The organism is Caballeronia sp. PC1 (assembly GCF_021353155.1).
In the GTDB taxonomy this organism is placed as follows: domain Bacteria; phylum Pseudomonadota; class Gammaproteobacteria; order Burkholderiales; family Burkholderiaceae; genus Caballeronia; species Caballeronia cordobensis.
In genome coordinates this window covers 1,251,638-1,482,323 of record NZ_JAJUBH010000002.1, presented here as the reverse complement: position 1 = coordinate 1,482,323, position 230,686 = coordinate 1,251,638, and the positions used below count along the sequence as shown (strand labels likewise).

The window sequence follows — 230,686 nt, the reverse complement described above, 5'->3', positions numbered from 1 at the left end:
AGTTGCGCCTGCAACGCCAGCGACTTTCTCATCAGCTTCTCGCTGCCGGCGTAGTGATCGCAGGGCGGGAGAACCGCGGGTTGCGGTTCGCCGTCAAACAGCACTTCGGCGGGAGTGAGCGTGCGCATCGTCGGCGTCGGGTCCGATTGGGGAGAATTGAATTCGATCTTGCTCGATGATTCGAACGCGCTCGACGCTTCTTCAAGCGCGTTCGAATCACGCGCGAACGCCGAGAGGCGATCGCGCCGAAGGGAAGCGCTCCACGAGCTTCCCTTCGTCACACCATGCTTACTTGCCGAGCAGATGCGAGACGCCGTCGCGCTCTTCGAGCAGTTCGTTCAGCGTGCCGTCCATCTTCTCGCGCGAGAAGGCGTCGATTTCGAGGCCTTCCACACGCTTGTACTCGCCGTTTTCGCACGTGACGGGGACCCCGTAGATGATGTCTTCCGGAATGCCGTACGAGCCATCCGACGGAATGCCCATCGTGACCCACTTGCCGTTCGTGCCGAGCACCCAGTCGCGCACGTGATCGATCGCCGCGTTAGCCGCCGAAGCCGCCGACGACAGGCCGCGCGCTTCGATGATCGCCGCGCCGCGCTTGCCGACGGTCGGGATGAACGTGTTGCGGTTCCATTCGTCGTCGTTGATGAGCTTCGTCAGGTCCTGGCCTTCGGCGGTCGCGAAGCGGAAGTCGGGGTACATCGTCGGCGAGTGGTTGCCCCACACGGCGAGCTTTTCGATCGACGCGACCGGCTTGCCCGACTTGGCCGCCAGTTGCGACAGCGCGCGGTTGTGGTCCAGACGCAGCATGGCCGTGAAGTTCTTCTTCGGCAGATCCGGCGCCGACTTCATCGCGATGTAGGCATTCGTGTTTGCCGGGTTGCCGACCACGAGCACCTTCACGTCGCGGCTCGCGACATCGTTCAGCGCCTTGCCCTGAACCGTGAAGATCTCGGCGTTCGCCGACAGCAGGTCCTTGCGCTCCATGCCCTTCGAACGGGGGCGCGCGCCCACGAGCAGCGCGACGTCGGCGTCCTTGAACGCAACCTTGGGATCGTCCGTGACGACCACGCCCGCGAGCAGCGGGAACGCGCAGTCTTCGAGTTCCATGACGACGCCCTTCACGGCGCCTTGCGCTTGCGGCAGATCGAGCAACTGAAGAATCACGGGCTGGTCTTTGCCGAGCAGATCGCCGTTGGCGATGCGGAACAGCAGCGAATAGCCGATTTGACCTGCGGCGCCGGTTACGGCAACGCGCTTTGCGGACTTAGCCATTGAGAACTCTCCTGGACTGTGCGTGGAACGCTAGGGAAAAACGCCATTTTATGCGCGATACGCCAAGCGTTGATGAAGACATGCCGGCCATGCCATGCGCGAATCGCTCGAAGCCGGCCGGGCGAGCCTGAACTCGTGCGGCGCATCGGCGTCACGGCGTGACTGCCATGCCATGAATCTTTCTCTTCGAGCGAGAGAGGTGCGGGAGGTACGTGGAGAACGCCGTGATTTCGCTTGGGTCCGACGGCAACGCGCCCATTCGAGACGGCGCTTGACGTTGCGAGGCGTGGGACAGGCAGCGGCGCGCGAATCGAGTGGCCGATCGGCGTGAGACGGAAGCGAAAGGGCGTGCCTGGCGGTATGCTGCGCGATGCGTGGAGGCCGTGAAATTGCCGTATTCTCTGGGCGGGAACGCCTCGGAAAACACGCCGACCGGCGGTTCCTGCACTCTCGCAACGACCCGCAAACCCTTGCTCGACAAGGAGTGTAGGAGCGGTCCGAACTAATGTCAACACTATCTTATGTCTTATATAAGACATAGGATTCTGCGGGAAAAGTCTGGACGCACGGCGGGCCTTGTGTTGAAATGCGCGGCATGAATTCCAGCCCGGCGAACACGACGACCCCCAACGGCACTGCACCGGCGGCTGAGGCCGCGAGCACGCCGTCGCCGACGTTCAGCCCGCTGTATCAGCAAATCAAGGCCCTCATTACGCAAGGGCTCGAATCCGGCGAGTGGAAGCCCGGCGAGATCATCCCGAGCGAGGTCGAGCTGGCCGCGCGCTACAAGGTGAGCCAGGGCACGGTGCGCAAAGCCATCGACGAGCTCGCCGCCGACAATCTTCTCGTTCGCCGTCAGGGCAAAGGCACGTTCGTTGCGACGCACAACGAAGACCGCGTGCAGTTCCGCTTCCTGCGCCTGTTGCCCGACGATGGCGACGTTCATCCCCATGTCAGCCGTCTGCTCGAATGCAGGCGCCTGCGCGCGCCCGCCGAGATCGCGCGTCAGCTCGATTTGAAGCCCGCCGATCCCGTCGTTCTTATCAAGCGCTTGTTGCAGTTTGATGGCGTAACGACCGTATTCGACGAAATCTGGCTGCCGGGCGCCGTGTTTCGCGGCCTCACGGCGGAGCGCCTCGCGGAATACAAGGGGCCGCTCTACGCGATGTTCGAAACCGAGTTTGGCACGCGCATGATTCGCGCCTCGGAAAAGATCCGCGCCGTCGCCGCCGACGAAACCGTCGCGCAGTTCCTCGATGTCGCGCAGGGATTCCCGTTGCTGTCGGTGGAGCGCGTGTCCTATACGTATGGCGATCGTCCGGTCGAAGTGCGGCGCGGATGGTATGTCACGACCGGTTATTACTATCAGAACGACTTGAGTTGATCGAACGAAAGACGGGGTTGCGGGCACTGGCTGAGTGCTGGCAAAACACGCGTGCCGCAAGGCTTTTTTCGCGCGCGAGGCAACGGTCTCCTGGGTTGCTCATCGCTGCAGCGCGAAATAAAAAGGCGCTAAAATCGCAGGTTAGTGTTTTAACAAGTTGGGGTCTAGCATGGCTGAAGCCGTAAAAAAACCAAGGCCTGAATACCGGAACATCGGGATCGGTCAAATCGCGAAGTATCGCTTGCCGCTGGCAGGGAAGGTGTCGATCCTGCATCGCATCAGCGGCTTGCTGCTGTTCGTGTGCCTGCCGTTCATCCTGTATCTGCTCGATCAGAGCCTCACGTCGGAAATCAGCTTCGACGCGTTCAAGGGCTTTCTGGCCAACCCCATCGTCAAGATCATCACGCTCGTGCTGTCGTGGGCGTATCTGCATCACTTCTGCGCGGGTATCCGCTTTCTGCTGCTCGACACGCACGTGGGCGTGAACAAGCAAGGCGGCAAGCAAAGCGCGCTGATCGTGCTGATCGTTTCGCTGTTGCTCACGCTCGCGATGGCGCTCAAGATCTTCGGAGTGTTCTAAACATGGCAACGCAAAATCGAGTCGGCCCCAAGCGCCTGGTCGTGGGCGCGCATTACGGTCTGCGCGACTGGCTCGCGCAACGCATCACCGCGGTCGTGATGGCCGCGTACACCGTCATTCTGCTGTTCTGGTTCTTCGCCGCGCACAACTTCTCGTATGAAGGCTGGGCGGGCATCTTCGCGACTCAGTGGATGAAGCTCGCGACATTCGTAGCCTTGCTTTGCCTGTTCTATCACGCGTGGGTCGGCATTCGCGACATCTGGATGGATTACGTGAAGCCGATGGGCGTGCGCCTGTTCCTGCAGGTGTTGACCATCCTGTGGCTCATCGGATGCGCCGGCTACGCTGCACAGATTCTCTGGAGAGTTTAAAGAACATGGCTGCAATCAAGACTTCTCTGCCGCGTCGGCGCTTTGACGTGGTGATCGTGGGCGCGGGCGGATCGGGCATGCGCGCGTCGCTGCAACTGGCGCGCGCGGGGCTCTCCGTCGCGGTGCTCTCGAAGGTGTTTCCGACGCGCTCGCATACGGTGGCCGCGCAAGGCGGCATCGGCGCATCGCTTGGCAACATGAGCGAAGACAACTGGCACTATCACTTCTACGACACGATCAAGGGCTCCGACTGGCTCGGCGACCAGGACGCGATCGAGTTCATGTGCCGCGAAGCGCCGAACGCCGTGTACGAGCTCGAACACATGGGCATGCCGTTCGACCGTAACGCGGATGGCACGATCTATCAGCGCCCGTTCGGCGGCCACACGGCGAACTATGGCGAGAAGCCCGTGCAGCGCGCCTGTGCCGCGGCCGACCGCACCGGTCACGCCTTGCTGCACACGCTGTATCAGCAGAACGTCGCGGCTAAAACGCACTTCTTCGTCGAATGGATGGCGCTGGATCTGATCCGCGACGCCGACGGCGACGTGCTCGGTGTCACCGCGCTCGAAATGGAAACGGGCGAGGTCTATATCCTCGAAGGCAAGACCACGCTCTTCGCCACGGGCGGCGCGGGCCGTATCTTCGCGGCATCGACGAATGCGTTCATCAACACGGGCGATGGCTTGGGCATGGCCGCGCGCTCGGGCATCGCGCTGCAGGACATGGAGTTCTGGCAGTTCCACCCGACGGGTGTCGCGGGCGCGGGCGTGCTGATCACCGAAGGCGTGCGCGGCGAAGGCGGCATCTTGCGCAACGCGAACGGCGATCGCTTCATGGAGCGCTATGCGCCGACGCTGAAGGATCTCGCGCCGCGCGACTTCGTTTCGCGTTCGATGGACCAGGAGATCAAGGAAGGGCGCGGCGTCGGTCCGAACAAGGACCACGTGCTGCTGGACCTGTCGCACATCGGCGCCGAGACGATCATGAAGCGTCTGCCGTCGATTCGCGAGATCGCGCTGAAGTTCGCCAACGTCGACTGCATCAAGGAGCCGATTCCTGTCGTGCCGACCATCCACTATCAGATGGGTGGTATCCCGACGAACATGCACGGCCAGGTTGTCGGCACGGCCAAGGGCTACAACGATCCGGTCAACGGGTTCTACGCCGTGGGCGAATGCTCGTGCGTTTCAGTGCACGGCGCGAACCGCCTGGGCACGAATTCGCTGCTCGATCTGGTCGTGTTCGGCCGCGCGGCGGGCAATCACATCATCAAGCATGCCAGCGAGATGAAGGAGCACAAGCCGCTGCCGGCCGATGCCGCCGACTTCGCGATGGAGCGTCTCGCGGTGCTGGAGAAGTCGACGTCGGGCGAATACACGCAGAGCATCGCCAACGACATTCGCGCCTCGATGCAGGCGCATGCGGGCGTGTTCCGCACGGCGAAGCTGCTCGAAGAGGGCGTGGGCAAGATCGCGGAACTCTCGGAGCGCGTGAAGCACGTGCATCTGAAGGACAAGTCGAAGGTGTTCAACACGGCGAAGGTCGAAGCGCTGGAACTGGCGAACCTGATCGAAGTGGCGCGCGCGACGATGGTGTCGGCCGAAGCGCGCAAGGAAAGCCGTGGCGCGCATGCGCACAGCGACTACGAGCATCGCGATGACGAGAACTGGATGCGTCATACGCTGTGGTTCAGCGAAGGCGATCGCCTGGAGTACAAGCCGGTGCAGATGAAGCCGCTGACGGTGGAATCGGTGCCGCCCAAGGCGCGTACGTTCTAAGGCGCATAGCAAGGAAATCGAAATGGCAAAGAGAATTTTTGAAGTCTATCGCTACGATCCGGACAAGGACGCCGCGCCGCGCATGCAGACGTACGAGCTCGATCTGACGCATGAGCGCATGCTGCTCGACGCGCTGGTGAAGCTCAAGGAAGTCGACGAAACGCTGTCGTTCCGCCGCTCGTGCCGCGAAGGCGTGTGCGGTTCGGATGCGATGAACATCAACGGCAAGAACGGGCTTGCGTGCCTGACGAACCTGAACGAGCTGCCGCAGAAGATCGTGCTGCGTCCGCTGCCGGGGCTGCCGGTGGTGCGCGATCTGATCTGCGATTTCACGCAGTTCTTCAACCAGTATCATTCGATCAAGCCGTACCTGATCAATGACACGCCGCCGCCCGAGAAGGAGCGGCTGCAATCGCCGGTCGAGCGCGATGAGCTCGACGGCCTGTACGAGTGCATTCTGTGCGCGAGCTGCTCGACGTCGTGCCCGAGTTTCTGGTGGAACCCGGACAAGTTCGTGGGACCGGCGGGCCTGCTGCAAGCGTATCGCTTCATCGCGGACAGCCGCGATCAGGCGACCGGCGAACGCCTGGACAACCTGGAAGATCCGTATCGTCTGTTCCGTTGCCATACGATCATGAATTGCGTCGACGTGTGCCCCAAGGGGCTCAATCCGACCAAGGCGATCGGCAAGATCAAGGAATTGATGGTGCGCCGGGCGGTTTGAAAATGGACGAATCTCACCAGTCCGATCCCCTTCGCCGCGCGCGCCTTCGCTGGCGTGCACGGCGCGGCCTGCTGGAAAACGATCTGATCTTCGAGCGTTTCTTCAGCCGATATGAGCATGACCTCAGTGACGCCGACGTGGCCGCCTTGACCCGCCTGCTGGAACTGAGCGACAACGAACTGATGGACTTGCTGCTGGCGCGCACGGAGCCCGAGGGCGACCTGGCGACGCCGGATGTGATCCGCCTGCTGGACATGCTGCGTACCGCGTGAGTTCTGCAGGAAATCGCGGAGTTTTGCAAAATAGGCCTGCTGCAGTGCACACAGGCCGATAAGACAGTTTTGCCGCGCAGCTTCCGTCGTGCAAATTATCGAGAACCTGTATTCATACTTCGATTGAGGATGTGCTATGACCCCGTCAGATGTTAAAGCCACGCTATCGTTCAGCGACAACTCGCCGAGCGTCGAAATGCCGATCTACAAGGGCACCATGGGCCCGGACGTGATCGACATCCGCAAGTTGTACGGTCAGACCGGCAAGTTCACGTATGACCCGGGCTTCATGTCGACGGCGGCGTGCAATTCGGCGATCACGTATATCGACGGCGACAAGGGCGAACTGCTGTATCGCGGCTACCCGATCGAGCAACTCGCCGTGAACGCGGACTTCCTCGAAACGTGCTACCTGCTGCTGAAGGGCGAACTGCCGAACGAAGCGCAGAACAAGGAATTCGTGGACACGGTTACGCGTCACACGATGGTGCACGAGCAGATGCACTTCTTCTTCCGCGGCTTCCGTCGCGACGCGCATCCGATGGCCGTGCTGACGGCTGCGGTCGGCGCGCTGTCGGCGTTCTATCACGATTCGCTGAACATCAACGATCCGCGTCACCGTGAAGTCTCGGCCATTCGCATGATCGCGAAGCTGCCGACGCTGGTGGCGATGGCGTACAAGTTCAGCATCGGCCAGCCGTTCGTGTATCCGAAGAACGAGCTGTCGTACAGCGCGAACTTCATGCACATGATGTTCTCGAACCCGTGCGAAGAGTACAAGGTCAACGACGTGCTGGTGCGCGCGCTCGACCGTATTCTGATCCTGCACGCGGACCACGAGCAGAACGCATCGACCTCCACGGTGCGTCTCGCCGGTTCGTCGGGCGCGAATCCGTTCGCGTGTATCGCGGCCGGCATCGCATGTCTGTGGGGCCCGGCGCACGGCGGCGCGAACGAAGCCGCGCTGAACATGCTGGAAGAGATCGGCTCGGTCGACAACATCCCCGAGTTCATCAAGCAGGTGAAGGACAAGAATTCGGGCGTGAAGCTGATGGGCTTCGGTCATCGCGTGTACAAGAATTACGACCCGCGCGCGAAGCTGATGCGCGAGACGTGCCACGAAGTGCTGAACGAACTCGGCCTGCACGACGACCCGCTGTTCAAGCTCGCGATGGAACTCGAGAAGATTGCGCTGGAAGACGAATACTTCGTGTCGCGCAAGCTGTATCCGAACGTCGATTTCTACTCGGGCATCGTGCAGCGCGCGCTGGGCATCCCCACGTCGATGTTCACGTGTATCTTCGCGATGGCACGCACGGTCGGCTGGATTGCGCAGTGGAACGAGATGATTGCGGATCCCGAGCAGAAGATTGGCCGTCCGCGTCAGTTGTTCATTGGCCAGACGCCGCGTGAAGTGAAGCCGCTCGCGAAGCGCTAAGCTGAATACATCAGGCAGGTAAGGTGTGAGAAAGCCCCGGTGAGTGATCGCCGGGGCTTTTTGCATTTCAGCCTTCACGGGCCTTTTTGCGTCGCTTCTGCCGCAACGTTCGATTGACAAGGCCTTCGACGAAAGTGCGAGCTCCAGACCATCACTTTTTATCCCGACCGCCGCTAAGCCGGGTACTCCCCATCCAGGTATTGCCACCACCCCCATAACCCACTGTTTTTACACGGTTTTTTCTCACACCCTAGTACCCGCCGCGCGTCTGGCAGTGGCATAATCGTCGAACAAGCTAGACACCGACAAAAACCCCGCAGTCACCCACGAAAGCGCACATCATGGCTCAGACTCTCTACGACAAATTGTGGAACACCCACGTGATCCACACGGAAGAGGACGGTACCTCGATCCTCTACATCGACCGTCACCTGCTGCATGAAGTGACCAGCCCGCAAGCCTTCGAAGGCTTGAAGCTGGCCAGCCGCCCGGTGTGGCGCATCAGCGCGAATCTCGCGGTGTCCGACCACAACGTGCCGACCACCGACCGTTCGCACGGCATCGCCGATCCGGTGTCGAAGCTGCAAGTCGATACGCTCGATTCCAACTGCGATAGCTTCGGCATCACGCAGTTCAAGATGAACGACCTGCGCCAGGGCATCGTGCACATCATCGGGCCGGAGCAGGGCGCGACGTTGCCCGGTATGACGATCGTCTGCGGCGACTCGCACACGTCCACGCACGGCGCGTTCGGCGCGCTCGCGCACGGCATCGGCACGTCGGAAGTGGAGCACGTCCTCGCCACGCAAACGCTCTTGCAGAAAAAGAGCAAGAACATGCTGGTGAAGGTCGAAGGCGCGTTGCCGCGCGGCTGCACGGCGAAGGACATCGTGCTCGCGATCATCGGCAAGATCGGCACGGCGGGCGGCACGGGCTACGCAATCGAATTCGGCGGCTCGACCATCCGCGCGCTGTCGATGGAAGGCCGCATGACCGTCTGCAACATGGCGATCGAAGCGGGCGCGCGCGCCGGCATGGTCGCGGTCGACGACATCACCATCAACTATCTGAAGGATCGTCCGTACTCGCCGCAGGGCGTCGAATGGAAGCAGGCGGTCGAGTACTGGCGCCAGTTCAAAACGGATGACGGCGCGCAGTTCGACCGCGTGGTCGAGATCAACGCGGCTGAGATCGTGCCGCAGGTGACGTGGGGCACGTCGCCGGAAATGGTCACGTCCATCGATGGTCGCGTGCCCGATCCCGAGAAGGAAAAAGATCCCGTCAAGCGCGACGCGATCGAGCGCGCGCTGAGCTACATGGCGCTGACGCCGAATACGCCGATCGAATCGATCCAGCCGGACAAGATTTTCATCGGCTCGTGCACGAATGCGCGCATCGAAGACCTGCGCGCGGCGGCATATGTCGTGAAGTCGCTCGGCAAGCGCGTCGCGTCGAACATCCGTCTCGCGATGGTCGTGCCCGGCTCGGGACTCGTCAAGGCGCAGGCCGAGCGCGAAGGTCTCGACAAGATCTTCACGAACGCGGGCTTCGAATGGCGCGAGCCGGGCTGCTCGATGTGCCTCGCGATGAACGCCGACCGCCTGGAGCCGGGCGAGCGCTGCGCATCGACCTCGAACCGCAACTTCGAAGGCCGTCAGGGCGCGGGCGGACGCACGCACCTCGTGAGCCCCGCGATGGCCGCCGCGGCCGCCATCGAAGGCCATTTCGTCGACGTGCGCAAGCTCGCGTGATCGTGCCAGATCAACCCGGACACTGAGAAAGACCATGGAAAAGTTCATCGTACATAGCGGCCTCGTGGCGCCGCTCGATCGCGAAAACGTCGATACGGACGCGATCATCCCGAAGCAGTTCCTGAAGTCGATCCAGCGCACGGGCTTCGGCCCGAACGCGTTCGACGAATGGCGTTACCTCGATGTCGGCCAGCCCGGCCAGGACAACAGCAAGCGTCCGCTGAATCCGGATTTCGTGCTCAACCAGGCGCGCTATCAGGGCGCGTCCGTGCTGCTGACGCGCAAGAATTTCGGCTGCGGCAGCTCGCGCGAGCACGCACCCTGGGCGCTGGATCAGTACGGCTTTCGCGCAATCATCGCGCCGAGCTTCGCGGATATTTTCTATAACAATTGCTTCAAGAACGGCCTGTTGCCGGTCGTGCTGACCGAGCAGCAAGTCGACAAGCTCTTCAACGAGACCTACGCGTTCGTCGGTTTCAAGCTGACGATCGATCTCGAAGCGCAAGTCGTGCGCACCGGCGACGGCACCGAGTACGCATTCGAAGTGCCTGGTTTTCGCAAATACTGCCTGCTGAACGGGTTCGACGATATCGGTCTCACGCTGCGTCACGCGGACAAGATCAAGGCGTACGAGGCCGAGCGTCTGGCGAAGCAGCCGTGGCTGAATAACCGGCTCGTCGGATAAATCGAACCACGCAACGAAAGGAAGAGACGATGAAAATTGCAGTGCTGCCCGGCGACGGGATCGGTCCGGAAATCACGGCCGAAGCGGTCAAGGTGCTCAACGCGCTCGGCGAGAAGTTCGAACTGGAAGAAGCGCCCGTCGGCGGCGCGGGCTACGAGGCGCAAGGTCATCCGCTGCCGGAATCCACGCTGAAGCTCGCAAAGGAAGCCGACGCGATTCTCTTCGGCGCGGTCGGCGACTGGAAGTACGACAAGCTCGAACGCGCGCTGCGTCCCGAGCAGGCGATTCTCGGCCTGCGCAAGCATCTGCAACTCTTCGCGAACTTCCGTCCGGCAATCTGCTATCCGCAATTGACGGGCGCGTCGTCGCTGAAAGCCGAAATCGTGTCGGGCCTCGACATTCTCATCGTCCGTGAACTCAACGGCGACATCTATTTCGGCGCGCCGCGCGGCCTGCGCGATGCGCCGGACGGCCCGTTCGAAGGCGCGAAGGAAGGCTTCGACACGATGCGCTATTCCGAGCCGGAAGTGCGCCGCATCGCTCATGTCGCATTTCAGGCAGCGCAAAAGCGCCAGAAGAAGCTGACGAGCGTGGACAAGGCCAACGTGCTCGAAACGTCGCAACTGTGGCGCGACACGATGATCGACGTCGCGAAGGAATATCCGGAGGTCGAGCTGTCGCACATGTACGTCGATAACGCGGCGATGCAGCTCGTGAAAGCGCCGAAAGCATTCGATGTCGTCGTCACGGGCAACATGTTCGGCGACATTCTGTCGGACGAAGCCGCCATGCTCACCGGCTCCATCGGCATGCTGCCGTCGGCGTCGCTCGACAAGAACAACAAGGGCCTGTACGAGCCGTCGCACGGTTCCGCGCCGGACATCGCGGGCAAGGGCGTGGCCAATCCGCTCGCGACCATCCTCTCCGCCGCGATGATGCTGCGCTACTCGCTCGGCAAGGCGGAACAGGCCGACCGCATCGAAAGCGCGGTGAAGAAGGTGCTGGAGCAGGGCTTCCGCACCGGCGATATCGCCACGGCGGACGGCAAGATCGTCGGCACGAAGGAAATGGGCGACGCGGTGCTGAAGGCGCTGTAATCACGCGAACGACGATCGGCGCTTCGATGCAATAGAGCGGCCGATCGTCTCTTTTTGCCGATGTTCTTGCACGATCCCAACGATTTTCACGCGTTCGCAAAATCGCGGCGACGAAAACATCGGGTAATCGTGTATATTGCTTTGCTATGGCGAAGAACTCTCAATTCTCTCTGGTTTCCATCGGACGCGGCTCAAATGCCGTAGCGACGGAACTCGCCATCGGCACGCGCATGGCCGCCATCATCGGCGGCGTCAAAACGCGCATTACGAAAATTTCCCCCAAAGCGATCACGATTCGCTGATCGTCCCTCGTGTCCGAGCGTCTTCCCCGCGCGGCCACGCCGGGTAAAGATGCGGGGAAGCGTCCACAGTCAAAGGTTAGTCATGAACGTAGGTCTCGTTGGTTGGCGCGGTATGGTCGGCAGCGTCCTGATGCAACGCATGCAGCAGGAAGGCGATTTCGACTTGATCGAACCGGTGTTTTTCAGCACCAGCAATGCGGGCGGCAACGCGCCGTCGTTCGCCAAAAACGAGACGAAGCTCAAGGACGCAACGAGCATCGACGACCTGAAAAAGTGCGACGCCATCATCACCTGCCAGGGTGGCGACTACACCAATGAGGTGTATCCGAAGCTGCGCGCGGCGGGCTGGAAGGGCTACTGGATCGACGCGGCGTCGGCGCTGCGCATGAAGGACGACGCGGTCATCATTCTCGATCCGGTGAACCTGAACGTCATCAAGGATTCGCTCGTGAAGGGCGGGCGCGACTTCATCGGCGGCAACTGCACGGTCAGCCTCATGCTCATGGCGCTGGGCGGCCTGTTCCGCGAGAACCTCGTCGAGTGGACGACCGCGATGACGTATCAGGCGGCATCGGGCGCGGGTGCGCAGAACATGCGCGAACTGCTGCAGCAGATGGGCGTGCTGTACGGTTCCGCGAAGGAAGATCTGGCGGATCCGTCGTCGGCGATTCTCGACATCGACCGCCGCGTGCTCGCGGCGATGAACGGCGAGCGCATGCCCGTCGACAACTTCGGCGTGCCGCTCGCGGGCTCGCTGATTCCGTGGATCGACAAGGATCTCGGCAACGGCATGTCGAAGGAAGAGTGGAAGGGCGGCGCGGAAACCAACAAGATTCTCGGCAAGCCGGCAATGGGCACGCCGGGCTCGGTTCCCGTCGACGGTTTGTGCGTGCGTATCGGCGCGATGCGCTGCCACTCGCAGGCGCTCACCATCAAGCTCACGAAGGACGTGCCGCTGGACGAAGTGCACGGTATCCTCGCCTCGGCGAACGACTGGGTGAAGGTCGTGCCGAACGAGCGCGACGCGTCGATCCGCGATCTGTCGCCCGCGGTCGTCACGGGCACGCTCACGGTGCCGGTCGGCCGTCTGCGCAAGCTGGCGATGGGCGGCGAGTATCTGTCGGCGTTCACGGTCGGCGATCAGCTCTTGTGGGGCGCGGCTGAACCGCTGCGCCGCATGCTGCGCATTCTGCTCGACAAGTAAAGTAAACTACGCGCCTGGAAGCGCGTGCCATCTCAAAAAGCGCCGCGTTTCCCGCGGCGCTTTTTGTTTTTGTGCTGTTTTGTTGCAAAGCACTGCTCACAGGACGATTTTCGCCGTATGTTTCAACTTTTGTCGCACCCGGAGCCTCAATGATCCAACGACCTCGCCGGTCTTTCCTTTCGTCATCGCGTGCGGCGCTCGCCGCGACAGGCTTCGCCCTATGCGCGGCGTTCTGGGCGAATCCCGGCGATGCGCTCGCCCAGGCAAGCGATGCGGCCGCCGCCGCCGCGACCGGGCAAACCTACGCGGTCAAACCGGGGCAGTCGCTGAGCGACATTGCCGGCGAACTCACCGGATCGAAGGACCGCGATGTCCGCGCCCGCGCGGCGCGCGCCCTCTTCGAAGCGAATCCCAACGCGTTCGGCAATCACGATATCAACAAGCTGAGGCTTGGCGCGGTGCTCAATGTGCCCGCCGATCTGAGTGGCGCGGCCGCTGCCCCGGCAGCGCCTTCTGCCGCTCCCGTGCAACCGGTCGCGTCCGCGCCGGCCGAGACGCCAGCGCCTGCCGCGCCCGCGCCCGCGTCCGAAAATGCCACGGCGGCGACGCCGGCGGCGCCGGCCGTCGAGCCGCAAGCGAGCGCGCCGGCGAACGCCGCGCCCGCGCCGGAACCGCAGCCCGAGGCCGCACCGGCGAGTGCGCCTGCGCCCGCTCCCGCGCCGGTCAAGCCGACCGGCGTCACGCCGGCCGTGATTGGGCTCACGCCGTTCATCGTCGCCATCGTGATCGTGGTGATCGGTGTCCTGCTGCTCCGGACGAGGCGCAACAAGCGCCGCGCGGCCCAACTCGACGACGCCGATCGCACGCCACGGACTTTTTCGAGCCTCGAGGAAGCCCAGGCCGACGCCGACAGGCGCAACGAAGCGATGCGCAAGGCACGCGCAGCCGCGGCCGCCGGCGGCGCGGCCGGTCTCGCAGGTGAATCCGATGCGCGCGATCAGCCAGAGTTGAATTCAGCGGCGGTGAATATCGAAAACGCGGACGCGCCGCAGCCGCCCGCGACCTCGTCGGGCGACGAACTGCCGCCTGCAACCGAAGCGAAGCCCGCTCGGCCGTCGCACGACGAACCGTTCTCCCCCGCTGCGCCCGCGGCGCGGCATCCCGACTTCGTTCCGCCGTTGCCCGATGCCCTCGTCAGCGAGGCGGATGCGCACGAACAGCATGAGCAGCACGCTCGCGAAATCGCGGCGCGCGACGCGGCCCGGCGCGAAGCCGAAAAATGGGAGAGCGAGGAGCGAGAAGCCGCCGCCCGCCAGGCTGCGGCGCGGGAAGCCGAGGAGCGCGAGATTCGCGCGCGCGAAGCCGCCGCGCGCGAGGCGCTCGAGCGCGACACGGCTGCGCGCGAAGCCCAGCTGCGCGAAGCTGAAATGCGTCAGGTGACCGAGCGCGAGGAGTCGGCGCGCGAGGCGGCGGCACGCGAAATCATCGCGCGCGAGGCCGAACTGCGCGAACTCCAGGCGCGCGCCGCCGAAGAACAGGCCGCCGAACAGCGCGCCGCCGAGCAGCGCGACATCGAAGAGCAGGCCGCGCGCGAAGCCGAAAAGTCGGGCGTCGCGCTGGACGACGAACCTGTCGTCGCGCATCGTTTTCCGATGCCCAAGTTTCCGCAGGACGCGATTCAGGCGCTGGGCTCGCTCGACATGGAGTTGCCGCCGCGTATGGATTTGACGATCAAGCCGCCGGTCGTTGCGGAGCCGGAAGCGGCGACGCCGCCCGCCGCCGAGACGCCGCGGGAGCCGCGTCTCGCGCAGGTGCCGCCGCTGCCGACCGGGGTCACGCCGATCGAGCATGCGCCCTTCGTTCCGCAGCCCTTCACCCCCCTCGAAGCCGTGCCGCACACGCAGTCGCAGAGCCAGTCCGTCGCGGCGCAGATCGAAGCGGGCACCGCTGGCGCGGCGTCGGTCGCCGGTCTCGGCGCGACGCGTTTCGGGCCGCTCAGTCTCGATTTCGATCTCGGACGGGCGTCGAGCGCGAGCGAGCCGCTGCCTGCCCTGACGCCCGCGCAACTGGCGACGATCGCGCGCAATAAGCTCGAACTGGCGGCCGAATACATCGAATTGGGCGATCTTTCCGGTGCGCGCACCTTGCTGCAGGAAGTGATCGAATCGAACGATCCGGCGACGCGCCATCAGGCAGCCACGCTCCTGTCGACGCTCGCTCCGCATTCCTGATGCGCATTGCTCTTGGCATTCAGTACGACGGCGCGGCGTTTTGCGGCTGGCAATCGCAGCCGCACGGCAAGACGGTGCAGAACGAGCTTGAGCGTGCCTTGGCGAAGTTCGCCCAGACGCCGCTCGCGACCGTTGTAGCGGGGAGAACGGATACGGGCGTGCACGGGATCGGTCAGGTCGTCCATTTCGATACCGATCTCGACCGCGCCGAATTCTCGTGGGTGCGCGGCACGAACGCGTTCCTGCCGGACACGGTCGCGGTGCAGTGGGCAAAGCCGATGCCGGACGACTTCCACGCGCGCTTCGCCGCCTTCGAGCGGACCTATTTTTACGTGTTGTACGTTAATCCGGTGCGTTCACCCATGCTCGCGAAACGCGCGGGCTGGGTGCATACGCCGCTCGACGTCGAAGCGATGCGCGATTCCGTCGTATGCCTCGTCGGCGAGCATGATTTTTCGTCGTTCCGCGCCGCCGATTGCCAGTCGAAGACGCCGGTGAAACACGTCTATCAGATCGACATTCGCGAGCAGGGCGATTTCATCCACTTTCGCTTTCGCGCCAATGCGTTTTTGCATCACATGGTGCGCAACCTGATGGGCTGCTTCGTCGCGATCGGGCGGGGCCGTCATCCCGCGTCGTGGATGGCCGAGGTGCTCGCCGCCCGCGACCGCCGTGCCGCCGCGCCGACCTTCATGCCCGACGGGCTGTATCTGGCCGGGGTCGGTTATCCTGAACACTTCGCGGTGCCACCGCCGCACATCGCCAGCATGCCCTGGAGTGCAATCTGGGCAGAGCCGAAATGACCGAACAAGATTTGCATCGCACCCGCATCAAACTGTGCGGACTGTCGCGCGCCGAAGACGTGCAACACGCCGTCGCGCTCGGCGCGGACGCCGTGGGCTTCGTGTTCTATCCGCCGAGTCCGCGCTCGGTAAGCGTCGCGCAGGCCGTCGAACTGGCGCGCCATGTGCCGCCGCTCGTCTCGGCGGTCGGCCTTTTCGTGAACGCGACGCCCGAGTGGATCCGGGAAGTCACCTCGAACGTGCCGCTTTCGCTGCTGCAATTTCACGGCGATGAAACGCCCGAACGATGCGAAGAACTCGCGGCAATTGCGGGTTTATCCTATTGGCGCGCATTGCGAATTGGGGCTGATGCGTCCACAAGCCATTTGATAGAATCTTCTCTTGAATTCAAGGCCGCAGGCGGCATTCTGCTCGACGCACTCGTCGAGGGCTTCGGCGGCGGTGGAAAGGTATTCGATTGGTCACTTATCCCAACAGATCTCGGGCATCGGGCCGTTTTGAGTGGTGGGTTGAACGCGCAAAACGTCAGTGACGCCATTCGGCGTGTGCGCCCGTACGCGGTCGATGTCTCGAGCGGCATCGAAGTGCCGGGCGCCAAGGGCGTGAAAGATCCCGCCCGAATGGCGGCGTTCGTGCGCGCAGTGCGCGCGGCGGACGCCGGGTGATTCGAACGTGAGCCGCGCCAGCGGCTCGCGTAACCGAGAGAGTGACGCAATGTACAACTTGCCAGACGAAAGAGGCCATTTCGGCCAATATGGGGGCGTGTTCGTCTCCGAAACGCTCATCCACGCGCTCGACGAATTGCGCGACGCGTATGACGCGGCTCAGAAAGATCCCGAGTTTCAGAAAGAATACGACTACGAGCTGAAGCATTATGTCGGCCGCCCTTCGCCCATTTATCACGCGAAGCGCTGGAGCGAGATGCTCGGCGGCGCGCAGCTTTATCTGAAGCGCGAAGATCTGAATCACACGGGCGCGCACAAGGTCAACAACGTGATCGGCCAGGCGCTGCTCGCCCGCAAGATGGGCAAGCCGCGCGTGATCGCCGAAACGGGCGCGGGGCAGCATGGCGTGGCGACCGCGACCATCGCGGCGCGCTTCGGCATGGAATGCGTCGTCTACATGGGCGCGGAGGACGTGCGGCGTCAGGCGGCGAACGTCTATCGCATGAAACTGCTGGGCGCGACGGTCGTGCCGGTCGAATCCGGCTCGAAGACGCTCAAGGATGCGCTCAACGAAGCCATGCGCGACTGGGTGACGAACGTGGAGAACACGTTCTACATCATCGGCACGGTGGCGGGCCCGCATCCTTACCCGATGATGGTGCGTGACTTCCAGCGCGTGATCGGCGACGAATGCCGCGTGCAGATGCCCGAAATGGCGGGCCGTCAGCCGGATGCGGTGATCGCTTGCGTCGGCGGCGGATCGAATGCGATGGGCATCTTTTATCCGTATATCGACGATAAAGACGTCAGGTTGATTGGCGTTGAAGCGGCGGGCGACGGTATCGATACGGGCCGCCACGCGGCATCGCTGATGGGCGGAAGCCCTGGCGTGCTGCACGGCAACCGCACGTATTTGCTGCAGGACGCGGACGGCCAGATCATCGAGACGCATTCGGTGTCGGCGGGTCTGGATTATCCGGGCGTCGGTCCCGAGCACGCGTGGCTGAAGGACGCGGGCCGCGCGGAATACGTCGGCATCACGGACGAGGAAGCGCTCAAGGCGTTCCACGACTGCTGCCGCATCGAGGGCATCATTCCGGCGCTGGAGTCGAGCCACGCGCTGGCGTACGGGGCGAAGCTCGCGAAGACGCTGCCGCGCGACAAGGTGCTGCTTGTCAATCTGTCGGGCCGCGGCGACAAGGACATGCATACGGTCGCCGAGCGATCGGGCATTCAGTTCTAAGCCACTAGCCGATGCGCACCGTCATTGACGAGCCGTTGTCTGCCGGCGCTCTCCAGAGCACCGGCAGCGACATCCGCAACCGCGATTTTCTGGCCGATGCCGAAAACATTCCCGATGCGTCGATCGATCTAATCGTCGCGGACCCGCCCTATGGTCTGGGCAAGGATTACGGGAACGACTCGGACATGCTGTCCGGCGACGCCTTTCTGGAGTGGACGTATCGCTGGCTCGACCTGGCGATTCCGAAGCTGAAACCCAGCGGCTCGCTGTACATCTTCTGCACCTGGCAATATTCGCCCGAACTGTTCGTGTTCCTGAAGCGCCGCCTTTTGATGATCAACGAGATCGTCTGGGACCGGCGTGTGCCGAGCATGGGCGGAACGACGCGTAAATTTACGTCGGTGCACGACAACATCGGTTATTTCGCGGTATCGAAGGATTACTACTTCGATCTCGATCCGGTGCGCATACCCTACGACGCAGAGACGAAAAAGGCGCGCTCGCGCAAAATCTTCGAAGGCAGCAAGTGGCTGGAGCTTGGCTATAACCCGAAGGATGTCTGGTCGGTTTCGCGGTTGCACAGGCAGCACGCGGAGCGGGTCGATCATCCGACGCAAAAGCCGCTGGAGATCGTCGAGCGCATGGTGCTGGCGAGCTGTCCGCCAGGCGGCCGCGTGCTCGATCCGTTCATGGGCAGCGGCACGACGGGCGTCGCGTGCGCGCGTCACGGCCGGCAGTTCGCGGGCTACGAGATCAACGCGGATTACTGCGCGATCGCCGAGGCCCGCATGGCCGAGGCACGCGCCGCGAAGCTTGCGCCGCCCGCGCCGGAACGCACGCGCCGCAAGCCGCTCATGACCACCGACGCCGCCACGCAAGCCGCCGAATAGTGTCTTTTTCGCCGCTGATCGCGTCAAATGCGCACAAAGCATCGACGCCAACGAATACGAAGCGAGATTTCTCATGTCCCGTATCAAGAACACTTTTGCGGCGCTCGCCGCGCACGGCAAGAAAGGGCTGATCCCGTTCATCACGGCGGGCGATCCGAATCCGGAACAGACCGTCGAGTTCATGCACGCGCTGGCTAAGGGCGGCGCGGACGTCATCGAACTGGGGGTGCCGTTCTCCGACCCGATGGCCGATGGTCCCGTCATCCAGCGTTCGTCGGAACGCGCGCTCGCACGCGGCGTGACGCTCAAGAGCGTGCTGGCCGATGTCGCGCGCTTTCGCGAAACCGACGACAAGACGCCCGTCGTGCTGATGGGCTACGCGAATCCGATCGAGCGCATGGGCGCCGAGGCCTTCGCGCAAGCCGCGAAGCAAGCGGGCGTCGATGGTGTGCTGGTCGTCGATTACCCGCCCGAGGAAGCCGAAGACTTCGGCGCGGCGATGCGCGCCGCCGGCATCGATCCGATCTTCCTGCTCGCGCCGACTTCCACCGACGAGCGCGTCGCGGCGGTCGGGAAGATTGCGAGCGGGTATGTCTACTACGTTTCGCTCAAAGGCGTGACCGGCGCGGCAAATCTGGACGTTTCCAGCATCGCGAGTAAAATCCCGGCCATCAAGTCGCATGTGCCCCTGCCGGTCGGCGTCGGTTTCGGCATTCGCGACGCGCAAACCGCACGCGCCGTCGCCGATGTCGCGGACGCCGTCGTCATCGGCAGCCGCCTCGTGCAACTGGTCGAAGAGGCGAAGCCGGACGCCGCAGCCGCGTCGCTGACGAGCTTCATCGCCGAAATTCGTCAGGCGCTCGACGCCGCACAGTAAAATACGCGCCGCCGCGGCCCGCTCGAACTCGAGCGCCGCGCGGCGCCCCGATCAGTCAAGGAAAAACGATGAGCTGGCTCGATAAACTGCTGCCGCCCAAGATCAAGCAAACGGATCCCAAAAGCCGCAAGGGCATTCCCGAAGGGCTGTGGGTGAAGTGCCCGTCGTGCGAGGCGGTGCTGTATCGCAACGACGTCGAGGCGAACCTGCACGTTTGCCCGAAGTGCAGCCATCACATGCGCATCGGCGCGCGCGAGCGGCTCGACCGTCTGCTCGATCCGGAAGGCCGCTATGAAATCGGCCAGGAAGTCGTGCCGGTCGATGCGCTCAAGTTCAAGGACAGCCGCAAGTATCCCGATCGCATCAAGGAAGCGATGGAGGACACCGATGAGACCGACGCGATGGTCGTCATGGGCGGCGCGATCCATACCCTTCCGTGCGTGGTCGCGTGCTTCGAATTCGCGTTCATGGGCGGCTCGATGGGCTCGGTCGTCGGCGAGCGCTTCGTGCGCGGCGCGCGCAATGCGCTGGAGCAGAACGTGCCGTTCATCTGCTTCACGGCGTCGGGCGGCGCGCGCATGCAGGAAAGCCTGCTTTCGCTGATGCAGATGGCCAAGACCACGGCGCTTCTGACCAAGCTGTCGGATGCGAAGCTGCCGTTCATCTCTGTTCTCACCGATCCCACGATGGGCGGCGTTTCCGCGAGCTTCGCCTTCCTGGGCGACGTCGTGATCGCCGAGCCGAAAGCGCTGATCGGCTTTGCGGGTCCGCGCGTGATCGAGCAGACCGTGCGCGAAAAGCTGCCCGAGGGTTTCCAACGCGCCGAATTCCTCATGACGAAGGGCGCGATCGACATGATCGTGGATCGCCGCAAGATGCGCGAAGAACTTGCCCAGTTGATGGCCCTGATGACGCGGCAGCCTGCCGATTCCGTCGCCTGAGCCGCCGGTACGCCAGCGCCGCGCCGCGCGTGAACCCTGGGTTCCGCGCGGCGTTTTCGCTTTCTCGATCTCGAAAATGAACACTTTCCCCACTCTCGACGCCTGGCTTGCCCATCTGGAAGCGGCGCACCCGGTCGGCATCGACATGGGCCTGACGCGCATCGGCCGCGTGAAGGACGCGCTGGGGCTGCGCTTCGATTGCCCGGTCATCACGGTCGGCGGCACGAACGGCAAGGGCTCGACCTGCGCGATCATCGAAACGATTCTGCTGCGCGCGGGTTATCGCGTCGGCTGCCATACGTCGCCGCATTTGCTCGCGTTCAACGAGCGCGCGCGCATCGACGGCGCCGAGGCCACCGACGCCGAGCTGCTCGAACATTTCGAGGCCGTGGAGAAGGCGCGCGTGAGCCTCGCGGAGCTGGTGTCGCTGACGTATTTCGAATTCACCACGCTCGCGATCCTGCATCTTTTCGCCTCGCGCGGACTCGATGCGGTCATTCTCGAAGTGGGGCTCGGCGGCCGGCTCGACGCCGTGAACATCGTCGATACGGATTGCGCGGTGATTACGAGCATCGACATCGACCATACGGACTATCTCGGCGACACGCGCGAGAAGATCGGCTTCGAGAAGGCGGGCATCTTCCGGGCGGGCAAGCCCGCGGTTTGCGGCGATCCATCCGCGCCGCAGAGCCTGATCGACCATGCCGGGGCGATTGGCGCGGATCTGTGGCTCGTCGGGCGCGACTTCCGCTACGAGGCGCAGCCGGGCAACGAACGCCAGCAATGGAGCTATATCGGGCGTGAACAGCGGCGCTCGGCGCTGGCGTATCCGGCGCTGCGCGGCGCAAATCAGCTCATCAATACGTCGGCGGCGCTGGCGGCGCTAGAAGCGCTGCGCGATCGTCTGCCGGTGTCGGCGCAGGACATTCGCCTTGGGTTGGCGAACGTCGAACTGGCCGGGCGGTTTCAGGTGCTTCCAGGCAAGCCGCAGATCATTCTCGACGTCGCGCACAATCCGCACGCTGCCGCCGTGTTGTCGCAAAATCTCGGCAACATGGGCTATTTTCCGTACACTTACGCGGTGTTTGGCGCGATGGGCGACAAAGACATCGAAGGCGTCGTCGCGCATCTGAAGAGCGAGATCGACCACTGGAACGTCACCGCGCTGCCGACGCCGCGCGCGGCGTCCGCGGAGCAACTCGAACACGCATTGCGCGAAGCCGGTGTCAACGACGGCCCCGACAGCAGCGTTTCCCGCTTTGAAACGCTCGCGGCGGCATTTCAAGATGCGCTGAGCCGGGCCTCCGAAAATGATAGAATTTTGGTTTTCGGCAGTTTCTACACGGTAGCCGGCGTCATGGCCTACCGTCGCATGCAGCATAACTAGGCAGCATCACCAAGACGGTCGTCCGTCAGCATCAAGCGATACATGGGACTCTTTTCGTTCGGCAACAAAGACGACTCCGGTCGCGACGCACAATCCGATTCCCCGCGCGGCTCGCGTCATACCGTCCGCACGGAACGGCGCACGCGCAGGACGGACCGTAGCGAGCGCACCTCCGCCGACGCCATGATGCTCGATCCCACGCTTCCCGAGAAACAGCGCGCGCGGCGCAGGCTCGTCGGCGCGATCGCGCTGGTGCTGGCCGCCGTCATCGTCTTGCCGATGGTGCTGGATTCGCGCCCGAAGCCCGTCACCGACGACATTTCCATCGACATCCCCAATCGTCCGGCGCCCGCCGCGAAGCAGTCGCGCGATGCGACCGACGCGGACTCGCAGGCCGGCGTCGCGCATGAAGCGCCCGCCGCCGCGTCCGGCAGTGTCGCCGCAGGCGTGACGCAACCGCAGCCCGCGGCGCCCGCCGCCACGGCGCAGGCCAAGCCGGAAGCCAGCGAAGCGCCCAAGCCCGAAGCGAAGCCTCAAGCGTCGAAGCCCGCCGCCGTCGCGAGCCAGAACGCGAAGCCGCAGGCCGCGCAGCCGCCTGCGGACGAGTCCAGCGCGAACGCGAACGCCGCGGCGAATGCGGCCGCGGGCGCGGCGAACACGCCGTCGTCGCCGGCCGGCAGCCGCTTCGTGCTGCAAATCGGCCAGTTCGACGATGAAACCGCCGCGCAGAATTGGGTCAACAAGTTGAAGTCCGCGGGTGTGCCCGCATATCTCGAACATCGCAAGCAGTCCGACGGCGGCACCAAATCGCTTTTGCGCGCGGGTCCGTTCCCGGATCGCGCGTCGGCGCAGGCGGCGCTCGCGAAGGTGCGCCAGGCCGGTCTCGGCGGCGGCACACGAGCATCGAACTAAGCAGACTCGATGTTCACCGCTTTCGACTATGCCGTGATGGCCGTGATCGGCTTGTCCGCGCTGCGCGGCATGTGGCGCGGCCTGCTGGCCGAAGCGTTCGGTCTCGTCGGCTGGGTCGCCGCGATTCTGATCGCCGGGCGGTTTGTCGGGCTCGTCGTGCCCTATATTCCGGCAACGTGGCCGGGCGGGGCGCTCACGCAGTGGCTGGTGGCGTTTCTGCTGGTCGTCGCGGCAGTGCTGCTGGTGTCGAGCGTGCTGTCGTCGCTTTTGACGCGCATCACGGAAGTAACCGGCCTGCGGGGCGTGGACCGTTCGCTGGGCTTGCTGTTCGGCCTCGTGAGAGGCGCTATATTGGTAGTGATACTGGTCGCCCTGGCTGGCTTGACCGAACTGCCGGAAAAGGATTTTTGGCGCAATGCGCTGCTGCGGCCGATGGCCGAGCAAGGCGTGCGCGAACTGAAATCGCTGCTCCCCGATACGCTCGCCGCGTACGTGCACGTCGCTCCTCAATCGAGCGTCCTGGCGCCAGACGCCGCACAATAGACGAACGGCCGGCTACACGAGGAACCCGCGACGGCTCGAAAGCGTTTCGACCCGGCCGCCTTACGGCCGATTTTCGAGAAAGCGCCCTCCGGAGCCGGGCAACGCCTTGTCTACCCGTTTCGACTCTTTGAAGGACCATGCCATGTGCGGCATCGTAGGTGTAGTTTCCCAAAGTCCCGTCAATCAGCTGATCTATGACAGCCTCCTTCTGCTCCAGCATCGCGGGCAGGACGCGGCGGGCATCGCCACGGCGGACGGCAACAACTTCCACATGCACAAGGCCAACGGCATGGTGCGCGACGTGTTCCGCACGCGCAACATGCGCAGCCTGCCGGGCAACGTCGGCATCGGCCAGGTGCGTTACCCGACCGCCGGTTCGGCGTCGAGCGAGGAAGAAGCGCAGCCGTTCTACGTGAACGCGCCGTTCGGCATCATCCTGGCGCATAACGGCAACCTCACGAACTGGATGCAGCTGAAGGACGAGATGTTCCGCATCGACCGCCGGCACATCAACACCGCGTCCGACACGGAAGTGCTGCTCAACGTGTTCGCGCACGAACTGCAGCTCGCGAGCTCGGGCCTGCAGCTCGACGCCGCCGCGCTGTGGAAGGCGGTCGCGGGCGTGCATCGCCGCGTGAAAGGCTCGTACGCGATCGTTTCGCTGATCGCGGGCTACGGGCTCGTCGCGTTCCGCGACCCGTTCGGCATTCGCCCGCTGGTGCTCGGCAAGCTGGAAACGGCGACGGGCGTCGAGTGGATGGTCGCGTCGGAATCGGTGGCGATCGAAGGTATCGGCTTCGAATTCGTGCGCGATGTCGAGCCGGGCGAAGCGATTTTCATCGACGCCGAAGGCAATCTGCACAGCCATCAATGCGCCGAGAAGCCGGAACTCAATCCGTGCATTTTCGAGCTCGTGTATCTCGCGCGCCCGGATTCGTGCCTCGACGGCGTGCCGGTCTACAACGCGCGTCTGCGCATGGGCGACTATCTCGCCGAGAAGATCAAGCGCGTGCTGCCGGACGTGCCGATCGACGTCGTGATGCCGATTCCCGACTCGTCGCGCCCCGCCGCGATGCAGGTGGCCGCGAAGCTCGGCGTGGAGTATCGCGAAGGCTTCTTCAAGAACCGTTACGTGGGCCGTACCTTCATCATGCCGGGCCAGGCGGTGCGCAAGAAATCGGTGCGCCAGAAACTGAACGCGATGGGCATCGAGTTCAAGGGCAAGAACGTGCTGATCGTCGACGACTCCATCGTGCGCGGCACGACCTCGCATGAAATCGTGCAGATGGCCCGCGATGCCGGCGCGAGCAAGGTGATTTTCGCGTCCGCCGCGCCGCCGGTGAAGTTCCCGAACGTGTACGGCATCGACATGCCGACGCGCGGCGAACTCGTCGCGCATGGCCGCAGCGACGACGAAGTGGCGCGCATGATCGGCGCGGACTATCTCGTCTATCAGGACGTGGAAGACCTGAAGAGCGCCATCCGCGACATCAATCCGAACCTGCGCGGATTCGAGGCTTCGTGCTTCGACGGCAACTACATCACCGGCGACGTGACGACCGATTATCTCGATCGCATCGAGTCCGCGCGCCTCGCGCCGCAGTCGCAGTCGGATCGCGATGCGGCGAGCGAAGCGCTGGAAGGCGGTGTCTCGCGCTCGCAGTTGCATTTGCAGCTATCGGTCGAGTAAAGCGCCGATATCGCTACAGGCCCGCTTCGTCTGCAAGGACCAAGCGGGCTTTTTTGTATCCGCGAAGAGGGGAGATGACATGAACGATAACTTCAACTTCGATACGCTCGCCGTGCGCGCCGGCACCTTGCGCAGCGAATTCAATGAGCACGCCGAAGCATTGTTTCTGACGTCGAGCTTCTGCTTCTCGAGCGCGGCCGAAGCCGCCGAGCGCTTCAAGAACGCGGAAGAAGCGTACACATATTCGCGCTTCACCAATCCGACGGTCACGATGTTCCAGAACCGTCTTGCCGCGCTCGAAGGCGGCGAGGCCTGCATGGCGACGGCATCGGGCATGTCGGCGATCCTCTCGGTCGTGATGGCGTCGATGCAGCAGGGCGATCACATCGTCAGTTCGAAAAGCCTGTTCGGCTCGACCATCGGCATGTTCACGCAGATCTTCCCGAAGTTCGGCATCACGGCGACCTTCGTCGATCCGACCCGGCCCGACGAATGGCAGGCTGCCGTGAAGCCCGAGACGAAGATGTTCTTCCTGGAAACGCCGTCGAACCCGCTGACGGAGATCGCCGATATCGAAGCGATCGGCCGCATCGCCAAGCAGAACGGCGCGCTGTTCGTGGTCGATAACTGCTTCTGCAGTCCCGCGTTGCAGCAGCCTCTGAAACTCGGCGCGGATGTCGTGATGCATTCGGCGACGAAGTTTCTCGACGGTCAGGGCCGCGTGCTCGGCGGCGCGCTCGTCGGCACGAAGCGCTTCATCATGGAGACGGTGTTTCCGTTTGTGCGCAGCGCCGGGCCGACGATGTCCGCGTTCAACGCCTGGGTGCTGTTGAAGGGCATGGAGACGCTCGCGCTGCGCGTCGAGAAGCAGTCGGCGAATGCGCTCGAGATTGCGCGCTGGCTCGAAGCGCATCCCGCGGTGAATCGCGTGTTCTATCCGGGGCTCGAATCGCATCCGCAGCACGTCATCGCGATGAAGCAGCAGAAAGCGGGCGGCGCGATCGTTTCGTTCGAGCTGAAGGGCGAGACGCAGGACGCGCAACGCGCGAATGCGTGGCGCGTGATCGACGGCACGAAGCTCTGCTCGATCACCGGCAATCTCGGCGACACGCGCACGACAATCACGCATCCCGCGACGACGACGCATGGCCGCCTCACGCCCGACGTGCGCGAAGCGGCGGGCATACGCGAAGGCTTGATCCGTCTTGCCGTGGGCCTGGAAGATCCCGCGGACATTCGCGCCGATCTTGCGCGCGGACTCAACGCCTAACGCCGCCGTTGCGCCATTGCCCCGGCGAGATGCCGAAGCGCTTCGAGAACGCGTGAGTGAATGCGCTTTGATCGGCGAAGCCGACATCGAGCGCGATATCGGTGAGGGTTGCGCGCGGATCGGCGAGCAGGGTGAGCGCGGCGTCGAGCCGCAAGCGATGCAGATAGCGATGCGGCGTCTCGCCGAACGCCTCGTTGAAAAGCTGATGAAAGCGCCGCATGCCGAAGCCGCAATGCGCGGCGAGATCGGCGATACGCAGCGGTTCCGCTAAATGCAGACGCAGCCATCGGTCGATGCGCGCGAAGTCGAGACCGCGCATCGCGTCGACGGCATCGTCCGTGTCGTGCATCAGCGCGCCGCACAGATGCGCGGCGGCCTGCCATGCGAAGCGATGCGCGAGGCGCGGGTCTTCGGCATGGGCGCGCCTCGCGACATCGGCGACGAGCTGCGTGACACGCGGATCGATATCGATGGCCCGCGCGCGCTCGAAGTACCGCAGCGGCACCGCGACGGACGCCGCGGGCAGATCGAGCACGAGCTGGCGATTGTCGCCGTCGGCCCAGTAGTCGTGACGCGCGCCCGCCGGAATGATCCACGCGCCGCGGCAATCGATGCGCGCGCCGTGGCCTTCGACGGCCATCTCCATCGACCCGTCGAGGCCGAGCACGATCTGATGATAGTCGTGCACGTCCGACGCTTCGCACCGTTCATAACGGCGCAGCGACACGGCGGGACGATGAAGCGGGGCGTCCATGCAGGCAGGGCTCAGACGTCGAGCAGTTCCACTTCGAACACGAGCGTGGCGTTCGGCGGAATCACGCCGCCCGCGCCGCGCGCGCCATAGCCGAGTTGCGGCGGAATCGTGAGACGGCGCACGCCGCCCACCTTCATGCCCTGGACGCCTTCGTCCCAGCCCTTGATGACCATGCCGCCGCCGAGCACGAACGCGAACGGGTCGTTGCGGTCCTTGCTCGAATCGAACTTCTGGCCGTCCGTGAGCCAGCCCGTGTAATGCACGCTGACGGTTTTGCCCGCGACGGCTTCGGCGCCCTCGCCAACGGTGACGTCTTCGTATTTGAGACCGGAATCGGTCGTGACAATCGACATGGTTGCTCCCTGGTTGATCGAAACCGACATTGTAGAACGATGCAGGGAAGCGGGCGGCGCGAGCGGCGCCGGGCCGACTCTACAGATGACGCCCGCGCGGACCGAAGCGCGAGCCGATGCGCGCTCCGATTTCCGGCCGCACGTGCCTGCCGATCGCCGTGCCGATCGATGCGCCGTCCTGCGATTCCTGCATCGCGGCGGCGGCGGCCTTGTCGCCGACCTGCACTTTCGCGAGCTTCAGCGCGCGCACGCGCACGTAGGCCATCGCGACGAGCGTCCACGGCGCGAGATACGCGAACTCGGGCACGGAGACCATCATCATCGTCCAGGTCGCGACGCAGCACTGGCGCAGCGCCATGCCACGCGGGTCCCAGTCGAGCTTGAACGCGGGAAAGAGCATCAATGCGCTGATGAACACCGTGCCGACCACGCCGACATTGACGAGCAGGGTCGAGAAGAGATCGGTCGAGCGGACATAGCCGAAGCCGATGCCGAAGAGCTGGTTGAGCGGCGCGGCATTGAACCATAGCCGCATCGATTCGACGAACAGCAGCATGCGGTCGGACCCCGACTCGGTCTTCTGTTCGAGCTTGTCCATCACCATCTGCTTGAAGAGATCGGCGATGTAATCCTGCAGCAGATACGCGAGCACGCACAGCACGAAGAGACTGATCAGCGCCTTGACCGGGTTGATGCCAAGCTTGCGCATGCGGATGAGCGAGTACACCGCATAGCCGATCAGCACCGTCGAAGACGTGCTCATGATGAGCGAGATCCCGATGACCCACACGGGCCACCGCAGGCGCGAAGTCGCGTTGAAGTAAATCCAGAACGGGAAGATGGACATCGCGTACATCGAGGGCTCGCCCGTGAGCGCCTTCAGGCGCTGGATCGGAAAGCCCTTGATATCGATCTGCTGGAACGAGCTGCCGTTCACCGTGCCGTCCGAGCGTACGATGCCCTTGCCGAACTGGTCGCCGAACGCGCGGTTCGAGATGAAGTCGCCGGGTTGTCCCGTCACGATATAGAAGACCACTTCGTACATGCCGTACAGCGCGAACAGCGTGACGGCCGCGAGCAGCCATTGATCCCACGTCGGCTTGTAGTACTGGACCACGTAAGCCACATAGAGCACGACCGCCGCGACGTAGAGCGACTGCGTAAACAGCGTCCTGCGCAGGATGAAGGTGAACGGATCCTTATCGTCGACGAGCACGATCTTGCTGAAGTCCGGCTCGAAGGGCGCCATGATGTCGGCGATCTGCGAGGTGCAGAACATGATCAGCCACACGACGATCGCCGCGAGCAGGAAATGCATCCAGTTCTTGCGCGCGCGGCCGCCGAACAGCAGCACGAGCGGCACGGAGAGAAAGCACATCAGATAGCCGATCGTCGTGCCCTGAATCGATGGCATGACGAGAAACGACGTCACCGGCATCGCGAAGGCCCAGATTCTGAAGTAGAGGTCGGTCAGCGCCGCTTTTTCTTTCATCGTCGAAGGTGGAATGCGCCTGGTTCGAACCAGGCTAGCTGTTGTAATCGGTATGGGCCGGAGCCAGGACGTCGGCGCTTATCGTGCTTCACCGCTGCATCGCGGGTTCAGCGCGAAATGAACGTGCGCGCGTCGAATCCCGGCTCGCCGAGATAGACGTAGCCGCCGATCGCGAGCAACGCGAGCACGACAACCACGACCGCCCGCACGGGCGTGCGCGCCAGCTTCCTCGCGCGCCGATGGGCGCAATGCGGACACACGGAGCAGTCCGCCGCGAGCTGTCTGCGACAGCGCGGGCATTGCACGAGCCGATGCCTGTAGGAAAAACGTCCGCTCATATGCGTCTCTTTCCCGATCCGGTTGCGGCGCGCAGCGCGCCGAAGCCCCGTGTCCATCCTGGCGAACAAGACGTTCCGGAGGATGGCTCGTGTTCCTGAAGTCGTTTGACATCCGGATCGCGCGGACGTTTCCCGCAGCGGATGGATGCATGGCGACCGATACCGGCGTTACAACGTTGAGCGCCGCGTGACAGGCACGCGGCGCGATTCATCGAAACAATGGCGCGCGTTGCCGCGCGCGCGATCTCAGCTCATCGACTTGAACGTGCTCGTATAGGCCGCGGCATAGCCATAACTGCGGCGATTGCTCGGGCGTCGCGGAATCGCGTTGAAGACCGAGCCGACGAGCCTGCCGCCCGCGCGCTGCACCTTCTTCACGGTTTCTTCGATCTCTTCCTCGCTCTGGATGCCCGAACGCAGCACGAGCACCGTCGAGCCGGCATCGCTTGCGACGATCGCCGCGTCGGTCACGACGAGGAACGGCGGCGTGTCGAGCAGGACCAGATCGAACTGGTCGCTCATGCGCGCGAGCATGTTGCGAAAGCCCGGCATCATCAGCAGTTCGGACGGATTCTCCGGATACGCGCCGCACGAGATGAACGAGAGCCCCGGCACGCCGACATAGCGGATCGCATCGCCGAGCGCCATTTCGCCCTTCAGCACTTCCGAGAGACCGCCCGGATTCGATTGCTTGAAAAACGATGCAATGTGGCCGCGCCGCATGTCGCCGTCGATCAGCAGCACGCGCAGGCCGATTTCGGCGAGCAGCACCGACAGATTCGCCGCGACGAAGCTCTTGCCCGCCGACGGAATCGGGCCCGTCAGCATCACGATATTGTTCGGCGCATTGGCGAGATCGCGATACAGCTCCGTGCGCACCGCGCGCAGCGCTTCGATCGCCGGATCGTGCGGGTAGCGGGTCGCGAGCACACGGGCATCGCGGTCGGTGTCGGCGACGTGCGGCATCGCGAAGGCATCGTGCTCCGGCAACTCGATGTGAGGCAGCGCTCTTGGCGGTCCGCCGTCCTGCGTGCCGGAGTAGGTGAGCGGCGCATGTTCCACCGGCGACACGGCAATCTCGTGATCGAGCATCGCCTGCTGGCGGCTATACAGCACTTCGCCGAGCACGGGCACCGAGAGACGGCGCTCGACGAACATCGGATCGGTGACGCCGATCATCGCGTGACGGCGCAGGAAGATGAAGAACGTGCCGATGAAAAAGCCGAGGCCCGTCCCCGCGACGATCACGAGCGACTTGTTCGGCTTAACCGGGCGATACGGGCGCAGCGCGTTATCGACGATATGCGCGCCGCCGCTCGTGCTCGCACGGCGCACGGAGAGTTCCTGCGCCTTGTTCACCATGCCCATGTAGATGGTTTCCGCGACGCGCGCGTCACGGGTGAGCGTCGCGTTCTGACGTTCGGATTGCGGCATGCTGTCAAAGCGCTGCTGAATCTGCTTGTTCGACGCTTCGAGTTCGGCAATCTGCTGGTCGAGATTGACCACTTGCGGGCTGCTCGGCTGGAAGCGCTGCAGGGCTTGCGTGCGTTGCAGCTTGAGCGTCGCGAGTTGCTGCATCGACACGATGCTGCCTTGCAGATAAGCCTGCGCTTCGGGAATCGGTTGCACCGACTGCGACTTCGCGCGGAACGTGCTCAGGTTGCCTTCGGCCACCTTGAGGTCGTGTTCGAGGCGCGGCAATTCTCCGCGAATGAATTCGAGCGTCTTCGTGTCGTTCGCCTGACGCGCCTGCACTGCGGCGCTCAGATACGCCTGGCCGAGCGCGTTCGCGACGTCGGCGGTAAGCGCGGGATCGTCGGCGTTGAAAGTGATCTGCACGACGCCCGTATCTTTCGCGGACTCGGCCACCTTCATCGTCTTCTTCATGAGCGCGATGGCGTCGAGCGTGTTGAGGCGCGTCACGTCGAAACGCACGCCCGGATGGCCGATCGCGCTATTCACGAGAATCGATACGCCGTTCGCCGTCGCCGGGCGGCCGATCGTGCCGCGCAGAATGGTCTCGCCGTCGGGATCGCGCAACTCGTACTGATGGTTCTCCAGCAGCACGAGATCGAGCTTCTGGTCTTCGAGCGCGGGCGGCACGTCGAGCCGGCCGATCTGCAGTTCCTCGCCGCCCCATCCATACGAATCGAGGCCGAACCACGCGGGCGCGAGATGCCCTTTCTTCGCGAACAGTTCGGCGATCTGGCCGAGCACGGGGAAGGTCTTGGGCTTGGACTTGATGTCGAAATGAAACTGCTTGACCACGGGTTCGAGCACCGAGCGGCTTTGCATCACGGAGATTTCCGCGGGTGCGAGCTGATTGACCGTGGGTAGCGACTGCTGCATCTGCATCTGGTTTTGCGGCGCGATGCCGAGCGCGTTCGGATCGGGTGGATCCACGCGCACGACCACGTCCGACGAATAAATGGGCTTGGCAAGAAATGCATAGGCGGTCGCAAGCGCGGCCGCGATTCCTATGAACAGGAAGAGCATGCCAAGGTGATCGCGCAGGAGCCTGAGCATGTCGCTCGCGGTGAATTCACCGTCGTCCTTGCCTGGGCGCGAAGATCCGTTGTTCACATAGAGGGTGTTCAAAGGCGCCGTCCTCAGTTCGATAAATTGAGCGTTGTGTCCGGGCTGCGATAAAAGCAGAGTGCCCGCGCGGCATGTCCGCGCTACGTCTCACGTGTTGTTGATGCGGCGCATGGCCGGCGGAGCTTCCAGACTAAAGACGCGAGAGGCTTTCGAAAAACGAGCGAAGCGTACGATGCTTCGAGGTCGCAAGACGGAGCGCGTCGGCTCGTCGGAGTGCGATCCTTGCCTGAAGCACACTCCGTGCCTCGGAACCGCGTCTAATGGATTCGGCGGATGAAACTCGCGAATCCCGTTCGAGTCGCTTGTCATCAAACGATACGACACGCCTGGAAAAAATAGCGTCAAACCTATCTTCCGGTCGCGAAGTGCTCGCGTCTGTTAAGTACCGAACGTTCAACGACCGAAAGGCGCGGGCATACCACTTGCGCGGCCCTCTTTTCGCGCGATAATCATCGGTTTCGCAGCCGTTGTTTTCGTCGTACCAATTCAATTGTGTTTTTAGGGCATCGGGTTCGCCTTGATGAAATCGCGCACCGTGTTGAAGCGTGACTTGCGCGTTTTGCCGTCGTCGTGAATCACGCCGTAGTTGCCGTCGCCGCCATAGCGCTGGTCGTCGTAGAGTTCGTACAACGTCACGTTCTGAATGTTGTAAGTCTTCGCCAGCGAGACGAATCCCTTCAACGCTTCCTTGCCCACGAGATAGCCCGCCGGGTCCGCATGATTCGGCCGCACGCCGTATTCCGTGATCCAGATGGGCTTGCCATAGCTGTCGCGCAGGCGTTCGAGCACGTTGACCTTCTTGTCGCCCGCCGCGGTGATCGGGCCCATGTTCGAATACCAGTGCCACGCGGTGATGTCCCATTGCGGTATCGGATGACCCTTCGTGCCATCGGGCTGCGTACCGGCGTACAGCATGTCCGTGAAACCGTAATGAAGCCAACTGAACGATGTCAGCAGGATCTTCGCGTCGGGATTCGCTTCGCGTATGCCCTTGATGAGGCCGAGGATCGAGCCGCGCGCTTTCATGAACATCGCGTTGTCGTAGTCCTTCGGATGCTCGCCGCTGCGGTCCGAGCCGAGTATGGTCCAGTTGTCGTATTCGTTGCCCACCTGATAGTACGTAACGAGGCCTTTGAGAACGCGCCCCGCGGTCTTGCCGAGCGCATAGCCGCGCTCGAACGTTTCCTGTTCGCTCGCGCGCTTCTGCGGCTCGAAGGGCGTGACGAGCGCCAGCACGCCAATGCACTGCCTGGCCGCCGCGCGCGCGAAATCCGCGACCATGTGCGCGCTTTCCTCATTCGATACATCCTGCGCGTACATCGTGACACCGAGGTCTCGCAGCTGTGAAATCTGCAAGTCGTAGTCGCTCATGCGATACGCGCCGCGATGCTCCAGATGCCCCGCAATCCCGTAGAAGACGCCGGTCGCGCCCTTGTCGCAGGCGATCTTCGGCGCCGCATCCGCTTTCGATGAAGCGGACGAACGGCTGCTGTGATACGCGTCGGGCGTGCCGCTGCGCGCGAAGATCAGGACAGATGCGCACAGCAGCGCACCAAAGACTGATACCGCGGCCAACATGGTTCGCATCGATGTTCGGCCTCGTGATGATGCGCGCGGCTATTTGGCCAGCACGTCGGAATGTTGATGTGTCGCGCCCGCACCCGCGCCGCGCGCGCCGCCTGCGCCGCCCGGATGCAGCAGAACGTTTTGCGCCTGCGCGTCGAACACTTCGCGCGAGAAACGCCTTCTGAACTCGCCCGCCAGCCCGGCGAGCGGCAGATCGCGCGCCGCGAAGATGCGCTCGACGAATGCATCGTGGTCGTTCGCGGGAAACAGCAGGGCGTCGGGCAGATACGAATCGAGCCCCGACACGCGCGACACCACGATCGGCCGTTGCGCAAGCACAGCTTCGATCATGACGAGCGGCACGCCTTCATACGCGGAAGGCAGCACGAGCGCGTCGCTCGCGACGATGTAGGGCAGCACGTCCTTCTTCGGACCGACCAGGCGCACGCACGCGGACAGTGTCGGGCTCGCGTCGATCATCGCTTGCAGGCGCGCTTCATCCGGACCTTCGCCGACGATCAGCACGAGCGTACGTGCGAATGCATCCGCGTGACGTTCGATCGCGTGCATCAGGAAATCCTGACGCTTCTGCTGAAAGTTCAGCCGCCCGATATGCGCGACGATCGTGGTGCCGTCGTCGGGCAGGCCGAGCGCGGCGCGCGCTGCGTCCTTCGTGAGCGTGGAGCGGCTGAAGCGATCGTCGACGTAGTTCTCGAGGATCATCGCGCGCGCGTTGGGCGCGAGCTGGCTCAGCTTGCCGCACAGATGATCGTTCAGCGTCACGTATTCATGCGGCACGCGATACAGCGCGCGCTTGACGAGCCATTTGATTTTCGCGCCGCGGCTTGCGTTCACCGGCGCTTCATCGACGAGCGGCAGATAGCTCACCGTGCGCGTGCGCGCCTGACGTCCGGCGAGCAGGCCCGCGATGCCCGAGACGATCGTGCCTTGCGCGATCAGCAGCTTGTTCAGGCGCAACCCGCGCAATGTCGCTGCGGTCGCGCGGGCCTTGCGCAGCAGCGTAAAGACATTGCCGTGTATCGATTCGGCCGTATAGGAAAGACCGATCGTGCCGACTTTCGGATGCGCGCGCGCCAGATCGCTCACATAACGATACAGCGGCTCGTTCGCCGTCGGCACGAGGATATGCAAAGCCTCGACATGCGCGCACTCGACGAGCGCGAGCATGAAGCGCTTAAGCATTTCTTCGTGACCGCCGTTGATACCCGAGTCGCAGTAGATTCCCAACTTCACCAATTTCCCCCTTTCTGCGCCGGGCGCGGCTCAAATCGCCACGACGCAATCACGCCTTGTCGATGAATTGCATGAGCAGGCGCGCGCTTTCCGTCCAGCGGAAACGCTCGGCGTGCGCGAGGCCACGCCGTTTGAGATCCTCGCTCAGTTCCGGCGAATCGAGCAGCTGGCGCAACTTGCCCGAAATATCTTCCACCGAAAACGGGTCGCAATAGATCGATGCATCCCCGCACGTCTCGGGCAACGCCGCCGCGCGGCCGACGAGCGTCGGACAGCCGTTGCGCATCGCCTCCAGCGGCGGAATGCCGAAACCTTCGTAAATCGAAGGATAGAGGAAGCACGCGGCATGTTGATAGAGCGCTTTCAGTTTTTCATCACTGACGTAGCCCGCCTGCTTGATGTTAGGCGCGTTCGACAGATCGTGCGCCTTGCCGAAGATGGCGGCATTCTTCATACCGACGATCACGAGATCGATCGACGGATCGTTCAGGCGCATGAACGCTTCCACGAGGCGCTTGAAGTTTTTCGTCGGATTCATGCTGCTTACGGCGAGCACGTAGCGGTTCTTCGTGAGCCCGAGTTCATCGATTACCGTGGTATCCGGCGCGATGGGATCGAGATGGTCTGCGGCGAGCGGCACCACGCCGATGCGCTCCGCGGGCACGCCGACATGATGCGCGAGCCGGTCGCGCGAGAACACGGAGTTGGTCAGCACGCAACTCGACGTGCGCGCGAGAATCCAGAACATCACGTGATACCACGTGCGGAACTTCCACGAAAAATGCGCGGGCGTATCGAACACCGCGGCATCGTGCATATAGATGATCTGGTTCGGCCGGAAGATGGAACCCGAGTTCGAGAGATTCACGATGCGCGAGCGGCCGGCGAAGAGCGGCAACACGATCTGCTCCCAGAAGACACCCTTGCCGAAGCCGAGCTTCACGGTATCGACGCCTTGCACGGGATCGAGCCCGTCTTGCGGCGGCACCGCGAGCGTCACGTGCGCGCCTTGCGGCAACTTCACGAGCGCGGCGACGAGCTCTCTCGCGACGCGCTGCACGCCCGTGGTCTTCTGGCTCGTGAAGCGGCCGTTATAAACATACTTGCTGGTGGCGATGGAAGTATCCATGGGCAGGGCGTCAGAACTGTGAATCGGAGCTGGTTTCATACGAGGCCGCCTGGTTCGCGCCGAGTTCGCGCGCGGGCTTGTCGGAGCCGAACTGGTACATCAGGAGCCATTGGCGGAAGATCGCGTCCATCGAAAAGCGCTTGCTCGCCGATGCCCGCGCCGCCGCGCCCATGCGCGCACGCAATGCCGGCTCATCGCGCAGGATCGCGATGCACTTCTCCATTTCTTCCGCGCTCGATGCGACGAAGCCCGTCAGGCCGTGCTGCACGACATCGCGATTGCCGACGACATCCGTGACGACCGCGGGAATGCCCGCGACCTGCGCTTCGATCAGTGCGATGGGCATGCCTTCCCAACGCGATGTCTGCACATAGATATCGAGCTCCGAGGTCAATTCGAGCGCACGTTCGCGCGTGACCCAGCCGCTGCACGACACCGCGCCTTTCGGCGTTCCGGCGGGCAGCTCGTCCTCGCTGCCGCCGATCCACACGAAGCGAACGGAAGGGCCGTGCAACGCGGTGGCGAGCTTCACGAAGGCCTCATGATTCTTCTGGAACATTGCGCGTCCGCTCATGCCGATGACGAGTTCGCCGTCGCGCTTTTCGATGCGCGGCGGGATCTCCGTCACGTTCACGCCGTTCTCGATCATGCGGGCCTGCCGCGCATGCATCTTCGTTTCGATCTCGGCAAGCTCGCTTTTCGAGCATGCGACGATGGTGCCGCCAAGGCGCGCCGCGATGCGCTCGAAGCTCAGATAAGCGAACTGCTTGGCGGCCGACACGTCGCGGCGCAGAAAGGCCAGGCCATGCGGCGAATAGAACACGCGAGCACGCGGCGCCGCGATGCGCGCGGCGGCGCGTCCCAGCACGCCGGCCTTCGACGAATGGAGATGGATCACCGAAGGATCGCACTCCCTGAGCTTGCGGACCAGATCCCGAAGACCCGACAGGTCGTGCTTCACGCTGACTTCACGAACCATGTTCACATAGGTCAGCTTGACCGCCGGATGAAAGAGCTTCGAGAAGTCGTTGGGCGTTTCCTGCCGAATCGAATGAAGGATCGTTACGCCGACGCCAGCGGCCGCTGCGCGGTTCGATAGCTGGGTCAGCATGGAGAGCACACCGCCGCCAAAGGCTTCGGTGATATGGACGATCTCTTTCATATTGGACTCTTCGAATAGCGTCGTGCCGAGCGCCCGCGGCAATACGCAATGGAAGGGATGGTCTGGTCGTTATCAAGTAATTGGCGTGACACTTTTAAGTACGGCGTACGTATAGGATTTGGAGCAGCGCGGCTGCCCTTGAGGAAACCGCATACGGGCCGGGATGTGCGTGTCGCAGTACTAATCGAGCGCTCACGGGCGCTCGGGCGTACTCACGGGATCCGGCATAGCAATGCGCGTTCCTTGCGACGAGCGCAACGAACGGCCCCGACAAGCTCGAAAAACAAGCCTGGATTTACCTGGTGCGTACGCCTGAACGAGTCGAATTGACCGATACAGGCCCGGCTAGGCTGGTCTTGGTGAAGATTGTTCTGCGTCGCGCCGATGCTAAAGTGCTCGGGCCCGGTAAAAACGGCCTCTCTGCGGCACGACGTAAAGTGGGTCGGTCAATCGGTTTCGAGCGTTCCCAAGGCCGCGCCTTGGGGCAGTTTTCCCGCCGCGCGCTCGAAAGAAGGATCGTTACTGGGCAGGCGAATACGGATGTTCCGTGATCAATTCCGCGGCATTCTGCTGAGCAATGGCGGCTTCGCAAATCTCCAGAAGTATTTGCAGATCCTTGAGCGGGACCGCGACGGATTGCATGCGCAGGCTCTCGGCCTGATCCACTAGCTTCTGTACGTGTTCAATCGATGTTTCTTCTGTTTCCATCACACGGGCTCTCTTAATTAAACACTGTTCGTACCAATACGATATCGGCTCGAACTGCATGGGTCGGTTCGGTCAGTCACATACTTAAATGCAACTTTGTAGTAGAGCGCAAGTCGAACGCGCCAAATGCGACTTCGTGGTGCAAAGGCCGCTTGAGGCTTAAGTCGTCGTTTCTGAACCCGCGCCTTCCGCAATCGGGCGCTTCAAAAGCGGCACGCCTTGCAGATACAGCGTGAAGGCCATCGCCGCGGCAATGAATGTCTCTACGATCAGCACCGTGGCCGCCGCGCCCTGTTCGCCGAAGAGCTTCACAAGCACGGCGAGCGTGGCGAAGTTCACGACAGCGGATGCCATCAGCACGCGGCTGAATTGCGACCGCATGCCGAGCGGAAGCATCGTCTGAACACCGAAGAGATCGGAGAGCCCCGCCATCAACGGCACGAACGCCATCCATCGCAACACCTCTACGGTAGGCAAGAACTTCGGTCCATACAAGAGTTTTACAGCAAGCGGTGCGCCAAAGAAGATGCATAGCGAGATCAGCGACACGATCAAGCCCTGCACGACGAACATCTTGCGCAGGAATGCAAAGGCGTCGTCCTTGGCGTGATGCATGAGAAAGCTCACGCGTGGATAGGCCGCCGTCTTCAACGGTTGCAGCATATTCAGTGCCGCGCGGATCAGCTTGTCCGCCGCCGCGAAGTAACCTGCCGCAACGTTACCCGCCATGAATGTCAGCAGCACGATGTTGCTCGATGCATAGATATCGACGATGGATGTCGCGATGAAGACGCTCCAGCCGTCCTTCAGACGACCAACGATGGTCTTGAGCGACACGCGCACGAAGTCGAGCTCGCGCCGAAAGTACAAGTACGTGCAAATTGCGATACCCGATAGCAAGGGCACCAGCGCGTTGACCGCCATTGCCATATAGAGGTCGTCATGCTCGCGCACGAAGAGATACATCGCAGGAATGCTGAGCGCGCGTCCGATGAATACGAGCAGGCTCAATACGCCAAGATCTTCGACGCCCTGAAAATACCATGTCGGAATCAGCATTGCACCGACCGCCTGACCATAGCCGATCAACAGCAGAGTACGGTTCTCTTCGAGATAGGGCACCACGGACGTGAGCACGATCACCACGAGAAATCCCGCAAGCGCGAGCATGGCTTGCGTGAGGATGGTTTCCCAGAACACCTTGGAGCGCAGCTCGCGGTTCTCGCGATTGATCGAAATCTTCGGCGTGGCCGTGAGCGAAAAGCTGTAGTTCGTGAGGGAGATGAAATACGCGGTGAAGGCCAGGCCGAATGCCAGGCGTCCATATTCGCCCGGCCCGAGTACGCGCGCAAGCCACGGCACCGTCAGAAGCGGTGCAAGGTACGTGGATACCTGCAACGTCATCAGGATCGTGAAGTTCTTTCGGAATGAAGCCATTGAACGGTTTTCCCCGCTTTCGCGCAGCGTGATCTTTATGACTATGACGCAAGATTGCGAACCCTGCAGGTCCGCCGATTCGAGTGGGCCTTTGCCTGACAGCGCATGGAGCGGATAGTTTCGCTCGTGCGTTTCGCGGTCGGTGCGGCACGCGGCCAAAGAGGTCTGCGCGCCCATGCCTTGGCCTGGCCTCGGGTGCGCTTGAGTTGAACGGAATGCGCCGGTTCCGGACCATCGACGTCCATCCGGAGAATGCGCAAGCACTATAGCAAACGTTATTTAACAAAAGAAAAGGGTATTCGTCAGTGGGTTGGCCCACGCAAGGTCTCAAGAGAGACATGATCGTTCGATTGAAAACGACTCAAAGTGATGCTAGGCATCCACTTATCGTGAAGCTGACAGCGGCGCCATCTTTGAGCATTCTTTAGCGGTCATCCTTAAGCGCGGTCCTTGCCGCGCTCAAGCATTTCTTAGTCGCGGCTAACGCTTGCGTGTGAACGCGTGCTCGCTTTGCCGGATGCATGCGCGCGCGCTGTCGAGGGCGGGCGCAACTCCATTCCAAGCGCGCGCTTGACCATGCGCTTCGCCTGAAACCAGCGGCGATCGACGACAATCTTCCGGTGAAAGCGCAGTTCCTTCGGCGTATCGTTGCGGCCCGCGGCGAAGCGGCGATAGCGCGCGGCAGTGGCTTCGATCGTGCGCATCGATTGAGCGAATGCGGGCGTATCCACGCGCGCGGCCTGATGACACGCATATGAGAAAACCTTGTGAAACATCGCGAGCCAGAAGGGGTCCAGCGCGTCGCCGTTGCAGCGCTCCATCGTTTCCTCCGCGCAGGTGGCAAGCGATGTCACCGTGTTCGGCGTGGCCCTGGTCGTGATGCTGCCCGCGCGGCGCCGATAGAAATAGAGATCGTCGGCAAGACGGAAGAGCGATGTCGCCCGCGCGTAGACGAGCGGAATCGCGGCGGCGTCTTCGTAGACGCGGCCCGTCGGAAACTCGATGCCGTTCCATAGCTCCCGCTTGTAGACGCGTGCGACGGGAAACACCTGGTACACGCGCGCGAAGTCGAGCAGCGCGTCGAGGTTGCACGCGCGATGACCGACCGTCGCCGGATCGATCAGCGTGACCTTGTCGATTACCTTGCCGTCCGAATCGATGATGCCTACGTTGAACTCGATGATGTCCGCCGTGGCGGCGTCGAGAAGCGGCATGATCTTCGCGGTGAAGTCCGCGGACCAGACGTCGTCCGAGTCGAGAAAGCCGATATACGGCGACGTTGCTTCGGCGATCGCACGATTGCGCGCGGCGGAGACACCACGGTTTTCCTGATGGATCACACGCATATTCGGCGCGCGCCCGCTGCGCTGAACCTCGAGTATGCGTTCGAGCGTGAGATCGGTCGAGCCGTCGTCGATGACGATCAGCTCGATTTCATCGGCGCGCGGCTGCGAGAGCGCGGATTCAAGCGATGCGGCGATGAAATGCTCGACGTTGTAGGCAGGAATGATTACCGAGAGCAAGGTTTCAGGGTTGCCATGATGGGCATGAGTCATAGAGCGGATGTCAACCGTAGAGTTTGATTTGAAAGCCACCGTGGCCGAGACCGGCTCAAAGCGCGCGCCGGCCGTCCAATGCGCTAACTCCGAATTGGAATGCCCGAATCGAAAAAGCGAATCGAGAAAGCTATAGGCAGCGTCGAGCCGGAAAGCTTCGGCTCGGCGCATGAATGTCGGATCGCGGCGCTATTCTGGGAGATCGCGCCGAGGAAGTCGTTGTCAACAGAAAAATAAAATCGGCGGCGCGCTTCGGGTTGAAAATTCTCATTGCGACGAATGAGGCCGCGCGTGCCCCATCTATTTAAAAGCAAATCGAATTCCCGCGTCTCTACCTGTCGTGTAAAAAAGGTAACTGAATTTATTTTGTTTGCGACCGCAATTCCTTAAACCGAATTAATAGTAATCCGATCCTTTCCTGGCGAGGTCGCGAATCCTGGGCCGCTCGTGCACGTGAATTGCTTGGCGGTCGTGGGGCAGAGCGTGCCGTGCCATTGCCGCATGCGTCGTAGGCGCTCACATATAATGAGCTGCAAAGGTTCCTTTGCGAGGCGTATTCTTCAGGGCATACGCGCGGTTCAGTCCAGTGCGTCCGGCTTCCCGTGACATCGAAACTCAACACCGTTATACGCAAGGATCCATGACCGTGACAACGTCTTTTTCGAGTACGGTCGAGCCCGAAGGCGACAAGTCCTTCGATGCGGCCGTCGCAGGAAACGACGGCGTGCTGGTGCTCGACAGCGCTCAGCGCTGCCTCTCGGCCGACGCCGTTCTCGCTCATCTCTTCGATCTCGATCCCGCCGCCCTCGATGGCCGCGCGCTCGCCGAAACGCCCTTGCCCCGGCCGCTCACCGCCGTGCTCGCCGAGGCCGCGGATGCCGCGCTCGCGGGCAACGGCACGCGCCGCGCGCACGTGACGATCGGCGCTGGCGAAGCGACACGCGCCTTCTCGATCATCGCGCTGCCGGGCCCCGATTGCGTCACGCTGATCGTCTCGCCTTCCGCAGGCGCGCCGGACGGGCAGAACGGCGTCGCGGACCGCATCGCGCATCTGCGTGCCGAGGCCGCGCTCTTCATGCGCGATCACGTGTTGTCGGTCGTATCGCACGATTTGCGCGGCCCGTTGAACGCGATCCACAGCTGGGGCTACGTGCTCGAACGCAAGGTCGACGCCAACGATCCCGCTGCGCAGCGCGCGCTCGTGGGCATCCGCTCGGGCGTCGAGCAGCAGGTGAAGCTGATCGAGCAATCCGTCGATACGACGCGCGCGGAAACGAAGGCGTTGTCGGTCGCGATCGCGCCGGTCGCGCTGCGGCCGCTACTGGAGAAAGCGGCGGCGCTCGCGCGCGCCGGTGTCGCGAGCGCGCGCGGCGTGAACATCGAGATCGATTCGCCGCTGGCGGAAGAACAGCTCGAAGGCGATGCCGAGCGTCTGTTGCAGGCGCTCTGGCTGATGCTCGCATTCGCCGCCGAAGCGAGCCCGGCCGGCGCGACGGTTCATGCGTCGAGCAATATCGAAGGCAGCATGTGGCGCACGGACGTGCGTTTCACGGCATCGGCGCAAGCGTTGAACGACGCGTCGTCGCCGCATGTGCTCGAAGCCTTCGCGCGGCGTCAGGCGCTGGAGCCGCGCGAAGGCGGGCGCATCGCGTGGGGCCTCGCGCTGGCGAAACGCGTGTCCGAGGCGCACGGCGGCGCGTTCGAGCACAGCGATATCGCGGACAATGCGGAGGTCACGTTGTCGGTGCGCGTACCGGTCGCGGGGATGTAAATTGACTTTCGAAGACCTGTCGCCCATATACTGACGCTTTCCATATCCGAAGAGAGTTGCTTTGGCTCAGGTCGTCGCGCTGATCGGCGCATTGTTGCTTGTCGCGTTGAATGGTTTTTTCGTCGCGGCGGAGTTCGGGCTCGTCAAGCTGCGGCCCACGCGCGTCAAGGCGATCGCGCGCACCAACGGCCTGCCGGGCCGTCTGCTTGCGAAGGTGCACGGGCAGCTCGATGCTTATCTGTCCGCTTGTCAGCTCGGCATCACGCTGGCTTCGCTGGGGCTGGGCTGGATCGGCGAGCCGGCTTTCGCCACGCTGCTGCATCCGCTGTTTGCGCTGCTCGGCGTCGAGTCGGAAAAGCTCATCGATTCGATCTCGCTGTTCTTTGCCTTCTCGGTTATTTCGTTTCTGCATATCGTCGTCGGCGAACTCGCGCCGAAGTCGTGGGCCATCCGCCGTTCGGAGCAGGTCGGGCTTTGGCTTGCGATGCCGCTGTATGGCTTTTACTGGCTGATGTATCCGTTCATCTGGGTGCTGAACTCGAGCGCGAATTTCGTGCTGCGTCTTTTCGGCATGTCGGGGGAGCACGGTCACGACGCGCATTACTCCACCGACGAGCTCAAGCTCATTCTGCGCGGGCGTCGTCATGGCGGCGCGTCGTCGTATAACGAGGACGAGTGGAACACGATTGCGCATTCGCTCGACTTCAGTCGCATGACGGTGTCGGATTTAATGCGTCCGGCGCATGAGTTGGTCGGCCTGCGCAATGATCTTCCGATGCGCGATAACCTCGCCGTGATTTCGCGGCATCGTTTCTCGCGCTATCCGCTTTTCGCCGATGCGTCGGGCGAGCGCGTCATCGGCATGATCCATTTGAAGGACTTGCTGCTCGCGGGCGATGGCGGCGGACGCGGTTTCAACTTCAGCTTTTCGAAGGATGCGGCTGCCGAGAAGCTCGACAAGCTGTCGCGCCATGTCCGGCCGGTGCAATACGTGGCGCCGAATCTTTCGGCGCTCGAACTGTTTCGACGTTTTCGCAAGGGCGCGCCGCATCTGGCGATCGTCGGGCGCAAGGGGGCGAAGCCGATTGGCTTCATTACGCTCGATAACCTGCTTGGCGCGCTGGTTGGGCAGATTCACGACGAATTCCGTCAGGGCGATGCGGACTGGTCGCGCATGGACGATGGCACGTTGATGGGCAAGGGCAGCTTGCCGGTGGTGTCGCTGGAGCGGGCGCTGGGCATCGATATCGATGAAGGACGCGCGGAATCGGTCGGGGGGCTCGTGATCAATGCGCTCGGTGATTTGCCCACTGAAGGGCAGCGGGTTGAGTTTGATCGGTTCGATATTGTGGTTAAGAAGATGAAGGGGCCTAGGATCGTTTTGGTGCGGGTTTATCCACGGGAAGAGGCGCTTGAGGAAGCTGAGTGACCTTTTTTTTCGAGGAACTTGTTTTCGTGTTGGTCTATTAGCACTGCCCCTCCCCGGGGCGGGGGTAACTTTCTTTGCTGCTGCAAAGAAAGTCACCAAAGAAAGCAGCTTTGTCACCGCCCGCGGTCACACGCAGTTTGGCCATTTTTCTCCTCGGGGAACGGCCCTCGCCTAAAGAGTGCCCTCACAAACCCAACCGGGCTTGGATCGCGCACGGTCTGACAAACCAGTGCGCGAAGCGCGCTGGTTCAGCACGAAATAGCACCGGCACAGCGCTGCGCGCTGCCGTGGGGTATGCAAGGGAAACCAACGGAAGGCGAGCGCGCACGCATACCCGATTGACCCATCGGCCGCGAAGCGGGCCGGAGCTTGAAATGGCTGTACCAAGAAATTAAGTGGCGCGATGTGACGGACCGTGCGCGATCCAAGCCCGATTGGACCTATAGGGGCACTCTTTAGGCGAGGGCCGTTCCCCGAGGAGAAAAGTGGCCAAACTGCGTATGACCGCGGGCGGTGAGAAAGCTGCTTTCTTTGGTGACTTTCTTTGCAGCAGCAAAGAAAGTTACCCCCGCCCCGGGGAGGGGCAGTGCTAATAGACCAACACCAAAGCAAGTTCCACAAAAACAAAAACCAGAAAACCAAAACCAAAAAAACCAAAAACCTCAAGGCCGAGGAACCCCTTCCTCCACCAACACCGCCACCGGCATAACCCCCAAAGCATCCCGCAAGAACAACTTTTCCCCTTCCGCCTTAGGCGCATTAGGACTAAGCCAATCAAACAACGCCCGCGAGTGCAGCGCCTCTGGCAGAACAACAGCCGTATCCCCCCAACGCTCAGCCTCGACAAGCGGAAGGTCGCGCCCATCGACCAACAACCCCCCCGCAAGCCGCGTAGCGATAACAATAGCAAACGCACTCCCCGCATGCCGCGCAAAAGCAATCACATGCCCCGCGCGCTCGCCGCGCACCTCCAGCGGCACATACTCGCCCTGCGCAAACAACGACTCGCAATGCTTGCGCAAAGCCAGAGCGCGCCGAACGATCGCGAGCTTCACGCGCCCATCGCGCCAATTGGATAACTGCTCCGAAGGCGGCCCTTTCTCTTCGATTTCCGCCAGCCACGCACTGCGCAATTCATAATCGACAGGCCTGCGATTGTCCGGATCGACGAGACTGAAGTCCCACAACTCGGTGCCCTGATAAAGATCCGGCACGCCCGGCGACGTGAGCCGCAAGAGCGTCTGCTGAAACGAATTGATCGCGCCGAGCGGCCCGATACGCGTCACGAAATCCGATAACGCCTGCAGGAAGCCATTGCGCCGCTGCGGCGCGACGATATCGAACAGGAAGTCCTTGCACGTGGTCTCATACGCTTCATCGGGCGCAAACCAGCTCGTGCGCTGCTTCGCCTCGCGCAGCGCTTTCAACTGCCACTGCGCCACGCGCTCGGCGAGCGCGTGAACGCCCGCTTCGTCGTCGGGGGCGAGGGTCGTCGGCCAGCAACCGACGAGCATCTGATAAAGCATCGCTTCGGCGGCCGGACCGGGCGCCCATGCGCTGCTGTCGCTCGTCTCGTCGTGGCCGCCGCCCGGTCCACGTCGCAAGGGCGTGTTCAACGTGGACCAGTGTTTGAGCGTCGCCGACCATTCGTCCGGAATTTCACTCAACGCCGCGATGCGCGCGCGCACATCTTCGCCGCGCTTGTGATCGTGCGTCGCGGTGCAGAGCATCGCGTGCGGGAAGGTCTCGAAACGCTCGCGATTGCACTGGTGAAACGCATCGACGGATAAAGAGAACTCGCCCGGGTCCGCACCGACTTCGTTGCGCGACACGAGCCGTCCATAGCGATAACACGCCGTATCCTCGACGGCCTTCGCCGCCACCGGAGACGTCAGTTGTGAAAACAGCGTCTGCGCCGCGCGGCGCTGCGAACCGCTCGACGCCGCCGCGTTCTGGCCCGCCTGCGCCTGATTGCGGTCGCGCTCCCGGTTGCGCTCCGCCGCGCGATCGCGGCTCCGCTCGCCACGCTCGTTGCGTTCGCTGCGCTCGCTGCGTTCGGGTTGCGGCGCTTCGTCGGGCAGCTTGCCGCCGAGCCACTGCGCGACCTGATCGAGCACGAGATGATCCGCGCGCGCGAGCGCCGCCCGCGCGCCTTCGAGCGCCTGCGCAAAGAAGCGCTCGTCCTCGGGGCTGCGCACGCCGCCCACCGGATAGATGCGATACACGGGAAACTGCACGACGAGCTCCGCGACCACGCGACGGATCGACGTGAACGTGAAATCGCGCGTGCTCTGCGCGTCGCGGGCGATGCGATGCAGCGCGCGCGTGACGCGATCCAGTTCCGCCGCGAGGTTCTCAGCGAGTATCTTGCGGCGCGCGGCGAGCGCTTCGTCGGCGAACGAGGCGCTCCTGCCCGTTATCTCCGCCCACAGCGCGGCGAGGGGCGCAGCGCCCGCCGGATCGTGCAGCAGCGCGCCGACGTCGTTCATGAAGTCGTAGCCGGTCGTGCCGTCCACCTGCCAGTCGCGACGCAACGGCTCGCCTCGGGCGAGTATCTTTTCGACAACGAAATACGTGTGCCCATTGCCGTGCCGCAACGCCTCGGGCCGCTCCGCCGACAGCTCTTCGAGCCGCGCGCGCAGACGCTGGCAATATTCGCGCGGCTCGGCGAGACCATCGACGTGATCGACGCGCACGCCATCGACCAGCCCTTCGCTGAAAAGCCTGAAGATGAGCGCATGCGATGCCTCGAACACCTCGGGCCGCTCGACGCGCACGCCGCCGAGCGTGCTCACGTCGAAGAAGCGCCGCCAGTTCACTTCGTCCGCGGCCGTGCGCCACCACGCAAGCCGGTAATGCTGCCGTTCCAGCAGGCGATGCAGCCGGTCGCGGCCCGCCGGCGTCTGCGGCGAATGCGCGGCGAGGATGGCTTCGATCGCGGCCTGGCCGCCCTCGGTCTTCGCGATCGTGACGAGCGCGGTGCGGGCATCGGCGGCGCGCGGTTGATCGGCGGGCTGCGTCGTCAGGCCGACGAAGCGCTGCGCGAGCTCGGGCGCTTCCTGAAACACGGCGGGGTAATCGACCGGGCAGACCGGAAACACGTTCGAGTAATACTCGATCACGAAGCGCCCTTCGTCCGCGCGATAGGCGAGCCGGATCTTGCCGCCTTGCAGCTCGTCGCCATAAGACGCGCCGAGAAACGGCGCGAGCACCTTGCCGCGCAGCGCGGGATCGGGCGAATGCCAGTCCACGTCGAAAAAACGCGCATGCGCGGCGTGACGTCCCCATTCGAGGATGTCCTGCCACCACGCGTTCTCGGCGCCGCCCACGCCCATGTGATTCGGCACGATATCGACGATCAGGCCCATCTCGTGCGCGCGCAGCTTTTCGACGAAGCGCCGCAGGCCGTCCTCGCCGCCCAGTTCCGGATTGACCCGCGTGTGATCGACGACGTCGTAGCCGTGCGTGGAGCCGGCGGTCGCGGTCGTGATCGGCGACACATACGCGTGGCTCACGCCGAGCCGCGCGAAGTAGTCCACGCGCGCGGCGGCATCGTCGAACGTGAAGTCTTTGTGAAGCTGCAGCCTGAGCGTTGAACGCGGTACGGTCATGGTGTTTCGGAGTTCGATGTAGGTTCGTTCGGTTGCCCGGCGCGCCTGCGCGCGGTATCGACGGCAAGCAGGCGGTCGGCGAAGGCGTCGTCGAGGAACAGTTCGTCGACCGGCCGGGCCAGGCGCCTTCGCCAGTTCGGATGCTCGTCGATCGAGCCGGGCAGATTCGGCTGCTCCGCAAGCGCAAGCAGGTCTTCGAGCGGATACGTGACGAGCGGCGCGGGCGTAGCGGCGACGAAGGCGAGCGCTTCATCGACGGGCGCGTTGCCGGTATCGGGCGCACTCACGTCGTCTGGCGCCACGCCCGCGTCCTGGAACGCGCGCCACAAGTGTTCGCGATCCTCGCCGCGTTCTTCCAGCGCCGCTTCCACGGCATCGCGGCCATCGGCGCGCGCCATCGTCTGGCCGATCTTCGAGCGCCACACGATGTCCTCGCCGCGCCACCATCCGGTGACGGTCGGCAGGTCGTGCGTGGTGGTCGTCGCCGTGACGCCGGTGTCCCATTCGCGCGGCGGCTTGAAACCCGGCCCGTCCACTTCGCGTTCGAACCAGAGCACCCGAATGCCCAGCAAGCCGTGCTCCTGCAAGCGCTCCGTAAAGCCCGGCGGCACGGTGCCGAGATCTTCGCCGACCACGATCGCCCGATGCCGCCACGATTCGAGCGCAATCAGCCGCAACATGTCGTCGAGCGGATAACGCAGATACGCACCGTCTTTCGCGCTTTCGCCTTCGGGCACGAGCCACAGACGCCGCAGGCCGAGGATGTGATCGATGCGAATGCCGCCCGCGCACTTGAACGCGCAGCGCAGCATGTCGATGAAGGCCGCGAAGCCTTGCGTGCGCATCGCGCGCGGCGAGAACGTCGTGAGGCCCCACGATTGCCCGGCCTGATTGAAGAGATCGGGCGGCGCGCCGACGGACACGCCCGTCAGCATCTCATCGCGATACGACCATGCATGACTGCCCGCGCTGTCGCACCCGACCGCGAGATCGGCGACCAGGCCGACCGCCATGCCCGCGTCGCGCGCGGCGTGCTGCGCGTGCATGAGCCCCTTGGCGGCGAGCCATTGCGTGAAGAGATAGAAATCGACCTCGCGGCGGTTCGCGGCGGCGAATTCGGTGACCGCGTCGCTGCGCGGATCCCGCAAGGCGTCGGGCCAGTTGCGCCAGTGGCCTTCGCCGTTTTCCGCGATCTGCGCGGCCTGCAGCGCCTCGAAGCGTGCGTGGTCTTCGAGCGGACGTCCGCCTTCTTCGACGAACGCGGCGAAATCCTTCGCGAAGGGCGAATCGCGGTCTTGCGAGAACGGTTCGAAGAGCGCGCGCAGCACCGCGAGACGCGCTTTCGACGCGCGCGGCCAGTCGATCAGCGTCAGGCCTTCGAGTTCGGCGAGATCGGCGGCGACCCCGGTCTTCTCGATCGCCGCGCGCGCGGCCGGCGCGCCGAGCACGGCGGCGGGATCGACATGCGCGATATTCAGGAACAGCCGCGACGACGGCGAATACGGGCTGAACTTGTTCGGCTCGGCGCTGAACATCGCGTGCATCGGGCTGATGGCGACGGCATGCCCGCCGCGCTTCGCCGTCTGCGTCGCGAGCGTGGCAAGTGCGGTGAAATCGCCGATGCCGCCATCGCCGTTGCGACGCAGACCGTAGACCTGCGCCGCGATGCCCCAGAGCGGCGGGGCGTCGGCATCGGCGTTGTCTTCGCTCAGGGAGCGCCATGCATCGTCGATGGTGAAGCAGCGCGCGGGCGCAACCGCGAGCGTCGTGCGATGGTCGTTGATGACGAGCGTGTGATAGCCCGGCTCCGCGATCGGCGAGAGCAGCGCGATCTCGCCTTTCGGCGACGTGAAGCGCCCGTCGATCACTTCGCCGCTTTCGAGTTCGATGCGATAGCGTGCGCCTTGCTTGGCCGCCGACACCGGCAGCGCAATGCCGCGATCCACTTCCGCGGTGATGAGCGGCGGCAGCTTGCGGCCGCTCATTTCGGCATCGACGGCGGACATGCTCTGCCGGATCTGCGTGGCGTTGGCGCACGGCAGGCCAAGCTTGTCGAGCAGAATGCGCAGCGTCGTTTCCGGCACGCGCTGCATGATCTTGTGCGCGTCCTGCCATTCGATCTCGAAGCCCGCGCGCGCCGCGAGCGCCTCGATGCTGCTGACGGGCCGCGCGGCGTGAGCGTCGTCCTTCTTGCTGGCGGCGGCGCTCACGAGGCTTTCCCTTCGGCCGATGCCGGTTCGAAGCGGCGCGCGTCGTGCGCGAGCGCATAGTCGTTCACGTCGCCGGTGAGCCACGCGAGCAAGGTGCGGCCGCCGAGTTCGCCGCGGCTTGCCGTGTCCTGCGCGCGCGCCGGCGTCTCGAAGATGATCTTGCCCGGCGGCGTGTCGTCGAGCGCGAGGGCCGCATCGCCGAGATTGAGCGCGATGGAGAGCGTTTCGCCGTCGCCGAGCTTCCAGCGCGCGATGAGCGCCTTGTCGCCGAGCACGTGCGTGCCGAGCGCTTTCGCGCCCTTCAGACGCGGCGTGATGAGTTTCGCGCGCACCGTCAGCGCCGACCGGTAGAAGTGCAGCCATGCGAGCCGATCCGCGTCCTGCTGGTCGCTGATCTTGGGCGAGGACATCTCGAACGTCTTCTTGTCGTTCGGATCGGGAATGTGCGCGCGGCGCTTTTCGTCGGTGAACGCGGAGAACTTCGCGAACTCCTTGCGACGGCCTTCGCGCACCGCATCGGCGAGCTGATCGTGATAGTCGGTGAAGAAGAGAAACGGCTGCTTCGAGCCGTATTGTTCTTCCATGAAAAGCAGCGGAATCTGCGGCGAAAGAAGCAGCAGACCGGTCGCGGCGTAGAGCGCTTCGTCGTCGGTCAGCGAGCGCAGGCGATCGCCCATCGCGCGGTTGCCGACCTGATCGTGATTCTGCAGGAACATCACGAAGCGCGTCGGGGGCAGATGCGCGCTTTTCTCGCCGCGCGGCTTGCCCTCGTGGATCGGCGACGGATCGCCCTGATACGCGAAGCCTTCTTTCAGAATGCGCGCGAGCTTCTCGATGGGTTTGTCGCAATACGCGCCGTAGTAGCTCTCGTCTTCGCCCGTCAGGAGGACGTGCAGCGTGTTGTGCGCGTCGTCGTTCCATTGCGCGTCGAAATGGGTCTCCAGCAGATTTGCCGTGTTGTGCTCGTTCTCCAGCACGAGATGCACGTGACGGCTCGCCTCGACGGAACTACGCACGCGATGCGCGAGTTCGCGCAGCCATTCGTCGTCGTTGATCGCGTGCACCGCGTCGAGGCGCAGGCCATCGAAACGATATTCGTTGAGCCAGTAAAGCGCATTGTCGAAGAACAAATCGCGCACTTGCGGACGCTCGAAGTCGATCGCCGGGCCCCACGGCGTATGCACGCCTTCGCGGAAAAACGGCTTCGCGTAAGCATGCAGATAGTTGCCGTCCGGCCCGAAATGGTTGTAGACGACATCGAGAAACACCATCAGGCCGAGACCGTGCGCGGTATCGACGAGCTGTTTCAGTTCTTCCGGACGGCCATACGACGAGTCGGGCGCGTAGGGCAGCACGCCGTCGTAGCCCCAGTTGCGCGTGCCGGAAAAATCGTTGAGCGGCATCAGTTCGATGGCGGTCACGCCGAGTTGCGCGAGTTCGGCGAGGCGCGCGGTCACGCCCGCATAGCCGCCCATCGCGCCGACGTGCAGTTCGTACAGCACGGTTTCTTCCCACGGCCGGCCGTGCCAGTTGGTATGCATCCAGCGATACGCGCGCGGGTCGATGACTTCGCTCGGGCCGTGCACGTCCTGCGGCTGAAAGCGCGAGGCCGGGTCGGGCACCGCGAGATGTTCGTCGAGGCGGTAACGGTAGAGCGTGCCCGCGCCGCCATCGGCTTCGGCTTCGAACCAGCCGTCGCCGGTCGCTTCCATGTCGACGAGTTCGGGCGCGCCGCCCGCGCGCTCGATCTCCACTTGCACGGATTCGCGCGATGGCGCCCAGAAGCGGAAGCGCGTGCGCGGATTCTCGCGCACGGCGCCCGTCAGATGAGCGCCGAAAGGAAGGCAATACGCATGATGATGCTTGTGCGGATCGATCGGACGTTCGGACATGATTTCCTGCCTCAATGCTGCGGTTTCGGCGAACTCGCTGGTGTGCGTCAGTGTGGTGAATCGGTTTCGTGCGGACGATGCGAGGTCATCGTGCCGGGATCGGGCGGCAGCGCCGTCAAAAGACGCGGCCCCTGATGCGCGCCCGCCATCCAGACGGCCTGCCAGTCGGCCTCGCCGGTGGGCTCGGCCAGCAGCACGACGATGCTGTGCGCGGCCAGCTCGAGCTCGCTTCCGACGAGCGGGCGCGTCACCGAATCGGGCTCCGCGCTATCCAGGAGCACATTCCATTCCAAGTGCGGCGCGGGCGGCATGAACACGAGCGTTTGCGACGATGCGTTGAACATGAGCAGCAGCACATCGATTTCACCGTCGACGCCGGGGCCGGCGCGCCGCAGCGTGAGCGCGCGGCCCTCGGGGTCCTGCCATGCTTCGATCGCGAGCGCCTCGCCGCGTTCATCGAACCAGCTCACATCGTAGAGCCCCGGCAACACTTCGCGGTCGCCGTAGAGAAAGCGCGTTTCGCGTAGCACCGGGTACTTTTTGCGCAGCGCAATAACTCTCGCGACGAACTCGGTCATCACGACCCCTTGCGGGCTCTTTGCGATGTTCCAGTCGAGCCAGGATATCTCGTTGTCCTGGCAATAGGCGTTGTTGTTGCCGTGTTGCGTGCGGCCGAATTCGTCGCCGGCGAGCAGCATCGGCGTGCCGAGAGACAGCAGCGTCGTCGCGATCATCGAGCGGGCGAGACGCGCGCGCAATTCGAGGATCGCGGGATCGTCGGTCGGGCCTTCCACGCCCCAGTTCGCGCTGCAATTCTCGTTGTGGCCGTCGTTGTTGCCTTCCTGATTCGCTTCGTTGTGCTTGTGCGTGTACGCGGTGACATCGGCGAGTGTGAAGCCGTCATGTGACGCGACGAAGTTCACCGACGCCCACGGCTTCCGGAAGCGCCGGTTGAAGAGCTCGGCGGAGCCGGTGAGACGCGCGGCGAGATCGGGCCGCATGCCGGAGTCGCCGCGCCAGAAGCGCCGCACGCCATCGCGATACTTGTCGTTCCATTCGGCGAAGCCCGGCGGATGATTGCCGACCTGATAGCCATCCGGTCCGATGTCCCACGGCTCGGAGATGAGCTTGCGCGTGGAGAGGACCGGATCTTGCCGGACGGCGTCGAAGAAGCCGGAGCCGGGATCGAAGCCGTGGCCTTCGCGCCCGAGCGTCACGCCGAGATCGAAACGAAAGCCGTCGATATTGAACGCGGTGCACCAGTAACGCAGCGAATCCATCACCATTTGCAGCACGCGCGGATGCGACAGGTTGAGCGTATTGCCGCAACCGGTCTCGTTGATGTAGTGGCGTTCGTCGCCGGGGATCAGGCGGTAATAGCTCGCGTTGTCGAGGCCGCGCCACGAGACCGTGGGCCCGAGTTCATTGCCTTCGCACGTATGGTTATAGACGACATCGAGGAATACTTCGATGCCGGCTGCGTGAAGCTGGCGCACGGCGATGCGCATTTCATTGAGCCGGTGCGTGGACAGATACGTGGGTTCCGGCGCGAAGAAGGCCGCAGTGTTATAGCCCCAGTAATTGCGCAGGCTGCGTTCGACGAGAAAGCGGTCGTTGAGAAACGCGTGAACGGGCAGGAATTCGACGGCGGTGATGCCGAGCTTTTGCAGATGCTCAATGAACCACGGCGACGAGAGCGCGGCGAAGGAGCCGCGTTCGTGCTGGCGAATGTCGTCGCGCATCATCGATGTGCCGCGCACGTGCGTTTCGTAGACGATGGTTTCGCCCCAGGGCGTATCGGGGCGCACGTCGCGGGACCAGTCGAAGGCGTCGTCGGTGACGATGCATTTTGGCATCGCGGGGGCGGAGTCGCGGCGATCCATCGACATGTCGAGCCGGTTCGAATGCACGCGATAGCCGAAGAGCGCGTCGGACCATCGCCAGGGGCCGACGAGTTTTTTCGCGTAGGGATCGAGAAGCAGTTTGTGCGGATTGAAACGGTGCCCGTATTGCGGCTGATAGGGGCCGTGGGCGCGCAAGCCGTAGACCGTGCCGGGGTGTGCGCCGGGTAGGTAGCCGTGCCAGATTTCGTCGGTGCATTCCGGCAGGTCGAAGCGCATCAGCTCCTTGCGGCCGGTGCTGTCGAAGAGGCATACCTCGATGCGGTGGGCATTCGAGGAGAACACGGCGAAGTTGACGCCCAGACCGTCCCAGTTGGCTCCGAGCGGGTAGGGGGCGCCCGGGAGCAACTTTTCCGGAAGTGCATTTGCCATTTTTTTTGCCTTTTGGCTTCGGGTGTTTTGGTTTTCGTTTCGTTTCGGTTCGTGGAACTTGCTTTGTTGTTGGTTTATTAGCACTGCCCCTCCCCGGGGCGGGGGTAACTTTCTTTGCTGCTGCAAAGAAAGTCACCAAAGAAAGCAGCTCTCTCACCGCCCGCGGTCACACGCACGTTGGCCATTTTTCTCCTCGGAGATCGGCCCTCGCCTAAAGAGTGCCCCCATAGGCCCAATCGGGCTTGGATCGCGCACGGTCCGTCACATCGCACCACACAACAAACTGGTACAGCCATTTCAAGCTCCGGCCTGCTTCGCGGCCGATGGGTCAATCGGGTACGCGAGCGCATTTGTGTCCCACTGGTTTCCCTCGCATACCCCACGGCAGCGCGTAGCGCTGTGCCGGAACTCTTTCGTGCTGAACCAGCGTCCTTTGCGTACTAGCTCGTCGGACCGTGCGCGATCCAAGTCCGATTGGGCCTTTGGGGGCACTCTTTAGGCGAGTGCCACGGTGGGCTGGCAAGCATGATCAAACTGCGTGTGACCGCGGGCCTGAAAAGCTGCTTTCTTTGCCTACTTTCTTTGCAGCAGCAAAGAAAGTAGGTGCCGCCCCGCACAGGGGCAGTGCTAATAGACCAACACCAAAACGGGACCAGCGCCAAACACAAAAACCAAAAAAAACCAAACCCATCAATCAGCCCGCAACACAATGGTAGACAAAGGCGGCAGAGTCAACGCAGCTGACTGCCCCTTCCCATGACTCGGATAGTCATCCGTATGAATAACCCCACCGTTCCCAGTATTCGACCCGCCATACACCGAGGCATCGGAGTTAAAAACCTCACACCATCGCCCGCGCTGCGGCAACCCAATCCGATAAGCCTGCCGCGGCACCGGCGTCATGTTGCACACTACAACCAGCTCGCGGCCTTCCGCATCCGTGCGCCGATACGCATACACGCTATTCGCGTTGTCGTCGCCCACGATCCACTCGAAGCCGCGCGAATCGCTGTCGAGCTTGTGCAACGCCGGCTCGCTCGTATAGAGCACGTTCAAATCTCGCACGAGCCTCTGCAAGCCGCCATGCAAGGCATCGTCGAGCAAATGCCAGTGCGGCGACTCATCGTGATTGAATTCCGCGAACTGGCCGAACTCGCCGCCCATGAACAACAGCTTCTTGCCCGGATGCGTCCACATGAAGCCGAAATACGCCCGCAGATTGGCGAACTTCTGCCAGCGATCGCCCGGCATCTTGTTGATCAGCGACCCCTTGCCGTGCACGACTTCATCGTGCGAAAGCGGCAGCACGAAACGCTCGGAATACGCATACACCATCCCGAACGTATACAGATGATGGTGATACTGCCGATAAACCGGATCTTCCTGCATGTAATGCAGCGTGTCGTGCATCCAGCCCATGTTCCACTTGAAGTCGAAACCGAGCCCGCCGTTCTCGACCGGCGCCGTCACGCCCGGCCACGCAGTGGATTCTTCGGCTACCGTAATCGCGCCCGGAATCTGCCGCACTTCATGATTCAGACGCTTCAGGAAGGCGATCGATTCGAGGTTCTCGCGTCCGCCGTAAATGTTCGGCACCCACTCGCCCGCCTTGCGCGAATAGTCGCGATACAGCATCGAAGCGACCGCATCGACGCGCAATCCATCGATGTGATAACGCTTCAGCCACGCCAGCCCCGACGCGATCAGGAACGCGCTCACCTCGTTGCGGCCGAGGTTGTAGATCATCGTGTTCCAGTCCTGGTGATAGCCCTCGCGCGGGTCCGCATGCTCGTACAAAGGCGTGCCGTCGAACTCCACGAGTCCGTGCGCGTCGTTCGGAAAGTGCGCCGGCACCCAGTCGATGATGACGCCCAGCCCCGCTTCGTGCGCGCGATTCACGAACTCCGCGAACTGCTCCGGCGTGCCGAAGCGCGCGGAAGGCGAGAACTGCCCGAGCGGCTGATAACCCCACGAGCCGCCGAACGGATGCTCGGCGATCGGCATGAATTCGAGGTGCGTGAAGCCCATGCCCTTCGCATACGGAATCAAACGCTCCGCGAGCTCGTGCCAGTTCATGCCACGATTGCCCTCTTCAGGCACGCGCAGCCACGATTCCGCATGCGCCTCGTAAATCGTAATCGGCGATTGCGGCGTTTGCTTGCCGCCGCGCGTGGCCATCCATTCCGCATCGGTCCACGCGTAGTGATCGATCGCATCGGCATCCGCGACGACCGATGCCGTCGATGGCGGCTTCTCGCTCTGCATCGCGCAGGGATCGGCTTTCAGCGGCAGCGTGTGGCCGTCGCGCGTGACGATCTCGTACTTGTAACGCGTGCCCGCGCCGATGCCCGGAATGAACAGCTCCCACACGCCCGCGTTGTGCCGCATGCGCATCGGGTGACGCCGGCCATCCCAGGTGTTGAAGTCGCCCACCACCGACACGCGCCGCGCGTTTGGCGCCCATACCGCGAAGCGCACGCCTGCGACGTTGCCGTGCGTGACCGGACGCGAGCCCAGGCATTCGAGCACCGCATACGGGTCCGCTTGCGAGAGGCGCGTGAGCCATTCATCGCTGAGCACGGGGCCGAACGAATACGTGTCGTGCGTCTCCTGCGGCGTGCCGTGCCAGTCGACCTGCAAGCGATACGCCGCCGGCCTTTCGACGAAGCCCGCATACAGCCCCGCATCGTGAATGCGCGCGAGCGAGCCGAGATGCTCGCCATTGCCCGAGTCCGCGACGCTCACCGACGATGCGCCGGGCAGAAACACGCGCACGACATGGCCGAGATCGGTTTGATGCAGACCGAGCATCGCGAACGGATCGGGATGCCGGGCCTCGACGAGTGCGTCGATGTCGAGCGGATTAAGACCGTGCGCCGGATTCCTGGTATCCGCCGGATCGCTACGATTGTTCATGGTGGGTTCCATCCGGATTGTCCTTGGTTGCTCCGAACACGGGCCGCGTGCCGGGCGCGGGCGGCTCGCCCGTGTCGCCGAGCAAGCGGCTCGCGAGCGACGCGAGACCCCGCAACGGAAGGCCGATCCAGGTCGGCCGGTTCGCTGCTTCGTAGCGGATTTCGTAAGCGGCCTTTTCGATCAGGAAGAGATCGAGCAACGGTTGAAACACGTCTTCGGCCGCGATGATTTCCGGCGACGATGCGATCGCCGCCATGTACTCCCGCAAGAAGCTCTCCTCGGCGAACGCGCGCAGCCGCTCGAACAATGCGCGCTTGCGGTCCGCCGTCTGCGCGGGCGCGTTCTCCGTGGTCGATTGCGCCGCCGCGCTCGCATACGACAGCGAACGCAAGAGGCCTGCCACATCGCGCAACGGGCTCGTCTTTCTGCGGCGCTCGTCGAGGGCGCGCGCGGGCTCGCCTTCGAAGTCGATCAGATAGGCGTCGCCCTGCGCCATCAACACCTGGCCGAGATGGAAGTCGCCATGAATGCGGATGCACAGCGCATCCGCGCCGGGCGCGACGAGCTTCTTCACGGCATCGACGAGCATGTCGCGACGATCGAGCAGGCTCTGCGCAAGGAAGCGCTCGTGCTCGCCGAATTCGCTCATCTTGTTCGCGAGAATATCGAGCGCGGAGTTGAGCAGCGCGAGCGTGCCGTCGATCCAGCCCTTCACGTCGTCGTGCGATGCGCGCTGCGGCGAAAACGCTTCGTCTTCCGTCGGCGATGCGAGCGCCACATGCAGCTCGCCCAGCCGCTTGCCGATGATCCCCGCGATATTGCCGTAGCCCTGGAAACCTTCGGCTTGCACGTCGCGTTCATGCTGATGCTCGTCGGGCTCGACCGCGACGGCGAGTTCATCGACGGTGCGGCGCAGATAGTCGAGCGCGTAGTTCCACGCATCGCCCTGATTGTCGATGTAGCCCTGCAGGATGACGAGCGTATGCGGCACGCCCTGCGGATCGACGCGCACCACTTCGCCATACAGCGGCCCGGTGTTCGCATAGCCAAGCTGCGTCAGATAGCGGCTCATCTCCGCTTCCGGATGAATGCCGCCGACGACGCGCCGCACGAGCTTCAGCACGATCTTGTCCGCGATCACGAGCGAGCTGTTGCTCTGCTCGGCCGCGAGCCAGCGGATTTCGGGCGGATCGGCGGGATAGAAGTTGAGTTCGTCGAGACGCGCGGTCGGAATGAAGCGGATCTCGCTCTTCTGCACGGTCGGCACGACGGCGCGCGACTTCAGTCCGCGCAGCACGCCGTAGGTGAATTGCGGCACCGCGAAGGCATCGGTGAGATGCCCGATGTTGCGGTTGCGCCGCACGCGCGCCAATGCAAGCTGCATGTAGAGCGGCGAAGTCGTTTCCGTGCCCCACGCGATGGAAAGCGGCAGCACGTAGCGCTCGCAATGATCGCCGACGTCCGCTTCGATCTCGGTGAACGCGAAGCCCGCGCCTTCGATCGTCGTCAATGCGGCGAGGCGCACCGCATGCAGCTTCTGATCCTTCGATGCGAACCAGCGGCGCTTGCTCAGGTAATTCGGCAGCACTTCCGATTCGAGCAGCCGCACGTTCTCCGGCGTCGGTCCGGTCTGGCCCGCGCGAATCACCATCGTCACGAATTCGGGCAACTGCTCGGAAGGCGCCTGCGCCCACGCGGGCCGCAGATTGCCGGGGCAAAGCTGGAACCACAGAAAGCCGTAGGGCGGGAAGGTCAGCAGATACGTGAGCTTGCCGATGGCCGGAAAGGGCGAATCGGCGGTCATTTCGAGCGGCACCGAGTTCTCGAATTCCGACAGGTCGAGTTCCACCGGCTGCGGCGCGCGCGAGAGATTCGCGACGCACAGAATGGGCGGATGGCCTTCGAGCTCGCGCACATAAGCGAGGATCTTGCGATTCGCGGGCCGCAGGAAACGGATCGTGCCGCGTCCGAATGCGTGTGTCGAGCGGCGCACCGCGAGCATCCTGCGCGTCCAGTTGAGCAGCGAATGCGGATCGCGGCTCTGCGATTCGACGTTCACCGCGTCGTAGCCGTAGAGCGAGCCCATCACGGGCGGCAACACGAGCTGTTCCGGGTCGGCGCGCGAGAAGCCGCCGTTGCGGTCGGACGACCATTGCATCGGCGTGCGCACGCCATCGCGGTCGCCGAGGTGGATGTTGTCGCCCATGCCCAGTTCGTCGCCGTAATAGATGACCGGCGTGCCCGGCATCGACAGCAGGAGCGAGTTGATCAGTTCGATGCGCCTTCTGTCGCGCTCCATCAACGGTGCGAGACGGCGGCGAATGCCCAGGTTCAGGCGCGCGCGGCGATCGCTCGCATACGTGTTCCACAAGTAGTCGCGCTCGGAGTCCGTGACCATTTCGAGCGTGAGCTCGTCGTGGTTGCGCAGGAAGATCGCCCATTGATTCGTGGTGCCGAGGTCCGGTGTCTGCCGCATGATGTCGGTGATCGGAAAGCGGTCTTCGCTCGCGATCGACATGTAGATGCGCGGCATCAGCGGGAAGTGGAACGCCATGTGGCATTCGTCTTCGTCGCCGAAATATTCCTTCACGTCTTCCGGCCACTGGTTCGCTTCCGCGAGCAGCATGCGGTTCGGATACTCCGCGTCGATCGTCGCGCGAATCTTCTTCAGAATGTCATGCGTCTCGGGCAGATTCTCGTTGTTCGTGCCTTCGCGCTCGACGAGATACGGCACCGCATCCAGCCGCAGCCCGTCGATACCCATGTCGAGCCAGAAGCGCATCACCGATAGCACTTCCTTGAGGACGGCGGGATTGTCGAAGTTCAGATCGGGCTGGTGCGAATAGAAGCGATGCCAGTAGTACTGGCCCGCGACCGGATCGTGCGTCCAGTTGGAAGGCTCCGTGTCGATGAAGATGATGCGCGTCTCTTCGTACTTCTTGTCCGTGTCGGACCACACGTAATAGTTGCGATGCGCCGAGCCCGGCTTCGCATGCCGCGCGCGCTGGAACCACGGATGCTGATCCGACGTGTGATTGATGACAAGCTCGGTGATCACGCGTATGCCGCGCGCGTGCGCTTCCTGGATGAAGCGTTTCACGTCCGCGATCGTGCCGTAGTCCGGATGCACGTTGCGGTAATCGGCGATGTCGTAGCCGTCGTCGCGGCGCGGCGATGGATAGAACGGCAGCAGCCAGATCGCATCGACGCCCAGTTCCGCGATGTAGTCGAGTTTCGCGAGCAGGCCGGGAAAATCGCCGATGCCGTCGTTGTTCGCATCGAAGAAAGACTTGATGTGAACCTGATAGATGATCGCGTCCTTGTACCAGAGCGGATCGTCGCTGAGAACCGACGCCTTCTTGTTGCGCTTCACCCTTGTATCCACGGTTTCGCTCCAATGTTCTTGGTGTGCTTTCGTACGTCGATGAATCACGCCTCGTGCATCACGTCACGTGCATCCGTCACTCTTCGGGCTGCGGCTTCGGCAAGCCCCATGTCGGAGCAATGCGCCAGATCGCGAACGGCAGCGAATGCGGGTCGAGCCGCACGTGCTGACGCCGTCCGCGCCATTCGAATCGTTCGCCCGTCACCTGATCTTCGACGGCGAGCGCGTCCCATTCGCGCACGCCCCAGCGTTCGAGCGTCTGCCACGGCAAGTCGATATCCGCGCCTTGCTCGTTGAACGGATCGAGATTGATCGCGACGAGCACGACGTTGTCGCGCGATGCATTCGCCTTCTCGAAGAACAGGATGTGGTCGTTATGCGCGGGCAGGAAATTCACGCCGAGATGCGTCTGCAAGGCGGGATTCGCACGGCGAATGCGATTCAACGCCGTGATCTCGGTCACGATGTTGCCGGGCCGGTTCCAGTCCCACGCCTTCAGTTCGTACTTCTCGGAGTCCAGATATTCCTCGCTGTTCGGCAGCGCGGCGGATTCGCAAAGTTCGAAACCGCTATACACGCCCCAGAGTCCCGACAAGGTCGCCGCCAGCGCCGCGCGAATCACGAAGCCCGGCCGCCCCGAGCTTTGCAGAAAGCGCGGATTGATGTCCGGCGTATTGACGAAGAAGTTCGGGCGGAAGTAATCCTTCGCGTCGGTCTGCGTGAGATCGTGCATGTAGTCGATGAAGTCGCGCTTGCTTTCGCGCCACGTGAAATACGTGTACGACTGCGAGAAGCCGAGCTTCGCGAGACGGTTCATCACGCGCGGCCGCGTGAACGCTTCGGAGAGGAAGATCACATCGGGATGGCGCGCGCGCACGTCGCCGATCGCCCATTCCCAGAACGGAAACGGCTTCGTATGCGGGTTGTCCACGCGGAAGATGCGCACGCCCGCCGCGATCCAGTGCAGGAAGACATCGCGCAACGCGATCCACAGATCGGGCTTGGCGTCCTGCGCATAGAAGTCCGGATTCACGATGTCCTGATACTTCTTCGGCGGATTCTCCGCGTAGCGCAGCGTGCCGTCGGGACGCCACGCGAACCATGTCGGATGCGCCTTCAGCCACGGATGGTCCGGCGAGCATTGCACCGCGAAGTCGAGCGCGATCTCGAGGCCGTGTTCATGCGCGGCTTCGAGCATGCGCTTGAAGTCGTCGAAATTGCCGAGCTCGGGATGCAGCGCATCGTGGCCGCCTTCCTTGCCGCCGATCGCATACGGACTGCCCACATCGCCGGGCTGCGCGGTCAGCGTGTTGTTCTTGCCCTTGCGGTTCGCCACGCCGATCGGATGGATCGGCGGAAAGTACAGCACGTCGAAGCCCATCTCGCGGATGCGCGGCATCTTGCCGATCACGTCGATGAACGTGCCGTGGCGATTTACGTCGTCGCTCATCGAACGCGGGAAGATTTCGTACCACGACGCAAAGCGCGCGGCGGCGCGTTCCGAATCGATGCGATACACCACCGGGTCGCGCGACAGGAACGGGCGATGCCTTGCCGCCGCGACGGCCTTCGCGGTCGCGGGCGCGAGCACGAGTTCGAGCTTGCGCGCGTCTTCGGCCTTCGTGAATTCCTGGACGATCTTTTCGAGCGGCTTGCTGTCGGCGTCGGGATCGTCGGCGGTCTTGACTTCGGCGAGGATCAGCGCGAACAGATGCTTCGCTTCCTCGACTTCGAGTTCGACCGTCTGATTCGCCTTCAGCTTCTTCTGCATGTGATCGACGAGCGACGCGTAATCGTCGCGCCATGCCATCACGACGAACTCGTGACGGCCCACGCGTTCGAGCGGAATGCGCGTGCTCCACAGATCGAGGCCGGCCGGCTGCACGGCGTGCATCGGCGCTTCGTGCCAGACGGTTTCGTCGGCGGCGCGCCACTGCACGGAAGCCGCGATCTTGTCATGCCCTTCGGCGAAGATCGCCGCCTGAATCTCCACCGCTTCGCCGACGATGCGCTTGGCCGGAAAGCGCCCGTGATCGACCGAAGGCGTAACGCTTTCGATCGACACGCGCGGTGCCGTGATCGCATCGGCGACGGCCTTCTTGTCGGCGGCCTTCGCGCCGCGCTTGACCTGCGGCTGCGCGAGCAGAATGTATGGTTCGGCTTCCGCGCGGAACAGGCGCACTTCGCCCGCCTTGAGCGAGAAGGGCGCGAGACGCTCGGCACGGCCCATCGCGTCGTCGATGAGCGCGAAGCGCGTGTAATTGCCCGGCACCGATTCGAGCAGATGCAGCGTATCGACATGCACCGGCGCGACGAGATCGGGATTGACGATCGCGAGCACTGCGTTCTCGCTGTGACGCAGATCGCCGCCGTCCGCGCGGATGACCGCGGCGTACGGCGTGCCCGCGCCCGTCAGCGCGCGCAGTTCGCCGACGCTCGAGAGCGTGCCGATATTGCGTTGCAGATCGTTCGCGCGGCGGATGCGCGCCGTGAGATCGATGCGCTTCTCGTTCTTCGCGCGCTCGTATTCGGCGGCGATGCCGTATTGCGGCGACATCGGCAGGCCGACGCCGTATTCGAAGCCCATCGGCACCATGATGCCGGTGCCGAGCGCGGCGGCCGTGTCGAGCGCGCGCGCGTAAGCGCGTTCGACGAGCGCGGTGTCGCTCGTGTCCGACAGATCGCCGATAAGACGTGCGCCGAACGGATCTTCCGGAAACGCGATCGGCGCTGCGATGCGCGCGAGGGCCGCGTGTTCATCGAAGAGCCATGCGCTCTTGAAGTCCCACCAGCGCGTCGATGAAAACACGGCGTCGAACGCGGCATCGGCGAGACCATGCAGGTCGTGACGCGTGACGCCAACGGTCCACGCGAGCCAGCGCGTCTCGGGATGCTTCTCGCGCACCGCCGCGCCGAGCCTGCGCCACACATGCGCGGGCACGGCATGCGGCGCATCGAAACGAAAGCCGCCGACGCCCGCATCGGCGAGCAGGCTCAACTCGCGCGCCCACCATTCGGTCAGATGATGCGCGGCTTCGCCATCGGCGAAATTCGCCCACGCGACATCACGCTGACGCGGCGGCTTGCGCGGATCGAGCCGTGCATCGGCGCTTTCGAACGGCTGGAACCAGTGCTTGTTCTCGCTGTAAAGCCCGCCTTCGGCGCTCACGCGGTCGATCACGATATCGACGAGCAGCGTGAGCTTGTGCTTCTTCGCGGCATCGGCGAGCTGGCGCAGGCCGTCGGATGCGCTCGCATCGGACTCGAAAACGGGATGCAGCCGATGATGATCCGCGACGGCTTCGCGATGCCCGTTGCTGCCGGGCACGAACGGCGAGCCGATCAGGACATGATCGAAGCCGAGGCCGGCCGCATGCTCGAACTGGGCGGGCCAGTTCGCGAGCGGGCCGACGAGCAGGGGATCGATGAAGTAGATACGAGGCGCGTACGCATGATGAGCTTGATGGTTTTCCATCGTTCGTCTTTTCCAGAGTCGTCCTGCGGTGGCGGGGATGCGGGCATCGGTCGCGATCACGCTCACGGGCCAAACTGGCTGAAGAGCCGGTCCGCACGTGGGCGATCGCGGGCGGACTTCAGGCGGAACTCAGACTACACCCGGGCGCCGCTCGAATCATCGGCGCCTGCCTGCCGCGTTTCGCGATGCACCGTGCATCGAGCGCGGGTCGCGCTCCGGTGGCGCCGCGGTCCCCAAGTCATTTCCTTCGGGCTCGCACGGGGCGAGGCAGCATGTTGCGTGCCGCGCCCGGCGCGTATCCGGCTCTCTCGCTTTCATCAAGGCAATACTATGGAGCAACTGAAGCCGTCATGCTCAGGCAGTGCGCACGAGCGCATGCGCCTCCCGGCCGTGCGCGGGCAGGGGCGTTTGCATGACGTCGGGGACGCGGCGCGCGCGCAATGCGGTGCGGCTCGGACGCGCGTCGGTCAGGCCGACGTACAGTGCGACTATCTTCGTCACGGCTTCGTTCCATCCGAAGTCGCACGACATCGCGTTGCGCTGCAACGCGCGCCATGCCTGCGGACGCATGTACGCATCGATCGCGCGGGTCGCGGCGCCGACGATATCGCCGGCCTGCTCGCCATCGAAAAGAAAGCCGGTGGGCGCGCTCATGTCGCGCGGCGCGGGGCTCGACGGGATCGGCATGTCATGCGTTCCGTCGCGCAGCATCATCGGCGCACGATAGACGGCATGCGCGATGCGCGACACGTTTTGCGCCGCATCGACGATCGTGTCGGCGAGACCGCCCACGCGCGAGGCGACCGGCAGCGTGCCGTAGCGCATCGCGTACATCTGCGTGAGGCCGCATGGCTCGAAGCGGCTCGCGTGCAGCAGGATGTCCGCGCCCGCGTGCAGCGCGTGGGCGCGGCGCTCGTCATACCCGATATGCACGCCGACACGATCCGGCCACTCGCGCGCGAGCTTTCTGAAGCCCGCCTCGATATACGCTTCGCCCTTGCCGATGACAGCCAGTTGAAGGCGCGGATGTTTCTGCAGGAGACGCGGCAGCGCGTCGAGCACGACATCGGCGAGCTTTTGCCCGGTCATGCGGCTGCCGATCGCCATCAGCGGCGCGAAAGGATCGACGGGCAGCCCGAAGCGGCGTTGCAGCGCGCGCTTGCAGGCGTGCTTGCCGCGCATATCGTCGAAGGAATAATTGCGTTCGATGAGGGTATCGCTCGCGGGGTTCCACGTCGTTTCGTCGATGCCGTTGACGACGCCCGACAGCTTGTCCGCGCAGCTTTGCAGCACGCCTTCCATCAGATGGCCGAAACGCGGCGTGAGGATTTCGCGCGCATAGGTCTCGGATACGGTCGTGATGCGGTCGGCGTGGACGATGCCCGCTTTCATCAGACTCAACGCGCCGTAGAACTCGATGCTCTTCGGGTCGTTGAACGCATGCACGAGCCACTCCGCGGGCACGCCGAGCGACGCACCAAGCGAGAGCGCGTAATTGCCTTGGAATGCGAGATTGTGGATCGTGAAAACGCTCTTCGCGTGCACGCCGGCGTGCTTCATCAGAAGCGGTGTGAGGCCGGTGTGCCAGTCGTGCGCATGCACGATGTCCGGTTTCTTCACGCCGCGAACGCCTTGCGCGATTCTGACCGCGGCGGCCGAGAGCGTGGCGAAGCGGATCGCGTTGTCCGTGTAGTCGCGGCCCTGCGCGTCCTGATACAGGCCGGTGCGCGCAAACAGCGTGTCGCAGCGCAGCAGCAGCACGGGCACACCGGTGTCGGGCATGCGGCCGCGCAGCAGCGACGCATCGCCGCCGGGCAGGCCCGTGAGCGTGGCGACCTTGGTCAAGCCTTGCGCCTGAGCGATGGCGTTCGGATACGCGGGAAGCAGAATCGTTGCATCGATGCCGGCTTGGCGCAGCGCGGCGGCATAGGCGCTGACCATGTCGCCGAGTCCGCCGGTCTTGGCGAGCGGGACGGCTTCGGAGGCGACCAGCAGAACGTTCAGAGGCAAAGTTGGGCTCCTGTTGAAGCGGAATCGCGCGGGCGTCACGCCGCGCATGCGGATGCTGATCGGGAATTCGTCTGAATGGGCTGGCGCATTGCAGCAATCGGTGTGCCACGCGTGGGGTAGGCGTGTGCGTTGCAGCACGTTCGATTCCGCTCATGGCGTAAAAGGACGGGCGGCGCTGCAATCCGGCAGACGTGAAATGGCACGGGCGTGCCGCGTGTAAAAGTGACAGCGGCGCGCGCCGCGTTTTTACACGGCGCAAACCATGAGCTTATGGAGCGCGCGTGACAGCGTCGTTTCAGCCGCCGACCATGCTCGCGGCAATGTTGATCGACAGGCCGAGCACGGCGAGATTGAAGAAGAACGACATCACCGATTGCGCGAGCGCGGCGCGGCGCGCGGACGTCGAGCCGAGCGCGATATCGGCGGTTTGCGACGCGACCGCGATCGTGAAGGAGAAGTAGAGGAAGTCCCAGTAATCGGGCTTCAGATGCTTGTCGGGAAAGCGCAGCGCGGGGTCGCCAGCCGGCGACTGATAGTAGTGCCGCGCATAGTGCAGCGTGAACATCGTCGGGATGAGGAACCACGCGCCGAGCATCGTCGCGGCGGTCAGCAGATAGTGCGGCAGGGCTCTGGCGCCGAGACTCTTCGCCGCCGCGAGCTCGACGACGATCGCGACGATGCTCGCGATCGCCGCGATGCTCACGACCATCAGCACGGTCGCGGCGTTCTCGTCTTCGCGCTCGGCGAGCGCCTGCACGTCGGTCTGGCGCGCCGTCGCCATCTGCAGCCAGATGAGCGCGAGATAGAGCCATACCGCCGAATCCCAGCCGATCAGCGCGCGCGCCGTCGGCCGGATGTGCGCCGGAACCAGAGCCGCGACCACGCAACCGGCCAGCAGGCCGATGAGGGCGCGCGGCCGGTTGCGCAGGACGGGCGGAAGGAAATGCTTCATGTCGTCGTTGTCCGCATGAGAGGCAGGGTCGCTCGATGCCCGCGATTATTGCTGTTTAGTCTTTCAGCAAGCTGATCTTCCATCGCGCAATAACTACGTGCGCTCAGTCGCGCTATCAGCAGCTTTTACATGCCGCATGCTCGCGCGCGTAACGCGCCTGTAACGAGTGTTCGCGCCGCCCGCCGAGCAGGGGCAAAAGCGATTTAGCCCGCACACGGCGCAATTGAGCCGCGCTATCATCGGCGCATGAACGATCCTACCTTTCCTATCGTATGTAGACATCCTGCCAATGAGGTCGGCCGCGACTTCGTGGTCGGCGATCTGCATGGCTGCGTCGATGCGCTGCGCTATCTGCTGCACGAAATCGGCTTCGATGCGGAGCGGGATCGTTTGTTTTCCGTCGGCGATCTCGTCGATCGCGGCGCGGATTCGCTCGCGGCGGTCGATCTCATCGACAAGCCGTGGTTCTACGCGGTGCGCGGCAATCATGAAGATGCGCTGATGTCGGTCGCGGCCGGCACGATGCGGCGTCAGTCGTGGTACGCGATCGGCGGCGCGTGGGCCGAAACGCTCACGGACGACGAACTGGCCGCGCTCGCCGTGCGGCTCGAAAAATTGCCGCTCGTGCGTATCGTCGGCGAGGGCGCTCAGCGCTTCAACGTGCTGCACGCGGAATTCTTCGGCAGCGACGCCGAACTCGACGCCGCCGAATTCTCCGACGATGCGCGCAATCAGATCTTGTGGGGCCGCGGTCTCGCGCTCGGCCACGCGGACCCGTCGCGGCAAATCGGGCTCTCGACCACGTACTGCGGCCACACGCCGATGCGCGCGGTGAGGCAGATCGGCTCGCAGGTTTTCATCGATACGGCGGCGTTCGCATCGGAAGGGCGGCTCACGATCGTCCAGCCCGGCACCGACGAGCGCTGGTCCGTGAAGGAGCGCTGGGCTGCGTCCGAAGGCGCGGCGGCGCTCGCGCTGCCTTGATCTCGCGACGGCGGCCACGCGTGCCCGGATAGCCCGGCACGCACGTTGCTCGATGCTTCGCCATGACAACGAAAGCAGACCAGGCGAGGCACACGGTGGCGACGATCGACAAAAACAGCGACGCAGGCGGCCCGCAAGGCTGCCCCGAGGACTTGCCGCCGGGCCTGCGCTACATGGACGATGCGCGGCGCGGCTACACGCGCGAGTGGATCGACGGCGCGTTCGCGTACTTCAACACGCAGGGCAGGCGCATCGACGACGAAGCCGAGATTCGCCGCATCAACGCGCTCGCGATTCCGCCCGCGTACACCGCCGTTTGGATTTGTCCCGACGCGCGCGGCCATCTTCAGGCAACGGGGCGCGATGCGCGCGGACGCAAGCAGTATCGCTATCACCCGCAATGGCGCGAGACGCGCGACGCCAACAAGTACGAGCGCATGCTCGCCTTCTCCGCCGTGCTGCCGAGACTGCGCGCCCGCGTCGCGCGCGATCTTTCGCTGGAAGGCATGCCGCGCGACAAGGTGCTCGCCACCGTCGTGCGCCTGCTCGACACGACACTGATCCGCGTCGGCAGCGAAGAGTACGCGCGCGAAAATCGCTCTTACGGACTGACGACGTTGCGAAAGCGTCATCTCAAGGTATCGGCGGGAACGCTAAGGTTCAAGTTCCGCGGCAAGAGCGGGATCGAGCACGACGTCGCCGTGAGCGACGCGCGGGTCGCGCACATCGTCAAGCGCTGCCTGGATCTGCCGGGACAGGATCTTTTCCAGTATCTCGATGAAGACGGCGAGCGGCATGCGGTGAGCTCGTCGGACATCAACGATTATTTGCGCGAGATCACCGGCGCGGACTTCACGGCGAAGGACTACCGGACGTGGGCAGGCAGCGTGTTCGCGCTCGCGGCGCTGCGAAAGCTCGAATGGGAGACGGTGACGGAGGCGCGCAAGCATGTCGTCGGCACGATCAAGGACGTCGCGCAACTGCTGCGCAATACGCCCGCCGTATGCCGCAAATGCTATGTGCATCCCGCCGTGATCGAGGCGTTCGAGGCGGGCGAACTCGCGCAGGCCATGCCTGCATCGCGCCGCAACGGCCTCAAGACCGACGAAGCCGCGCTCGCGATTTTTCTCGAGAAGGACGCGAAGCGGCGCACGCGCGAGGCCGCTCGCAAGAACCGCAAGGGCGCCCCGCCAAGCGATACACGTCTCACGCGGATGCTGGCGGAATCGAGCCGCAAGGCGCGCGCGGGCGCGTTGAAGGGCAGCGGCAAGAGCGCGGCGGCCCAGGCGCTCGATCACGCCGCCAAGAAGCCGGCGGGCAAGGCCGCGCGCCCGGCGTCGAAGAAGCTCGGGCGCACGCGCACGGAGACGGCGGTGGCGATCAGCTAAGAGCGCGGCTGAGATGCGCCAAACGTTTGCCTGCTCAGCCGACCTGATTCAGCTCGAACACATAATCGATCGACTCGCCGTTCCAGTTGTATTCGAGGTACGCGGCGTGACGGCAGTCGCGCAGCATCGTCGTGCGCAGCGCGGCGAGGCATTCGCCTTCCGGATCGCGCACCGACGGATACACGATGCCCGGCGCGCCCGCCGCCCGCACCGCGCGGCCGAGCGCCTTGCCCGGGCCGTAGTCGTCCGGCGCGAGAATGCGCGGGTCGAGCGCCGCATGCGCGATCGCCTCGCCGCGCAGATCGATGACTTCGCCGTGCGCCATCACCGTGTAGAGACGCATCTGCTGACGCAGCGGCGCTTCGTTCGTCGCGGCGAGAAAGAGGCCGGCGTGATAGCGGGTCTCCGCGATGGCCGTTTGCCGCTCGCGGCCGCAATAGAACACACCGTAGCTGCCGTCGGAGAAACGGCTGCCGTTCGGGTTCAGATGCGTGAAGGCCGCCATGATCGGCCCGCAGCCCGGCCCGAAGCAGCGCTCGTCGGGCGGCACGAGATCGAGTTCGCCGACTTCGGTGCGCAGGCGGTCGTTGGTCATCGCTTCGAGCGCGTAGAGCGCTTCGAAATCCTGCGGCGACGCCACGCGGTCGAACAGGTTGACTGCGGGAAAACGCGTGGGAATCACGCGATAGGCGGGCGACCAGTCGAGCAGACCGTGCGGCCACCGTTCGCGCCAGTTCGATGTGTCCTTGCTGAATGTCACTGCCATCACGCCCAGCCGCCTCGCATCGCGTCGAGATACTGGCGCACGGCGACGAGGTCGCTGATATTGCCCGCCAGCAGGCGATCGAGCGCCGGACGTCCGCCGAAAGGCGGCGCGGCGTTGGGGCGGCGAATCCAGGTATCGGCGGCCCGCGGGTCGGGCAGGAGAATCTGCAGCGCCTTGTAGATGCCGAGAATCAGCGAGAGACGCTCCAGCGTGTCGCGCGTGAGCCGCGCGGACGCGGGTTCCTGCTTCCACTTGAAGTAGGTGGAGCGGCCGGGCGAGCCAAGCAGCTTGATCTGGTCTTCGGCGGAGAGCGCCCAGTCGCGGGCGATATTGAAGAACGCGCGCAGGCCGGCGGCGGATAAATCGCTGGAGTCCAGCGCCGGATGCGGCGCCGGATGGCCAGCCGGCACATGCACGGCGCGTGCGGCGTTAGACATGTCGTTAAGTCTCCAAAGGAACTAATTTTGTATATTAGTCCACAACTGGATTAATGCAAGCATGTCATGCGCTTTTGTGCTCGCAGCGCCGGATCAATCGTCGTCGTCGGAGGGGCCGTAGCGGCGGCCCGGCACGTGAGAACGCAAGGCATCGGCGATCTGGGATGCCGTGCAATTGGCGGGAAGCACGCGGCGCTGCACGCGCGCGTCGTTTTTCATCACCCATTCGACCATGCGATACGCCGGTCCCCACGGCGGCTCGACCGGCAGGGACAGGCGGCATTCGCGCAGGGTGAGCGCGTATTGTTTTCGCAGCGTCGGGGCGAGATTCGCGGAGCGTCGACGCGCGGCGGTGTTGGCGGACATGGCGCATTCCTCACGGTGGGGGCTCGGCCGTCCGGTGTGGACGGCGGCAAAGCGAGCCGGATCGCATGGCGAGTGTGTCCCCGGAGAATTAAGCGCGACTTAATGGCCGGGCCGTCGCGCGCGGCGCGGCGAAATGCCGCTGTGGCGGCCTCGATCGACGAGGTCAAGAGGCGCTTCGGCATTTTCACCACGCCGCTCGACGCCTGTTTGCCACGGCGGCGGCTTACTGTATATTCGTACAGCTTGTCCGCAACAGGAGCTTGCCGATGAACCCACGCAACGATCCGCTCCAACGCGCGCCCGAAGCCGCCGCGCTCGAACGTTTCATGCGTGCGACGCGCGCGGTCAACGCCGCGTTCGACGCCACGCGAGGCGAGCCGGGACTGGAGCAGGACGGGCAATCCGTCGCGCGCTCGCTTGAGCGTCTCGACGCGGCGCTGCGCGAGCTGGAAACTTCCGAGCAGTCGCTCGACGCCATTCTCTCGCGCAGAGCGGGCCATTAACCGTTGGAGCGAATCTCTTGAAGCGCGTTTTCCTGATCGCCGTTCTTCTGATCGGCTCGTCGTCGCTTTTTGCGGCCGAGCGTTACTCCGAAGTCTGGAATCCTCCCGAAGCCCAGGCCATCAAGGGCAAGACCAAGCCGCACGCCTCCACGCCGGCCGCGGCCAAGAAAAAGCGCAAGAGCGCGCCGCCCGTCAAGCAGGTCGCCGACAAGGCCGCCATCGAGCAGCCGCCGGCTTCGGCGCGTCCCAAGGCGTCGTCGTCGCGCAAGCAGACGGAGCCGGTCATTCCGCGCAAGATCGAGCCGAACGGGCAGGTAATGCGCGTCTGATCCGCCAAGCATGCACGATAAAAAGGGGCGCCCGACTGGAGCGCCCCTTTTTCATTGCGGCCGAACGCAGCCGCGCGATGTCATAACCGACCCATCAGCAGCAGCACGATCACCACGACCAGCACGATGCCGACGATTCCGCTCGGCCCGTAACCCCAGCTGCGGCTGTGAGGCCACGAAGGAATAGCGCCGATCAAGAGCAGGATCAGGATGATCAGCAGTATGGTTCCGATCGTCATTCGACTTCTCCTTATTCAAATGATCGCGTGAAGGATCGGCGCCCGGCGCGGCCTCCCAACTGCCATCGGCAGTCATACGCCGGGGGACGGCGGTTCATGGCCGCCGGCACGATCAGTCGTGCAATCGACGGCATGTATAGAGCAAAGGCTGTGCCAATCGGCCTGAAAGTCCACGCGACAAGGCTCGCCGCGTCATCGCGACGCGCGCGCGCGAGCGGCCGATTGTCGAAAAGGAGAGGCGAAACGAGGTGAGGCGGGCAAAAGTTGCACGGCGCGGATCACTTTCCCCGCGCCGTGCCGTGACGCAAAGCGCCGCTCAGAAGATGCTGCGGAACACCCAGAACAGCAGGCCGGCCAGCGCGATCGACACCGGCAGCGTCAGAATCCAGGCGAGCGCGAGGCTGCGCACCGTGCGCCATTGCAGGCCGGAGCCGTTCGCGGCCATCGTGCCCGCGACGCCCGACGACAGCACATGCGTCGTCGAGACCGGCAGGCCGTAGGCATCGGCCGCGCCGATGGTCAGCATCGCGACGAGTTCCGCCGACGCGCCTTGTCCATACGTGAGATGCGTCTTGCCGATGCGCTCGCCGACCGTCACGACGATACGCTTCCAGCCGACCATCGTGCCGAGGCCGAGCGCAACCGCGACGGCCACTTTCACCCACGTCGGAATGAACTTGGTCGCGTGATCGAGCTGCTTCTTGTAGTTGTCGATGACCGCGCCGTCATCCGCCGAAAACGCGGGCGCTTTCTGCTTTTCCATGATGCGCAGCGCTTCCGACGCGATGTACATCTCGTTGCGCACGTTCTTCACGGTGCCCTGCGGCACGGCGGAAATCGTGTCGTGCGGACGAATCTCCGTATCGATCGAATCGACGAGACTCTTCAGCGACGCGACCGTGTCCGGCGCGAGCGTCTTCGTCTGCACGTATTTCTCGACTTGCGCGCGCGCATCGGGCGCGGGTTGCGCGCCGTTGCTGTAGTGCTGGAGTACCTCGGAGGCGCTGTGGCTCACGGCGAGGAAAGTCTGCGTTTCGCCCGGCGTCACGGCCTTGTTGAGCGCGTAGGCGGTCGGCACCGTGCCGATCAGGATCAGCATGATGAGGCCCATGCCCTTCTGGCCATCGTTGGAGCCGTGCGCGAAGGACACGCCCGTGCACGTGAGGATCAGCAGGCAGCGAATCCAGAACGGCGGCGGCGTGTTCTTTTCGGGTTCCTTGTAGAGCGCCGGCACGCGCACGACGAGCTTAAGCACATACAGCAGGAACGCCGCGGCGATAAAGCCGACGAGCGGCGAAAACAGCAGCGACTTGCCGACCGACACCGCCTGGCTCCAGTCGACGCCCGACGTGCCGTTCGTGCCGTGCAGCATCTGGTTCATGAGGCCGACGCCGATCACCGAACCGATCAGCGTATGCGAACTCGAAGAAGGAAGGCCGAGCGCCCACGTGCCCAGATTCCAGATGATCGCCGCGATCAGCAGCGCGAAGACCATCGCGAAGCCCTGCGAACTGCCGACGCCGATGATCAGTTCCACCGGCAGCAGTTGCAGGATGCCGAACGCGACCGCGCCGCTCGAAATCAGCACGCCAATGAAGTTCCATGCGCCCGACCAGACGACCGCGAGATTGGGTGTCAAAGAGTGCGTGTAAATTACGGTTGCGACGGCGTTGGCCGTGTCGTGAAATCCGTTGACGAATTCGAAGCCGAGCGCGATCAGGAGCGCGATGCCGAGCAGGATGTACGGAAACGCGGACGACTCGCGCACGGGCGCGAGGTCGTCGAGCAAATGCGTGACGCAGTACACCGCGCCCGCCGCGATGACGAGCAGAAACACCAGCAGCGCATAGCGCTGTCCGGGCGAGCGGCCTTGAGATTGGGGAAAGACAACTTGGTTCATGTCGCGTCCTTGGGGCTGTTCCAGCGCGGGGCGTAGCGGAAGTTGGGAGGTTGAAAAAGCAGACGAGAAGCGTTTCGCAAACACAACTGGCCATGTTTCCCGCCGCGTGTGTCGATTTCATGAATCGAATGACGAGAGGCTTTTCGTATGAATTGACGGGCGGCGCGAGACCGCGCGAGGAGACTTCATGACGGTGTGGGTCGAGGTGGCGCTGCAGGCGCATCGTTCGGACGACGGATCGATCGGCGCGCTTGCGGCCGTGTTGCAGGGCACCGCAGCTTTCTTGAACGTGACGCCGGTCAGCACGCGCCTGGCGACGCGCGCCATTGCGCTGAAGACGCCAGGATGGCGCCTGTCCGTCGATACGCTCGAAGGCGCTCGCACGCTGTGCGTCGTGCAGGACGACAGCACGCCGATGCCCGGCTTCTCACGCTATCGAACCTTCGCGCGTCCGGCGGGCGAGGATCTGGCGGCATCGCTGATCGAGTTCGCGCAAGCCGACGACGCGTTGCGCGCGCCGCTTGCGAAAGCGCATCGGCAAAGCGAGCCGAATGCCGAAGATCAACCCGAGCGCGAGATCGAACGCATCGAGTGGCGCATCGACGCGGGCGGCGCGGATATTCTCGCGACGCTCGAAACGTCGGCGGATGCGCCGCCGGCGCTGCGGCTCGCTTCGCCGGCGGTGAACGGCGCACTCGACGCGGTGTTCAGGCTCGCGGGTGAAGTGATCGACGCCGCGCCGTTTTTCATCGCGCCCGACGAAACGCATGAGACGCAGACCGAGCCCGTGCATGCCGCGAAGCTCGATCTGCCGCGCAAGGCGACGCAGCGCGAGGCGTTCGCCGCGATCGCCGCATCGGTGGCCGAGCAGTGGTTCGGCAACGCGGCAGCAGCGCGCGCGAGTCTCGGCGACGAGCACGTGCACCAGTTGCGCGTCGCGCAGCGGCGGCTGAAGACGCTGCTGAAACTCTTTCCCGGCTACGTCGATGAAGCCTGGAACACGCGTCTCGCGCCCGATCTGACATGGTTCGGCGACCTGCTCGCCGATGCGCGCGACTGGGACGTCTTCACCGACAAGACGCTGCCCGCCTACGCCGCGTCCGACGACAGCGCCGAGCGCTGGCAGACGCTGATCGCCGCCGCCGACGCCAAGCGCCGCGTCGCGCGGGAGCGGGTGCGCGACGCGCTTGCGTCGAAGCGCTACGCGCGCCTGACGCTCGCGTTCGTCGAATGGCTCGCACGCTTCGCGTCGCAGGAAGACGCGTCGCCAATACGCTTCGTGACCTACGCCGAGAAGCGCATTCGCAAGGACTACCGGCGCATCGTGCGCGTGCCCGATCTCGCCGCGCTCGAAGCGCACGAGCGGCATCGCGTGCGCATTCACGCGAAGCGGCTGCGTTACGCGCTCGAATTCTTCCGCTCGGTGACGTCGCGGCGCACGCGCGAGGACACGGCCAAACGGCTAGGCGAACTGCAAAGCGTGCTCGGCGAAGCGAACGATGCGGCCGTCGCCGCGGACCGGCTCGCGTCCATGCCCGAAGCCAGCGATTATCAGCGCGGTTTCGCGCGGGCATGGGGCGCGGCGTCGGCGCAAAAGGACGCGGTGGAAGGCGAACGACTGCTTCGGGCGATGCATCGTCCGCGCGTCAGGTCGTCGATATAATGCGACACAAAGTTTCAGCCAGTCCCCGAGGGTAATACATGACCAAAACAGCACCGCACGAGGTGCGCGAGACGCTGGAACTCGGCGGCTCCGTGTGGCTGAAAAGCGGCACGGAGACGCTCGGCGGCGCGGCGCGCATTGCGCTTCTGGCCGCGATTCGCGATTCGGGATCGATCACCGCAGCGGCGAAAGCCGTCGGCATGAGCTACAAGGCCGCGTGGGACGCGGTCGACACGATGAACAACCTCGCCGGCCAGCCGCTCGTCACGAGCGCAACCGGCGGCAGGGGCGGCGGCGGCACGACGCTCACGCCCGCGGCGCTGCGTCTCATCGACACGTATCGCGCGGTCGAACGTGAACACAGAAAGTTTCTGGAACGGGCGGGTGCGGCCATCGAAGGCTTCGCCCACGATTGGCAATTGATCGGGAGACTAGGCATGAAAACAAGCGCACGCAATCAACTCGCCGGCAAAGTCACGAAAATCACGCGCGGTGCGGTCAACGACGAAATCGAGCTCGGCTTGCCGGGCGGCCAGACGATCGTCGCGGTCGTCACGCACGAAAGCACTCAGTCGCTCGGCCTGAAGGAAGGCAGCGACGCCTTCGCGCTCATCAAGGCGTCGTGGGTCATGCTGATGGAAGACACGAACGCGAAGCTGTCCGCGCGCAATCAGTTGCGCGGCACGGTCGCCAGCGTGACGAAGGGCGCGGTGAATGCCGAAGTCACGCTGTCGCTCGACGGCGGCACGACCGTCACCGCGATCATCACGAATCAGAGCGCCGATACGCTCGCGATCACGCAGGGCCAGAAGGCCGTGGCGGTGATCAAGGCGTCGAGCGTGATCATCGGCGTGAACGACTGAGACGCGGCGCTCAGGCGATCGTGCGCAGTTGCCGTTGAAGTTCGGTGCGGCGATCCGGCGCGCGGTCGCGCTTCGCCTTCCAGCTCGCCCGCACGTAGGGGCGCTCGTGCCCCGACAGCCCGAGCGCGATTTCGGTGATCCAGTGCTGCGTCGGCACTGGCACGCCGTGCAAGGCCACGACGACGACGGCGAGACTTGCGGCGACGGGCGCAGGCGAGAGTTTGCCGGCCTCGGCGCGCCACGCGATGCGCACGAATGCGAGCGCGACGATCACGCCCAGCACGCAGCCCGCGACGACTTCGGACACCGAATGCGCGTTCAGCACGACGCGCGACACCCCGACCCAGACGCCCAGCAACAGACCCACCGCAACGCCGGCCGCACGTAACGCGCCGCGTGCGGGCAGAAGCGCGACGAAGATCGCGACGGGCAGCACCGCCGTGGACATCAACGCATGTCCGCTGATGCCGGTGAAATCCAGATGACGCATGCCGATGCCCCATCCGATGAACGCAATCTTGCTCAAGGCAACGAGGCCGCTCGCCGCACCGAGCAGCGCGAGCCACGCGCCTGCGTACTTCCAGCGATAGCCAACTGCGAGCCATGCGGCGACGATGAGCGCCGCCGGCCCCATGACGCCGACGCTACCGAGCGCGGTAACGGAAATCCAGACAGATAGGGGCAAATCCACATTCATGGGCATTCTTGGGAATAAGGGTTGCTGCAGCGCCGCAGTATCGAACGCGACGGGCGTTGTCTGAAGCGTTCAAGACATAGCGCAGAGGGTTCGGCACAGTATAGCGTGTCGGAACGGGCTGATTTATGCGAGAGTCCCGAAAGAATCCGTTTCGTTATGTCGCATAACTCGCGCTTAGTTCGGTCTTTTCGAATGATCTTACGGTAATTGACGCCGGGCTTTGACTCGACCACACGCGCCGCGCCGCCCGTTTGGTGCTATTGTGCAATGCACAACCCGGCGCGATTTTTTGTCGCGCCATCCGATGCACGTTTGAAAAGGATCCAGCCGATGTCGAAAAGCCTTACCAAGCTCTGGCTGCGCGGCTTGAGACGCCTCGTCGCCGGCCAAGTGGAAGCGGTGCGTGCGCCGAAGCCCCGTACAGCGGCCAAGCCCGCGCGCGCAAAAACCGTCAAGTCGAAATTGAAGTCGAACGCAGCCGCCAAGGTCGCGGGCGCGCCGCGCCCGGCGGCGAGTGCGCGCCCGGCGATGCGCGAATCGCGCGTGCGTCCGCGCGCCTCCGCCTGGGCGCGGGGGAAGTGGGCGCGGTCGTATCATTCGGCGCCGCCTACGTCGGGCCGCTTCGTGAATCACATGTCGTACGCGCTGTATCTGCCGCCGAAGACGGATCTCGAGCCGATGCCGCTCGTCGTGATGCTGCACGGCTGCAAGCAGAACGCCGACGAATTCGCGCAAGGCACGCGCATCAACCTGCTCGCCGACAAGTATGGATTCGCCGTGCTGTATCCGGAGCAGTCGAAGCACGATCACGCGCATCGCTGCTGGCGCTGGTATGACGATTCGGGCGGCGGAGGTGGCGGGGAGGCTGCGTCGGTCGTCTCGCTGGTCAACGCGATGGTCGAGCAGCACGACCTCGACGGCGAGCGCGTTTACCTCGCGGGCATGTCGGCGGGGGCGGGGCTCGCGGCGCTGCTTGCCGTGCGTTATCCGCATATGTTCGCCGCGGTCGGCCTGCATTCGGGCGTGGTGTTCGGCGAGGCGCGCTCGGCCATCGGCGCGATGGACGTGATGCGGCGCGGCAGCCGCAGCGATCCGGTCGCACTGATCGACGCGGCCGTCGACGTTCGCGACTATCCGGGCATGCCGGCCATCATCGTGCATGGCGAACTGGATTCGGTCGTCACCGCCGCCAACGCCGAGCAACTGACGAAACAGTTCTTGCGGCTCAACGGCTTCGTCGATGCGGCCGGCAATCGCCGCGCGGGCGAGGCGCGCGAGGAAACGCATGCGGATGGCGTCGTGACGGACTACGTCAAGAACGGCCGCCGCGTCGTGAAGACGTCGGTCGTGCGGGGTCTCGGCCATTCATGGGCCGGAGGCGACGATACGGTGGCTTTCCACTCGTCGAAGGGGCCGGATTCATCGGCGATGATGTGGGAGTTCTTCAAGTTCCAGCGCCGCCCGAACGTCGCGGCGCGCGATGCCTACGTCGCCTGAGCAGCTTGGCAGCGTTTCGAGTGTTGCAAATAAGTCTTTAGTATCAGCGTTCTAGCATTTCGGGCTGGCGTCGAATCAGGGATTTCCCTATAATCCGTTTCATAGGTAATAACCCCAGTATTCACGCGAGGCCCACCATGTTCCTGCTCAGCCGCATTTTCCTGTTTTTGACCAAGTCCGCCGACCAGCGCGATCGCGAGCGCGACGACGCCTATCTCGCCGAAGCCACGGATATCTACGATCTCGAATATCGTATGAAGAAGCTGGATCAGCGCGTGGCGACTCGTCATCCGGCGTGGATGTCGAACTGATTTATCGCTCGCGCATCAGGGCCGCTGTTTTCGACGCGGTTCAGCAGTGCAGATGTTGAAATGCCGGCCTTCGAGCCGGCATTTCTGTTTCTACGCGCGTCGCGTCAGATCACGTTCACACGCACATCGACGTTATTGCGCGTCGCATTCGAATACGGGCAGACCTTGTGCGCGGCATCGACCAGCGCCTGCGCTTCGGCTCCGTCCAGGCCCGGTAGTGCGATGCGCAGCTCGATGTCCAGTTTGAAGCCGCCCGCATCGTTCGGACCGACGCCGACATCGGCGGTCACGGTGGCATCGGCCGGAATCGCGCGCTTTTGCTGGCCAGCGACGAACTTCATCGCCGAAAGAAAGCACGCGGAATAGCCCGCCGCGAACAGTTGCTCCGGGTTCGTCCCCGCTGCGCCCGAACCGCCCAGCTCCTTCGGCGCGCTCAATTTGACGTTCAGTTGCTCGTCCGAGGAAATCGCGCGGCCATCACGCCCACCGGTGCTCGTTGCCGTTGCCTTGTACAGAATGCTCATCAGTTTCTCCGTTAGTTTGCGTTGACCACGGCGAGAATATATCGCGTTAATAATTAGTGTACAAAGTAAATTGTTGCGATGTGAGCATTAGAAGAAAACTATCGAAAAGCGGTCAGTTATCGCTGTAAGCGTTCAGCGCCGTACGCAGGCGCACGAGATCGCTGCGCAGGCGCAGCATAGCGTCGATATCAGAACCGGATGCGCAGTAGATTTCGCTCGGAACACCACGCGCGGATTGCTTGAGCGCGCGGCCCGCATGGGTCAGCCGGATGTACACCTGGCGCTCGTCCGCCACACCACGCACGCGCTCGACGTAGCCCTGCGCTTCGAGACGCTTCAGGAGCGGCGTCATCGTCGCTGAATCGAGCGCGAGACGCGCGGCGATTTCCTTGACGGTCAGATCGTCCGCTTCCCAGAGCACGAGCATCGCGAGATATTGCGGATACGTGAGGCCGAGCTTCTCCAGCAGCGGCTTGTACGCTTTCGTCATCGCGAGCGATGTCGAATAGAGCGCAAAGCACAATTGCTGATCGAGTTCGAGCGGCAAGTCGGGCAGAGCGTCGGGCGAAGTCATGGCAAAGCGCGGCGAAAAGGCCGGGGGCGGCCGATGCCGTTAGTGTACGTGCAACGCTTCGCGCACGAACGATCGCCGCGCCCGGTGCTCAGGCGTTGGGTGTGCCGGGCGCTTCGGGAATGTCCGGCGTGTCGGGCGACTGCACGCCGAAGCAGCCGCGGTAAGTCGCGTAGAACGAGCAATAGAGCGCCGTCGTCACGATGATGGAGGCGGGCATCAGCACCGCGAGCGCCATTTCCTGACCGGCGCCGAGCGCCTGCATGAGCGCGGTCAGCCCGAACGATACCGCGAGCGCAATGGCGATCCACAGCACGCCGTAATAGACGAACGCGCCACGGTTGCGCCAGCACGACACGAGGCTGAAGAACAACGCCTTCGCGGGCGGCACGTCGTGCCACGCGACGAGAATCGGCGCGAACCAGAAAAGCATCGCGAACGGGATGTAGCACGCCATGGCGACGAGCACCGCGAGCGGGCTGAAGCTCGCCGCGACGGTTTCCGGATCGCCGCTCGGGCCCGCGCCCATCATCATGCTGAGCAGCGTGCCGCCGTCCACGAGCGCCGAGGCCGCGAAGATCACCGCCATCGCAATGACGTAGAGCGCGCCGAGCGCAAGCAGCCTGCGCGCGACGACGCTGCCGTACGAACGGAATCCGTCGACGAGCACGGTCGGCCAGACCGGCTTGCCCGCGATCGTGTTGCGGCACGCCGCCATGAAGCCGACCGCGACGCCCGGAATGAACAGCAGCGGCAGAACCGGGCCGACGAGCGGCACGCGCGAGATCAGCGTCATCACGAACAGATAGGCGAAGAACACCGTGAGGAACGCAAACGGGTTGCGGCGGAACAGCCAGATGCCTTGGCGGAACCACACGTAGCCGGTTTTGGCGGGAACTTCGATCAGTCGCATGTCGCAGGTTATTGGTTGGCGGAAGAAGCAGATTCGACGCGTTCGCGCAGAATGCGTTCGAAATGGCCGGGATCGTGCGCTTTGAGCATTTGCGCTTCACGCGGCCGATGAAAGTCGTACAGGCGCGACACCCAGAAGCGCATCGCGCCGGCGCGCAGCATGTCGTTCCAGTGACGCTCCTCGGCGGGCGTGAACGGCCGGACGGTCTGATACGCGCGCAGCATTGCATCGAGGCGCGCGGGGTCGAGCACGCCGGTCGCGAGATCGATGCACCAGTCGTTCACGGTCACGGCGACATCGAACAGCCATTTGTCGACGCCCGCGAAGTAGAAGTCGAAGAAGCCGCCCAGACGCGCGTGCTCGCGGCCGTGCGCGAACAGCACGTTGTCGCGGAACAGATCGCAGTGGCAGGGGCCGTCGGGCAGCGACGCGTAATCCGCCGAGGCAAAGAACGCGGCCTGATGCGCGAGCTCGCTTTCGAAGAGTTCGCGCTGCTCGCAGCTCAGAAATTCGACGATCGACGGCGCTTTCTCCTGCCACCAGGCGAGGCTGCGCAGATTCGGCTGATGCTGCGTGAAGTCGCGGCCCGCGAGATGCAGGCGCGCGAGCATCTGCCCGACTTCGATGCAATGCGCCGGAGTAGGCGCAAGTTCGGGCGCGCCTTCGAGCTTCGTCACGATGGACGCGGGCTTGCCGTGCAGCATGCCGAAGAGCGAGCCGTCGCGGCGCGGCATCGGATCGGGCACCGGCACGCGATGCGACGCCAGATGGCGCATCAGATCGAGGTAGAACGGCAACTGCGTAGCGCTCAGATTTTCGAAGATCGTGAGCACGTACTCGCCGTGCGTCGTCGTGAGAAAGAAGTTGCTGTTCTCGATGCCCGACTGGATACCGCGAAATTCGACGACATCGCCGAGATCGTAGTCTTGCAGCCAGTCGCCGAGTTCGGCGTTGGTGACGGGGGTGAAGACGGCCATGCGGGAAAACGTCGGTCAGGTTGGACGGCCGGGAGCGGGCCTGGGACAGGTGGCCCCCGGTAAAGAGCCACGGGGCCGCGGCCCGCTCGGCGGGAGCGGGCCCGGAGCAATCTTACGGGATCAGTAATGCAGGTTGATGGACGGAAGGCGCGTGCTCGCCTTGCCGTTGTCGCGCACTTGCGGCGAGGTATCGGCGGGCGCGCTCATCTGATAGCGCGTGCCGAAATTCGAACGCACGTCGATTTCGACGGGCTTGCCTTTGTCACGGAATTCGGTGATTTCGGTGCCGTTGGTGCTCAGTTCGTGAAAGCTCGGCGTACGCGGCGGCGAGATCTCGACTTTCGAGCTGACGTTGGCCGGCGGACGGTTGATCGCCTTCAGGTCGGGCAGGCCCGCGGCTTCTTCCGGCGACATTTGCTGGGCCGCCGGTTGCGGTTGCGGTTGCGGCCGGGCGGCTTGCTGCGCCGGCTGCGCAAATGCGCCGAAGCTGGCGGCGGCGAGGACTGCCGCGGCGGCGGCGCAAAGGTGCGGCTTCATGATCTTTCTCCAGGCGATGGCCGGATTCTAACAAAACGGTTGCAGGCTGAGCGATGCACGCGCGCCAAAGCCTTATTTTGCGCCGCTTTCGGGAATTGCGAATCGAAACGCCAAAAAGGTGTTGCGAGGTGTGATCGCACGCACTCAGGCCACGAGGGACTTCATGGTTCGCGCATTCTTCCGTGTTAATGTCGATTCATTACGAGGGCTTTAGAAATACACAAGATCATGACAAACGACCGGACTCAAAGCACGCAAGGCACGCCCGCCAACGATTTTCCGACCGAATCCTTCGAAGACCCGGCCGCCGCCGTCACGCGCCTTTCGGCCATCTATGAAGCGAATACCGCGTTTCTGCGCGATGCTTTCGCGCGCTATCGCCGCAACGAGCGCTTCACGCATCGCGTGCGCGCGTGCTATCCCTTTGTGCGCGTGCGCACCGAGTTGAACACGCAGATCGATTCGCGGCGTTCGTATGGTTTCGTCGCGGGTCCCGGCATTTACGAAACGACGCTCACGCGTCCCGATCTTTTCGGCGATTACTATCGCGAGCAATTGCGGCTGCTCACGAAGAATCATCACGTCGGTCTCGAAGTGGGCGTATCCGCGCATCCCATTCCGATTCACTTCGCGTTCGCCGAAGGCATTCATCTCGAAGGCGATCTCGATCGCGACCGCCTGCTCGCGATGCGCAATATCTTCGATACCCCCGATCTCGCGCTGCTCGACGATCGCATCGTCAACGGCACGTATGAGCCGGGTCCCGGCGAGCCTCATCCGCTCGCGCTCTTCACGGCGGCGCGCGTGGATTTCTCGCTGCATCGGCTGCGGCATTACACGGCGACCTCGCCGACGCATTTTCAGAACTACGTGCTGTATACGAACTATCAGTTCTACATCGACGAATTCGTGAAGCTCGGCCGCAAGATGATGTCGCGTGCCGACGACGAGGAGACGCGCGCGTATCGATGCGAGTATTCGTCGTTCGTCGAACCGGGCGATGTCGTCACGTACAACGCCAATCTCGGCGAGCAGCCGGAAGAAGGCACGTCGCCGGCGCGCCTGCCGCAAATGCCCGCGTATCACCTGAAGCGCGCGGATGGCAGCGGCATCACGATGGTGAATATCGGCGTGGGGCCATCGAACGCGAAGACGATCACGGACCACATCGCGGTGCTGCGTCCGCACGCGTGGATCATGCTCGGGCATTGCGCGGGCTTGCGCAATACGCAGCGTCTGGGCGATTACGTGCTGGCGCACGGCTATGTGCGCGAGGATCACGTGCTCGACGACGATCTGCCGCTGTGGGTGCCGGTGCCGGCGCTGGCGGAAGTGCAGGTCGCGCTTGAGCGCGCGGTCGCGCAGGTGACGCAGCTCGAAGGCGTCGAGTTGAAGCGCGTGATGCGCACGGGCACCGTCGCGAGCGTCGATAACCGCAACTGGGAATTGCGCGATCATCGCGAGCCGGTGCGGCGTCTGTCGCAGAGCCGCGCGGTGGCGCTGGATATGGAGAGCGCGACGATCGCGGCGAACGGCTTCCGTTTTCGCGTGCCCTATGGGACGTTGCTATGCGTGTCGGACAAGCCCTTGCATGGCGAGCTGAAGCTGCCGGGAATGGCCGATCAGTTCTATCGGGCGCAAGTGGATCAGCACTTGCAGATCGGCGTGAAAGCGATGGAGTTGCTACGCGAGAATGGCTTGTCGAAGCTGCATTCGCGGAAGTTGCGGAGCTTTGCGGAGGTGGCGTTTCAGTGAGCAAGGCGGGCGGCGCGTGAGCCGCCCGTTTTGTCGTTATTGTTGAACGCGCGGCGCGCTTAGCAATCGCGTGTAATTCATCCAGCCTGTCACCGGCGCATCGGTGCCGTGAGACGGGGCGCAGCCGGTCTGGGAATCCTGTTCGGCGGCCGTGCAATAAGCGCCCTCATAAGTCACTCGCACCCAAGGTGTATTGACGCCCGATGTCTCCGTGACTTCGCGGATCGTCGACGTGTCTGTACTTACCTTCGAATCCTTCGGCACGATGAGTATCGGTGCGCAAGTCGAGCCAGGACACGAGCGCAGATTCATGTCGATCCCGCCGAGGTACATATCGACGACGCCACGGTTCAACGTGGTGGCGGGTTGCGCCGGAGCTGCGGAACTTGCTTCCACGCCTGCCTTGACGCTTGACGTGCCGAGCCTTGAGATTCGGTTCAGATCATCGTTGCTCACTCGACGCACCAGAGAATAAATCTCTTCGTTGCCGTTCTCGTCAGTGACTTTGAGCGAGGAGCCCGTTTCATCCTGAGAGAGCGTCGCAAGCGTGCGAAGCGCTTCCTTGCCTTGCGCGATGATCTTCACGGTTACGGTGCCGTTAGCCGGATCGACGTCCCCGAGTTTTGCCTCGAAGGCGCTGTCGCCTTTTGCCATCTGCGCCTGGTTTCCATTGACATACACGGTCAGGAGGCCGTTGCCTTCCGAGGGCTTCCAGACACCGGAAACGATATCGAGCAGCGCGTTCCGTTGTTCCAGCGCGATCTGTGCCGCGGATTTCGCAGGCGCACTTGCTGCTGAATCGTCTTTGGCGGCCGATGCAGATGACGCATTTTGATCGTGGCAGGCCGCCAAAAAAACTGAAGCCAGAGTAATCGCGACGGTCATTCGCAACGAATGCCCTAATGCTTTTGCGAACATATTTTCCATGGATCTAGTACGTGAGACAGCGAGCAGTCATCGTCTCTCTGTCTCAATAATCGAAAATCAATTGATTAAAACTATCCGGCGGTTGAAAAAAAAGCCGCAGCAACGCTGCGGCTTGCATCCTTGCTCGAAACGAGCGAGCGATGTTAGCGAGTAACGGCCGGCTCCACAAGCAGCGACAACTATTTTGGACAACTACGGCGCTTAAGTGCGCTCGACTACTTGGCGCAAGTGCCTGTCCGCAAACTCGGCCACTGCAATCGAAGCCATCACAAATAAAACATCCGATCCTCATCCGACTTGCTCTCCGCCGGCTGCTCGACCGCTTCTTCACGATCTTCATAAAACCGCAGCACGGCATCGAGCACCTGATCCGGGTCGTCGATGACCTGCATCAGATCCAGATCCTTCGGGCTGATCACGCCATTGGTCAAGAGCGTATTCTTGAACCAGTCCAGCAGTCCGGCCCAGAAATCCGCGCCGACGAGCACGATCGGCACATGGCGCGATTTCTTGGTCTGGATGAGCGTCAGCACTTCGGCGAGTTCGTCCAGCGTGCCGAAACCGCCCGGCATCACCACGACCGCGTCCGAGTTCTTCACGAACGTGACCTTGCGCGTGAAGAAGTGACGGAAGCGCAGCGAGATGTCCTGCCACTGGTTGCCCGACTGCTCGTGCGGCAATTCGATGTTCAGCCCGACCGAAGGCGACTTGCCCGCGTGCGCGCCCTTGTTCGCCGCCTCCATGATGCCCGGACCGCCGCCCGAGATGACGGCGAAGCCCGCATCGGAGAATTTCTGCGCGATTTCGATCGTGCGCTGATAGTACGGCGACTCCGGTTTCAGACGCGCCGAACCATAGATGCTGATGGCAGGGCGGATCTCCGAGAGGTACTCGGTCGCCTCGATAAACTCTGCCATAATCGTGAACATCTGCCACGATGCGCGAGCCTTCTTGGCCGTCGCGCGCTCTTGATCTGCGAGCGATCGCAGACTCGGAATCACTTTTCTCTTGTTCATAATGCCTGAAGAACTAAGTCTTGAAGGTAAGACCCTGCTATTGGTCGACGGTTCTAGTTACTTGTACCGGGCCTACCATGCGATGCCCGACCTGCGAGGCCCCGACGGCGGCCCTACCGGCGCGCTGTACGGCATGATCAACATGCTTCGCCGCTTGCGCCGCGAAGTCAATGCAGAGTATAGCGCGTGCGTTTTCGACGCCAAAGGCAAGACTTTCCGCGACGACTGGTACGCGGAGTACAAAGCTAACCGGCCCTCGATGCCGGAAGATCTCTCCAAACAGATCGAACCCATTCACGTCGCCGTGCGCGCGCTCGGCTGGCCGCTCGTGATGATCGAACGCGTCGAGGCGGACGATGTCATCGGCACGCTCGCGGTGCAGGCCGAAAAGCGCGGCATGAAGGTGATCGTGTCGACGGGCGACAAGGATCTGGCTCAGCTCGTGACGGATCATGTCACCCTCATCAATACGATGACCAACGAAACGCTCGACCGCGCCGGCGTGCTCACGAAGTTCGGCGTGCCGCCGGAGCGCATCGTCGACTATCTGTCGCTCATCGGCGATACGGTCGACAACGTGCCGGGCGTCGAGAAGTGCGGCCCCAAGACCGCAATCAAATGGCTCACACAATTCGAAACCCTTGATGGCATCGTAGAACATGCCAGCGAGATCAAGGGTGCGGTAGGAGACAATCTGCGCAAGGCTCTGGACTTCCTGCCGATGGCGAAAAAGCTCGTCACCGTGCACACGGAATGCGATCTCGCTTCACAGATCGAGTCGATCGAGGGCACGCTTGCGAGCCGTCCTGAAGCGCGCGAGGAGCTGCGCGACGTTTTCCTGCGTCACGGCTTCAAGACCTGGCTGCGCGAAGTCGAAATCGCGGATGCCGTGGAAGGTCCGACCGACACGCCGCCAGCCGTCGTCACCGAAATCGAGCATCACTACGAAACCGTGCAGACGTGGGAGCAGTTCGACGCGTGGCTCGCGCGCATCGACGCAGCGGAGATCACGTCGTTCGATAGCGAGACCACGTCGCTCGATCCGATGACCGCGCAGATCGTCGGCGTGTCGATCGCAACGGAACCGGGGCATGCGGCTTATATTCCCGTCGCGCATCGCGGGCCGGACGCGCCCGAGCAATTGCCGCGCGACGAAGTGCTCGCGAAGCTCAAGCCCTGGCTCGAAGATGCATCGAAGAAGAAGGTCGGCCAGCATCTGAAGTACGACGAGCAGGTGCTGGCGAACTACGGCATCGAAATGCGCGGCGTCGAGCACGACACGCTGCTGCAATCGTATGTGCTGGAATCGCATCGTCCGCACGACATGGACAACCTCGCGTTGCGCCATCTTGGCGTGAAGACGATCAAGTACGAGGATGTCGCGGGCAAGGGCGCATCGCAGATCGGTTTCGATGAAGTGCCGCTCGATAAAGCCGCGGCCTACGCGGCGGAAGATGCGGATATCACGCTGCGCCTGCATCACGCGCTCTATCCGCAAGTCGCGCAGGAAGAAGGCTTGCTGCGCGTGTATCGCGACATCGAAATGCCTACTTCGCGCGTGCTGCGCAAGATGGAACGCAACGGAGTCCTGATCGATCGCGAAAGACTCGATACGCAAAGCAACGAGATCGCCAAGCGACTCATCGATTTGCAGGCGCAGGCGTATGAACTCGCGGGCGGCGAATTCAATCTCGGATCGCCGAAGCAGATCGGCCAGATCTTCTTCGAGAAGCTCGAATTGCCGGTCGTGAAGAAAACGCCGAGCGGCGCGCCTTCCACTGACGAAGAAGTGCTGCAAAAGCTCGCCGAAGACTATCCGCTGCCGAAGGTGCTGCTCGAACATCGCGGACTGTCGAAGCTCAAGTCGACCTACACGGACAAGCTGCCGCGCATGGTGAATGCGTCGACGGGACGCGTGCATACGAATTACGCGCAAGCCGTGGCCGTGACGGGACGTTTATCGTCGAACGAGCCGAACCTGCAGAACATCCCGGTGCGCACGGGCGAAGGGCGGCGCATTCGCGAAGCGTTCATCGCGTCGCCGGGAAGCAAGATCGTATCGGCGGATTACTCGCAGATCGAACTGCGGATCATGGCGCATATTTCCGGCGACGCATCGCTGATGCGCGCGTTCACGCAAGGCGAGGACGTGCATCGCGCGACCGCTTCGGAAGTCTTCAGCGTCACGCCGCTCGAAGTCGACAACGATCAGCGGCGCATCGCGAAGGTCATCAATTTCGGCCTGATCTACGGCATGAGCTCGTTCGGGCTCGCGTCGAATCTCGGCATCACGCGCGATGCGGCGAAGCTCTATATCGACCGCTACTTCGCACGCTATCCGGGCGTCGCGGCTTATATGGAAAACACGCGCACGACCGCGAAGATGAATGGCTTCGTCGAAACCGTGTTTGGCCGGCGTCTGTGGCTGCCCGAGATCAACGGCGGCAGCGGGCCGCGCCGTCAGGCCGCCGAGCGCGCCGCGATCAACGCGCCGATGCAGGGCACCGCGGCGGATCTCATCAAGCTGTCGATGATCGCGGTGCAGGACTGGCTTGAAGCATCGGGCACCGGCGCGAAGATGATCATGCAGGTGCACGACGAACTCGTGCTGGAAGTGCCCGAGGAAGCGCTGCCCGAGGTCAGGAAGCGCTTACCTGAACTGATGTGCGGCGTCGCGAAGCTGAAGGTGCCGCTCGTCGCGGAAGTGGGCGTCGGCAACAACTGGGAAGAAGCGCACTGAGGGCGCGCTGAGAGCGCACTGAAATTGTTTGCGCAAGGCATAGGCGGCTCATGTCGCGTATGCCCTACATGTCGGTGACGCGCTTGTGACTGTCACCGAAGCTACGCACAATGGGTCAATGAGGAAGGGAAGCAAGACAGCCGATCGAATATAAAAGCACAGGGAGAGTTCCATGCATCGCTTCATCATCGTGGGCGGAGGGGCAGGCGGTCTCGAACTGGCGACGCGTCTGGGCGACCGGTTCGGATCGCCGGACGAGAAGACGCCGCCCAAAGCACAAGTCACGCTCGTCGACCGCAACCCGACGCATATCTGGAAGCCGCTCCTGCACGAAGTCGCGGCCGGCAGCATGGACCCGTTCACGCAGGAACTCGAATACGCCGCGCAGGCCTTGTGGCACGGCTTCGAATTCCAGCAGGGCGAGCTCGTCGGGCTGAATCGCGCGAAGAAAACCATCACGATCGGACCGCTGCGCGACGAGCATGCGGGCGAACTCTTGCCCGAGCGCGAGCTGGAATACGACACGCTGGTCGTCGCGATCGGCAGCACGACGCACTTCTTCGGCGTCGAAGGCGCGCAGCAAAACTCGATCGCGCTCGACACCGTCGGTCAGGCGGAGCTCTTCCGCAAGCGTCTGATCGCGGCCTGCATGCGCGCCGAGCACTTCGCGCCCGAGCCGGTCGCGGCGGGCGTGGAGGAGGCCGAGGAAGAGCCGGGCGTCGCTCCGGCGCCGCGCATTCAGGTAGCGATCGTCGGCGCGGGCGCAACAGGCGTCGAGTTGTCGGCCGAACTGCGCAACACCGCGCAGGTGCTGTCCGCCTACGGCTTGCACAAGCTCGATCCGAAGCACGATATCGGCATCGTGCTGATCGAGGCGGGACCGCGCATCCTGCCGGCGCTGCAGGAGCGCGTGTCCAGCGCGACCGCGGAGCTGCTGACCAAGCTCGGCGTGAAGCTTTTCACGGGCGAGACCGTCGCGGAGGTGTCGAGCGATTCGATCCGCACGGCGAGCGGCAAGACGATCCGCGCGGACTTGACGGTGTGGGCGGCCGGCATCAAGGCGCCGGCGATCCTCGCCAACCTCGACGGTCTGCCGACCAATCGCCTCGGCCAGCTCGTCGTGCGCCGCACGCTGCAGACGGAAATCGACGACAACGTCTTCGCGCTCGGCGATTGCGCCGCGTGTCCGTGGCCGGGCAACGAACGCAACGTGCCGCCGCGCGCGCAGGCGGCACATCAGCAGGCGAGCTTTCTGTTCAAGTCGCTGGAGCGGCTTTTGCAGGGCAAGCCGCTGCCCGAATATACCTATCGCGATTTCGGCTCGCTCGTGTCGCTCGGGCATTACAGCGCGGTCGGCAATCTGATGGGCGGGCTGATCGGCGGGAACATGCTGATCGAAGGGCTCTTCGCGCGTTTCATGTACATGTCGCTGTACCGGCTGCACGTCGCCGCGCTGCACGGCTACGCGCGCATGGTGCTCGACACCGTCGCGCACTGGCTGCGCCGCTCCACCGCGCCTCGCGTCAAGCTGCATTGATGGAATAGAGCGGCTGCGCCGTTCGTTCAAAGCTGTTTAGAATGGGCGGCGCGCTCGATTCGTGGCGCGCGTTCATTGTTGTTCATCGTCGTGCAGCGCCGCGCTGCGTGCAGCCTTGAGCTCGCCGCGCGGTTTCACGGACCCACGCCGCCGCACCTCACAGCAAAAATGACGCGACGGCCCTGCCGCGGGAGCCATCCATGCTAGACCCTGAAGTCGACCGTCTCATTCCGCACGTCCCGTTCGATCGGCGCACCTTCATCAAGGCCAGCCTCGGCACCGGCTTCGCGGCCGCCGTGCTGCCGGTGTCGGCGCAGACCATCACCACCGATACGAACGGCCTCGAAGCCGGCCAGATCGGCTTTCGCGGCGCGGACGGCACGCTCGTGCCGGCGTATCGCGCGCAACCGAAGGGCAAGACGCATTTGCCGGTCGTCATCGTGGTGCACGAGATTTTCGGGGTCCACGAGCATATCGCCGACGTGTGCCGGCGCTTCGCGAAACAAGGGTATCTGGCGATCGCGCCGGAATTCTTCACGCGCCAGGGCGACCCGAAGGCGTATTCGTCGATTCAGCAGCTCAACGAGCAGGTCGTGTCGAAAGTGCCGGATGCGCAGGTGCTCTCCGACATCGATCAGGCCGTCAAATGGGCGGGCGAGCACGGCGGCGACACCAAGCGCGCGGGCATCGTCGGATTTTGCTGGGGCGGGCGCATTTCGTGGCTCTATGCCGAGCGCAACCCGAATCTCAAGGCGGCAGTCGCGTTCTATGGGCGGCTCGTCGGCAACAAGACGGAGATGACGCCGAACAATCCGCTCGATCTCGCCAGCCAGCTCAAAGTGCCGGTGCTCGGGCTGTACGGCCGGCAGGATCAGAGCATTCCGCAGGACACCATCGAGCAGATGAAACAGGCGCTCGCGAACGATCCGCCGCCCGCGAAAAACTCGCAGTTCGTCGTGTACGACGACGCCGGGCACGCGTTCTTCGCGGATTATCGTCCGAGCTATCGGAAGGCGGACGCCGAGGATGGCTGGAAGCGCGCGCTCGCGTGGTTCCGCGAGCACGGCGTCAAGTAACGCGTCCTCAGCCTCAGGGATTCGGGCCGGTCGCGACGGGGCGGCCCGGATCGGCGCTCCACTCGCTCCACGATCCCGGATAAAGCGCCGCGCCGTGCAGGCCGGCGATCTCCATCGCGAGCACGTTGTGGCAGGCCGTCACGCCCGAGCCGCATTGCAGCACGATGCGGTCGGCCGGCGTCGCGCCGACCAGCGCGCCGAACGCTTCGCGCAATTCGTGCGCGGTCTTGAAGCGGCCTTCCTGCGTGAGATTGTTCTTGAAGAAGTGATTGAGTGCGCCGGGAATATGGCCGCCGACGGGGTCGATCGTCTCGTTCTCGCCGCGATAGCGATCGGCGGCGCGCGCATCGATCAGCAGATGATCCCGCGTGCCGATGCTGCGCTCGATCGCCTGAGCGTCGATGGTTACTTGCAGCGGCGCGCCCGCCTTGAACGTGCCTTGCGTCTTCGGCGGCACGGCCGTGTCGAGCGCATTGCCCGCGGCTTCCCACGCCTGCAGGCCGCCGTCGAGCAGCGCGACGGAATCGTGCCCGAGCCAGCGCAATAGCCACCACAGGCGCGCCGCGTACATGCCGCCGTGCGCGTCGTAGGCGACCACTTGCTGGCCTTCGTTCAGACCGAAACTCGCGAGTTTGGCGACGAGCGCTGCACGCTCCGGCAGCGGGTGCCGGCCGTTCGTGCCCGTCTTGGCGCCGGACAGATCGCGATCCAGATGAAGATAATGCGCGCCGGGAATGTGGCCTTGCGCGTAAGCCGCTTCGCCCGAATCGGGCGCGGCGAGATCGAAGCGGCAATCGAACACGACGATGCTGCCGGGCGCGGCGGCGAGCCGTTCGGCGAGATTGGTCGCCGAGATGAGCGTGGTGTAGTGAGTGTGCGGCATGAACGGCTCCTGAGCGACGCGCAAATTGCGGGGTCTTTAACCGTAAGTCTAAACAAAAAGGCGAGCCCGAAAGCCCGCCTTTTCGTAACACATGCCACGAGGCCCGATCAGATCGTGCCGAGTCGATGCCGCAGGAACTCGTGGAAGTGCTGCATGCCGGATTCCATCGGGCTCTGATACGGCCCGACCTGGTTTTCGCCACGCGACATCAGCGCGCGGCGGCCCGCGTCCATGCGCTCGGCGATTTCGTCGTCCTCGCGCGCGGTCTCCATGTACGCCGCGCGTTCCGCCTCGATGAACTCACGCTCGAACAGCGCGATTTCCTCGGGGTAATAGAACTCGACGATATTCGTCGTCTTCTGCGTGCCCTGCGGTATGAGCCACGACACGACCAGCACGTGCGGATACCACTCGATCATGAGGCCGGGGTAGTAGACCATCCAGATCGCGCCGAACTCGGGCGGCTTGCCGTTGCGAAAGCGCAGGACTTCGTCGTGCCACTTGCGATACGTCGGGCTGCCGGGCTTTTCCAGATTCTTGTGGACGCCGACCGTCTGCACGCTGTACCAGTCGCCGAATTCCCATTCGAGGTTGTCGCACGACACGAAACTGCCGAGACCCGGATGGAACGGCGCGACGTGGTAATCCTCCAGATAGACCTCGATGAAGGTCTTCCAGTTGTAGTTGCACTCGTGCACCTCGACGTGATCGAACATGAAGCCCGAAAAATCGAAGTGACGCGCGGTACCGAGCCTCGCGAGATCCGCGGCGACGTTGCGGCCCGCCGATTCGAACAGCAGACCTTGCCAGTTCTGCAGCGGCGTCTTGCCGAGGTTCAGGCAGGGCTTGTCCGCGAAATGCGGCGCGCCAAGCAACTGACCGTTGAGATCGTAGGTCCAGCGATGCAGCGGGCAGACGATGTTGTCGGCGCTGCCGCGGCCGTTGAGCATGATCGCCTGGCGATGGCGGCACACGTTGGACAGCAGTTCGATATCGTCCTGCCGGTTACGAACGAGCACGCGCCCTTCGCCCTCGCCGGGAAGCGCGAAATAGTTCCCCGCTTCGGGCACCATGAGTTCGTGCCCGACGTAGCGTGGACCTTGCTTGAAAAGTGTGTCGAGTTCGCGCGTTAGAAGCGCTTCGTCAAAGTAAGCCGTGACTGGCAGCTGGCTGTGAATGGCGTTCAGCTGCAATGCATTGCTCAGATTGGACATTCCCACTCCCGATGAAAACGTGAAAGCAGTGAACAACCCAACCATCGAAGATTCGATTTAGGGAGCCCGCGATTATACCCAAATTGGTCGCCGAGGGGCGCTTAAGGTCTTGATTTGGGTATAAATTGTCGCGAGAGTTCCTCACGCGGCCTTCGCTTGCGAGCGCGAATCACGCGTTCCGGCAAGGATTGAAGGACAATGCCGCCACGAGGCGTCAGTATTTCCGGATCGACCGGATGCGGGTCGAAAATTTGGCTTTTGCCGTAGAATGTGCGACTTGGTTCCAAAAATTCAATTGCACATCCACGATTCATGGCGAAGACCGCTGTCCAGGAAACAGGCGAGAAATCCGGCGCCGACGCAGAAAGCGCAGACGCCGCGCAGCTTCCGGCGAACTATGAGGCAGCGCTGGCGGAACTCGAATCGCTCGTTGCGCGCATGGAAGAGGGTGCGCTGAGTCTCGAGGAATCGCTTGCGGCTTATCGCCGCGGGGCGGCGCTTGTGGGCTTTTGCCAACAGCAGCTCGAAAAAGTCGAGCAGCAGGTGCGCGTTCTCGACGGCGAGACGCTCAAGCCGCTGCCCGCCGAGGTAAAGCGTGCGACCCAGAGTGCCGGAACCGGAAACGACAACGACGACCTATGACCTTTGAACAATGGATGCGCGCGACGCTCGACCGCGTCGAAACCGCACTCGAACACGCGCTTCCGGGCACGGACATCGCGCCCGCGCGGCTGCACGAAGCGATGCGCTATGCCGTCTTGGGCGGCGGCAAGCGGGTGAGACCGCTGCTGGTCCACGCGGCAGGCGAACTGACCGGCGCGAGCGCGCAGGCCGTGGAAGCGGCGAGCGCGGCGCTCGAAATGATTCACGTCTATTCGCTGGTGCATGACGACATGCCCGCCATGGACGACGACGCGCTGCGCCGGGGTAAGCCCACGGTACACATCCAATATGACGAAGCGACGGCACTGCTCGTCGGCGACGCGCTGCAGTCGCAGGCGTTCGTCGCGCTGACGGCGGAAGGCAATGGTCTGAACGATGCCCAGCAAGCCGCGCTCGTGCGCGAACTGGCCGTCGCGAGCGGCTCGCTCGGCATGGCGGGCGGGCAGGCCATCGATCTGGAAAGCGTCGGGCGCAAGCTGTCGCGGCCCGAGCTCGAAACGATGCATCGCAAGAAAACGGGCGCGCTGCTGCGCGCGTCGGTGCGCATGGGCGCGCTGGCGGGCGCGCATCCGGGCGCGGACGCGCTGGCGTCGCTGGACCAGTACGCCGCTGCGGTCGGGCTCGCGTTTCAGGTCGTCGACGACATTCTGGACGTCACCGCCGATTCCGCCACGCTCGGCAAGACTGCGGGTAAGGATGCGCAGCACGACAAGCCCACTTACGTGTCGATCATCGGGCTCGATGCATCGCGCGAACTCGCCGCGCAGCTCGGCCGCGACGCACACGCCGCGATTGAGCCGTTCGGCGCGCGCGGCCAGCGTCTCGCCGAGCTTGCCGACCTGGTCGTGAACCGGGTGAATTGATTGTTGAACGCGTGACGAAGCCCACGGCGCGAAAGTACGAATCGAAACAATTGCGCCGAACGAATCACGCCAGTTTTCCTAAAATGGGACGACGATGTACGACTTGCTGAAAACCATCGACGATCCGGCCGATTTGCGCGCCCTCGATCGCCGCCAACTGCAACCGCTGGCCGACGAGCTGCGAGCCTACGTGCTCGACAGCGTGTCGCAGACGGGTGGCCATCTGTCGTCCAATCTGGGCACGGTGGAACTGACGATCGCGTTGCACTATGTGTTCGATACGCCTAATGACCGCATCGTCTGGGATGTCGGCCATCAGACGTATCCGCACAAGATCCTCACCGGCCGACGCGAACAGATGCCGGGCCTGCGCCAGCTGGGCGGTATTTCCGGCTTCCCGCGCCGCACGGAATCCGAATACGACACGTTCGGCACCGCGCATTCGAGCACGTCGATTTCGGCGGCGCTCGGCATGGCGATCGCCAACAAGCTGCAGGGCGACAACCGCTTCTCGATCGCCGTGATCGGCGACGGCGCGATGACCGCGGGCATGGCCTTCGAGGCGATGAACAACGCGGGCGTCGCCGACGACGTGCCGCTGCTCGTGATCCTGAACGACAACGACATGTCGATCTCGCCGCCGGTGGGCGCGCTGAATCGCCATCTCGCACGCCTGATGTCGGGCCGTTTCTACGCCGCCGCGCGCGCGGGCGTCGAGCGCGTGCTGCGCCACGCGCCGCCGGTGCTCGACCTCGCCCGCAAGCTCGAAGAGCACGCGAAGGGCATGATCGTGCCGGCAACGCTCTTCGAAGAGTTCGGCTTCAACTACATCGGGCCGATCGACGGTCACGATCTCGACTCGCTGATCCCGACGCTGCAAAACATCAAAGAACTGCGCGGCCCGCAATTCCTGCACGTCGTCACGAAGAAGGGCCAGGGCTACAAGCTCGCGGAAGCCGATCCGGTGCTCTATCACGGTCCCGGCAAGTTCAATCCGGCCGAAGGCATCAAGCCCGCTGCCACCCCGTCGAAGAAAACCTACACGCAAGTGTTCGGTGAATGGCTGTGCGACGCCGCGGCGCTCGACTCGCGCGTGGTCGGCATCACGCCGGCGATGCGCGAAGGCTCCGGCATGGTGGAGTTCGAAAAGCGCTTCCCGGATCGTTACTTCGACGTCGGCATCGCCGAGCAGCACGCAGTGACCTTCGCGGGCGGGCTGGCTGCGGATGGCATGAAGCCCGTCGTCGCCATTTATTCGACCTTCCTGCAACGCGCGTATGACCAGTTGATTCACGACGTCGCGTTGCAGAACCTGCCGGTCGTGTTCGCGATCGACCGCGCCGGTCTCGTCGGCGCAGATGGTGCGACGCACGCGGGCAATTACGATCTCGCGTTCCTGCGCTGCATCCCGAACATGACGGTGATGGCCGCGTCGGACGAAAACGAGTGCCGCCAGATGCTCTACACGGCGCTGCAGCAGTCGAATCCGACGGCCGTGCGCTATCCGCGCGGCGCGGGCACGGGCGTCGCCACCGTCAAGCAGATGACCGCGATTCCCGTCGGCAAGGGCGAAATCCGCCGCGAGTCGTCGCAGAAGCTCGGCTCGGGCAAGCGCATCGCCATTTGCGCGTTCGGCACGATGGTCGCGCCGTCGCTCGCAGCAGCGGGCGAACTAGATTTGACCGTCGCCAACATGCGCTTTGTGAAGCCGGTCGACGCCGATCTGCTGCGCGAACTCGCCGCGACGCACGACGCCATCGTGACGATCGAAGAAGGCTCGATCATGGGCGGCGCGGGCTCCGCGTGCGTCGAGGCGCTGCTTGCGAGCGGCGTCATCAAGCCCGTGCTGCAACTCGGTTTGCCCGACGTCTTCATCGATCACGGCGATCCCGGCAAGCTGCTCGCTGGCGTCGGGCTCGACGCGGCCGGCATCGTCCGTTCGATTCGCGAGCGCTTTATCGATGCCGTCGAAAGCGCGCACGCAGGCAAGCTGACGAAGCGCGTCGCCTGACGCATCGCTTCGAACGGCGCGCTCGGGGCGCGCCGTGCATCAACGCTTTGGCACACGGCGCGGACTTCCCTCCGCGCCGTGTGCGCTTCAACGTTTCGATCCGCTCGCGTCTTCTCATCCTTGGACGCGCGGCGCATAAGGACAAAACAAATGAATCAGATGAATCCCGCCTTCGTGATGCCCGACGTTCAGAGCACGCCCGACACGCGCCAGATCGCGATTCAGCGCGTTGGCGTGAAAGGCGTGCGGCATCCGTTGTCGGTGGTGACGCAAAGCGGCGTGAAGCCGAGCGTCGGCGTATGGAATCTCGATGTGCATCTGCCCGCCGATCAGAAGGGCACGCACATGTCGCGCTTCGTCGCGCTGCTGGAGGAGAATCGCCATCCGCTCGACCAGCACGCGCTGCGCGGATTGCTCGCCGTGATGCTTTCGAAGCTCGAAGCGCATTCGGGGAGAATCGAAGTCACGCTGCCGTATTTCGTGATGAAGACGGCGCCCGTTTCCGGCGTGCAAAGTCTGCTGGACTACGAAGTGACGTTCATCGCGGAGCGGCGCGACGGCGAAACGCGCATGTCGATGCAAGTGCTCGTGCCGGTGACGAGCCTGTGTCCGTGCTCGAAGAAAATCTCGCAGTACGGCGCGCATAACCAGCGCTCGCACGTGACGATCAGGGCCGAAGTCTCGGACGAGATCGCGGTCGAGGACCTGATTCGTATCGCGGAAGAAGAGGCATCGTGCGAGCTGTGGGGGCTGCTGAAGCGCCCCGACGAAAAGTTCGTCACCGAGCGCGCGTATGAGAATCCGAAGTTCGTCGAAGACCTCGTGCGCGATGTCGCGACGCGCCTGAACGCGGACGAGCGCATCGTCGCGTATGTGCTCGAAGCGGAGAACTTCGAGTCGATTCACAATCACAGCGCGTATGCGGTGATCGAGCGGGACAAGCGCCGCGACGCGTAAGTCTTTTCAGGCGAGCGCCATTTCCGACGAAACGTGCGCTTCCCGCACCGAAGCGACGACCAGCGACGCCAGCCGCTCGACCGGCGGCGACGCGTTCCCCGCTGCGCGATGCAACGCGAGCGGAATCGAAGGCAACGTGGGCAAGCCGCATTCGCCGGCGTCGATCGCGCGCACCGTCGAGGGCAATCCGTAGCTCGTGCGCACCGTCACCCCCAGGCCCGCCGCGGCCGCCGCCCATAATCCCGACAGGCTCGGGCTCGTGAACGCCACGCGCCACTTGATGCCCGCGCGGTCCAGCGCCGCCGCGGCCGCGCTGTGAAAGAGACACGGACGATCGAACGCGATGAGCGGCAAAGGCTCGTCGGCGTCGAAGTGCCACGGCACCGCCGATGACGCGATCCAGCGCATGCGCGGCTCGGCGATCGGCTCGGCGATCATCGCGGCGTTGCTTTCGCCGGTGACGCTCGTGGCGCCCCAGGCGAGCGCCAGATCGAGTTGCCCGGAATCGATGCGCTCCAGAAGCTCCGTATTGCGCCCGACGCGCGCTTCGATGCGCACCCTCGGATGCGCGCGCGCGAAGCGGCCGAGCACGTCCGGCAACACCACTTCGCCGAAATCCTCCTGCAAGCCGAGGCGAATCCAGCCCTCCAGATCGACGCCGTGAATCGCCGCCGCCGCTTCGTCGTTCAAATCGACGAGACGCCGCGCATAGACGAGCATCACCTCGCCCGCGTCGGTGAGCGCGAGCCCGCGCCCCGATTTGCGAAAGAGCGCCGCACCCGCCTGTTCTTCGAGCTTGCGCAACTGGGCGCTCACCGCCGACGTCGAGCGGCCGACACGATCGGCGGCCTTCGCGAAGCTGCCCAGATCCATGCCCGTCACGAAGCTGCGCAATACCGCGAGATCGAAAGTTGTTTGGCTCATGATAATCGTCCGGATTTTCTGAATGGTCGCTGCGGAACTTTGCGATTTTCAGGACGATGCTAAGCCTGCAAACTGGCGCAGTCAATCTCGAAACGGACTGAATGATGGCTACCTCTCTCGTCAACGATGTTCGCGCGTTCGGTGACGCGCATCGCTGGAAAGTGCTCGGCGTCGGCGTGGCGGCCAACGCGAGCTTCTCGGCCGCGGCGGCGGGCATTCCGACCACGGCCGTCTGGCTGCGCGGCGGCTATCACCTGAGCAACGGCGAGCTCGGGCTCGTGCTCGGCGCGCTGGGCTTGGGCGTCGCGTTGTCCGAATTGCCGTGGGGCGTTCTGACGGATCGCCTGGGCGATCGTCCGGTGCTGCTGACCGGTCTGCTTTCGACCGCCGCCGTGCTTGTCGCGATGAGTCTTTTCGCCGTGCCGGCGTCGGCGACGCTCGGCTGGCTCGTCTTCGCGATGTGCGTATTGGGGCTGCTCGGCGGCAGCGTGAACGGATCGAGCGGGCGCGCGGTGATGGCGTGGTTCGCCGAAGGCGAGCGCGGCCTCGCGATGAGCATCCGGCAGACAGCGGTGCCGCTCGGCGGCGGCATCGGCGCGGCGTTGCTGCCGTGGCTCGCGTCGTCGCACGGTTTCGCGGCGGTATTCGGCGCGCTTGCGGCGATGTGCGCGGTGTCCGGCGCGTTCGCGTGGCGCTGGCTGCACGAGCCGCCGCATGCCACGCATCGCGCGGCGCCGCAACGGGACACCGCGCCGCTCGCGAACCTGCTGGTGTGGCGCGTCGTGCTGGGCATCGGCATTTTGTGCGTGCCGCAATTCGCGGTGCTGACCTTCGCGACCGTGTTCCTGCACGATGCGGGCCGTTTCGGCGTGACGGCCATCAGCGCGACGATGGGCGCGATTCAGCTCGGCGCGATGGCGATGCGCGTCTGGAGCGGCCGTCACACGGATCGGCATGGCAACCGGCGTGCGTACCTGCGGGTATCGGTGGGGGTGGCGTCGGCATCGTTCGTCGTGCTGGCAGCGGCAGTCGCGCTGGGCGTCGCGCATGCGCCGGTGCTGCTGGCGGTGCTGCTCGTTTTCGCGGGCATCTGCGCCTCGGCATGGCACGGCGTCGCGTACACGGAACTGGCGACGCTCGCGGGCACACAACGCGCCGGCACCGCGCTCGGCATGGCGAATACGGCCGTGTACGCGGGCTTCTTCGTGACGCCGCTCGTCATCCCGCATGCGCTCGCGGCTGGCTCATGGACGAGCGTGTGGCTGGGCGCGGGCGTGTGCGCTTCGTTTGCGTGGTGGTTGTTCCCGCGCCCCGCGCGACCTTAAACTGGCCGTCTGGACACGACCACGCGGAGCGCACCTTGATTCTCATCGGCCAATACGATTCCCCGTTCGTGCGGCGCGTCGCGATCGCGCTGACGCTCTACGACATGCAATACGAGCATCGCCCGTGGTCGGCATTCAGCGACGCCGCCAAGATCGCGCCCTACAACCCGCTCTGCCGCGTGCCGACGCTCGTGCTCGATTCGGGCGACGCGCTCATCGAGAGCACGATGATCCTCGATTACCTCGACGAACAAGCGGGCGATGCGCGCGCGATGATCGCGTCAAGCGGGCCGGAGCGGCGTCAGGCGCTGAAGGTGTGCGCGCTCGCGACGGGTTTCGCCGACAAGGCCGTCGCGCTCCTCTACGAACGCGTGCTGCACAAGGAGAAATCGCAGTCGTGGCTCGATCGCTGCACGGGTCAGGTCGAGCGCGTGCTCAACGCGCTGGAGGCGGACCGCGCCGCGCGCGCGACGCCTTACTGGTTCGGCGACGCGATCGGTCACGCGGATATCGCGGTGGCCTGCGCGTTGCGTTTCGCGCGCGAGGCGCATCCGGAGATTTTTTCGCCGACGCGCTGGCCGACGCTCATCGGCCATAGCGACCGCTGCGAAGGGCTGCCGGTGTTCAGGGCGATCGCGCAGCCGCTCAACCCGCCAAGATAAAAATCAGGCGCGCGCGAGCGACGTCAGATCCCAACGCGGCTTCACGGTGAACGCGTAGTCGCGCACAGCCTGGTCCGGCCAGCGCGAGAGTCGCAGCGCGCCCGCGAGCGCGATCATCGCGCCGTTGTCGGTGCACAGGGAGAGATCGGGGTAATGCACGTCGAAGCGGCGCTTTTTCGCCGCCGCCGACAGCGCCTCGCGCAACTGCCGGTTCGCGCCGACGCCGCCCGCCACGACGAGCCGCTTCAGCCCCGTCTTCTTCAGCGCGGCCAGCGATTTCGCGACGAGCACGTCCACGGCCGCATCGACGAAACCGCGCGCGAGATCGGCCTTCGCCTGTTCGCAGACGTTGTTGCCGAGCTTGCGGCTTTGCGTGAGCACGGCCGTCTTGAGGCCGCTGAAGCTGAAGTCGAGATCGCCCGAATGCAGCATCGGACGCGGCAGCGCGACCGCGCCCGGCGTGCCGAATTCCGCGAGCCGCGAGACTTCCGGCCCGCCCGGATAGCCGAGGCCGAGCAGTTTCGCGGTCTTGTCGAAGGCTTCGCCGGCGGCGTCGTCGAGGGTTTCGCCCAGCGTCTCGTAGACGCCGACATCGGTCACGCGCATCAGTTGCGTGTGTCCGCCCGACACGAGGAGCGCGACGAACGGAAACGGCGGAGGCGCATCGACGAGCAGCGGCGACAGCAGATGCCCTTCGAGATGATGGATGCCGACCGTGGGCTTGTTCCAGGCCATCGCGAGCGCATTGGCAATGCTCGCACCGACCAGCAGCGCGCCCGCGAGCCCCGGTCCCTGCGTGAACGCGATGGCGTCGATGTCGGCGCGCTGCGCACCGGACTTCGTCAGCACTTCTTCGAGCAGCGGCAGCGCCCGGCGGATGTGATCGCGCGAGGCCAGCTCCGGCACCACGCCGCCGTATTCGCGATGCATCGCGATCTGCGAGTGAAGGGCGTGCGAAAGCAGCCCGCGCTCGGTGTCGTAGAGGGCGAGGCCGGTTTCGTCGCAGGAGCTTTCGATGCCGAGAACGAGCATGGATTCAATGCGTTAGAGGGAACAAAAAAGTATAGCAGCGGGCGGGGATGGGCGTGCCGAAGGTAAAATGCGCGCCATGGAATCTTTCGATATTGCCGTCATCGGCGCGGGCGCGGCGGGCATGATGTGCGCGGCCGTGGCCGCTCAGTCCGGCCGCCGCGTCGTGCTCATCGACCACGCCGAGCGCCTCGCCGAGAAAATCCGCATCTCCGGCGGCGGGCGCTGCAACTTCACGAACATCAATGCGCAGCCGGGCAATTTCCTGTCGGCGAATCCGCATTTCTGCCGCTCCGCGCTCGCGCGCTATACGCCGCGCGATTTTCTCGCGCTGCTCAAGCAATACCGCGTGAAATGGCACGAGAAGCACAAGGGCCAACTTTTTTGCGACGACTCCAGCGAGACCGTCATCGACGTGCTGAAAAGCGAGTGCGATGCGGGCGGCGTCACTTGGCGGCGTCCGGTGAGCGTGCACGAGATTCGTCACGACGGCGCGCGTTTCGCGCTCGACACGACCGCGGGCGCGATCGGCGCGGCGGCGCTCGTGATCGCGACGGGCGGCCTCTCCATTCCGAAGATCGGCGCGACGGACTTCGGCTATCGCGTTGCGAAGCAGTTCGGCCACACGCTCGTCGAGACGCGTCCGGCGCTCGTGCCGCTCACGTTCACGTCGGCGGACTGGGCGCCGTTCGCGGCGTTGTCGGGGCTTTCGCTGCCAGTGCGTATCGGTACGGGCAAAGGCAAGACGCGCGGCGAGTTCGACGAGGATCTGCTGCTCACGCATCGCGGCGTCTCCGGCCCCGGCGTGCTGCAGATTTCGAGCTACTGGAACACGTCAGAGCCGATTCACGTCGATCTGCTTCCCGACCTCGACGCCACCGGCATGCTCATCGAAGCGAAAGCCGGCTCGAAAAAACAGATCGGCAATTTCCTGGCCGAGCACGTGCCGGCGCGGCTCGCGCACGCGTGGCTCGAAGCGCGGCAAGTATCCGTCGATGCGCGCCTCGCCGATCTGCCCGACCGCACGCTCAAGGCGATCGGCGCGTCGCTGTCGGACTGGACGCTCACGCCGAGCGGCACCGAGGGGTATCGCAAGGCGGAAGTCACGCGCGGCGGGGTGGATACGCGCGAGCTTTCGTCCGCGACGATGATGAGCGAGCGCGTGGCGGGCCTCTATTTCATCGGCGAGGCGGTCGATGTCACCGGCTGGCTCGGCGGCTACAACTTTCAGTGGGCGTGGGCGTCGGGCGTCGCGGCGGGCAAGGCCGCGGCCGAGTTCGCGCGCGGCGCGGCGACGGCCGCGTAAGCGCGGCACGGGGTTTTGGCGAGTCTCGAAATGCGGACCCGTTTGCTATACTCGGACGGTCATCGGAGGATTCTCTCCGCTTCCGGCTAGCGCTCGAAAACGGCCTGCTAAATCCCGCTTGAGGAGGCGTTCCCAAGCGGGTTTTTGCTTTCGCGGGTGGGTCGCGCGCCTCGCCGGAATCAAACTTTCGCAATTGCACCGGGTGAACGATGAGCCTCAAAGACCAGATCAACGACGACATGAAAACGGCCATGCGCGCGAAGGAAACCGAGCGCCTCGGCACGATTCGCCTGCTGCTCGCGGCCATCAAGCAGCGTGAAGTCGACGATCGCGTCACGCTCGACGACGCGGCCATCACCGGCGTCATCGACAAGATGATCAAGCAGCGCAAGGATTCGATCAGCCAGTTCGAAGCGGCGGGCCGCACCGATCTCGCCGACAAGGAAAAAGCGGAACTGGCCGTGTTGGCGGCGTACATGCCCCAACAGCTTTCCGCCGATGCGATCGCCGCCGAGGTTCAGGCGGCCGTCGCCGCGACGGGCGCCGCCGGCCCGCAGGACATGGGCAAGGTGATGGGCGTGCTCAAGCCGAAGCTCGCCGGCAAGGCCGACATGACCGCCGTCTCCGCGCAGGTGAAGGCCGCGCTCGCCAAGTAACCTCCGCAGCCGACTGACGGTGATCCCGCACGCATTCCTGCAGGACCTGCTCAACCGCGTCGATATCGTCGACGTGGTGGGCCGCTACGTCCAGTTGAAAAAGGGCGGCGCGAATTTCATGGGGCTTTGCCCGTTTCACAACGAGAAGAGTCCGTCGTTCACGGTCAGCCCGACCAAGCAGTTCTATCACTGCTTCGGTTGCGGCGCGCACGGCACCGCGATCGGCTTTCTGATGGAGCACACCGGCCTCACGTTTCCGGAGGCCGTGAAGGATCTCGCGCAGGGCGCGGGCCTGACGGTGCCGCAGGAACCCTCATCGTTCAATCGCGGCGGCGGCAGCGGCGGCGATTACGCCCCGAGCAAGGCGGTCAGCGTCGCGCTCACGGACGTGATGCAGACCGCGTGTGATTTCTACCGCAAGCAGCTGCGCGGCGCGCCGAACGCCATCGCTTATCTGAAAAAGCGCGGACTGACCGGCGAGGTCGCCGCGCGCTTCGGGCTCGGTTACGCACCGGACGGCTGGCAGAATCTCGAAGCCGCGTTTTCCGATTATCGCGATGAAAATCTCGTGGAATCCGGGCTCGTGATCGTCAGCGAGAAAACCGATTCGCAAGGTCAGGCGCGGCGCTACGACCGCTTCCGCGAACGCGTGATGTTCCCGATCCGCAACGTGAAGGGCAACGTGATCGGCTTTGGCGGGCGCGTGCTCGACGGCGGCGAGCCCAAATATCTGAACTCGCCGGAGACGCCGCTCTTCAGCAAGGGCAGCGAACTGTACGGGCTGTTCGAGGCGCGGCTCGCGATTCGCGAACTGGGCTACGTGCTCGTCGTCGAAGGCTATATGGATGTCGTCGCGCTCGCGCAACTCGGCTTTGCCAACGCCGTGGCGACGCTTGGCACGGCTTGCACGCCAGTTCATGTGCAAAAGCTCTTTCGTCAGACGGATACCGTGGTTTTCAGCTTCGACGGCGATTCCGCCGGCCGACGCGCCGCGCGCCGTGCGCTCGAAGCCGCGCTGCCGCACGCGGCGGACAATCGCACGGTCAAGTTCCTGTTCCTGCCGAAGGAGCACGATCCGGACAGCTACGTGCGCGAATTCGGCACCGACGGATTCGGCGAGCAGGTCGATCGCGCCATGCCGCTGTCGCAATTCTTGTTGAACGAGGTGCTGAACGACAAGGAGCTGGATCAGCCCGAAGGACGCGCGAAGGCGCTTTTCGACGCGAAACCGCTGCTTCAGGCGCTGCCCGCGAACGCGCTGCGGGTGCAGATCCTGCATATGCTCGCGGACCGGCTCGACACGCCGTTCACCGAGATCGCCGCGCTGTGCGACATCGATTCCCGTGCGGCGGCTGTCGCGCGCGCGAACGTGCCGAAGAGCGAGCGCCGCCGCGTGACGGGCCAGGAGCAACGCGCGCTGCGCAATCTGGTGATGTACCCGGGCATCGCGGGTTCGCTCGATCAGGACAGCGAGCGCACCCTCGTGACGATGACCGAGCATGGCGAGCTTTTCAGCGAAGTGATCGGCCACGCGCGCGAGCTTGGCGGCGAGGCTGAATTCCAGATGCTCTCGGACGTCTTGAGAAATGCAGCAAATGCGCCCACGTACGAAGATATCTTCCAGGAAATTCTCGCCTATGATGAAAACGTTCGCGATTTGCTGATGCGCGACCCGTCGGACGAGGGTGCGGCGCAGCGGGTCGAGGAACAGAGGCGCCTGCTCGCCGAGGAATTGCAGGCGACGGTCGTCAAATTGCGTCATGACAGTTACCGGGCGCGGCTCGATCAACTGGCGCGGCAGTCGAGCCTGTCCGCGGAAGAGGTCGCGGAGTTCTCGGAGCTCTCGGCGAAAGTCGCGCAGATCAAGGCGGGACGGGGCGCGAGCGCGGATGCGGCTGGGTGAGAATGCTATAATCGGCAGTTCAAGACGAGTTGCTTTTTGTCAACTATTTCGGTGTTTTTTGCTAGCTTTTGGCTGTGGATGTTTAGCAGGCGTCTAGCTGCTCGCAAAGAACATTCGAGGGTGTGTCGCGGTAGGCGTAACGAGAGGCGGAACGATAAGGGCGGTGGCTTTGCCGGCTGGGTGAGATTGCGGAGTGTGCGAGCGGTTACGTGGTGCGCGCCGCATATTTCACGCGAAAGGGCCAGCTGGGCACGCCGACGAACAGACGGGCGTAAGGGAAGCGGCTGCTATTGAGGGTAGGGCGAAGAGACGATTCACACTCGTTCGATCCGCGATGGCGCCCCGGGCAGGGCACGCAGGACGATGCAGCGTGCGCGTATTGGGTATTCACGGTTCCATCGGCTGTTGTCCAGCAGCCGCGAGTCGAGACTAGAGCCGGTATGGCGAACTCCATGACGAAAAAGCTGAACGATGTATCCGTCGAAGACGACGCAATGCAAAACGCAGAGTCTGGCGCCGCTCCCGCGGCAAAAGTCGAAAAGGCCAGGGCCCGCGATCGCCGTGCGAAAGAAAAAGCGCTGCTGAAGGACGCGTTCTCGTCGAGCGCGCCCGGCACCGTCGAGGAACTCGAGGAGAGGCGCGGCAAGTTGCGCGCGCTCATCAAGCTCGGCAAGGAGCGCGGCTTTCTCACTTATGGCGAGATCAACGATCACCTGCCGGACAACTTCACGGAAACCGAGGCGATCGAAGGCATCATCAGCACGTTCAATGACATGGGCGTGGCGGTGTACGAACAGGCGCCCGATGCCGAAACGCTCCTTCTGAACGACAACGCGCCCAACGCTTCTTCCGACGACGAAGTCGAGGAAGAGGCCGAAGTCGCGCTCTCCACCGTCGATTCCGAGTTCGGCCGCACGACCGACCCCGTACGCATGTACATGCGCGAGATGGGCACGGTCGAACTGCTGACGCGCGAGGGCGAGATCGAGATCGCAAAGCGCATCGAAGATGGCCTGAAGCACATGGTCATGGCGATCTCCGCGTGCCCGACGACCATCGCCGACATTCTGGCGATGGCCGAGCGGGTCCAGAACGAGGAAGTGCGCGTCGACGAACTCGTCGACGGCCTGATCGATCCGAACGCCCAGGACACCGACGGTTTCTCCGAGCAGGAAGCCGAGGCTATCGAATCGGAAGAGGAAGAAACCGAGGAAGAAGGCGACGAGGAAGAGGAAGAAGAGGACGACGGGAGCGCGCAGGCCAGCGCCAACGCCGCTCAGCTCGAAGCGCTGAAACTCCAGTCGCTCGAGAAATTCGCCCTCATCAGCGAATGGTTCGAAAAGATGCGCCGCGCCTACGAGAAGGAAGGCTACAAGTCGAAGGCGTATCTGAAGGCGCAGGAAGCCATTCAGACCGAGCTGATGAACATCCGCTTCACGGCGCGCACCGTCGAGCGCCTGTGCGACACGTTGCGCGCTCAGGTGGACGAAGTGCGTCAGGTCGAGCGTCAGATTCTGCATACGGTCGTCGACAAGTGCGGCATGCCGCGCGCGGAGTTCATCACGCGTTTCCCGGGCAGCGAGACGGATCTCGAATGGGCCGACAAAGTCGTCGCCGAAGGCCATGAGTACAGCGCGGTGCTGGAGCGCAACATTCCGGCGATCCGCGAGCAGCAGCAGCGGCTGCTGGACTTGCAGGCGCGCGTCGTGTTGCCGCTGAAGGATCTGAAGGAAACCAACCGTCAGATGGCGGCGGGCGAGTTGAAGGCGCGTCAGGCGAAGCGCGAAATGACCGAGGCGAATCTGCGTCTCGTGATTTCCATCGCGAAGAAGTACACGAACCGCGGATTGCAGTTCCTCGATCTCATTCAGGAAGGCAACATCGGCCTGATGAAGGCGGTGGACAAGTTCGAATATCGTCGCGGCTACAAGTTTTCGACTTACGCCACGTGGTGGATCCGCCAGGCCATCACGCGCTCGATCGCGGACCAGGCGCGCACCATTCGCATTCCGGTTCACATGATCGAGACGATCAACAAGATGAACCGCATCTCGCGGCAGATTCTGCAGGAAACCGGCCTCGAGCCGGATCCGGCGACGCTCGCCGAAAAGATGGAGATGCCCGAGGACAAGATCCGCAAGATCATGAAGATCGCGAAGGAGCCGATCTCCATGGAAACGCCGATCGGCGACGACGACGATTCGCATCTCGGCGATTTCATCGAGGATACGAACACGGTGGCGCCTTCCGATGCCGCGCTGCATGCATCGATGCGCGATGTGGTGAAGGACGTGCTCGATTCGCTGACGCCGCGCGAGGCGAAGGTGCTGCGTATGCGGTTCGGCATCGAGATGAGCACCGATCACACGCTGGAAGAGGTCGGCAAGCAGTTCGACGTGACGCGCGAGCGGATCCGGCAGATCGAGGCGAAGGCATTGCGCAAGCTGCGTCATCCGAGCCGGTCGGACAAGCTGAAGTCGTTCCTCGAGGGCAACTGACGGGACTTGTTTTGAGAGGCGTTGTGAGGCAAACTCGCTACCCTTCGATAGACGCCCGCGCGATGTTCGGATGTGACAGAAAGCGCCGATAGGGGCGCTTTCTTTTTGTGGTTTTGGTCTTTTTCTTCCTTTTGTTCCTCGCAGGGCCGGAAGCTTAATTGGTATAAGCTGTCGACTCATAATCGACCGATAGTGGGTTCGAGTCCCACCCGGCCCACCATAGTTTTCCTAATTACATCAATTGGTTGCACGTCCGTCGATCCTCGCTGGGGCTTTTCGGGGTCAATAACGCAATCTCAAGTCGCACCATCTCGATATCGTTTTGTGCGCCGTCAATCCAGCGCGAGTAGATTCGCAAGAACATCTCGATGCTGTGGCCAAGCTGCTTCGCGTAGAACGCCGGCGTCATGCCCGCCATCAGCATCGCTGTTGCGTACGTGTCTGGGACGACGGTAGCGCATACCGAGCCGCTTGAGCAGACTGGGCCAGAACACGCGCTGAAACGCTTCTTCGCTGCGTCACGGCAGTTCATATCGGGGGTCCTGAAACACCGTCCGCCGGCATCCTGCGTGAAGGCGCGTTGGCGTTGCTGAGCCGCGAGCGAGCGGCTATTCAGGCGCACTAGGCGCACTAGGCGGGCTTCGGCCGTTTTGGTGCGGTTCCTTTCTTACCCCGCCACCAGCACACGCTCGATCGCGATCGTGCCTTCCTTGAAATCCACGCAGCGCCATTCCAGTCCGTTGATCTCGGAGGGGCGCATTCACGACCAGAACCAGAGTTCGATGTAGTCGCGGATCTGGGGATCGCGCAAGGCGGCTTCCGTGATGATCGATTCCAACTCCTCGCGCGAGAACGGATCGGTGGGCCGGCGCTGATGCTTGGCGCGGGGCGACGGCCTCGGCGACGTTGGTCGGCATCAGCTCATCGGCGACCGCGGCGGCCAGCGCCATGCGCAGCACCGAGACATAGTTGTGGATCGTCTTCTTGCCCGAGAGCTCCCGGGCGGCTGGCGATGGCGGAGCGGACGTGCGAGAGCTTAAGGGACGCAAGGGGCAGCGCACCCATCGAGCGGTTGCGCTGGTCACACAATGAGCGCGTCCAGAACTTGACGGCGGCGTCGTAGCCGATGCGGTGGACGCCTCGATTCGGGTCATGTCGAGCTACTGCGTGAGCCACGCTTCGACGGTGAGTTCGGTCGCTGTTTTCGTTGCTCGCCGTTTCGCAGGCGCAGGCGAGGGATCTCGCAACGGCGCGTCGGGTGATGCAGCGCGATCATGCGTGGCGTTCGCTACCTTGATGGTTTTCGGTGCTTTCGTTGGCGGTCGCTCGGTCGACGATTCCTGCGCCGGCGCGAGTTCTGTGTCGGGAAAGTAATCGGTCATACGGAGCGCGCCGGTCTTGATACGCGCGCGAATCTCGGCGATCAGCCGATTCGCGTACTTGATGTTCGCGGGCGTGGGCAACACGGGCTCGCTCCCGATCATGGGCGTAACGCGAGGCGGCCCAGTCGGCTACCAGCAGATGCCGGTGCCGCCCGAGGGCGACTTGTTCAAGCCCGAGAAGCTGGTGACGGTCGATATTGTGCCGAGCACTTACATCGACTGGGTGCGCGGCTTGGATCTGGCCAGCGTCGAAGGCGAGGGCGACTGGACCGCAGGGGCGAAGCTGGGGCGCCTCGCGGATGGGCGCTACGTGATCGGCGACATGTCGCGCGGGCGCTGGGGACTGGACCGGCGCGACGCGGTGATCGCCGCCACGGCCCAGATGGATAGCGTGAGCACACGCGTGGGCGTGACTCAAGATCCGGGCCAGGCGGGTCGGACGCAGGTGCTGCATCTGACGCGCGCGCTGGCCGGATACTGGGTGGTGAGCAGCCCGGAAACGGGCGACAAGGTCACGCGCGCCGAGCCTTTCGCCGCGCAGGTCAACGTCGGCAACGTGATACTGGTGGGCGGCGACTGAAACGCGGCGCTGGTGGCCGAGCTACGCGGTTTTCCGTTCGGTTCGCACGACGATCAGGTCGATGCGCTGTCGCGCGCCTTCGCGCTGCTGATCCCCCGGCGGCCGATGCGGATCTCGGACGCGGCGCTCGCGGCGGTATCGCGGCCCGACCGCAGGAATCGCGCGCGAGCCTTCGCGTCGCCGATCACACGCCGCTCGTTGCTCGCTCTCGAGGAAAGGGGTGATGAAACGCCTTGCACGGTAACGCGGGGCTTGGCTGATGGACGAACACGCGCTCGTGCAGCGAATCGTCCGTATGAAATGCACCGGGGCTTTCTCGGCGCAGTTGCTCGGCCGCAGCATCGATGGCCTGAATTCTGTCGTTGGCGCGCGCAGTAGACGCGGCAATCGTGAGCGAGTGACGCTGCTCGTGGGTCAGATACACAAAGATCTCCTGCAAATCTTGTTGGATGCCTGCTGACGGCGTTTGACCGCGATGGCGTCATTTGAAGGTAGCGACTTGCTTGCATCACCGCCCATCAGATTGTGCTGAAACTCGTTGCGCACTGGCTTGGTCGCACCTCGATCCGCATGACTGCGCAAACGGCTGCACCGGGTGGCCAGAGCGAGCCGGAAGCAGCAAGACACCTTGATATCTGCCAAATTCACGACGGGGCGCTCGGCGTGCTCGGTGCGCCGGCGCCACGCGTGCAGGCGTTCACGCTGCCGCAGGCGCGCCCGGCGTCATGGCGCAGGATGCGAATCTCGCGTGCGATTCGGCGTGCGATGCAAACTTCCGCTGGGCGCTGGGTGGCCTTTTCGCCGAAGGGCTTGGGTTTCTTGGTTATCCTTACCTCGACGAACTCACCTGGCGCCCCGAATACCGGCGGCCCGCCGAGATTCTGGCGAAGGAAATGACGCGCAAGTGGATCCAGCTACATGGCACGGTTGACGACGACAAGAGCGAGAAGATCGCGGCGATCGACACCGAGATGAAGCGCCTGGGTGTACAGGCGGCGTTTCGCAAGGTCGCCGAGCAGGACGGCTTCTTCGGACGCGCGCAGCTGTTCCTCGACATGGGCGATAACCGCCCCGAAGAGTTGATCACGCTGCTGGCGGACAGCCGCGCCAAGATCGGCCTCGGCAGCCTGAAGGGCCTACGCGTGATCCGAGCCGATCTCCGATCCACTGCGCAGCGGTTTCTATCAACCGCAGACGTGGTTCGTAATGAACCGGCAGGTGCATGCGAACCGGCTGCGACCTTCGTATCGCGCCCGCTGCCGGATTTGCTCAAGCCGCGTATGCGTTCGGGGGCTTGAGCCTGTCGCAGATCGCCAAGCCCTACGTCGATAACTGGCTGCGCACGCGCCAGAGCGTGTCCGATCTGCTGCACTCGTTCAGCATAATGGTGCTCAAGACCAACCTTGCAGCGGTGCTCAACGCGGAAGGGGCCGAGCAGATGCTGCGGCGCGCGGTGCTGTTGAATCAAGCGCGCGACAACCGGCATCTGATGATGATCGATCGCGACACCGAGGATTTCGCCAACCTGTCGGCGCCGCTGGGCAGTCTCGATCGTCTGCAGGCGCAATCGCAGGAACACATGGCGGCGGTCACCGGCATCCCGCTGATCGTGCTGTTAGGCATCACGCCCTCGGGGCTGACGCGACCAGCGAGGGCCAGCTGCGCACCTTTTACGCGTGGATAGAGGCGCAGCAGGAAGCGCTGTTCATCGCGCCTCTTGAACGTGATCCAACTGTCGCTATTCGGCGAGATCGACGCGGACATCGGCTTCAGCTATGTGCAGCTATAGGCGCTGTCGGAAGAGCAGCTCGCCAATAGGCGCAAAGTCGAAGCCGACACCGACATCGAACTGATCAACGCGGGTGTCATTAGCCCGGACGAGGCGCGTGTGCGACTGGCCGCGCAGGAAGGCGGTCCGTATGCGTCGCTGGATCTGAGCGAGGCCGCGCCCGAGTCGCCGCTGGAACAACTGAGCACGGTGGGCGGGGCGGAACTGACGTTCCAGCACGCGTAGCAAAGTCGATGCGCCGAACTATCGCGCAAAGAAACCCGGATTGGCGCAGGAGACAACGCGGGACGCCAGTCCGCAGACATCGGTCCCCCGCAGGGTGAGAATAATTACCTCATGAACAGCGCGGGAGCGAACACGCCGTCTTTTGAGGAGAACACAACGGTACGCCCTGTTGCGTTCCGCACGCAGATGCCGATCGTCTGAGCGCCCGACGCGATGGCGCTCTTGACATAGTTCGTCACGTCGTTGAGTCGGCGAATGTTGGCGTTGTCGAGGTAGATACCACCAACCGACTGCGTCGAACAGTCGACCGCTTGTGGCAACGGCGAGCTTTCGTTCCAGCCCGACGCCGCAGCATAAAGATTGAGCATGATCGCACTTGTGTCCGTGACGTTTTGCCCCTGCGTTTGCAGGAACGCCTTGCTCCAGGGATAGTCGCTCGTGTTGGAGGGCGTCGAAAACTTCAGGAAGATGATGTCACCAGGGCCCACCTGAGGCGTCGGACCGGTGGTAGTGGTCACACCCGTGGAGTTCATCCACGCATCTCCAATGGCTGGCGCATAGAAGGTCGGAATTTGATTGTCGCAGGCGACGTTTGCATTCGAGCATTTATCGATCGCGTACTGCATGCTATCGATCTTCCATCCATTGATGAAGTCGGCGTGCGCCGTGTACAGCGAACCCCACATCGGCATCCATGTACCATTCGTCAGCATCGGGTCCATGGAAAGCTGAGCCGTCGAAAGATCCGGGTTTTGTCCAAGCGAATACTGAACGTTCACCTGCAACTCGGGAATTTTGATCGGGTAACTTGCGGGACACGTACCATCCAACTGCCGATACGCCATGTTGATAATCTGATTGGCAAAATCAGGCTTCAGATGCACGCCGTCCCAGCAGTCGGGGAAGTGCACGGAGATGTCGAGTTGTGAATAGGTGCCGCTTGCGTCCGTTACCACGGGGCAGTTTGTCGGCGCAATCGTCGTGTAGCCGCCGCCCCGGCACAGATAGTTGATCTGGGGCTTCGGGCTGTTCGACATGTGATCTCCCGCCAGCATTTGCAGCCCCGCGGGAATGGGCGAGAGTGAAACGACGGGTTGATCGTTCTTGTAGTAGGTCTTCGCGAAGTCGGGCTGCACAATGCCCGACGCGCGTTTTAGTTGCGGCACCCAGTAAGCGGATATGTCCGACGTACTGTCGCAGGTCGTCACCTTATTGGTGAGTAGCGTGCTGTAATCGCTATATGCATCGGTTTTCGTGTTGCCGAAAAAGTCATGCATCATCGCCTGGCCGGGCTGGCCGTAATGCACGATTGAGTCGTCGGGAAGTGAATGCGAGTAGGTACATTTTGCGTTGAACTGGCCGCCGGCGAACGCTGCTGGTGAATATGCTGTTATCAGGTACGCCGCGAACAGGAGCAGAGTCGAAACAATCTTATTCTTCACTGGCGTTCCTGGAACGGTGAGCGTCTATTAAGCCGATGTGGTCATCACATCAGCGATCGAGCAAGTAGCATACAAAGGCCGACTCTAATATGTTATCCCGATCGAGCGAAATCGCTATCAAGCACGACTGAATTCCGCGGCACGGGGAGGCGGCATGCGGGACATATCGTGTTATTACAGTGCTGCCGCGCGCACGGCGGGCAGCGCCGAGTTGAAGTTCCAGCCCGCGTAGTGAACGACAGTCATGAACGGAGATGCGCCGAGCGCGAAGCCGGTGACGCTCGTACCGGTGCGTCCGAATCAGGGCTTCGAGGCGGCGTTCCGGCGGCGGCTCACGCGTCTTGTCGATCTAATGCACACGAGCCTCGTCTACTGGCTGCGGGCGTGCTGGCGCGCGAACGAATCCGAATTGGCGCAGGACGCCAGCCCTGCACGCGTGCTTCGTCGAACGATAGCGAAGCTTTCGCGGCGCTGGCAGCGGCGCTTTGACGAAATCGCGCTGGCGCTGGCGCAAAGGTTCGCCGACAGTGCGATGGGGCGCGCCGATGGCGCGTTCCAGTCGTCGCTTAAGCGCGCGGGTTTCGTGGTCGATTTTCGGCTCACGCGCGAGGCCAACGACGCGCCGCAGGCGACCATTGGCGCGAACGTCGTACTGATTCGTTCGATCGCGGCCGAGCCTCTGGCGGATGCCGAAGGAATCGTGATGCGCCGCGTGCAGCCTGGTCAGGCGCTCGGTGATTTGACGAATCAACTGCAGGAACGCTACGGTTTCACGCGCCATCGGGCGGCGCTCATCGCGCGCGACCAGAACAGCAAGGCGACCGCGACGGTGGTGTGCGTGCGGCAGGAAGGGCTTGGCATTACCGAGGCGATCTGGCTGCGTAGTCACGGCGGCAAGCATCTGCGATGCTTCGCACCTCGCTGCGGATGGCAAGCGCTACAAGATCAGCGAAGGGGTTTGTCTCGACGGCGTGTGGACGTGGCCGGGGCGCGAGCCGAACTGCCGGTGCGTTAGTCGGTCGGTCATTCTGGGGCTCGATGCGTGACTAAGTGGCTCACTCCTTACGGTCGAACTTGTTCACGCAAAATTCGAGCATTGCGATGGTTCGGTCCATTTCCTGCATCAGGCCCCACGCCCAGAAGTTCATCAAATAGAATGCGGGGACGAGGAAAACGAGCGCACGAGCAAGTGGGAACTCTTCATGCGCCCAAAGGGTGGCTGCAACGCCGACGAACGCAGCGATAGCGGGGAAAAAGCCGATCTTATCCAATGCTCCGGCAAACATTCCGCCACGCCGTTCAAATGCACGCCGCTCATGGGCATACTGAGCGAGGACGAAGCGCACGGCTTCGTGATCGCATCGTAGCAGTTGGCTGACTAATGGCAGGTCGAGCAACGACGCATCCCTTACCGATGAGAGCAGCGGGGCGAACGGTGTCTTGCGGAGGCGGTTGAAGAACGGGATTGCACCGCCAATTCCGATAAATGAAGCGGCTAGGATAAGACATGCCGCCAACAGTGCGACGACGAACAGAGCATCACGCAAACGGTCCTTCTGGAACACCGAACTAAGCAGGATGAGAACGAGCAACGCGACCAATATCGCTATGGAATGTTCTACGAGGATTGATCCAGCCTTCTTGAACCACTGTTCCGCCGGCGTTTCATCCCGCATTCTACGTGTGCGTGTAGTAAGCGCATCAACGATCCTATGTACGTCGAGAACGTCCTCCTCTCGAATAACCGAGCCTGCCTTCTGATCTAACATGTGCTTTCCGCGTGCAGAGTGAGTTTGAGGGAAGTCTGGTCCTTGCCCAGGCGAGCTCAGTCGCGGGCACGACAGCATCGCCCGCTTTCATTGCCGTTGGGCTTCCGTATTGAAGCCGGTCGTTGATGCGCCGTCACATAGTCTTGATGCGGGCGGTCGATAACTCGAGTCCCAGCAGGCCCAACAATGCGACGAAGACGAAACCACCGAAGTAATACCAGAAAGCGACATCGATGTCGAAGTAGCGAAAGGACGCGATCAATGCGTAGAGTGCTATGCCAATCGCGGCGAGCGAGACGAATAAGAGGCCGACATACGCTAACTGGTGCTTCATGGTCGGCGGGGTATCGAGAGTCATTGAAATTCTTTCACGTGGTAACACGATTGGAATGTGATTTAATTGATTGAGTCTTGTTATGCCCGTCGCTTTTTTCGGCTAAGGGAGCGTGGAAGATTACGAACTGGGAGGCTAGGCATACGATCATGCCTAGCAACTGCGCTCCGCGCATGAAAGAAAAGAAGCTGCTCTTACCGCCCACTTGAAAATGAACAGTTCCAACGTTTGCGATCACGCCTCTTGCGCTGATTGTTGGCGCCGTTGGTCCACGCAGGGCGTCAGGCGTCCCGACTATGAAGCGGGCGAGCAGAAATCCTCCTACGGTAGCTGTGCCGATTCGCCAGAAGGCGGTAAGTTGACACGACGCGCAGTTCTCGATCGCAGAGATGAGCGAGACGTTCAGACATGCTGCAATCGCGGCGCACGCGGCGACGATTGAGAGCGTAATAGACATGGATCGTTGAAATGTCATGTGACTTGAGGATCCCTTAAAGCGGACATCCCGACATTAGACGGCTTGAGCAGAATTGCAGCGCGCATTCTAGAGGAGGGAGCGATGCAATTGAGATAATTTGTCGCGCAATCTTGCATCTCTAATTCAAGATGGAGCCTTGCGTAGGCGAACGGTATGTCAGACGGTGATCAACCCATTGATAGCGATTCCGTTGTATATGTTGCTTCTTGACTATTTTCGCGAAACGCACGTATGTAACGACGACGTCTCGCAAGCGCGCAGAGAAAAGAGCAACGGAGGGTCGGAATGGCTTCCATTTCCAGCGATCTGCGCTGTCTCGCCTTCAACTGCGCCTCGGTTCGCACCTACGATCACGACGGCCCTGCACGTCACCATCACGCCCATCAGCAAGGCCAACGTATGCCCTTACCTCGGCGGCGAAGTCCCCGATCGCGAATCGCTTGGACTGGATGCGCAGCGTACCTACCGGCTGCTGCGCGATCCTGACGAACTTGCACGCGCCGCGCCGACCTTCAACCGCATCCCGCTGGTCGACGCGTTCGACGAGACGGGCCGCGAGCACATTCAGGTGTCCGTCGCGTCGCCGAAGAAAGAGATCGTGGTCGGCAGCACAGGCAGCGATGCGGTGTTCGACACGCCGAATCTGCGCAACAATCTCGTTGTGTGGGATGCCAAGGCGATTCGCGGCGTCGAGGACGACACGCGCCGCGAGATCTCGTCGGCGTACTACTACCGCGCTGACATGACGCCGGGCATGTTCGAAGGCGAGCCTTACGACGGCGTGATGCGTGATATCCGCGGCAATCACGTTGCGCTGGTGCGTGCGGGTAGAGCCGGACCGGATGTCGCTGTAGGGGATGCCAAACCGGGTGATTCAAAACCGGGCGATTCAGCGCTGAAGAGGACCATCATGGCAAGCACTGTTCCGAAACTCACGCGCCGTGGCGAGTTCGTGCATGGGGCGCTGGCGGCGTTCCGCCCCGGCGCTGGCCTCGGGCCTGAACCCGGTGCTCGCGGGCCTCACGCGGGCGAACTGGCTTGCCGGCAAGGAATCAATTCTCGCGTCGCTGAAGCCGAAGCTCGCGACCTGCGCACTCTCGCAATGCGCGCGGTCCTGCTCAATCTGCTAGTCGCCCCCATTGCGATTCTGAACAGGCCAACTGGAACGACTTCTGCTCGGCGCGACCACGCAAACGCCGCTGATGCTGCGCGGGCGTGGCGCTCACGAAAGTCGCGTAACTCACTCGCTGGCGAATCTGATTATGCGCAAGCGATTGTTCTGCGTGCTGCTCGCGCTACTTGCGTTGGGTGCCTGCACCTTCGTCCAAATCGAGGGTGGCCACAATACCCTCAGCGATATCGGCGGGCATGGCGGCGGCATCCAGCTACGTGAGCGCGCGAGCGGGGCGACCCCGCATCCGCACCTCTTTTCCCCGCAGCACTCACCGCGACCCCAAGGTGTCCCATGAAAGCGAAGATCGACAATCTCGGCGACGCGCCGATCCGTGTCATCGTCGATCACGACACGGTGAACGATACCGTGCTCGAAGGGCGCGACCGTCGCGTTCGACAGCGCGCGCGAAGGCGTCATCGAGTTGCGCGAGCTTGGTGATACCGACCGCAGAAGAGCGCGAGCAACCATAGTCGGGCGCATCGGCGGTGACGACGACAGATGCAGCGTTTCGCGCCCAAGGGCGATCGACGCAAAGTGATTAGATTTCAGAAATTTCTCACTATTACGCAATCTTCTGTTGTTTGATAATCCCGCGATGTTTCGGTACTGCTAATCGCTGTTCCGCTCTCAAATTTTCACCCAAAACAATGAATAAAAACTGTCATCGGCTTGTGATGAGCAAGCTTCGGGGAATGCTGTGTGCAGTGGCCGAGTTCGCGTCCTCGCACAGTGGCGGCGAACGTGCCACGTCTGGCGCGCCGGCCTATGAAGCGCGCGTGCCGCAGCTTCGACTGATGGCCTTAGCGGCGATGTTGCTGCTGGGTTCGGTTTCGATGGTGGGCTATGCACAGATCGTCGCGGCGCCGGGATCGGGTGCTCAGGTTATTCAGACTCAGAATGGTCTGAATCAGGTGAATGTGGCAAGACCGTCGAGTGCGGGCGTTTCCGTCAATACATTTTCACAGTTTGACGTTCAGCGCCAGGGCGCGATTTTGAACAATTCGCCAACCATTGTTCAAACGCAGCAAGCCGGCTATATAAACGGCAACCAAAATTTACAACCCGGCAACTCGGCGCGCATCATCGTCAATCAGGTGCTCAGCAATGCGCCCTCGCAGCTCAACGGACTTCTTGAGGTCGCCGGGCCTCGTACTGAGGTCGTCATTGCGAACGCCAACGGGTTGATCGTGAACGGTGGCGGCTTCATCAATACGTCGCGCGCGATTTTGACCACCGGCACGCCGAACTATGGACCGAACGGCAGTCTCGCAGGCTTCACGGTGAATGGCGGCACCATCGCTATTCAAGGCGCGGGACTGAACGCATCCAATGTGGATCAGGTCGATCTGCTCGCGCGTGCGATTCAGGTCAATGCTGCTGTCTACGCCAACAATCTCAACGCGGTCGCGGGCGCAAATAACGTGGACCACGATTTGTTGAGTGTGACACCGATTGCGGGCAATGGCGCAGCGCCAGCGCTCGCCATTGACGTGAGTCAATTGGGCGGTATGTATTTCGCAAGGGCTATAGCGCGACAGCGGATGTAAACACCGCTTCCCTTGGTGCGGGACACGAGCTCACTAAATCGGAATGCGGTGTTCCTTCAGCAAGTCAGCATGTCTTCAATTTTTGCGCCGAGGATCAACGGGAAAAGCCGCGCGCGGTTGTATGGGGCGACAGTAGAGCGGACTCGCTGTATTGGGGGACTCGTTCGTGCCTCGACTGCCGACCGACGTTGGGCGCTGATTGGGCGTGCAAGTTGCGCGCCTTTGACCGGCGTGGACCAATTTGACCTTGCGGCGAAAGACGATCCCGAACTGTGCGAAAACGCGAACCGTGTCGCGCTCAAGACTATCGTCGGCGACCGGGACCTGCACGTCGTGGTGCTGGCCGTGGCAGCACGTGATCTCATCGGTCCGAGCTTTACCGACAGCACAACAAAAGCCTTGGACCTGGATGGAGACTTCAATGGAATTGATCGCTCGATCGCCTCATTGAAGCAGGCTGGAAAGAAAGTAGTCCTTGTCATCAACAATCCAACTTCACCCGACCCTCGTGAATGCATGGATCGCAGATTGTCGGGATTGAAGTCTGTCCGTGCTTTGCTCTCGCTGCAGAAGTCTAGTGTCGAATCTGAGCGTTGCACGATCACTTATCGCGCACACCAGAACGCTACTGTGGCTTACCGCGCGATAGTGTCCAGGCTTCAGGCCGGGAACCCCGATCTGCTTGTATTGGACCCGACCCCGATCCTTTGCGATGTTTCCCAAGGCACCTGTCCGATCGCCCGGAACGGGAAATATCTCTATAGCTACGGCGATCACATATCCGATGCGGCTAACGGTCTGATTGCCGCACAACTTCTGCCAGAACTCTCCCACATTGAAGCGCATGCATCACGATAAGCATTACCTAGAGCGTTCAGGGCGTATTGAGCAGTCCGAATGGCATGCGCGCTGCTTCGCGGCTGCTCCTGTGTCTGGCTGGGCACTATGCCGATGCTCTCCGCGACGGCAGCCCATGTGACTCCATCGGACGTCGCAAACGCGGCTCGCACGAACGCCGAACAGCAGCAACAGGTCCAGCAGCCGCGCGACGCACAACAGCGCGCGGCGATTATCGCTACACCAGTCGTCCGCGCTATCATATAGATACAAGATGGTCGTGCTCGATGCGAATCTGTCAGTGCTATTCTCCGTGGCTGATCAGGCGCTGTGCTATGTGACGACCTTCTACGTTCAGAATACAAACGACACACTGTACTACCTCGACGATTTGACCATCGGCAACCGCTACACGGTGTGCGGTTTCGATGGCGAGCAAGTGCTGGCGGCCGAACGCGGCTTCTATTTGCGCAACGAACTGCAGCCGATCGGCAAGGTTGCCGGCATCGCCTACGCACACGTGTTCGGGCCGAACACCGCGTTTCTGGCGGGCACGCAGCTCGTGGGCATGCGTGGCGGTCTGCCGTCGACGTACGTCGTCGCGAGTTACGAGCTGTTCGCCGGCACGCTCATCTACATAGCGTCAGGATTTCCGACGTCTCGCGTGACGGTGGGCTTTCAGGTGACGGCGCAGCTTTAAGAACAGAAGCTTGGCGATCGGCAAGGATCGGACGTAGCGCTGGCCCTCCGGTTCTGCGGATGAAGGATCTCTCATCGGTACGGTCTTGCGACTACTTTCTGTTGTGCACGCGAGGCTCATATCGAAGTTCCGCACACGCATACTGATCGCCGGAATGCGCTGCTGATGCGAGTCCACCCGCGCGATGGGCGGATTCGGTGAAGCGCCGAACGCGTATCCACCGAGTTCTTCGATCTTGCGAGAAAACACGCCTCGCTCACCCTGCCGAACTCGTTCGCAGACGCGCATTAGTTCGTCGATTCCATCGCCTTTGCTTACGATCGCGGCGGCGCCGACGAGCAGTGCACTGACCAATGTGGGCGCGTCGGTCTCAGCGGTGAAAACGATGAACGGCAGTTCGGGATATCGCCGTCTCAGTTCCCGCAAAGGCTTGAGAGGATCAGGCTCGAGCGTACCTTCGCGCATGGGTAGTTCTGTGATGATCAGATCGCATTGCACGCAGGTGAGCATTGAGCGAAGTCGGTCGATCGATGGAGTGGTGATGCTGACACGGTATGGTGAATGCATCTCGAACCAGGCCTTCAGTCCGTGCGTGGTGAATGTGCAACTGTCGGCAATGGCAAGGCGGATGAAATTTCGCAAAACGGTTCTCTCCCAGGCTGTGGCCCAAACATCAAGTACTGTTTATTTATACAGTATAGAACGATCGTTTATAAGCTGGCAACCGGGTTGACAGCCCGATGTGTCTCGGACTTTTCTAGTAGGTGGCGTCGACGCAACGCCATACCATCGCGTGCGCGAGGACAGCGGGACCGGGTATCCCGGTGGGCATGGATCAGTACTTCGACGGCCTTCCGGCCGATCATGCAGTCCTAAGTTCGTTCAGGAGACTTAAGCAAGATGTCGCAACGCAAGACGCCGGGCAACCCGCCCGATGCGAGCCAAAGGATCGGCGTGGCAGAAACCCACCCCTCACTTGCCAAATTACATCAGCGCGCGGCCGAACTCGGCTGGCGCTGCCTGTCACAGGAATGGGCGGGCTATACCGCCCGCTACAACTTTGAATGTGCCAACGGACACCGTTTCGAACGCCATGCGGCGACCGTGTTTTATCACCAGCCCGGCTGCCCCGGGTGCGAGGCCGATGAGATTCGTGAACGCTGGATGGCGTCGGTGACGCAGCGCGGCGGCACGTTGGTGTCAGGTGCGTTCACCGGGCTGCTGGAACGTTATCGCTTGCGATGCGCGAACGGTCACGAATGGGAAGCGCAAGGCCGAAAGATCAGCGAGGGCAGTTGGTGTCCGCAGTGTAGCCGTGCGGCAGCAGGGCAGCGCAGCCGCAGCGCCGATGGACTTGAGCGGCTAAAGGCGGCCGCCTGCGCGAAAGGTGGCCGTTGCCTGGCGCTGCGTTACGTGGGGACGACCGGCGAGTATGAGTGCGAGTGTGGCGAGGGGCATCGGTGGAAGACAACGGGTTCGCATCTGCTGGCCGGTCACTGGTGCGCGCAGTGTGCGGCACAGCAGCGGGGCGCGTCTCTGCGAACGGCCGATGGGCTGGATCGTTTGCAAGCCACTGCCGAGGCGCGGGGCGGCGCATGCTTGACGAACGCCTACACGGGCCGACTCAAGCAGTATCGCTTCCGATGCGCGCGAGGCCACGAATGGGAAACAGAAGGCGGCGTGGTGTTGAACGTTTCGTGGTGCAAGCGATGCGCGGACGATCAGCAGCGCTCGACGTTAGAGCAGATGCAAGAAGTGGCCCTTTCACGTGGGGGACGGTGCCTGAGCGTCGAATATCAGAATAGCAATGCCAAGCTGACCTGGGAGTGCCATCGAGGACACGTCTGGGACGCAGCGCCGAGTTCTGTCCTTCAGGGTAGTTGGTGCATGAACTGTTGGCGACTCGGGATCTCGAAACGCGGCGTAAAGCGCAAACGCTACGATATTGATGGTTGAGCGCGAGGTGACATGCCGGAAGGTTGTGGGAACCCGTCAGTCTTGCAATACCCAGTTCACGATTGGCGTTCCTCGCAGCACCGCTTCGCGTCTCCAGCCTTCCGCCTGCTTCCGAGGTCATCATTCCCCGCAAACAACGCCAAATAATCCGCCGGATCAACCGCCCGATCATCCACGCGCACCTCGAAATGCAAATGCGGCCCGGTCGAGCGACCCGTCGAACCAACCTCGGCGATCGGCTCGCCTGGCTGCACTCTCTCCCCGACGCGCACTTCGATCTTCGACGCATGAGCGTAACGCGTGATGACGCCGTTGCCATGATCGATCTCGACGGCGTTGCCATAGCCGGGCATCGGCCCGGCGTGAGTCACGCGCCCGCCGGCCGCAGCGAGAATAGGCGTGCCCATCGGCGCAGCCATGTCGATGCCTGGATGGAAACTCAGATGGTGCGTGAACGGGTCGAGACGATTGCCAAACAATGAACTGGTGCGCCCGAATGCAATCGGGCGGCGCCCGGGAAAGGCCTTCCACGCTGCCTCGTGCGAGGCCGCACCTTGTTCGAGTGCGTCAACGGTCGTCGAGATGCAGTCGAGTTCCGCGCGAGTGACTTGTGGAGTGGAAAGCGCGCCGGCCGCCGAGCAGGGGCGGGGCGGTAACTCGGGGCCGCCCATGGCACCACCATAAGACGCGCGCGCTGACGCCGCCGTGCTGGTCGCGTTGGCGCGTGGCAATCGTGCACGCAGCCGTTGATCGAAGGCGCTGAGGGTGTCGAGTTGCGTGGCGAGCCGCTCGACGCGCGCATCCAGCGAGGCATTCGCGGCCTGCAGACGCGCGAACTCGGCCGCCGTGTAGGGCGCGGCGGCAACGGCAGGACGCGGAGGTTCGCGATAAACACGCGGCGCCTCTGTGCGACTATGCCCCAGCGCAACTCCGAGGGCCAACGCAAGCATGACTGCCGAGCAAGCTGTGCCGACGATGGTGCGCAGCGCGCCACGACGCATCACGATGTACAGATCGTTTTTCGAGCGCGAGAGAACTGTTTCCAACCCTACCTCCCACTAACCAATGCCATTATTGAGATGGTAGGGATGCCGCGGATCGCGGCCTATCGGACAATTCAGATAAATTTGGGATGAGTACGCGTCCGGTACGAGTAGCATGCCCGCTTGTTCGCAGTCGGCATTCTTTCGGTGTCTCGGACCTTTCCTATACGCGGCGTCGATGGAAGATCCTACGATCGCATGCAGCTCATATATTCGGACTACGAAATGAAACGCGTGCGAAACGCGCCAGCCGAAAGGAGTACGATGTCGATAGTTAATGCGTTTGAACCAATGAAGGATACCCGGACGTGAAGCGGCTGATCGTGTTGTGGAAGATAGTTAAAAACGATGGACGCGTGCTATGGCGCGCGCTTCGCCGGCCCGACCGGCCGCGGTGGTTGCTGCCCGCGACGGTGCTGCTGGCGCTCTATGCGCTCGCGCCTTTCAATATCGCCGTTCCGCTGATGGGCATCGTGGACGATGGCGTGTTGGTGCCGCTTCTGTTGCACCTGATCGTACAGTGCCTGCCCATGCGGTTCCGCGTCGGGCGGACCGGCTGACCCAGCAAACTCACGCTTTCCTGACGAATTCCGACTTCAGGCTCATCGCGCCGAAGCCGTCGATCTTGCAATCGATATCGTGATCGCTGTCGACCAGGCGGATATTCTTCACCTTGGTGCCCATCTTGATCACGCCGCCCGAACCTTTCAGTTTCAGGTCTTTGATGACCGTGACCGTATCGCCGTCCTGAAGAAGGTTTCCAGCGCTGTCGCGATAAATCCTGCCCTCCGGTTCCGCAGCCGCAGCGGCGCTCGACCATTCGTGAGCGCAATCCGGGCATATGAAGAGGTTGCGATCCATATAGGTGAATTCCGAGTGACAGACCGGGCAGGGAGGCAATGCGCTCATTCGTCGATGCTTAGGTGCGTTGAAAGGCCCGCAGTATAGCGCCGCCCGGCGCACGGGCCGGCAAGCCATCTCTTTATTGGTCGAACGGCGGGAGCCGCCCGCAATTTCTACATCGGCATCGAATATCGGAAAAAGCGGCGCTATATCCGTTCATACATTCCGCCCTATGCAAACAATAAGAATGTTTTGCTTTCATGGATGCTTTTTCTGCCCCAACATGAAGTGGTTCGTAAAAGCACATGGAGCAAGACATGGAAAGCACTGCGGATTTGAAGCGCTACGAGTTGCTCATCAACGGCGAGTTCGTTCCTCCGAGCGGGGGCGATTACTCCACGAACCTCGATCCTGCGACGGAAAACCCCATCGCGCGCGTCGCGCAAGGCACGTCGGCTGATGTCGATCGCGCCGTGCAGGCAGCGCGTGCCGCGCTCAAACCGTGGAACGCGATCCGCGCCGCCGAGCGGGGCCGCATCCTCATGAAGCTGGCCGAACTGCTGCGCGAAAATCAGGAGGAACTCGCGGCACTGGAAAGTCTCGACGCGGGCAAGCCCATCGCTGGCGTGCAGCGTCAGGACGTGCCCGCCGCCATCGATACGCTCACGTACTATGCCGGCTGGTGCGACAAGATCAATGGCCAGGTCGTGCCCGCGCGCCCCGACGCGCTGACTTATACCGTGCGCGAGCCGGTCGGCGTGGTCGCGGCCATCGTGCCGTGGAATTTCCCGCTGATGATCGGCATGTGGAAGATCGCGCCCGCGCTCGCGTGCGGCTGCACGCTGATCGTGAAACCCGCCGAAATCACGCCACTCTCCGCGCTGATGGTCGGACGGCTCGCGCTCGAAGCGGGCGTGCCGCCGGGCGTGCTCAACATCGTGACGGGAAAAGGCTCGGTCGTCGGCGATTCGCTCGTCGCGCATCCGGGCGTCGACAAGGTGACGTTCACCGGTTCGCCGTCCGTCGGGCGCGGCATCCTGCAGGGCGCGGCGGGCAACTTCAAACGTGTCACGCTGGAGCTCGGTGGCAAGTCGGCGAACGTGATTTTCGCGGACGCGAATATCGATAGTGCGGTGCGCGCGGCCGCGTCGGGCATCTTCTTCAACGCGGGCCAGGTCTGTTCGGCGGGCTCGCGCATTCTCGCGCAGCGCGCCGTCTACGATCAAGTCGTCGAGCGGCTCGCCGAGCGCGCGCAGACCATCAAGCTCGGCGATCCGTCCAAGCGGGAAACCAACATGGGGCCGGTCATCTCCGCCAAGCAGATGAAGAGCGTGCTCGACTACGTGGATATCGGCCGGGAAGAGGGCGCGTCGCTGGTCACCGGCGGGCGTCGGGTGGGCGAGCGCGGCTACTTCGTGGAGCCGACGGTGTTCGCGAACGTCGAGCACGAGATGCGCATCTCGCAGGAAGAAATCTTCGGGCCGGTCGCCAGCGTGATTCCCTTCGATGACGAAGCCGACGCGCTGCGCATCGCGAACGGCACCGCGTACAGCCTCGCAGCGGGCGTGTGGAGCGCGGATATCGGCCGCGTGCATCGCATGGCGGCGGAACTGAAAGCGGGCACGGTCTGGGTGAACACCTACGGCTTCACGGACGTGCGCCTGCCGTGGGGAGGCGGAGGCGATTCGGGATTCGGCCGCGAACATGGCGATGTCGCCATCGAGAACTTCACGGAGCCGAAGGCGGTCTGGGTCGCCCTTGCGCCTTGAGTTTCACGTTCGCCGCGGGCAACCGCGGCGAACGAACAAACGCAAAAGGGCGGTCCGACTGATCGGACCGCCCTGATAGAACAGGAAGTGAAAATCAGGCGCGTGCCGTTTCCTCGTTGCGCGCCCGCCAAAGCCGCGCCCGCTGCGTGCTGTCTTCGTATTGAACCGTGTTTTGCCGGCATGCCTCGATCGTCGAATTCTTGCGCTCGACGATCGCCTGGCACAGAAACTCGGCGCTGTATGCCTTCAGCAGATGCGCGCAATGCATTTCGATGTACTGCGCGATCTTGCCGTAGTCGCTGTCCGCCGAGGCGAGCGAGCGATACGTCTGCGTATCCCAACGGAACATCAGGTCGAGTTCTTCGAAAGCGGTATTGAACGCGCAGACTTGCGCCTGAACTTCGCGGTCATCGTTGTACGTTGCATGGATCATGATCGTCTCCTGTATGGCCGTGGGGCATGAAAACAGGATAGAAAAGTCGATCCATATACGATAGTTAAACTTTTTTCGCTTATTTATTCGCTAATGCTTATGCATTGGGTTTGCCCGTCGTCGCGACGATCTGCGTGATCGCTTCGATCTGCGCCGCGCCTTCGTCGATAAGGAATTGCTTGAATGCGAGGGCCACGGGCGGCAGGCGCTTGTTATGCCGATGCACGACGAACCAGTTGAGCATCACGGGAAAACCCTCGATGTCGAGCACGGAGAGCTTGCCCACCTGCAACTCCATGCTGATCGTGTGCGCGGATAGGAAGCTCAGGCCCATGCCCGCGATCACCGCCTGCTTGATCGTCTCCGTGCTCGTGATTTCCATTGCCACGTTCAGATTACTGAGCCGACCGGCGAACCCCTCCTCCATCGAATTCCAGGTATCCGAGCCGCGCTCGCGGACGATGAACGGCTCGTCGGCGAGCGCTTCGAGCGGAATGTTCCGGCGCCCGACGAGCGGATGATCCGGCGGCGCCACGATCACGTACGGATGAGGCGCGAACGAAACGTTGACCGTGTCCATGTCGCGCGGCGGACGCACCATGACGGCGAGATCGGTGAGATTGTCGGTCAGCTGATGAAGCAGTTCTTCACGATTGTGCACCGCAAGATTGAGCCGCACATCGGTGTTGCGCTGCGTGAAGGCGGCGAGGAGCCGTGGGAAGAAGTAGTCGCCCGCGCTGATCACCGCGACGTTGAGCGTGCCGCCGGAAATGCCCTTGAGCCGCGCCATGGCGTCGTCGGCTTCGCGAAACTGCTCCAGGATCGCGCGGCTGTAATGAAGCATTTCATTCCCCGCCGGCGTCAGATAGATTTTTTTCCCTAATTGCTCAAATAAGGGCAAACCGGCATGCTCCTCCAACTGCTTCACCTGGGTCGAGACGGCAGGTTGCGTGAGATAGAGCTCCTCGGCGGCACGGGAAAAGCTCAACCGCCGCGCGACGGTTTCGAAGATCTTCAACTGACGCAGGGTGGCATTACGCAGCACGGCGGTCCCTCATCCATTAACGATAGCTAATTTATACAATAACTTTTTCTAACTTTCCTTAATCGTTTTTCTCCCCCACGATGCTTTCACGTCCCGCCAGTTATGTAAGGCGGACGCATCGCCCCGCACCACACGAAGCCTGCAAAGGCCGCTAACTATCCGGACTTCATTGGGAATCGCTTGAAAATGATTCGTCGATCGCCTGACGCGGATGTTTGCCCGATGTGCGAATCGATCGCCCAACGCCACTCACGCGGCATGCGCGACCTGCGCAATACCCGCGACCGGCGGCCTCACGCCCATGCCGCCTGGACCGAGCATTTCCCCTGACCGACCGCTCGCCGCCGACGCAAAAAGCGCCGGTGTTCTCGCAGCACATCAAGCGCCGAACGAGCGCTGAGACAGATAACGGAGACAGACATGGCAAGCGCAGACACGATTGTGTCCGGGCAATCGCACGGGCGTCATCACAACAGATGGTTCCAGTTGGTGATCGGCATCATATGCATGGGCCTCGTGGCCAACCTGCAGTACGCATGGACGCTATTCGTCGTACCGATGGATGCGAAGCACCATTGGGGTCAGGCGGCGATTCAGACCGCGTTCACCATTTTCATCGTCACTGAAACATGGCTCGTGCCGGTTGAAGGCTGGCTCGTCGACAAGTTCGGGCCGCGGCCGGTCGTCATCGGCGGCTCGATCTGCGCGGCGCTCGGCTGGATCATCGACGCGCACGCGACGAGTCTCATCCATCTCTACATTGGCGCGGTCGTTGCGGGCATAGGCGCGGGCTGTGTGTACGGGACGTGCGTGGGCACGGCGCTCAAGTGGTTCCCGGACAAGCGCGGTCTCGCGGCCGGCCTGACCGCAGCAGGCTTCGGCGCGGGTGCGGCCGTCACCGTGATTCCGATCTCGAGGATGATCCAGAGCGCCGGCTACGAGCATGCATTCATGTTCTTCGGCATCCTGCAGGGCGTGTGCATCTTCGTGCTCGCGCTGATGCTGGTGCGCCCGAATCCGCCGGCGAGCATCGTGCCGGCCAAGCGCATCGTCGCGACCAAGATCGACTACACGACCGGACAGATGGTACGGGCGCCGCTCTTCTGGGTGCTGTATCTGATGTTCGTGTTCGTCGCGGCGGGCGGCGTGATCGCGACCGCGCAGTTCGGGCCGATCGCCAAGGAATACGGGTTCGCAAGCATGCCGGTGAGCATCCTCGGCGTGACGCTGCCGCTGCTCGCGATGACGCTGTCCATCGACAACCTGTGCAACGGCTTCACGCGTCCGCTGTGCGGCTTCATCTCGGACAAGATCGGCCGCGAGAACACGATGTTCATCATCTTTCTCGGTGAAGGCGTGGCGCTGCTCGGGCTGATGGAGTTTGGCCACAATCCGTATCTCTTCATGCTGTTCGCGGCGATGACGTTCCTCTGCTGGGGCGAAATCTTCTCGATCTTCCCCGCGACCTGCGCCGACACCTTCGGCAGCAAGTACGCCGCCGCCAACGCCGGCACGCTGTACACGGCGAAGGGCACGGCGTCGATGCTGGTGCCGCTCGCCTCGGTGCTGGCGTCGATCGGCTCGTGGAACGCGGTGTTCATCGCTACCGCGATCACGTCGATCGCGGCGGGCCTGTGCGCGAAGTTCATCCTCGCGCCGATGCGCAAGCGCTGGATCGAGAACACGGTCGCGGAAACGTCGGCGGAGTCTTCGGTGAACGCGTCGTTCCAGTCGGGCTGGGACGCATCGCGCAACACGGTCCAGTAATCCGCGATGACGCAGCCGCCGAGCGTATCGCTGCATCAGTTGAGGTTGTTCGTCACGCTCGCGCGGCATCGCAGCTTCACGCGCGCGGGCGACGAATTCGGCATCACGCAATCGGCGGTCAGCCGCAGCATCCGCGAACTCGAAGATGAAATCGCGCTGCGGCTTTTCGATCGCACCACGCGCCAGGTCGCGCTCACCGACACCGGCCGCAAGCTGCTCGCGCGCATCGCGCCGCTCGTCGAGGAACTGGAGGCGACGCTGCGGCCGCGCGCGCAGGAGGGCGGCGAGCCGGGCGTCGTGAATCTCGCAAGCAGTTGCGGTCTGACGGCGAGCGTGCTGCCCGCGATGCTCGCTTCCTGCCGCGAGCGTCTGCCGGACACCACCGTCGTCGTCATGGACCGGCCGCAGAACGCCGTGCTGCAACTGGTGCGTTCGGGCGAGGCGGAACTGGGCGTGGTCATCGCGCCCGAGCATCTCGACGAACTCGCCGCCGAACCTCTTTTCTCCGATGGCCTCGCGGCGGTCGTCGGCGCGTCGCACCGGCTGAGCGGCGCGTCGAGCATCGACTGGCAGCAATTGCGCGGCACACCGCTCCTTCTTCTCGACGACGACACCGGCAGCCTCAACGCCATCGAAGCCGCGCTCGCGCTGCACGGCGTGACCGGCGCGGTGCGTCAAAGGCTCACGCAGCCGGCGGCCGTGGCGCGCATGGCCGAAGCCGGCCTGGGCGTCGGCGTCCTGCCGATGCACGCGCGCGCCGCCTGCGACAGCGCGCAGACCCGCTTCATCCCGCTCGCGCCCGACGCGTCGCGCACCATCGTGCTCGTGCGCCGCAAGGGCCGCGCCTTGCGCGCGAGCGCGGCGAACGTCTGGTCACACTTCATCGCGTCGTCGTCGCATACTCTCATCGTGAGTCAGGCTGTCGAAGCCTGAGCGGCGCGCTTTCCCATTCGCCTTGCCAACCCGCGGCGCACATTCGCGCATGCGGGTTTTCGCTCGTCCGCAAACGCACGATTCGCCTTGTTCTTGCTCAATACGGAATGTAGTATCTTGTATATCAGAAGGCTATAAGGCTACAACCCTCAGGAGACGAACCATGAAAATCTGCGTGTACGGCGCCGGCGCGATCGGCGGCTATATGGGTGCCCAACTGGCGCGCGCCGGTGCGGACGTCAGTTTCGTCGCGCGCGGGCCGCATCTGGCGGCGATGCAGGCGAACGGCGTCAAGCTTCGGATCGATGGCGAGGAGCACACCGTCAAGGTGCGCTGCACGAATAATCCCGCCGAGCTCGGTCCGCAGGATTTCGTGATCATCGCGCTCAAGGCGCATTCGATTCCAGGCGTCGTCGACCTGATTCCGCCGCTGCTCGGGCCGGAAACCGCGATCGTGACCGCGGTCAACGGCCTGCCGTACTGGTACTTCTACAAGCACGGCGGCGAGCTCGAGAACACGAAATTGCAGAGCGTCGATCCGGGCGGCCGCCAGTGGGACGTGTTCGGGCCGGAAAGGGCGATCGGCTGCGTGCTGCTGCCGGCGGCCGAGATCGCGGAGCCGGGCGTCATCGAGCATCACTACGGCAAGAAATTCCCCATCGGCGAGCCGAGCGGCGAAATCACGCCGCGTCTCCAGGCGCTGCACGACCTGATGGCGAAAGCCGACATGGAAGCGCCGATGCGCGACAACATCCGCGATGAAATCTGGCTCAAGCTCTGGGGCAACCTCTGCTTCAACCCGATCAGCGCGCTGACCGGCGCGACGCTGGACGTGCTGACGAGCGATCCGGGCACGCGCGCTCTGTCCAAGGCGATGATGCTGGAGGCGAAGGCCATCGGCGACAAGATCGGCGTGAATTTCCGCGTCGACGTGGAGCGGCGCATCAACGGCGCGGGCGCGGTCGGTGCTCACAAGACGTCGATGCTGATGGACTGCGAAGCCGGACGCCCGATGGAAATCGATCCGCTGATGACGGTGGTGCAGGAAATCGGCCGACTCGTTCACGTTGACACGCCCATGCTTGATGCGGTTCTTGCATTGATCAAGCTGCGCGAGGGCGTGAATCAGGGTACGGCGAAGGCGTTGCCGCTCCCGCAATCGCAAAAAGCGGCCTAAACTGCAGACGAAGGCACCAGCGTTGTTTCTGATATACAAGATGCAAAATATCTTGCATGCTGTTGCGATGCAGCATATACTGAGGGCTCTTGAGTGATTTAACCGGAGCCTGAAATGAGCATCGCCCTGTTGGTTGTCGTCGGATTCGCGCTGGTTGCCGTTGGTGTGGGTGTTACGTTTATGATTGCGTCGTCGGTGCCGCAGAGCATGCTGCAGCGCGCACAGGATCACGGTCGCTTCGCCGGTCTCGCGGCGGAGGATCAGAACGGCGGTTCGGGCAAGCGTGTCCACGCAGGCCGTCCGCACTTGGGAAATCAAGCCATCAATGCCATCTGATACTCAATCCGTAGAACGGCCGGAAGTTCGCACGTCGGGGCTCACGCTTTCGCTGGAACCGATCAACGCCACGGTTTCGCTGCGTGACCAGGCGTACGCGAAGCTGCGGCAGGCAATCGCCGAGGCGGACATCTACCGCTCGCGGGAAGAGATCCGTCTCGACGAGAAAGAGCTGACTGAAGCGCTCGGCGTCTCGCGTACGCCGATCCGCGAAGCCATGACGCTGCTGGAGCAGGAGGGTTTCCTGCGCACGGTGCCGCGCCGTGGCGTGTATATCTTGCGCAAGACCAAGCGCGAGATCGTGGAGATGATCCACATGTGGGCGGCGCTGGAGAGCATGGCGGCGCGCCTCGCGACGCAGCGCGCATCGGACGAGGAAATCGCCCAGTTGCGCCACATGTTCGACAACTTCCGCGACTCGACGCCCGCCGAGCATATCGACGAGTACTCGGATGCGAATATCGCGTTCCACTCCGCGATCGTGCGGCTGGCGAAGTCGGAAATCATCTTCGAGACGATCAAGAACATCTTCGTCCACGTGCGCGCCATTCGTAAGATGACGATCTCGCAGAGCGACCGCGCGTCGCGCTCGATCGTCGATCACATGCGCATCATCGAGGCGCTCGAAAAGCGCGACACGGAACTGGTCGAGCGGCTCGTCAAGCAGCATTCGCTGGATCTCGCCGCGTTTGTCGAGGCGAACTGCGACTTTCTGGATTGAGTTTGGGCTGACGCGCCAAAGCGTCGGAAGCAATGCGAAAGGGCCGCGCGGCAACTGCCGGGCGGCCCTTTTTTCTTGTCGGACGATCGGCGCATTCGCTGCGGCGATCGAGCACGGCCTTAGTCGTGCGTGCAGTCGAGCTGCGTGGTTTGCATCGGCATCTGCGAGCCCTTGTCGTCGGTTTGCTGCGTGAGCGAGGTGCTTCCGTCGGGCTTGATCGAGAACGAAGCGCCGCGCTGCGGCGTTGTGCCCGTCAGCGTCCCGCCCGACAAGCTCTGCGGGGCTTGCGTGCTGTGAGTCTGGCAGCGGACCGCGTTCTTGGGCGGCGCAGGCGGATTCTTCAGGTTCGCGGCGGCGCTGCCTTCGAAACGGGAAGGGGCGGAAGGATCGCTGAAGGACGGAGAAAGCGACTGGGCCATCGCCTGCTCGAAACAGACGGCAAGCGACAGCGCCGCGATGGCGAGGTGGAAGAAACGCATCATGAGCGACATTCAATAAGACTGAGAACCTCGCAGTCTAAGAGATGCCTCTCTGCAAACTGTTGAAAAGTGTGACGCGGGGCGGCCGCCCATGCCGCCCCGCCTGATCGCGCGATTACCGGTTCATCGCGCGCACCATCGTTTCGCCGAGCGCGGCGGGCGAATCGGCGACGTGAATGCCCGCCGACTTCATCGCGTCGATCTTCGCCGACGCCGTGCCGGAGCCGCCCGAGATGATCGCCCCCGCGTGACCCATGCGGCGTCCCGGCGGCGCGGTCGTTCCCGCGATGAAGCCGACCACCGGCTTCTTCGTGTTCGCGTCCTTCAGGAACTGCGCCGCATCTTCCTCCGCCGAACCGCCGATTTCGCCGATCATGATGATGCCTTCGGTCGCGTCGTCCTCCAGGAAAAGCGCGAGGCAGTCGATGAAGTTCGTGCCGTTCACCGGATCGCCGCCGATGCCGACGCACGTCGTCTGCCCAAGCCCGGCCGCAGTCGTCTGCGCGACGGCCTCGTACGTGAGCGTGCCCGAGCGCGACACGACGCCGATTTTCCCCGGCTTATGAATGTGGCCCGGCATGATGCCGATCTTGCATTGCCCCGGCGTGATGACGCCCGGACAGTTCGGCCCCACGAGCCGGCTTTGCGAGCCGCTCAACGCGCGCTTCACGCGCAGCATGTCGAGCACCGGAATGCCTTCCGTGATGCAGACGATGAACGGCACTTCCGCGTCGATGGCTTCGAGAATCGCATCGGCGGCGAAGGGCGGCGGCACGTAGATCACGGAAGCGTCCGCGTCGGTTTTCGCGACCGCATCGGCGACGGTGTCGAACACGGGCAAGTCGAGATGCGTCGTGCCGCCCTTGCCCGGCGTCACGCCGCCGACCATGCGCGTGCCATACGCGATCGCCTGTTCCGAGTGAAACGTGCCCTGCGCGCCGGTGAAGCCCTGGCAAATCACTTTCGTGTCTTTATTGATCAGCACGCTCATTTGGCGGTTCCTCCTTGGGCGACGGCCGTGACGATCTTGTCGGCGGCATCGGCGAGGTTTTCGGCGGGGATGATGGCGAGTCCGGACGCGCGCAGAATCTCGCGGCCCGCATCGACGTTCGTGCCGGCGAGGCGCACGACGAGCGGCACGCGCAGATCGACCTCGCGCGCCGCCGCGACGACGCCTTGCGCGATCACGTCGCAACGCATGATGCCGCCGAAGATGTTGACGAGAATCCCTTGCACTTTCGGATCGCGCAGGATCAGCTTGAACGCGGTCGCGACACGCTCCTGCGTTGCGCCGCCGCCGACGTCGAGAAAGTTCGCGGGTTCGCCGCCATAGAGCTTGATGATGTCCATCGTGGCCATTGCGAGGCCCGCGCCGTTCACCATGCAGCCGATGTTGCCGTCGAGCTTCACATAATTGAGGCCGTGTTTCGCCGCTTCGATTTCGGCGGGATCTTCCTCGTCTTCGTCGCGCAGCTTTTCGATGTCGGGATGGCGATACAGCGCGTTGTCGTCGAAATTGAGCTTGGCGTCGAGCGCCATCACGTCGCCGGAGCCGGTCACGACGAGCGGATTCACCTCGACGATCGACGCGTCCAGATCGACGAAGGCCTGGTACAGCGCCGTGATGAACTTCGACGCCGCCTTCACCTGATTGCCGGTGAGCCCGAGCCCGAACGCGATCTGACGCGTGTGAAAGGGCTGAAGCCCCGTGGCCGGATCGATCGCGACCTTCAGAATCTTCTCCGGCGTGTGATGCGCGACTTCCTCGATTTCCATGCCGCCCTCGGTCGACGCCATGATCGTGATGCGCGACGTGGCGCGATCGACCAGCATGCCGAGATACAGCTCGCGCGCGATATCGCAGCCTTCCTCGATATAGAGACGCTTGACTTCCTTGCCGGCCGGTCCGGTCTGCTTCGTCACGAGCACCGACGCGAGCATTTTCTGCGCGTTGTCGCGCACGTCATCGACCGATTTCACGACGCGCACGCCGCCTTTACCGTCCGGATCGTTGACGAAACGCCCCGCGCCGCGGCCGCCCGCGTGGATCTGCGACTTGACGACCCAGACCGGGCCGCCCAGCGCGCTGGCCGCGTCGGCGGCCTCCGTCGCGGAAAAGGCGACGCGGCCCTCCGGAACCGCGACGCCGTACTTTCGCAGCAGCGCCTTCGCCTGATATTCGTGGATGTTCATTGCGTCTCCTAAGTCCTCTAGTGGGATGGGCGCGACCACAAAAAACGCGTCTCGGTGGCGCGCTGAAATACTGTATATCAGATTTCAAGGCGGTCAAATAGATTTCACGAAGATGCGTCGGAGGAACACAGTTTTGCTGCGTTGCAGTGTCAAAAAATTGGAAATCGAAGCGGGGCGGGCGATTCAGCCAGTCGTGCGGCGCATCACAGGGTTTTCGCCGAGCGGGATACAGTTGACTAATACTGTGTGTGGAATATTGTATATCACATCGACCGCGACGAAGCGCGACGTCCGCGGGAACGCACACCACCCAGTCGAGGAGGAGGCAACAATGTCCGAAATCGTCGGCCGCCGTCCTGAAGCCGCCCCAGCCACCACCACCGCGGAAGACACGCTGAAAGCGAAAACCCGCGGCGCGGGCGTCATCTCGGGCGGTCATCTGGTCGCTCGTGCTTTGAAGAACGAAGGCGTCGATACGATTTTCACGCTGTGCGGCGGCCACATCATCGATATCTATGACGGCTGTGTGGACGAAGGCATCCGCATCATCGACGTGCGTCACGATCGCGAAGACAGGCAAGAGCGCGGTCATCAACATCTGGGTCGATCCGACCGTCTACGCGCCCGGCACGATGGCGCAGACGATGTACAAATAAACGTGAACTTATAAACGTCGTAAGAGATTGGGAGACAAGTCATGACGGTAAACACATCTGGCAAGGCGCTGGACGGCGTGCGCATCCTGGACTTCACGCACGTTCAGTCCGGCCCGACCTGCACGCAGCTGCTCGCGTGGTTCGGGGCGGACGTGATCAAGGTGGAGCGCGCGGGCGCGGGCGACATCACGCGGGAACAACTGCGTGACATTCCCGACGCCGACAGCCTCTACTTCACGATGCTCAACCACAACAAGCGCTCGATCACCATCGACACGAAGAATCCCGAAGGCAAGAAGGTGCTCGAAACGCTCGTCAAGAAGTGCGACGTGCTCGTCGAGAACTTCGCGCCGGGTGCGCTGGATCGCATGGGCTTCACGTGGGAGCGCATCCAGGAGCTGAATCCGCGGATGATTGTCGCGTCGGTGAAAGGCTTCGGGCCGGGACCGTACGAAGACTGCAAGGTCTACGAAAACGTCGCGCAATGCGCAGGCGGCGCGGCCTCGACGACCGGTTTCGACGACGGCCCGCCGACCGTGAGCGGCGCGCAGATCGGCGATTCGGGCACCGGCCTGCATCTCGCGCTCGGCATCGTCACGGCGCTCTATCAGCGCAACACGAGCGGACGCGGCCAGAAAGTGCTCGCCGCGATGCAGGACGGCGTGCTCAATCTCTGCCGCGTGAAGCTGCGCGATCAGCAGCGGCTCGAACGCACCGGCGTGATGAAGGAATATCCGCAGTACCCGAACGGCACGTTCGGCGAAGCGGTGCCGCGCGCGGGCAACGCATCGGGCGGCGGCCAGCCGGGCTGGATTCTCAAGTGCAAGGGCTGGGAAACCGATCCGAACGCGTACATCTACTTCATCACGCAGGCGCCGGTGTGGGGCGAAATCTGCAAGGTGATCGGCAAGGAGGAGTGGATCGACCATCCGGACTACAAGACGCCGAACGCGCGTCTGCCGCACCTGAAGCAGATTTTCGATGAAATCGAGCGCTGGACGATGTCGAAGACCAAGTTCCAGGCGATGGAAATCCTCAACAAGCACGACATTCCGTGCGGCCCGATCCTCTCGATGAAGGAAATCGCCGAAGAGCCGTCGCTGCGCAAGACCGGCACGGTGGTGGAAGTGGATCACCCCGTGCGCGGCAAGTACCTCACGGTCGGCAACCCGATCAAGCTGTCCGACAGCCCCACCGACGTCGTGCGCTCGCCGCTGCTCGGCGAACACACCGATGAAGTCATGGCCGAACTCGGCTACACGCCCGACCAGGTCGCCACATTGAAGAGTCTCGGCGCGATCTGACTCTGACGCTTTGAACGCTTGACCGCCGCCGCCTCGATCGAGGCGGCGCGGGCCCCTGTACGCCTAAATACACGGAGATTCGCCAAAATGAACAACACGGTTGTCCAGGAACGCAGCGAAGCCGCCAATTCATCCTCGCAGTCGGCGCAGGTCGTGCCGCTTCATGCGCCCGACGCCAAACGCCGCGTCGCCGAAGTGTTCGATCGCGTGAAGGCCGAAGGCCGCACGTCGCTCACCGCGCCCGAAGGCAAGCTAATTTGCGATGCATACGGCATCGCGGTGCCGCAGGAAGGCGTCGCGAAATCGGCGGACGATGCCGCGAAGCTCGCGTCGTTCATCGGCTATCCGGTGGTGCTCAAGATCGTTTCGCCGGAAATCCTGCACAAGACGGAAGCGGGCGGCGTGCTCGTCGGCGTGAAGAGCGAAGGCGATGTCCGCGCGGGCTTCGATACGATCATCTCGAACGCGAAGAAGTACGACCCGAACGCGACGCTCGTCGGCGTGCAGGTGCAGCAGATGGTCGGCGCGGGCCAGGAAGTGATCATCGGCGCGGTGACGGACCCGTCGTTCGGCAAGCTGATCGCGTTCGGTCTCGGCGGCGTGCTCGTCGAAGTGCTGAAGGACGTAACCTTCCGGCTCGCGCCCGTGACGCGCGACGAAGCCGCTTCGATGCTCGACGGCATCCAGGCCGCCGAAGTGCTGCGCGGCGTGCGCGGCGCGGAACCGGTGCATCGCGAGGCGCTGATTACGCTGATCGAACGCGTGTCGCGTCTCGTGGACGACTTCCCGCAAATCTCCGAGATGGACCTGAACCCGGTCTTTGCGAGCCCGAGTGGCGCGGTGGCCGCGGACGTGCGCATCGTGATGGATTTCGCGCCGGCGGAGCCGCGTTATCGCCCGACGCAGGAGCAGATCGTCGCGCAGATGAACCGCATCATGAAGCCCGATGCGGTCGCGGTGATCGGCGCGTCGAACGAGGACGGCAAGATCGGCAACTCGGTGATGAAGAACCTCATCAACGGCGGCTATCAGGGCGCGATCTATCCGATCCACCCGAAAGCCGACGAGATCATGGGCCGCAAGGCGTACAAGAGCGTGAAGGACGTGCCCGGCGTGATCGACGTGGCCGTGTTCGCGATTCCGGCGAAGTTCGTGGCGCAGGCGCTCGTGGAAGTGGGCGAGAAGAAGATTCCGGGCGCGGTGCTGATTCCTTCCGGTTTCGCGGAAACGGGCAATCACGAAGGCCAGGACGAGATCGTCAAGATCGCGCGCCAGTACGACATCCGCATGATGGGCCCGAACATCTACGGCTTCTATTACACGCCGAAGAACCTCTGCGCGACCTTCTGCACGCCGTATGACGTGAAGGGCAAGGCGGCGCTCTCGTCGCAGTCGGGCGGCATCGGCATGGCGATCATCGGCTTCTCGCGCTCGGCGAAGATGGGCGTGTCCGCGATCGTGGGTCTCGGCAACAAGAGCGATATCGATGAAGACGATCTGCTCACGTTCTTCGAGCAGGACGACAACACGGAGATCATCGCGCAGCACTGCGAGGATCTGAAGGACGGCCGTGCGTTCGCGGAAGCGGCGAAGCGCGTGTCGAAGAAGAAGCCGGTCGTCGTGCTGAAGGCGGGCCGCACGAGTCTCGGCGCGCGCGCGGCGAGCTCGCACACGGGCGCGCTCGCGGGCAACGACAAGATTTACGAAGACGTGTTCCAGCAATGCGGCGTGATCCGCGCGCGCTCGCTGCGCGATCTGCTCGAATTTGCGCGCGGCATTCCGAAGCTGCCGACGCCCAAGGGCGAGAACGTCGTCATCATCACGGGCGCGGGCGGCTCGGGCGTGCTGCTGTCGGATGCCTGCGTGGACAACGGCCTCTCGCTCATGACGATGCCCGACGATCTCGACGCCGCGTTCCGCAAGTTCATCCCGCCGTTCGGCGCGGCGGGCAATCCGGTCGATATCACGGGCGGCGAGCCGCCGAGCACGTACAAGAACACGATCCGCCTGGGGCTGGAGGACGATCGCATCCATTCGATCATCCTCGGGTACTGGCACACGATCATCACGCCGCCGATGGTCTTCGCGAAGCTCGTCGTCGAAGTGAAGGAGGAGATGAAGGCGCTCGGCATCGAGAAGCCGATCGTGGCCTCGCTCGCCGGCGACGTGCAGGTGGAGGAAGCGGCCGAATACCTGTACGAGCACGGCGTGCCGGCCTACGCTTATTCGACCGAATTGCCCGTCGCGGTGCTCGGTGCGAAATATAAGTGGGCGCGCGGCGCGGGTCAGATTTAAGGAGGAGGGGACGAGGGCGCGGACCACGAACGTCCGCGCCCCATCACAAGGAGACAAACGTGACGCATTGGATTCGTTTTCGCGATGCCGATGGCAGCATCGGCTTCGGCACGCTCGATCAGCATTCGGGCCGCGTCGTGCAGCACGACGGCGCGATGTTCGACCGCCCGCGCCCGACCGACATCAGCTTCGCCGCCGACGATCTCACGCTGCTCGCACCGTGCGAGCCGAGCAAGGTCATCGCGCTGTGGAACAACTACTACGCGCTGTCGCAGAAGCTCGATAAAGCGCCGCCTGCGCATCCGCTTTTTCTCATCAAGCCGCCGATGTCGGTGATTGGGCCGAACGCATCGATACGCCGGCCGAAAAGCTATCACGGCAAGATCGCCTACGAAGGCGAACTGGGCATCGTGATCGGCAAGACGGTGAGCGGCGCGTCGGTCGAAGAGGCGGAAGCCGCGATCTTCGGCTACACCTGCGTCAACGACGTCACCGCTATCGAGTTGCTGCAGGAAGATCCCAATTTCGCGCAATGGTGCCGCTCGAAGGGTTTCGACACGTTCACGTGTCTCGGGCCCGCGATCGTCACGCCCGGCAATGGCTTCGACTGGCGCGCGGCGAGCGTCGTCACGACGCTGGAAGGCGTCGAGCGTCAGAACTATCCGCTCGATGACATGATCTTCTCGCCCGCCGAACAGGTGAGCCTGCTGTCGCAGGACATGACGCTCGTTCCCGGCGATGTGATCGCATGCGGCACGTCGATCGGCGTCGGCTCGATCAAGGACGGCTCGCGCGTGGATGTGTCCATCGCGGGCATCGGCACGCTGTCCAACGTGCTCGAAGCATGATCGGCGACGCGCTGTCGGGCGCGTTGTGCGTGCTCGCGGCGCTATCGGCGGGGGCGTCGATGCGCGCGGGCGCGATACGCTGGCCGTGGGTGGCGGGCGCGGCCGTCGTCGCGCTGTGCGGCATGGACGCCGTCGCGCTTTCGCTGGCCGCTGTCGCCGGATTCGCGGGTTATCGGCTCGACCGCGGTCCGTCGAGCGCGTCGGCGCACGCGTTGCTGGCGACTCTCGCGTTCGTCGCGTGGCTGCTGCCGGCTTCGAACAGCGCGTATGCGGCGGCGGCCGGCGGTGCGATCGCGGCCCTCGGCTATCTGGCTTGCGCGCGGGTCGATCGGGAAGGCGCGAATGCGCAGGCGCTGCATCTCGCGTGCGCCGGCGCGTGCGCGGCGCTCGCCTATGTGTTCGGCGCGCAATCGGGCGCATTCGCCGTGTTGCCCGCGCTCGCGCTCCTTGCGCTCATCGGCGCGCATTTGTCGCTCGCAATGGGCGGCGCGGCCGGTGTGCCGCTCGCGAACGGGATGAACGGCGCGGCGTCGTGCGGTCTCGCGCTTGCGGCCGCGCTGGCCGGCACGCACGGGGCGCTCGTGGTGATGGCCGCCGCGCTCGCCATCGGATGCGCACAGTCGGCGGTACGCGTCGGCGTCGTGCGCGAGGCGCCGTAAACGACAAAGCCGGCGCGATGGTCACGCCGGCTTTGTCATCGATACATCAGACGTGACGCGCGGCGCGCATCAACGATCGCGATTCCACAACGCGCCGAGCATGAAACCGACGGCCGCCGCGATCAGCACGCCCTGAATCGGCTGGTTCGCCACCGCCAGCCGCACGTTGTCGACGGTCTGTCCGTAGCTTTGCTGCAGGTTGCCGTACGCCTGCCGGACCTTGCCTTCGGCTTGCGTGGCTTCGTCGCCCGTCAGCGCGCCGACCGCGTCCTGCACCTTGCCGACGACGCGCTGCGCCGCGCCTTCCACTTGATCCTGCACCATAGGTGCCTCCCTTTTCGGTTGAGCGGTTTCTCGTGTGTCCTTCTGAGTCCGGTTGCGCCGGAACGCTCCTGTACAGCACGTCGCGTGCCTAGTCAGGCAGGACCGATGAGACCCTTGACCGCGTCGATCAGATCGTCGATGGAAAGCGGCTTGCGGCGGAATTGCGCGTGCGGATGGTCGAGCGCCGGCGCGTTGGCCGCCGCGCTCATCAGGATCACCGGTACCGCGCCGAGCCCGTCGCTCGCGGCGAGCTGCCGGATCAGCTGGACGCCGTCCATGTGCGGCATCATCCAGTCGGTGATGACGAGCGCGGGCGGATTCGAGCGCGCGGCGTCGAGCGCCATGCGTCCGTTGGAGGCGGTCACGACCTCGTAGCCCTCCATTTCGAGCACGAGCCGCCAGGTGGTCAGAATGTCGAATTCATCGTCGACGACGAGGATCTTTTTCATGCGCGCGCGCCGGGATCCGCCACCGAGAGCGCGGGCGCCGCCGACGGACTGCCGGACAGCATACCCGTCGTGCCGATGAAACCTTCGCTGATATGCAGGCCGCGCGTGTCGATCGTCAGGCGGCGGATCGCGGAATCGTGCGTGCCTTCGCGCTGCTTCACGATCGACACCATGCGATACAGCGACGAATTCGCCTCCACGTAGCGCATGAGCACGATGTTCTCGGTCAGCGCCGACGCGCGCAGCGTCGCGGGCAGCGTCGGATTGCCGTAGAGCGGCAGTTCTTCAGTGAGAATCGTCGTCACGCCCGCATCGCGCAGGCGGTGCGTGAGCGCGTTGAGAAACAGCCCGAAACGCTCCGTGCGGTTCGCGGACTGATGAAATCCGTCGATGCCGTCGACCACGAGGCGCGACGCATTCGTGTTCCTGACCGCGTTCAACAGCTCGACGGCGAGTTCGTCGATCGCCAGTTCGACGGCCGGATGCCAGTGAATCGACAAACGGCCGTCCGCCACGGCCGGCGCGAGGTCGATGCCGACCGAGCGCGCCTTGGCGAGCAGGCGCTCGGGCGACTCGTAAAGCCCGAAGTACACGCAGCGCTCGCCGCGTTCGACGCCCGCCTGCAGAAACTTGAGCGAGAGCAGCGTCTTGCCGATGCCCGATGGCCCGATGAGCGTGGTCGTCGAGCCGCGCACGACACCGCCGCCGAGCATCTGATCGAAATCGGGAAACCCGAACGCGAGCTTGTTGCTGAAGTCGGGCAGGCCGTCGGGACTGGCCGGCGACGCCTCGATGCGCGGGAAGGTCACGAGACCTTGCTCCGTGATCTTGAAAAAGTGCTTGCCCAGCAAGTGATCGCGGGCGCGCAGCTTGTGGACCTCGATTTCACGGGCGCGCCGCATGCCCGTGTTGTAGCGGTTCAGCTCGATGAGACCGTCGACAAGCGTGTGTTCCGGATGCGGCTCGTTGCCGGAAAGCGGCGCGAGAATCAGGGTCGTGCAGCGGGCGGCGCTCACGAAAGCGGAGAGTTCGTGGATGAACTGCGAGAGTTCGAGCTCCGTCGAGCTGAATTCGCGCGCGCTGCGAAAGCCGTCGATGACCATGAAGCGCGGCCGGCTCGACTTGATCGTAGACGCGATCAGCGAGAGGAAACCGGAGAGTCCGTCGCGCATCAGTTCGTGATAGCCGGAGACGAAGAGCATCCGGTCGGAGATGGCGTCGGCGTTGTAGAAGGAGAGCGCCTTCAGATGGGACAGCAGCTTGGTATGCGATTCGGCGATGAGCGTGATGTACAGCACCGTGTCGCCTTGCGCGACGCGGTGAAAGCCGATCTGCGACGAGAGAATCGTCTTGCCGGCGCCCGCCATGCCTTCGATCAGATACAGGCCGCCTTCGACCAGACCGCCGCCCAGGATGTTGTCGAGGCCCACGACGCCGGTCGTGACGTTGTCGTCCGTGGGGGCGGGCTGCCGGGGTCGATCGGTGGAGAGATTGTCGTCTTGAGTCATGGCATTTTCGTTTTTACTGGACGATCCGGCTTTTTGCGAAGGCGCATTATGGCTGACTCTCGGCAATCATGTGCTTGCATGACGCGCCCGTCATCCCCGCCGCCGCGCCGTTTCGTGCGTATCTGTCTTGCGTGCCGCTGCCGCGCACCATTTCGGTCCAAAACCGCGAGTCCCTAGCACCGCCGCCTCTACGCCAGAGACGGCGGTGAGGGTGCGTAGCAACTCGGTGCGCGTGCCGCAGATTCGCACATCCGTCTTGCTATGGACCTCGACCCGCTGAGCGACGGCACGCACATGGTTCCGCGCATAGGAGCCGTCGTCATGGCGCAGCTTATGTTTCGCGGCCAGCGCGAACGCATGAAGGCTCTCGACGGTGATCTCCGGGCTGATGCGCTCGATATGCGCGACAGCCCGCTCGGCATCCCCTCGGGCCTGGTCGCGGAGGGTGGTCAGCTCGGCGATGCGCGCCTTGAGCGACGGATCGCCCATATCGACCACTCCATTCTCGATCGCCTCATAGAGTCGGGAGAGCTTGGTATCGGCCTCCGTCGCCCGACGCTCCATCTCGGCGACGTGCTGGCGGCGCTCCGTCACCCATTCCTCACGCCGGGCGATAAGCTGGTCCATCAGCACTTCAAGCCGAGCGGGATCGAGCAGCCGCTTCTCCAGATGCTCGATCACGGCCTCGTTCAGCCGGTCCATCGGCAGAGAGACGCCGGGGCAACCCGTTTTCCCCTTCGTGGCTTTGGTCGCGCAGGTGTAGTAGCGATACTCCTGACCGCTCCGGCTGGTGCCCGTGCGCAGCGTCATCGCCGCACCGCAGCAGGCGCAGAAGCAGATGCCCGTCAGAAGCGTCGAACCGCCCACCGCGCGCGGCGGCATCATCTTGGGGCTGCGCGCCTTCAATGACCGCTGCACGGCCTCGAACTCGGCCACCGTGACAATCGGCGGCACTTCCATGATGGCGTGCTCGGCCTCGGGCTTCCGACGCCCCTTCTTGACGTCATAGGTGTTGAAACGGTGCTGGCCGATATAGGTCGTGCGCGTCAGCACCTGATGCACCATGCCCTTGCCCCAGCGCCCACCATAGCGTGTGCGGATATTGTTCTCGTTGAGCCAGCACGCGATAGCCATGACTCCGATCGGCCCGCGTCCATCGGCGCCCTCCAGCGCCAGGCGGAAAATCCGGCGCACCGTCTCGGCATGGATCGGATCGATCTCCAGCTTCTTCTTGATCTTCGTGCCCCGCTGCTCGGCCTCGACCACGCGGTAGCCGATCGGCGGACGGGCGCCGTTCCAGAAGCCTTGCCGCGCGTTCTCGTTCATCGCGCGTAGCGTATGCTTGGCAGTCTCTTTCGACTGATATTCGTCGAACAGCGTCATGATCCTGCGCATCATCTCGCCCGCGGGATCATCGCCGAGAACCTGCGTGATCGAGACAAGCTGCACGCCGTTCTTCGCCAGCTTGCGGACGTAGAACTCGAACTGGAACTGATCGCGGAAGAAGCGCGAGAAGCTATGCACGACCACCACGTCGAACGCGGGAGGCCTCTCCATCGCCGCATCGATCATATCCTGGAAGGCGGGACGGCGATCGTCGGTGCCCGAGACGCCCGGCTCGACGAACTCGGCCGCGACCTCCCAGCCGTTCGAGAGGCAGTAACCCTCAAGCTGGCGGCGTTGATCGGGGATCGACAAGTCGTGATCCGCCTGGCGCGGAGTGGAAACGCGCAGGTAGAGCGCGGCGCGAGCCGTCGCCACGACCGGCGGCGTCTCGGGTTTGGCGGGGGCGACAGTCGCCATGACAACATCCTTTCATCAACCTGCGGCCCACAGCGGCGACCGCGACTACATTTTCTCCAGCCCCCGCCCCGCCGAGGACGCCAGCAGGAACAGCCGGTTCGGCCGCCGCGGGAAGGGCGCAAAGCCAAGCCCTTCGTAGAAAGCTGCCGCGCGTTCATCCTTGGCGTCGACGATGATGGCCAGCACCGCCAGCGTTTCCGCGGCGCCGAGAATGCGGCGTATCGCATCCACCGCCAGCACTTCACCGAAGCCCTTGCCACGCATCCGAACGTCCCGTGCAAGGCGTCCGATCAGCGCCGCTGGATAACCGCTCTCGTAGCGCGGCAGCTTGCGCGCGATTTCCTCCGGCAATTCGCCCAGCTCCAGCTTGAAGGCGCTCAGGCTGTAAAAGCCGACGACGCCCAACTCCGAATCCGCTGCGACGAAGACACGCGCGACATCGCGGCGGTCATCCTGACCGGCGCGTCGCCGGAACCAGCCATCCAGATCGGCCTGCCCGCAAGAGAAGCGCGACCGATCGTGATGCTTGCCGAGGGCTTCAAAGACGATCGCCAATCGTCAGCCCACGAGATCGCGGTGACGGCGCATGGCCGCGATCAGCCGCTCGGACGGCTCCGGCGGGTTCATCAGCGCCTCGAAGAAGGCATCCCGATCTGCGCCGGTCAGCACCAGGCGTTGATGCTCGTCCAGCACGCGCCGCGCGCCTTCATAGGCCAGATCACCGGCCGTCAGGCCAGTGACCGCCGTCGCCTGTTGAATCAAATCCTTGGCCGACGCGCTCACGCGCAGCTCGATCCGCTCGCGCTTGATCTCGCGCTCCGGTTTCCGGCGTTTCTGAACGGCTGACATGCCCGATCTCCTTTGACCGTTAATGTACGGCATAATACCGTGCCAGTCAACTTCGCCGAAGCGCGTGGGCCGCATCATCCGATCGTAGAAGCACGGGACAGCAGAGCCGATTTTCATCATGGCAGCGACCCGAACAGGGCGTCCAGTTCCTCACGAAAAGCGCCTTCGATGACGCGCAGCTCGGCATCGCCGATGGGAACCTGCTCGGGCCAGTCGTCGGTAACGATTATCGGCGCGCTGGTAGCGCTCCTGCGAGACGATGCGCGCGTCGGATGCGGCTGCATGTAATCGTGCAGGTCTTCCAGCCCTTCCGACCAGCCGCGGGGTGCGCGGCGGCGACGTTTGCGAGAGTGCCATATGCTCAAGCTGCCGCGCATCTCTCGGGAATCCAGCAAAATCGCCCTTGGCCGCATACGTGCCGGTCCCGTAGCGGCGGCGGCGGGATTCGGCGCACGGCGGCGCAAGGCGGAAATAGCGAAGCGTAGCGTAGCAGAGATACGTGCTCACGGCGGGATCGCGGATGCCGTGTGCAGCCCGGTTTGCTATCCTTCCGCACATGGACTCGCGGACGCACATCGACACTGACAGAATCGACGAGGCGGTGCTTGCCCTGCTGTGGCTCAACCGCAGCACCACCGGCACGGCCTGGAAAGGCTTCGACTGGAGCGCGATGGATCGACTGCACGAACGCGGACTGATTTCCGATCCGGCGCGCAAGGCGAAGTCGGTGCATCTGACGGACGAAGGCATGGCCGAGGCTGAGCGCCTGTTCAACGCGCTGTTCGCTCGCCCCTGAATCCTGCCACGCCGATGCGAAAGCCATAACCCGGCCATCGCTGGTGGCTCCGCTGAAATGCCGGGTGCATCAGTGTCTCCCGTCCTGCCTGCCTGACCGACCCTCGCGGCCTCCCTCGTGGCTTGATCTGTTCGTGTCCACCTGGCGGCGCAACGGCGCCGGGCAGCTTTTTTCCGCCGCCTTCGGCTTTGCAGCGCGAAGCAAAAAAGCCGCCCTTCGGCCGTCTCTTGGCCGCAAGCCCACCCCGCCGCGCAAGCGCGACGGGAACCCCGAGCAGCGGTGCGCAGCCGACTGTCCCCGATCCTCGACATGCCACGAGGCCGCGAAGGGCGCGGTCCCGAGTCAAGAAAGGACTGACGACATGATCTGCGGAAACTTCACGGCAACCGATCGCGGCTTCCACGGCGAAATCCGGTTTTTCGGCCTCAGCGAAAAGGTGGAAATCCTTCGGATCGACGACAAGGCAAGCGACAAGTCGCCCGACTATCGCATCGTTGCCGCCGACGACGAGCGCATCGAATTCGGCGTTGGCTGGCTCAAGGCCACCAAAGACCAGAAGCCTTACGCTTCACTCAAGCTCAATCCGGTCCTGGCGCCGGACGTTCATCTTCGGCTTGTCTCGACCGAGACAACCGGCAAGTTCGAGCTGAAGGTCGACTGATCGCGAGAGCGTCCCGCCAGCAATGGCGGGGCGCTCCCTTTCCGGTCCCGGATGGATCTTCACTGTATCCGCCAGCGCCGCTCACCCTGGCGACCTGCCGCACAATGATCGCAATCTCAGGCTGGGGCTGACCGAGCAGGGATCGGCCTATGGCCGAGCCGGTATCCCGGCTGTCCTCTGCGTGAGTGGAAAAGAGGGCGGGACAAGCCCGCAAAGCGAGCCCGCCCACGCGGGCAGGTCTTCCGTGCGCGCCGCCTGGGCGGCGCGATCGTTGCTAAGGACGTTGTCCTCGCGCCGGTCAAGGTAAGTGGAACCGTCCGGGGCGGTATCCCCACCTTCCGCGGCTTCGCCTTGTGCAGGCGGGTGATTCCCCTCCGCCCCGGCCGCCCCCCCCGTTGCTACCCTTGGCTCGCCGCCGGGCAGAAGTTCAGGCGCGGCATTCCGCTTCGCTGAACTTCAGACCCAAAGGATTTGAGACATGACCAGCAAGGCACAGGCTCCCCGCAATGTGATTTTCAACGGTGATTGCATTGAAGTGATGCAGGCTTTCGATAGCGGCACGGTGGATTTCATCCTGACCGATCCGCCCTATGTGACCCGCTACCGGGACCGTCAGGGCCGCAAGGTTGCCAATGACGATAACGGCCGGTGGCTGCGTCCGGCGTTTCGGGAAATGCACCGCGTCCTGAAGGATGGCGGTTTCGCGGTTTCCTTCTATGGCTGGAACAAGGTGGATTTGTTCATGGACGCATGGAAGGCGGCGGGCTTCCGCGTCGTCGGCCATCTTGTGTTTCGCAAGCGTTATGCGTCATCGGCCCGCTTCCTCCGCTATGAGCACGAACAGGCTTATTTGCTGGCGAAGGGCAATCCGGCCCGGCCCGCGCGTCCTATCGCCGACGTGCTCGATTTTCCTTACAGCGGGAACCGTTTGCATCCCACGCAAAAGCCGGTTGAGGCGCTGACTCCGTTGATCGAGGCTTTCACGCAGCCGGGCGAGCTTGTGCTGGACCCGTTCAGCGGCAGCGGTTCGTCACTGGCGGCAGCCCAGCAACTCGGCCGCGACTGGACCGGCATCGAACTCGACAACGGCCATTACCACACCGCGAGCAAGCGGCTGGAACGCCCGGCGCGGAGGGTGGCGGCTTAGGCCGCCTCCCTTTCCGGCTCTCCCATTTTGAAAGGCACGATCATGGCCGCTCCCTATGTCGCCCGCTTCACGCGGCTGCACCCCAAGCTCTGGGCGCCCTACGGCATCACCGCCTATCCGTATGGTTTTCACGACTGGCCGCCCGAGGAAGCCGCCCCGGTCTGGATACCGCGAGCCCATATCATCACCGCGCGCGGCGCCGCGTTCCTCGACCTCGGCGATTGCACCACGCTTGAACAGGCGATCGAAGCCTGCTGGACCCATTTTGCAAGCCTTCGCTGACATCCCATGCCGCCGCCGACCCACCCAGGCCGGCGGCGGCCGCGCGTCCCAAAGGTCCGCGCGGCCGTCATGGCGCGCGCTCGCCGGGCGCTGCCCGGCTCGCAAGAGACAGTAGCCAGAACGGCATCCCCGTCCTAAGAAGGACGTGGGCCGCTACGCGGCGGCCTGGGGTTGGTAGCCCCACGTTCAACGGTTTGGCGCCGGCCGTGACGGCGCCGCCATCCTTGACCACATGGTCGGGGAGCCTGTGACGTATACAACAGGCTTCCGGGCTAAAGGTCACAGGGCCGATTGAACGCGGTTTACCACTCCCCGATCAGGGTCAGGAGCAAGTTTGCGGGGGCGCACCGCAGACAAACCGCTTCTCGCCCGGATCGACCGTTGCGGAGCGCGCGCGAAGCCATGCCCGCCGCGCGCATGGAATTGTCTCCGTTTCGGTCTAAAAGGTTAACGGGGACTGGAGGAACGGGGGCGTTATGACCGGCAAGCATTTCGAGGATCGCGCGCCCGACGCGCCGCGGCTTACCGCCTATGACGAGGATCACCTCGCCGACTATATCCGCCTGCTCGATACCGACGACGAGGGCGCCGACTGGCGAGATGCGGCGGCGCATATCTTCGGGATCGATCCCCGTGCCGAACCCGAGCGCGCCCGCGTGATGCACGAAAGCCATCTCGCCCGCGCGCGCTGGATGACCGAAGTGGGCTACGCATATCTCCTCGGCCCGCGCGCCACGGAATAGGTTAACATTCAGACCGGAATGGATTTTTCCGGTCGCGGATTCCGATGCGCGGGCGGCATCGCACCGCGCAGCCTTCGCGCTGTCGGGATGCAGCGCTTCTCCCGATCCTCGGCGGTCCAGACTCCGCACAAAGAGCGGCTGGGGAGGATGCTCATGCCGACACCGCCACGACGGCGCTCGCGACGTGCCGGCAATGCGCCGGCCACGCCCGGCCGCGCCGAATTCGCCGCCGCGTTCCTTCAACGCAACCGCCAGTATCGCGCAGAACGGGCGCGTCTCAGGCGCAACGCCCCGGCGAGCGAGCGAATAGCGCTCGCCCGCCGCTGGGGGTTGTCCTTTCGCCTACCTGCCTGATGAGCTGTCGGGCACGGTGATCTGGCGGCCGGAACTCACCGCCGTCACCGTGATCCTCGACGCCGCGCCGGAGGAATATGCCGGCGCAGCGGCAATCGACCCGCTGGCGCTCGGCGCGCTGCTCGCCGACCGGGCCGGGATCGACGGCCGTCATGTCGTCGTCGCTGACGCGGCCGGCGAGCATCGGCTGTGGCTACGCGATCCGACGCCCGGCCAGCCGCTCGCCGCGATCGTCCCGCTCGACAAGGATTTCATCAAGCGCATCTTCAGCCTGCTGCGTTTCCATCGGCTCATGTCGGGCAAGCGACCCGGCCCGTTGCCGCGCGGATGGCCACTCACCGCAATTCGCACGGCCCGGCTCGAGTTGATGCTTCGCGCGCTCGATCTGCGCCTCGCCGGGGCGACATATCGCGAAATCGCGATCGCGCTCGGCAAGGACGAAGCCGGGCATCTCTCGGCGTCCGACTTCAAGAACTCGGACGCCCGGTCCTTCGCCTATCGCCTGGTGCGCGACGCCACCGCCATGATGAAGGGCGACTACCGCAAGCTGCTGCGCTTCCGCTGATAGCGCCCACCGCGTGACCGCGGCCGGGGTGGTCACATCGGCGCAGCTGCGAATCTTCGTTCCCCACCCTGCCGTGAGCACTTCGCCATGATCGCCTCCTGCCATCCCGCTTCGCAGGAGACGCTCGTTGTCCAGGCCGCCCGTCACCCTTCCGCCCCGCTACCTGCGGACCCCCGAAGCGGCGCGCTTCCTCGGTCTCTCCGGCCGCACGCTTGAGAAGCACCGCTATTTCGGGAGCGGCCCGGCCTATCGCCGGATCGGCGGACGGGTGGTCTATTCGGTCGACGACCTGCGCGCCTGGGCCGACCTCGGCACCAAATATTCCACGTCCGACCCCGGCCAGAACGATCTCATGCCGCAGCGGGATGCGGCGATCACGCAGAGCCGCCGATGAAGCCGCGCGCCGCCTCCCGTTCCGGCGAGCGCGCCCAACTCGCGCTGTTCCCGTCGCTCGGGCACGACATCGCGCCGCGCGACGCCCAGGACCTCATGGCCTGGCCGTTCTTCAGCCTCGCCAAGCGCAGGCGGGTGACGCCGATCGACTTCCGCATGGGCGCGACCTGGATATCGGTCGAGGCGGTGCCCGAGCACGGCATGGCGACCATATGGGACGCCGACGTGCTGATATGGGCGGCGAGCCAGATCGTCGCGGCACGCGACGCGGGGCTGCCGACCTCGCGCCTGATGGCGACGACGCCGCACGAAATCCTCACCTTCACCGGACGCGGCACCGGCAAGGATCATTATGACCGGCTGAAGGCCGCGCTCGACCGGCTGCAATCCACTACGGTCGCCACGTCGATCCGCCAGCAGCACCAGCGCCGCCGCCATCGCTTCTCGTGGATCAACGAGTGGCAGGAGCGGCTCGACGGCGAGGGCGGCCGCTCGGTATCGAACTGATCCTGCCCGACTGGTTCTATGCCGGCGTGGTCGATCGCACGTTCGTCCTCACCATCGACCGGGCCTATTTCGACCTGACCGGAGGGCTGGAACGCTGGCTCTACCGGATCGTGCGCAAGCATGGCGGCCAGCAGGAAGGCGGCTGGAGCTTCGACGTTTCGCACCTCCACCTGAAATCCGGCGCGCTCTCGCCCTTGAAGCAATTCGCGTTCGAGCTGCGCGGCATCGTCCGCCGCCAGTCCCTTCCGGGTTACGCGCTGGCGATCGAGCGCGCGTTCGGCCGTGAGCGGCTGACCTTCGCGCCCGTGCCTGCCGATCCGTTCGAGACGGCGGCGCGGCGCATGGGGCTGGCTGTGGATAACCGGCCATGAGACTCGGCCTATTGAAAACCGCCGGACTCGGCCGATTAAAAACCGCTGACTCGGCCTATAAAAAACCCGCCCCCCACGCAAGCCTCTGGAATCGCTCGCGTAATCGCCCCCCTTCTAACTATGCTAACAGTAAAGAATACTTCGTATTCTTTCTAACGCGATTTCGAGCTGTGGATAATTCGCGAGACGGTGCGAAGTATCAGGCAGTAAATCCGCCGTTTCCACTACGCTATACTACTACGCCTTTTCCGCGAGGCGATCAATCGTCCAGAGGGCGTGATGCGAAAGCGATCCGCCATCCGGTGATGGCGCCGGGAGGCGGCCGATGATCGGCTATGCTTCCCGCACTGGCACACGCCGCAATCTCGATGCTCTGCGGCGCGCGGGCTGGCGGCTGATGGTCTCCGCAAAGGGACCGTTGCGCCCGGAACGCTTCCGCTACGCGCTCGACAATGGCGCATGGACGGCTTTTCAGCGGGGCGAGCCGTTCGACGTGCCCGCGTTCGAGAAGGCGGTTGCTCTGCTCGGGTCGGGGGCCGACTGGATCGTGCTGCCCGACATCGTGGCGGGCGGCCTCGCTTCGCTGCGCTTCTCGCTCGACTGGCTGGACGCGCTGCGCAACCGGCCCGAGCTGCGCGACGCGCAATATCTGCTCGCCGTCCAGAACGGCATGGAGCCGCCGCACGTCGCGGCGGTGGTCGGCCCGGAGATCGGTATCTTCGTCGGCGGCGATACGCCGTGGAAACTGGCGACGATGGCGACATGGGCGCGGCTCGCGCATGAGCGTGGCGCCATCTGCCATGTCGGCCGCGTCAACACCGCGCGGCGCATCCGCCTTTGCGCGGCAGCAGGGGCCGACAGCTTCGATGGCTCGGGCGTCTCGCGCTTCGCCTCCGCTTTGCCGCCGCTCGATCTCGCCCGGCGGCAGCCGGACATCGAAGCCTGGCTTGCGGGGCAGCGGCCATGATCGCCGTCCAGCACTTCGGCAGCATCTCGGGCGGCAAGGACAGCCAAGCCGTTCTCTGCAAGATGGTCGAGCGGATCGAGCGCAAGGGGCTGGCCGCGTTCGGCAACAACGCCCCGCGCTTCCTCTGTGCCGACAACGGCCATGAGAACCCGATCACGCTCGATCATATCGCCTATCTCGACGACTGGCTGCGGCAGCGCACCGGCCTGCACATCGAGATCGTGTCGGCCAACGATGTGCCCGGCCTCACCGACGCGGCGGCCTTCGCCCGTAAGCGCGGGATTCTTCGTGAGGAATGGTCGAACGAAAAGCGGCGGACGCGCCATAGAGGCGCGTGCAACCAGCGCCGGGACGCATGGCAGGCAGGCACGATCACCAGGGCCGAGTGGATGGCCGGGTGCGATTGTCCCGTCCTGGTCTCGCCACCTGTCCCCGATCACCTGATCGAGCGGGCGCTCGGGCTGCTGCATCCCACCGGCATCCCGTTCCTCGACATGGCGATGCTGCACGGCCGGTTTCCCGGCACGAAGACGCGCTTCTGCACCGACGAGACCAAGCTGATCCCGATGATGCACCGCAAGCGCCCGCTGCTCGACGCGGGCGTGCCGGTGATCGACTGGATCGGCGAACGGGCCGACGAGAGCCCGGCGCGGGCGAAGAAACCGCCCATCCAGTCGAAGCGGTATCCGGTCGGGGCGCGCCAAGTGCTCTACCGGCCCATCTTCCGCTGGTCGGCCGCTGACACCTTCGCCATCTCCGAGCGCCACGGCCTGCGCCACAACCCGCTTTACACGATGGGCATGAGCCGGGTCGGCTGCTCGACCTGCATCATGGTCAAAAAGCGCGAATTGCGCGCCTGGTCCATGCGCTTCCCGGCCGAGGTAGACCGCGTGCGCGAGTGGGAGCAGCTGGTCAGCCTCGTGTCCCGCCGCAGCGCCGTCGCCGGCACGCCGGCATCGCTGCTGCCCGCGCCGACCGTCCCGGGCGATCCCGCCGATCATGGCCGGGCGACCATCGACAGGGCGATCGCGTGGTCGCGCACAAGCCGGGGCGGGCGCAACTACGACCTGTTCATCGACCAGGAGCAGCGCGAGGCCGATGAGCACGGCCTGCGCTGCGACAGCGAATACGGGCTGTGCGAATGATGCGCGCGCTCGACCTGTTCAGCGCAGCGGCGGGCGGCTGGTCGCTTGGCCTGCATCGCGCCGGCTTCATTACCGTCGCCGCCTGCGAGATCGTCGAGTGGCGCCGCATCCTCTACGCGGAGAACAATCCCCATGTCAGACTCTACGATGACGTGCGCGCCCTCACGGCAGCTCGACTTGTTTCCGACCTCGGATTCCTACCCGACATCATCGTCGGATCGCCGCCGTGCCAGGACATCTCCAGCGCCAACACCAAAGGCAGGGGAATCGAAGGCGAACGGTCGGGCCTCTACCTCGAAGCCGTCCGCCTGGTCGGAGATTGCCGGCCTCGCTGGTTCGCTTTTGAGAACAGCGCTAATCTCAGAACTCGCGGCGCTGACCGGCTGCTCCTTCTCCTGGAAACGCTCGGCTACGCCTGCGAACCGTGCGTGGTGGCTGCTGAAAATGTCGGCGCCAACCATGTCCGCAAGCGATCATGGCTCATCGGCTACGACCCCGGCCAGCTTGCCGACGCCGCGCACCAGCGACGCGGCACACGGCCCGGAGATGTGCAAGGTGCGCGGAGAGAAGCGGACTGGCATGAACCTGCCGACGATGATGCACCCCGCTGCATTGAACAGGCTGCCGACCCCGCTGGCGACGGACGGGATGACGGACGGCGCGGGCGGCGGAGCGGGATCAACATATCCGCTGCGGATGATTCTGGCGACGCCGCGCAAGTCGGATGCGGAACGCGGCGGCCGGGGGGATGTGCTCAGCCAGTTGCAGGGCCATGCCAGCCGCCATGCGGGCATGATGCCGACGCCCGTCAAACCGAACGGCGGCCGGAGATTGAGCGCGCAGGAGATCGAGACGGGACGCCGGGCGAATGGCGCGAAGGCGCAGATCGACACGCCGAACCTGCTGCGCCATGCCGCGGAACTCCTGCCGACTCCCACGAAGCGGGACAGCCGGATGGACAGCTGGAGTCCGGCCTACGACCGCAGGAAATCCCCGACGATGGACGCGGTGATGGACGGGGCTATGACCGATCGCGCGCCGGACAAATGGGCGGGCGCTCGCGCGCTGGCGGCGATGCTGCGGAGCCGTGGGCTGACTGGAACGGCGGCCTTGCCCGTCACTTACGGCTGGATGATGGGCTTTCCGCCTGGGTGGCTGGCACGCGCGTTGCGGTCGGCGGTCCACGCGGGACGGCTGCTGCCAGCCTGATCGTCGAGGCGTTCGGCGACGCCGTTCTCCCGCAAATCCCCGAAGCCATCGGCCGCGCGATCCTGCGCACCGAAGCCGCGCTCGATCTCGTGCTCGGCCGCGCATCCCTCGACAGCGCCGGAGACGAACGATGAGCGACCCCGCGCGTCCACAGCATATCGATTTCAGCGGGTTTGAAGCCGCGCTGCGCCGGCAGGCGGCGGAACGGGAAGCACCTCACCGCAGCCCGCCCATACCGTCCGCAATCGCAGCCGCCTCCCGGCTGACCGAAGTCGAACTCACCTGGATCGAGAAGAAGCTGGAGCACTGGATACGCTTCGGCCGTATCGCCCACGACCGCATCCTCACGCGCCGAACGCGCGTGGTGAGCTTTCGGCCCGGCGCGATATTCACCTTCGTCCGCTGGTCCGCCAACGACTATGGCACGATCACCTCGCGCATCGACGTCTTGCGGGCGGTGGATGCCGGCGAACCATACACCACGCTGCCCTTCGTGCGGCCGGGCGGCGACATCCTCCTGCATATCGAGAGCTGGCCGAAGGTGAGCCAGGTGCTCGCCGCGATCGACGCGGTGGAAGCGGCGGGTGTCGATCCCTGCGATGCCGCGTCCGACCACTGGCGCCACGTTCACAACCGCATCGCCGCGGGCCATGAGCCGCGTCCCTACACGATGGAGCGCCATCGCGCCTGGCTCAAGCGCCGGGAGATCGAAGGATGACGCGCCGCCGTTATGTCATGGCGACGGCCATCGCCGCATTCGCCTTCGCCGCGGCGTTCGTCATCACCGCAGCCGTCGATCCGCTTCCGCGCGTGATCTGGAACGCCAGCGCCAGCGCGCCGATCGGCCTTTACCGCGTCCATCCCGACCGCGATCCGCCCACCGGGGCGCTGGTCGCCATCACGCCGCCAGAGCGGCTCTCCCGCTGGCTTTCGGCGCGAGGTTACCTGCCCGAGGGCGTGCCGCTCCTGAAACATGTCTCGGCGAAAACGGGGCAGCGCGTGTGCCGCATCGGCGCCGTGGTGCGCGTCGATGGCCGGCGCGTCGCTATGGCCCGCGCGCGTGACGGTCGGGGCCGCCCGCTGCCGGTCTGGCAGGGGTGCCGGACGCTCGGCCCCGGCGAGATATTCCTGCTCAACCCATCCGTCCCGGACAGTCTCGACGGCCGCTATTTCGGCCCGCTTCCGGCTTCCACCGTCATCGGACGCGCGACGCCGCTGCATCTGCGCGCGCCGTCCCCGTCGCTTTCAACCCCCAGTGAAAAGGAGATCGGCCATGCCGACGAATATCTTTGAACCCACCGCTAGCGGCTATGCTGGACGTGCCCGTTATTTCGGCATCAACGAGCAGATCGTGCTGGTCGCGATCGATCCGGGCGATGCCGAAAACGCGCCCGACTACCGTGTCCACCTCGACGACGAGGACGGCCCCGAGGTCGGCGGCGCGTGGAAACGGGTCGGTGAACGCGCGGGCGATTACATCGCGCTGGAGATCGACAGCCCGCTTTTCGGCTCGCCGTTCCGGCCGGTGCTGTTCCGCGCCGATGACGAGGGTCGGACGTTCCGGCTGTCGTGGAAGCGCCCCCGGCCTCGCGACGACCGGAACTGATCCGTGCCTTTCCCGGTCATCCCTCTGTTCGCGGAAAGATCGCATCATCCCTCCGTCCCGCTCGGTCGCAGGCCGGCCGGCGCGCGCAGCGAAGGTCAAGGGCGGCCCCCGGCCGGCGCATCGCGCGCACCCTTTACCGGAGCGAGCACGCTGGCAGGCTGGCGGCGGAGCGGGGGCGGATCGGTCGTCCTGCTCGCGGTTCTGCTGCTGTCGTCCGGTATCGGGCCGGACGCGGCGCGGGCACAGGACGCGCCGGCCGAACGCACGGCAACCAGCCATCCCTGGGCCGTTCAAGTCGCAGACGCCGCGCGGCGCTTCGGCATCCCCGAGGCATGGATTTGGGCGGTGATGCGCGTCGAGAGCAACGGCGATTCCCGTGCGGTATCCTCGGCTGGCGCGATGGGCCTGATGCAGATCATGCCCGGCACATGGGCGAACCTGCGCATTCGTCACGGGCTGGGGCGCGATCCCTACAATGTGCGCGACAATATTATGGCGGGCGCGGCCTATCTGCGCGCGATGCACGACCGCTACGGCAACGCGACGGCGATGCTGGCGGCCTACAATGCCGGGCCGGGCCGCTACGACGAATACCTCTCGCGCGGCCGCCCGCTGCCCGCCGAGACACGCGCCTATCTTGCAAAGCTGGCGGCCATCACCGGCAGCGCGGGCGACAGCCAGCTTGCCGCCGCGCCGCCGTCCGATCGCTTCGCCTGGCGCCGGGCCGCATTGTTCGCTGCGCGGCCGAACGACGATCCGGCCGCACTGGAAACGTCACCCGGAAAACACGCGGACGACATGCGCGCGGCGGTAGAACCGGCCGCGAACAGTCTGTTCGTCGCGCTGTCAGGGCGGAGGCAGCCGTGAAGATCGCCTACGCCGATCCGCCTTATATCGGCTGCGCGCATCTCTATCGCAATCATCCCGACTATGCGGGCGAGGTCGATCATGCGGCGCTGATCGAGCGGCTCCAGCGCGACTATGACGGCTGGATATTGCACGCCGCAGCGACGCCGGAATCGGTCGCCGTTCTCGCGCCGCTGATCCGCGAAACCGGCGCGCGGTGGATGGCGTGGGTCAAGGGCTTTGCCGCCTTCAAGCGCAACGTGCCGGCGTCGCCTGGGCGTGGGAACCCGTCATCGTGAAGCCCGCGCGCAAACCCGTGGTCAGCAAGCGCCTGGTCATGCGCGACTGGATCGAATGCCCGATCACGCTGCGCCGCGGCCTCACCGGCGCGAAGCCCGAAGCGGTCTGTCATTGGGCGTTCGAGACGGTCGCCGCGCGTCCCGAAGATGCGCTCGACGACCTGTTTCCCGGCACCGGAGCCGTCGCCGAAGCTTGGCGGACCTGGCGCCTCAAGTTCGCGCTGCCGGGCGATCCCGTTGCAGCATCGCCGCGGCCCGGCAGCGCGCCGTCCGCAAGCCGGCGGCAGGCCGGCGCACCATGACCGCCCCCGTTTTCAGATTGCCCGGTTGGAAGGTGGAAGTGCCTGGAAGGGCAGGAAAAAGCCGAAGGAAGGGACGGCAAGATAGAAAGCGCACCCCAAATTCGCTGAAAGCCTTTGTCTTTCAACGATTTGGCGCGGGTGCGTCGGTCGGCGAGCGTGCCGCTCGGAAGAAAAAAGCAAGTCATTTCAAAGCGCCGAATGGCACCACAGGCCATTTTCGGCGGAAAGCAGCCCGGCCGTGAGCGAGGACGAGGATTTCCGCGTCCGGCCGGGCAAGGTCAGGAACAGGGGAGCCGGCCAGGGCCGCAAGGCGCAAGGATTTGTCGTCCAGGTGCTCCGCGTCGCCGCGCGCAGCGGCGGAGGCCGGCGAACGGGCGGCTGGGGCGGATCGCGGCGCGTCGGGCAATCGAACTTCGGCCGGGGCCGCACGTCCTTCGCGCGCAGCCGGCTGTTCGGATCGGGCCGGCGCGTGCTGGTCAAGATCGTGCCCCTCACCCGCTTCCACCGGAACGGGCGGCCGAGGGCGCCGCTCTCCGCGCACATCGCCTATCTCAAGCGCGAGGGCGTCACCCGTGACGGATCGCCCGCGCGGATGTTCGACGCCAATGGCGACGGCGCCGACGACCGCGCCTTCGCCGATCGCTGCAAGGACGACCGGCATCATTTCAGGATCATCGTCTCGCCCGAGGATGCGGCGGACCTCACCGACCTGCGCGAATATACCCGCGATCTCGTTCGCCAGATGGAAGCCGATCTCGGGACGCGTCTCGAATGGATCGCGGTCGATCACTGGAACACCGACAATCCCCACGTCCATCTGCTCGTGCGCGGCGTCGATGACCAGGGGGCCGACCTCGTTATCAACCGGGAGTATATCAGCCACAATCTGCGCTCGCGCGCCGAGGAACTGGCCTATGCCGAACTCGGCCCCAAGCCCGAGCATGAAATCCAGCGCGCGCTCGAACGCGAGGTGACGGCCGAACGCTGGACCAGGCTCGACGCTGAGATCGATCGCACGGCGGACGCACTCGGCGTCATCGACTTGCGCCCCCAGCAGCCCGGACCCGACGATCCCCAGGTCCGCCGCCTGATGATCGGCCGCTTGCAGCATCTGGAGACGATGGGGCTCGCAGCCGAGGCCACGCCCGGTCAGTGGGCACTGGCGGCGGATGCGCAAGCAAGCCAGGTTGCGCGAGCTGGGCACGCGCGGCGACATCATCCGCACGATCGGCAAGGCGCTGAACGATCGCGGCCTGCAGCGCCCGCTCGACAGCTACGAGATCGTCAGCGCCGCGCCGCAAAAGCCCATCGTCGGCCGGTTGATCGACAAGGGGCTGCACGACGAGCTGCATGGCTCGGCCTATGCCGTGATCGACGGCATCGACGGGCGCACCCACCATGTCCGGCTTCCGGGCATCGAGGCGCTGGAGCGCAGCCCGGATATCGGCGGCATCGTCGAGCTGCGCGCTATCGGCCGGCCGGGCGATCCGAAGCCGACGATGTTCCTGGCGACGCGATCCGATCTCGACCTCGCCGCCCAGGTGAACGCGACAGGCGCGACCTGGCTTGATCATCGTCTCATCGAGCGCCGCCGTGCGGTGACGGCCGCCGGGTTCGGATCGGAGGTGCAGCAGGCGCTCGACCAGCGCACCGATCATCTCGTGCGCGAAGGACTGGCCCGCCGCTTCGGCAACCGCGTGGTTCTGCAAGGCAACCTGATCGACACGCTTCGCCGCCGCGAGCTGGACGCGACAGGTGCCGAAATCGCGGGCCGGACGGGACTCGCCTACCGCCCCACCAGTCCCGGCGACAAGGTCGCCGGGACATGCCGCCAGCGCCTCGCGCTCGCCTCGGGCCGCTTCGCGATGATCGACGACGGGTTGGGCTTCCGGCTCGTGCCTTGGTCGAACGACCTCGAACGCCAGCTGGGCCGGCAGATCGCAGGCGTCGCCCGCGACGGCGGCGGCATCGGCTGGTCGCTGGGCCGCAAGCGCGGCCTCGGCATCTGAACAAGGAGATAAACCATGCCCGCTACCAAAATCCTCTGGGGCCAGATCATCGCCGTCTTCCTGATCGTGCTCGCCGCGATCTGGAGCGCCACGCAATGGACGGCGGCGGCGCTGGCATATCAGCCCGAGCTTGGCGAACCCTGGTTCATGGCGCTCGGCTGGCCGGTCTATCCGCCTTACGCCTTTTTCTGGTGGTGGTTCAGCTTCGATGCCTATGCGCCCGGCATTTTCCAGACCGGCGCCTATATCGCCGCGTCGGGCGGGTTCGTGGCGGTCGCGGTCGCCATCGCCATGTCGGTGTGGCGTGCGCGCGAGGCGAAGAACGCGGAAACCTATGGCTCGGCGCGCTGGGCGACCGAGGACGAGGTGCGCGCGGCCGGACTGCTCGGCGACGACGGCGTGGTGATCGGCAAGCTGGGCCGCGCCTATCTGCGCCATGACGGTCCCGAGCATGTGCTGTGCTACGCGCCGACCCGCAGCGGCAAGGGCGTGGGGCTGGTGGTGCCCTCGCTCCTGACCTGGCCGGCGTCGGCGATCGTCCATGACATCAAAGGCGAGAACTGGACGCTGACCGCTGGCTTCCGCGCGCAGCATGGCCGCGTCCTGCTGTTCGACCCGACCAACGCGGCGTCGGACGCCTACAACCCGCTGCTGGAGGTGCGGCGCGGCCAGTGGGAAGTCCGCGACGTGCAGAACGTGGCCGATGTGCTGGTCGACCCGGAAGGCTCGTTGGAGAAACGCAACCACTGGGAAAAGACCAGCCATGCGCTGCTGGTCGGCGCGATCCTGCATGTGCTCTACGCCGAGCCCGACAAGACGCTTGCCGGCGTCGCGGCCTTCCTGTCCGATCCGGCGCGCACGATCGAACAGACGCTGGCCGCGATGATGGCGACACCGCATCTCGGCGAAGCCGGGGTGCATCCGGTGGTTGCTTCGGCCGCGCGCGAGCTGCTCAACAAGAGCGACAACGAACGCTCGGGCGTGCTCAGCACCGCCATGTCGTTTCTAGGGCTTTACCGCGATCCCGTCGTCGCCCAGGTCACGCGCGCCTGCCACTGGCGCGTCATGGATCTGGTCGCGGGCGAACTGCCAACAACGCTCTACCTCGTCATTCCGCCCAGCGACATCTCGCGGACCAAACCGCTCATCCGCCTGATGCTCAACCAGATCGGGCGGCGGCTGACGGAGGAACTGAACCAGGGCAACCGGCATCGCCTGCTGCTGATGCTCGACGAGTTTCCCGCACTCGGGAGATTGGATTTTTTCGAGAGCGCGCTGGCGTTCATGGCCGGCTATGGCCTGAAATCCTTTCTGATCGCGCAGTCGCTCAACCAGATCGAGAAAGCCTACGGACAGGACAATGCGATTCTCGACAACTGCCACGTCCGGGTGAGCTTCGCGACCAACAACGAGAAAACGGGGGAGCGCGTGTCGAAGGCGCTCGGCACCAAGACCGAGATGCGGGCGATGAAGAATTATGCCGGGCACAGGCTCTCGCCCTGGCTCGGGCATCTGATGGTCTCGCGCTCCGAAACCGCCCGGCAGCTTCTGACGCAGGGCGAAGTCATGCAGCTGCCGCCCGACGAGGAAATCGTCATGGTGTCGGGCGTCCAGCCGATCCGCGCGAAAAAGGCGGCCTATTATGCCGATCCCCGTCTCGCCGCGCGGATCATGCCGCCGCCCGATCCGGCCGCATCGCCACCGCGGGAGGTCCGTCCCCACGACTGGACGGGGCTCGCCGCCACGGCCGATCCCGCCGAGATCGCGGCGATCATCCGGCGCCAGGAGGATGCCGCCAACAGCGGGCTGCGCCGCGAGCCCGAGCTTCCCGATCATGTCGCCATCGTGAAGGAGACGGCGCCCGCACCGCCCGCGCAGGAATTTTCCATCGTCGAGGACGAGCCCGAGGACGCCGCGCGCCAGGCCGCGGCGCGGCGCCGGATGCAAGGCATCGCACGGCAGGCGTCGCTCGATCCCGACGACGGCATCGAAATGTAGGAGGCTCCCATGCGCGTCCGTCTCAACGTCTATTTTCCGCCCGAACTGGCCCGCCAGGTGAGCGAGCTGGCGATCCGCCGCCGCATCTCGCGCTCGGCTATCGTGGAAGCGGCCGTTACGTCCTGGATGTCGCCGGACGGCGCCGACCGGATGGAGGCCGCGTTCGCGCGGCGGCTCGACCGTCTCTCGCGCCAGGTTCAGCGGCTCGAACGCAACACCGGCCTCACCACCGAGGCGCTGGCGCTGTTCGTGCGTTTCTGGCTGGCGGTCACGCCACCGCTGCCCGACGAGGATCAGGCGGCGGCCCAGGTCAAGGGGCGCAAGCGCTATGAGGGTTTTGTCGAGACGCTCGGCCGGCGCTACGCCAGCGGCAAGAGCCTGCTCGATGAGATACCGGAGGATATTGCAGGTCGTGACGGCGGCTCAGCCGACACATGACAGTGTGCGAACCAATCGGGGCCGGCCATGCGCGACTCGGCCAGCTATGTTCGCGAAAATAGCGCGGGCGGAGAGCGGCGCCGAAAGTGTCCGACCGCAACGCGCACTTATCTACCGCCGTCACTACTACGCCCTGACATAGTTGTTGCCCCGCGCGATTTCCTGTCTCTCTTGATGTGCCCCTGACGCCGGGCGGCGGTTCGCCCGGCCCAATTCAGGGGCCGTTCCTTGTCCGTCCAGTCGATCCGATCCGAAGCGAACATGCGCGGCGCGCGGATGCTGCGCACGGCGCTGGGGCCGTCGATCGCGGCCTGGCTCGACGATGCCGCCGTGATCGAGGTGATGCTGAACCCGGACGGCCGGCTGTGGGTCGACCGGCTGGGCGAAGGCATCGGCGACACCGGCATGATGCTCGGCGCGGCGGATGGCGAGCGCATCGTGCGCCTGGTCGCGCACCATGTCGGCGTCGAGGTCCATGCCCGGTCCCCGCGCGTCTCGGCCGAACTACCCGAAGGAGGAGCGGTTCGAGGGGCTGCTGCCGCCTGTCGTCGCCGCCCCGGCCTTCGCGATCCGCAAGCCGGCCGTCGCGGTGTTCACGCTGGGCGACTATGCCGCGGCCGGCATCATGTCGTCCGCCCAGGCGGACACGCTCCGGCAGGCTGTTTCGGCCCGCGCCAACATCCTCGTGGCGGGCGGCACCGGCAGCGGCAAGACCACGCTGGTCAACGCGCTCCTGGCCGAGGTCGCAAAGACGACTGATCGCATCGTCCTGATCGAGGACACGCGCGAGCTTCAGTGCGCCGCGCCGAACCTTGTCGCCATGCGGACCAAGGATGGCGTCGTCTCGCTGTCCGATCTCGTGCGGTCCAGCCTGCGCCTGCGTCCCGACCGTATCCCCATCGGCGAGGTGCGCGGCGCGGAGGCCCTCGACCTCCTCAAGGCCTGGGGCACCGGGCACCCCGGCGGCATCGGCACCATCCACGCCGGGACCGCGATCGGCGCGCTGCGCCGCATGGAGCAACTCATCCAGGAGGCCGTCGTCACGGTCCCCCGCGCGCTGCTGGCCGAGACCATCGACCTTATCGCCGTGCTGGTCCGCGACGGGCACGGCCGCCGTCTCGCCGAACTGGCCCGCGTCGAAGGGCTCGACGCCGCGACCGGCGACTACCGCCTCACGCCGCTCATCACCCCCCAGACCGGAGACCTGCCATGACCAACGACGCCAAGCCCATCAGGACCATGAAGGGCCGCCTGCTCGGCGGCACCATGCTCGACCGCCTCGGCCATATCGGCATCACCGCCGCTGGCCTGCTCTACGCGATGCCCGCCCATGCGGGCGGATCGTCGATGCCGTGGGAAGCGCCGCTGCAAAGCATCCTCGAATCGATCGAGGGGCCGGTTGCCAAGATCATCGCGGTGATGATCATCATCGTGACCGGCCTGACCCTGGCCTTCGGCGATACGTCGGGCGGGGCGCGGCGAATGATCCAGATCGTGTTCGGCCTCAGTATCGCGTTCGCGGCCAGCTCCTTCTTTTTGAGCTTCTTCTCGTTCGGCGGCGGGGCGCTGATCGCATGACGGGCGCGGCCGATCACGGCGAGCCCATCGCGGGCTATTTCGCGCCGGTCCATCGGGCGCTGACCGAGCCGATATTGCTCGGTGGCGCCCCGCGTTCGCTCGCCATCGTCAATGGGACGTTGGCGGGCGCGATCGGCCTGGGCCTGCGCCTCTGGATCGCGGGCCTCGCCCTCTGGGCCATCGGTCACGCGCTCTCGGTCTGGGCGGCGCGGCGCGACCCGCAATTCGTGGACGTGGCCCGCCGCCACCTCCGCTATCCGACGTGGATGCGGCCATGATGAGCCTGCGCGAATACAGGAACCACGCCGCGCATCTGGCCGACTTCCTGCCCTGGGCCGCGTTGGTCGGCGAGGGCGTCGTTCTGAATAAGGACGGGAGTTTCCAGAGGACGGCGAAGTTTCGCGGCCCCGATCTTGACAGCGCGACGCCGGCCGAGCTGGTCGCCACCACCGCGCGGCTCAACAATGCGCTGCGCCGGCTGGGCTCGGGCTGGGCGATCTTCGTCGAGGCGCAGCGCACGCCCGCGCTCGACTACCCGGAATCCGATTTCCCCGATCCCGTCTCGGCGCTGGTCGACATGGAACGCCGGGAGCAGTTCCGCGAGGAAGGCGCGCATTTCGAGAGCGGCTATTATCTGACGCTGCTCTGGATGCCCCGGCCGAGGACGCCGCCCGCGCCGAAACCTGGCTCTATGAAGGCCGTTCCGGCACGGGCGTCGATCCGTGGGAGTTGCTCAAGGGCTTCACCGACCGCGGCGATCGCGTTCTCAATCTGGTCGAGGGCTTCGTGCCCGAGGTCCGCTGGCTCGATGACGCCGAGACGCTGACCTGGCTGCACAGCACGATCTCGACCCGTCGCCAGCGCGTGCGCGTGCCCGAGACGCCGATGCACCTCGATGCGCTGCTCGCCGACGAGCCGCTGACCGGCGGGCTCGAACCCCGTCTGGGCGACCATCATCTCCGCACGCTCACCATCACCGGATTCCCCAGCGTCACCTTTCCCGGCCTGCTCGACGAGCTGAACCGGCTCGCTTTCGAGTATCGCTGGTCGACGCGGGCGATCATGCTGGACAAGACCGATGCGACGAAGCTGCTGACCCGCATCCGCCGCCAGTGGTTCGCCAAGCGCAAGAGCGTCGCGGCGATCCTCAAGGAAGTCATGACCAACGAGGCATCGACGCTGCTCGACAGCGACGCCTCCAACAAAGCCCTGGACGCCGACACCGCCCTGCAGGAGCTGGGCGCCGACTATGCCGGCATGGCCTATGTCACCGCCACGGTGACGGTGTGGGATCGCGATCCCGCGATTGCCGCCGAGAAGCTGCGGCTGGCCGAGAAGATCATCCAGGGCCGCGACTTCACGGTGATCCCCGAGGGGATGAACGCCATAGAAGCGTGGCTCGGCTCACTTCCGGGCCACACCTACGCCAACGTCCGCCAGCCCCCGGTCTCCACCCTCAATCTCGCCCACCTGATCCCCCTGTCAGCGGTATGGGCGGGGCCGGAACGGGACGAGCATTTCGGACAGCCCCCTTTGCTCTACGCGAGGACCGAAGGCTCGACCCCGTTCCGGTTTTCCCTCCACGTCGGCGATGTCGGCCACACCCTGATCGTCGGGCCGACCGGCTCGGGCAAGTCGGTGCTGCTCGCGCTGATGGCGATGCAGTTCCGCCGCTATGCGGGGGCGCAGGTCTTCGCGTTCGACTTTGGCGGCAGCATCCGCGCCGCCGCGCTCGGCATGGGCGGCGACTGGCAGGATTTGGGCGGAATGCTCGCCGACGAGGCCGGCGATGGTGTCCAGCTTCAGCCGCTCGCCCGGATCGACGATCCGGCCGAGCGCGCCTGGGCCGCCGAATGGCTGGCCGCGATCCTCGCCAGCGAGAACGTCACCGTCGATCCGCAGGCGAAGGACCATCTCTGGTCGGCGCTGACCTCGCTCGCCACCGCGCCGGTCGCGGAACGCACCCTGACCGGGCTCGCCGTTCTCCTCCAGAGCCAGCAGCTCAAGCAGGCATTGGCGCCGTGGTGCGTGGGTGGCGCCTGGGGCCGACTGCTCGACGCCGAGAGCGAACGGCTCGGCGACGCGGCGATCCAGGCGTTCGAGACCGAAGGATTGATGGAAAGCGGCGCGGCGCCGGCCGTGCTCTCTTATCTGTTCCACCGCGTCGCCGGCCGGCTCGACGGCAGCCCCACGCTCGTCATCATCGACGAAGGCTGGCTGGCGCTGGGATCGCCGGCCTTCGCCAAACAGCTATCGGAATGGCTGGTGACGCTGCGCAAGAAGAATGCGAGCGTCATCTTCGCCACCCAGTCGCTCGCCCAGATCGAGGGCAGCCCGATCGCGCCCGCCATCGTCGAGAGCTGCCCGACGCGCATCCTCCTGCCCAACGAGCGCGCGGCCGAGCCGCAGATCGCGGTGATCTACGAGCGGTTCGGGCTCAACGCGCGGCAGATCGAAATCCTCAGCCGGGCGACGCCCAAGCGCGATTATTACTGCCAGTCGCGGCGCGGCAACCGCCTGTTCGAGCTGGGGCTGGGTGAGGTCGCGCTGGCCTTCGCCGCCTCCTCCTCCAAGACAGACCAGCTCGCCATCGCCGGGATCATCGAAACCCACGGCGTAGACGCCTTTGCCGCCGAATGGCTGCGGCATCGCGGCTGCGCCTGGGCCGTCGAGCTTCTTCCTGAAGCCCATCGCCACCCCACCAGGAGTTGCCCCTATGAAGTCCACCATCCTGCGCCGCGCCCTTACGGCCGGCGTTCTCGCCACGTCGAGCATCATCGGCATCACCGCGTCCGCACCAGCGCACGCGCAGTTCGGCGGGATTGTCTATGATCCCACCAACTACGCGCAGAACGTGCTGACCGCCGCCCGGTCGCTGCAACAGATCAACAACCAGATTCAGCAAATCCAGCAGCAGGCGACCAGCCTCATCAACGAGGCGCGCAATCTCGCTTCGCTGCCGCTCTCGACGGTCGACACGCTCCAGCAGCAGGTCCGGCAGACGCAGCAGCTGCTCGGACAGGCCCAGCGCATCGCCTACGATGTTCGGAACATCCAGCAGGCGTTCGAGGGCCGCTACAAGGGAACCGCGCTCACCGGCACCAACGCGCAGATGATCGCCAACGCCAATGCGCGCTGGGAGGACAGCGTCGGCGCGTTCCAGGACGCCTTGCAGGTGCAGGCGGGCGTGGTCGGCAATATCGACGACGCCCGCACCACGATGAACAGCCTGGTCACGGCCAGCCAGTCCGCGACCGGCGCGCTCCAGGCGGCGCAGGCGGGCAACCAGCTTCTCGCCCTGCAATCGCAGCAGCTCGCCGACCTCACCGCCGCCGTCGCCGCGCAAGGCCGGGCGCAGTCGCTCGACGCCGCGCGACAGGCCGCGATCGAGGCGGAAGGGCGCGAACGCTTCCGCCGCTTCTTCGGCCGCAACTGACGGGGAGCCCTGCCAATGTCCCGCAACGCCAAGATCGCCGGTGTCGCAGCGCTCGGCGGCATCATGCTGGCCGTCGCGCTTGCTGGCTTGCGTGAACCGAACGACCCGCCCCTCGGCGCGGTCCTTCCTACCATTGAGCAGGAGAGCAACAGAAGCGGCTGACGCGCGAACTGGAGCGTTGCGCTTCGCTCACCATGCCGGATTCCGGGTGCGAGCAGGCATGGGCGGCGAACCGCCGCCGCTTCTTCGGAAAGGATAGCGACGCGCCCGCGACGGCCGGGAATGCATCGCCCCCGCCGCCTACAATAGCGCGGGCAGCGATGGCAGCCGGGCGAACGAGGCTATCCGGCCGGAGCTGCCCGGCAACTTTGTCGCCGATCAGGCCGGGAGCACCGCGCCATGAGCGATACCGGCATCGTCGATACCTTCCTCGACACCTTCTCCACCTACATCGATTCCGGCTTCGGCCTGCTTGGCGGCGAGGTCGGCTTCCTATCGTCGACGCTGATCGCGATCGACGTGACCATCGCCGGGCTATTCTGGGCCTGGGGCGCCGACGAGGACGTGATCCAGCGGCTGGTCAGGAAAACCCTCTATATCGGCGCCTTCGCCTTCATCATCGGCAATTTCCAGTCGCTTGCGACGATCGTGTTCGAGAGCTTCGCCGGGCTGGGCCTCAAAGCGAGCGGCGGCACGCTGACAATCGGCGAGTTCATGAAGCCGAGCACCATTGCCGCCAAAGGGCTGGATGCGGCGCAGCCGCTGATCGACGCGGCCGAGGCGTTCAGCAGCCTGTGGGCGGTATTCGCGAATCTCGCGATCATCGTCGTGCTGCTGCTGTCCTACCTGATCGTCATCCTCGCCTTCTTCTTCATGGCCGGGCAGGTCTTCGTGACGCTGATCGAGTTCAAGCTGGTGACGCTGGCCGGGTTCGTCCTGCTCCCGTTCGCCTTCTGGAACCGCACCTCGTTCATGGCCGAAAAGGTGCTGGGGCATATCGTCTCCAGCGGGATCAAGGTGCTCGTGCTCGCCGTCATCATCGGGATCGGCACGACCTTGTTCAGCACGTTCACGGTCACGATCGGACCCGAGCCCAACGCGCGGCAGGTTCTGGGAATCGCGCTCGGCGCGCTGTCGCTGCTCGGCCTGTCGATCTTCGGCCCCGGCATCGCCAACGGCATCGTCTCGGGCGGCCCGCAGCTCGGCGCGGGCGCAGCGGCCGGAACCGTGCTGGCGGCAGGCGGCGCGCTGGTCGGTGGCGCAGCCGCCGCGAAGCTGGGCCTGGGCGCTGCCGCCTCGACCATAGGCGCGACCGGCCGGATGACCGGCGCCGCCGCACGAGGCGGCGCGCGCATGGCTGGCGGCGCAGCGGGCGCTTACAGCGTCGGCTCGTTCGGCAGGAGCGGCGCGGGCGCGGTGGCGGGCGGCATGGCCGCTGTCGGACAGAAGGCGGCGAGTGGCGCTGCCAGTGCCGCGTTCTCGCCGCTGCGCCGGATGGCCGGAAAAGCCGGCGCATCCATGAAGGATAACTTCCGCACGGGCGCCCGCGCCGGCCTCGGTGCTGCGCCCGCATCGGGAAGCTCCGCGCCCGCAGCCCCGGCTTCCGCTCAGCCCGCATGGGCCTTGGCCATGAAGAACCGCCAGTCCGCCAGTCACGGCGCGACCGTGCTCGCCCACACGATGAAGGCCGGCGACAGCCACGGCGGCGGCGCCGGTCCCGACGTCAAGGAAAGGGAATGATCCGAAATGTTCCGACGACCCACCATCCGCTACGGCGAGACCCCCGAGCCCGCCACGCCCTATCAGCGCGCAGCGCAGGTCTGGGACGACCGCATCGGCTCCGCCCGCGTGCAGGCCAGGAACTGGCGCCTCGCCTTCTTCGGCGCGCTTGCCTTGTCGGGCGGGCTCACCGCCGGCCTCGTCTGGCAATCCGCCCGCGGCCACATCGTTCCCTGGGTGGTCGAGGTCGATCGGCTGGGTGAAGCGCAGGCGGTCGCCCCGGCCGAAGCCGGCTACCGCCCGACCGACCCGCAGATCGCGTTCCATCTCGCCCGCTTCATCGAGCAGGTCAGAGCGATCCCGGCCGATCCGGTTATCGTCCGCCAGAACTGGCTGCGCGCCTACGACTTCACGACCGATCGGGGAGCGGTGGCGCTCAACGACTACGCCCGCGCCAACGACCCCTTCGCCAATGTCGGCCGGGTGCAGGTCGCGGTGGACGTGTCGAGCGTGATCCGGGCATCGCCCGACAGCTTCCGCGTGGCCTGGATCGAGCGGCGCTATCAGGACGGTAGCCTCGCCGCCACCGAACGCTGGTCCGCGATCCTCACCGTCGTCGTGCAGCCGCCGCGCACGCCCGACGCCCTGCGCAAGAACCCGCTCGGCGTCTTCGTCAACGCTTTGAATTGGTCAAGGGAGCTGTCGCAATGACGCACACGCCATTTCGCCGTTCCGCCTCGGCGGTCCTGCTTGTCTCCGCCACCGCGCTCGCCGGCTGCGCCACCACATCGGCGAAGCCGCCCTCCATAGCCTACGACGATCCGCCGCGCGAGATCGCGGCGACGCCGGCCGCGGAACCGCCGCGAAACTTCGACGTGTTGACGATCCCCGAACCTCTGCCGCTCCCCGGCCAATTGAAGCCGGTCGCGGCCGGAGCGGCGACTTCCGAGCCCGCCGATCCGCGCCGCCGCGTCGGGGCAGCCAACGCCGCCGCGCGCATCCAGCCCACCCGCGACGGCTATGTGAACGCGATCCAGCAATATCCATGGACCGAAGGTGCGCTCTATCAGGTCTATGCCGCGCCCGGACAGGTGACGGACATCGCCTTGCAGGAAGGCGAGCAGCTCGTGGGGCCGGGGCCGGTCGCGGCCGGCGATACGGTCAGGTGGATCATCGGCGACACGGTGAGCGGCAGCGGCGCGACGGCGCGCGTGCATATCCTCGTGAAGCCGACGCGGCCCGACCTTTTCACGAACCTCATCATCAACACTTCCCGGCGCACCTATCATCTGGAGCTGCGCGCGACGGCTTCGACCTACATGGCGTCGGTATCGTGGACCTATCCGCAGGACGCGCTGATCGCCTTGCGCGGGGCCAACGCCGCCGCGGCATCCGCCGCCCCTGTGGCGAGCGGACTCGACCTCGCCGCGCTCAATTTCCGCTACCGGATCGAGGGCGACCGCGTGGCCTGGCGTCCGGCCCGTGCGTTCGACGACGGCCGGCAGGTGTTCGTCGAGTTTCCGGCCGGGATCTCGCAGGGCGAGATGCCGCCGCTGTTCGTGACCGGCCTGGCCGACGACGCCGAGCTGGTCAATTACCGCGTGCAGGGCCGCTACATGGTGGTGGACCGGCTGTTCACCGCCGCCGAGCTGCGCCTGGGCGACCGGCGCAGCGAGCGGCGCGTGCGGATCGTGCGCGACGGCGCGGAACCGCGCCGCAGGGGGCGGTGATGGCCGATCCCGCCGCCACGCCCGTCCAGCCTGCACGTGAGCAATCTGTGCCGGCCGCGCCGCAGGCATCCCCGCAACCCGCATCCGCGAATCCCGCCGCCTTCCAGCTTCGCGGGCCGGCGCCGCGCGTCATGCGCCTGTCGAGGAAGGCGCTGGCCACGCTCGGCGTCGTCGCCGGCGAGCATCGGCGGCTCGCTTTATTATGCGCTCGCGCCCAAAGGGGAGAAGGCGGCCAGGGAACTCTACAATACCGACAGCCGCGCCGCGGCGGAGACCATCACGTCGGGGCCGAAGGATTACGGCCAGGTTCCGAAACTCGGAAAGCCGCTCCCCGGCGATCTCGGCGGGCCGATCGTCTCGGCGCAGCAGCGCGGGCAAGACGTGCCCGCGCCGCCGATCGGCGCGCAGCCCGATCCGCGCGCCCAGGCCGCCGAAGCTGCGCGCCAGCGCATCGCCCAGGAACGCGACGCCGCCCGCACCAGCACGGTGTTCCTTGGGCAAAGCGGTGCCGGGGCCGTCGCGATGCCATCCTTGCCCGGATTGGCGATAGCAGCGCCGGACACCTCCGCTCCGCAATTCCCGGAACAGCAAGACGGCTCAGCGGCGCAGGGCGATCAGGCCGGAAAGCGGGCGTTCATGGCGCAGGCCGCCAACCGGCGCACAGTCAGCGCCGAGCGGCTGACCGCGCCGGTTTCGCCCAACATCGTGCAGGCGGGCAGCATCATCCCCGCCGCACTCATCACCGGCATCCGCTCCGACCTGCCCGGCCAGATCACCGCCCAGGTGACGGCTAACGTCTATGACAGCCCCACAGGGCGCATCCTGCTCATTCCGCAGGGCGCGCGACTGATCGGCGAATATGACAGCGAGGTTGCTGCGGGGCAGACCCGCGTGCTGCTCGCCTGGGACCGGCTCATCATGCCGGACGGCCACTCTATCGTTCTCGAGCGCCAGCCCGGCGCCGATGCGGCGGGTTATGCCGGCTTGCAGGACCGCGTGAATCAGCATTGGGGCAATCTGCTGAAAGCCGCAGCGGTCTCGACCTTGCTCGGCGTCGGGACCGAGCTGGGGGCCGACAGCGAGGACGACCTGACTCGCGCGCTCCGTCGCGGCTCGCAGGACACCATCAATCAGACCGGCCAGCAGATCGTGCGGCGGCAATTGAATGTGCAACCGACACTCACCATCCGGCCGGGGCATCCGCTCAGGATCGTCCTGACCCGCGACCTTGTATTGGAGCCCGTTGGAGGCACACGATGACGAAACTGAAGCTGGGGCCGATCCCGGAGGACAAGCCCGTCAAGCTCGCCGTGGAGTTGCCCGCCACCGTGCATCGCGATCTCGTCGCCTATTCAGACGCGCTCGCGAAGGAGACCGGGCAACAGCCGTTCGCACCGGAGAAACTCGTCGCGCCGATGCTGGAGCGGTTCATGGCGACCGACCGCGCCTTTCGCCGGCATCGCGCGCAGGGGAGTTGAAGGCGGTGTAAATCCCGCCTCAGTTGCCGAAGAACCGCTTGTGCCGCGCCCTGCCGTCCGCCTCCGTGACGGCCATCTCGGCATTGAAGCATTCGTCGCCGCGCACCGAGCCTTCCGCGCATTGCGTCAGAACCTGCCGGGCCTCGCCGAGATGCGCCGCAAAATACTGCTTGCCGCGCGGCTCAGCCGGCGAAGCAGCGGGAGCCGGGCTCGCGACGACTTGCGCCTGCTCGACCGGCGCGATTACCGGCCGGAGCACGAAACCCGCTCCGAACCCGACGATCAGCGTGACCAGCACGATGATGAGTGTCTTGCCTTGCGCCATGACGCGCTCCTTTCTCCGGTTGCAAATCAGGCCGGCCATTGGTTGCGATCCGGCTTGTTAACGTCGCATGTCACTGTCTCGCGCGTTCACGGAATGTCGAACGACAGTGCATGGCGGTCGCGCACGAAGGCGAGGAACCGCCGCAGTGCGGGATTGCCGTTGTCCTCTCGCCAATAGCCGGAATAGCTGACGAACGCCGGTCCCTGCTCGCCGAGGATGGGCCGATAGACGACGTCGGGATAGCGCGCGCCGGTCCCACCCTCGCAGATGATCGAGACACCGAGCCCGCCGCCGAGCACGCTCAGTATCGCTTCCCGGCTCGCCTGGTGCATCCTGATATCGGGAGGCTCGCCCGCCATCATCAGACGGCCGAGCAGTATGTCGCGAATCTCCGGGCCGGGATCGGCGCCGGGCAGCAGGAAACGCTCGCCACGCAGATCGGTCCAGTGAACGGTCTCGCGCCCGGCCAGGACATGACTGTCGGGCAGGGCGATCATCACGCGCTCGTTCCAGAACGACGCGTGCCGGAAATCGGCGTGGTTCGCTTCGCCCACCAGGATCGCGATGTCGATCTCGCCCGTATCGAGGCCGGCAAGCAATGCGCCCCGGTCGGCCTCCACGCCATCGACCTCGACGTCGGGGTGGGCCGCGCGCCAGCCCAGTATCGTCGCGCGCAGATGGCCGGCCGAAATCGCGCTGTTGTGCCCGATCATCAGCCCGCCGGCGCGGCCCTGACCAGCCGCCCGCATCATTGTCGCCATCTTTTCCGCGTTCGCCACCATCGGTCGCGCCGCGCGGATGAACTGCGCGCCGGCAAGGGTCATGGTGACGCCCGCTTGCGAGCGATTGAAAATTCTGCCGCCGATCACCCGCTCCAGCTTCAGGATGGCGCGGCTCAGGGTGGATTGCTCGACGTCTAGCGCCCGCGACGCGCGATATAAGCTGCCGTGATCGGCTGCTGCAATGGCAAATCGGAGTTGGCGAATGTCGAAAGGCATCGGAACTCCTTCGACATTCATTCCACGCGAGGCGCGGTCAGAAGTGACTGATAACTTCTGGCTTGGCGGCTTTTGGCAAAGCATCTCAGCGTTGTTTCAATACTGGAGAGGACCGAATCCTTAGTTACGTCGCCAGGATGGACGGCCACCCGAACCGTCAACAGCGGATGAAGCACCTGGCGAGCAAGCGCTGCGGAGGCTAGAGAAGACGCCGTCCTTGCAGTCGATCTGCTTGCCCAGGTGATCACTGGTGCGGTCGAAGTCCCCCTACGGTGTCTCAGGGAATGAGAACCGAAGCTCATGCCGCAGGAGGCGGCCTGCACCAAAGCGACAAGGACGCCTCTCGACTGTAGGCTACTCGAAGCCGTGACGGGGTAGTCGGCGAACGCCATACAAGTCGATCGACTAAGGTGCGGATACAGCGAGGCCACGCGATCATGCCTACTTTCTAATTTCGACGCCCGGCCGCCTCAGATTTTTTTCGAGCAGTATTGCGACGCCTTGACCGACTCCGACGCACATTGTGCAGAGAGCCTTGCGTGCACCGCTGCGAATGAGTTCCTCAGTCGCTGTGAGTACGAGCCGCGTGCCGGACATCCCAAGGGGGTGGCCCAGCGCGATTGCTCCACCGTTCGGATTGACGTGGTCGGCACAGTCGGGAAGGCCGAGTAGCCTCAGGACCGCCAAACTCTGGCTCGCGAATGCCTCATTGAGCTCGATCACATCGATCGAGCTCAATGGGATGCCGAACCGCTCAAGGAGTTTCTGGCTCGCTGGCGCGGGCCCGATCCCCATGATGCGGGGTGCCACTCCCGCGACAGCTGCCCCGAGGATTTTCGCCCGCGGCGCAAGCCCGTAGGAGTCAACTGCTGCCTTGCTGGCCACAACGATTGCGGCAGCCCCGTCGTTGATGCCGCTCGAATTGCCGGCGGTTACTGTCCCGCCATCACCGGCGATGGGCTTCAATGCCGCTAGCCGCTCGATTGTAGTCGCACGAAGATGTTCATCATGCTCGAATTTTAGTTCTGTGCCCTTTGGCCCAGCGACCCTCACCGGTACGATTTCCAGTGAAAGCCGCCCACTTATTTGGGCGGTAGCCGCACGACGCTGGCTTTCCAAGGCGAAGGTGTCTTGGTCGTCTCGGCTTATACCGAACTCGTGCGCGACGTTTTCGGCGGTCTCCGGCATGGAATCGGTTCCGTATCGCTCCTTCATCAGGGCATTTGCGAACCTCCAGCCTATGGTGGTGTCATGGATCACGTTGGCGCGCGAAAACGCGCTTTCCGCTTTTGGCAAGACGAATGGCGCCCTAGACATGCCTTCCACACCGCCGGCCACTATCAGATTTGCTTCTCCTGTCTTGATCGCGCGAGCAGCAAGGATGACAGCGTCCATCCCCGAACCGCAAAGCCGGTTGACCGTCGTACCCGGGCATTGCTCGCCAAGACCAGAAAGCAGAGCCGACATACGTGCGATGTTACGGTTGTCCTCGCCTGCCTGATTGGCACAGCCAAGAATTACCTCATCGACATTTCCATCGATAAGCGGCCACTCGGACTTGAGAGCGGAGAGCGGCACCGCAGCGAGATCGTCGATCCGAATACTGGACAGACTTCCGCCATAGCGTCCGATGGCGGTGCGCACGGCCCCGCAGATATAAGCTTCGCTCAAGTCAGTTTCCCTCTGTCGCGTCAGACCGAGCGGCCGGTCAATTTCGTCAGCCGGATATCGCGTGATTGTCAGGCGCATTCGCCCAGTTCGTCATGCGGATGACATCCTCCAGCTTTCGCAACTGAGCTTCGATCATGGTACGCAAGGTGCCATCGAGAAGCTGCGAACGATCCTCGCTGAACTTGCTTGGCGCCAGACCCACGAAAATCTCGGGCGTCGCTACCAGATTGGCCTCAAGAAAGGTCAGCATCATCCGCATGTGATATTGCATTCGCGCTCCACCGAGCGGGCCGGCGCTCGCGGACTGAAGAGCAACAGCCTTTCCTTTCAGCGGCTGATTCTCGACTCGCGAAAGCCAGTCGAAAGCATTCTTCAGCGCTCCCGGGATGGTCCAGTTATATTCTGGACTCACAATTACCACTCCGTCGGAGCGGCGAATGGCTTCCGCCAGCGCGAGGACTGCTTCGGGTGTCCCGGCGCGCTGATGTTCATCGGCGTCATAGAATGGAAATTCAGCAAAGGACGGCGCGGTATCCATCGCAAACGATGCAGGTGCGAGCGACGGGAGCAGGCGGAGGAGTGCCGAGTTGTAAGACCCTGCCCGGAGGCTCCCGCTGATCATAAGTACGCGTACCGACATTCCGTATCCCCATGCAGAAAAGATCTGCAGCGACCTATCGTCTTGTGATGATTAGCGTCAAACTTGGGGCTTTGATCGTTCCCTGGAATTTTATCTTTAATAAACAGGAAGTTGTAGTCGCTTCATGCTCGTGATGAGAGTGCCGCATTTGGGTAATGCGTACTATTCACTTCTGAGTGATCGATCCGGGTGGCAAATCCGAAGGAGCATTGCCCCGTTAGTGCAGGCATTTTTGGAGCCGTACAGGTTGAGACCTCTCAGTGAAAAACGAGCGACCCTTCGGGTTCGGGATCGTGATCATGCTTCGATCGACGACGTCATCCGGTCGAGGACCTCGACGCGAAAATTCAGGACCGAGCCGGTTGGGGAGGAGCTGGTACGCGAAATCCTCGATGCCGCGCGGCACGCGCCGAGTGGAGCGAACATCCAGCCTTGGCGGGTTTATGTGGTTTCCGGCGAAATTCAGCACAAGATCGGCTCGACTCTCCTCCTGGCGCATGAAACTGAGAAAGACAGCTACGCTTCCGAGTATGCCTATTATGCGGAAGAGCTGCCGGAACCCTATCTTTCCCGGAAGAAGGACTTCGGCAGAATATTCTACGGATCACTGGGAATCGAGCAGGCCGACATGACGGGACGTGCACGACAGACCGGCAAGAACTATGGATTCTTCGGCGCTCCGGTCGGTCTCATCGTGACGATTGATCGACGTCTGGAACAGGGCAGCTGGCTGGATCTGGGAATGTTCCTGCAGAATATCATGCTGAGTGCAAAAGGGCGTGGCCTGAGCAGCTGCCCTCAGGAAACGTTCGCGAAGTACCACAAGCTATTGCGGACACTTCTCCCCATTGCAGATGCGGAAATGGTCGTTTGTGGAATTTCCATGGGCTTTGAGGAGGACGGCAACGCCATTGAACCTCGTTTGATGCCCAGAGCGCCAGTCGATGAATTTGCATGTTTTCTCGGCTTCAATTGAGGATTGGATTTATCCATGGGACATCGCGATCAGCTGATCGAACGCAGCATTTCCTTTCTCTCTGAAGTGAAGGACATGACCGCAAGCCGCGACTTGGAAGTCTGGCTGAACGAGAAGTACGGCCCCGCTACCGACACATATCGTGAACTCGCTACACTCATTCGATACGGCATCGACGAAGGTTGGGCGGCAAACCAGGAGATCGCTGGCAAGAGCTATCGTCGCAGCCGAATCATCGAGCCAGGGCCAGAAACCTTTCATTTCAGCATTACCGCCGTCTTCATGGACAGCAACGATGCGCGTGCCATTCGCGACGCGGACGGAGAGATCATCTTGCGTGGCGACTACCATGGTCATCCCTACGGTGAGTTGAACATGGTGGTTCCGATAGACGAGGGTGCCCAACTCCGCGGCTTGCACGGCTGGCAAGGTCCGGGCTGGACGGCTCCGGACCCAGGAAGTCGGCACTATCCCGAGGTGCGTGGCGGTGCGGTGATTGCATTGTTCTATCTTCCGGCAGGCCGCATCAGCTATGACTTTGCTCCGCCTAACTGATCGCCGTCGGAAACCAGACGAGATACCAAGCTCCGCAAAATGCTTCTGAACCATATCAATCCTTCATCCTTGTCGGATCGCTGGTGCCAGATCATGCCGATCTGCTGTGAGGCACAGGGATAGGGAAGTTTGTCGAGCCTTACTGGATGGGTCCTGCAGAAATGTGCGCCTAGCGGGTGTGGAATGATGGCGGTGAGATTTGCCTCCACGACAAGCTCGGGCAATAGCAGCGCATGGGGGATGGCCAACAATGGACGGGGTATCAAGCCGCAATTCCGAAATGCGCGCTCAAGTGCTGCCTTGTCGTACATCTCGGTTCTTCGGCCCAATCCCCTTTCATAGATGAAGCCGCCGATTGCGCCCTCTTCTTCGCCGCCGACGGACACCACGGCCAGTCGCCGGCTATGCAGTTGGTCGGATCTCTCGATAGGCGTGCTGCCAATGGGAGAGATCAGCACGTCGCGATAGGCAGCCATCGGATCGAACCGCATGTGCTCGGGCCATTCTGAGAAGCTTCCCAAGGCCACATCGATCCGACCGAGATCAATCATCTCTCCCAGATCCACGCGCGTGCCCGGTTTGACGACTAGAGATACACCGGGCGCGCTGCGCCCGAACTCGCGCAGCAGGTTTTGAACCGTGAGTATCGAGAGTGCGTCGCTCGCGGCCAGCGTAAACGTACGATCCGATGTGGCAGGATCAAATTCTTGCCGTTCAACAGCTGTCCGAACTATCGCCAGCGCCGCCACGATCTCCGGAGCGAGTTCCAGCGCGCGTGCCGTTGGCTTGAGACCCCTGCGTGTTCTCAGAAATAGGTCGTCGCCGAGCTGGTCGCGGAGGCGGGCGAGGGCGTGGCTGACCGCCGATTGGCTCGTGCACAGCAGGCGACTGGCCCGGAGGGCGCTCCGCTCCTCCATGACCGCCGCGAAAACGCGAAGGAGGTTGAGGTCCAGCTGTTTGAACGATGGGGCCATTGAACCATATTGCCGGAAAAGACGGACAAGCACTTTTGTTCTGGCCGCTCAGACATTTGAAGGCTTCCATATGGCTGCACAAACGAGCCGCATCGGAAGGGATGCGTAATGTGCAAGTCCGCATAAGCAAATGACCGCCGGGCAAATGTGGCAGCTAGCCGTTCCCCGCATAAACTTCCCGATCATCGATTGTCCGTGAGGCGGACGAGGCTCGGAGGCAACGGCATGGAAAACTATAGGATGTTGGTAGGCGGTAGCCTCATCGACGGAGACGAGATGGCCGATGTCATCAATCCGGCAACGGCAACGGTCGTTGCGAAAGCGCCTGTGGCAGACGCTGCTATTGTCGAAGCCGCCGTCTCAGCAGCGCATGCAGCGTTCGCGAGCTGGTCCATCGTGCCTCAGGCCGAGCGCGGCCAACTTGTCGCGCAACTTGCGAGTGGCATCGAAGCACAAAGCGCAAAGTTTGCTCGACTCCTCGTCGAGGAGCAGGGCAAGCCTCTCGGACTTGCCGAAATGGAAGTCGGGCAAACGGTTTACATTTTGCGCGCGTTTGCGAGCATGGAAACGACCGAGGAAGTCCTTCGCGATAATGAGGGAGAACGCATAGTCGAACATCGCACGCCGCTCGGGGTCGTCGCCATGATTACCCCCTGGAACTTCCCATTGCTTCTGCTGGCCACCAAATTGGCTCCGGGTCTGACTGCCGGCAATTGTGTCGTTGTCAAGCCAGCCCCGTCGACGCCCTTGACAACTCTGCTTCTGGGCGAGCTTTGCGCTGACATTTTCCCTGCCGGTGTCGTGAACATCATCAACGGACCAAGCCAGATCGGAGCGCTGCTGACGGAACACCCACTCATCGCGAAGATCGCGTTTACAGGTTCGACGAGCACGGGGCGCCACGTAATGGCGAGCGCCGCATCGACGATCAAGCGCCTGACCTTGGAACTAGGTGGCAATGACGCTGCCATCGTGATGAACGATATCGATCCTGAGGAAGTCGCCGAGCGCATTTTCGCTGGCGCAATGGTGAACTCGGGCCAAGTCTGTGTCGCCATAAAGCGGGTATATGTTCACGAGAATGTGTACGATGCGGTATGCGAGCGGCTAGCGGCCCTTGCTGAAGCTGCGGTCGTCGGTGATGGTTTTTCTCAAGGTGTGCAATTCGGGCCGTTGCAGAACGAAGCGCAATTTGCGCGCGCAAAAGAGTTTCTCCGGGAGGCTGCGAGAGATGGCACGATCATTGCCGGCGGCGATCCTATCGACCGACCGGGCTATTTCATTCCCCCGACGATCGTTCGTGATATTGACGACAGCGCGCGGCTGGTGACCGAGGAGCAATTTGCTCCCATTCTTCCGATATTGAAGTATGTCGACCTTGACGATGTCATTGCGCGCGCCAATTTTGGTACGTTCGGATTGGCCGCTAGCGTCTGGGGCAAGGATCTCGATGCCGCCTATGGCATCGCTCAAAAGCTCGATGCTGGAACGGTTTGGGTAAACAAGCATTTCGACCTCCCGCCGGATGTGCCTTTCAGGGGGGCAAAGCAGTCGGGCCTCGGCGCAGAGCTCGGCCGCGAGGGCATGGCCGAATACAGCCAGCCCAAGATCATTAACATGGCCACTCAGTAGAGTCGGCTTCTTGGTTGATGGCCGGAGGCGAATCGGTTGTGCGATAGCGCCGAAAAGGCTATAGTGTCAGTTTGATCGAAAGAGTGAATCAAAGTGAGTGACGTCAACTCAGATGAATGAGCCGCAATAACGATCGATATCGTTGTTGCGGCGATGAGCTGGATGCAGTCAACGCCTAGCGTGCTGCGTGCAGGATGCCGCTATATTTCTGCGGAGTTCTGTCATGCTGGCGTTGACTCGGCGCTATCGCCGTCACCTGTCTTCCTATCTATTTGACGCAGTAAATGCGGCGTATGAGCCATTGCTGCGCTCATATGATCAATATCTTCATGTTCGACGCATGTCGTTCGTCGGTTCGTGGCACATCGGGGAGGAATCCCTATGACAGCCATGCTCGCAGAACGAATGCTGAATCTGGTCCCACGCGACTACGAGATCGTCGAGCGCGAAGATGTCGGTTTGACCGCTCTGATCGCGACACGGCCGCAAAGGATGGACGCGGAGGGGTTCCGGAACGTCCTGATATTCCCAGGTGGTGTAACGGTAAGCTGGGCTTCGCTCCATCGTCTCCGAGATGTGCAAGAAAGTGAGGAGAGCGATGGCGCCCTCCGGATCCACATACGCATGGCAGGGCGTTCCATCATCACTTCTGCATCAGCTCGATCATTCGAAATCGAACCAAGAAGCTGCACCGTACCAATCAGCCCTGCGGGAGTGGTGCGTACTCAAAGCTTTTTTTCGGGGGACGAAGAGCGATCTGTAACGGTTTCGTGCGACAAAAACTACTTGATAGAGTATCTCGGCTTGGACCCGAGCCTATACTCCGGGGCGCTCAGTGACTACCTGAACGACGTGAACGGGATATGCGGGATCATATCTACCGATTTGTCGTTCGAGCTTCGAGAAGCGGCCGCCGCTTTCTTCGAGGCTGCTGGTGCACCGTTCGCTCGCTGTCTCCTTCTGCAATCCAGAGCCAATGACATCATTCGCATCTTCTTCGAGCAGATTGTTCGGCGAGATGCTCGCGGTTCGCAGCCGCGGTCAAGAGACAGACTCGCTGTCGCTCGCGTCATGAAAATCCTTGAGGACAGGTATCAACAGCCGCCGCCTGCAAACGAAATTGCTCGCCAAGCCGGCATGAGCTTGTCGAAGCTTAGCAAGCTGTTCAAGGCAGTCGAGGGTAAGACGATGATGGAATATCTCCTCATGGTAAGGATGCGGCGGGCTTTGGACCTGATGCGTGAGGGCGATCTGTCGATAACGCAGATTTCTTACGAAGTCGGATACGAGTACCCGGCCAATTTTTCGACGGCTTTCCGACGGTTTTTCGGCACATCGCCTCGTGAAGCACTGTCCCAAGTCTGACCCAAGGCGAGGCTGGACGCTTCACCTGCCGAGCTTAACATCGGTCTGGCAAGCGGCGAGAAATGTCTGCGAGCACCTGGTCGAAAATCTGCTCGCCTCGATGCAGAACATAGTTCTGCCAGTGCGGATCGTCGGGCGCGAAGAAAGCTTTGAAAGCATCGCGTGCCGCTTTGAGCCTCGGATCGTCAGGCGTGCTGGCGAGATGCCGGGTATGGCGATGCTCGTTGATCATTGCAGCGACGAGCTGCGGCTGCGGTAGCGTGCCGATCTCGAGCACGCCGGCGATTACTTCCGCGTCTGGAAGCATCGCTTCGTAACCATCAGTCGTGTGACCGGTCGTTTCATACGTGGTGGCGGTAGGGCGAGCCCGAGGAGCGAGAATCCAATCGCCGAATACCTCGTGAGCTCGTTCGAGCTTCGAGCCCGTCTGCATCGCGACAACGCAACCATGAGCGTAAGGCCCGTAGCCGGTGTGATAATCTACCATGTAGACGTGCCGCGCTGATCTCCCTTCCTCAGTGATGATTTGCTCGATCGTGCTGCGGGACCAGGCCGGTTCCTTCCCCAAAGCCAATGCCGCTCGGGAAATGATACTGTCCGGAGAGGGCCACGTTGATGAAGGCTCCCAAGCCATTTTCCTCGATGAACCTTTCAATGATTGCGTCGGAACCTGCGACATCCGCAGGTTCCAGAGAAGCAGAGTCGATCGCCTCCTGAAGATCGATGAGCCTTTCCGAAACCTCTGTCTGCGTCGGAAATACGGTGAAGTTTCGGCACAGGTCTACATTGTCTTCCGTATAGCGCCGGCCATGAGCCGAGCCCCAGGGGTTGATAGCATGGATCAGCACGACCTTGACGTCCGCAGGCAAGGCAGCGAGCTTTCCGCCATTGACCAGGTCGATCTGACAGGCGGAACCTGCGATCAGTTCAGGGCCATGAACGCCGGAGGTGAGGAAAACGGTGTTGGCCGCTTGTGGGGATCCGAAGACAGCTACATCCACGTGTAGAGGCTCACCGGATGGTCCGCTTAGTGGATGTTCGATCGAATAGATCCTTGCAGCTTTGCCCGTCGTAGCCTGCAGAAAGTTATCACGTGCTGCCAAGTACGTTTGATTGAATACCTGCAGGTTTTTAGACATCATCGATCTCCTTTAGGAAAATCTGGGGAGGTGTGGTTGGGACGCTTTTGCCTCTTTGGCGAAAATGATTGAGCGCTCATCGAGCAGACACGTGTTGATCTTCGGGTTTTCGGCTCGGCTGCCCGATCGATGGTTGACCAGATAAAGTCCGAGACCGACGAGCGCTCCGCCGATAATCTGATGGAGCCCCAGCACCGAACCAAGAAAGGGCACAGCGAGGAGGGATGTGAAGAGGGGAGCAAGGAAGAGGAAGCTGCTTGCCCGTGTTGCCCCACCCTTGGACAGAGCGACGAACCAAAGCCCAAATGACCCGGCCGAAGCAGGTATGGAAAGCCAGAGAAACCATATTACCTGGGCAAAATCGAGATGTGTCGGCCAGCGCTCACACTTAAGCTGCGCGATCGACATGAGAGTTAGGGCACCAACGAGCATCTGCCAGAAGTTGAGCGTGGCAGGCCGCAGGTTTGGCTGAAACTTTCTATGTGCAATTGTTGCCCCCGCCCAACAGAAGGCGGCCGCGATAGCCAGCCCGTGGCCAATCAAGCCGTTTGCGGACACCGTGATCTTGCCCCCGACGATGACGGGGATACCTGCGCATCCGACGACCATGCCAAGGCGATTTATCCGGTTGAGCTGCTCACCCAGCGCCCTTCCTGCGACGAGCATCACGATCAACGGGTTCGTGAAGAGGAGGATCGCAACGGTCGCAGCATCGATGAAGCGCATAGCTGCAGACACCAACGCCATGACCGCCGCAATCTGAAGGAGACCGAGCAGCAGCGTCAGGACTGCATCGCGCCGGCGGGGCGAACGCCAGCGAAATCCATCGCGTGGAGATTCCATCAGAAGAAACGGGAGAAGTGAGAGCGTCGCAACGAGAAAGCGGCACCCCGATAGCAGCAGCGGAGGCAAGCCACTCTTCAAGAGCAACTGTGTCGCAACAAAGCTTGAACCCATTAGGAAGGTCGATGAAAAGATTATAACCAAAAAGCTGGCGCCTTGCCCCGAAGGCGACCTCGAAAAAGGAGACATGGTCTAATTTCGGTCAGCTCAGGATTTCCGCGAAGTCCTGCAGATCGGTCGCATCGTTCATTGGACTTGTTACAAAGCGATATAGGCCCTCGTCTCCAGCGATGGCTATTTCGGTCTCTAAAGATGCGCGCCTGTAGAAGAAGGCTCCAGCCGCTTGAAGTCTCTCGGCTTCTTTGATTTTCATGATCGCGAAGACAATGTTGGCTTCGGGCGTCCAAGCGATCCGAGCTGCACCAGATCGCATCAGTATTGCAGTTAGTTCCGCCGCAAGCCTGTTAGCCTGCCTCGCCCACTTCCGCCAATTGTCTTCTGAAAGATAGGTTTCGAGCTGGGCAGAGATGAAGCGGGACTTTGAGAACAGATGCCCGGCCTGCTTTTGTGCATAAATCATATGTTCCGCATACCGAGGATTGAATACGAGGAGCGCTTCGGCGCACCAGCAGCCATTCTTGCTCGCACCGAAGGAGAGCATGTCGACGCCCTGCCTCCATGTCATGTCGGCGGGTGTGACATCGAGAGCGACGAGAGCGTTTGCAAACCGAGCCCCATCCATGTGGACCGCGATATTCCTCTTTCGGGCTATGGACGCGATTTCAGCAATCTGATCGAGCTGATAGAGGGTGCCCCACTCGGTCGCCTGTGTAAGCGTAACTGCTGACGGCTGACCGACGTGGACAAAGCCCTCCGGCAGTCGGCCGAGCGCAGCAGCAAACTTCTCAGGGGCAATTTTGCCCAGCGCGCCTTCGACAGGGGTGATCCGCAGGCCTCCGCCGATCTTCTCGATGGCTCCACATTCTTCTTCGAACATATGCGCATTTGCATGGCTGAACACCACGCCGCCGGGGCGACCAGCTGCCGACATCGCAAGACTGTTGGCAGCGGTGCCGGTTCCCACGAGAAACATCTCGAGATCGTGCTCGAATATCTCCTGGAAGCGATGGACGAGCGATCGATCGAGTTCGGAATTGCCATATGCGGCGGCGAAGCCGTCGCAATGGTCGACGAGAGCCTGAGCCACTTCAGGAAGGGCGCCCCCCCAGTTATCGGAAGCGAAATGCATCGGTCATATCTCCCTGGCCAAGCGATCGATCGTGCGTACGAGGGCCATCGGCTCCTGCGGTACGATATCTCCTCAGTGGCTTCTTCGGATCAGATCGGCCGCCCGTTCGCCAATCATGATGCACGGTGCATTTGTATTCGCGCTAACCAGCGTCGGCATGATCGAGGCATCCGCAACGCGAAGACCGGTGACGCCCTTGACGCGCAACTCCGGATCGAGAACCGCTGTCGGCCCAATTCCCATCGCGCAAGTGCCAGTCGGGTGGTACATCAGGAAGGCGCTCTGACGGATATACTCGATCCAATCAGCGTCGGTTTCGACCTGCTTTCCGGGTAAGCGTTCACCTTTGTCATATTCACTGAATGGCTTGGAACGGAAAATCTTGCGCACGATCCGGCATCCTTCGATGAGCTGCTTGATCTCATCATCTCCGCCGAGCAGCTCATGTTGGATAATCGGCCGCTCACTTGGATCGGTGGAGCGGAGCAGCAACTGACCGCGCGTCTCGGGCCGGCAGATGTTGATGGCAACGCCAATTGCCGCACGCTTGTACAGGTGTACGCCGTCCGGCGTGAAGTCGTACGCGATCGGCGAGAACGACAGTTGGATGTTGGGCCACTCGAGATGGTCTCGCGTGCGAATGAACGCGAGAGCGGAGGCAACGCATGCCGTGGCTGGCCCTCGCCCAAACAAAGCGAAGTTCAAGCCATGCTTGACTATCCTGGCGACGCTTTGCACTTCGACATTGAGGCTATCGATGCCGACATGGGTCGACATCAACACTCCGGGATGTTCCTGCAGATTTTGCCCCACTCCCGGGGAATCGACGACAACAGGGATGCCATGCTCGCCAAGATGCTTTGCCGGGCCAATGCCCGAGAGCATCAATATTTTCGGCGACGACAACGCGCCGCCGCAAAGAATGACCTCCTTGTTTGCCAAGTAGCGAACCGTGCGCCCGTTCTGAACGCCTTCGACGCCGATCGCGCGGCCTTTCTCGATCAGTACCCGACTGACCATGAAATGCGTCTCGACCTTCAGATTGGATCGGCGCTTCGCCTTGGCCAGATAGGCGCGTGCCGTTGAATGTCGCCAACCCTTGTTCTGGGTGGCTTGGCAGGGGCCGATACCCTCTTGCTCGGCACCGTTGGTATCCGGATTGTGCGGAATCCCCGCACGTACGCCAGAAGCGATGAATGCGTCGGCCAACGTGGTCGATAGGCGGGCATTCGATACGCGCAGAGGGCCCTTGTCGCCGCGAAAGCGCGAGCCGCCGTTTTCGTTCGTCTCGGCCTTGTTAAAGAACGGAAGCACGTCGTCATAGGACCAGCCCTTGCAGCCGAGCTGAGCCCATTGATCATAATCGCCGCGATTGCCGCGAACATACATCATCCCGTTGATCGACGAGCCGCCGCCGAGGACTTTGCCGGCCGGCCACATGTCTGCTCGATCGTTTCGTGAGGCATCCGGTTCCGCTTGATAGAACCAGTTGTACTCAGGATTCATGATCGCTTTGATCGAGCCCGCCGGAATCCGAATGAAAGGCGAGCTGTCCCACCCGCCGGCTTCGAGCAACGCGACCTCAAAACGCTTCTCTTCGCTTAGCCGAGATGCGACCACCGCGCCACTCGAACCGCCCCCAACGACGATAAAGTCCGTAGTTCTAATATCTTGCACAATGCCCTCCATGTGAAGGCCGCTCTAGCGCACCTCGGAAAGTTGGACTTTGCGGTAGTCGCAAACAGATTTGGCGCTTGGGCCGATCTGCGATGTCGGCGGTGGCTAGCGATCCAGCGGCGCGAGGCAGCCAATTTGCTCCACGGCCATCCGACGGCTGTAGCTGGAGAGAGCGTCAACGCCGAACTCGATTCCGTAGCCGGACTGACCGGCAGGCTCCAGTGGAAGCGCCAGACCAGTCGCCGAGTCCTGACCAGCGACGGACTTGATCTTCAAATGACCGACGCAGAGTTCCTGCCGTAACATGTTGGCTCGAGCCAACTCGCCGGTCCAGAGCGTCATCGCCAACCCGTAGCCGCCGAGGCCGGCCAGTCTCACGGCATCGGAGATGCTATCATATGGAACGACTGCAAGGATCGGACCGAAATATTCATCTCGCAATATCGGCGATGTTGGGTCATCCGCTCTGACCACTGTCAGCGAATGATTCAGCATGTCGTGCTGCACGGGACGACCATCGCGGATGACTTGTTCGCCGCGACCGAGGGCCATGTCGACTGCCGATCGGATCCTGTCCGAATGAGCCTTGGACGCCAAGGGCCCGAATTTTGTGTTCGGCTCGAGAGGATCACCCGGCAAGAAATCTGCTGCAGCGGCTACGAGAGCGTCCGAGAATTGGTCAATACGATCGCTTGGGACGAGGATTTTTGAGCGGGCGACGCAAAGCTGACCGCTATTTGCATATGCTTCCGCTACAGCGTCGATGGCTATGCCCTGATAGTCGGTCATGTCGTCAAGAACCACGATCGCGTTCTTTCCTCCGGCCTCGATGATAGCAGGCACGAGCCGCTCGGCCGCGAGCTTGGCGACAGAGCGGCCCGTCTGGGTCGAGCCCGTGAAGGCAAGCATTGCAACCCCGGGATGGCTGCAGAGCGCTGCGCCCGTCGCCGCTCCGCCAGGGAGGACAGACAGCAGACCGACGGGGATGCCCGCCTCTTCGGCGAGGGTGCCAATCAGTATCGCGGAGCGGGGCGAAATCTCGGACGGTTTCAGCACCATGCCATTGCCGGCCGCGAGTGCTGGCCCAACTTTCATGGCGGCGTTTATACTTGGGTAATTCCACGAGACCATCGCGCCAACGACACCGTAGGGCACTCTCAGCGACAGAGAGATCGCCTCGCGCGACGACGCAATGACTTCTCCGCAAGCCTTGTCGATTGCCTGAGCGTACCAGCGCACAATGTGAGCGGCAACGCAGGCTTCCATCGTCGCAACGGCTATCGGTTTGCCCATGTCGACACAGTCGAGCATGCCGATGCGCTCGGCGGCGGCCTCTATTGCGTCGCCCCACCGCAGCATCGCCATTCGCCGTTCACTCGGCGCGAGCCGGTGCCACAAACCAGCAGCTCGACCCGCTGAACCGACGGCCCGCTCGACATCAGCGTGTCCGCCGGCGCGAAACTGAAGGGCTCTGTCCGGAGCGGTCGGGCTCGTCCAGTCGATGACTTCGCCGCTCATCGGGGTCAGGCTCCCGATAATTCCATCAAAGCTCGTCATGTCGATCTCGGTCACGGCAAATCCTTTGACAGCGAAGCAGCGTTTCGCTGCGGGCCGACGCTCCTTAACAAGGACACGATTCCTGAGTGGTCAAAGCCGCCGGCCAGTGAGGCCGGCGGCGGATGTTCACCAGCTGTAGTTCAGCTTCACGCCAAACTTGCGAGGTGGAAGCACCGAGGCGCGGGTGAACGGTTGGAACGGCGGTGCGAACCGGCGTGTAATGTTGAAGTTGTCCGTCACATTGTCGACGTAAACGGTCAGCTCCCATCGGTCTCTCTTCAGACTGGCGCGGAGGTCGAGCTGGTCATAGGATTGAACCTGCAGGATCGGATCAAACGGAGGAGCCCCGTTACCGGAATAATACGGCCCCACATAACGATAGTCGGCTGCGAGATTGAGTTCAGTGTCACCGATCGAGACAGTGTAATCTGCGCCGCCTGAAGCAGTCCACTTGGGGACATAAGGCAACGCATCGCCGGTCAGATGGGATCCTACCGGGCTCGTAATAGAGGTGAAGCGCGCGTCGGTATATGCAGCGTTCCCGCGAATCTTGAATCCGCGGAACGGCATGGCGGTTGCTTCGAACTCGAACCCGCGGTTACGGGAGGCACCGACATTGGCAGTGACACCGACAGGGAGACCGGTGACCGGGCTGATGGCAACAGAAGCCAGCTGCATGTCGTCCACCTGAACGATGAAACCAGCAACGCTGGCGATCAGGTGTCGGTCAAAGAGCGACGCTTTCAGCCCCACCTCATAATTGGTCGACTTTTCGTTGTCGAAAGCGATCCCAACGGCTGCACTGCTACCCGGATATTTGTCAAAGCCGCCTGAGCGATAACCTCGCGACACAGTCGCGTAAGTCATGACATCAGGCGTCCAGTGAACGGAGAATGAAGCGGACGGCGAGAAATTGCTGAAGCTTTTGACGTGACTCCGCTGAACGCGTCGTTCGCGCCCACAGCCGGCACGATCACGACGCCCTGCTGGAATGCCCGCGTCCGCTCCCAGCCATATCGCCCGCCGACAGTCAGCTCGAAGCGATCGTTGAACTTGTAGCCGACTTGACCGAAAGCGGCCCAGCCGCGACGCCGCAACCTCGTCGCTTCCCGCACGTCGTTGGCGGGATTGAAAATCGGCGGAAAGGCGCAGATCGTACAGCCAGACAAGGCGAAATTGCGGTTCTGTTCGTGGATATCCTGAAAGGCGTACAATCCGCCAAGCCATGTGAAAGACCCGCCGCTCCTCGACTCGAAACGAAGTTCTTCGGAGAGTGCTGACTGGGTCGTGCGCTGGTCCTGAAAGTTGTCGGGGTCCGAATATCCATCAAAGTCGTACCAGAATTCGGTCTTTACGTGCTGATATCCGGTGATCGACTTGATCGTAAACGCCGGAAGATCGTACGACATGGTTAGAGAGCCGCCAAAGCTCGTGTCGGGCGAGACAACCTTGCGATCATCGAGTGTGGCATAACGCTTCGCGCCGTCGTCCACGACGCCGTAACCGAGATAACCGTTTCTGTTGCGAGAACCATCCAGTCGGAGAATGATCTCGAAGTCTTCGGTGGGCAATGCGCGAAGCACGAAGCGCCCGGCCAGGCTGCGAAGCGTATCCTGATCCTTGTCGATGGTCAGGTTGTGGATGTAGCCATCGGTGCTGTAATATTGACCAGAAAGGCTAGCGAAGAGCTTGTCCTCCACCAATGGGCCGCTGAAACTCGCGCCGAGGCGAACGCTATTGAAGTCCGCATATTCTGCGCGCAGCTTCCCACGAAAGGTGCCGTCGGGCTTCGCGGTCACAATGTTCAGTGCACCGCCTTCGGTGTTTCTGCCAAAAAGGGTACCTTGCGGCCCACGCAAAACCTCGATGCGCTCCAAGTCGAGGAAGCCAGTGTCGAATGCCAGGCTCGGTTGATAGACGCCATCGACGAAGGTTCCGACAGCGGGATCGTTGGATGCCGCCGCTCCGACGCCGCGAAGTACGAGATAGGTCTGGTTGGGAAGCGGCCCGAACGCCTGGTTCTGGCTGGTGAAGAGGCTCGGAACCGTCCCGATCAGGTTTGTCACATTGTCGATGCCCTTCTGTTCGAGGGCAGCTCCGCCGATCGCCGAGACCGCCACCGGGATATCCTGGAGGCGTTCTTCGCGCTTGCGGGCGGTAACGACAATGTCGAGCGATCCGCCCGATGAGGACGCGGAAGAATCTTGAGGCGCCTCGGGTGTCGCCTGCCCGAAGGCTGGCGTCGCCGATCCGGCCAGAACAGTAGCGGCAAGCAGGGCCGCTACCGACCCGTTCGTTCTATTCGACCGAGACATAAACCCCCCTTATTATTTGCTGGAAGGAGCCGTACGCATGCCGCGCCAGCTGCCTGTCCAACTTCATAAGGCGAACGTCCTCCTCGCTGCTTTTGCCAATCTCTCTTCAATCATTGCACTTATGTGAAATACCTTTGCCGCGTTGCGCGGGCAATGATCAGTCCTTCGCGAACAGATTTGCCTCTTCGATGCCCGCAAGTGCACAAGCTTCGTCATTGTCCGAGGTGTCGCCGGTAACGCCGACGGCACCCAGTGTCTGGCCGTCGCTGTCAACCACGATCACTCCTCCGGCGGCCGGCACCATACCGAGAGGCGCTATGCCTACGAGCGAGTTGAAAAATGTCGGTCGTTCGGCCGCGATCGCCGCGATCGAGCGGGAAGAGACGCCGAGATTCAAGGCGCCGGCCGCCTTCGCGATAGCAATTGCTGGTCGAAGATGCGACGCGCCGTCCGCTCGGTGCAGGACTATTGTATGACCTCCCGGATCGAGCACGGCTACGCATAGCGGCTTCAGTCCTTTTTCGGCACCGGCCTTGAGAGTGCGAAGTGCAATATTCTGGGCTTGCTTCAAGCTTAGGATCATTCTCGAAATCCTTCTGATGAATAATGTGGATCGAAGCTACGCGGCGAAGTCGCTGTCCAGGCGCATGGCGATCATCTCGGCAGTTGCAGCGGAAAGCGTCCAGCCAAGATGGCCGTGGCCGGTGTTGTAGTAGACGCCACGCACTCTCCCCGGCCTGACAACAGGCAGCATATCGGGCGTCATGGGGCGCAGGCCTGCCCATGGGGTGACGCTGTCAGTATCCATTTTGGGGAACAGGCGTTCCGACCAGCGCAGCAACGGGCGGATCCGGTCAGCGCGAATATCTAGGTTGAACCCATTGAACTCTGCGGTGCCGGCCACCCGGAATCGATCTGGACCGAGGCGGCTTGTGACGATCTTCGCAGCGTCGTCGAGCAGGCTGACACTCGGTGCAGCTGTTCGGCTCTGCTCGTCTCTCAAGTTTACAGTGATGGAATAGCCCTTCACCGGATAAATGTTTACTTTCTCGCCGAGCTTTCTGGCGATTTCTCGGCTTTCAACCCCTGCGCAGACAACGATGGCATCAGCTGTCTGAGAGGCGATCGGCCGACCACTCTCGTCATCGGTCAAGCTGATGGTACAAATCCGGTTCTGTATCTCCACTCGCCGGACAGCAGCTCCAAACTTGAAAATCACGCCTCGGCGTGCACACGCATCTGCGAGCCCGCGTGTGAACTTGTGGATGTCGCCCGTGGCGTCCCCCGGGGTGAAGAATCCGGCGTGAAGAGCGCCTTGCAGGCTCGGCTCGATCGCGCGCATTTCTCCAGCTGACACTGCGTGCCTTTCGAGCCCGCCCTTGAGGAGGAGGGCGTTGCCCACTTCGGCAGCACGAAACTCCTGTTCATTGTGGTAGAGATGAAGGATTCCGCATCGCTTCAGATCGAAATCGATGCCCTCTGCTTCCGCAATGGTGAACATATGCCTTCGCGCGTCGAGTGCGAGACGAACGGTCGCGATCGTGTTTCTTTCGTGCCGAAAGATATTGCCGCAAAACTCGGCGAGCCACCCGTATTTGTGAAGGCCGGGCTTGAGGTTCAGCAACAACGGCGCGTCATTTTTCAAGAGCCATCTCATACCCTTTGCGATGGTGGCCCAGCTGTTCCAGACTTCGGCATTGCTTGCGGAGAGCTGGCCACCGTTGGCAAATGAGGTGACCATCGCCGGATAGCGGCGACGATCGTAGACGGTGACTTCATGACCGCGGACAGCCAAGCTGTAGGCGGTTGTTACGCCGGTAATGCCGGCGCCGATGATGCTAATACGTGCCACTGGGAGCCGCTCCCCAAAAGGTGGTGGATGCGCCCCATCTGTCCGCTGTGCCTGAGATCGCTATCCCGTCGGCGGGCACCCAGGCGGGCGCCACTCTCCAGATATCTTGATGCCCTGCGGTCCTTTTGCCTGAGAGTTTCCGGGGCGGTTGCTCCTTCGGCGCCGGCGAACGGTCTCTCCCGCAATGGCAAGTCTGGCCTGCCTGGAAATGTGCGCTCAAGTCAATTCGGACGACCGAGAATGACGAAACCGCAAACGTCCTTCACATATCGTCAAAAGCAGCAGCTCCATGCCGATGCGAAGGATAAGGTTCGAAGGAAAATTCCGAACAGTTCCGAGGCTTATAATGCTTTCAAAAATTCGAGGCAGCGCGTCCGAAGCGCTTGAGGGTTTGCTGTTCGACGGAATGTCGATCATGTCGGGTGGCTTTGGCCTTTGCGGAAACCCGGAGAACCTTATCGCGGAGCTTTATCGAAGCGGTACCCGAGGGCTTACAGTGATTTCGAACAACGCGGGCGCAGAAGGCTTTGGTCTGTGGCAGCTGCTGCAAAGCAGGCAGATCAGTCGCATGATCGCATCGTATATTGGCGACAATCGTCTTTTTGAGCGGCAGTTCCTGGATGGTGACATCGAACTTGAGCTGAATCCGCAAGGTACGTTAGCCGAGCGCATTCGCGCCGGCGGCGCCGGCATTGCGGCATTCTATACCCGGACCGGGGTAGGAACCGTCGTCGCGCAAGACAAGCCTGTCGAAACTTTCGACGGCGATGAATATATTCGAGAGCGCTGGCTGAAAGCTGATCTTTCGATAGTCAAGGCTTGGCGGTCTGATCCCGAAGGCAATCTGGTTTTTCGAAAGACAGCGCGGAATTTCAACCCGATCATGGCGACAGCCGGACGGGTGACGGTCGCCGAGGTCGAGGAGATCGTGCCAGCTGGCGCCATCGACCCGGATGAAGTGCATACGCCCGGCATTTACGTCGATCGGATTGTTCGAGCGACGGGCCTCGAGAAGAAGATCGAAAAGCTGACGATTCGCGCTCTCGGAGCCTGCATGATGGCTTGGTCGCGCGATCAGATGGCAGCGCGCGCTGCTCGAGAACTCAAGGACGGATTTTACGTAAATCTCGGAATCGGCATCCCTACGCTGGTTGCCAACCATGTCCCCGAAAACGTGACCGTCACGCTGCAAAGCGAAAATGGCATGCTCGGAGTGGGCCCTTACCCGTTCGCTGATGAAGCTGATGCAGACTTGATCAATGCCGGCAAGGAGACAGTCACCACGCTGCCGACTTCGAGTTTTTTCTCGTCTGCCGACAGCTTCGCCATGATCAGGGGCGGGCACATCGACATGGCCATCCTGGGAGGCATGCAAGTCGCGTCGAATGGCGACCTCGCCAACTGGACCATTCCGGGCAAGATGGTGAAGGGGATCGGAGGAGCGATGGATCTGGTTGCAGGCGTCAAGCGGGTGGTGGTCGTCATGGATCATACGTCCAAGGATGGCGCGCCCAAGATCGTCCAGAAATGTACTCTGCCCCTGACCGGCAGGTCGGTGGTTGATCTGATCATTACGGACCTCGGGGTGATGGAGTTAGACCCGCAAGCCGGAGTGCTTGCGCTGCTCGACATGGCACCATCCGTCTGCGTCGAGGAAATCGCTTCCAAGACGAATGCCCCTCTCTTTCTGGGCAAGCTCCGGGAGAATTGCCTGTGACAACGGACATCGCATATGCGCCTGACGACGCGGGCTTGCCACCACTCCTCTACCCAGAGTATCGCTCGACCGGATTGCGTAGTCCGCGTCACCCCTTGGTCAACGCTCCGCAGACTTTGACTGAGGTGAGCGGCCCCAGCGGTTGCTGGAGCGCTCTTATGGGTCAAGCCGAGGTAGACCTAACGTCGCAACATGGATCTGCTCCCCATGGCCAGCGCATCCGCATCTCTGGCAGGGTGCTGGATGACAGTGGTCGTCCGGTACCAAACACCATCGTCGAAATCTGGCAGGCGAACGCGGCCGGGCGGTATATCCATCGCAACGATAATTGGGACGCGCCGCTCGATCCGAACTTCACCGGAGCTGGTCGGGTGATTACCGATGATCAGGGCTGGTATTCCTTCACGACCATCCGGCCCGGAGCTTACCCTTGGGGTAACCATCACAATGCATGGCGCCCGGCTCATATTCACCTGTCGTTGCTTGGCCCCGCCTTCGCCACTCGTCTCGTCACCCAAATCTACTTTCCTGACGATCCATTGATCGAGATCGATCCGATCGCGAATGCGGTTCCGATGCCGTATCGCAATCGCCTCATCTGCCGGTTTGATATCGACACGACCATCGCCAACTGGGCGCTCGGATACCGTTTTGACATCGTGCTGAAGGGGGCAATGCAGACGCCCTTCGAGGGTACTGCCAATGGATAACGACTTGGAAAAGCGTAAAGCGTCTGCGCGGTTCGATAACCAGGATCCTCGATTATTCGGTCAAACTCCTTGGCAGACTGTAGGCCCCTTCTTCCACTACGGTCTGCCTTGGAAAGGCGGCGCTGACTTGGTGGGACTGTCAGATCTGGGAGCCCGACCGGAGCTCTTCGCGGATGATCACTATGTTCTGAATCGCCCGACGCGAACGGGCGCTCCCAGAGGGGATGTGATAGACATTGCTGGCCAGATTCTCGACGGAAATGGCGACCCGATTTCAGACGCATTGGTAGAAAGTTGGCAAGCCAACGCGTCGGGAAGATATTCCGGAGGGGCGGATAAGCGAGCCGAAATTCCACTCGATCCGGAGTTCATAGGGTTCGGCCGATGCGCTACCGACGAATCCGGCGTGTATCGCTTCCGCACTGTTTTCCCGGGCCGCGTGCCCGGACCAGGCAATTCGCTCCAAGCTCCCCACATCGCGTTATCGATCTTCGCGAGAGGGTGCTGCGAAGACTTTGCACACGCCTGTATTTCGACGGCGCAGAAGGCAACGACACAGATGCCATCCTCTCCCTTGTGCCATCGGACCGTCGATCGACGCTTGTTGCGCGCCAGCGCGATGATGGAGTCTGGTGGCTCGATATTCACATCCAAGGTGATGCAGAGACGGTCTTCTTTTCGCTGTGAGCAGGCTCCTTCACGATCGTTCAGCGACAACGCCGGCGATGCTGGCGGTCTATGACGACCGCTCGACCGTCAAACACGCCCTGGAATTTGAGGCTGCATTGGCGCAGGCTCAAGCCGCAGAAGCGATCATCGAGGAACGCGTCGCCGATGAGATCGGCGCCGTCTGCGCGTCGCTCGCCATCGACCCTCAAATCCTCGCCGACGAGGCTGCGTTCGCAGGTACGCTCGCGATACCGCTGATCGGCAGGATCCGTTCGGCGATGGCGCCAGAGACGGCGATGGCGGTCCACAAGGGCGCGACCAGTCAGGACCTGGCTGACACGGTGATGATGATGCAGGCGAGAGAAGCCTCCGCATTGCTGATCGACGATGCCGATCGTCTCGACCTTGCCCTGACAGCCTTGGCGGAAAACTATCGCCGCGTGCCTGCCGTAGGCAGGACGTTGATGCAGAATGCGATGCCAATATCTTTTGGACTGCGGATCGCCCAATGGCGTGCGGGGATCGCCGAGGCAGCGGCGCGCATGCGAGCCGACGCCGGCGCGTACATATGCGTTCAGCTTGGCGGGGCCTCGGGGACGCGGGCAGGCATGTCGGGCAGAGGCTCTGCGGTCGCGCGCCGGCTATCCAGCGCGTTGCAGCTGAAACCTGCGCCTCCTTGGCATAGCCGCAGAATCGCCGTGGCCGCGATCGGCACGAGCGTCGGCATCCTGGTTGGCACCGTTGGCAAAATGGCAAAGGATATCGCCTTGCTGTCGCAGGACCATATTCGGGAAGCTCTTGAGCCGGTCGTCCCGGGCCGTGGCGGGTCCTCTGCGATGCCGCACAAACGGAACCCGACAGGCTGCCAAGTCGCTCTATCCGCTGCGCATCGCGCGCCCGGACTGGTTGCCACATTGCTGGGGGGCCTTCCCCAGGAACAGGAGCGGGGGCTCGGTGGATGGCAGACAGAGGCTTCAATTCTGGCGGATCTCTTTTCCATCGCCGCCGGAGCAATAGGCTCGATGGTCGTTACGATCGAAGGCCTCCAAATCGATGGAGATGCCATAGCTTGCAATCTCGCGGCTTCCGCCTTGGGAATGACATAGGCGAAAGCGAAGGCATCGTCCGCGAACTTCTAAACCTCTGACGAGGGATATCGATGCCGTTCACAAAGCATAACGGGGTCCGGTTATACTGGAAGGAGCAAGGCTCCGCAGAGTTGCCAGCCATCGTCCTGATAAACTCAATCGGTACCGACATGAGCTTGTGGGACAAGGCGCTTCCTCATCTCCTGCCGCATTATCGGCTTATACGCCTTGACAACCGTGGTCATGGCGCTTCGGACGCGCCGGGGGGCGACTACAGCCTTGATGTGCTCGGTTCAGACACCGTCGCGGTGATGGACGCAGCGAATGTAGAAAAGGCGATCATTGCTGGGATTTCTCTCGGCGGGATGATCGCCATGGATATGGCGATCAACCATCCTCGGAGAGTGGCAGGCCTTGCATTGATCTGTACCTCCGCCACGATGGACAAGGCGATTTGGACAGACAGGGTCGCAGCCGTCCGGTCCAACGGCACGGAAGCCATCGCAGATGCCGCGATAAATCGCTTCTTCTCGCCGAAGTTCATCGAGAACCGTGCCGCAGAGGTGAGCTCGGCGTGGCGGGCGCTCGTGAACAGCTCCGACACCGGATATGCCGGCTGTGCCGCAGCAATTCGCGACATGGATATCGCGGACCGTCTCGGCGCCATCGCCGTGCCAACGCTCGTCATCACCGGAGACGATGATATCTCCACACCGTTTCTTGGACATGGGGAATTCCTGGCAGCAAGCATTCCCGATGCAAAAGCGGTGCGCCTCAAGACCGGGCATCTTCCCGCTATCGAGGATCCAGCAGCATTGGCATCGGCAATCGTTCGATTCTTCGGCACCAAATCGACTGTGACATCCGCCAGAGACATCCTTTTCGAGGCCGGTCTGGTGACACGGCGCGCAATTCTTGGCGACGAATGGGTAGACAGATCGCTCGCCGGACGCACTTCTTTCAACGAAGACTTTCAGGCTATGATCACCCGTATCGCTTGGAACGAAATATGGAGTCGTCCCGGCCTTGACGAGCGGACGCGGCGATTGATCGTTGTAGCCACAACTGCGAGTCTCGGAAGATGGGAAGAATATGCCCTTCACGTGCGCGCGGGGCTGGCTCAAGGAGGGTTCACGCAGGACGAACTCAAAGAAGTGCTGATGCAAATCGCCATCTACGCAGGGGTCCCCGTCGCCAATACCGCATTTGGTGAAGCTACCAAGATCATTTCCGAGATCGTTTAGCCAGACGTATCGAGAACGATCTGTTCTCATGAACGAAGACGATCGAATAACATCTATCTCGTTTGGAAGAGGACTGACCGAAGCCCACGGGCTAACCCGCTCGGAAAAATCAGCGCGCTGGGAAACATGCAGAGAAACGATCGGAAGGACGCATTGAACTCCGGAAGGGAGGTGGCCGCTGGCGTAATCCTCTTCTGGTTTGGAACAATGGTTTATGGGATCCTGCCACTCTACATCGGCACGCAGGCGCCACGATTGGCCTTGTCCCCAATATGGCAGGATATATCGGGACGGCTTACCTCTGTGGGTTTGTGGCGAGCACCGCTTCAGCCGTCTGGTGGATTCCACGGTTCGGAATCCGCAAACTGTCCGCTATCGCCGGTATGATATCGCTCGCCCTGATAGGCACGAGCGGGCTTATCACCGATGTTGCCGTTCTTTACCCCTCGCTTTTTGCAGCCGGCCTCGGCTCCGGCGTGATCTATGCTATCGCGTGCCGCATAATCGGAAGCTCTGGTGATCCGGACCGAAACTTCGGATTTGGGACTGGAGGCCAGGTCGCAACGGTGGCTATCGTCATGGCCACGGCGACAGCTTGGGCCATTCCTTCGGCGGGCATGCCAGGCCTGACTTTCCTGACCGCGATCGCCATGCTTCTCTTCTTGTCGTGCGTGCCTTTCCTGCCCGGCCGCATCACGCAGTCCTTCGACGAACCCGCCGCGCACAGGCATGACGGCAGCTTGGCCAGTATTCTAAGCCTGCTTGCCATGCTCTTCCTGTTCGGCGGTGGAACGAGCATCTGGATCTTTGCGCAGCAGATCGGAGTTTCGCACGGCAACTCCCTTTCGGCGACGGGGTATGTTCTTTCTTTTGCCCTCATTGCCAACGCCGCTGGATGCATCGCGGCGTCGTGGATCAGTCGCCGTCTAGGTCGAGGGCCGCTCCTGATCGTCGTTCAATTCTGCCTGAGCGCTTTTTGCTTGCTTCTGGCATATGGGCACGCAGGCCTCCCATATTTCGCGATCGCGATCTTTGGGTGGTCGTTCTTCTATGGATTTTCTGTCGTAATCGGGATGTCCCTGATCGCCGTGGTCGATCGATCGGGAAGGGCGATTACCGGCGCCGGCGCCGTGCAGTCTCTTGGCGCCGCAATCGGCCCCGCCGTCGGCGGCAATATCGTAGGCGGCGGATCATTTGAATCGCTTGGCATCCTGAGTGCGTCGGCCGTGATAGTGTCGTTGCTGCTCGGCCTCACGGCGCTTCAATCTCACCGTCGCCATGCGCAAGACCGGTGAGGGTAGGAACATTGGAAACGAGCCTGCCCCGCGAACTCCTATGGATCGGCCCGCTTGCGGATGGGGTGGGCTTCAGGATCGCGAGCCCGGTGGACCTGCGCCGAGACTGCACTGCAACGGAGCGGTCTGGGTTCTGGCCCATCGAAATAGCCAAGAGGGCAATAATTTCGTCAACGCTCGCGACTTAGTCGCTTAGAAGCTCGACAAGCGAGCCGATGACGCGCTTGGGAGCCGCGTCGAGATATTCGTCTGGCATGCCGCTGCGGTTAACCCAAATTGTGTAAAATCCGGCCTTGGTAGCTCCTGCGATATCCCAGCGGTTCGACGAAACAAAGGCGATCTCCGCACGATCCAGTGCCCACCGCGACGAGTAGACGGAATAAGCCAGCGGATGCGTCTTGAAATTTCCAACCGCATCAATTGAGAACGGTGCCTCGAGTATCTCGTCAAGGCCGGCGGCCACCGTCGCCGTCCGAAGCATTGTCGACGTGCCATTTGACAGAAACGCCAGCCGAGCGCCCTTGGCTTTGAGGTCTGTCAGGGCCTCCAGCGCCCCGTCGTGGGGTTCAAGTCGCAGATATGCATCCAGAAGCTCCTTGCGAATTGCCGGATCGACGGATCCGAATAAACGCAGGACATGGTCCAAGGCATCCTGCGTCAGCTGCCAGAAATTTTCGTAGTTGCCCATCAAGGTACGCACCCACGAATATTCCAGCTGCTTCGCGCGCCATAGATCTGAGAAGGCCTGGAAATCCGGGCCGATGGATTCGGAGTGGCGACGCACGGCTGCATGGACATCGAGGACAGTACCATATGCATCGAACAGATATGCCGGCTTCATGATCGCTCGCCCTATCTCGACTATGTTGAAGTGGAAATTCACGGATGACTCGATAATAACATCTAAGTGGTATCGAGGCGCCGTTGTCGAACATCCTATCACCGCGACGTATCGGGTAGCAACTGTAATAGTATGATATCGACAGGGAATTGCACAGGTGCAAATCAAAGATCGATTTTGTCAAAACTAATGCTCGATCACATAATATGATCCATCTCAATTTCCGTATTGAATGATATTCACATCAGAAAGCGCGAATTTTCGGTAATCGACAGATTCGCAGGCTTGGAAGATGTGGGCCAATGGCGAAGGCCGGTGCGCGGGCCGCTTCGTTGCATTTTCCCGAGTGCGCCTGTCCGAGAAATAGTGCGGAGACGGTATCGATGACAAAGGCTATGACTGAAATAGGTAGGCTGTCGGTCTCCGGCGCGCTTGTGGATTTCGTCGAACAAGAGGTTCTTCCCGGCACCGACATCAGCGCTTCGGTGGGTATTCTGGCGAGGACTGGAAGCGATCTATTCCGCTTTTGCGCAAGAGAACGCTCAGTTGCTTCGAGTGCGCGACCGTATCCAGGAGCAACTCGATGGCTGGTACGACGCTCGTGCAAGCGAGCCTATAGACCAGAAAGCCTATCTAAGCTTCCTTCGATCGATCGGATACCTGGTCGACGAGCCGGCGCCTTTCCTTGTTGGCGCTGACAATGTCGACGAAGAACTGTCCGCGATATCGGGTCCGCAGCTGGTTGTGCCGATCTTGAATGCGCGCTTTCTTCTCAACGCTGCGAACGCGCGCTGGGGCAGCTTGTACGACGCACTCTACGGGAGCGACGTCGTCGGTACGAAGGTCGAGGCCGGCGGTTATGACGCCAAGCGCGGCGAAAAAGTCGTCGATTGGGCCAAGCGCTTCCTCGACAGGGCGATACCGCTTGCAAATGGGAGTTGGCGGCGCTGGAAAGGCGGGGAATTGTCGTTGTCCGACCCGGCGTTGTTGGCGGGACGAAATGGCGACAATCTGCTCTTTCGGCATAATGGCCTCCATATCGAGGTCGTCATTGATCACGATCACCCCATCGGCCGGGATGACCCGGCAGGCATCGCCGACATTATTCTCGAATCTGCAGTGTCGACCATATGCGATCTTGAGGATTCGGTTGCCGCAATCGATGCGGCAGACAAGATCGCGGCCTATCGCAACTGGCTCGGTCTGATGAAGGGCACCCTCGAGGACAGCTTTCAGAAGAATGGCCGAATGGTCACCCGCCGCCTGAATCCCGATCGCGCATATACAGCGTCAGATGGAAGCACATTCGCTCTTTCCGGCCGCAGCCTTCTTCTTGTCCGCAATGTGGGTCACTTGATGACAACTCCAGCGGTGCGCCTGCCCGATGGCTCGGAGGCTCCCGAGGGCATATTGGACGGCGTCCTGACTGCGGTCATCGCCCTGCATGATCTGAAGGGTCGAAAGGGCAATAGCCGGCGAGGCTCGCTCTATATCGTGAAGCCGAAAATGCACGGACCCGATGAGGCCGCTTTTACCGATCGGCTCTTCGATGCGATAGAGGATATGCTCAGCCTCCCTCGCTATACGATCAAAGTCGGGATCATGGACGAGGAGCGCCGTACGTCCGCCAATCTTGCTGCCTGCATCTACGCTGTGAGGAACCGGATCGTTTTCATAAATACGGGATTTCTCGATCGTACGGGCGACGAGATTCATACTTCGATGCTCGCTGGGCCGATGGTTCGGAAAAGCGAGATGAAGGCGGCCGATTGGATCGGCGCTTATGAAGATCGCAACGTCCAGATCGGACTAGCGTGCGGGCTCGGGGGCCGAGCACAGATCGGCAAGGGCATGTGGGCCGCCCCTGACATGATGGCGGATATGATTGCGCAGAAGATCGCGCACCCCCAGGCCGGCGCCAGCACGGCGTGGGTTCCGTCGCCTACCGCCGCAACGCTGCACGCCACCCATTATCATGCAGTCAATGTCTCAGTCCGCCAGGCGGAGCGACGCGGTGAACCGGTGGCGCCCCTAGAGCGGTTGCTAGCCCTGCCCTTGGCGGGGGGGCGAAACTGGCAAGAGGACGAGTTGCGAGAGGAGCTTGATAACAATACCCAAGGCATTCTCGGTTACGTCGTCCGATGGATTGACCAAGGTGTTGGCTGTTCGAAGGTCCCTGATATTCACGACGTTGGCCTGATGGAGGATAGGGCGACGCTCCGGATATCCTCGCAGCATATCGCAAACTGGCTGCTGCACGGCGTCGTCAGCGCCGACGACGTTGAAAACTCGCTTCGCCGGATGGCCGTAAAGGTGGACAGGCAGAATGCCGGTGATCGGATATATCTGCCGTTGATCAGCGGTGAAAAAGTAAGCTTGGCATTCGAAGCTGCGCGTTCGTTGATATTCGAGGGACGGGTGCAGCCCAACGGCTACACCGAGCCACTGCTTCATTCATACCGTGCTCGATACAAGCAGCAGCAGGCGGGAGGTTCCCCCGCATAATGCGTGCCGCAGGCACCCTCAGTGTTTCCGCCGTCGATCCCTGCGTTCCGCAGCACCTACCGCGCCGTATCCTCGCCGATTTGCGCGATGACGTGACCGGCTCCTCAATGACAGCATCGTCAAATTCGAGGTGATTGCTGAAGGCGCCCGACTTTCCGACATGCGCTTCGGTGTATTCCTCCAGCCCGGGTCAGTAAATGCCAAGTCTGAATGGATCTGCACTCCCTTAAGGGCAATCGACGCATGGCGCGCACTACGTCGTGCGCTGACTCGTTTGCGCTACCCTCGGTACTCAATAGCGTAGCCACGGCAGTGTATGACGGCAGGAAGTTCGAGTCCGTTTCGTGAGATGGCTGGATCGCGCCTCGTCTTGGTTGTTTGGAGCGCGACTCCTCGGCCCCAAAAAGCTGCCGCGCGCCAGCGTCAGGGATCGACGTAGTCGACGCCGATGCGGGATTGATGCTGCCCCGCCGCCATCAGGAAGCGTGTCGCGAACGCACTCCTTAACTGTGCAACAATTTCGAGGACAAAAGGCGCGTCTGCTTGCGCCGCCTCGCCCGGAAGTTCGGGCAGAGCTTCGATGTCCAACGCATTTGCATTTTCCCCGACCGGAGCGGGGATCTCCTGCGCTGGTGCTGCAGCCTCGGGGGCGGCTGCGGCTGGGAATCCCTGCGCCGCGGAGGCAGCGCGAAGGCCAGCCTCAGTAGCGAACCAACCGCTGGTGGTTGCACGCCCGCCGTCGCGGCTTACCCTCGTGCCGCCGGGAAGGACGAGCATCGTCAATGCCGGCTGCCGTCCCTTCTTGTCGAGCGCACGCAAGATCGTGATCTCACGCGTGCTTCCGACCACGACAAATTCCCCAGGCGTGAACCTTTCGGGCGGTGCCCCGGTCTTCTCCAGCTTGATTAGCTGGACGACGATCGGCCCGTCCTCGCGCGGGACGAGGTCACATGCCGGTGACGCGCACAGCCAAAAGGCGTCATCCGCGTCCCGCAGGACGGTTCCCGTCGTAACGTGACCGCCCCTGAAGGCATCCGATACCATGAAGGCATTTACGGCCGGCACGACCTTCTGCTGCCAATCGATGCTTCGATCCGCCGCGATATGTGCCAGCTCGCGGGCACGGATACGTCGGGCGCTCTCGCCGGCCGGCGCCGTGCCAAGCGTCGTGGAAAGCCGGGCGCTGAGAAGATCGTTGGCGGTCCTGGATATACCGTCGTGGGTCGCAAGCCGCCGCCTGATGATGTCTACGAAGCGGTCGATCAGACTTTGTGCCGAGCCCTCGATATCCGACGGCGACAATACTCCGCTTGCGGCCTCGTCGCTCTCCAAGAGATAAAGTCCGAGCCCGAGTGACAGGTCATCGTCCAGCCAGTTCTCGTGATGCGCGACGGCCTCCAACTCCAGCGCATTCTGGATTTCGGACAGAATCAGGCGGTAAATGTTCGGCTTCCACGCACGCAGCGCCGAACCCAGCCGCCCCCAAACGTATTCTCCCTCGTCCTCCTCGGAACTCGATGGCAGCTTCTGGACGATCGCTACGAAGCAGCTTCCGCAATGCACCCACATAGGCTGGTCGGGCCCGATGTTCAGACCGAGAGGAAGCTCACTTGCATCAGGCTCATAGTCGTCAACGAGGGTCGCGATCCATTGCCGGGCAACATAATCAGCCAAACTCTTGAGGTTGGAGAGATGGATTCCGGCGGTCTGCATGGACTGGCGCAGGTCGTTGTTCCAGCCGATCTTGCCGTCGGTCAAATAGTCACGCAGCCCCGGTGCGTCGATTTCATAAAAGCGCTCCTCTGCAAGGATATCCTCGGCCGCTTCGAGAATTTCCGGAGACGGCGCCGTGTCGTCCTGAACCGGGGCAAGCCCGCGCATTGCGGTCGCCACAGTCAGCGCCGTGTTGGCGTTAGCCTCGGCGGTATCAGCACCACCAGATTGAAGTGCGACGACACCGCGAGATGGCGCAGAATCTTGAGCGCCGTCTTCGATCCGGCTGCACCGAGCTGGTAATCAAGGAGAATTAGGTCGCTCTTTCGCGCCTTATCGAGAAGATGCACGTCCATGTCGTCCGGGACGCGCCAGTTCTGGATATCGCAGATGAGACCCTTGGCGTGCATGAAGCCATATATGTGCTTTGCGCGCGCGATCTCGCTGAACTCTTCGTCAGTGGCATCGCTCATCCGGAGATAGTCCGGAAACTGATCATCGATCAGGACGGCGGTGCGGATTGCGTCGTCGCGAAAGCTCCTTTCGACCGCATCGGCAAAGCGCGCCTCGAACGCTTCAAGCTCCACCTTCCAGCCCCCTCATCTCAATTATGAAGTTTGCGCCGGGCAGAATGTGCGGATCTTCCTCGGTCGCGTAACGGATCGCATGGCGGCCAGCCTCAAGGTTCACCGGGACAGATACAGTCCGACGCCGCGACCGGAAGAGCGGCGCGTGTAGAACAGCTGAAAAAGACGCCAGACGTCATCCCGGTCGATACCGGGGCCGGTGTCACCGACAACGATCTTGCCATCGACAAAATCGAAGCGGATCACTCGCTCTTCCGACCGTCCGACCCAATAAACGGCGTTGTTCACGAGGTTGATGAACACCGGGTAGATGCGTGATTTGAGTTCGGTGAAGCGGATCGAGTCGAAAGCTGGCGTACTCTCGCCGGATGCCCCGTCCGTGAAGACCGGCCCGAAGAAATCGCGGACATAATCAACGATAGCCTTGCCGGTGATCGTCTCTCGCAACCGGGCGCCGGCCAGTTGGAGAGGTGAGAGGAAGCGTAGCTTTTCGGTGAGTGACCGATGCGCGTCCATCGCCCGGGTGAAGGCCAGCGTCTTCTTGGCCGTGTCCGGCAGCTTCTCCAAGTTACGGCTCACCTCACTGTCGAGCGCTTCAAGCTCATGTCCGATGATCTCGACCGTGATTCCGAGCTGTGCGACCGCGTTCAGGTCACGAACCCGGCGATCGAGTTCTTCCCGATCCTCGTCAATCGTGGCGAGCGCCATCTCCGCGTCCACGCCTTCGATTATGGTCCGGATATTACGGACAATCGGCCGGTACCGGTCGTTGAATTCGTCTTCCAGCTCGCGCCGCACCGTTTCCAACAGGCCGAGAAGATCGTTCAGATCGGTGTCTTGCGACAGCTTGCGCAACAGGGGAGTCGTCGCTCGCTCGTATCGCGTCCGGTCGTCCTCAAGATTGGATGTCCAATTGGATGTGATCGCCTTGATACCCTCACGGATGTCACCTTGGAACCCCGAGAGAAGTTCGTTCAGTGCTTTCTCGTGCCGATCCCTGGCGGCTGCAGCGACCTCACGAGGCGAAGACGCACCGACCGTGGCCTCCATCTCGCGGAGCGCTTGGTCGGACAGCAGGATAAGATCGCTGGCTTCATCCAGTTCGTCCCTGAACGTTCGGTAGCGCGATTCAGCGTCGCCCAACGTGTTCGGGACGTCGAGAGGCGTCAGCGCGGCTAATTCCGCGCGAGCCAACTCGACCTCGGCGCGCATCATCGCGACCGTGTCCTTCGAAGCCGGCTGTTTCACATCTTCCAATCGTGAAGAGATGCTCTTCGCTCGCTCAGCCAATTGCGGCATGCGTTTGATCGCGTCGGCGAGGTAAGTCCTGAATTCGCCCCGCCGACGTTTACGCGCCTGCTCGGCCGCCTTGCGACCCTTGATGTTTCGCTTCTTGGTCTCCGCGATGCGCTCTTCGCGTTCCGGAGAGTCTGTTCCGAAATAATCTCTGGCCAGTTTGATGAGCAGGGCCTGGACGAGGAGACGAAGCTCGCGGCTCGCTCGGTTCTCGACCAGGCCTTCGCGGCCAGCCTTGTCCTTTAGCGCGGGATTTCCGGCGCGCGTGAAGGCAAGTCGTCCGAAACTCCGTCGGTGGGCCCAAAAGTAGCGTCCAGCGTGCTTCTGGCGAGTTTCTTCCAGTGAAAAGAAGTCGGCGTCGGCTGAGCCGTATGGCATCACGCGCAAGCCGTCGCGATACACCCGAACCCCACCGTACCGGTCGACGAGTTCCATTAGATCCTGATGCCGCTTGGCATTGTGCGTTGAGGCCATCGCGACCTGCTCGAACGTACCGATCGCAAATGCAAAGGGACCCGGCCGATCCGATCTTGCCGGGGCAACGACCGCGGGGGCGGAATGATGCGTTCGCCTAAATCCTCACCGAACGCCCGGATTTTGCCGCGGAAAACTCCGGCCTCGTCGAAGGCGCCCTCGACGCTATGTTCAAGTTCTCGGAAATCGGAGAGATCGAACACATCCGAGGAAGCAAGGATACGACGCGGAACATCTCCATGATAGGCGAGAACCTCATAATCGAACACGACCGGCGCAGCCGACAGCGTGTCGGTGAAGCCGGTCAAAATATCCTTGAGCCTTTGCTTGACCTCCTTCGCTTCATCGTCGTCCGGCGCGGAGCCAAGCCAGACCGACAGTTCATGGTGGGCACCAAGTAGATACAGTGCGGTACCATGTGAGGCCAAATCCGCGAAGACGGGCCACTCTTCGAGGTGTCGGGCGGAAATCGGCATCTCCGACCAGAAGTCGATCATGGCCTCTGCGGTCGATCGTGCACCCGCCGCCTGTTCGGCGGCGGTGTAACGCTGCCAATCGGGTGACAGGATCAAGTCGCCTGTGGCAGATCTCTCCCCGAGATTGTCGAGTATCGCCGTTGCCATCGCCCGCAGCCCAACGGCCACTTCGCCGCGCTTGCCGAATGTACGTACAGGCAATGTGATCTGATCAAGTGACAGGAACGGGTTTTCGAAAAGGCGCCAATCGACCAGAACCGCCGAAATCGGACCATCTGCCTGTTGTGACAAAACAAGAGTCGCCGGCGCGAGAAAAGCGGCCGACAGACGTCCGATTCCTTTTTCGCCCTGCCGCTCGCGTGCGGAGCCGGTGAAATCGGCCGGTGGCGCCGGCGGTGGGCCATCAATCTTTGATTCGGTACCGATGACGAGCCACTTCTCGACGAAATCCTGCGCCGACATGCCGATACCGTCGTCGAAGACTGCGGCAACGGCCGGGTCACCGTCGAAGATATTGAGCGATACCTGTGTCGCGTAGGCATCCCACGCATTCTTCCAAAGCTCGCTGACCGCCGTCGGAGCGTCGGCGATCTGACCGCGCCCGAGATGATCGATCGTTCGCGCACGCGTTCGGAAGGAAACGTTCTCCGCAGCCCGTTCCAGCGACCGGCCGGTTTGATCCGTATCGGTCATGGTTTGTGGGGCCACCCGTTGCTATAACCGCAGCATGGCGGACCATATGACACCGGAACAGCGTTCGCGCGCAATGTCACGCGTCGGCGGCAAGGATACGGCGCCCGAATTATATGTTCGACGCGCGTTGCATGCCGTCGGGCTCCGCTTTCGCCTTCATCGTCGCGACCTTCCCGGAAAGCCCGATATGGTCCTCCTCCGCGGCATCGCACCGTCGTCTTGGTCCATGGATGCTTTTGGCATGGCCATGACTGCCCGCGAGGTGCTCGGCCTCAATCAAACCAGGAGTTTTGGGCGGCGAAGCTCGATCGCAACATCGACCGCGATCACAGCACGCGAATACGCCTGGAAGCGCTCGGTTGGCACGTCGAAACAGTATGGGAATGTGCGCTCGACCTTGGAGTGGAGCGGATAGTGCGCCGACTTCAGCCATCGGCCGACACAAGGGCGTCAGAGAGATAACGCGAAAAATATTCGGCCAGCCTGGGCGGCACTGCGTTGCCGATCATGCGCGCGACCGGTTCGATCATGTCGGTTGGATAGAAGACATAGTCCTGCGGGAAAGACTGGAGGATTGCGGCTTCCCTCAGCGAAATTCCGCGCACCTGACTCGTGTCAAAATGGCCGAAGCGTCCATTCGAGATGCTATGGCATTTCGTCGTAATCGTGGGAGACGGTCGATCCGGGTCCATTCGCGTATAGACATCGGTAAAGCAACGCACCTTGAGCTTCGCGTTCACCTTCCGGTGGCACGCGCCAGCGAGAGGTCGCCGTGAGGGGTGTTGTCGAGATAGACATTTGACTCGCCGGGTTTAGCCGAAGCCAGACGCTTCAAGTTGAGGTCGCTCAGAGTCCGGGTCTTGTGGTTCGGGATTGTTGCGTGCTGCGCCCCGGCGGGAAGCGACGGCAGATGACCGATTGCCGAACGGACCGATCGGACCGCAGCCGCCGTGTCCTCGAGAGGGACCACCAGATCACCGTCGTGGCCCGGCTCCAGAAACTCCGGCCGCGCCAGCTCCCGTGGAGCAGCAATGAGGATCGAACGACGGCGAAACTGCGGAACGCCGAAATCGGACGTGCAGACGACATTCGAGCCGGTCGCATAACCAAGCTTCCTGAGCTGACTACGAAAATCGTTCCAGACGCCACCATATTTCGGATCGCCGATGCCTTGGACGTTTTCCGACAGGATCATCTCCGGGCGAAACCGCGCAACAAATTTTGCCGCTTCACGCAGCAGATTGCTATCGCGTTCGCGACCTTCCTTCCGGGCGTTGCTGAGTTCCTTGCGGGAAAGCTTTGTGAAGGGCTGGCATGGCGCGCAGATCGCGAACATGAGAGGCGCACCGGGTGCTTCCGCCCTATATTTCTCGATCAGCTTCTCAAGATCGTCGAACAGTTCTGCCTGCTCGCCATCCGGATAGGCATCGGTTGCGGGGAAGATATCCCGCCTGATGAACCGCGGGGTCGAGAAATCAATGGTCGTATTGGGATTGTTCTCGACATAGGTCTGCCGGCAGCGATTGTCCTTATCGACACCGGCGATGACGTAGCCCCCAGCATCGATCAGACCGCGCGTGGTCCCGCCCGCACCGCAGAAAAAATCGACCGCCAAGAACGCGGGCCGCTGCCGACGCGCGGCGCTCATGGACGGTGCGGTCATGAGTTTTTCGTCGGCTTCGTGGACGCGGCAAGTGTCCGAATTGCGGTTACCTCGGCGGGTGAGAATATCCGCCAACCATTCCGGTCGCGCCGCTGCGCATCCTTAACTTTGCCGTCTTTAATCCACCGAAGAAGGGTCGGTTTCGAGATGCCGGCCGCCGCCGCCGTCTCGGCAATGTGTAGATCGCCAGTTTCGCTCATGCCGCCCTCCCGACTGCCTTCAACTATACTCAACCATGGTCAACGTCAACACGACGTTAAGTTCCGGTTGTGAGTCAGGTTGTGGCCGAGTGTAGGGCTCCGGGCCTTGACGGTCCTTTGAGAGCCGATCAACCTAGCCACGACGGTCTGCCCAAAATGATGAATTTCGGCTTGCGGGGGGCAACGATCTGTCGGGTTCTCGTCCTTTTTGTTCATCTTTTCATGCGGAAAGTAGCGCCGAACAGCATGTAGCGGCGGCCTATTTCGCTGTTTGGCGGCTTATGACGGTTCTAGCGTAGTAGTAGCGGCGATTCATACTCATCGCTTTCGTCCTGCTTGGGGCACCAATCCGTTCGAAGGCAAGACCGCCGTCGATACCGCGTCGAATCCGGCGCTCGCATCGGGCGCGTCTTATCGTCAGGCCCCACCTCCAAGTTATTCGCAGCCCGTGCCGACCTATCTGCCGCCTCCTCAGCCCGCGCCTTATAGCGTGCCTTATAACGCTCCCGCGCCGCAGAGCGCGCCACGTCCGGCCGCGAGCGGCGGATACGGCCCGGACTCGTATGGATCGGGGCAGTCGGGCGCGCCGCTGCAGCCGTATCCGGGACAGGATGTCGGGGCGTATCAGGCTTATCCGCAGCAGCAGTATCAGCAGCCGGGGTATCCGCAACAGCCGTATCAGCAGCAGCCGTATCAACAGCAGCCCTACGCCGCGCAGGACCCGTACGCCGCGCCCTGGCCGATGTCGCCCGGCGCGCGCGATGCGCAATCGAATGCGTACGCGCCGGCGCCTGCCGCCAGCACGAAGAAGCAGGCGACGTCGCGCAAGGCCACGGCCGCGCCCGCCCGTTCCGCCGATCCCTATCCTTACGGCGCGCCGCCGCCGCAGCAGTACGCGCAGGCGCCGTATCCGCAGCAGCCCTATTACCCGCAGCCGCAGCAGTACGCGCCGCCGCAATACGCGCAGCAGCCGTACATTCCCCAGCCGCCCGCGGGCTATGCGCAGCCTTACTACCCGTCGCAAGCGCAGCCGGGGCAGCGCGCCGCCGCCGCCGCGACGATGAGCGCCGGCGGCGTTCCGCTGCCGGTCGCGAATTCGCAGACGGCGGGCGTCGCGGAAGAACTCGCGCAGATCAACCGCGAGCAGGCGAGCACCATCTCGGGCGGCCTCTTCTTCCGCAGCCGCGACGGCGAGGACGGCCTGTCGAACCTGACCGATATCGAAGCGCCCATCGAAGGCCGCATCAAGGCGGGCAATGGCCACGTGATCGTGCGCGCGACGCCCGTCACGCTCGACGCGGGCACGGCGGCCAGCACGCAGAACACGCTCGCGCGCTTCGGCTCGGGCCGCGGCGCGACCGCCAATCCGCCGACGAACACTTACGGCTCGCAGACGGCGACGGGCGTCGGCCTCGCGCTCGGCTACGAGAACCGCAACTTCAAGGGCGATATCGGCACGACGCCGCTCGGATTCCGCGAGACCAACGTCGTCGGCGGCGTGCAGTATCAGAACGCGATCACCGACAAGGTGTCGTACTCGCTCGCCGTCGCGCGCCGCGCCGTCACCGACAGCCTCTTGTCCTACGCCGGGACGCGCGACTCGGGCGCGAACCTCGAATGGGGCGGCGTCACCTCGACGGGCGCACGCGCCGACTTCGCCTGGGACGACAGCACGAGCGGCGTCTATGTGAACGCGGCCTACCAGTTCCTCGACGGCAAGCAGGTCGCGACCAACAACGCGGTGAAGGGCGGCGGCGGCATCTACACGCGCATCATCAAGGATGCGGACCAGACGCTGACCATCGGCGCGAACACCACGCTGATGCACTACGACAAGAACCTCTCGTACTTCACTTACGGGCAAGGCGGCTACTTCAGCCCGCAGCAGTACGTGATTCTGAACTTCCCGGTCGAGTACACGGGGCGCTCGGGACTCTTCACGTACGACCTGAAGGGCTCGATCGGCGTGCAGCATTACCGGCAGGACGCGTCGAACTACTTCCCGACGAACTCGACGTATCAGGCGATCGCGGCCGGTTCGGGCGCCGCGCCGGACGCGGGCGCGGTCTATCCCGGCCAGAGCAAGACGGGCGTGTCGTACTCGCTCAACGCGACGGGCGAATATCAGCTCGCGCCGCAGCTCGCGTTCGGCGCGACGGCCTCGTTCGGCAACGCGTATCAGTATCGGGAATGGCTCGCCGCCGTGTACGTGCGCTACAGCTTCACGCGTCAGAGCGGCGCGCAGCCGGTATTCCCGCCGCAGGCGTTCAGTTCGCCGTATCTGTCGCTGTCGAACTGATGTCCTCGCGCGCGCGTTTCGCTTGCGGCCGGACGCGCACGCGCGCACGATCGGCCGCATGATGAAAACGCCAGGCGCGCTCGTCGCGAACAACGATCAGTTCCTGCGCGACTTGCAGCTTTTCTGCATCGTCGCGCGGCGTTCGAGCTTCATCGCCGCCGCGACCGAAACCGGTATCTCGCCCGCGCACGTAAGCAAGCGCATCGCCATGCTGGAAACGGCGCTCGGCGTGAAGCTCTTCATGCGCACGACGCGCCGCGTGTCGATCACGAGCGACGGCGAAGCGGCCTTCCAGTGGGCGCAGAAGATTCTCGACGACGTGCAGGGCATGGCCGACGCCTTCGCCGGCATCGACGATCCGCGCGGTCTGTTGCGCATCGGCACGAGTCTGCGGCTCGGGCGCGAGCATGTGTCGCCCGCGCTCGTGCTGTTGCGGCGGCGTCATCCGGGACTCGAAATCTGGCTGGAGCTGCTCGACCGGCGCGTCGATCTCGTCGGCGAGAACTTCGATATCGACATACGCGTCGGCGAAGTGCAGGAGCCGCATCTGATCGCGCACCGGATGGTCGAGAGCTTTCGCGTGCTCGCCGCCGCGCCCGCGTATCTCGAACGGCGCGGCGCGCCTAAGACGCTCGCCGAGCTCGCGCAACACGACTGCCTGCTCTTTCGCGAACGCTATCAGCGTTTCGGCGTCTGGCGTCTCGCCGGCCCGAACGGCGAGGAAAGCGTCAAGGTGACGGGGCCGGTCGCGTCGAACCATAGCGACATCGTGCGCCAGTGGGCCGAACAAGGCTTCGGCATCGTGATGGGCTCGGTCTGGGACATCGCGTCCAGTCTGCGCAACGGCACGCTCGTGCCCGTCTTGCCCGCGTACCGGCAGCGCGCGGACGTCTGGGCGGTGACATCGGCGCGCTCGTCGCATTCCGCGAAGATTCGCGTCTGCATCGACTTCCTCAAAGAGCAACTGACGAGCGGCCCCCATGCGCTCGTGACCTCCGGCATCGCGGGAATCTGAAACGCCGCAGCGCGCGGCGCCGAAATTCGCATCCGCCACTTTTTGTCCGCAATCCCGCCGCATCGAAGCGCGCGAAATCGCTTTTTGCCCGTACTGCCTTGCCGCGCGGCGCTCAGCCGTCAATCGCATTAAGCGAGCATCGGCATACCTTACAACGCTTACGTTGCGTCGGCGTCACGAAATCCGGAAAAAAGACCCGACTTTTGTGACGTTTATTTCCAAATATTGTTGCGACATGTAATGATACTGATTCGCATTTAACCCAATCGTGGCGATAGGCTGACCCAATCAGGCGCGCCGCGAATGTCGGGCGCACACGCGTGCCGCCGCCGTTTCTCGACGACGCCGCCTGCTCCGCTTCCATTTTCTGTTCGATCACATTCGGCACGCGAAAACCCGCTTCGCCGCCGATTCGCATTTCACTAACAAGCATCGGGGAAACGACATGTTGAGGAAGAAGCCGCTCGCCGCGGCATTGATGACGATTGCCGCGGTTCCCGTGGCCACGCCGCTCTACGCCCAGACCGCACCGCAGTCCACGCAAACCGCACCGCAGCATTCCCCGCCCGCGCAGCAAGTCGCACAGCAGACAGCACAGCAGGCCGCTCCCGCCGACGCCGCTTCCGCCACCGCACCCGAAACCGCCGCCCTGCCCGCCGTCAACGTGACGAGCCAGGCCGACGCGCCTGACTTTCAGGCGGACGTGTCGAGCGTCGGCGCCAAGGTGCCGACCGCGCTGCGCGACATTCCGCAGGCGGTCGTCGTGGTGCCGAAGGCCGTGCTGCAATCGCAGGCGGTGAGCTCGTTCTCCGACGCGCTGCGCAACGTGCCGGGCGTCACGCTCGGCGCGGCGGAAGGCGGCCAGATCGGCAATAACATCAACCTGCGCGGCTTCTCGGCGCGCACGGATATCTATCTCGACGGCTTCCGCGATCGCGGCCAGTACTATCGCGATACGTTCAATCTCGAATCCATCGACGTGCTGTACGGTCCTTCGTCGCTGTACTTCGGGCGCGGCTCGACGGGCGGCGTCATCAATCAGGTCAGCAAGCAGCCGAACATGAAGCCGCGCGCCGATGTCTCGCTGCAGGCGGGCACGCACGACCGCTATCGCACGACGGTCGACATCAACCAGCCGATGACGGACACCTCCGCGTTCCGTATCAACGCCTTCGGCCAGTCGCTCGGCTCCACGCGCGACGAGATGCACAACAAGGATTACGGCGTCGCGCCGGAAGTGAAGTTCGGTATCGGCACGCCGACGCAAGTGACGTTGTCCGCGCTGATCCAGCACAACCGCGATCAGCCCGACTATGGCATTCCGCCGCTGAACGGCCACCCCGCGCCGGTCGATCCGAAAACCTTCTACGGCTTCACCGACGACCGCACGATCCAGGACGTGCAGACGGTGAACGCACGCATCGAGCATCGTTTCAACGACATGTTCACGCTGCGCAACCAGACGCAATTCAGCCACTACAGCACCGAGGCACGCGCGACCAACGCCGCGGCCGTGCTGACGGGGCCGCTCGGCACGTCGCCGGCGCTTTCGAACGGCAATTACACGACGCTGCCGCTGTCGTCGCTGTTCGTGCGTCTGCAAGGCAAGGATCGCAACATCAACGATCATTCGGTCTATAACACGACCGATTTCCAGGGCAAGTTCGCGACCGGCTTTCTCAAGCACGACACGCTCGTGGGCGTCGATCTGAGCCACGAGACGTACAGCAACCAGAGCTTCACCGCGACCACGCCGGGCCTGCCTTCGAACACGCTCGCGATCGTGCCGCTCGTCAATCCGCCGTACGTGCCGCGTCCGGCGAACTATAGCGAGGTGGCGACCAATCTCGCCGAATCGAGCGCGAACGATGTCGGCCTGTACCTGAACGACACGATCTCGATCGGCGAGCACTGGAAGTGGATCGGCGGCGTGCGTTGGGACCGCTATGAAGCGTCGATCCATAACTCGATCAACCAGCCGGGCTACGCGACGCAGACCAACTACTTCACGAGCGTGCGCACCGGCGTCGTGTGGCAGCCGCAGGAATGGCAGTCGTACTACGTGTCGTATGGCACGTCGTTCAATCCGTCGCTCGAAGCGCTTACGCTCACGAGCGGCCAGCAGAACCTGCCGCCCGAGCACAACAAGTCGTATGAGATCGGCTCGAAGTGGGATCTGCTGAACGGCGGGTTGTCGGTGACGCAATCGCTTTTCAGCATCGAGAAGACGAACGCGCGCACGCTCGCCTCGGACGGCACCTACTCGCTCGACGGCGATATCCGCGTGCGCGGCTATCAGCTCGGCGTGGCAGGCCACATCACGCCGAAATGGCAGATGTTCGGCGGCTACACGTACATGGACGGCACGATTCTGAAGTCCTTCGACGGCACGCAGGGCAACGTGCCCGCGAACACGCCGAAGCACATGCTCACGTTCTGGACGACCTACGACTTCACGCCGGTCTGGCAAGTCGGCGGCGGGCCGTCGTACGTGTCGTCGCGCTATGCGGCGAACAACAATCTGGTGGAAGTGGGCGGCTACGTGCGCTGGGACGTGATGGCCGCGTATCATCAGAAGCGCTACGATATCCAGTTCAACGTGCTGAACCTGACCGACAAGAAGTACTACGATGCGCTGATTCCGTCGGACGGCGGGCGCGCGGTGCCGGGCCTCGGCCGCACGTTCCTCGCGACCTTGAATTATCGCTTCCGTTGATGTAACCGCGCGCGCCGCCTCGCATGCGGCGCGCGCCCAGAAGGCCATAACGATGATCCTCTCGATACCGGACGTGCTCTCCCCGGACGACGCCGCCGCGATGCGCGCGCGGCTCGAAGCAAGCGACTCATGGGTCGATGGCCGCGCGACCGCAGGCTATCAGGGCGCGCCGGTCAAGCGCAACATGCAGATCGCGGAAGGCTCGCCGATCGCGCTCGAAATGGGCGATGCGATCGTCGGCGCACTCGAGCGTCATCCGCTTTTCATCAGCGCGGTGTTGCCCAATCGCGTCTATCCGCCGCTATTCAACCGTTATGAAGGCGGCATGCATTTCGGCAGTCATGTCGATGGCGCCATTCGCATCGTGCCCGGTCATGGCGCGCGCGTGCGCACCGATGTATCCGTCACGCTGTTTCTCACGCCGCCCGACGAGTACGACGGCGGCGAACTCATCATCGAAGATACGTATGGCGTGCAGGAAGTGAAGCTGCCCGCGGGACACGCGATCGTTTATCCCGCGACGAGCCTGCATCAGGTGCGGCCCGTTACGCGCGGCGCGCGCGTGTCGAGCTTTTTCTGGGCGCAAAGCCTCGTGCGCGACGACGCGCAGCGCGCCCTGCTCTTCGATCTCGACAACTCGATCCAGCGCCTGAACGCCACCAACGGCGACGAAGCCGCGAAACGCTCGCTCGTCGGCTGCTATCACAACCTGCTGCGCATGTGGAGCGAGACCTGAGTCACGCCGCGCGCAACACGTTCGCGCGCGTCCGGCCGACTTCCTCGAGCAAGGCTTCGTCGCGCGCGATCACATCGGGCACATGCGCGCGCAGAAACTCCACCCATGTCCGCGTTTTCGCATCCACGAACTTGCGCGACGCATAGAGCGCGTAGAGATTCGTGCGCTGCAAGGTATGGTGCGGCAGCACGCGCACGAGCGAGCCGTTGCGCAAGCCTTCGATCGCCGCGTAGAGCGGCAGCATGCCGATGCCCATGCCTTCGCGGATCGCCACCGCGAGCGATTCCGCGATGTTCACCTGAACCGGTCCGCTGATCTGCAAGGTCTCGCGTCCGTCGGGGCCTTCGAGCGTCCATTCGCGCGCGGGAAACGCGGGCGTCTGCAAGGTGAGGCAATCGTGCTGCGCGAGATCGGCGGGCACCTCCGGCACGCCGCGTGCGCGCAGATAGTCCGGCGATGCGCACAGAATGCTGAAAGTCGTGCCGAGCTGGTGCGAGATCACTTCCGAATCCGACAACGCGCTCGCCGAAATCACCGCGACATCGCTGCTGCCTTCGAAGAGATCGGGCATGCGTTGCGACAGCGTCAATTCGACCTTCACATCGGGATACGATGCGCGGTATCGGGCGATGGCCGGCAGAATGTAATGCTGCCCCACGCTCGCGAAGCTGAACATGCGCAGCGTGCCCGACGGATGCTCGTGCGCGCAACTCGCTTCTTCTTCCGCGCCGTCGATATCGGCGAGAATCTGCCGCACGCGCTTCAGATACCGCTCCCCCGCCGATGTGAGCGCGAGACGCCGCGTCGAGCGGTTCATCAGGCGCGTGCGCAGATGCGCTTCGAGTTCGGAAACGGCGCGCGACATCGCGCCGGTCGTCGAGTTCATCGACTGTGCCGCAGCCGTGAAGCTGCCGGCTTCGATCACGCGGGTAAAGACCCGCATGTTCTGTAGGGTATCCATCGAACCGTCATATTGCCTGGAAAGCGCTATTGTCCGCTTTCCCACGCGCTCGATTGTTGTTGAATCAGGAAAGAATGTTCCCTGATTCCCACATTAATCCGGCAAGGCGGTTTGCCTACAATCGGCGCCTTCTTGGATGACCGGACACACGCTTGTCGACGCGCGATTCGATTCGGGACTGGCTCGTCACCGATGGTTACGTCTGGCTGCATCTCGCGAAAACGCTCCTTGCCGCGTTCCTCGCGATGGGCGTCGCGATGCGCTTCGAGCTGCCGCAGCCGCGCGTCGCGATGACCACCACCTTCGTGCTGATGCAGCCGTTCGCCGGCATGGTGCTCGCAAAGAGCGTATATCGTTTCGCGGGCACGGCGCTCGGCATGTTCGCCGCGCTCGTGCTGGGCGCCGTGTTCGTGCAGCAGCCTGAGCTTTATATGTTCGCGCTCACCGCATGGGTCGCGGCGTGCATCTCGCTCGCGGTGCGGTATCGGCAGTTCCGCTGGTACGGCTTCGTGCTCGCCGGTTATACGGCCGCGTTGATCGGCATTCCCGCCATCGCCGATCCCGATAGCCTGCTGATCGCGACGCTCACGCGCGGCGCGGAGGTCATGCTCGGCATCGTGTGTTCGAGCCTCGTGAGCGCGCTCGTGTTTCCGCGCCATGCCAGCGCGACGCTCGCGCAGACGCTCGCACGGCGTCAGGCGCGTTTCGCCTCGTTTGCGTCGGATGTGTTGCGCGGGCGTCTCTCGCGTGTCGCGCGTGAGCGCCGCTTCGCCGATTTCGTCGATGAGATCGTCGGCTTCGAAGCGACGCGCGGTGTCGCGGCGTATGAATCGCGCGCGCTGCCGTCCGGGCGTCGCGGGCTCGCGGCGCTCAACAGCGCATTCATGGATGTCTGCGCTCGCCTGCATGCGCTCGACCAGTCGATGAAGCGCCTGCCCGCCGCACGCGATGCGCTCACGCCCTGCCTCGAAGAACTCGCGCGCATCTTCGAGCACGACGCGCTGGATGTGCATCTCGCACATTACAAGGCAAGGTTAGCGACGCGCCTCGACTTCACGATGTCGGCCGAACTGCTGAATCGTTTCGTCGACGACACCCTGCGCTATGTATCGATATCGAACAGCGATCTCTCGAATGAAAGCGTGGCTTCGCGTTTCGAAGCGAAGACCAGCCGCTTCGTCATCGCGGCGACGTTCATGCGCACGGGTATCGCCATCGCCGCGACCGCATGGTTCTGGATCGTCACCGCCTGGCCGAGCGGTGGCCATGCCGTGATCGGCGCGACGCTGGCTTGCGGGTTATCGTCGGCATCGGCGCGGCCCTCGAAATTCATCGTGCAGATGGCGGCCGGCGCCGCGCTCGCGATCGTCACGGGCTATGTGTTCCTGTGTCGTGTCTACCCGGCGATCGATGGCATCGCGCTGCTGTGCGCCATGCTCGCGCCACCGCTCGCGGCAGGCGCGTTCCTCGCGATGCGTCCCGCTTCCGCCGGATACGGCATCGGCTTTTGCGTGTTCTTCTGTCTGCTCGCCGCGCCCGACAACCGCATGGTCTACGATCCGGGCCTTCTGCTGAACAACGGCCTCGCGATTCTCGCCGCGATGCTCGCCGCCGCCATGATGTGCGCCGTCGTCGTGCCGCCGCGCACGCAATGGCTCGTCGGCAGGACGCTCGCCCAACTGCGCGCGATGGCGGCGCTCGCCTGCGAAGGCAAGCTCGCGGGTCTCGGCGAGCGCTTTCATTCGGGCACGCACGATCTGATGTTCCAGTTGCGCGGCTTGCTCGTGCGGCGTTCGCGCGAGCATCGCCGCGCGCTTTCGTGGATGCTCGTCACGCTCGAAGTCGGACAGGCCATGATCGATCTGCGCCGCGAAGCGCGCGCATTGAACGCGCACTGCTTTCCCGATGCGTTGCAGAGCGCGTGGCGCGCATCGCTCGCGCGCGTGCTGCGCGACATCGCCGTGCTGTTTCGCGCGCCGGGCAGCGAGACGCTGCGCCGTGCGATCGCATCCGTGGTCGCGTCGATCGTGATCGCGCAGGGCATGCGCGATGCCGTGTCCGCCGTGGCCGCCGAGCGCGCTGCACGGCGCGACATGCAGCGCGTGCTTGCGCATCTGCATGTCGTGCGCACCGCGCTCGTCGATCCCGATGCGCCTTTCGATCGCTGAACTGCAAATGTGCCTTCCTGGCAGGGCTATTTATCGGCACCGAGATTCGCCCTATATTGATTCGCAGTGCTTCCGCGGCGCGCCCTTATGCCGCAGGAGCGCCGGCGGTGCGATGCCTCGCGCATGCATTGAATGGGCCGAAGCACAATGTTTGACTGCATTGAACAATGTCTTTCAACCTTGCGGCTTAAACGGCAGCGCACGCTACCTATAATCGCCTTCGTTCAAACGAAGCCACTGAAGATTGATGTCGATGCACGAAGACCGTATCCGCTGTGCCGCCTTGCGCGGCAAGATCACCTCGGCCGCCGACGCGGCGCAACTCGTTCGCGACGGCATGATCGTCGGCGCGAGCGGCTTCACCCGCGCCGGCGACGCGAAGGCCGTGCCGCTCGAAATCGCGCGCCGCGCGCGTGAGGAAAGCGAACCGCTGCGCATCACGCTCATGACGGGCGCATCGCTCGGCCATGACACCGACCGCCTGCTCACCGAAGCCGGCGTGCTCGCGCGCCGCCTGCCGTTTCAGGTCGATACGACCTTGCGCCGCGCGATCAATCGCGGCGATGTGATGTTCGTCGATCAGCATCTGTCGGAGACCGTCGAGCTGTTGCGCGCGAACCGGCTCGGCCAGCTCGATCTCGCGATCATCGAAGCGGCCGCCATCACGGAGACGGGCGGCATCGTGCCGACGACATCGGTCGGCAATTCGGCGAGCTTCGCGATACTCGCGCAGCGCGTGATCGTGGAAATCAATCTGGCGCAGCCGGCGGCGCTCGAAGGCCTTCACGACATCTGGATTCCGGAGCGCAGACCGCAGCGCGACCCGCTTCCGATCGTGAAGCCGCACGACAGGATCGGCGCGGCGGCGATCGAGATTCCCATCGAAAAGATCGCCGCCATCGTCATCACGAATACGCCGGACAGTTCGTCCACCGTGCTGCCGGCCGATGAAGACACCGCGCTCATCGCGGGCCATCTGATCGAGTTCTTTCAGCACGAAGTGTCGCGCGGACGTTTGCCGAAGCAGTTGCCGCCGTTGCAGGCCGGCATCGGCACGATTGCGAACGCGGTGCTCTCGGGATTTGCGGCGTCGCCGTTCGAGGCGCTGACGATCTACTCCGAAGTGCTTCAGGACTCGACCTTCGATCTGCTCGATTCCGGCCGAGCGACCTTCGCGTCGGGCGCGTCGATCACGCTGTCCGCGCAACGGCAGGACAAGGTGTTTCGCGATATCGAACGCTATCGCGACCGCCTCGTGCTGCGGCCGCAGGAAGTGAGCAATCATCCCGAAGTGATTCGCCGGCTCGGCCTCATCGCGATCAACACGGCGCTCGAAGCCGACATCTACGGCAATGTGAATTCGACGCATGTCGGCGGCACGCACATGATGAACGGCATCGGCGGCTCCGGCGATTTCGCGCGTAATGCCGCTTACGCCGTGTTCGCGACGAAGTCGGTCGCGAAGGACGGCCGCATTTCGAGCATCGTGCCGATGGTGCCGCATTGCGATCATAACGAGCACGATGTGGATATCGTCGTGACCGAGCGGGGGCTTGCGAATCTCACGGGCCTCGCGCCGCGCGAACGTGCGTTGAGCGTGATCCAGAATTGCGCGCATCCGCTGTATCGCGATCTCTTGCGCGACTATTACCGCGATGCAGCAGCGCTCGGCGGGCACACGCCGCACCGTCTGGATCAGGCGTTTTCGTTTCACGCGCGCTTTGCCGCGAGCGGATCGATGCTTCCTTGAAGCGGTCGCGCGCGCGTCATGCTGCATCGCGAAAGCGAATGACGCGCGCAAACGGCGTCGCTCGCGCGGGAATCAGCGCACAATGGCGGGAGCCTGCTTCGGCCGGCGAACAGGAGGAACACCATGACCGCCATCACCTGGGTTCTCGCCGCCGACGGCAGCCGCGCGCGCATCTTCGAGACGCACGGATTGAAGCTGGATCTGCGGCAGATCGAGGACCTCAGGCATCCGGCGCCGCGCGCGGCGGATACGGCGGACAAGGAACGCGAGAAGTTCGCGCGGACCGTCGCCGAGTTTCTCGAACGCAGCCGCCTGCAACAGCGATTCGATCGCTTGCGGCTTGCCGTCGAGCCGAGGTTCCTCGGCGTGCTGCGCCCGCATCTCAGCAGCGAAACGCGCAAGCTCGTCTACGAGGAAATCGACCGCGACGTGTCGAACATGGAGACGCGCGATATCGGCCGTCATCTCGACCGGCCATGAATCGCGCCTGACAATGCGCGCCGCTTCCCTCGCGAGAAACGGCGCGCCGGGCACTACGCCGCGGGCGTGATGTTCTGATTGCTGCGGAACAGATTGTCCGGATCGTAACGCCGCTTCACTTCGGCGAGCCGCTCGTAGTTCGGCCCATACGCCGCCTTCACGCGATCGCCCTCTTCACCCGTCATGAAGTTCACGTAGACGCTGCCGATCGCGTGCGGCGTCATGGCGGAGAACATGTCGCGCGCCCACTTCGTGCACTTTTCGTCGTCGGCGGCGTCGCTCCAGCGGCCATGAATGTTGATCGTGTAAATGGAATCGCGATTCGCGTAGGCGGTCGCATCCACAGGCACGCGGTTCGTCTGCCCGCCCATCGCGCCGATGAACACTTCGCATTGCGTCGACGGAAGCGAGTTCACGGCATTCGTCAGGATGCCGAATGTTTCGTCGTTGAGACCCGCGAAATTGTGCGACTTCCAGTAATTGCGCTCGCCCGGCGTGAGCAGCGGATCGAATGCCTTCTGCCATGCCGCGAAAGGCATCGCGCCAAGATGCTCGCCGTAGGGCGTGCCGAAGCTGCGCAAGGGCGCAAGCACCCGCTCGCCGTTCTCGACCGGCCCGACATAGCAGCTCGCGAGCACGACAACCGGCTTTCCATGCGTCTCTTCAGGCAGGAAGGGCAGCGGCGGCGCGAGACGCAGCACGGCCCATACGGTCAGTTCGTCGGGACTTTGCGCGACGAACTCGCGATACTTCGGCAGCACCGCGTCGGCCTGCTCCAGCGGAAACACGACGAGGCCGCCGTAGATTTCGGGCCCGACTTCATGCAACTGATATTCGAACAGCGTGACCACACCGAAGTTGCCGCCGCCGCCGCGCAGCGCCCAGAAGAGATCGGGCACGCTCTCCGCGCTCACGCGCCGCCATTTTCCGTCCGCCGTGACGATTTCCGCCGCGACGAGATTGTCGACCGTCACGCCGAACTTGCGGCTGATCCAGCCGAAGCCGCCGCCTAGCGTGAGACCGGCGACGCCTGTCGTCGAATTGATGCCGAGCGGCGTCGCGAGACCGAAGGCCTGCGCTTCGTGATCGAAGTCGGAGAGCAGCGCACCGGGCTCGACGTACGCGCGCTTCGCCGCGGGATCGACGCGCACGGATTTCAGCGCGGAGAGATCGATCATCAATGCGTCGTCGCTGACTGCGCTGCCCGCGATGTTGTGCGAGCCGCCGCGAATCGAAACGAGCATGCCGTTGCCGCGCGCGAACGCGAGCGCGGCGATGACATCGGCGGTGCCCGCGCAACGCACGATGAGCGCCGGGCGGCGGTCGATGGTCGCGTTCCAGACCTTGCGTGCTTCGTCGTAGTCGTTATCCGACGGTGAGATGACTCTGCCTCTCACCGACGCCTTGAAGGTGTCGATCGCTTCGCCTGAGATGTTGCTCATTGTGAGACCTCGCTGCTGGATGAAGCGCCGCGACGTGCCCGACCCTGCCAGCTGGTACGGCGAAAGCGCAAGGAACCCGTCGTCGGATCGAAACCGGCCGGTCGATCAGAAGCGCGCCATGGAGATCACGAGGACGGGAAGAGACTGCGAAAGCGGACCGCGGCCCGCTCATTGATTTAATGCCGTGACTTACAGGATGTAAAGGCCTTAGGCAGCCATTTTTTACTCGTCATCTAGCATGAATCGGACAAAGTGGGCATAGCGTCGTGTTATTGGAATCAGCGCTTTATGAATTCGATTCGGATAACTTTGTTTTAAAGCACTCGTCTGCCAATAAATGTCAAAAGTCCTTACAACGGAGTAAGCGACGTCAACGCTGCGTGATGTGCCGCGTTTTTTTGCGTGCGCAGGTCATCCGGCCTGCCGAATCGTTGAAGGAATTGTTGTATGAACAAGAAGCTTCTCGCCGCCGCTATCATCGCTTGCGTTTCCGTGAGCGCGTTTGCCAAGCCGCATTACGAGAAACACGAGCGTCACGAGAACCGTGAGGCTTATGCGCACCACGACAACGGCCGCCACGAAGGCGAGTATCGCGGCCACGAACGCGCCGAGTCGCGCCGCTTCGACGAAGCGCGCAAGCAGCCGCGCAACGACACGTTCCATACGGATCTGAATAATCCGAACAATCGCGTCCAGTTCACGCACTGACGTGTCACGGGCAACGATGTAGCCCGTAAAAAAAAGCGGCGCGCCGGAGTACCGGACGCGCCGCAGTCATGATGAGAAGCCCGTTTCGCTCAGTCCGTGCCGAACTTCGGCGATCGCGGACCGTACAGCAAGCCGTTCGGCGCGCCTGTTGCCAGCAGACGCTGACTGGTCAATCCGGCGACATCCCAGGATTTGTCCGTCGCGACATTCACGGCCTGGCTAACCGCCGTTTGCACCAGCGCACTGACGAGCCCGCCGCCCACGCTGACATTGAAGCCGGTTTCGCTGCCGTTCGCCGTTGCCGAGCCATCCCAGAGCGTCTCGCCCGAACGCAAGTCGACGAGCTTCGCTTGCGCCGAAACCTGTGTCTTGTTCGCGATGACCCGATACGACGAGCCGTAGTCCGTGATCTTCGTGTACAACGCGGCATCCGCGCCGAAGATGCTGCGCAGCTTGGCCGGCGCGACGTCCTGAATCTCGTTGGGCAGCGTCAGGCCGTTATGTTTGAAGGTCTCTTCCATCGCGGCGACCGGCACCACGTAGTAGCCGCCTTCGGCGAGCGGCATCGTCATCTGGGAGAGCATGCCGTAAGTCGCGTTGACATCGTTCGTGTCGTTGATCGGCGGCAACACGAGAATCGAGCGCGGCTTGCTATTGCGAAACGCCGTGTAGTCGGGCTGGCTGCGCGATGAAGCGCACGCCGACAGAAACAGGAGAATCGACAGAACCGCGATGAGTTTGCGGGAAATATTCAAGGTCATGTTCGGCGCTTACTGAAGTTTGCTCAACAGGAAATCCATATACGCGGAGGATTCGGGAAACCGCTCCTTCTCTTCCGTCAGTTGCTGGCGAGCCTCGGCGCCCTTGCCGACGCTTGCGTACAGCATGCCGAGATGCGCGCGGAATCCCGGCGGCAATGTCTTGTCGCTCGCGAAGATCTTCGTACGCGCCTGCTCCAGCGCCGCGATCTGTTGGGCCGCACCCTTCTGGCCTTTGAAGTATTCGTAGACCTGAGGCTGATAGCCGTCCCATTGATAAAGCGATGGCGCCTTGGTCGCGCATCCCGTCAGCAGCGCGCACGCCGCCGCGACCGGCAGCACGAGGCCGGTCAGTGTGTGGTTCTTCATGATCATGTCTTTCGATTGGAAGCGAGCGTTACTTGGCGGCTTTCAGCACGCCGCCGTCGACTTGTTCGGCCAGGTGATTGACCGCTTCGCTGATGGCGAGATCGAGCACCTTGCCGTTGAGCGTCGAGTCATAGCTCGACGTGCCGCCGAAGCCGATCACTTCGCGGTTCGACAAGCTGAACTCGCCCGCGCCCTGGCTCGACGTCACGACTTCCGACGTGGCGATATCGACGATATTGAGGCTCACTTTCGCGTAGGCCACCTGCGTCTTTCCACGGCCGAGAATGCCGAAAAGTTCGTGGTCGCCCACTTCCTTGCGGCCGAACTCGGTGACGTCGCCGGTGATGACGTAGTTCGCGCCGCGGATCGTCTGCGCCTTGTTCGCGTAGCCGGCTTCCTGCTTCGTTTCACCGAGATTGTCGCGGTCCAGCACCGCGAAACGGCGGCTCTGCTGCAAGTCCGTGACGAGAATGGTTTTGGCCTGACTGCCGAGGCGGTCGACGCCGTCCGAGAACAGGCCGCGCCCATAAGTCGAGCGATTATCGAATTTGCCGATCGCGACGGGCACTGGCTTGCCGGCGAAGGGCTTCTGGGCGCTGGCGACTTCAGGCACCGCCAACGCGCGCGACGCCTCGGTCGCGCATCCGCTCAGGATCGCTGTTGCAGACGCGATGACAAGCGTCAAGCGTCCTTTTGTCAATTTCATTGATTGCCTCAAAAACGTCGGAAAGTTATATCGACTGCCTATCAGCAGACGATTTCAAAACGCCGACGATTATTTGGCATTTCAAAATTTTCGAGAGGAAGAAAATTCCTAAAAATAACGGCGACTGCATCCGCAGCCGCCGTCTCGGCAAGTCGGGTTGTCGCTGATCAGGCCCGCTCCAGCACCGCCATCTCCCGCACGACCACGAGCAGCATCGACAAGCTCGCGCCGCCGCTCGCGCGCAATTCCGCCAGAAGACGCGTGTACCGGTCGAGCGCGGCCTCCCGCTTCGCGCGCCAGCTTTCGACGATCACATCCGGCGCATCGATGCCGCGCGACTGCTCCAGCGCGCTCACCGTCAGCGCGCGCTTGAGCCGCGCGAGTTCCTCCAGCGCCGCGGCGCGCGCGAGCAGATCCCAGTGCGTCGCGATCGGCAGCGCCATCGCCCGTTCGGCGATGCCGCGATAATCCAGCAAGGTGCCGATGCCGAAGTACACGCTCGCGACGAGTTCCAGGCTGCGCTCCGAGCATGCCGCCACTTCCGCGCTGTCGAGCACCGCGGTCGCGATCTCGCCGCTCGCCACGCGCGCCGCGAGCGTGCTCTCGACGCCCGCATCCTCCAGTTCGCGCCGGCGCGCATACCACGCGTCGAGTTGCGTCGCGGGCAAGAGCGCGGGCAGTTGCGGCGCGAGCCGTTGCGCCGCCTCGCGGCAACGCGCGAGCAGGCCCCTCGCCTCGGCCGTTCCGGTTCCGTTGTGCTTCAGATGGCGCAGGAACCACAGCGACGTATCGTCGAGCAGACGCACGACCTCCACGAACATGCGCGCCTGCACTTCGTCCGCGACGATATTGTCGAGCCCGTCGATGCTGCGCCACAGATCGTCGAGATCGAAGACGTCGCGCGACATCAGCGCCGCGCGCACGATATCGCTCGGGCGCGCATCGGTCTCTTCCATCAGCCGATGCACGAACGTGCAGCCCACGCGGTTCACGAGCGCATTGGTCAGATGCGTCGCGAGGATTTCGCGTTTCAGCGGATGGCGCTGCATCGTCTCGCTGTAGCGCTGCTGCAAGGGCTTCGGGAAATAGTCGGGCAGCATGTCGGCGACGAGCGCATCCTCCGGCACGTCCGATTCGAGCAGTTCGTCGTACAGCCACATCTTTCCGTACGCGAGCAGGACGGCGCGTTCCGGCGACGTCAGCCCCGACTTCGCCGCCGCGCGCTCGGTGATCTCGTCGTCGTTCGGCAGAAACTCGATGCGCCGCTTCAGACGCCCCGCGCGTTCGAGATAGCGCATCATGCGCGCCTCGGCGTCGAGCGTTTCGGCTTCGTGGCGCTTGGCGATCGAGAGCGCCTGCGTCTGCGCGTAGTTGTCCTTCAGCACCAGCAGGCCGACTTCATCGGTCATTTCGGCAAGCAAGGCGTTGCGCTGCTTCTCGGTCATCTCGCCGTCCGCGACCACGAGACCCAGCAGAATCTTGATGTTCACTTCGTGATCCGAGCAATCGACGCCCGCGGAATTGTCGATCGCATCCGTGTTGATGCGCCCGCCCTTCTGCGCGAACTCGATGCGCCCCAGTTGCGTCAAGCCGAGATTGCCGCCTTCCGCGACCACTTTCACGCGCAGCTCCGCGCCGTTCACGCGCACCGCGTCGTTGGTGCGGTCGCCGACCTGCAGATGCGTCTCCGCGGTCGACTTCACATACGTGCCCACGCCGCCGTTGTAGAGCAGATCGGCTTCGGCGAGCAGAATCGCGTGCATCAGCTCGTTCGGCGCGAGCACCGCCGCGCTGATGCCGAGCGCCGCCTGCACTTGCGGCGAGATCGGAATCGACTTCGCCGTGCGCGGATACACGCCCCCGCCCGTCGAGATCAACGATGCGTCGTAATCGGCCCAACTGGAGCGCGGCAGCGCGAACAGCCGCGCGCGCTCCTCGAAGCTCTTCGCCGTATCGGGCGTCGGATCGAGAAACACATGCCGATGATCGAACGCCGCGATCAGCTTGATATGACGCGACAGCAGCATGCCGTTGCCGAACACGTCGCCGGACATGTCGCCGACGCCCACCACGGTGAAATCGGTCGTCTGCGTGTCGAAGTTCATTTCGCGGAAATGGCGCTTCACCGACTCCCATGCGCCGCGCGCGGTGATGCCCATTTTCTTGTGGTCGTAGCCGACCGAGCCGCCCGACGCGAACGCGTCGTCGAGCCAGAAGCCGTATTCGTGCGCGATCGCGTTCGCATAGTCGGAGAACGTGGCCGTGCCCTTGTCGGCGGCGACCACGAGATACGGGTCATCCGGATCGTGCCGCACGACATCCGGCGGCGGCACGATGCCCTCGGGCGTGCGGTTGTCGGTCACGTCGAGCAGGCCGCGCAGGAACATCTGATAGCACGCGACGCCTTCGGCGAGAAACGCCTCGCGATCCGTCACCGGCGGCGGATTCTTCACGACGAAACCGCCCTTCGATCCCACCGGCACGATCACCGTGTTCTTCACCATCTGCGCTTTCATGAGGCCGAGCACTTCAGTGCGGAAATCCTCGCGCCGATCCGACCAGCGCAGCCCGCCACGCGCGACGCGCCCGCCGCGCAAATGCACGCCCTCGACGCGCGGCGCATAGACCCAGATCTCGAACATCGGCTTGGGCTCGGGCAGGCCCGGCACCTTCGACGGATCGAGCTTGAACGAGACATACGGACGCGCCTCGCCGTTCGCATCGCGATGAAAATGATTCGTGCGCACCGTCGCCGTGATGACGCCGAGAAACTGCCGCAGAATGCGGTCTTCGTCGAGATTGGGCACTTGATCGAGCGCCGCTTCGATATCGGCGAGCACGCGTTCGGCGGCCTGCTCGCGATCTTGCGCGGACCCGCCGCGCGCCGGATCGAAGCGCACCATGAAAAGCTGCAGCAGCTTCTTCGCGATCTGCGGATTGCCGATCAGCGCGCGCTCGATATACGCGTCGCTGAACGTAGACCCGACTTGCCGCAAATACTTCGCGTACGCGCGCATAATCGTCACGTCGCGCGAGCCGAACTGCGCGCGCAGCACGAGCCGGTTGTAGTCGTCGTTCTCGATCTCGCCCGACCACACCGCCGCGAACGCGTTCTCGAAGAGCGGCTTCACGCGATCGATATCGAACTCGACATCGTCCTGCAATTCCAGCCCGAAATCGTGGATCCACGCGTTCGGCGCGCCCGTCGGCTCGATCAGATACGGACGCTCTTCATCGACACGCACGCCGAGGTGCTCCAGCATCGGCAGGCTGTGCGACAGCGCGATCGGGTCGCCCGCCCGGTACACCTTGAAGCGAAACGCGCGCTTGCCCGCTTCGATCGGCCGGTAAAGACTCATCGACAGGCCGCCGGGGCGCGTATGCGTCGCCTCCATCAGCTCGATGTCGCGCACCGCCGTGCGCGCCGGATAATCCTCGCGATAACCCGCCGGGAACGAATCGGCGTAACGCTGCAACAGCCGATTGCCGGCTTCTTCGCCGTGACTGTCGATGAGCGCATCGGCGAGATCGTCCTGCCAGCGGCGCGCCACCTGCACGATGCGCGTTTCGAGTTCGCGCGTATCGACTTCGTGCATCGCGCCGCGCTCCGCGCGCACGACGATATGAATGCGCGCGAGCGGCGACTCCGAAAGCAGCGGCGTGAACTCGATGCTCTTGCCGTTGAACGCTTCCATCAGCACGCGGCTGATGCGGCGGCGCAGGTCGGTGTTGAACTTGTCGCGCGGCACGAACACGAGGCACGACACGAAACGGTCGAAGCGGTCGCGCCGCACGAAGAGCCGCGTGCGCTGATGTTCCTGCAGGCGCAGCACGCCGAGCGCGATTTCGAAGAGCGTGTCTTCGTCGGCCTGAAACAGCTCGTCGCGCGGATATTGCTCCAGCACGCTGATGAGCGATTTCGCCAGATGCCCTTTCTCCAGAAAGCCCGCGCGCCGCACGATGTTCGCGCACTTGCGCCGCACGATCGGAATCTCGGAGGTCGGCACGAGATACGCGGTCGAGGTGTACAGCCCGAGAAAACGCCGCTCGCCGATCACCTTGCCGTCCGGCGACGTGCGCTTCACGCCGACATAGTCGAGATAGCCCGGCCGATGCACGGTCGCGCGCGAATTGGCCTTCGTCAGAAAGATGGGCGCCGCGCTCTCGATGATCGCGGCCGCGCCCGGCGGCAGCGGCGTGAGGTCGCCCGCAGACGGCGCGCGCAAGGTTTCGCGCAGAATGCCGAGCCCCGAGCCCTGCACGCCGCGCAGCGCGAAACCGCCTTCGTGCCCCACGAGTTCGTAATCGCGGCAGCCGAGGAACGTGAAATGATCCGCGACCATCCATTCGAGGAACGCGCGCGACTCGATGCCGTCGGGCGTCGTGTCGCGCGTTTTCAGATCGCTGATCGCGACGCGCGCCGACTCGGTGACTTTCGGCCAGTCTTCGACCGCCGCGCGCACGTCGCCAAGCACGCGCGCGATGTTCTCGCGCACTTCGTCGAGCCGCTCGCCGTCGCTGCAGCGGTCCACTTCGAAATGGATGAAGGATTCGAGCTGCGAGTCGCCGTCGCCCGCTTCGGCGTGGCCCTGCCCGATGCGCTCGATCTCGCCCGCATGCGCGCCCTTGCTCGCGCGCCACACGCGAAACACCGGATGAATCGCCGAATGCAGCGCGAGGCCTAAGCGATTGAGCTCCATCGTCACGGAATCGACGAGAAACGGCATGTCGTCGTTCACGATCTCGACGACCGTATGATCCGAGTGCCAGCCATGCTGCTCCAGATTCGGGTTGTAGACGCGCAGCACCTCGCGCCCGCCCGCGAACTTCTGCGCCGTCTGCCAGTGCGCCATCGCGGCGCCGTAGAGATCGGCGACATCGCGGCTCGCGATGTCTTCCACGTCGACCTGCTCGTAGTAATAGCGAAGAAGCGGCTCGATGACCTCGTAGGTCGCTTCCGGCAATCGTCCTCGCGCGAATTCGAGGAGATCCTTGATGAGGTGTTCGACCCGCGCTTCGTTCTTGACCAGCATGGTGTCCTCCCGAGGCTTTCGGTTGCGATGCGGTTACGGCACGCTCTTCGAATCAAGGAGATTATGCGCCGGAGCGGGCTTTTGGCCGCGCGTCGGGCATGTGCGGTTGCACAAAGGCGGTGCGCGCCTGTCGGGCTAAGATAGCCGCGCCGTGTGATCTTTGCGCGACACGCGCTATCGGCTATTGTCGATGAAAGCCCGAAAGGAGAGCGCCATGCAGCAGGATCAGCAGAAGGTCGTCACCGTGCGGCCGCAGCAGGAAGTCGCCACCGCGGTGCAGCGTCTGCCGTATTTCATCGGATTGTCGGCGCAGACGGCGGGCACGCGCGGCCTGTCGATGCATCTGGTCGTCGTGCCGCCGGGCGGACAGGCCGAGCCGCACG

At 63.3% G+C, this 230,686-nt stretch carries 205 protein-coding genes, 1 tRNA gene, 12 pseudogenes and 1 riboswitch (2 of these 219 cut by a window edge); of the genes and pseudogenes, 127 read left to right on the top strand and 91 right to left on the bottom strand.

What is annotated here, in order from left to right; genetic code table 11:
* Both LY284_RS22840 and LY284_RS22835 read right to left on the bottom strand, forming a co-directional pair.
* A protein-coding gene (locus LY284_RS22840) for a CoA ester lyase (protein ID WP_233388418.1) crosses the window boundary here: on the bottom strand, window positions 1-128 show its beginning. The gene continues 883 nt to the left of window position 1, outside the view; the window shows 128 of its 1,011 coding nt (coding positions 1-128); it begins with the start codon at window positions 126-128; the stop codon falls past the left edge of the window.
* 160 nt (window positions 129-288) lie between these two features.
* A complete protein-coding gene (locus tag LY284_RS22835; protein WP_014251430.1) occupies window positions 289-1,275 on the bottom strand; it encodes a malate dehydrogenase in 987 nt (328 codons plus the stop codon).
* Window positions 1,276-1,861: 586 nt separating this feature from the next.
* Between LY284_RS22835 and LY284_RS22830 the strand changes: the two genes are divergently transcribed.
* The 23 genes from LY284_RS22830 to LY284_RS22720 all read left to right on the top strand — a co-directional run bounded on the left by LY284_RS22830 (window position 1,862) and on the right by LY284_RS22720 (window position 26,316).
* On the top strand, window positions 1,862-2,659 hold the full coding sequence (locus LY284_RS22830; RefSeq protein WP_014251429.1) for a GntR family transcriptional regulator: 798 nt from the start codon (window positions 1,862-1,864) through the stop codon (window positions 2,657-2,659).
* Window positions 2,660-2,828: 169 nt separating this feature from the next.
* Window positions 2,829-3,239, top strand: a complete 411-nt coding sequence (gene sdhC / locus LY284_RS22825) for a succinate dehydrogenase, cytochrome b556 subunit (RefSeq protein WP_014193770.1) — start codon at window positions 2,829-2,831, stop codon at window positions 3,237-3,239.
* 2 nt (window positions 3,240-3,241) lie between these two features.
* Window positions 3,242-3,610 carry a succinate dehydrogenase, hydrophobic membrane anchor protein gene (gene sdhD, locus LY284_RS22820; protein WP_014193769.1) on the top strand — a complete coding sequence of 123 codons (369 nt, stop codon included), beginning with the start codon at window positions 3,242-3,244 and terminating at the stop codon, window positions 3,608-3,610.
* 5 nt (window positions 3,611-3,615) lie between these two features.
* Complete coding sequence (sdhA, locus tag LY284_RS22815) at window positions 3,616-5,391, top strand: succinate dehydrogenase flavoprotein subunit (RefSeq protein ID WP_014193768.1); 1,776 nt, start codon at window positions 3,616-3,618, stop codon at window positions 5,389-5,391.
* Between the two features lie 22 nt (window positions 5,392-5,413).
* On the top strand, window positions 5,414-6,115 hold the full coding sequence (locus LY284_RS22810; protein ID WP_014193767.1) for a succinate dehydrogenase iron-sulfur subunit: 702 nt from the start codon (window positions 5,414-5,416) through the stop codon (window positions 6,113-6,115).
* 2 nt (window positions 6,116-6,117) lie between these two features.
* Window positions 6,118-6,387: a succinate dehydrogenase assembly factor 2 gene (locus LY284_RS22805; protein ID WP_014251426.1), complete on the top strand. Its 270-nt coding sequence runs from the start codon at window positions 6,118-6,120 to the stop codon at window positions 6,385-6,387.
* 136 nt (window positions 6,388-6,523) lie between these two features.
* Complete coding sequence (gltA, locus tag LY284_RS22800) at window positions 6,524-7,825, top strand: citrate synthase (protein ID WP_087050199.1); 1,302 nt, start codon at window positions 6,524-6,526, stop codon at window positions 7,823-7,825.
* A 341-nt stretch (window positions 7,826-8,166) separates the two neighbouring features.
* Window positions 8,167-9,576: a 3-isopropylmalate dehydratase large subunit gene (leuC, locus tag LY284_RS22795; RefSeq protein WP_077158948.1), complete on the top strand. Its 1,410-nt coding sequence runs from the start codon at window positions 8,167-8,169 to the stop codon at window positions 9,574-9,576.
* Window positions 9,577-9,610: 34 nt separating this feature from the next.
* Complete coding sequence (gene leuD / locus LY284_RS22790; RefSeq protein ID WP_053569413.1) at window positions 9,611-10,261, top strand: 3-isopropylmalate dehydratase small subunit; 651 nt, start codon at window positions 9,611-9,613, stop codon at window positions 10,259-10,261.
* 29 nt (window positions 10,262-10,290) lie between these two features.
* Complete coding sequence (leuB, locus tag LY284_RS22785; RefSeq protein ID WP_233388055.1) at window positions 10,291-11,358, top strand: 3-isopropylmalate dehydrogenase; 1,068 nt, start codon at window positions 10,291-10,293, stop codon at window positions 11,356-11,358.
* 384 nt (window positions 11,359-11,742) lie between these two features.
* Window positions 11,743-12,864: an aspartate-semialdehyde dehydrogenase gene (asd, locus tag LY284_RS22780; RefSeq protein WP_014251419.1), complete on the top strand. Its 1,122-nt coding sequence runs from the start codon at window positions 11,743-11,745 to the stop codon at window positions 12,862-12,864.
* 149 nt (window positions 12,865-13,013) lie between these two features.
* A complete protein-coding gene (locus tag LY284_RS22775; protein ID WP_233388054.1) occupies window positions 13,014-15,095 on the top strand; it encodes a FimV/HubP family polar landmark protein in 2,082 nt (693 codons plus the stop codon).
* Entirely contained in the window at window positions 15,095-15,898 is an 804-nt protein-coding gene (truA, locus tag LY284_RS22770; protein ID WP_233388053.1) for a tRNA pseudouridine(38-40) synthase TruA, read from the top strand. Before LY284_RS22775 ends, truA begins: the two co-directional genes overlap by 1 nt.
* Window positions 15,895-16,563, top strand: coding sequence for a phosphoribosylanthranilate isomerase (locus LY284_RS22765; protein ID WP_014251416.1), 669 nt, complete (start codon window positions 15,895-15,897; stop codon window positions 16,561-16,563). Before truA ends, LY284_RS22765 begins: the two co-directional genes overlap by 4 nt.
* 49 nt (window positions 16,564-16,612) lie before the next feature.
* Window positions 16,613-17,806, top strand: coding sequence for a tryptophan synthase subunit beta (gene trpB, locus LY284_RS22760; protein WP_053569410.1), 1,194 nt, complete (start codon window positions 16,613-16,615; stop codon window positions 17,804-17,806).
* Between the two features lie 11 nt (window positions 17,807-17,817).
* A complete protein-coding gene (locus LY284_RS22755) occupies window positions 17,818-18,696 on the top strand; it encodes a site-specific DNA-methyltransferase (protein ID WP_233388052.1) in 879 nt (292 codons plus the stop codon).
* 73 nt (window positions 18,697-18,769) lie between these two features.
* Window positions 18,770-19,573 (top strand): tryptophan synthase subunit alpha, encoded by an 804-nt coding sequence (trpA, locus tag LY284_RS22750; RefSeq protein WP_233388051.1) that lies wholly within the window; start codon window positions 18,770-18,772, stop codon window positions 19,571-19,573.
* 68 nt (window positions 19,574-19,641) lie between these two features.
* Entirely contained in the window at window positions 19,642-20,514 is an 873-nt protein-coding gene (gene accD / locus LY284_RS22745; RefSeq protein ID WP_045455166.1) for an acetyl-CoA carboxylase, carboxyltransferase subunit beta, read from the top strand.
* Window positions 20,515-20,590: 76 nt separating this feature from the next.
* Window positions 20,591-21,901 (top strand): bifunctional tetrahydrofolate synthase/dihydrofolate synthase, encoded by a 1,311-nt coding sequence (folC, locus tag LY284_RS22740; RefSeq protein ID WP_233388050.1) that lies wholly within the window; start codon window positions 20,591-20,593, stop codon window positions 21,899-21,901.
* Between the two features lie 42 nt (window positions 21,902-21,943).
* Window positions 21,944-22,813 carry an SPOR domain-containing protein gene (locus tag LY284_RS22735; protein WP_233388049.1) on the top strand — a complete coding sequence of 290 codons (870 nt, stop codon included), beginning with the start codon at window positions 21,944-21,946 and terminating at the stop codon, window positions 22,811-22,813.
* 9 nt (window positions 22,814-22,822) lie between these two features.
* Window positions 22,823-23,356: a CvpA family protein gene (locus LY284_RS22730; RefSeq protein WP_053569406.1), complete on the top strand. Its 534-nt coding sequence runs from the start codon at window positions 22,823-22,825 to the stop codon at window positions 23,354-23,356.
* A gap of 142 nt (window positions 23,357-23,498) precedes the next feature.
* Window positions 23,499-25,046 carry an amidophosphoribosyltransferase gene (gene purF / locus LY284_RS22725; protein WP_045455157.1) on the top strand — a complete coding sequence of 516 codons (1,548 nt, stop codon included), beginning with the start codon at window positions 23,499-23,501 and terminating at the stop codon, window positions 25,044-25,046.
* Window positions 25,047-25,125: 79 nt separating this feature from the next.
* Entirely contained in the window at window positions 25,126-26,316 is a 1,191-nt protein-coding gene (locus tag LY284_RS22720; protein ID WP_233388048.1) for an O-succinylhomoserine sulfhydrylase, read from the top strand.
* On the opposite strand, the gene LY284_RS22715 is transcribed toward LY284_RS22720, so the two are convergent.
* The 12 genes from LY284_RS22715 to LY284_RS22660 form a co-directional block, all read right to left on the bottom strand.
* Window positions 26,306-27,070: an AraC family transcriptional regulator gene (locus LY284_RS22715; RefSeq protein ID WP_233388047.1), complete on the bottom strand. Its 765-nt coding sequence runs from the start codon at window positions 27,068-27,070 to the stop codon at window positions 26,306-26,308. The genes LY284_RS22720 and LY284_RS22715 overlap by 11 nt on opposite strands.
* Window positions 27,071-27,081: 11 nt before the next feature.
* Entirely contained in the window at window positions 27,082-27,423 is a 342-nt protein-coding gene (locus LY284_RS22710) for an FKBP-type peptidyl-prolyl cis-trans isomerase (RefSeq protein ID WP_035502329.1), read from the bottom strand.
* Window positions 27,424-27,502: 79 nt separating this feature from the next.
* Complete coding sequence (locus LY284_RS22705; protein ID WP_233388046.1) at window positions 27,503-28,915, bottom strand: hypothetical protein; 1,413 nt, start codon at window positions 28,913-28,915, stop codon at window positions 27,503-27,505.
* 107 nt (window positions 28,916-29,022) lie between these two features.
* Window positions 29,023-29,253: a hypothetical protein gene (locus LY284_RS22700; protein ID WP_143281696.1), complete on the bottom strand. Its 231-nt coding sequence runs from the start codon at window positions 29,251-29,253 to the stop codon at window positions 29,023-29,025.
* A 246-nt stretch (window positions 29,254-29,499) separates the two neighbouring features.
* Window positions 29,500-31,851: a polysaccharide biosynthesis tyrosine autokinase gene (locus LY284_RS22695; protein ID WP_233388045.1), complete on the bottom strand. Its 2,352-nt coding sequence runs from the start codon at window positions 31,849-31,851 to the stop codon at window positions 29,500-29,502.
* Between the two features lie 498 nt (window positions 31,852-32,349).
* Window positions 32,350-33,438, bottom strand: coding sequence for a glycosyl hydrolase (locus tag LY284_RS22690; RefSeq protein ID WP_014251402.1), 1,089 nt, complete (start codon window positions 33,436-33,438; stop codon window positions 32,350-32,352).
* Window positions 33,439-33,468: 30 nt separating this feature from the next.
* Window positions 33,469-34,671 (bottom strand): glycosyltransferase, encoded by a 1,203-nt coding sequence (locus LY284_RS22685; protein WP_050878525.1) that lies wholly within the window; start codon window positions 34,669-34,671, stop codon window positions 33,469-33,471.
* A 49-nt stretch (window positions 34,672-34,720) separates the two neighbouring features.
* A complete protein-coding gene (locus tag LY284_RS22680) occupies window positions 34,721-35,800 on the bottom strand; it encodes a glycosyltransferase family 1 protein (RefSeq protein WP_233388044.1) in 1,080 nt (359 codons plus the stop codon).
* A 10-nt stretch (window positions 35,801-35,810) separates the two neighbouring features.
* Window positions 35,811-36,962 carry a glycosyltransferase gene (locus tag LY284_RS22675; RefSeq protein ID WP_045455903.1) on the bottom strand — a complete coding sequence of 384 codons (1,152 nt, stop codon included), beginning with the start codon at window positions 36,960-36,962 and terminating at the stop codon, window positions 35,811-35,813.
* A 519-nt stretch (window positions 36,963-37,481) separates the two neighbouring features.
* Entirely contained in the window at window positions 37,482-37,670 is a 189-nt protein-coding gene (locus LY284_RS22670; RefSeq protein ID WP_148276142.1) for a hypothetical protein, read from the bottom strand.
* A 159-nt stretch (window positions 37,671-37,829) separates the two neighbouring features.
* Window positions 37,830-39,107, bottom strand: a complete 1,278-nt coding sequence (locus LY284_RS22665) for a flippase (RefSeq protein WP_233388043.1) — start codon at window positions 39,105-39,107, stop codon at window positions 37,830-37,832.
* 470 nt (window positions 39,108-39,577) lie between these two features.
* Window positions 39,578-40,663, bottom strand: a complete 1,086-nt coding sequence (locus LY284_RS22660; RefSeq protein WP_233388042.1) for a glycosyltransferase family 2 protein — start codon at window positions 40,661-40,663, stop codon at window positions 39,578-39,580.
* A gap of 646 nt (window positions 40,664-41,309) precedes the next feature.
* Here LY284_RS22660 and LY284_RS22655 point away from each other — a divergent pair.
* Both LY284_RS22655 and LY284_RS22650 read left to right on the top strand, forming a co-directional pair.
* The gene (locus LY284_RS22655; protein WP_233388041.1) at window positions 41,310-42,434 is read left to right on the top strand and encodes a sensor histidine kinase KdpD; all 1,125 of its coding nucleotides are present in this window, start codon (window positions 41,310-41,312) and stop codon (window positions 42,432-42,434) included.
* A 61-nt stretch (window positions 42,435-42,495) separates the two neighbouring features.
* On the top strand, window positions 42,496-43,863 hold the full coding sequence (locus LY284_RS22650) for a hemolysin family protein (protein ID WP_077158935.1): 1,368 nt from the start codon (window positions 42,496-42,498) through the stop codon (window positions 43,861-43,863).
* Between the two features lie 662 nt (window positions 43,864-44,525).
* On the opposite strand, the gene treY is transcribed toward LY284_RS22650, so the two are convergent.
* From treY to LY284_RS22605, 9 genes are all read right to left on the bottom strand, one after another.
* A complete protein-coding gene (gene treY / locus LY284_RS22645; RefSeq protein WP_233388040.1) occupies window positions 44,526-47,474 on the bottom strand; it encodes a malto-oligosyltrehalose synthase in 2,949 nt (982 codons plus the stop codon).
* Window positions 47,471-49,684, bottom strand: coding sequence for a 4-alpha-glucanotransferase (gene malQ, locus LY284_RS22640; RefSeq protein WP_233388039.1), 2,214 nt, complete (start codon window positions 49,682-49,684; stop codon window positions 47,471-47,473). Before malQ ends, treY begins: the two co-directional genes overlap by 4 nt.
* On the bottom strand, window positions 49,681-51,576 hold the full coding sequence (gene treZ / locus LY284_RS22635; protein WP_233388038.1) for a malto-oligosyltrehalose trehalohydrolase: 1,896 nt from the start codon (window positions 51,574-51,576) through the stop codon (window positions 49,681-49,683). The genes malQ and treZ overlap by 4 nt, the downstream gene beginning before the upstream one ends.
* 47 nt (window positions 51,577-51,623) lie before the next feature.
* The gene (glgX, locus tag LY284_RS22630; RefSeq protein ID WP_233388037.1) at window positions 51,624-53,849 is read right to left on the bottom strand and encodes a glycogen debranching protein GlgX; all 2,226 of its coding nucleotides are present in this window, start codon (window positions 53,847-53,849) and stop codon (window positions 51,624-51,626) included.
* A gap of 690 nt (window positions 53,850-54,539) precedes the next feature.
* Window positions 54,540-56,765: a 1,4-alpha-glucan branching protein GlgB gene (gene glgB / locus LY284_RS22625; protein WP_233388036.1), complete on the bottom strand. Its 2,226-nt coding sequence runs from the start codon at window positions 56,763-56,765 to the stop codon at window positions 54,540-54,542.
* Entirely contained in the window at window positions 56,752-60,150 is a 3,399-nt protein-coding gene (treS, locus tag LY284_RS22620) for a maltose alpha-D-glucosyltransferase (RefSeq protein WP_233388035.1), read from the bottom strand. The genes glgB and treS overlap by 14 nt, the downstream gene beginning before the upstream one ends.
* Before the next feature lie 76 nt (window positions 60,151-60,226).
* The gene (locus LY284_RS22615; protein WP_233388034.1) at window positions 60,227-63,625 is read right to left on the bottom strand and encodes a maltotransferase domain-containing protein; all 3,399 of its coding nucleotides are present in this window, start codon (window positions 63,623-63,625) and stop codon (window positions 60,227-60,229) included.
* A 354-nt stretch (window positions 63,626-63,979) separates the two neighbouring features.
* Window positions 63,980-65,635: a glycogen synthase GlgA gene (gene glgA, locus LY284_RS22610; protein WP_233388033.1), complete on the bottom strand. Its 1,656-nt coding sequence runs from the start codon at window positions 65,633-65,635 to the stop codon at window positions 63,980-63,982.
* A 295-nt stretch (window positions 65,636-65,930) separates the two neighbouring features.
* Window positions 65,931-66,587: a DUF1345 domain-containing protein gene (locus LY284_RS22605; protein WP_045455116.1), complete on the bottom strand. Its 657-nt coding sequence runs from the start codon at window positions 66,585-66,587 to the stop codon at window positions 65,931-65,933.
* A 246-nt stretch (window positions 66,588-66,833) separates the two neighbouring features.
* On the opposite strand from LY284_RS22605, the gene LY284_RS22600 reads away from it, so the two are divergent.
* Both LY284_RS22600 and LY284_RS22595 read left to right on the top strand, forming a co-directional pair.
* On the top strand, window positions 66,834-67,571 hold the full coding sequence (locus tag LY284_RS22600) for a metallophosphoesterase (protein WP_233388032.1): 738 nt from the start codon (window positions 66,834-66,836) through the stop codon (window positions 67,569-67,571).
* A gap of 62 nt (window positions 67,572-67,633) precedes the next feature.
* Entirely contained in the window at window positions 67,634-68,959 is a 1,326-nt protein-coding gene (locus LY284_RS22595) for a DNA topoisomerase IB (protein ID WP_233388031.1), read from the top strand.
* A 34-nt stretch (window positions 68,960-68,993) separates the two neighbouring features.
* On the opposite strand, the gene LY284_RS22590 is transcribed toward LY284_RS22595, so the two are convergent.
* From LY284_RS22590 to LY284_RS22580, 3 genes are all read right to left on the bottom strand, one after another.
* Window positions 68,994-69,725, bottom strand: a complete 732-nt coding sequence (locus tag LY284_RS22590) for an RES family NAD+ phosphorylase (RefSeq protein WP_233388030.1) — start codon at window positions 69,723-69,725, stop codon at window positions 68,994-68,996.
* A complete protein-coding gene (locus LY284_RS22585; protein WP_045455108.1) occupies window positions 69,725-70,162 on the bottom strand; it encodes an MbcA/ParS/Xre antitoxin family protein in 438 nt (145 codons plus the stop codon). Before LY284_RS22585 ends, LY284_RS22590 begins: the two co-directional genes overlap by 1 nt.
* Before the next feature lie 93 nt (window positions 70,163-70,255).
* Window positions 70,256-70,528 (bottom strand): DUF2866 domain-containing protein, encoded by a 273-nt coding sequence (locus LY284_RS22580; RefSeq protein ID WP_014251380.1) that lies wholly within the window; start codon window positions 70,526-70,528, stop codon window positions 70,256-70,258.
* Between the two features lie 266 nt (window positions 70,529-70,794).
* On the opposite strand from LY284_RS22580, the gene LY284_RS22575 reads away from it, so the two are divergent.
* Window positions 70,795-71,031, top strand: coding sequence for a hypothetical protein (locus tag LY284_RS22575; RefSeq protein ID WP_041731913.1), 237 nt, complete (start codon window positions 70,795-70,797; stop codon window positions 71,029-71,031).
* 17 nt (window positions 71,032-71,048) lie between these two features.
* Window positions 71,049-71,360 (top strand): hypothetical protein, encoded by a 312-nt coding sequence (locus tag LY284_RS22570; protein ID WP_233388029.1) that lies wholly within the window; start codon window positions 71,049-71,051, stop codon window positions 71,358-71,360.
* A gap of 80 nt (window positions 71,361-71,440) precedes the next feature.
* Here LY284_RS22570 and LY284_RS22565 read toward each other — a convergent pair whose 3' ends face one another.
* Both LY284_RS22565 and LY284_RS22560 read right to left on the bottom strand, forming a co-directional pair.
* Window positions 71,441-71,599, bottom strand: coding sequence for a DUF3309 family protein (locus tag LY284_RS22565; protein ID WP_041731911.1), 159 nt, complete (start codon window positions 71,597-71,599; stop codon window positions 71,441-71,443).
* A 316-nt stretch (window positions 71,600-71,915) separates the two neighbouring features.
* The gene (locus LY284_RS22560) at window positions 71,916-73,499 is read right to left on the bottom strand and encodes an inorganic phosphate transporter (protein ID WP_233388028.1); all 1,584 of its coding nucleotides are present in this window, start codon (window positions 73,497-73,499) and stop codon (window positions 71,916-71,918) included.
* A 187-nt stretch (window positions 73,500-73,686) separates the two neighbouring features.
* Here LY284_RS22560 and LY284_RS22555 point away from each other — a divergent pair, with 187 nt between their 5' ends.
* The gene (locus tag LY284_RS22555) at window positions 73,687-75,162 is read left to right on the top strand and encodes a CHAD domain-containing protein (RefSeq protein WP_233388027.1); all 1,476 of its coding nucleotides are present in this window, start codon (window positions 73,687-73,689) and stop codon (window positions 75,160-75,162) included.
* 38 nt (window positions 75,163-75,200) lie between these two features.
* Window positions 75,201-76,025: a TOBE domain-containing protein gene (locus LY284_RS22550; protein ID WP_233388026.1), complete on the top strand. Its 825-nt coding sequence runs from the start codon at window positions 75,201-75,203 to the stop codon at window positions 76,023-76,025.
* 10 nt (window positions 76,026-76,035) lie between these two features.
* Here the strand turns inward: LY284_RS22550 and LY284_RS22545 are convergent, their stop codons facing one another.
* Window positions 76,036-76,722, bottom strand: coding sequence for a phosphatase PAP2 family protein (locus tag LY284_RS22545; RefSeq protein ID WP_233388025.1), 687 nt, complete (start codon window positions 76,720-76,722; stop codon window positions 76,036-76,038).
* A gap of 330 nt (window positions 76,723-77,052) precedes the next feature.
* On the opposite strand from LY284_RS22545, the gene LY284_RS22540 reads away from it, so the two are divergent.
* A complete protein-coding gene (locus LY284_RS22540; protein ID WP_233388024.1) occupies window positions 77,053-78,219 on the top strand; it encodes a PHB depolymerase family esterase in 1,167 nt (388 codons plus the stop codon).
* A gap of 137 nt (window positions 78,220-78,356) precedes the next feature.
* Window positions 78,357-78,530: a DUF3563 family protein gene (locus LY284_RS22535; RefSeq protein ID WP_014251373.1), complete on the top strand. Its 174-nt coding sequence runs from the start codon at window positions 78,357-78,359 to the stop codon at window positions 78,528-78,530.
* A 104-nt stretch (window positions 78,531-78,634) separates the two neighbouring features.
* Here the strand turns inward: LY284_RS22535 and LY284_RS22530 are convergent, their stop codons facing one another.
* From LY284_RS22530 to LY284_RS22510, 5 genes are all read right to left on the bottom strand, one after another.
* Window positions 78,635-79,054: an organic hydroperoxide resistance protein gene (locus LY284_RS22530; RefSeq protein WP_233388023.1), complete on the bottom strand. Its 420-nt coding sequence runs from the start codon at window positions 79,052-79,054 to the stop codon at window positions 78,635-78,637.
* A gap of 112 nt (window positions 79,055-79,166) precedes the next feature.
* Window positions 79,167-79,628 (bottom strand): MarR family winged helix-turn-helix transcriptional regulator, encoded by a 462-nt coding sequence (locus LY284_RS22525; RefSeq protein WP_233388022.1) that lies wholly within the window; start codon window positions 79,626-79,628, stop codon window positions 79,167-79,169.
* Between the two features lie 88 nt (window positions 79,629-79,716).
* A complete protein-coding gene (locus LY284_RS22520) occupies window positions 79,717-80,538 on the bottom strand; it encodes a BPSS1780 family membrane protein (RefSeq protein ID WP_233388021.1) in 822 nt (273 codons plus the stop codon).
* A gap of 8 nt (window positions 80,539-80,546) precedes the next feature.
* Window positions 80,547-81,515: a homoserine kinase gene (locus LY284_RS22515; RefSeq protein ID WP_233388020.1), complete on the bottom strand. Its 969-nt coding sequence runs from the start codon at window positions 81,513-81,515 to the stop codon at window positions 80,547-80,549.
* A gap of 120 nt (window positions 81,516-81,635) precedes the next feature.
* A complete protein-coding gene (locus LY284_RS22510) occupies window positions 81,636-82,052 on the bottom strand; it encodes a hypothetical protein (protein ID WP_233388019.1) in 417 nt (138 codons plus the stop codon).
* A gap of 228 nt (window positions 82,053-82,280) precedes the next feature.
* Here LY284_RS22510 and LY284_RS22505 point away from each other — a divergent pair, with 228 nt between their 5' ends.
* On the top strand, window positions 82,281-83,807 hold the full coding sequence (locus LY284_RS22505) for an AMP nucleosidase (protein ID WP_014251367.1): 1,527 nt from the start codon (window positions 82,281-82,283) through the stop codon (window positions 83,805-83,807).
* A 36-nt stretch (window positions 83,808-83,843) separates the two neighbouring features.
* Here LY284_RS22505 and LY284_RS22500 read toward each other — a convergent pair whose 3' ends face one another.
* Both LY284_RS22500 and LY284_RS22495 read right to left on the bottom strand, forming a co-directional pair.
* Window positions 83,844-84,734: a hypothetical protein gene (locus LY284_RS22500; RefSeq protein WP_233388018.1), complete on the bottom strand. Its 891-nt coding sequence runs from the start codon at window positions 84,732-84,734 to the stop codon at window positions 83,844-83,846.
* A 266-nt stretch (window positions 84,735-85,000) separates the two neighbouring features.
* Window positions 85,001-85,750 (bottom strand): TIGR00730 family Rossman fold protein, encoded by a 750-nt coding sequence (locus tag LY284_RS22495; RefSeq protein WP_014251366.1) that lies wholly within the window; start codon window positions 85,748-85,750, stop codon window positions 85,001-85,003.
* Between the two features lies 1 nt (window position 85,751).
* Here LY284_RS22495 and polA point away from each other — a divergent pair, with 1 nt between their 5' ends.
* From polA to LY284_RS22480, 3 genes are all read left to right on the top strand, one after another.
* Window positions 85,752-88,490, top strand: a complete 2,739-nt coding sequence (polA, locus tag LY284_RS22490; RefSeq protein WP_233388416.1) for a DNA polymerase I — start codon at window positions 85,752-85,754, stop codon at window positions 88,488-88,490.
* Window positions 88,491-88,662: 172 nt separating this feature from the next.
* On the top strand, window positions 88,663-90,027 hold the full coding sequence (locus tag LY284_RS22485; RefSeq protein ID WP_045455079.1) for an NAD(P)/FAD-dependent oxidoreductase: 1,365 nt from the start codon (window positions 88,663-88,665) through the stop codon (window positions 90,025-90,027).
* 200 nt (window positions 90,028-90,227) lie between these two features.
* Complete coding sequence (locus tag LY284_RS22480) at window positions 90,228-91,103, top strand: dienelactone hydrolase family protein (protein ID WP_053569378.1); 876 nt, start codon at window positions 90,228-90,230, stop codon at window positions 91,101-91,103.
* Window positions 91,104-91,116: 13 nt separating this feature from the next.
* Here the strand turns inward: LY284_RS22480 and LY284_RS22475 are convergent, their stop codons facing one another.
* Together LY284_RS22475 and LY284_RS22470 are read right to left on the bottom strand one after the other, a co-directional pair.
* A complete protein-coding gene (locus tag LY284_RS22475; protein WP_045455073.1) occupies window positions 91,117-91,986 on the bottom strand; it encodes a sulfurtransferase in 870 nt (289 codons plus the stop codon).
* 107 nt (window positions 91,987-92,093) lie between these two features.
* Window positions 92,094-93,200, bottom strand: coding sequence for an aromatic ring-hydroxylating dioxygenase subunit alpha (locus tag LY284_RS22470; RefSeq protein WP_014251361.1), 1,107 nt, complete (start codon window positions 93,198-93,200; stop codon window positions 92,094-92,096).
* A gap of 312 nt (window positions 93,201-93,512) precedes the next feature.
* Between LY284_RS22470 and LY284_RS22465 the strand changes: the two genes are divergently transcribed.
* From LY284_RS22465 to folE2, 4 genes are all read left to right on the top strand, one after another.
* Window positions 93,513-93,842: an exodeoxyribonuclease VII small subunit gene (locus tag LY284_RS22465; protein ID WP_014251360.1), complete on the top strand. Its 330-nt coding sequence runs from the start codon at window positions 93,513-93,515 to the stop codon at window positions 93,840-93,842.
* Window positions 93,839-94,726, top strand: coding sequence for a polyprenyl synthetase family protein (locus LY284_RS22460; RefSeq protein ID WP_053569375.1), 888 nt, complete (start codon window positions 93,839-93,841; stop codon window positions 94,724-94,726). Before LY284_RS22465 ends, LY284_RS22460 begins: the two co-directional genes overlap by 4 nt.
* 94 nt (window positions 94,727-94,820) lie before the next feature.
* Complete coding sequence (gene dxs, locus LY284_RS22455; RefSeq protein WP_233388017.1) at window positions 94,821-96,737, top strand: 1-deoxy-D-xylulose-5-phosphate synthase; 1,917 nt, start codon at window positions 94,821-94,823, stop codon at window positions 96,735-96,737.
* 150 nt (window positions 96,738-96,887) lie between these two features.
* On the top strand, window positions 96,888-97,694 hold the full coding sequence (gene folE2 / locus LY284_RS22450) for a GTP cyclohydrolase FolE2 (protein WP_014251357.1): 807 nt from the start codon (window positions 96,888-96,890) through the stop codon (window positions 97,692-97,694).
* Window positions 97,695-97,700: 6 nt separating this feature from the next.
* On the opposite strand, the gene LY284_RS22445 is transcribed toward folE2, so the two are convergent.
* Window positions 97,701-98,618: a LysR substrate-binding domain-containing protein gene (locus LY284_RS22445; RefSeq protein ID WP_233388016.1), complete on the bottom strand. Its 918-nt coding sequence runs from the start codon at window positions 98,616-98,618 to the stop codon at window positions 97,701-97,703.
* 101 nt (window positions 98,619-98,719) lie between these two features.
* On the opposite strand from LY284_RS22445, the gene LY284_RS22440 reads away from it, so the two are divergent.
* A complete protein-coding gene (locus tag LY284_RS22440) occupies window positions 98,720-99,943 on the top strand; it encodes an MFS transporter (protein WP_233388015.1) in 1,224 nt (407 codons plus the stop codon).
* Window positions 99,944-99,978: 35 nt separating this feature from the next.
* Window positions 99,979-100,605, top strand: a complete 627-nt coding sequence (locus LY284_RS22435; RefSeq protein ID WP_233388014.1) for a glutathione S-transferase family protein — start codon at window positions 99,979-99,981, stop codon at window positions 100,603-100,605.
* A gap of 3 nt (window positions 100,606-100,608) precedes the next feature.
* Here the strand turns inward: LY284_RS22435 and tsaD are convergent, their stop codons facing one another.
* A complete protein-coding gene (gene tsaD, locus LY284_RS22430; RefSeq protein WP_233388013.1) occupies window positions 100,609-101,637 on the bottom strand; it encodes a tRNA (adenosine(37)-N6)-threonylcarbamoyltransferase complex transferase subunit TsaD in 1,029 nt (342 codons plus the stop codon).
* A 76-nt stretch (window positions 101,638-101,713) separates the two neighbouring features.
* On the opposite strand from tsaD, the gene LY284_RS22425 reads away from it, so the two are divergent.
* The 5 genes from LY284_RS22425 (at window position 101,714) to LY284_RS22405 (ending at window position 108,217) form a co-directional block, all read left to right on the top strand.
* The gene (locus LY284_RS22425) at window positions 101,714-102,940 is read left to right on the top strand and encodes an NAD(P)/FAD-dependent oxidoreductase (RefSeq protein ID WP_014251352.1); all 1,227 of its coding nucleotides are present in this window, start codon (window positions 101,714-101,716) and stop codon (window positions 102,938-102,940) included.
* Window positions 102,941-103,149: 209 nt separating this feature from the next.
* Window positions 103,150-103,596: a GatB/YqeY domain-containing protein gene (locus LY284_RS22420; protein ID WP_233388012.1), complete on the top strand. Its 447-nt coding sequence runs from the start codon at window positions 103,150-103,152 to the stop codon at window positions 103,594-103,596.
* A gap of 19 nt (window positions 103,597-103,615) precedes the next feature.
* Complete coding sequence (gene dnaG / locus LY284_RS22415) at window positions 103,616-105,499, top strand: DNA primase (protein WP_233388011.1); 1,884 nt, start codon at window positions 103,616-103,618, stop codon at window positions 105,497-105,499.
* 440 nt (window positions 105,500-105,939) lie between these two features.
* Window positions 105,940-107,997, top strand: a complete 2,058-nt coding sequence (gene rpoD / locus LY284_RS22410; RefSeq protein WP_075644265.1) for an RNA polymerase sigma factor RpoD — start codon at window positions 105,940-105,942, stop codon at window positions 107,995-107,997.
* Window positions 107,998-108,140: 143 nt separating this feature from the next.
* Window positions 108,141-108,217: transfer RNA gene (locus LY284_RS22405), tRNA-Ile, on the top strand.
* Window positions 108,218-108,229: 12 nt separating this feature from the next.
* Here LY284_RS22405 and LY284_RS22400 read toward each other — a convergent pair.
* Complete coding sequence (locus tag LY284_RS22400) at window positions 108,230-108,529, bottom strand: hypothetical protein (protein ID WP_233388010.1); 300 nt, start codon at window positions 108,527-108,529, stop codon at window positions 108,230-108,232.
* 628 nt (window positions 108,530-109,157) lie between these two features.
* Window positions 109,158-109,481, bottom strand: coding sequence for an Arm DNA-binding domain-containing protein (locus tag LY284_RS22395; RefSeq protein WP_233388009.1), 324 nt, complete (start codon window positions 109,479-109,481; stop codon window positions 109,158-109,160).
* Between LY284_RS22395 and LY284_RS22390 the strand changes: the two genes are divergently transcribed.
* The gene (locus LY284_RS22390) at window positions 109,396-109,959 is read left to right on the top strand and encodes a hypothetical protein (protein ID WP_233388447.1); all 564 of its coding nucleotides are present in this window, start codon (window positions 109,396-109,398) and stop codon (window positions 109,957-109,959) included. The genes LY284_RS22395 and LY284_RS22390 overlap by 86 nt on opposite strands.
* 53 nt (window positions 109,960-110,012) lie before the next feature.
* Here LY284_RS22390 and LY284_RS38765 read toward each other — a convergent pair whose 3' ends face one another.
* A complete protein-coding gene (locus tag LY284_RS38765; RefSeq protein ID WP_255724380.1) occupies window positions 110,013-110,147 on the bottom strand; it encodes a hypothetical protein in 135 nt (44 codons plus the stop codon).
* Window positions 110,144-110,383: a hypothetical protein gene (locus tag LY284_RS22385; protein ID WP_233388008.1), complete on the bottom strand. Its 240-nt coding sequence runs from the start codon at window positions 110,381-110,383 to the stop codon at window positions 110,144-110,146. The genes LY284_RS38765 and LY284_RS22385 overlap by 4 nt, the downstream gene beginning before the upstream one ends.
* A gap of 301 nt (window positions 110,384-110,684) precedes the next feature.
* On the opposite strand from LY284_RS22385, the gene LY284_RS38760 reads away from it, so the two are divergent.
* From LY284_RS38760 to LY284_RS38750, 3 genes are all read left to right on the top strand, one after another.
* Entirely contained in the window at window positions 110,685-111,257 is a 573-nt protein-coding gene (locus LY284_RS38760) for an anti-CBASS protein Acb1 family protein (protein WP_255724379.1), read from the top strand.
* Window positions 111,254-111,643, top strand: a complete 390-nt coding sequence (locus LY284_RS38755; RefSeq protein WP_255724378.1) for an anti-CBASS protein Acb1 family protein — start codon at window positions 111,254-111,256, stop codon at window positions 111,641-111,643. The genes LY284_RS38760 and LY284_RS38755 overlap by 4 nt, the downstream gene beginning before the upstream one ends.
* Window positions 111,644-111,847: 204 nt before the next feature.
* Window positions 111,848-111,973, top strand: a complete 126-nt coding sequence (locus LY284_RS38750; RefSeq protein WP_255724377.1) for a hypothetical protein — start codon at window positions 111,848-111,850, stop codon at window positions 111,971-111,973.
* Window positions 111,974-112,077: 104 nt separating this feature from the next.
* On the opposite strand, the gene LY284_RS22375 is transcribed toward LY284_RS38750, so the two are convergent.
* Window positions 112,078-113,415 (bottom strand): DUF1996 domain-containing protein, encoded by a 1,338-nt coding sequence (locus tag LY284_RS22375; protein ID WP_233388007.1) that lies wholly within the window; start codon window positions 113,413-113,415, stop codon window positions 112,078-112,080.
* A 244-nt stretch (window positions 113,416-113,659) separates the two neighbouring features.
* On the opposite strand from LY284_RS22375, the gene LY284_RS22370 reads away from it, so the two are divergent.
* On the top strand, window positions 113,660-114,430 hold the full coding sequence (locus LY284_RS22370; protein ID WP_233388006.1) for a phage head morphogenesis protein: 771 nt from the start codon (window positions 113,660-113,662) through the stop codon (window positions 114,428-114,430).
* A 40-nt stretch (window positions 114,431-114,470) separates the two neighbouring features.
* Here the strand turns inward: LY284_RS22370 and LY284_RS22365 are convergent, their stop codons facing one another.
* The gene (locus tag LY284_RS22365; RefSeq protein WP_233388005.1) at window positions 114,471-115,184 is read right to left on the bottom strand and encodes a hypothetical protein; all 714 of its coding nucleotides are present in this window, start codon (window positions 115,182-115,184) and stop codon (window positions 114,471-114,473) included.
* Between the two features lie 133 nt (window positions 115,185-115,317).
* Complete coding sequence (locus tag LY284_RS22360) at window positions 115,318-115,542, bottom strand: hypothetical protein (RefSeq protein ID WP_233388004.1); 225 nt, start codon at window positions 115,540-115,542, stop codon at window positions 115,318-115,320.
* Window positions 115,543-116,159: 617 nt separating this feature from the next.
* On the opposite strand from LY284_RS22360, the gene LY284_RS22355 reads away from it, so the two are divergent.
* From LY284_RS22355 to LY284_RS22335, 5 genes and pseudogenes are all read left to right on the top strand, one after another.
* A complete protein-coding gene (locus LY284_RS22355) occupies window positions 116,160-117,389 on the top strand; it encodes a DUF2213 domain-containing protein (protein ID WP_233388003.1) in 1,230 nt (409 codons plus the stop codon).
* 72 nt (window positions 117,390-117,461) lie between these two features.
* Complete coding sequence (locus tag LY284_RS22350) at window positions 117,462-117,608, top strand: hypothetical protein (protein WP_233388002.1); 147 nt, start codon at window positions 117,462-117,464, stop codon at window positions 117,606-117,608.
* 209 nt (window positions 117,609-117,817) lie between these two features.
* Window positions 117,818-118,684 (top strand): annotated as a pseudogene (locus tag LY284_RS22345) (filamentous hemagglutinin N-terminal domain-containing protein); the annotation flags it as partial.
* A gap of 102 nt (window positions 118,685-118,786) precedes the next feature.
* On the top strand, window positions 118,787-119,575 hold the full coding sequence (locus LY284_RS22340) for an SGNH hydrolase domain-containing protein (protein WP_233388001.1): 789 nt from the start codon (window positions 118,787-118,789) through the stop codon (window positions 119,573-119,575).
* A gap of 238 nt (window positions 119,576-119,813) precedes the next feature.
* A pseudogene (locus LY284_RS22335) lies at window positions 119,814-120,254 on the top strand (ShlB/FhaC/HecB family hemolysin secretion/activation protein); the annotation flags it as partial.
* Here LY284_RS22335 and LY284_RS22330 read toward each other — a convergent pair.
* A complete protein-coding gene (locus tag LY284_RS22330) occupies window positions 120,198-120,896 on the bottom strand; it encodes a response regulator (RefSeq protein WP_233388000.1) in 699 nt (232 codons plus the stop codon). The pseudogene LY284_RS22335 and the gene LY284_RS22330 sit on opposite strands and share 57 nt — an antisense overlap.
* Window positions 120,897-121,154: 258 nt before the next feature.
* On the opposite strand from LY284_RS22330, the gene LY284_RS22325 reads away from it, so the two are divergent.
* Entirely contained in the window at window positions 121,155-122,210 is a 1,056-nt protein-coding gene (locus tag LY284_RS22325; protein WP_233387999.1) for a hypothetical protein, read from the top strand.
* 56 nt (window positions 122,211-122,266) lie between these two features.
* Here LY284_RS22325 and LY284_RS22320 read toward each other — a convergent pair whose 3' ends face one another.
* On the bottom strand, window positions 122,267-123,256 hold the full coding sequence (locus LY284_RS22320) for a M23 family metallopeptidase (protein ID WP_233387998.1): 990 nt from the start codon (window positions 123,254-123,256) through the stop codon (window positions 122,267-122,269).
* Window positions 123,257-123,561: 305 nt separating this feature from the next.
* Here LY284_RS22320 and LY284_RS22315 point away from each other — a divergent pair, with 305 nt between their 5' ends.
* The gene (locus tag LY284_RS22315) at window positions 123,562-123,813 is read left to right on the top strand and encodes a hypothetical protein (RefSeq protein ID WP_233387997.1); all 252 of its coding nucleotides are present in this window, start codon (window positions 123,562-123,564) and stop codon (window positions 123,811-123,813) included.
* Window positions 123,814-123,823: 10 nt separating this feature from the next.
* Here the strand turns inward: LY284_RS22315 and LY284_RS22310 are convergent, their stop codons facing one another.
* Entirely contained in the window at window positions 123,824-124,162 is a 339-nt protein-coding gene (locus tag LY284_RS22310; protein WP_233387996.1) for a zinc ribbon domain-containing protein YjdM, read from the bottom strand.
* Window positions 124,163-124,413: 251 nt separating this feature from the next.
* Here LY284_RS22310 and LY284_RS22305 point away from each other — a divergent pair, with 251 nt between their 5' ends.
* Window positions 124,414-125,865: an aldehyde dehydrogenase family protein gene (locus LY284_RS22305; protein WP_233387995.1), complete on the top strand. Its 1,452-nt coding sequence runs from the start codon at window positions 124,414-124,416 to the stop codon at window positions 125,863-125,865.
* Window positions 125,866-125,959: 94 nt separating this feature from the next.
* Here LY284_RS22305 and LY284_RS22300 read toward each other — a convergent pair whose 3' ends face one another.
* Together LY284_RS22300 and LY284_RS22295 are read right to left on the bottom strand one after the other, a co-directional pair.
* A complete protein-coding gene (locus tag LY284_RS22300; protein WP_233387994.1) occupies window positions 125,960-126,298 on the bottom strand; it encodes a hypothetical protein in 339 nt (112 codons plus the stop codon).
* 97 nt (window positions 126,299-126,395) lie between these two features.
* Window positions 126,396-127,340, bottom strand: a complete 945-nt coding sequence (locus LY284_RS22295) for a LysR family transcriptional regulator (protein ID WP_014251291.1) — start codon at window positions 127,338-127,340, stop codon at window positions 126,396-126,398.
* Window positions 127,341-127,763: 423 nt separating this feature from the next.
* Here LY284_RS22295 and oxlT point away from each other — a divergent pair, with 423 nt between their 5' ends.
* The 5 genes from oxlT to LY284_RS22270 all read left to right on the top strand — a co-directional run bounded on the left by oxlT (window position 127,764) and on the right by LY284_RS22270 (window position 132,277).
* On the top strand, window positions 127,764-129,110 hold the full coding sequence (gene oxlT, locus LY284_RS22290; RefSeq protein WP_014251290.1) for an oxalate/formate MFS antiporter: 1,347 nt from the start codon (window positions 127,764-127,766) through the stop codon (window positions 129,108-129,110).
* Window positions 129,111-129,116: 6 nt separating this feature from the next.
* The gene (locus tag LY284_RS22285; RefSeq protein WP_045455025.1) at window positions 129,117-130,043 is read left to right on the top strand and encodes a LysR family transcriptional regulator; all 927 of its coding nucleotides are present in this window, start codon (window positions 129,117-129,119) and stop codon (window positions 130,041-130,043) included.
* A gap of 163 nt (window positions 130,044-130,206) precedes the next feature.
* The gene (locus LY284_RS22280) at window positions 130,207-131,220 is read left to right on the top strand and encodes a 2-dehydropantoate 2-reductase (protein WP_233387993.1); all 1,014 of its coding nucleotides are present in this window, start codon (window positions 130,207-130,209) and stop codon (window positions 131,218-131,220) included.
* 114 nt (window positions 131,221-131,334) lie between these two features.
* Complete coding sequence (locus LY284_RS22275; RefSeq protein WP_050878456.1) at window positions 131,335-131,556, top strand: hypothetical protein; 222 nt, start codon at window positions 131,335-131,337, stop codon at window positions 131,554-131,556.
* Window positions 131,546-132,277, top strand: coding sequence for a GntR family transcriptional regulator (locus tag LY284_RS22270; RefSeq protein WP_014251287.1), 732 nt, complete (start codon window positions 131,546-131,548; stop codon window positions 132,275-132,277). Before LY284_RS22275 ends, LY284_RS22270 begins: the two co-directional genes overlap by 11 nt.
* 119 nt (window positions 132,278-132,396) lie before the next feature.
* On the opposite strand, the gene LY284_RS22265 is transcribed toward LY284_RS22270, so the two are convergent.
* From LY284_RS22265 to sucC, 3 genes are all read right to left on the bottom strand, one after another.
* Window positions 132,397-132,759, bottom strand: a complete 363-nt coding sequence (locus LY284_RS22265) for a hypothetical protein (RefSeq protein WP_233387992.1) — start codon at window positions 132,757-132,759, stop codon at window positions 132,397-132,399.
* Window positions 132,760-132,871: 112 nt separating this feature from the next.
* Window positions 132,872-133,747, bottom strand: a complete 876-nt coding sequence (gene sucD / locus LY284_RS22260) for a succinate--CoA ligase subunit alpha (RefSeq protein WP_233387991.1) — start codon at window positions 133,745-133,747, stop codon at window positions 132,872-132,874.
* Window positions 133,744-134,949 carry an ADP-forming succinate--CoA ligase subunit beta gene (sucC, locus tag LY284_RS22255; protein WP_014251285.1) on the bottom strand — a complete coding sequence of 402 codons (1,206 nt, stop codon included), beginning with the start codon at window positions 134,947-134,949 and terminating at the stop codon, window positions 133,744-133,746. Before sucC ends, sucD begins: the two co-directional genes overlap by 4 nt.
* Before the next feature lie 331 nt (window positions 134,950-135,280).
* On the opposite strand from sucC, the pseudogene LY284_RS22250 reads away from it, so the two are divergent.
* The 5 genes and pseudogenes from LY284_RS22250 to LY284_RS22230 all read left to right on the top strand — a co-directional run.
* Window positions 135,281-135,517 (top strand): annotated as a pseudogene (locus LY284_RS22250) (thiamine pyrophosphate-binding protein); the annotation flags it as partial.
* Window positions 135,518-135,646: 129 nt separating this feature from the next.
* A complete protein-coding gene (gene frc, locus LY284_RS22245; protein WP_014251283.1) occupies window positions 135,647-136,909 on the top strand; it encodes a formyl-CoA transferase in 1,263 nt (420 codons plus the stop codon).
* Window positions 136,910-136,996: 87 nt separating this feature from the next.
* Window positions 136,997-139,204: an acetate--CoA ligase family protein gene (locus tag LY284_RS22240; RefSeq protein WP_233387990.1), complete on the top strand. Its 2,208-nt coding sequence runs from the start codon at window positions 136,997-136,999 to the stop codon at window positions 139,202-139,204.
* A gap of 59 nt (window positions 139,205-139,263) precedes the next feature.
* Complete coding sequence (locus tag LY284_RS22235; protein WP_053569351.1) at window positions 139,264-140,052, top strand: fumarylacetoacetate hydrolase family protein; 789 nt, start codon at window positions 139,264-139,266, stop codon at window positions 140,050-140,052.
* Window positions 140,049-140,711 (top strand): hypothetical protein, encoded by a 663-nt coding sequence (locus LY284_RS22230; protein ID WP_233387989.1) that lies wholly within the window; start codon window positions 140,049-140,051, stop codon window positions 140,709-140,711. Before LY284_RS22235 ends, LY284_RS22230 begins: the two co-directional genes overlap by 4 nt.
* 69 nt (window positions 140,712-140,780) lie before the next feature.
* On the opposite strand, the gene LY284_RS22225 is transcribed toward LY284_RS22230, so the two are convergent.
* The 7 genes from LY284_RS22225 to LY284_RS22195 all read right to left on the bottom strand — a co-directional run bounded on the left by LY284_RS22225 (window position 140,781) and on the right by LY284_RS22195 (window position 146,021).
* Entirely contained in the window at window positions 140,781-141,035 is a 255-nt protein-coding gene (locus tag LY284_RS22225; RefSeq protein ID WP_014251279.1) for a CsbD family protein, read from the bottom strand.
* A gap of 92 nt (window positions 141,036-141,127) precedes the next feature.
* The gene (locus LY284_RS22220) at window positions 141,128-141,484 is read right to left on the bottom strand and encodes a response regulator (protein WP_014251278.1); all 357 of its coding nucleotides are present in this window, start codon (window positions 141,482-141,484) and stop codon (window positions 141,128-141,130) included.
* Window positions 141,481-142,992, bottom strand: a complete 1,512-nt coding sequence (locus tag LY284_RS22215; RefSeq protein WP_233387988.1) for an ATPase domain-containing protein — start codon at window positions 142,990-142,992, stop codon at window positions 141,481-141,483. Before LY284_RS22215 ends, LY284_RS22220 begins: the two co-directional genes overlap by 4 nt.
* A gap of 90 nt (window positions 142,993-143,082) precedes the next feature.
* On the bottom strand, window positions 143,083-144,795 hold the full coding sequence (locus tag LY284_RS22210; protein ID WP_233387987.1) for a recombinase family protein: 1,713 nt from the start codon (window positions 144,793-144,795) through the stop codon (window positions 143,083-143,085).
* 45 nt (window positions 144,796-144,840) lie between these two features.
* Entirely contained in the window at window positions 144,841-145,350 is a 510-nt protein-coding gene (locus tag LY284_RS22205; protein ID WP_155178374.1) for an N-acetyltransferase, read from the bottom strand.
* 3 nt (window positions 145,351-145,353) lie between these two features.
* Window positions 145,354-145,644 carry a DUF1778 domain-containing protein gene (locus LY284_RS22200; RefSeq protein WP_155184405.1) on the bottom strand — a complete coding sequence of 97 codons (291 nt, stop codon included), beginning with the start codon at window positions 145,642-145,644 and terminating at the stop codon, window positions 145,354-145,356.
* 116 nt (window positions 145,645-145,760) lie between these two features.
* Window positions 145,761-146,021: a hypothetical protein gene (locus tag LY284_RS22195; RefSeq protein ID WP_233387986.1), complete on the bottom strand. Its 261-nt coding sequence runs from the start codon at window positions 146,019-146,021 to the stop codon at window positions 145,761-145,763.
* 179 nt (window positions 146,022-146,200) lie between these two features.
* On the opposite strand from LY284_RS22195, the gene LY284_RS22190 reads away from it, so the two are divergent.
* The 33 genes and pseudogenes from LY284_RS22190 (at window position 146,201) to LY284_RS22035 (ending at window position 172,223) form a co-directional block, all read left to right on the top strand.
* Entirely contained in the window at window positions 146,201-146,440 is a 240-nt protein-coding gene (locus LY284_RS22190; RefSeq protein ID WP_155178378.1) for a DUF6429 family protein, read from the top strand.
* 133 nt (window positions 146,441-146,573) lie between these two features.
* Window positions 146,574-147,101 carry a DUF736 domain-containing protein gene (locus LY284_RS39075; RefSeq protein ID WP_230461242.1) on the top strand — a complete coding sequence of 176 codons (528 nt, stop codon included), beginning with the start codon at window positions 146,574-146,576 and terminating at the stop codon, window positions 147,099-147,101.
* A 478-nt stretch (window positions 147,102-147,579) separates the two neighbouring features.
* Complete coding sequence (locus LY284_RS22180) at window positions 147,580-148,248, top strand: DNA methyltransferase (protein ID WP_155178380.1); 669 nt, start codon at window positions 147,580-147,582, stop codon at window positions 148,246-148,248.
* A gap of 42 nt (window positions 148,249-148,290) precedes the next feature.
* Window positions 148,291-148,530 carry a hypothetical protein gene (locus tag LY284_RS22175; RefSeq protein WP_155178382.1) on the top strand — a complete coding sequence of 80 codons (240 nt, stop codon included), beginning with the start codon at window positions 148,291-148,293 and terminating at the stop codon, window positions 148,528-148,530.
* Window positions 148,531-149,006: 476 nt separating this feature from the next.
* Window positions 149,007-149,273, top strand: coding sequence for a DNA -binding domain-containing protein (locus LY284_RS22170; RefSeq protein WP_155178384.1), 267 nt, complete (start codon window positions 149,007-149,009; stop codon window positions 149,271-149,273).
* Between the two features lie 18 nt (window positions 149,274-149,291).
* Window positions 149,292-149,627, top strand: a complete 336-nt coding sequence (locus LY284_RS39290) for a transcriptional regulator domain-containing protein (protein ID WP_368076192.1) — start codon at window positions 149,292-149,294, stop codon at window positions 149,625-149,627.
* 16 nt (window positions 149,628-149,643) lie between these two features.
* Window positions 149,644-150,192 (top strand): DUF2285 domain-containing protein, encoded by a 549-nt coding sequence (locus LY284_RS22165; protein ID WP_230461243.1) that lies wholly within the window; start codon window positions 149,644-149,646, stop codon window positions 150,190-150,192.
* Window positions 150,193-150,319: 127 nt separating this feature from the next.
* Window positions 150,320-150,586: an AlpA family transcriptional regulator gene (locus LY284_RS22160; protein WP_060977333.1), complete on the top strand. Its 267-nt coding sequence runs from the start codon at window positions 150,320-150,322 to the stop codon at window positions 150,584-150,586.
* A pseudogene (locus LY284_RS22155) lies at window positions 150,583-151,463 on the top strand (replication initiator protein A). The gene LY284_RS22160 and the pseudogene LY284_RS22155 overlap by 4 nt, the downstream one beginning before the upstream one ends.
* A 325-nt stretch (window positions 151,464-151,788) precedes the next feature.
* Window positions 151,789-152,430 carry a hypothetical protein gene (locus tag LY284_RS22150; RefSeq protein WP_155178388.1) on the top strand — a complete coding sequence of 214 codons (642 nt, stop codon included), beginning with the start codon at window positions 151,789-151,791 and terminating at the stop codon, window positions 152,428-152,430.
* Window positions 152,427-153,575: a phosphoadenosine phosphosulfate reductase family protein gene (locus LY284_RS22145; protein ID WP_155178390.1), complete on the top strand. Its 1,149-nt coding sequence runs from the start codon at window positions 152,427-152,429 to the stop codon at window positions 153,573-153,575. Before LY284_RS22150 ends, LY284_RS22145 begins: the two co-directional genes overlap by 4 nt.
* Window positions 153,572-154,918, top strand: a complete 1,347-nt coding sequence (locus LY284_RS22140) for a DNA cytosine methyltransferase (RefSeq protein ID WP_155178393.1) — start codon at window positions 153,572-153,574, stop codon at window positions 154,916-154,918. The genes LY284_RS22145 and LY284_RS22140 overlap by 4 nt, the downstream gene beginning before the upstream one ends.
* On the top strand, window positions 154,915-155,502 hold the full coding sequence (locus LY284_RS22135) for a DUF2840 domain-containing protein (RefSeq protein ID WP_155178395.1): 588 nt from the start codon (window positions 154,915-154,917) through the stop codon (window positions 155,500-155,502). Before LY284_RS22140 ends, LY284_RS22135 begins: the two co-directional genes overlap by 4 nt.
* Window positions 155,499-156,077: a S26 family signal peptidase gene (locus LY284_RS22130; RefSeq protein ID WP_155178397.1), complete on the top strand. Its 579-nt coding sequence runs from the start codon at window positions 155,499-155,501 to the stop codon at window positions 156,075-156,077. The genes LY284_RS22135 and LY284_RS22130 overlap by 4 nt, the downstream gene beginning before the upstream one ends.
* The gene (locus LY284_RS22125; RefSeq protein WP_155178399.1) at window positions 156,058-156,390 is read left to right on the top strand and encodes a DUF736 domain-containing protein; all 333 of its coding nucleotides are present in this window, start codon (window positions 156,058-156,060) and stop codon (window positions 156,388-156,390) included. The genes LY284_RS22130 and LY284_RS22125 overlap by 20 nt, the downstream gene beginning before the upstream one ends.
* A 3-nt stretch (window positions 156,391-156,393) precedes the next feature.
* The gene (locus LY284_RS22120) at window positions 156,394-157,257 is read left to right on the top strand and encodes a lytic transglycosylase domain-containing protein (protein ID WP_174834972.1); all 864 of its coding nucleotides are present in this window, start codon (window positions 156,394-156,396) and stop codon (window positions 157,255-157,257) included.
* Window positions 157,254-157,535, top strand: coding sequence for a hypothetical protein (locus tag LY284_RS22115; RefSeq protein WP_233387985.1), 282 nt, complete (start codon window positions 157,254-157,256; stop codon window positions 157,533-157,535). The genes LY284_RS22120 and LY284_RS22115 overlap by 4 nt, the downstream gene beginning before the upstream one ends.
* The gene (locus LY284_RS22110) at window positions 157,532-157,837 is read left to right on the top strand and encodes a hypothetical protein (RefSeq protein ID WP_233387984.1); all 306 of its coding nucleotides are present in this window, start codon (window positions 157,532-157,534) and stop codon (window positions 157,835-157,837) included. Before LY284_RS22115 ends, LY284_RS22110 begins: the two co-directional genes overlap by 4 nt.
* Window positions 157,838-158,429: 592 nt before the next feature.
* Window positions 158,430-158,678: pseudogene (locus tag LY284_RS39285) on the top strand (relaxase/mobilization nuclease domain-containing protein); the annotation flags it as partial.
* A gap of 328 nt (window positions 158,679-159,006) precedes the next feature.
* Window positions 159,007-159,846 carry a DUF3363 domain-containing protein gene (locus LY284_RS22100; protein ID WP_233387982.1) on the top strand — a complete coding sequence of 280 codons (840 nt, stop codon included), beginning with the start codon at window positions 159,007-159,009 and terminating at the stop codon, window positions 159,844-159,846.
* Between the two features lie 15 nt (window positions 159,847-159,861).
* The gene (locus LY284_RS22095; protein ID WP_155178407.1) at window positions 159,862-161,844 is read left to right on the top strand and encodes a conjugal transfer protein TraG; all 1,983 of its coding nucleotides are present in this window, start codon (window positions 159,862-159,864) and stop codon (window positions 161,842-161,844) included.
* A gap of 9 nt (window positions 161,845-161,853) precedes the next feature.
* Window positions 161,854-162,282: a CopG family transcriptional regulator gene (locus LY284_RS22090; protein ID WP_155178410.1), complete on the top strand. Its 429-nt coding sequence runs from the start codon at window positions 161,854-161,856 to the stop codon at window positions 162,280-162,282.
* 276 nt (window positions 162,283-162,558) lie between these two features.
* Window positions 162,559-163,495, top strand: a pseudogene (gene trbB / locus LY284_RS22085) (P-type conjugative transfer ATPase TrbB).
* A 53-nt stretch (window positions 163,496-163,548) separates the two neighbouring features.
* Window positions 163,549-163,860, top strand: coding sequence for a TrbC/VirB2 family protein (locus LY284_RS22080; RefSeq protein ID WP_031290822.1), 312 nt, complete (start codon window positions 163,549-163,551; stop codon window positions 163,858-163,860).
* Window positions 163,857-164,138, top strand: coding sequence for a VirB3 family type IV secretion system protein (locus LY284_RS22075; RefSeq protein ID WP_155178416.1), 282 nt, complete (start codon window positions 163,857-163,859; stop codon window positions 164,136-164,138). The genes LY284_RS22080 and LY284_RS22075 overlap by 4 nt, the downstream gene beginning before the upstream one ends.
* Window positions 164,135-166,692 (top strand): annotated as a pseudogene (gene trbE, locus LY284_RS22070) (conjugal transfer protein TrbE). Before LY284_RS22075 ends, trbE begins: the two are co-directional and overlap by 4 nt.
* Window positions 166,577-167,296, top strand: coding sequence for a P-type conjugative transfer protein TrbJ (gene trbJ, locus LY284_RS22065; RefSeq protein ID WP_155178420.1), 720 nt, complete (start codon window positions 166,577-166,579; stop codon window positions 167,294-167,296). The pseudogene trbE and the gene trbJ overlap by 116 nt, the downstream one beginning before the upstream one ends.
* Before the next feature lie 15 nt (window positions 167,297-167,311).
* Window positions 167,312-167,458, top strand: coding sequence for a hypothetical protein (locus LY284_RS22060; RefSeq protein WP_233387981.1), 147 nt, complete (start codon window positions 167,312-167,314; stop codon window positions 167,456-167,458).
* A 237-nt stretch (window positions 167,459-167,695) separates the two neighbouring features.
* The gene (trbL, locus tag LY284_RS22055; RefSeq protein ID WP_155178424.1) at window positions 167,696-169,036 is read left to right on the top strand and encodes a P-type conjugative transfer protein TrbL; all 1,341 of its coding nucleotides are present in this window, start codon (window positions 167,696-167,698) and stop codon (window positions 169,034-169,036) included.
* Between the two features lie 6 nt (window positions 169,037-169,042).
* Window positions 169,043-169,726: a conjugal transfer protein TrbF gene (trbF, locus tag LY284_RS22050; RefSeq protein WP_155178426.1), complete on the top strand. Its 684-nt coding sequence runs from the start codon at window positions 169,043-169,045 to the stop codon at window positions 169,724-169,726.
* Window positions 169,723-170,745 (top strand): P-type conjugative transfer protein TrbG, encoded by a 1,023-nt coding sequence (gene trbG, locus LY284_RS22045; RefSeq protein WP_233387980.1) that lies wholly within the window; start codon window positions 169,723-169,725, stop codon window positions 170,743-170,745. The genes trbF and trbG overlap by 4 nt, the downstream gene beginning before the upstream one ends.
* A gap of 36 nt (window positions 170,746-170,781) precedes the next feature.
* Window positions 170,782-172,005 carry a TrbI/VirB10 family protein gene (locus tag LY284_RS22040; RefSeq protein ID WP_233387979.1) on the top strand — a complete coding sequence of 408 codons (1,224 nt, stop codon included), beginning with the start codon at window positions 170,782-170,784 and terminating at the stop codon, window positions 172,003-172,005.
* Complete coding sequence (locus LY284_RS22035) at window positions 172,002-172,223, top strand: DUF2274 domain-containing protein (protein ID WP_155178432.1); 222 nt, start codon at window positions 172,002-172,004, stop codon at window positions 172,221-172,223. Before LY284_RS22040 ends, LY284_RS22035 begins: the two co-directional genes overlap by 4 nt.
* A gap of 19 nt (window positions 172,224-172,242) precedes the next feature.
* On the opposite strand, the gene LY284_RS22030 is transcribed toward LY284_RS22035, so the two are convergent.
* The 4 genes from LY284_RS22030 to LY284_RS22015 all read right to left on the bottom strand — a co-directional run bounded on the left by LY284_RS22030 (window position 172,243) and on the right by LY284_RS22015 (window position 175,839).
* The gene (locus tag LY284_RS22030; protein WP_155178434.1) at window positions 172,243-172,548 is read right to left on the bottom strand and encodes a hypothetical protein; all 306 of its coding nucleotides are present in this window, start codon (window positions 172,546-172,548) and stop codon (window positions 172,243-172,245) included.
* Window positions 172,549-172,634: 86 nt separating this feature from the next.
* The gene (locus tag LY284_RS22025) at window positions 172,635-173,546 is read right to left on the bottom strand and encodes a LysR family transcriptional regulator (RefSeq protein ID WP_174834971.1); all 912 of its coding nucleotides are present in this window, start codon (window positions 173,544-173,546) and stop codon (window positions 172,635-172,637) included.
* A gap of 441 nt (window positions 173,547-173,987) precedes the next feature.
* On the bottom strand, window positions 173,988-175,217 hold the full coding sequence (pcaF, locus tag LY284_RS22020) for a 3-oxoadipyl-CoA thiolase (protein ID WP_233387978.1): 1,230 nt from the start codon (window positions 175,215-175,217) through the stop codon (window positions 173,988-173,990).
* Window positions 175,218-175,263: 46 nt separating this feature from the next.
* Window positions 175,264-175,839: an NADPH-dependent FMN reductase gene (locus tag LY284_RS22015; protein ID WP_230461330.1), complete on the bottom strand. Its 576-nt coding sequence runs from the start codon at window positions 175,837-175,839 to the stop codon at window positions 175,264-175,266.
* 265 nt (window positions 175,840-176,104) lie between these two features.
* Between LY284_RS22015 and LY284_RS22010 the strand changes: the two genes are divergently transcribed.
* Window positions 176,105-176,833, top strand: a complete 729-nt coding sequence (locus LY284_RS22010) for a nitroreductase (protein ID WP_233385652.1) — start codon at window positions 176,105-176,107, stop codon at window positions 176,831-176,833.
* Window positions 176,834-176,848: 15 nt separating this feature from the next.
* Window positions 176,849-177,388: a DUF4863 family protein gene (locus LY284_RS22005; protein WP_155178442.1), complete on the top strand. Its 540-nt coding sequence runs from the start codon at window positions 176,849-176,851 to the stop codon at window positions 177,386-177,388.
* Here the strand turns inward: LY284_RS22005 and LY284_RS22000 are convergent.
* Window positions 177,364-178,395, bottom strand: coding sequence for a LysR family transcriptional regulator (locus LY284_RS22000; RefSeq protein WP_233387977.1), 1,032 nt, complete (start codon window positions 178,393-178,395; stop codon window positions 177,364-177,366). The two genes, LY284_RS22005 and LY284_RS22000, sit on opposite strands and share 25 nt — an antisense overlap.
* Before the next feature lie 243 nt (window positions 178,396-178,638).
* Here LY284_RS22000 and LY284_RS21995 point away from each other — a divergent pair, with 243 nt between their 5' ends.
* Window positions 178,639-179,994: an aldehyde dehydrogenase family protein gene (locus tag LY284_RS21995; RefSeq protein ID WP_233387976.1), complete on the top strand. Its 1,356-nt coding sequence runs from the start codon at window positions 178,639-178,641 to the stop codon at window positions 179,992-179,994.
* A 381-nt stretch (window positions 179,995-180,375) separates the two neighbouring features.
* Window positions 180,376-181,359 (top strand): helix-turn-helix transcriptional regulator, encoded by a 984-nt coding sequence (locus LY284_RS21990; RefSeq protein ID WP_174834968.1) that lies wholly within the window; start codon window positions 180,376-180,378, stop codon window positions 181,357-181,359.
* 34 nt (window positions 181,360-181,393) lie between these two features.
* Here LY284_RS21990 and LY284_RS21985 read toward each other — a convergent pair.
* The 9 genes and pseudogenes from LY284_RS21985 to LY284_RS21950 form a co-directional block, all read right to left on the bottom strand.
* Window positions 181,394-182,498 (bottom strand): annotated as a pseudogene (locus tag LY284_RS21985) (DUF2817 domain-containing protein).
* Between the two features lie 12 nt (window positions 182,499-182,510).
* A complete protein-coding gene (locus LY284_RS21980; protein ID WP_233387975.1) occupies window positions 182,511-183,530 on the bottom strand; it encodes a DMT family transporter in 1,020 nt (339 codons plus the stop codon).
* A 13-nt stretch (window positions 183,531-183,543) separates the two neighbouring features.
* Window positions 183,544-184,590, bottom strand: coding sequence for a low specificity L-threonine aldolase (locus LY284_RS21975; RefSeq protein WP_155178453.1), 1,047 nt, complete (start codon window positions 184,588-184,590; stop codon window positions 183,544-183,546).
* A gap of 72 nt (window positions 184,591-184,662) precedes the next feature.
* Window positions 184,663-186,279 (bottom strand): GMC family oxidoreductase, encoded by a 1,617-nt coding sequence (locus tag LY284_RS21970; protein ID WP_174834965.1) that lies wholly within the window; start codon window positions 186,277-186,279, stop codon window positions 184,663-184,665.
* Window positions 186,280-186,372: 93 nt separating this feature from the next.
* A complete protein-coding gene (locus LY284_RS21965) occupies window positions 186,373-187,839 on the bottom strand; it encodes an aldehyde dehydrogenase (protein ID WP_174834964.1) in 1,467 nt (488 codons plus the stop codon).
* A gap of 111 nt (window positions 187,840-187,950) precedes the next feature.
* Window positions 187,951-188,817: a TonB-dependent receptor gene (locus LY284_RS38740; protein ID WP_309243210.1), complete on the bottom strand. Its 867-nt coding sequence runs from the start codon at window positions 188,815-188,817 to the stop codon at window positions 187,951-187,953.
* Window positions 188,796-190,139 (bottom strand): annotated as a pseudogene (locus LY284_RS38735) (TonB-dependent receptor); the annotation flags it as partial. The pseudogene LY284_RS38735 and the gene LY284_RS38740, both read right to left, overlap by 22 nt.
* A 157-nt stretch (window positions 190,140-190,296) precedes the next feature.
* Complete coding sequence (locus LY284_RS21955) at window positions 190,297-190,710, bottom strand: heme-binding protein (protein ID WP_233387791.1); 414 nt, start codon at window positions 190,708-190,710, stop codon at window positions 190,297-190,299.
* Between the two features lie 48 nt (window positions 190,711-190,758).
* On the bottom strand, window positions 190,759-191,991 hold the full coding sequence (locus tag LY284_RS21950) for a D-amino acid dehydrogenase (protein WP_155178463.1): 1,233 nt from the start codon (window positions 191,989-191,991) through the stop codon (window positions 190,759-190,761).
* A gap of 107 nt (window positions 191,992-192,098) precedes the next feature.
* Window positions 192,099-192,183: riboswitch (glycine riboswitch) on the bottom strand.
* Between the two features lie 154 nt (window positions 192,184-192,337).
* On the opposite strand from LY284_RS21950, the pseudogene LY284_RS21945 reads away from it, so the two are divergent.
* The 7 genes and pseudogenes from LY284_RS21945 to LY284_RS21915 all read left to right on the top strand — a co-directional run.
* Window positions 192,338-193,033: pseudogene (locus LY284_RS21945) on the top strand (CoA transferase subunit A); the annotation flags it as partial.
* A gap of 15 nt (window positions 193,034-193,048) precedes the next feature.
* Entirely contained in the window at window positions 193,049-193,708 is a 660-nt protein-coding gene (locus tag LY284_RS21940) for a 3-oxoacid CoA-transferase subunit B (protein ID WP_155184414.1), read from the top strand.
* The gene (pcaH, locus tag LY284_RS21935; RefSeq protein ID WP_155178467.1) at window positions 193,705-194,418 is read left to right on the top strand and encodes a protocatechuate 3,4-dioxygenase subunit beta; all 714 of its coding nucleotides are present in this window, start codon (window positions 193,705-193,707) and stop codon (window positions 194,416-194,418) included. The genes LY284_RS21940 and pcaH overlap by 4 nt, the downstream gene beginning before the upstream one ends.
* A complete protein-coding gene (locus tag LY284_RS21930) occupies window positions 194,411-195,160 on the top strand; it encodes a hypothetical protein (RefSeq protein WP_233387974.1) in 750 nt (249 codons plus the stop codon). Before pcaH ends, LY284_RS21930 begins: the two co-directional genes overlap by 8 nt.
* A complete protein-coding gene (locus tag LY284_RS21925; RefSeq protein WP_233387973.1) occupies window positions 195,144-196,193 on the top strand; it encodes a lyase family protein in 1,050 nt (349 codons plus the stop codon). Before LY284_RS21930 ends, LY284_RS21925 begins: the two co-directional genes overlap by 17 nt.
* Before the next feature lie 53 nt (window positions 196,194-196,246).
* The gene (pcaD, locus tag LY284_RS21920; RefSeq protein ID WP_155178473.1) at window positions 196,247-197,419 is read left to right on the top strand and encodes a 3-oxoadipate enol-lactonase; all 1,173 of its coding nucleotides are present in this window, start codon (window positions 196,247-196,249) and stop codon (window positions 197,417-197,419) included.
* Window positions 197,420-197,571: 152 nt separating this feature from the next.
* A complete protein-coding gene (locus LY284_RS21915) occupies window positions 197,572-198,714 on the top strand; it encodes an MFS transporter (protein WP_375294292.1) in 1,143 nt (380 codons plus the stop codon).
* 184 nt (window positions 198,715-198,898) lie between these two features.
* Here the strand turns inward: LY284_RS21915 and LY284_RS21910 are convergent, their stop codons facing one another.
* Window positions 198,899-199,597 (bottom strand): haloacid dehalogenase type II, encoded by a 699-nt coding sequence (locus LY284_RS21910; protein ID WP_217482576.1) that lies wholly within the window; start codon window positions 199,595-199,597, stop codon window positions 198,899-198,901.
* A 390-nt stretch (window positions 199,598-199,987) separates the two neighbouring features.
* Between LY284_RS21910 and LY284_RS21905 the strand changes: the two genes are divergently transcribed.
* Window positions 199,988-202,060, top strand: coding sequence for a malate synthase G (locus LY284_RS21905; RefSeq protein WP_375294278.1), 2,073 nt, complete (start codon window positions 199,988-199,990; stop codon window positions 202,058-202,060).
* 423 nt (window positions 202,061-202,483) lie between these two features.
* Here the strand turns inward: LY284_RS21905 and LY284_RS21900 are convergent, their stop codons facing one another.
* The 4 genes from LY284_RS21900 to LY284_RS21885 all read right to left on the bottom strand — a co-directional run bounded on the left by LY284_RS21900 (window position 202,484) and on the right by LY284_RS21885 (window position 207,299).
* A complete protein-coding gene (locus LY284_RS21900; RefSeq protein ID WP_233387971.1) occupies window positions 202,484-203,941 on the bottom strand; it encodes a hypothetical protein in 1,458 nt (485 codons plus the stop codon).
* A 14-nt stretch (window positions 203,942-203,955) separates the two neighbouring features.
* Window positions 203,956-204,360, bottom strand: a complete 405-nt coding sequence (locus LY284_RS21895; RefSeq protein ID WP_233387970.1) for a response regulator receiver domain — start codon at window positions 204,358-204,360, stop codon at window positions 203,956-203,958.
* Window positions 204,361-204,459: 99 nt separating this feature from the next.
* Window positions 204,460-206,091, bottom strand: a complete 1,632-nt coding sequence (locus tag LY284_RS21890) for an ATP-binding protein (protein WP_233387969.1) — start codon at window positions 206,089-206,091, stop codon at window positions 204,460-204,462.
* Window positions 206,091-207,299 (bottom strand): ATP-binding protein, encoded by a 1,209-nt coding sequence (locus tag LY284_RS21885; protein ID WP_233385575.1) that lies wholly within the window; start codon window positions 207,297-207,299, stop codon window positions 206,091-206,093. The genes LY284_RS21890 and LY284_RS21885 overlap by 1 nt, the downstream gene beginning before the upstream one ends.
* Between LY284_RS21885 and LY284_RS39070 the strand changes: the two are divergent.
* Together LY284_RS39070 and LY284_RS38725 are read left to right on the top strand one after the other, a co-directional pair.
* A pseudogene (locus tag LY284_RS39070) lies at window positions 207,298-207,435 on the top strand (hypothetical protein); the annotation flags it as partial. The gene LY284_RS21885 and the pseudogene LY284_RS39070 sit on opposite strands and share 2 nt — an antisense overlap.
* 83 nt (window positions 207,436-207,518) lie before the next feature.
* On the top strand, window positions 207,519-207,761 hold the full coding sequence (locus LY284_RS38725) for a very short patch repair endonuclease (RefSeq protein WP_255727867.1): 243 nt from the start codon (window positions 207,519-207,521) through the stop codon (window positions 207,759-207,761).
* Here LY284_RS38725 and LY284_RS21875 read toward each other — a convergent pair.
* The 3 genes from LY284_RS21875 to LY284_RS21865 are packed head-to-tail and all read right to left on the bottom strand — an operon-like array spanning window position 207,725 to window position 209,162.
* The gene (locus tag LY284_RS21875; RefSeq protein ID WP_233387967.1) at window positions 207,725-208,039 is read right to left on the bottom strand and encodes a DNA cytosine methyltransferase; all 315 of its coding nucleotides are present in this window, start codon (window positions 208,037-208,039) and stop codon (window positions 207,725-207,727) included. The genes LY284_RS38725 and LY284_RS21875 overlap by 37 nt on opposite strands.
* Complete coding sequence (locus LY284_RS21870; protein ID WP_233387966.1) at window positions 208,036-208,962, bottom strand: DNA cytosine methyltransferase; 927 nt, start codon at window positions 208,960-208,962, stop codon at window positions 208,036-208,038. The genes LY284_RS21875 and LY284_RS21870 overlap by 4 nt, the downstream gene beginning before the upstream one ends.
* The gene (locus LY284_RS21865; protein WP_155178486.1) at window positions 208,959-209,162 is read right to left on the bottom strand and encodes a MerR family transcriptional regulator; all 204 of its coding nucleotides are present in this window, start codon (window positions 209,160-209,162) and stop codon (window positions 208,959-208,961) included. The genes LY284_RS21870 and LY284_RS21865 overlap by 4 nt, the downstream gene beginning before the upstream one ends.
* Before the next feature lie 331 nt (window positions 209,163-209,493).
* On the opposite strand from LY284_RS21865, the pseudogene LY284_RS21860 reads away from it, so the two are divergent.
* A pseudogene (locus LY284_RS21860) lies at window positions 209,494-211,461 on the top strand (cellulose synthase subunit BcsC-related outer membrane protein); the annotation flags it as partial.
* A gap of 61 nt (window positions 211,462-211,522) precedes the next feature.
* Entirely contained in the window at window positions 211,523-212,476 is a 954-nt protein-coding gene (locus LY284_RS21855; protein ID WP_233388414.1) for a LysR family transcriptional regulator, read from the top strand.
* 112 nt (window positions 212,477-212,588) lie between these two features.
* Here the strand turns inward: LY284_RS21855 and LY284_RS21850 are convergent, their stop codons facing one another.
* Window positions 212,589-212,909 carry a hypothetical protein gene (locus LY284_RS21850; protein ID WP_233387965.1) on the bottom strand — a complete coding sequence of 107 codons (321 nt, stop codon included), beginning with the start codon at window positions 212,907-212,909 and terminating at the stop codon, window positions 212,589-212,591.
* Between the two features lie 12 nt (window positions 212,910-212,921).
* On the opposite strand from LY284_RS21850, the gene LY284_RS21845 reads away from it, so the two are divergent.
* Together LY284_RS21845 and LY284_RS21840 are read left to right on the top strand one after the other, a co-directional pair.
* Window positions 212,922-215,192 (top strand): TonB-dependent siderophore receptor, encoded by a 2,271-nt coding sequence (locus LY284_RS21845; protein ID WP_233387964.1) that lies wholly within the window; start codon window positions 212,922-212,924, stop codon window positions 215,190-215,192.
* Between the two features lie 52 nt (window positions 215,193-215,244).
* A complete protein-coding gene (locus LY284_RS21840) occupies window positions 215,245-215,928 on the top strand; it encodes a Fe2+-dependent dioxygenase (RefSeq protein ID WP_014251086.1) in 684 nt (227 codons plus the stop codon).
* A gap of 1 nt (window position 215,929) precedes the next feature.
* Here the strand turns inward: LY284_RS21840 and LY284_RS21835 are convergent, their stop codons facing one another.
* On the bottom strand, window positions 215,930-216,889 hold the full coding sequence (locus tag LY284_RS21835; RefSeq protein WP_014251087.1) for a LysR family transcriptional regulator: 960 nt from the start codon (window positions 216,887-216,889) through the stop codon (window positions 215,930-215,932).
* A 152-nt stretch (window positions 216,890-217,041) separates the two neighbouring features.
* On the opposite strand from LY284_RS21835, the gene LY284_RS21830 reads away from it, so the two are divergent.
* From LY284_RS21830 to LY284_RS21820, 3 genes are all read left to right on the top strand, one after another.
* On the top strand, window positions 217,042-219,057 hold the full coding sequence (locus LY284_RS21830; RefSeq protein ID WP_233387963.1) for an FUSC family protein: 2,016 nt from the start codon (window positions 217,042-217,044) through the stop codon (window positions 219,055-219,057).
* A 253-nt stretch (window positions 219,058-219,310) separates the two neighbouring features.
* Window positions 219,311-220,807, top strand: a complete 1,497-nt coding sequence (locus LY284_RS21825; RefSeq protein WP_233388412.1) for a succinate CoA transferase — start codon at window positions 219,311-219,313, stop codon at window positions 220,805-220,807.
* A 123-nt stretch (window positions 220,808-220,930) separates the two neighbouring features.
* Window positions 220,931-221,287: a host attachment protein gene (locus LY284_RS21820; protein ID WP_045454673.1), complete on the top strand. Its 357-nt coding sequence runs from the start codon at window positions 220,931-220,933 to the stop codon at window positions 221,285-221,287.
* Window positions 221,288-221,340: 53 nt separating this feature from the next.
* Here LY284_RS21820 and LY284_RS21815 read toward each other — a convergent pair whose 3' ends face one another.
* A complete protein-coding gene (locus LY284_RS21815; RefSeq protein WP_233387962.1) occupies window positions 221,341-222,729 on the bottom strand; it encodes an FAD-binding oxidoreductase in 1,389 nt (462 codons plus the stop codon).
* A gap of 447 nt (window positions 222,730-223,176) precedes the next feature.
* Between LY284_RS21815 and LY284_RS21810 the strand changes: the two genes are divergently transcribed.
* On the top strand, window positions 223,177-223,437 hold the full coding sequence (locus LY284_RS21810; protein WP_041731783.1) for a hypothetical protein: 261 nt from the start codon (window positions 223,177-223,179) through the stop codon (window positions 223,435-223,437).
* 89 nt (window positions 223,438-223,526) lie between these two features.
* Here LY284_RS21810 and LY284_RS21805 read toward each other — a convergent pair whose 3' ends face one another.
* From LY284_RS21805 to LY284_RS21790, 4 genes are all read right to left on the bottom strand, one after another.
* Window positions 223,527-224,198: a DUF799 domain-containing protein gene (locus tag LY284_RS21805; protein ID WP_233387961.1), complete on the bottom strand. Its 672-nt coding sequence runs from the start codon at window positions 224,196-224,198 to the stop codon at window positions 223,527-223,529.
* 9 nt (window positions 224,199-224,207) lie between these two features.
* Window positions 224,208-224,570, bottom strand: a complete 363-nt coding sequence (locus LY284_RS21800) for a DUF4810 domain-containing protein (RefSeq protein ID WP_233387960.1) — start codon at window positions 224,568-224,570, stop codon at window positions 224,208-224,210.
* 22 nt (window positions 224,571-224,592) lie between these two features.
* Window positions 224,593-225,270 (bottom strand): CsgG/HfaB family protein, encoded by a 678-nt coding sequence (locus LY284_RS21795; RefSeq protein WP_014251094.1) that lies wholly within the window; start codon window positions 225,268-225,270, stop codon window positions 224,593-224,595.
* Between the two features lie 167 nt (window positions 225,271-225,437).
* A complete protein-coding gene (locus LY284_RS21790) occupies window positions 225,438-230,303 on the bottom strand; it encodes an NAD-glutamate dehydrogenase (RefSeq protein WP_233387959.1) in 4,866 nt (1,621 codons plus the stop codon).
* A gap of 214 nt (window positions 230,304-230,517) precedes the next feature.
* On the opposite strand from LY284_RS21790, the gene LY284_RS21785 reads away from it, so the two are divergent.
* Window positions 230,518-230,686, top strand: the start of a protein-coding gene (locus tag LY284_RS21785; RefSeq protein WP_082378106.1) for a cupin domain-containing protein. The gene runs 242 nt beyond the window's last position; the window shows 169 of its 411 coding nt (coding positions 1-169); the start codon lies at window positions 230,518-230,520; its stop codon lies beyond the right edge, outside the window.

Bases quoted from the DNA above. Each gene is read 5' to 3' on its own strand.
- LY284_RS22835 (WP_014251430.1), bottom strand. From the start codon at position 1,275: ATGGCTAAGTCCGCAAAGCGCGTTGCCGTAACCGGCGCCGCAGGTCAA.
- LY284_RS22830 (WP_014251429.1), top strand. From the start codon at position 1,862: ATGCGCGGCATGAATTCCAGCCCGGCGAACACGACGACCCCCAACGGC.
- sdhC (WP_014193770.1), top strand. From the start codon at position 2,829: ATGGCTGAAGCCGTAAAAAAACCAAGGCCTGAATACCGGAACATCGGG.
- sdhD (WP_014193769.1), top strand. From the start codon at position 3,242: ATGGCAACGCAAAATCGAGTCGGCCCCAAGCGCCTGGTCGTGGGCGCG.
- sdhA (WP_014193768.1), top strand. From the start codon at position 3,616: ATGGCTGCAATCAAGACTTCTCTGCCGCGTCGGCGCTTTGACGTGGTG.
- LY284_RS22810 (WP_014193767.1), top strand. From the start codon at position 5,414: ATGGCAAAGAGAATTTTTGAAGTCTATCGCTACGATCCGGACAAGGAC.
- LY284_RS22805 (WP_014251426.1), top strand. From the start codon at position 6,118: ATGGACGAATCTCACCAGTCCGATCCCCTTCGCCGCGCGCGCCTTCGC.
- gltA (WP_087050199.1), top strand. From the start codon at position 6,524: ATGACCCCGTCAGATGTTAAAGCCACGCTATCGTTCAGCGACAACTCG.
- leuC (WP_077158948.1), top strand. From the start codon at position 8,167: ATGGCTCAGACTCTCTACGACAAATTGTGGAACACCCACGTGATCCAC.
- leuD (WP_053569413.1), top strand. From the start codon at position 9,611: ATGGAAAAGTTCATCGTACATAGCGGCCTCGTGGCGCCGCTCGATCGC.
- leuB (WP_233388055.1), top strand. From the start codon at position 10,291: ATGAAAATTGCAGTGCTGCCCGGCGACGGGATCGGTCCGGAAATCACG.
- asd (WP_014251419.1), top strand. From the start codon at position 11,743: ATGAACGTAGGTCTCGTTGGTTGGCGCGGTATGGTCGGCAGCGTCCTG.
- LY284_RS22775 (WP_233388054.1), top strand. From the start codon at position 13,014: ATGATCCAACGACCTCGCCGGTCTTTCCTTTCGTCATCGCGTGCGGCG.
- truA (WP_233388053.1), top strand. From the start codon at position 15,095: ATGCGCATTGCTCTTGGCATTCAGTACGACGGCGCGGCGTTTTGCGGC.
- LY284_RS22765 (WP_014251416.1), top strand. From the start codon at position 15,895: ATGACCGAACAAGATTTGCATCGCACCCGCATCAAACTGTGCGGACTG.
- trpB (WP_053569410.1), top strand. From the start codon at position 16,613: ATGTACAACTTGCCAGACGAAAGAGGCCATTTCGGCCAATATGGGGGC.
- LY284_RS22755 (WP_233388052.1), top strand. From the start codon at position 17,818: ATGCGCACCGTCATTGACGAGCCGTTGTCTGCCGGCGCTCTCCAGAGC.
- trpA (WP_233388051.1), top strand. From the start codon at position 18,770: ATGTCCCGTATCAAGAACACTTTTGCGGCGCTCGCCGCGCACGGCAAG.
- accD (WP_045455166.1), top strand. From the start codon at position 19,642: ATGAGCTGGCTCGATAAACTGCTGCCGCCCAAGATCAAGCAAACGGAT.
- folC (WP_233388050.1), top strand. From the start codon at position 20,591: ATGAACACTTTCCCCACTCTCGACGCCTGGCTTGCCCATCTGGAAGCG.
- LY284_RS22735 (WP_233388049.1), top strand. From the start codon at position 21,944: ATGGGACTCTTTTCGTTCGGCAACAAAGACGACTCCGGTCGCGACGCA.
- LY284_RS22730 (WP_053569406.1), top strand. From the start codon at position 22,823: ATGTTCACCGCTTTCGACTATGCCGTGATGGCCGTGATCGGCTTGTCC.
- purF (WP_045455157.1), top strand. From the start codon at position 23,499: ATGTGCGGCATCGTAGGTGTAGTTTCCCAAAGTCCCGTCAATCAGCTG.
- LY284_RS22720 (WP_233388048.1), top strand. From the start codon at position 25,126: ATGAACGATAACTTCAACTTCGATACGCTCGCCGTGCGCGCCGGCACC.
- LY284_RS22715 (WP_233388047.1), bottom strand. From the start codon at position 27,070: ATGGACGCCCCGCTTCATCGTCCCGCCGTGTCGCTGCGCCGTTATGAA.
- LY284_RS22710 (WP_035502329.1), bottom strand. From the start codon at position 27,423: ATGTCGATTGTCACGACCGATTCCGGTCTCAAATACGAAGACGTCACC.
- LY284_RS22705 (WP_233388046.1), bottom strand. From the start codon at position 28,915: ATGAAAGAAAAAGCGGCGCTGACCGACCTCTACTTCAGAATCTGGGCC.
- LY284_RS22700 (WP_143281696.1), bottom strand. From the start codon at position 29,253: ATGAGCGGACGTTTTTCCTACAGGCATCGGCTCGTGCAATGCCCGCGC.
- LY284_RS22690 (WP_014251402.1), bottom strand. From the start codon at position 33,438: ATGCGAACCATGTTGGCCGCGGTATCAGTCTTTGGTGCGCTGCTGTGC.
- LY284_RS22680 (WP_233388044.1), bottom strand. From the start codon at position 35,800: ATGGATACTTCCATCGCCACCAGCAAGTATGTTTATAACGGCCGCTTC.
- LY284_RS22675 (WP_045455903.1), bottom strand. From the start codon at position 36,962: ATGAAAGAGATCGTCCATATCACCGAAGCCTTTGGCGGCGGTGTGCTC.
- LY284_RS22670 (WP_148276142.1), bottom strand. From the start codon at position 37,670: ATGGAAACAGAAGAAACATCGATTGAACACGTACAGAAGCTAGTGGAT.
- LY284_RS22665 (WP_233388043.1), bottom strand. From the start codon at position 39,107: ATGGCTTCATTCCGAAAGAACTTCACGATCCTGATGACGTTGCAGGTA.
- LY284_RS22660 (WP_233388042.1), bottom strand. From the start codon at position 40,663: ATGACTCATGCCCATCATGGCAACCCTGAAACCTTGCTCTCGGTAATC.
- treY (WP_233388040.1), bottom strand. From the start codon at position 47,474: ATGACCGTACCGCGTTCAACGCTCAGGCTGCAGCTTCACAAAGACTTC.
- treZ (WP_233388038.1), bottom strand. From the start codon at position 51,576: ATGTCCGAACGTCCGATCGATCCGCACAAGCATCATCATGCGTATTGC.
- glgX (WP_233388037.1), bottom strand. From the start codon at position 53,849: ATGGCAAATGCACTTCCGGAAAAGTTGCTCCCGGGCGCCCCCTACCCG.
- glgB (WP_233388036.1), bottom strand. From the start codon at position 56,765: ATGAACAATCGTAGCGATCCGGCGGATACCAGGAATCCGGCGCACGGT.
- LY284_RS22615 (WP_233388034.1), bottom strand. From the start codon at position 63,625: ATGGAAAACCATCAAGCTCATCATGCGTACGCGCCTCGTATCTACTTC.
- LY284_RS22605 (WP_045455116.1), bottom strand. From the start codon at position 66,587: ATGAAGCATTTCCTTCCGCCCGTCCTGCGCAACCGGCCGCGCGCCCTC.
- LY284_RS22600 (WP_233388032.1), top strand. From the start codon at position 66,834: ATGAACGATCCTACCTTTCCTATCGTATGTAGACATCCTGCCAATGAG.
- LY284_RS22595 (WP_233388031.1), top strand. From the start codon at position 67,634: ATGACAACGAAAGCAGACCAGGCGAGGCACACGGTGGCGACGATCGAC.
- LY284_RS22590 (WP_233388030.1), bottom strand. From the start codon at position 69,725: ATGGCAGTGACATTCAGCAAGGACACATCGAACTGGCGCGAACGGTGG.
- LY284_RS22585 (WP_045455108.1), bottom strand. From the start codon at position 70,162: ATGTCTAACGCCGCACGCGCCGTGCATGTGCCGGCTGGCCATCCGGCG.
- LY284_RS22580 (WP_014251380.1), bottom strand. From the start codon at position 70,528: ATGTCCGCCAACACCGCCGCGCGTCGACGCTCCGCGAATCTCGCCCCG.
- LY284_RS22575 (WP_041731913.1), top strand. From the start codon at position 70,795: ATGAACCCACGCAACGATCCGCTCCAACGCGCGCCCGAAGCCGCCGCG.
- LY284_RS22565 (WP_041731911.1), bottom strand. From the start codon at position 71,599: ATGACGATCGGAACCATACTGCTGATCATCCTGATCCTGCTCTTGATC.
- LY284_RS22560 (WP_233388028.1), bottom strand. From the start codon at position 73,499: ATGAACCAAGTTGTCTTTCCCCAATCTCAAGGCCGCTCGCCCGGACAG.
- LY284_RS22555 (WP_233388027.1), top strand. From the start codon at position 73,687: ATGACGGTGTGGGTCGAGGTGGCGCTGCAGGCGCATCGTTCGGACGAC.
- LY284_RS22550 (WP_233388026.1), top strand. From the start codon at position 75,201: ATGACCAAAACAGCACCGCACGAGGTGCGCGAGACGCTGGAACTCGGC.
- LY284_RS22545 (WP_233388025.1), bottom strand. From the start codon at position 76,722: ATGAATGTGGATTTGCCCCTATCTGTCTGGATTTCCGTTACCGCGCTC.
- LY284_RS22540 (WP_233388024.1), top strand. From the start codon at position 77,053: ATGTCGAAAAGCCTTACCAAGCTCTGGCTGCGCGGCTTGAGACGCCTC.
- LY284_RS22535 (WP_014251373.1), top strand. From the start codon at position 78,357: ATGTTCCTGCTCAGCCGCATTTTCCTGTTTTTGACCAAGTCCGCCGAC.
- LY284_RS22530 (WP_233388023.1), bottom strand. From the start codon at position 79,054: ATGAGCATTCTGTACAAGGCAACGGCAACGAGCACCGGTGGGCGTGAT.
- LY284_RS22525 (WP_233388022.1), bottom strand. From the start codon at position 79,628: ATGACTTCGCCCGACGCTCTGCCCGACTTGCCGCTCGAACTCGATCAG.
- LY284_RS22520 (WP_233388021.1), bottom strand. From the start codon at position 80,538: ATGCGACTGATCGAAGTTCCCGCCAAAACCGGCTACGTGTGGTTCCGC.
- LY284_RS22515 (WP_233388020.1), bottom strand. From the start codon at position 81,515: ATGGCCGTCTTCACCCCCGTCACCAACGCCGAACTCGGCGACTGGCTG.
- LY284_RS22510 (WP_233388019.1), bottom strand. From the start codon at position 82,052: ATGAAGCCGCACCTTTGCGCCGCCGCCGCGGCAGTCCTCGCCGCCGCC.
- LY284_RS22505 (WP_014251367.1), top strand. From the start codon at position 82,281: ATGACAAACGACCGGACTCAAAGCACGCAAGGCACGCCCGCCAACGAT.
- LY284_RS22500 (WP_233388018.1), bottom strand. From the start codon at position 84,734: ATGGAAAATATGTTCGCAAAAGCATTAGGGCATTCGTTGCGAATGACC.
- LY284_RS22495 (WP_014251366.1), bottom strand. From the start codon at position 85,750: ATGAACAAGAGAAAAGTGATTCCGAGTCTGCGATCGCTCGCAGATCAA.
- polA (WP_233388416.1), top strand. From the start codon at position 85,752: ATGCCTGAAGAACTAAGTCTTGAAGGTAAGACCCTGCTATTGGTCGAC.
- LY284_RS22485 (WP_045455079.1), top strand. From the start codon at position 88,663: ATGCATCGCTTCATCATCGTGGGCGGAGGGGCAGGCGGTCTCGAACTG.
- LY284_RS22480 (WP_053569378.1), top strand. From the start codon at position 90,228: ATGCTAGACCCTGAAGTCGACCGTCTCATTCCGCACGTCCCGTTCGAT.
- LY284_RS22475 (WP_045455073.1), bottom strand. From the start codon at position 91,986: ATGCCGCACACTCACTACACCACGCTCATCTCGGCGACCAATCTCGCC.
- LY284_RS22470 (WP_014251361.1), bottom strand. From the start codon at position 93,200: ATGTCCAATCTGAGCAATGCATTGCAGCTGAACGCCATTCACAGCCAG.
- LY284_RS22465 (WP_014251360.1), top strand. From the start codon at position 93,513: ATGGCGAAGACCGCTGTCCAGGAAACAGGCGAGAAATCCGGCGCCGAC.
- LY284_RS22460 (WP_053569375.1), top strand. From the start codon at position 93,839: ATGACCTTTGAACAATGGATGCGCGCGACGCTCGACCGCGTCGAAACC.
- dxs (WP_233388017.1), top strand. From the start codon at position 94,821: ATGTACGACTTGCTGAAAACCATCGACGATCCGGCCGATTTGCGCGCC.
- folE2 (WP_014251357.1), top strand. From the start codon at position 96,888: ATGAATCAGATGAATCCCGCCTTCGTGATGCCCGACGTTCAGAGCACG.
- LY284_RS22445 (WP_233388016.1), bottom strand. From the start codon at position 98,618: ATGAGCCAAACAACTTTCGATCTCGCGGTATTGCGCAGCTTCGTGACG.
- LY284_RS22440 (WP_233388015.1), top strand. From the start codon at position 98,720: ATGATGGCTACCTCTCTCGTCAACGATGTTCGCGCGTTCGGTGACGCG.
- tsaD (WP_233388013.1), bottom strand. From the start codon at position 101,637: ATGCTCGTTCTCGGCATCGAAAGCTCCTGCGACGAAACCGGCCTCGCC.
- LY284_RS22425 (WP_014251352.1), top strand. From the start codon at position 101,714: ATGGAATCTTTCGATATTGCCGTCATCGGCGCGGGCGCGGCGGGCATG.
- LY284_RS22420 (WP_233388012.1), top strand. From the start codon at position 103,150: ATGAGCCTCAAAGACCAGATCAACGACGACATGAAAACGGCCATGCGC.
- rpoD (WP_075644265.1), top strand. From the start codon at position 105,940: ATGGCGAACTCCATGACGAAAAAGCTGAACGATGTATCCGTCGAAGAC.
- LY284_RS22400 (WP_233388010.1), bottom strand. From the start codon at position 108,529: ATGAACTGCCGTGACGCAGCGAAGAAGCGTTTCAGCGCGTGTTCTGGC.
- LY284_RS22395 (WP_233388009.1), bottom strand. From the start codon at position 109,481: ATGATCGGGAGCGAGCCCGTGTTGCCCACGCCCGCGAACATCAAGTAC.
- LY284_RS38760 (WP_255724379.1), top strand. From the start codon at position 110,685: ATGGCGCAGGATGCGAATCTCGCGTGCGATTCGGCGTGCGATGCAAAC.
- LY284_RS22370 (WP_233388006.1), top strand. From the start codon at position 113,660: ATGAACGGAGATGCGCCGAGCGCGAAGCCGGTGACGCTCGTACCGGTG.
- LY284_RS22365 (WP_233388005.1), bottom strand. From the start codon at position 115,184: ATGTTAGATCAGAAGGCAGGCTCGGTTATTCGAGAGGAGGACGTTCTC.
- LY284_RS22360 (WP_233388004.1), bottom strand. From the start codon at position 115,542: ATGACTCTCGATACCCCGCCGACCATGAAGCACCAGTTAGCGTATGTC.
- LY284_RS22350 (WP_233388002.1), top strand. From the start codon at position 117,462: ATGAAAGCGAAGATCGACAATCTCGGCGACGCGCCGATCCGTGTCATC.
- LY284_RS22340 (WP_233388001.1), top strand. From the start codon at position 118,787: ATGTCTTCAATTTTTGCGCCGAGGATCAACGGGAAAAGCCGCGCGCGG.
- LY284_RS22325 (WP_233387999.1), top strand. From the start codon at position 121,155: ATGTCGCAACGCAAGACGCCGGGCAACCCGCCCGATGCGAGCCAAAGG.
- LY284_RS22310 (WP_233387996.1), bottom strand. From the start codon at position 124,162: ATGAGCGCATTGCCTCCCTGCCCGGTCTGTCACTCGGAATTCACCTAT.
- LY284_RS22305 (WP_233387995.1), top strand. From the start codon at position 124,414: ATGGAAAGCACTGCGGATTTGAAGCGCTACGAGTTGCTCATCAACGGC.
- LY284_RS22300 (WP_233387994.1), bottom strand. From the start codon at position 126,298: ATGATCCATGCAACGTACAACGATGACCGCGAAGTTCAGGCGCAAGTC.
- oxlT (WP_014251290.1), top strand. From the start codon at position 127,764: ATGGCAAGCGCAGACACGATTGTGTCCGGGCAATCGCACGGGCGTCAT.
- LY284_RS22285 (WP_045455025.1), top strand. From the start codon at position 129,117: ATGACGCAGCCGCCGAGCGTATCGCTGCATCAGTTGAGGTTGTTCGTC.
- LY284_RS22280 (WP_233387993.1), top strand. From the start codon at position 130,207: ATGAAAATCTGCGTGTACGGCGCCGGCGCGATCGGCGGCTATATGGGT.
- LY284_RS22275 (WP_050878456.1), top strand. From the start codon at position 131,335: ATGAGCATCGCCCTGTTGGTTGTCGTCGGATTCGCGCTGGTTGCCGTT.
- LY284_RS22270 (WP_014251287.1), top strand. From the start codon at position 131,546: ATGCCATCTGATACTCAATCCGTAGAACGGCCGGAAGTTCGCACGTCG.
- LY284_RS22265 (WP_233387992.1), bottom strand. From the start codon at position 132,759: ATGATGCGTTTCTTCCACCTCGCCATCGCGGCGCTGTCGCTTGCCGTC.
- sucD (WP_233387991.1), bottom strand. From the start codon at position 133,747: ATGAGCGTGCTGATCAATAAAGACACGAAAGTGATTTGCCAGGGCTTC.
- sucC (WP_014251285.1), bottom strand. From the start codon at position 134,949: ATGAACATCCACGAATATCAGGCGAAGGCGCTGCTGCGAAAGTACGGC.
- frc (WP_014251283.1), top strand. From the start codon at position 135,647: ATGACGGTAAACACATCTGGCAAGGCGCTGGACGGCGTGCGCATCCTG.
- LY284_RS22240 (WP_233387990.1), top strand. From the start codon at position 136,997: ATGAACAACACGGTTGTCCAGGAACGCAGCGAAGCCGCCAATTCATCC.
- LY284_RS22230 (WP_233387989.1), top strand. From the start codon at position 140,049: ATGATCGGCGACGCGCTGTCGGGCGCGTTGTGCGTGCTCGCGGCGCTA.
- LY284_RS22225 (WP_014251279.1), bottom strand. From the start codon at position 141,035: ATGGTGCAGGATCAAGTGGAAGGCGCGGCGCAGCGCGTCGTCGGCAAG.
- LY284_RS22220 (WP_014251278.1), bottom strand. From the start codon at position 141,484: ATGAAAAAGATCCTCGTCGTCGACGATGAATTCGACATTCTGACCACC.
- LY284_RS22215 (WP_233387988.1), bottom strand. From the start codon at position 142,992: ATGACTCAAGACGACAATCTCTCCACCGATCGACCCCGGCAGCCCGCC.
- LY284_RS22210 (WP_233387987.1), bottom strand. From the start codon at position 144,795: ATGGCGACTGTCGCCCCCGCCAAACCCGAGACGCCGCCGGTCGTGGCG.
- LY284_RS22200 (WP_155184405.1), bottom strand. From the start codon at position 145,644: ATGTCAGCCGTTCAGAAACGCCGGAAACCGGAGCGCGAGATCAAGCGC.
- LY284_RS22195 (WP_233387986.1), bottom strand. From the start codon at position 146,021: ATGCGCGGCAGCTTGAGCATATGGCACTCTCGCAAACGTCGCCGCCGC.
- LY284_RS22190 (WP_155178378.1), top strand. From the start codon at position 146,201: ATGGACTCGCGGACGCACATCGACACTGACAGAATCGACGAGGCGGTG.
- LY284_RS22180 (WP_155178380.1), top strand. From the start codon at position 147,580: ATGACCAGCAAGGCACAGGCTCCCCGCAATGTGATTTTCAACGGTGAT.
- LY284_RS22175 (WP_155178382.1), top strand. From the start codon at position 148,291: ATGGCCGCTCCCTATGTCGCCCGCTTCACGCGGCTGCACCCCAAGCTC.
- LY284_RS22170 (WP_155178384.1), top strand. From the start codon at position 149,007: ATGACCGGCAAGCATTTCGAGGATCGCGCGCCCGACGCGCCGCGGCTT.
- LY284_RS39290 (WP_368076192.1), top strand. From the start codon at position 149,292: ATGGATTTTTCCGGTCGCGGATTCCGATGCGCGGGCGGCATCGCACCG.
- LY284_RS22150 (WP_155178388.1), top strand. From the start codon at position 151,789: ATGATCGGCTATGCTTCCCGCACTGGCACACGCCGCAATCTCGATGCT.
- LY284_RS22145 (WP_155178390.1), top strand. From the start codon at position 152,427: ATGATCGCCGTCCAGCACTTCGGCAGCATCTCGGGCGGCAAGGACAGC.
- LY284_RS22140 (WP_155178393.1), top strand. From the start codon at position 153,572: ATGATGCGCGCGCTCGACCTGTTCAGCGCAGCGGCGGGCGGCTGGTCG.
- LY284_RS22135 (WP_155178395.1), top strand. From the start codon at position 154,915: ATGAGCGACCCCGCGCGTCCACAGCATATCGATTTCAGCGGGTTTGAA.
- LY284_RS22130 (WP_155178397.1), top strand. From the start codon at position 155,499: ATGACGCGCCGCCGTTATGTCATGGCGACGGCCATCGCCGCATTCGCC.
- LY284_RS22125 (WP_155178399.1), top strand. From the start codon at position 156,058: ATGCCGACGAATATCTTTGAACCCACCGCTAGCGGCTATGCTGGACGT.
- LY284_RS22100 (WP_233387982.1), top strand. From the start codon at position 159,007: ATGCGCAAGCAAGCCAGGTTGCGCGAGCTGGGCACGCGCGGCGACATC.
- LY284_RS22095 (WP_155178407.1), top strand. From the start codon at position 159,862: ATGCCCGCTACCAAAATCCTCTGGGGCCAGATCATCGCCGTCTTCCTG.
- LY284_RS22090 (WP_155178410.1), top strand. From the start codon at position 161,854: ATGCGCGTCCGTCTCAACGTCTATTTTCCGCCCGAACTGGCCCGCCAG.
- LY284_RS22080 (WP_031290822.1), top strand. From the start codon at position 163,549: ATGCTCGACCGCCTCGGCCATATCGGCATCACCGCCGCTGGCCTGCTC.
- LY284_RS22075 (WP_155178416.1), top strand. From the start codon at position 163,857: ATGACGGGCGCGGCCGATCACGGCGAGCCCATCGCGGGCTATTTCGCG.
- trbJ (WP_155178420.1), top strand. From the start codon at position 166,577: ATGAAGTCCACCATCCTGCGCCGCGCCCTTACGGCCGGCGTTCTCGCC.
- LY284_RS22060 (WP_233387981.1), top strand. From the start codon at position 167,312: ATGTCCCGCAACGCCAAGATCGCCGGTGTCGCAGCGCTCGGCGGCATC.
- trbL (WP_155178424.1), top strand. From the start codon at position 167,696: ATGAGCGATACCGGCATCGTCGATACCTTCCTCGACACCTTCTCCACC.
- trbF (WP_155178426.1), top strand. From the start codon at position 169,043: ATGTTCCGACGACCCACCATCCGCTACGGCGAGACCCCCGAGCCCGCC.
- trbG (WP_233387980.1), top strand. From the start codon at position 169,723: ATGACGCACACGCCATTTCGCCGTTCCGCCTCGGCGGTCCTGCTTGTC.
- LY284_RS22035 (WP_155178432.1), top strand. From the start codon at position 172,002: ATGACGAAACTGAAGCTGGGGCCGATCCCGGAGGACAAGCCCGTCAAG.
- LY284_RS22030 (WP_155178434.1), bottom strand. From the start codon at position 172,548: ATGGCGCAAGGCAAGACACTCATCATCGTGCTGGTCACGCTGATCGTC.
- LY284_RS22025 (WP_174834971.1), bottom strand. From the start codon at position 173,546: ATGCCTTTCGACATTCGCCAACTCCGATTTGCCATTGCAGCAGCCGAT.
- LY284_RS22015 (WP_230461330.1), bottom strand. From the start codon at position 175,839: ATGATCAGCGGGAGCCTCCGGGCAGGGTCTTACAACTCGGCACTCCTC.
- LY284_RS22005 (WP_155178442.1), top strand. From the start codon at position 176,849: ATGGGACATCGCGATCAGCTGATCGAACGCAGCATTTCCTTTCTCTCT.
- LY284_RS21995 (WP_233387976.1), top strand. From the start codon at position 178,639: ATGGCCGATGTCATCAATCCGGCAACGGCAACGGTCGTTGCGAAAGCG.
- LY284_RS21990 (WP_174834968.1), top strand. From the start codon at position 180,376: ATGACAGCCATGCTCGCAGAACGAATGCTGAATCTGGTCCCACGCGAC.
- LY284_RS21980 (WP_233387975.1), bottom strand. From the start codon at position 183,530: ATGTCTCCTTTTTCGAGGTCGCCTTCGGGGCAAGGCGCCAGCTTTTTG.
- LY284_RS21975 (WP_155178453.1), bottom strand. From the start codon at position 184,590: ATGCATTTCGCTTCCGATAACTGGGGGGGCGCCCTTCCTGAAGTGGCT.
- LY284_RS21970 (WP_174834965.1), bottom strand. From the start codon at position 186,279: ATGGAGGGCATTGTGCAAGATATTAGAACTACGGACTTTATCGTCGTT.
- LY284_RS21940 (WP_155184414.1), top strand. From the start codon at position 193,049: ATGGCTTGGTCGCGCGATCAGATGGCAGCGCGCGCTGCTCGAGAACTC.
- LY284_RS21930 (WP_233387974.1), top strand. From the start codon at position 194,411: ATGGATAACGACTTGGAAAAGCGTAAAGCGTCTGCGCGGTTCGATAAC.
- LY284_RS21925 (WP_233387973.1), top strand. From the start codon at position 195,144: ATGCTGGCGGTCTATGACGACCGCTCGACCGTCAAACACGCCCTGGAA.
- pcaD (WP_155178473.1), top strand. From the start codon at position 196,247: ATGCCGTTCACAAAGCATAACGGGGTCCGGTTATACTGGAAGGAGCAA.
- LY284_RS21900 (WP_233387971.1), bottom strand. From the start codon at position 203,941: ATGCGCGGGCTTGCCCCGGTTCAGGACGACACGGCGCCGTCTCCGGAA.
- LY284_RS21890 (WP_233387969.1), bottom strand. From the start codon at position 206,091: ATGGAACTCGTCGACCGGTACGGTGGGGTTCGGGTGTATCGCGACGGC.
- LY284_RS21885 (WP_233385575.1), bottom strand. From the start codon at position 207,299: ATGACCGATACGGATCAAACCGGCCGGTCGCTGGAACGGGCTGCGGAG.
- LY284_RS21870 (WP_233387966.1), bottom strand. From the start codon at position 208,962: ATGACCGCACCGTCCATGAGCGCCGCGCGTCGGCAGCGGCCCGCGTTC.
- LY284_RS21865 (WP_155178486.1), bottom strand. From the start codon at position 209,162: ATGAGCGAAACTGGCGATCTACACATTGCCGAGACGGCGGCGGCGGCC.
- LY284_RS21855 (WP_233388414.1), top strand. From the start codon at position 211,523: ATGAAAACGCCAGGCGCGCTCGTCGCGAACAACGATCAGTTCCTGCGC.
- LY284_RS21850 (WP_233387965.1), bottom strand. From the start codon at position 212,909: ATGCTTGTTAGTGAAATGCGAATCGGCGGCGAAGCGGGTTTTCGCGTG.
- LY284_RS21845 (WP_233387964.1), top strand. From the start codon at position 212,922: ATGTTGAGGAAGAAGCCGCTCGCCGCGGCATTGATGACGATTGCCGCG.
- LY284_RS21840 (WP_014251086.1), top strand. From the start codon at position 215,245: ATGATCCTCTCGATACCGGACGTGCTCTCCCCGGACGACGCCGCCGCG.
- LY284_RS21835 (WP_014251087.1), bottom strand. From the start codon at position 216,889: ATGGATACCCTACAGAACATGCGGGTCTTTACCCGCGTGATCGAAGCC.
- LY284_RS21825 (WP_233388412.1), top strand. From the start codon at position 219,311: ATGCACGAAGACCGTATCCGCTGTGCCGCCTTGCGCGGCAAGATCACC.
- LY284_RS21820 (WP_045454673.1), top strand. From the start codon at position 220,931: ATGACCGCCATCACCTGGGTTCTCGCCGCCGACGGCAGCCGCGCGCGC.
- LY284_RS21815 (WP_233387962.1), bottom strand. From the start codon at position 222,729: ATGAGCAACATCTCAGGCGAAGCGATCGACACCTTCAAGGCGTCGGTG.
- LY284_RS21810 (WP_041731783.1), top strand. From the start codon at position 223,177: ATGAACAAGAAGCTTCTCGCCGCCGCTATCATCGCTTGCGTTTCCGTG.
- LY284_RS21805 (WP_233387961.1), bottom strand. From the start codon at position 224,198: ATGACCTTGAATATTTCCCGCAAACTCATCGCGGTTCTGTCGATTCTC.
- LY284_RS21800 (WP_233387960.1), bottom strand. From the start codon at position 224,570: ATGATCATGAAGAACCACACACTGACCGGCCTCGTGCTGCCGGTCGCG.
- LY284_RS21795 (WP_014251094.1), bottom strand. From the start codon at position 225,270: ATGAAATTGACAAAAGGACGCTTGACGCTTGTCATCGCGTCTGCAACA.
- LY284_RS21790 (WP_233387959.1), bottom strand. From the start codon at position 230,303: ATGCTGGTCAAGAACGAAGCGCGGGTCGAACACCTCATCAAGGATCTC.